Annotated in this window: 159 protein-coding genes and 2 pseudogenes; 77 read left to right on the top strand and 84 right to left on the bottom strand. The window is 71.2% G+C overall.

Annotated features, from left to right (window positions below; genetic code table 11):
• Nucleotides 1-159: 159 nt before the first annotated feature.
• Both JKJ07_RS08980 and JKJ07_RS08975 read left to right on the top strand, forming a co-directional pair.
• A pseudogene (locus JKJ07_RS08980) lies at nucleotides 160-1,164 on the top strand (ATP-dependent helicase C-terminal domain-containing protein); the annotation flags it as partial.
• Complete coding sequence (locus JKJ07_RS08975; protein ID WP_202990752.1) at nucleotides 1,161-1,547, top strand: 6-carboxytetrahydropterin synthase; 387 nt, start codon at nucleotides 1,161-1,163, stop codon at nucleotides 1,545-1,547. The pseudogene JKJ07_RS08980 and the gene JKJ07_RS08975, both read left to right, overlap by 4 nt.
• A gap of 172 nt (nucleotides 1,548-1,719) precedes the next feature.
• On the opposite strand, the gene JKJ07_RS08970 is transcribed toward JKJ07_RS08975, so the two are convergent.
• From JKJ07_RS08970 to JKJ07_RS08955, 4 genes are all read right to left on the bottom strand, one after another.
• Nucleotides 1,720-4,002, bottom strand: a complete 2,283-nt coding sequence (locus JKJ07_RS08970) for a putative bifunctional diguanylate cyclase/phosphodiesterase (protein ID WP_202990751.1) — start codon at nucleotides 4,000-4,002, stop codon at nucleotides 1,720-1,722.
• A gap of 63 nt (nucleotides 4,003-4,065) precedes the next feature.
• The gene (locus tag JKJ07_RS08965; protein ID WP_202990750.1) at nucleotides 4,066-4,788 is read right to left on the bottom strand and encodes a PP2C family protein-serine/threonine phosphatase; all 723 of its coding nucleotides are present in this window, start codon (nucleotides 4,786-4,788) and stop codon (nucleotides 4,066-4,068) included.
• Between the two features lie 70 nt (nucleotides 4,789-4,858).
• Nucleotides 4,859-5,881 carry a hypothetical protein gene (locus tag JKJ07_RS08960; RefSeq protein WP_202990749.1) on the bottom strand — a complete coding sequence of 341 codons (1,023 nt, stop codon included), beginning with the start codon at nucleotides 5,879-5,881 and terminating at the stop codon, nucleotides 4,859-4,861.
• Nucleotides 5,878-7,005, bottom strand: a complete 1,128-nt coding sequence (locus JKJ07_RS08955) for a transporter substrate-binding domain-containing protein (RefSeq protein ID WP_202990748.1) — start codon at nucleotides 7,003-7,005, stop codon at nucleotides 5,878-5,880. Before JKJ07_RS08955 ends, JKJ07_RS08960 begins: the two co-directional genes overlap by 4 nt.
• Before the next feature lie 106 nt (nucleotides 7,006-7,111).
• Here JKJ07_RS08955 and JKJ07_RS08950 point away from each other — a divergent pair, with 106 nt between their 5' ends.
• The 3 genes from JKJ07_RS08950 (at nucleotide 7,112) to JKJ07_RS08940 (ending at nucleotide 8,953) form a co-directional block, all read left to right on the top strand.
• Complete coding sequence (locus tag JKJ07_RS08950) at nucleotides 7,112-7,810, top strand: hypothetical protein (RefSeq protein ID WP_202990747.1); 699 nt, start codon at nucleotides 7,112-7,114, stop codon at nucleotides 7,808-7,810.
• A gap of 90 nt (nucleotides 7,811-7,900) precedes the next feature.
• Nucleotides 7,901-8,251 carry a hypothetical protein gene (locus JKJ07_RS08945; protein WP_202990746.1) on the top strand — a complete coding sequence of 117 codons (351 nt, stop codon included), beginning with the start codon at nucleotides 7,901-7,903 and terminating at the stop codon, nucleotides 8,249-8,251.
• 102 nt (nucleotides 8,252-8,353) lie between these two features.
• Nucleotides 8,354-8,953, top strand: coding sequence for a cadmium resistance transporter (locus JKJ07_RS08940; protein ID WP_202990745.1), 600 nt, complete (start codon nucleotides 8,354-8,356; stop codon nucleotides 8,951-8,953).
• A 69-nt stretch (nucleotides 8,954-9,022) separates the two neighbouring features.
• On the opposite strand, the gene treZ is transcribed toward JKJ07_RS08940, so the two are convergent.
• From treZ to glgX, 3 genes are read right to left on the bottom strand one after another with little or no spacing between them, the layout of a single operon-like run.
• A complete protein-coding gene (treZ, locus tag JKJ07_RS08935) occupies nucleotides 9,023-10,750 on the bottom strand; it encodes a malto-oligosyltrehalose trehalohydrolase (protein ID WP_202990744.1) in 1,728 nt (575 codons plus the stop codon).
• Nucleotides 10,747-13,017: a malto-oligosyltrehalose synthase gene (treY, locus tag JKJ07_RS08930; RefSeq protein ID WP_202990743.1), complete on the bottom strand. Its 2,271-nt coding sequence runs from the start codon at nucleotides 13,015-13,017 to the stop codon at nucleotides 10,747-10,749. Before treY ends, treZ begins: the two co-directional genes overlap by 4 nt.
• Nucleotides 13,018-15,129, bottom strand: coding sequence for a glycogen debranching protein GlgX (gene glgX, locus JKJ07_RS08925; RefSeq protein ID WP_202990742.1), 2,112 nt, complete (start codon nucleotides 15,127-15,129; stop codon nucleotides 13,018-13,020).
• Between the two features lie 225 nt (nucleotides 15,130-15,354).
• Between glgX and JKJ07_RS08920 the strand changes: the two genes are divergently transcribed.
• A complete protein-coding gene (locus JKJ07_RS08920; protein WP_202990741.1) occupies nucleotides 15,355-17,076 on the top strand; it encodes a glycogen debranching enzyme N-terminal domain-containing protein in 1,722 nt (573 codons plus the stop codon).
• An 11-nt stretch (nucleotides 17,077-17,087) separates the two neighbouring features.
• Complete coding sequence (locus JKJ07_RS08915) at nucleotides 17,088-18,299, top strand: glycosyltransferase family 4 protein (protein WP_202990836.1); 1,212 nt, start codon at nucleotides 17,088-17,090, stop codon at nucleotides 18,297-18,299.
• On the opposite strand, the gene JKJ07_RS08910 is transcribed toward JKJ07_RS08915, so the two are convergent.
• The gene (locus JKJ07_RS08910) at nucleotides 18,296-19,192 is read right to left on the bottom strand and encodes a ketopantoate reductase family protein (RefSeq protein ID WP_202990740.1); all 897 of its coding nucleotides are present in this window, start codon (nucleotides 19,190-19,192) and stop codon (nucleotides 18,296-18,298) included. The two genes, JKJ07_RS08915 and JKJ07_RS08910, sit on opposite strands and share 4 nt — an antisense overlap.
• Before the next feature lie 63 nt (nucleotides 19,193-19,255).
• Here JKJ07_RS08910 and JKJ07_RS08905 point away from each other — a divergent pair, with 63 nt between their 5' ends.
• Genes JKJ07_RS08905 through JKJ07_RS08875 form a run of 7 tightly spaced genes read left to right on the top strand, consistent with a single transcriptional unit; the run spans nucleotide 19,256 to nucleotide 26,309 of the window.
• Nucleotides 19,256-19,486: a cation:proton antiporter regulatory subunit gene (locus JKJ07_RS08905; RefSeq protein ID WP_202990739.1), complete on the top strand. Its 231-nt coding sequence runs from the start codon at nucleotides 19,256-19,258 to the stop codon at nucleotides 19,484-19,486.
• Nucleotides 19,487-19,501: 15 nt separating this feature from the next.
• Complete coding sequence (locus JKJ07_RS08900) at nucleotides 19,502-20,980, top strand: cation:proton antiporter domain-containing protein (RefSeq protein WP_202990738.1); 1,479 nt, start codon at nucleotides 19,502-19,504, stop codon at nucleotides 20,978-20,980.
• The gene (locus tag JKJ07_RS08895; RefSeq protein ID WP_202990737.1) at nucleotides 20,977-21,966 is read left to right on the top strand and encodes a 3-oxoacyl-ACP synthase III family protein; all 990 of its coding nucleotides are present in this window, start codon (nucleotides 20,977-20,979) and stop codon (nucleotides 21,964-21,966) included. Before JKJ07_RS08900 ends, JKJ07_RS08895 begins: the two co-directional genes overlap by 4 nt.
• Complete coding sequence (locus JKJ07_RS08890) at nucleotides 21,963-22,697, top strand: glycosyltransferase family 2 protein (protein ID WP_202990736.1); 735 nt, start codon at nucleotides 21,963-21,965, stop codon at nucleotides 22,695-22,697. Before JKJ07_RS08895 ends, JKJ07_RS08890 begins: the two co-directional genes overlap by 4 nt.
• Nucleotides 22,697-24,397 carry an AMP-binding protein gene (locus JKJ07_RS08885; RefSeq protein WP_202990735.1) on the top strand — a complete coding sequence of 567 codons (1,701 nt, stop codon included), beginning with the start codon at nucleotides 22,697-22,699 and terminating at the stop codon, nucleotides 24,395-24,397. The genes JKJ07_RS08890 and JKJ07_RS08885 overlap by 1 nt, the downstream gene beginning before the upstream one ends.
• The gene (locus JKJ07_RS08880) at nucleotides 24,394-25,485 is read left to right on the top strand and encodes a cytochrome P450 (RefSeq protein WP_307834176.1); all 1,092 of its coding nucleotides are present in this window, start codon (nucleotides 24,394-24,396) and stop codon (nucleotides 25,483-25,485) included. The genes JKJ07_RS08885 and JKJ07_RS08880 overlap by 4 nt, the downstream gene beginning before the upstream one ends.
• Nucleotides 25,482-26,309, top strand: coding sequence for an NAD-dependent epimerase/dehydratase family protein (locus JKJ07_RS08875; RefSeq protein WP_307834175.1), 828 nt, complete (start codon nucleotides 25,482-25,484; stop codon nucleotides 26,307-26,309). Before JKJ07_RS08880 ends, JKJ07_RS08875 begins: the two co-directional genes overlap by 4 nt.
• Here the strand turns inward: JKJ07_RS08875 and JKJ07_RS08870 are convergent.
• Together JKJ07_RS08870 and JKJ07_RS08865 are read right to left on the bottom strand one after the other, a co-directional pair.
• Nucleotides 26,296-26,871, bottom strand: a complete 576-nt coding sequence (locus tag JKJ07_RS08870) for a fibronectin type III domain-containing protein (protein WP_202990733.1) — start codon at nucleotides 26,869-26,871, stop codon at nucleotides 26,296-26,298. The two genes, JKJ07_RS08875 and JKJ07_RS08870, sit on opposite strands and share 14 nt — an antisense overlap.
• Nucleotides 26,872-26,930: 59 nt before the next feature.
• Nucleotides 26,931-27,650, bottom strand: a complete 720-nt coding sequence (locus tag JKJ07_RS08865) for an EcsC family protein (protein WP_307834174.1) — start codon at nucleotides 27,648-27,650, stop codon at nucleotides 26,931-26,933.
• 123 nt (nucleotides 27,651-27,773) lie between these two features.
• Here JKJ07_RS08865 and JKJ07_RS08860 point away from each other — a divergent pair, with 123 nt between their 5' ends.
• Together JKJ07_RS08860 and JKJ07_RS08855 are read left to right on the top strand one after the other, a co-directional pair.
• A complete protein-coding gene (locus tag JKJ07_RS08860; protein WP_202990732.1) occupies nucleotides 27,774-30,110 on the top strand; it encodes a putative bifunctional diguanylate cyclase/phosphodiesterase in 2,337 nt (778 codons plus the stop codon).
• Between the two features lie 59 nt (nucleotides 30,111-30,169).
• Nucleotides 30,170-31,084: a proteasome assembly chaperone family protein gene (locus JKJ07_RS08855; protein ID WP_202990731.1), complete on the top strand. Its 915-nt coding sequence runs from the start codon at nucleotides 30,170-30,172 to the stop codon at nucleotides 31,082-31,084.
• Here the strand turns inward: JKJ07_RS08855 and JKJ07_RS08850 are convergent.
• The 4 genes from JKJ07_RS08850 to JKJ07_RS08835 are packed head-to-tail and all read right to left on the bottom strand — an operon-like array spanning nucleotide 31,081 to nucleotide 33,681.
• The gene (locus JKJ07_RS08850) at nucleotides 31,081-31,821 is read right to left on the bottom strand and encodes an alpha/beta hydrolase (protein ID WP_202990730.1); all 741 of its coding nucleotides are present in this window, start codon (nucleotides 31,819-31,821) and stop codon (nucleotides 31,081-31,083) included. The two genes, JKJ07_RS08855 and JKJ07_RS08850, sit on opposite strands and share 4 nt — an antisense overlap.
• A complete protein-coding gene (locus tag JKJ07_RS08845; protein WP_202990729.1) occupies nucleotides 31,802-32,311 on the bottom strand; it encodes a GNAT family N-acetyltransferase in 510 nt (169 codons plus the stop codon). The genes JKJ07_RS08850 and JKJ07_RS08845 overlap by 20 nt, the downstream gene beginning before the upstream one ends.
• A complete protein-coding gene (locus JKJ07_RS08840; protein WP_202990728.1) occupies nucleotides 32,308-32,823 on the bottom strand; it encodes a pyridoxamine 5'-phosphate oxidase family protein in 516 nt (171 codons plus the stop codon). The genes JKJ07_RS08845 and JKJ07_RS08840 overlap by 4 nt, the downstream gene beginning before the upstream one ends.
• A gap of 33 nt (nucleotides 32,824-32,856) precedes the next feature.
• Entirely contained in the window at nucleotides 32,857-33,681 is an 825-nt protein-coding gene (locus JKJ07_RS08835) for a LysR family transcriptional regulator (protein ID WP_202990727.1), read from the bottom strand.
• A 69-nt stretch (nucleotides 33,682-33,750) separates the two neighbouring features.
• Here JKJ07_RS08835 and JKJ07_RS08830 point away from each other — a divergent pair, with 69 nt between their 5' ends.
• Nucleotides 33,751-34,497 (top strand): SDR family NAD(P)-dependent oxidoreductase, encoded by a 747-nt coding sequence (locus JKJ07_RS08830; RefSeq protein WP_202990726.1) that lies wholly within the window; start codon nucleotides 33,751-33,753, stop codon nucleotides 34,495-34,497.
• Between the two features lie 229 nt (nucleotides 34,498-34,726).
• Nucleotides 34,727-36,523, top strand: coding sequence for a gamma-glutamyltransferase (gene ggt / locus JKJ07_RS08825; RefSeq protein WP_202990725.1), 1,797 nt, complete (start codon nucleotides 34,727-34,729; stop codon nucleotides 36,521-36,523).
• Nucleotides 36,524-36,549: 26 nt separating this feature from the next.
• Here ggt and JKJ07_RS08820 read toward each other — a convergent pair whose 3' ends face one another.
• Entirely contained in the window at nucleotides 36,550-36,882 is a 333-nt protein-coding gene (locus JKJ07_RS08820) for an ArsR/SmtB family transcription factor (protein ID WP_202990724.1), read from the bottom strand.
• A 66-nt stretch (nucleotides 36,883-36,948) separates the two neighbouring features.
• Between JKJ07_RS08820 and cadA the strand changes: the two genes are divergently transcribed.
• A complete protein-coding gene (cadA, locus tag JKJ07_RS08815) occupies nucleotides 36,949-38,799 on the top strand; it encodes a cadmium family heavy metal-translocating P-type ATPase (protein WP_307834173.1) in 1,851 nt (616 codons plus the stop codon).
• Here cadA and JKJ07_RS08810 read toward each other — a convergent pair.
• Together JKJ07_RS08810 and JKJ07_RS08805 are read right to left on the bottom strand one after the other, a co-directional pair.
• Entirely contained in the window at nucleotides 38,719-39,363 is a 645-nt protein-coding gene (locus tag JKJ07_RS08810) for an alpha/beta fold hydrolase (RefSeq protein WP_202990723.1), read from the bottom strand. The two genes, cadA and JKJ07_RS08810, sit on opposite strands and share 81 nt — an antisense overlap.
• Before the next feature lie 65 nt (nucleotides 39,364-39,428).
• Complete coding sequence (locus JKJ07_RS08805; RefSeq protein ID WP_202990722.1) at nucleotides 39,429-39,746, bottom strand: hypothetical protein; 318 nt, start codon at nucleotides 39,744-39,746, stop codon at nucleotides 39,429-39,431.
• A gap of 73 nt (nucleotides 39,747-39,819) precedes the next feature.
• On the opposite strand from JKJ07_RS08805, the gene JKJ07_RS08800 reads away from it, so the two are divergent.
• From JKJ07_RS08800 to JKJ07_RS08770, 7 genes are all read left to right on the top strand, one after another.
• Nucleotides 39,820-40,575 carry a hypothetical protein gene (locus tag JKJ07_RS08800; protein WP_202990721.1) on the top strand — a complete coding sequence of 252 codons (756 nt, stop codon included), beginning with the start codon at nucleotides 39,820-39,822 and terminating at the stop codon, nucleotides 40,573-40,575.
• A 130-nt stretch (nucleotides 40,576-40,705) separates the two neighbouring features.
• A complete protein-coding gene (locus JKJ07_RS08795; RefSeq protein ID WP_307834172.1) occupies nucleotides 40,706-41,638 on the top strand; it encodes a TolB family protein in 933 nt (310 codons plus the stop codon).
• 53 nt (nucleotides 41,639-41,691) lie between these two features.
• Nucleotides 41,692-42,324 (top strand): tRNA (guanosine(46)-N7)-methyltransferase TrmB, encoded by a 633-nt coding sequence (gene trmB / locus JKJ07_RS08790; protein ID WP_236028673.1) that lies wholly within the window; start codon nucleotides 41,692-41,694, stop codon nucleotides 42,322-42,324.
• Between the two features lie 490 nt (nucleotides 42,325-42,814).
• Nucleotides 42,815-44,890 carry a sensor histidine kinase gene (locus JKJ07_RS08785; protein WP_202990719.1) on the top strand — a complete coding sequence of 692 codons (2,076 nt, stop codon included), beginning with the start codon at nucleotides 42,815-42,817 and terminating at the stop codon, nucleotides 44,888-44,890.
• A 150-nt stretch (nucleotides 44,891-45,040) separates the two neighbouring features.
• Nucleotides 45,041-46,450 (top strand): selenium-binding protein SBP56-related protein, encoded by a 1,410-nt coding sequence (locus tag JKJ07_RS08780; RefSeq protein WP_202990718.1) that lies wholly within the window; start codon nucleotides 45,041-45,043, stop codon nucleotides 46,448-46,450.
• Entirely contained in the window at nucleotides 46,447-47,094 is a 648-nt protein-coding gene (locus JKJ07_RS08775) for a hypothetical protein (protein ID WP_202990717.1), read from the top strand. Before JKJ07_RS08780 ends, JKJ07_RS08775 begins: the two co-directional genes overlap by 4 nt.
• A 35-nt stretch (nucleotides 47,095-47,129) precedes the next feature.
• A complete protein-coding gene (locus JKJ07_RS08770) occupies nucleotides 47,130-47,561 on the top strand; it encodes a GNAT family N-acetyltransferase (RefSeq protein WP_202990716.1) in 432 nt (143 codons plus the stop codon).
• Between the two features lie 257 nt (nucleotides 47,562-47,818).
• Here the strand turns inward: JKJ07_RS08770 and JKJ07_RS08765 are convergent, their stop codons facing one another.
• Both JKJ07_RS08765 and JKJ07_RS08760 read right to left on the bottom strand, forming a co-directional pair.
• Nucleotides 47,819-48,424, bottom strand: a complete 606-nt coding sequence (locus tag JKJ07_RS08765; protein WP_202990831.1) for a hypothetical protein — start codon at nucleotides 48,422-48,424, stop codon at nucleotides 47,819-47,821.
• A gap of 278 nt (nucleotides 48,425-48,702) precedes the next feature.
• Nucleotides 48,703-49,191 carry an ArsI/CadI family heavy metal resistance metalloenzyme gene (locus JKJ07_RS08760; RefSeq protein WP_202990715.1) on the bottom strand — a complete coding sequence of 163 codons (489 nt, stop codon included), beginning with the start codon at nucleotides 49,189-49,191 and terminating at the stop codon, nucleotides 48,703-48,705.
• A 77-nt stretch (nucleotides 49,192-49,268) separates the two neighbouring features.
• Between JKJ07_RS08760 and JKJ07_RS08755 the strand changes: the two genes are divergently transcribed.
• From JKJ07_RS08755 to JKJ07_RS08745, 3 genes are all read left to right on the top strand, one after another.
• Entirely contained in the window at nucleotides 49,269-49,622 is a 354-nt protein-coding gene (locus JKJ07_RS08755) for an ArsR/SmtB family transcription factor (RefSeq protein ID WP_438871369.1), read from the top strand.
• Between the two features lie 182 nt (nucleotides 49,623-49,804).
• Complete coding sequence (locus tag JKJ07_RS51065; protein WP_268919092.1) at nucleotides 49,805-49,939, top strand: GNAT family N-acetyltransferase; 135 nt, start codon at nucleotides 49,805-49,807, stop codon at nucleotides 49,937-49,939.
• 17 nt (nucleotides 49,940-49,956) lie between these two features.
• Nucleotides 49,957-50,367 carry an arsenate reductase ArsC gene (locus tag JKJ07_RS08745; protein WP_202990714.1) on the top strand — a complete coding sequence of 137 codons (411 nt, stop codon included), beginning with the start codon at nucleotides 49,957-49,959 and terminating at the stop codon, nucleotides 50,365-50,367.
• Between the two features lie 72 nt (nucleotides 50,368-50,439).
• Here JKJ07_RS08745 and JKJ07_RS08740 read toward each other — a convergent pair whose 3' ends face one another.
• The 4 genes from JKJ07_RS08740 to JKJ07_RS08725 are packed head-to-tail and all read right to left on the bottom strand — an operon-like array spanning nucleotide 50,440 to nucleotide 56,797.
• A complete protein-coding gene (locus JKJ07_RS08740; RefSeq protein ID WP_236028670.1) occupies nucleotides 50,440-52,353 on the bottom strand; it encodes an ABC transporter ATP-binding protein in 1,914 nt (637 codons plus the stop codon).
• Nucleotides 52,354-52,355: 2 nt separating this feature from the next.
• Nucleotides 52,356-54,119 (bottom strand): ABC transporter ATP-binding protein, encoded by a 1,764-nt coding sequence (locus tag JKJ07_RS08735; RefSeq protein WP_202990712.1) that lies wholly within the window; start codon nucleotides 54,117-54,119, stop codon nucleotides 52,356-52,358.
• 25 nt (nucleotides 54,120-54,144) lie between these two features.
• Nucleotides 54,145-55,326 carry an MFS transporter gene (locus tag JKJ07_RS08730; protein ID WP_202990711.1) on the bottom strand — a complete coding sequence of 394 codons (1,182 nt, stop codon included), beginning with the start codon at nucleotides 55,324-55,326 and terminating at the stop codon, nucleotides 54,145-54,147.
• A 19-nt stretch (nucleotides 55,327-55,345) separates the two neighbouring features.
• Nucleotides 55,346-56,797, bottom strand: a complete 1,452-nt coding sequence (locus tag JKJ07_RS08725) for an alpha/beta hydrolase (protein ID WP_202990710.1) — start codon at nucleotides 56,795-56,797, stop codon at nucleotides 55,346-55,348.
• 115 nt (nucleotides 56,798-56,912) lie between these two features.
• On the opposite strand from JKJ07_RS08725, the gene JKJ07_RS08720 reads away from it, so the two are divergent.
• Nucleotides 56,913-58,031: a PQQ-dependent sugar dehydrogenase gene (locus JKJ07_RS08720; protein ID WP_202990709.1), complete on the top strand. Its 1,119-nt coding sequence runs from the start codon at nucleotides 56,913-56,915 to the stop codon at nucleotides 58,029-58,031.
• Nucleotides 58,032-58,041: 10 nt separating this feature from the next.
• On the opposite strand, the gene JKJ07_RS08715 is transcribed toward JKJ07_RS08720, so the two are convergent.
• The 4 genes from JKJ07_RS08715 to JKJ07_RS08700 form a co-directional block, all read right to left on the bottom strand.
• Entirely contained in the window at nucleotides 58,042-58,293 is a 252-nt protein-coding gene (locus JKJ07_RS08715; protein WP_236028480.1) for a hypothetical protein, read from the bottom strand.
• 87 nt (nucleotides 58,294-58,380) lie between these two features.
• Nucleotides 58,381-58,680 (bottom strand): hypothetical protein, encoded by a 300-nt coding sequence (locus tag JKJ07_RS08710; RefSeq protein ID WP_202990708.1) that lies wholly within the window; start codon nucleotides 58,678-58,680, stop codon nucleotides 58,381-58,383.
• Between the two features lie 12 nt (nucleotides 58,681-58,692).
• Nucleotides 58,693-60,360 carry a sodium:solute symporter family protein gene (locus JKJ07_RS08705; RefSeq protein WP_438871368.1) on the bottom strand — a complete coding sequence of 556 codons (1,668 nt, stop codon included), beginning with the start codon at nucleotides 60,358-60,360 and terminating at the stop codon, nucleotides 58,693-58,695.
• Nucleotides 60,361-60,438: 78 nt separating this feature from the next.
• The gene (locus JKJ07_RS08700; protein WP_202990706.1) at nucleotides 60,439-61,086 is read right to left on the bottom strand and encodes a TetR/AcrR family transcriptional regulator; all 648 of its coding nucleotides are present in this window, start codon (nucleotides 61,084-61,086) and stop codon (nucleotides 60,439-60,441) included.
• 81 nt (nucleotides 61,087-61,167) lie between these two features.
• Here JKJ07_RS08700 and JKJ07_RS08695 point away from each other — a divergent pair, with 81 nt between their 5' ends.
• Nucleotides 61,168-62,367: an FAD-dependent monooxygenase gene (locus tag JKJ07_RS08695; protein WP_202990705.1), complete on the top strand. Its 1,200-nt coding sequence runs from the start codon at nucleotides 61,168-61,170 to the stop codon at nucleotides 62,365-62,367.
• On the opposite strand, the gene JKJ07_RS08690 is transcribed toward JKJ07_RS08695, so the two are convergent.
• Complete coding sequence (locus JKJ07_RS08690) at nucleotides 62,312-62,974, bottom strand: HAD family hydrolase (protein ID WP_202990704.1); 663 nt, start codon at nucleotides 62,972-62,974, stop codon at nucleotides 62,312-62,314. The two genes, JKJ07_RS08695 and JKJ07_RS08690, sit on opposite strands and share 56 nt — an antisense overlap.
• 1 nt (nucleotide 62,975) lies before the next feature.
• A complete protein-coding gene (locus tag JKJ07_RS08685; RefSeq protein ID WP_202990703.1) occupies nucleotides 62,976-63,848 on the bottom strand; it encodes an LLM class F420-dependent oxidoreductase in 873 nt (290 codons plus the stop codon).
• A gap of 208 nt (nucleotides 63,849-64,056) precedes the next feature.
• Between JKJ07_RS08685 and JKJ07_RS08680 the strand changes: the two genes are divergently transcribed.
• On the top strand, nucleotides 64,057-65,403 hold the full coding sequence (locus JKJ07_RS08680) for a glycosyltransferase family 2 protein (RefSeq protein ID WP_202990702.1): 1,347 nt from the start codon (nucleotides 64,057-64,059) through the stop codon (nucleotides 65,401-65,403).
• Between the two features lie 27 nt (nucleotides 65,404-65,430).
• Here the strand turns inward: JKJ07_RS08680 and fgd are convergent, their stop codons facing one another.
• Complete coding sequence (gene fgd, locus JKJ07_RS08675; protein WP_202990701.1) at nucleotides 65,431-66,432, bottom strand: glucose-6-phosphate dehydrogenase (coenzyme-F420); 1,002 nt, start codon at nucleotides 66,430-66,432, stop codon at nucleotides 65,431-65,433.
• A gap of 10 nt (nucleotides 66,433-66,442) precedes the next feature.
• Nucleotides 66,443-68,266: a sigma-70 family RNA polymerase sigma factor gene (locus tag JKJ07_RS08670; protein WP_202990700.1), complete on the bottom strand. Its 1,824-nt coding sequence runs from the start codon at nucleotides 68,264-68,266 to the stop codon at nucleotides 66,443-66,445.
• A gap of 167 nt (nucleotides 68,267-68,433) precedes the next feature.
• Here JKJ07_RS08670 and JKJ07_RS08665 point away from each other — a divergent pair, with 167 nt between their 5' ends.
• The 4 genes from JKJ07_RS08665 (at nucleotide 68,434) to JKJ07_RS08650 (ending at nucleotide 71,489) form a co-directional block, all read left to right on the top strand.
• Nucleotides 68,434-68,820: an ATP-binding protein gene (locus JKJ07_RS08665; protein ID WP_236028479.1), complete on the top strand. Its 387-nt coding sequence runs from the start codon at nucleotides 68,434-68,436 to the stop codon at nucleotides 68,818-68,820.
• Between the two features lie 92 nt (nucleotides 68,821-68,912).
• A complete protein-coding gene (locus tag JKJ07_RS08660; RefSeq protein WP_202990698.1) occupies nucleotides 68,913-70,055 on the top strand; it encodes a PP2C family protein-serine/threonine phosphatase in 1,143 nt (380 codons plus the stop codon).
• Nucleotides 70,056-70,122: 67 nt separating this feature from the next.
• Nucleotides 70,123-70,587, top strand: a complete 465-nt coding sequence (locus JKJ07_RS08655; RefSeq protein ID WP_202990697.1) for a MarR family winged helix-turn-helix transcriptional regulator — start codon at nucleotides 70,123-70,125, stop codon at nucleotides 70,585-70,587.
• A gap of 14 nt (nucleotides 70,588-70,601) precedes the next feature.
• Nucleotides 70,602-71,489 carry an LLM class flavin-dependent oxidoreductase gene (locus tag JKJ07_RS08650; protein ID WP_202990696.1) on the top strand — a complete coding sequence of 296 codons (888 nt, stop codon included), beginning with the start codon at nucleotides 70,602-70,604 and terminating at the stop codon, nucleotides 71,487-71,489.
• Nucleotides 71,490-71,523: 34 nt separating this feature from the next.
• On the opposite strand, the gene JKJ07_RS08645 is transcribed toward JKJ07_RS08650, so the two are convergent.
• Entirely contained in the window at nucleotides 71,524-71,871 is a 348-nt protein-coding gene (locus JKJ07_RS08645; RefSeq protein WP_202990695.1) for a histone-like nucleoid-structuring protein Lsr2, read from the bottom strand.
• Nucleotides 71,872-72,235: 364 nt separating this feature from the next.
• Between JKJ07_RS08645 and JKJ07_RS08640 the strand changes: the two genes are divergently transcribed.
• Entirely contained in the window at nucleotides 72,236-72,664 is a 429-nt protein-coding gene (locus JKJ07_RS08640) for a hypothetical protein (RefSeq protein WP_202990694.1), read from the top strand.
• Between the two features lie 11 nt (nucleotides 72,665-72,675).
• On the top strand, nucleotides 72,676-73,923 hold the full coding sequence (locus JKJ07_RS08635; protein ID WP_438871375.1) for a D-alanyl-D-alanine carboxypeptidase family protein: 1,248 nt from the start codon (nucleotides 72,676-72,678) through the stop codon (nucleotides 73,921-73,923).
• A 75-nt stretch (nucleotides 73,924-73,998) separates the two neighbouring features.
• Here the strand turns inward: JKJ07_RS08635 and JKJ07_RS08630 are convergent, their stop codons facing one another.
• Entirely contained in the window at nucleotides 73,999-74,514 is a 516-nt protein-coding gene (locus tag JKJ07_RS08630) for a DUF456 domain-containing protein (RefSeq protein WP_202990693.1), read from the bottom strand.
• A gap of 190 nt (nucleotides 74,515-74,704) precedes the next feature.
• On the opposite strand from JKJ07_RS08630, the gene JKJ07_RS08625 reads away from it, so the two are divergent.
• Nucleotides 74,705-75,616 (top strand): sigma-70 family RNA polymerase sigma factor, encoded by a 912-nt coding sequence (locus JKJ07_RS08625; RefSeq protein WP_202990692.1) that lies wholly within the window; start codon nucleotides 74,705-74,707, stop codon nucleotides 75,614-75,616.
• Nucleotides 75,617-75,664: 48 nt separating this feature from the next.
• Here JKJ07_RS08625 and JKJ07_RS08620 read toward each other — a convergent pair whose 3' ends face one another.
• Nucleotides 75,665-77,983 (bottom strand): HelD family protein, encoded by a 2,319-nt coding sequence (locus JKJ07_RS08620; protein ID WP_202990691.1) that lies wholly within the window; start codon nucleotides 77,981-77,983, stop codon nucleotides 75,665-75,667.
• A 160-nt stretch (nucleotides 77,984-78,143) separates the two neighbouring features.
• On the opposite strand from JKJ07_RS08620, the gene JKJ07_RS08615 reads away from it, so the two are divergent.
• Nucleotides 78,144-78,659 carry a hypothetical protein gene (locus JKJ07_RS08615; RefSeq protein ID WP_202990690.1) on the top strand — a complete coding sequence of 172 codons (516 nt, stop codon included), beginning with the start codon at nucleotides 78,144-78,146 and terminating at the stop codon, nucleotides 78,657-78,659.
• 52 nt (nucleotides 78,660-78,711) lie between these two features.
• Here JKJ07_RS08615 and JKJ07_RS08610 read toward each other — a convergent pair whose 3' ends face one another.
• Nucleotides 78,712-79,593, bottom strand: a complete 882-nt coding sequence (locus JKJ07_RS08610; RefSeq protein ID WP_202990689.1) for a sigma-70 family RNA polymerase sigma factor — start codon at nucleotides 79,591-79,593, stop codon at nucleotides 78,712-78,714.
• Between the two features lie 297 nt (nucleotides 79,594-79,890).
• Between JKJ07_RS08610 and JKJ07_RS08605 the strand changes: the two genes are divergently transcribed.
• Entirely contained in the window at nucleotides 79,891-81,435 is a 1,545-nt protein-coding gene (locus JKJ07_RS08605) for a DEAD/DEAH box helicase (protein ID WP_202990688.1), read from the top strand.
• Nucleotides 81,436-81,859: 424 nt separating this feature from the next.
• Here JKJ07_RS08605 and JKJ07_RS08600 read toward each other — a convergent pair whose 3' ends face one another.
• Genes JKJ07_RS08600 through JKJ07_RS08590 form a run of 3 tightly spaced genes read right to left on the bottom strand, consistent with a single transcriptional unit; the run spans nucleotide 81,860 to nucleotide 85,776 of the window.
• Nucleotides 81,860-82,372, bottom strand: coding sequence for a YceI family protein (locus tag JKJ07_RS08600; protein ID WP_202990687.1), 513 nt, complete (start codon nucleotides 82,370-82,372; stop codon nucleotides 81,860-81,862).
• Between the two features lie 35 nt (nucleotides 82,373-82,407).
• A complete protein-coding gene (locus tag JKJ07_RS08595; protein WP_202990686.1) occupies nucleotides 82,408-85,098 on the bottom strand; it encodes an ATP-binding protein in 2,691 nt (896 codons plus the stop codon).
• 15 nt (nucleotides 85,099-85,113) lie between these two features.
• Nucleotides 85,114-85,776, bottom strand: a complete 663-nt coding sequence (locus tag JKJ07_RS08590) for a hypothetical protein (RefSeq protein WP_202990685.1) — start codon at nucleotides 85,774-85,776, stop codon at nucleotides 85,114-85,116.
• A 17-nt stretch (nucleotides 85,777-85,793) separates the two neighbouring features.
• On the opposite strand from JKJ07_RS08590, the gene JKJ07_RS08585 reads away from it, so the two are divergent.
• Nucleotides 85,794-85,976, top strand: a complete 183-nt coding sequence (locus JKJ07_RS08585; RefSeq protein WP_202990684.1) for a hypothetical protein — start codon at nucleotides 85,794-85,796, stop codon at nucleotides 85,974-85,976.
• Here the strand turns inward: JKJ07_RS08585 and JKJ07_RS08580 are convergent.
• The 5 genes from JKJ07_RS08580 to JKJ07_RS08560 all read right to left on the bottom strand — a co-directional run bounded on the left by JKJ07_RS08580 (nucleotide 85,950) and on the right by JKJ07_RS08560 (nucleotide 89,471).
• The gene (locus tag JKJ07_RS08580; protein WP_202990683.1) at nucleotides 85,950-87,026 is read right to left on the bottom strand and encodes an App1 family protein phosphatidate phosphatase; all 1,077 of its coding nucleotides are present in this window, start codon (nucleotides 87,024-87,026) and stop codon (nucleotides 85,950-85,952) included. The two genes, JKJ07_RS08585 and JKJ07_RS08580, sit on opposite strands and share 27 nt — an antisense overlap.
• A 68-nt stretch (nucleotides 87,027-87,094) precedes the next feature.
• Complete coding sequence (locus tag JKJ07_RS08575) at nucleotides 87,095-87,805, bottom strand: hypothetical protein (RefSeq protein ID WP_307834171.1); 711 nt, start codon at nucleotides 87,803-87,805, stop codon at nucleotides 87,095-87,097.
• A gap of 100 nt (nucleotides 87,806-87,905) precedes the next feature.
• Nucleotides 87,906-88,220 (bottom strand): hypothetical protein, encoded by a 315-nt coding sequence (locus JKJ07_RS08570; RefSeq protein WP_202990681.1) that lies wholly within the window; start codon nucleotides 88,218-88,220, stop codon nucleotides 87,906-87,908.
• A 124-nt stretch (nucleotides 88,221-88,344) separates the two neighbouring features.
• Nucleotides 88,345-88,560: a hypothetical protein gene (locus tag JKJ07_RS08565; RefSeq protein ID WP_202990680.1), complete on the bottom strand. Its 216-nt coding sequence runs from the start codon at nucleotides 88,558-88,560 to the stop codon at nucleotides 88,345-88,347.
• A gap of 80 nt (nucleotides 88,561-88,640) precedes the next feature.
• Nucleotides 88,641-89,471 (bottom strand): class I SAM-dependent methyltransferase, encoded by an 831-nt coding sequence (locus JKJ07_RS08560; protein WP_202990679.1) that lies wholly within the window; start codon nucleotides 89,469-89,471, stop codon nucleotides 88,641-88,643.
• A gap of 101 nt (nucleotides 89,472-89,572) precedes the next feature.
• Between JKJ07_RS08560 and JKJ07_RS08555 the strand changes: the two genes are divergently transcribed.
• Complete coding sequence (locus JKJ07_RS08555; protein WP_202990678.1) at nucleotides 89,573-90,811, top strand: ROK family protein; 1,239 nt, start codon at nucleotides 89,573-89,575, stop codon at nucleotides 90,809-90,811.
• Nucleotides 90,812-90,833: 22 nt separating this feature from the next.
• On the opposite strand, the gene JKJ07_RS08550 is transcribed toward JKJ07_RS08555, so the two are convergent.
• The 8 genes from JKJ07_RS08550 to JKJ07_RS08515 all read right to left on the bottom strand — a co-directional run bounded on the left by JKJ07_RS08550 (nucleotide 90,834) and on the right by JKJ07_RS08515 (nucleotide 100,284).
• Nucleotides 90,834-92,222 carry a GH1 family beta-glucosidase gene (locus tag JKJ07_RS08550; protein WP_202990677.1) on the bottom strand — a complete coding sequence of 463 codons (1,389 nt, stop codon included), beginning with the start codon at nucleotides 92,220-92,222 and terminating at the stop codon, nucleotides 90,834-90,836.
• Between the two features lie 56 nt (nucleotides 92,223-92,278).
• Complete coding sequence (locus JKJ07_RS08545; protein ID WP_202990676.1) at nucleotides 92,279-93,283, bottom strand: ABC transporter ATP-binding protein; 1,005 nt, start codon at nucleotides 93,281-93,283, stop codon at nucleotides 92,279-92,281.
• On the bottom strand, nucleotides 93,284-94,354 hold the full coding sequence (locus JKJ07_RS08540; protein WP_202990675.1) for an ABC transporter permease: 1,071 nt from the start codon (nucleotides 94,352-94,354) through the stop codon (nucleotides 93,284-93,286).
• 3 nt (nucleotides 94,355-94,357) lie between these two features.
• Entirely contained in the window at nucleotides 94,358-95,338 is a 981-nt protein-coding gene (locus JKJ07_RS08535; RefSeq protein ID WP_202990674.1) for an ABC transporter permease, read from the bottom strand.
• Nucleotides 95,335-96,399 (bottom strand): ABC transporter ATP-binding protein, encoded by a 1,065-nt coding sequence (locus tag JKJ07_RS08530; protein ID WP_202990673.1) that lies wholly within the window; start codon nucleotides 96,397-96,399, stop codon nucleotides 95,335-95,337. The genes JKJ07_RS08535 and JKJ07_RS08530 overlap by 4 nt, the downstream gene beginning before the upstream one ends.
• A gap of 74 nt (nucleotides 96,400-96,473) precedes the next feature.
• Nucleotides 96,474-98,162 (bottom strand): ABC transporter substrate-binding protein, encoded by a 1,689-nt coding sequence (locus tag JKJ07_RS08525; protein WP_202990672.1) that lies wholly within the window; start codon nucleotides 98,160-98,162, stop codon nucleotides 96,474-96,476.
• Between the two features lie 94 nt (nucleotides 98,163-98,256).
• Nucleotides 98,257-99,258: a LacI family DNA-binding transcriptional regulator gene (locus tag JKJ07_RS08520; RefSeq protein ID WP_202990671.1), complete on the bottom strand. Its 1,002-nt coding sequence runs from the start codon at nucleotides 99,256-99,258 to the stop codon at nucleotides 98,257-98,259.
• A gap of 165 nt (nucleotides 99,259-99,423) precedes the next feature.
• On the bottom strand, nucleotides 99,424-100,284 hold the full coding sequence (locus tag JKJ07_RS08515; protein ID WP_202990670.1) for an NAD-dependent protein deacetylase: 861 nt from the start codon (nucleotides 100,282-100,284) through the stop codon (nucleotides 99,424-99,426).
• 320 nt (nucleotides 100,285-100,604) lie between these two features.
• Here JKJ07_RS08515 and JKJ07_RS51650 point away from each other — a divergent pair, with 320 nt between their 5' ends.
• The 3 genes from JKJ07_RS51650 to JKJ07_RS08500 all read left to right on the top strand — a co-directional run bounded on the left by JKJ07_RS51650 (nucleotide 100,605) and on the right by JKJ07_RS08500 (nucleotide 102,480).
• Nucleotides 100,605-101,021 (top strand): TM2 domain-containing protein, encoded by a 417-nt coding sequence (locus tag JKJ07_RS51650; protein ID WP_307834170.1) that lies wholly within the window; start codon nucleotides 100,605-100,607, stop codon nucleotides 101,019-101,021.
• A gap of 111 nt (nucleotides 101,022-101,132) precedes the next feature.
• Nucleotides 101,133-101,501, top strand: a complete 369-nt coding sequence (locus JKJ07_RS08505) for a DUF2203 domain-containing protein (protein WP_202990669.1) — start codon at nucleotides 101,133-101,135, stop codon at nucleotides 101,499-101,501.
• Nucleotides 101,502-101,826: 325 nt separating this feature from the next.
• The gene (locus tag JKJ07_RS08500; protein ID WP_202990668.1) at nucleotides 101,827-102,480 is read left to right on the top strand and encodes a hypothetical protein; all 654 of its coding nucleotides are present in this window, start codon (nucleotides 101,827-101,829) and stop codon (nucleotides 102,478-102,480) included.
• A 136-nt stretch (nucleotides 102,481-102,616) separates the two neighbouring features.
• On the opposite strand, the pseudogene JKJ07_RS52430 reads toward JKJ07_RS08500, so the two are convergent.
• From JKJ07_RS52430 to JKJ07_RS08485, 3 genes and pseudogenes are all read right to left on the bottom strand, one after another.
• Nucleotides 102,617-106,330 (bottom strand): annotated as a pseudogene (locus JKJ07_RS52430) (DNA topoisomerase (ATP-hydrolyzing)); the annotation flags it as partial.
• 110 nt (nucleotides 106,331-106,440) lie between these two features.
• A complete protein-coding gene (locus JKJ07_RS08490) occupies nucleotides 106,441-108,492 on the bottom strand; it encodes a DNA gyrase/topoisomerase IV subunit B (RefSeq protein WP_202990666.1) in 2,052 nt (683 codons plus the stop codon).
• A gap of 184 nt (nucleotides 108,493-108,676) precedes the next feature.
• On the bottom strand, nucleotides 108,677-109,309 hold the full coding sequence (locus JKJ07_RS08485) for an adenylate/guanylate cyclase domain-containing protein (protein ID WP_202990665.1): 633 nt from the start codon (nucleotides 109,307-109,309) through the stop codon (nucleotides 108,677-108,679).
• A 172-nt stretch (nucleotides 109,310-109,481) separates the two neighbouring features.
• Between JKJ07_RS08485 and JKJ07_RS08480 the strand changes: the two genes are divergently transcribed.
• Nucleotides 109,482-112,289 carry a helix-turn-helix transcriptional regulator gene (locus JKJ07_RS08480; RefSeq protein ID WP_202990664.1) on the top strand — a complete coding sequence of 936 codons (2,808 nt, stop codon included), beginning with the start codon at nucleotides 109,482-109,484 and terminating at the stop codon, nucleotides 112,287-112,289.
• Nucleotides 112,290-112,456: 167 nt separating this feature from the next.
• Nucleotides 112,457-113,233 carry a DUF5995 family protein gene (locus tag JKJ07_RS08475; protein ID WP_202990663.1) on the top strand — a complete coding sequence of 259 codons (777 nt, stop codon included), beginning with the start codon at nucleotides 112,457-112,459 and terminating at the stop codon, nucleotides 113,231-113,233.
• Here the strand turns inward: JKJ07_RS08475 and JKJ07_RS08470 are convergent.
• The 4 genes from JKJ07_RS08470 to JKJ07_RS08455 all read right to left on the bottom strand — a co-directional run bounded on the left by JKJ07_RS08470 (nucleotide 113,227) and on the right by JKJ07_RS08455 (nucleotide 117,570).
• Entirely contained in the window at nucleotides 113,227-114,531 is a 1,305-nt protein-coding gene (locus JKJ07_RS08470) for a HAMP domain-containing sensor histidine kinase (protein ID WP_202990662.1), read from the bottom strand. The two genes, JKJ07_RS08475 and JKJ07_RS08470, sit on opposite strands and share 7 nt — an antisense overlap.
• An 80-nt stretch (nucleotides 114,532-114,611) precedes the next feature.
• Nucleotides 114,612-115,292 carry a response regulator transcription factor gene (locus JKJ07_RS08465; RefSeq protein ID WP_202990661.1) on the bottom strand — a complete coding sequence of 227 codons (681 nt, stop codon included), beginning with the start codon at nucleotides 115,290-115,292 and terminating at the stop codon, nucleotides 114,612-114,614.
• A 170-nt stretch (nucleotides 115,293-115,462) separates the two neighbouring features.
• Nucleotides 115,463-116,728, bottom strand: coding sequence for an RNA polymerase sigma factor (locus JKJ07_RS08460; protein WP_202990660.1), 1,266 nt, complete (start codon nucleotides 116,726-116,728; stop codon nucleotides 115,463-115,465).
• 479 nt (nucleotides 116,729-117,207) lie between these two features.
• Nucleotides 117,208-117,570, bottom strand: coding sequence for a YciI family protein (locus JKJ07_RS08455; RefSeq protein WP_202990659.1), 363 nt, complete (start codon nucleotides 117,568-117,570; stop codon nucleotides 117,208-117,210).
• Between the two features lie 284 nt (nucleotides 117,571-117,854).
• Between JKJ07_RS08455 and JKJ07_RS08450 the strand changes: the two genes are divergently transcribed.
• On the top strand, nucleotides 117,855-120,881 hold the full coding sequence (locus JKJ07_RS08450) for a discoidin domain-containing protein (RefSeq protein ID WP_307834169.1): 3,027 nt from the start codon (nucleotides 117,855-117,857) through the stop codon (nucleotides 120,879-120,881).
• Nucleotides 120,882-120,944: 63 nt separating this feature from the next.
• On the opposite strand, the gene JKJ07_RS08445 is transcribed toward JKJ07_RS08450, so the two are convergent.
• From JKJ07_RS08445 to JKJ07_RS08430, 4 genes are all read right to left on the bottom strand, one after another.
• Nucleotides 120,945-121,820, bottom strand: a complete 876-nt coding sequence (locus JKJ07_RS08445; RefSeq protein WP_202990657.1) for a hypothetical protein — start codon at nucleotides 121,818-121,820, stop codon at nucleotides 120,945-120,947.
• Between the two features lie 154 nt (nucleotides 121,821-121,974).
• Nucleotides 121,975-122,163 (bottom strand): hypothetical protein, encoded by a 189-nt coding sequence (locus JKJ07_RS08440; RefSeq protein WP_202990656.1) that lies wholly within the window; start codon nucleotides 122,161-122,163, stop codon nucleotides 121,975-121,977.
• Complete coding sequence (locus JKJ07_RS08435; RefSeq protein ID WP_202990655.1) at nucleotides 122,147-122,725, bottom strand: hypothetical protein; 579 nt, start codon at nucleotides 122,723-122,725, stop codon at nucleotides 122,147-122,149. The genes JKJ07_RS08440 and JKJ07_RS08435 overlap by 17 nt, the downstream gene beginning before the upstream one ends.
• 150 nt (nucleotides 122,726-122,875) lie before the next feature.
• Nucleotides 122,876-123,331, bottom strand: coding sequence for a group II truncated hemoglobin (locus JKJ07_RS08430; protein ID WP_202990654.1), 456 nt, complete (start codon nucleotides 123,329-123,331; stop codon nucleotides 122,876-122,878).
• A gap of 117 nt (nucleotides 123,332-123,448) precedes the next feature.
• Here JKJ07_RS08430 and JKJ07_RS08425 point away from each other — a divergent pair, with 117 nt between their 5' ends.
• Nucleotides 123,449-123,826, top strand: coding sequence for a VOC family protein (locus tag JKJ07_RS08425; protein WP_202990653.1), 378 nt, complete (start codon nucleotides 123,449-123,451; stop codon nucleotides 123,824-123,826).
• Between the two features lie 118 nt (nucleotides 123,827-123,944).
• Nucleotides 123,945-124,511 (top strand): DUF305 domain-containing protein, encoded by a 567-nt coding sequence (locus tag JKJ07_RS08420; protein ID WP_202990652.1) that lies wholly within the window; start codon nucleotides 123,945-123,947, stop codon nucleotides 124,509-124,511.
• Nucleotides 124,512-124,568: 57 nt separating this feature from the next.
• Here JKJ07_RS08420 and JKJ07_RS08415 read toward each other — a convergent pair whose 3' ends face one another.
• Nucleotides 124,569-125,966: a DUF1996 domain-containing protein gene (locus JKJ07_RS08415; RefSeq protein ID WP_438871367.1), complete on the bottom strand. Its 1,398-nt coding sequence runs from the start codon at nucleotides 125,964-125,966 to the stop codon at nucleotides 124,569-124,571.
• A gap of 157 nt (nucleotides 125,967-126,123) precedes the next feature.
• Here JKJ07_RS08415 and JKJ07_RS08410 point away from each other — a divergent pair, with 157 nt between their 5' ends.
• A complete protein-coding gene (locus JKJ07_RS08410; RefSeq protein WP_202990651.1) occupies nucleotides 126,124-127,158 on the top strand; it encodes a LacI family DNA-binding transcriptional regulator in 1,035 nt (344 codons plus the stop codon).
• Nucleotides 127,159-128,215: 1,057 nt separating this feature from the next.
• Here the strand turns inward: JKJ07_RS08410 and JKJ07_RS08405 are convergent.
• Nucleotides 128,216-129,316 carry a calcium:cation antiporter gene (locus tag JKJ07_RS08405; protein WP_307834168.1) on the bottom strand — a complete coding sequence of 367 codons (1,101 nt, stop codon included), beginning with the start codon at nucleotides 129,314-129,316 and terminating at the stop codon, nucleotides 128,216-128,218.
• Nucleotides 129,317-129,402: 86 nt separating this feature from the next.
• Between JKJ07_RS08405 and JKJ07_RS08400 the strand changes: the two genes are divergently transcribed.
• Nucleotides 129,403-130,410 (top strand): glutathione S-transferase family protein, encoded by a 1,008-nt coding sequence (locus tag JKJ07_RS08400; RefSeq protein ID WP_202990649.1) that lies wholly within the window; start codon nucleotides 129,403-129,405, stop codon nucleotides 130,408-130,410.
• Here JKJ07_RS08400 and JKJ07_RS08395 read toward each other — a convergent pair.
• Entirely contained in the window at nucleotides 130,400-130,891 is a 492-nt protein-coding gene (locus tag JKJ07_RS08395; protein ID WP_307834167.1) for a MarR family winged helix-turn-helix transcriptional regulator, read from the bottom strand. The two genes, JKJ07_RS08400 and JKJ07_RS08395, sit on opposite strands and share 11 nt — an antisense overlap.
• 69 nt (nucleotides 130,892-130,960) lie before the next feature.
• Here JKJ07_RS08395 and JKJ07_RS08390 point away from each other — a divergent pair, with 69 nt between their 5' ends.
• Nucleotides 130,961-131,944 (top strand): EamA family transporter, encoded by a 984-nt coding sequence (locus tag JKJ07_RS08390; RefSeq protein ID WP_202990648.1) that lies wholly within the window; start codon nucleotides 130,961-130,963, stop codon nucleotides 131,942-131,944.
• Here the strand turns inward: JKJ07_RS08390 and JKJ07_RS08385 are convergent.
• Nucleotides 131,825-132,469, bottom strand: a complete 645-nt coding sequence (locus JKJ07_RS08385; protein WP_202990647.1) for a Rossmann-fold NAD(P)-binding domain-containing protein — start codon at nucleotides 132,467-132,469, stop codon at nucleotides 131,825-131,827. The two genes, JKJ07_RS08390 and JKJ07_RS08385, sit on opposite strands and share 120 nt — an antisense overlap.
• Before the next feature lie 78 nt (nucleotides 132,470-132,547).
• Here JKJ07_RS08385 and JKJ07_RS08380 point away from each other — a divergent pair, with 78 nt between their 5' ends.
• The 7 genes from JKJ07_RS08380 (at nucleotide 132,548) to JKJ07_RS08350 (ending at nucleotide 142,936) form a co-directional block, all read left to right on the top strand.
• Entirely contained in the window at nucleotides 132,548-135,322 is a 2,775-nt protein-coding gene (locus JKJ07_RS08380; RefSeq protein ID WP_202990646.1) for an SWIM zinc finger family protein, read from the top strand.
• A 23-nt stretch (nucleotides 135,323-135,345) separates the two neighbouring features.
• Nucleotides 135,346-136,407: an ATP-binding protein gene (locus tag JKJ07_RS08375; protein WP_202990645.1), complete on the top strand. Its 1,062-nt coding sequence runs from the start codon at nucleotides 135,346-135,348 to the stop codon at nucleotides 136,405-136,407.
• Nucleotides 136,400-138,784, top strand: coding sequence for a DUF5682 family protein (locus JKJ07_RS08370; RefSeq protein ID WP_236028475.1), 2,385 nt, complete (start codon nucleotides 136,400-136,402; stop codon nucleotides 138,782-138,784). The genes JKJ07_RS08375 and JKJ07_RS08370 overlap by 8 nt, the downstream gene beginning before the upstream one ends.
• A gap of 112 nt (nucleotides 138,785-138,896) precedes the next feature.
• A complete protein-coding gene (locus tag JKJ07_RS08365; protein WP_236028474.1) occupies nucleotides 138,897-140,102 on the top strand; it encodes a VWA domain-containing protein in 1,206 nt (401 codons plus the stop codon).
• 375 nt (nucleotides 140,103-140,477) lie between these two features.
• A complete protein-coding gene (locus JKJ07_RS08360) occupies nucleotides 140,478-141,239 on the top strand; it encodes a class I SAM-dependent methyltransferase (RefSeq protein ID WP_202990644.1) in 762 nt (253 codons plus the stop codon).
• Between the two features lie 65 nt (nucleotides 141,240-141,304).
• Nucleotides 141,305-141,739, top strand: a complete 435-nt coding sequence (locus tag JKJ07_RS08355; protein WP_202990643.1) for a nitroreductase family deazaflavin-dependent oxidoreductase — start codon at nucleotides 141,305-141,307, stop codon at nucleotides 141,737-141,739.
• A gap of 51 nt (nucleotides 141,740-141,790) precedes the next feature.
• Nucleotides 141,791-142,936, top strand: coding sequence for a DUF5925 domain-containing protein (locus tag JKJ07_RS08350; protein WP_202990642.1), 1,146 nt, complete (start codon nucleotides 141,791-141,793; stop codon nucleotides 142,934-142,936).
• 73 nt (nucleotides 142,937-143,009) lie between these two features.
• Here the strand turns inward: JKJ07_RS08350 and JKJ07_RS08345 are convergent, their stop codons facing one another.
• The 5 genes from JKJ07_RS08345 to JKJ07_RS08325 all read right to left on the bottom strand — a co-directional run bounded on the left by JKJ07_RS08345 (nucleotide 143,010) and on the right by JKJ07_RS08325 (nucleotide 147,188).
• Entirely contained in the window at nucleotides 143,010-143,300 is a 291-nt protein-coding gene (locus JKJ07_RS08345; protein WP_202990641.1) for a DUF1540 domain-containing protein, read from the bottom strand.
• 104 nt (nucleotides 143,301-143,404) lie between these two features.
• Nucleotides 143,405-144,607 carry an adenylosuccinate synthetase gene (locus JKJ07_RS08340; RefSeq protein WP_202990640.1) on the bottom strand — a complete coding sequence of 401 codons (1,203 nt, stop codon included), beginning with the start codon at nucleotides 144,605-144,607 and terminating at the stop codon, nucleotides 143,405-143,407.
• On the bottom strand, nucleotides 144,604-145,560 hold the full coding sequence (locus tag JKJ07_RS08335) for a hypothetical protein (RefSeq protein ID WP_202990639.1): 957 nt from the start codon (nucleotides 145,558-145,560) through the stop codon (nucleotides 144,604-144,606). The genes JKJ07_RS08340 and JKJ07_RS08335 overlap by 4 nt, the downstream gene beginning before the upstream one ends.
• 12 nt (nucleotides 145,561-145,572) lie before the next feature.
• Nucleotides 145,573-146,454, bottom strand: a complete 882-nt coding sequence (locus JKJ07_RS08330; RefSeq protein ID WP_202990638.1) for a serine/threonine-protein kinase — start codon at nucleotides 146,452-146,454, stop codon at nucleotides 145,573-145,575.
• On the bottom strand, nucleotides 146,451-147,188 hold the full coding sequence (locus tag JKJ07_RS08325; RefSeq protein WP_202990637.1) for an NUDIX hydrolase: 738 nt from the start codon (nucleotides 147,186-147,188) through the stop codon (nucleotides 146,451-146,453). Before JKJ07_RS08325 ends, JKJ07_RS08330 begins: the two co-directional genes overlap by 4 nt.
• Nucleotides 147,189-147,476: 288 nt before the next feature.
• Here JKJ07_RS08325 and JKJ07_RS08320 point away from each other — a divergent pair, with 288 nt between their 5' ends.
• Together JKJ07_RS08320 and JKJ07_RS08315 are read left to right on the top strand one after the other, a co-directional pair.
• A complete protein-coding gene (locus JKJ07_RS08320; protein ID WP_202990636.1) occupies nucleotides 147,477-149,075 on the top strand; it encodes an IPT/TIG domain-containing protein in 1,599 nt (532 codons plus the stop codon).
• Nucleotides 149,076-149,165: 90 nt separating this feature from the next.
• Nucleotides 149,166-150,422, top strand: coding sequence for an IPT/TIG domain-containing protein (locus JKJ07_RS08315; RefSeq protein WP_202990635.1), 1,257 nt, complete (start codon nucleotides 149,166-149,168; stop codon nucleotides 150,420-150,422).
• Nucleotides 150,423-150,465: 43 nt separating this feature from the next.
• Here the strand turns inward: JKJ07_RS08315 and JKJ07_RS08310 are convergent, their stop codons facing one another.
• Complete coding sequence (locus tag JKJ07_RS08310) at nucleotides 150,466-151,152, bottom strand: hypothetical protein (protein ID WP_202990634.1); 687 nt, start codon at nucleotides 151,150-151,152, stop codon at nucleotides 150,466-150,468.
• A gap of 103 nt (nucleotides 151,153-151,255) precedes the next feature.
• A complete protein-coding gene (locus JKJ07_RS08305; RefSeq protein WP_202990633.1) occupies nucleotides 151,256-151,987 on the bottom strand; it encodes a hypothetical protein in 732 nt (243 codons plus the stop codon).
• A gap of 185 nt (nucleotides 151,988-152,172) precedes the next feature.
• Between JKJ07_RS08305 and JKJ07_RS08300 the strand changes: the two genes are divergently transcribed.
• A complete protein-coding gene (locus JKJ07_RS08300) occupies nucleotides 152,173-154,149 on the top strand; it encodes a S8 family peptidase (protein ID WP_202990632.1) in 1,977 nt (658 codons plus the stop codon).
• Here JKJ07_RS08300 and JKJ07_RS08295 read toward each other — a convergent pair.
• Complete coding sequence (locus JKJ07_RS08295; protein ID WP_202990631.1) at nucleotides 154,146-154,871, bottom strand: hypothetical protein; 726 nt, start codon at nucleotides 154,869-154,871, stop codon at nucleotides 154,146-154,148. The two genes, JKJ07_RS08300 and JKJ07_RS08295, sit on opposite strands and share 4 nt — an antisense overlap.
• A gap of 125 nt (nucleotides 154,872-154,996) precedes the next feature.
• Between JKJ07_RS08295 and JKJ07_RS08290 the strand changes: the two genes are divergently transcribed.
• The 5 genes from JKJ07_RS08290 to JKJ07_RS08270 are packed head-to-tail and all read left to right on the top strand — an operon-like array spanning nucleotide 154,997 to nucleotide 160,229.
• The gene (locus tag JKJ07_RS08290; RefSeq protein ID WP_236028473.1) at nucleotides 154,997-156,673 is read left to right on the top strand and encodes a S8 family serine peptidase; all 1,677 of its coding nucleotides are present in this window, start codon (nucleotides 154,997-154,999) and stop codon (nucleotides 156,671-156,673) included.
• A 43-nt stretch (nucleotides 156,674-156,716) separates the two neighbouring features.
• Nucleotides 156,717-157,316 carry a sulfite oxidase-like oxidoreductase gene (locus tag JKJ07_RS08285; protein ID WP_202990629.1) on the top strand — a complete coding sequence of 200 codons (600 nt, stop codon included), beginning with the start codon at nucleotides 156,717-156,719 and terminating at the stop codon, nucleotides 157,314-157,316.
• Entirely contained in the window at nucleotides 157,286-158,041 is a 756-nt protein-coding gene (locus JKJ07_RS08280) for a ferredoxin reductase (protein ID WP_202990628.1), read from the top strand. Before JKJ07_RS08285 ends, JKJ07_RS08280 begins: the two co-directional genes overlap by 31 nt.
• The gene (locus tag JKJ07_RS08275) at nucleotides 158,041-158,310 is read left to right on the top strand and encodes a DUF6510 family protein (RefSeq protein WP_202990627.1); all 270 of its coding nucleotides are present in this window, start codon (nucleotides 158,041-158,043) and stop codon (nucleotides 158,308-158,310) included. Before JKJ07_RS08280 ends, JKJ07_RS08275 begins: the two co-directional genes overlap by 1 nt.
• Before the next feature lie 2 nt (nucleotides 158,311-158,312).
• Complete coding sequence (locus tag JKJ07_RS08270) at nucleotides 158,313-160,229, top strand: UvrD-helicase domain-containing protein (RefSeq protein ID WP_202990626.1); 1,917 nt, start codon at nucleotides 158,313-158,315, stop codon at nucleotides 160,227-160,229.
• An 84-nt stretch (nucleotides 160,230-160,313) separates the two neighbouring features.
• Here JKJ07_RS08270 and JKJ07_RS08265 read toward each other — a convergent pair whose 3' ends face one another.
• Nucleotides 160,314-160,697 carry a hypothetical protein gene (locus tag JKJ07_RS08265; RefSeq protein WP_202990625.1) on the bottom strand — a complete coding sequence of 128 codons (384 nt, stop codon included), beginning with the start codon at nucleotides 160,695-160,697 and terminating at the stop codon, nucleotides 160,314-160,316.
• Nucleotides 160,698-160,916: 219 nt separating this feature from the next.
• Between JKJ07_RS08265 and JKJ07_RS49705 the strand changes: the two genes are divergently transcribed.
• From JKJ07_RS49705 to JKJ07_RS08255, 3 genes are all read left to right on the top strand, one after another.
• Nucleotides 160,917-161,198, top strand: coding sequence for an SGNH/GDSL hydrolase family protein (locus tag JKJ07_RS49705; protein ID WP_236028472.1), 282 nt, complete (start codon nucleotides 160,917-160,919; stop codon nucleotides 161,196-161,198).
• Nucleotides 161,087-161,689 carry an SGNH/GDSL hydrolase family protein gene (locus tag JKJ07_RS08260; RefSeq protein ID WP_307834166.1) on the top strand — a complete coding sequence of 201 codons (603 nt, stop codon included), beginning with the start codon at nucleotides 161,087-161,089 and terminating at the stop codon, nucleotides 161,687-161,689. Before JKJ07_RS49705 ends, JKJ07_RS08260 begins: the two co-directional genes overlap by 112 nt.
• A 227-nt stretch (nucleotides 161,690-161,916) precedes the next feature.
• Complete coding sequence (locus tag JKJ07_RS08255) at nucleotides 161,917-162,207, top strand: PLD nuclease N-terminal domain-containing protein (RefSeq protein WP_202990624.1); 291 nt, start codon at nucleotides 161,917-161,919, stop codon at nucleotides 162,205-162,207.
• A gap of 77 nt (nucleotides 162,208-162,284) precedes the next feature.
• Here JKJ07_RS08255 and JKJ07_RS08250 read toward each other — a convergent pair whose 3' ends face one another.
• Both JKJ07_RS08250 and JKJ07_RS08245 read right to left on the bottom strand, forming a co-directional pair.
• Entirely contained in the window at nucleotides 162,285-162,590 is a 306-nt protein-coding gene (locus tag JKJ07_RS08250; protein WP_202990623.1) for a MerR family transcriptional regulator, read from the bottom strand.
• Between the two features lie 700 nt (nucleotides 162,591-163,290).
• Complete coding sequence (locus tag JKJ07_RS08245; protein WP_202990622.1) at nucleotides 163,291-164,919, bottom strand: cellulase family glycosylhydrolase; 1,629 nt, start codon at nucleotides 164,917-164,919, stop codon at nucleotides 163,291-163,293.
• Between the two features lie 456 nt (nucleotides 164,920-165,375).
• On the opposite strand from JKJ07_RS08245, the gene JKJ07_RS08240 reads away from it, so the two are divergent.
• The 3 genes from JKJ07_RS08240 (at nucleotide 165,376) to JKJ07_RS08230 (ending at nucleotide 169,436) form a co-directional block, all read left to right on the top strand.
• Nucleotides 165,376-166,371, top strand: a complete 996-nt coding sequence (locus JKJ07_RS08240; protein ID WP_202990621.1) for a hypothetical protein — start codon at nucleotides 165,376-165,378, stop codon at nucleotides 166,369-166,371.
• A 121-nt stretch (nucleotides 166,372-166,492) separates the two neighbouring features.
• Nucleotides 166,493-166,723, top strand: coding sequence for a TM2 domain-containing protein (locus JKJ07_RS08235; RefSeq protein WP_184956090.1), 231 nt, complete (start codon nucleotides 166,493-166,495; stop codon nucleotides 166,721-166,723).
• 457 nt (nucleotides 166,724-167,180) lie between these two features.
• Nucleotides 167,181-169,436, top strand: coding sequence for a carbohydrate-binding protein (locus tag JKJ07_RS08230; protein ID WP_307834165.1), 2,256 nt, complete (start codon nucleotides 167,181-167,183; stop codon nucleotides 169,434-169,436).
• On the opposite strand, the gene JKJ07_RS08225 is transcribed toward JKJ07_RS08230, so the two are convergent.
• Entirely contained in the window at nucleotides 169,423-170,034 is a 612-nt protein-coding gene (locus tag JKJ07_RS08225; RefSeq protein WP_236028645.1) for an HAD family hydrolase, read from the bottom strand. The genes JKJ07_RS08230 and JKJ07_RS08225 overlap by 14 nt on opposite strands.
• A gap of 91 nt (nucleotides 170,035-170,125) precedes the next feature.
• On the opposite strand from JKJ07_RS08225, the gene JKJ07_RS08220 reads away from it, so the two are divergent.
• Nucleotides 170,126-171,256: an MFS transporter gene (locus JKJ07_RS08220; protein ID WP_202990619.1), complete on the top strand. Its 1,131-nt coding sequence runs from the start codon at nucleotides 170,126-170,128 to the stop codon at nucleotides 171,254-171,256.
• A gap of 39 nt (nucleotides 171,257-171,295) precedes the next feature.
• Here the strand turns inward: JKJ07_RS08220 and tuf are convergent, their stop codons facing one another.
• Together tuf and JKJ07_RS08210 are read right to left on the bottom strand one after the other, a co-directional pair.
• Nucleotides 171,296-172,486, bottom strand: a complete 1,191-nt coding sequence (gene tuf / locus JKJ07_RS08215; protein WP_202990618.1) for an elongation factor Tu — start codon at nucleotides 172,484-172,486, stop codon at nucleotides 171,296-171,298.
• Between the two features lie 264 nt (nucleotides 172,487-172,750).
• Nucleotides 172,751-173,134 (bottom strand): SDR family NAD(P)-dependent oxidoreductase, encoded by a 384-nt coding sequence (locus tag JKJ07_RS08210; protein ID WP_202990617.1) that lies wholly within the window; start codon nucleotides 173,132-173,134, stop codon nucleotides 172,751-172,753.
• On the opposite strand from JKJ07_RS08210, the gene JKJ07_RS08205 reads away from it, so the two are divergent.
• Entirely contained in the window at nucleotides 173,127-173,294 is a 168-nt protein-coding gene (locus tag JKJ07_RS08205; protein WP_202990616.1) for a hypothetical protein, read from the top strand. The genes JKJ07_RS08210 and JKJ07_RS08205 overlap by 8 nt on opposite strands.
• 65 nt (nucleotides 173,295-173,359) lie before the next feature.
• Here the strand turns inward: JKJ07_RS08205 and JKJ07_RS08200 are convergent, their stop codons facing one another.
• The 4 genes from JKJ07_RS08200 to JKJ07_RS08185 all read right to left on the bottom strand — a co-directional run bounded on the left by JKJ07_RS08200 (nucleotide 173,360) and on the right by JKJ07_RS08185 (nucleotide 179,135).
• A complete protein-coding gene (locus JKJ07_RS08200; RefSeq protein ID WP_307834164.1) occupies nucleotides 173,360-175,141 on the bottom strand; it encodes a serine/threonine-protein kinase in 1,782 nt (593 codons plus the stop codon).
• Between the two features lie 112 nt (nucleotides 175,142-175,253).
• Nucleotides 175,254-177,293, bottom strand: coding sequence for a hybrid sensor histidine kinase/response regulator (locus JKJ07_RS08195; protein WP_236028471.1), 2,040 nt, complete (start codon nucleotides 177,291-177,293; stop codon nucleotides 175,254-175,256).
• Nucleotides 177,294-177,361: 68 nt separating this feature from the next.
• Nucleotides 177,362-178,141, bottom strand: coding sequence for an SIR2 family NAD-dependent protein deacylase (locus JKJ07_RS08190; protein WP_202990614.1), 780 nt, complete (start codon nucleotides 178,139-178,141; stop codon nucleotides 177,362-177,364).
• A gap of 16 nt (nucleotides 178,142-178,157) precedes the next feature.
• Entirely contained in the window at nucleotides 178,158-179,135 is a 978-nt protein-coding gene (locus JKJ07_RS08185; protein ID WP_202990613.1) for a DMT family transporter, read from the bottom strand.
• Nucleotides 179,136-179,483 lie beyond the last annotated feature (348 nt).

Raw genomic sequence — 179,483 nt, 5'->3', positions numbered from 1 at the left:
GGGGAGGCGCGTAGCAGTGAGACGCGTGGCGGGGAGGCGCGTAGCAGTGAGACGCGTGGCGGGGAGGCGCGTAGCAGTGAGACGCGTGGCGGGGAGGCGCGTAGCAGTGAGACGCGTGGCGGGGAGGTGCGTGGCGCTGGCGGTGCGGCGGCGGTGGGCGGGCGGGCCGGTGAGCGGCGCGGCGGGCTGTCCGACGACCTGGCGGCCGGGCTTGTCGTCGGGCTGGCCTATCCGGAGCGCGTGGCCCGCGTACGGGAAGCTGGTGGCCAGTCTTTCTTGATGGCGGGTGGCACCGCGGCCGAGCTCGGGGCGGGCAGCGGGCTGGCCGGGGTGGAGTGGCTGGCCATCGCGTCGGCGGATCGGGCCGCGGGCGCACGGACGGCGCGGATCAGGGCGGCGGTGCCGCTCGACGAGGCCACCGCGATCGAGGCCGCGGGCACGCTGCTGGCCGACACGACCGAGATCGGCTGGGTGGACGGCGACGTGGTGGCCCGCACGGTCCGGCGGCTCGGCGCGATCACGCTGGTCGAACGCCGCCTCACCGACCCCGATCCCGCCCTCGTGCGCGCCGCCCTGCTCGACGGGCTGCATCGGGAGGGGCTGGGCCTGCTCACCTGGTCCCGGGGCGCCACCGAGCTGCGGGAGAGGCTGGCCTTCGCGCACGCCGCGCTGGGCGAGCCGTGGCCCGACATGTCCGACGAGGCCCTGCTCGCCCGGGCCGAGGAGTGGATCGAGCTGGGCCGGGCCCGTCGCCGCGCCGACCTGGCCCGGGTCGACGTCGCCTCGGGTCTGCGCCGGCTCCTGCCCTGGTCGGTCGCGGGCCGGCTCGACGAGGTGGCCCCCGAGCGCTTGCCGGTCCCGAGCGGTTCGCGGGTGCGGGTCGATTACGCCGACGCCGCGGCGCCGGTGCTGGCCGTGAAGGTGCAGGAGGCGTTCGGCTGGCGTGACGCTCCTCGCCTGGCCGACGGCCGCGTGCCGGTCCTGCTGCATCTGCTCTCCCCCGCGGGCCGTCCGGTCGCCGTGACGCGCGATCTGGCCTCCTTCTGGCAGCAGGGCTATCCGCAGGTCAGGGCCGAGCTGCGCGGCCGCTACCCGCGACATTCCTGGCCGGAGGACCCGACCACGGCCGAACCCACCCGCCGCACCAATCCGAGGTCCCGATGAGCTATGTGGTCGAGGTCGAGCATCGGTTCCGGGCGGTGCAGGGCCTGCCGTCCCCGGTCCGTGCCCGGCAGGGCCGGTCGCTGCTCGGTCCGGGCGAGGGCGTCGAGTTGATCGTGCGGGCAGGGGTCGCCTTCGAGGACGAGCAGCTGACCGAGCGCGGCTGGTTCTTCGACACCGACACGGCGGCCGCCGAGCTGGAACGCTGCTGCGCCGAGCTGGCCGCCCGCCCGTGGACCGAGATCTTCGACTTCCGCCCGACGTTCGAGCTGGTTGCCCGTCATCTGCACGGCCGCCTGGCGGCACGGCTCCCCCAGCTCGCCTATGTCGAGCTCCGAGACGTCACCTTCGGGGTAACCACGCGATATGTGCTGGCCCCCGGCTGAAGGGGCCGCACTGGGGTGGAGTGGCAGGGCTGAGCGGGGTGGTGAGGCTGAGCGGGTGGCCAGGCTGAGGTGAGGCGGCCGGGCCTGGAGTGGGGTGGCCGGGCTGGAATGGGGTGGCCGGGCTGGAGTGGCCGGCGAAGAGGCGGCGAACGGAATCCCGCCTCGAGGCGTCCTAGGAGGCTAGGTGGGCCGCTGAGGAGGGCGGCGTCGGCTGGGCCGGGATGGCCGAGGCGGACTGCCAGCGGTGCAGCGGCCCCGGCTGCCCGAACAAATACCCCTGCCCCAAGGGGCACCCCACCCTGGCCAGCGCGTGCGCCCGCGAGGCCGTCTCGATGCCCTCGGCCACCACGACGATGTTCAGGTCGGTGCAGATTGCCAGCACCGAGCGGCACAGCGCCTCGGCCCGGGCCGGAGCGATGTCGACGTCGGTGAGGGTGGCGTCGAGCTTCACGATGTCGATCGGCAGGGAATGCAGCTGGGCCAGGGCGTTGTAGCCGCTGCCGAAGTCGTCCAGGGCGATCCGCACCCCGTGCGAGCGCAACCTTTCGACCATGGCGGCCGCGATCGTCATGTCCTGGATGCGGCGGGTCTCGGTGATCTCCAGGACCAGGCGGGACGGGGGCAGGCCGCTGCGGGTCAGGGCCCCCGCCACCGATTCCTCCAGGCCCGTCTGCCCCAGCCGGGCGGCCGACACGTTGACGTGGATGTCGATCGGGCGGCCGTAGACCCTGGCCAGCGCGGCCGCGTCGACGCAGGCCCGGTCGAGCACGAAGTCGTCGATGGCGGCGACCAGGCCGGTGCGTTCGGCGACCGACACGAAGACGTCGGGGTGCACCGGGCCCGCCTCCGGCGACGTCCAGCGGGCCAGCGCCTCGACCGCGACCGTCGCCCCATCGGTGAAGCGGACGATCGGCTGATAGAAGACCTCGAAGCCGGGGTGTCCGGAGGCCAGCGCCTCGGCCAGCAGGTGGGGCAGGTCGGCGTTGGGCCCGCCGTCGGGGGTGCCGGCGTAGCGGGCCATCGAGCCCTTGCCCCGGCGCTTGCTCGAATACATCGCGGCGTCGGCCCGGCGCAGCAGCGCGTCCGCCGTCATCGGCTCGCCGGGCTCGGTGACGACGAGGCCGAGGCTCGCGCCGACCCCCATCGTGTGGCCGTCGATCTCGAACGGCTCGCGGAGCGCGCCCAGGATGCGGTGGCCGGTCGCCTCGGCGTCGGCCGCGTTGTGGTCGAGCAGCACCGCGAACTCGTCGCCGCCGAGCCGGGCCACCAGGTCGTCGGGCGAGGCGCAGCGCTGCAGGCGTTCGGCGATGGCGCGCAGCACCCGGTCGCCCATGCCGTGGCCGAAGCTGTCGTTGATGAGCTTGAAGTCGTCGAGGTCGGCGAAGAGCACCGCCACCGGCCGCCGGCCGAGCGCCCCGGTCAGCCGCTCGGTGAACAGGGCACGGTTGGCCAGGCCGGTCAGCGGGTCGTGGAACGCCTGATGGTGCACGCGGTCGAGCAGCACGGTGTTGTCGACGATCGTGAACATCTGCCGGGCCACGACCAGGCCGAGGCCGAGCCAGCCGAGGTAGGCCTCGAACGGCGAGAGCGGCTTGCCGGCCCCGCTGTTGATCGCGATCATGATGCCGGTCGCGGTCACCGGCACGTACGGAAGCAATAAATGCAACCACTCGCGCTCACCGGTGTCGACCGGCGGCTGGGCCCGGGGTGACGGTGAGCTGAGGGCCGCCACCGCCAGCAGCGCGGGGCCGAGCAGGTGCCCGGCCGCCTGCCACGGCGGCAGCGGCCCGTCGGCCAGGTGCACGAACCGCAGGGTGTCGGTGATGCCGAGCGCGACGATGGCCGCACCGGCCAGCGCCAGCGGCTTGCGGGCGGCGCGCGAGTCGGGCCGGGTCAGCAACAGAAGCCCGACCATGGTGGCCAGCACGAGGTCGGCGATGGGATAGGCGGCGGCCGCGACGATCAGCGAGGTGGGCTGGCCGTCCCAGCGATACCAGTCGCGCGGGACGATCGAGTAGGCCAGGGCGAGCAGCGAGCCCGCGATCAGCACGCTGTCGATCATCAGGGCGAACTGGTCGCGGCGGGCCGAGGTGGGCACGGAGCGGGGCCGCGTGTACGGCGCCACCAGCACCGCGCCGATCAGCGCCGTGGGCAGCAGGAAGAACCCGATGTCGGACACCATCGTGAGGGTCCGGTCGGGCACGACGACGTCCTGGACGACCCACCAGAGCCGGTTCAGCGCCCAGCCGGCGAGCCCGGCCCCGACGATGATCCGCCAGCGGCGCTGCAGCCCGGTGCGGCTCCGAGCCGCCGCGAGGCAGATCGACGCCGCGGTCGCCCCCACGACCAGTTGCGCGGCGTCCGCGTAGATCCGCCATTCACGCGGCTCGGTGAGCGCACCGAGCGCTGTTACCCCCAGGACGATCGCCAGCGTGACAAGGAGTCGCGCCGTCATCATCACCACCCTTTGAGAAAGGCCGCTGTAACCTACCGCAGCGAAGGGTGCGACGAAGAGTGCTCAGTCGTTCGGAGTCAGATCGGCGACAATCACCGTGACGTTGTCGGGGCCGCCACCGCGCAGGGCCAGGTCGATCAGCCGCTCGCAGCACGACTTCGGGTCCTCGGCGGCCAGCATCTCCTGCTCGATGGTCTCGTTGGTGACCACGGCGGTGAGGCCGTCGCTGCACAGCATCCAGCGGTCGCCCGGCTCCGGTTCGACGATCACGTACGCCGGGCTGACCGGCTCGCCCTGCAGCACTCGCGTGACGACCGAGCGGCGCGGGTGTCCGGCGGCCTCGTCGGGGCGGATCAGGCCCTGGTCGACGAGCATCTGCACGTACGTGTCGTCCTTGGTCAGCTGGTTGAGCCGGCCCTCGCGCAGCAGGTAGGCCCGGGAGTCGCCGACGTGCGCCATGGCCGCGCGGGTGCCCGAGAAGATGACCGCGGTCAGCGTGGTGCCCATGCCCTGCAGGGAGCTGTCGGCCTCGACCTGCTCGGCGATGCGGCCGTTGGCCACCTCGAGCGCCTTGTGCAGCGCGTCCATCTGATCGTCGTTCTCGATGGGCACGTCGAGCGGGGTCATCGCCTCGATGGCGATGCGGCTGGCAAGGTCACCGGCGGCCATGCCACCCATGCCGTCGGCGACGACGAGGAGGCGGTCACCGGCGAAGTAACAGTCCTCGTTGTTGCTCCGGACATGCCCTTGATCGGTACCGGCGGCCCACCGCAGATGCAAGGTCATGGCGTGCAGCTTCCCAGATCATCGCAACCCTGTCTGCACGCGGTCGGCGGCGCGTCGCCAGAAAAGGTCGTCACCTGGGGTTCAGGGGACGGCCGAGGCACCGGGGATCGACCTCCGTCACACGGCGTGTCGGTGCGATCCACGAAAGCACCGAGTCCGACAGGGGCCAGCCACGGACCTCGACAGCGCTCTCCGGCGGGCGTACGGGCTCGGGGCAGAGGGTCTTGGAACGGACTTGGTCGTTGGGGAGAAACGTTACCTGGCCGCCGCTCTGCAACACAGTCGTCGACGTGTCATCCACACTGATCAACTGCCCCCGTACGACCTCAAGTCTGCCCCCGGGCGCCCCGACCTCGACGGCGCTGTCCGGCAGCACGGGCGCGCGCAGGAAGACGACGCCGATCACCAGCGGCGCCACGAGGGCCGCCCCGACCGCGGGCCAGTGCGTGACGAGCCGGGCCGACCAGGGTGGCACCGGCCCGGTCAGCAGCGGCCCGAGCAGCGGCGGCACACCCAGCAGCAGGGCCGTCGACGTCTCGCCGGAGCGCCAGGCCTCGGTCAGGCCGGGCCACACGAAGATCAGCACGATCACGCCGACCAGGATCGGGACGCCCAGCGTGATCCACAGCATCAGCCAGCGCTCGCCGCGGAACCGCTGCGCCGCGGTCAGCCCGAGGATCGCGACGAGCAGCATGACCAGCGTGGGCAGTAGCCGCAGCTGCCACGTGAACCCGGCCAGCATCGCGGCCAGCAGCACGACCCAGTCGGGCATCCGCAGGGCGGTGACCGACAGCAGTGAGCGGCCGGCGTCGTCCGGGGTGCTGACCAGCAGGATGCCGCCGAGCAGCCGCAGCACGAGAATCACGGCGGGGACGGTCCAGATCAGCGTGATGATCAACGCGCTGATCATGCCGAGCGGCGAGATGTACTGCACCAGCAGCAGCATGGTGGGCAGATCCTGGCGGCTCAGATACCACAACCGCAGCACGAGCAGCACCAGCGGGAACGCCGGCAGCACGGTCAGCAGCCAGTTGAGCTGGGCCCGGCGCCGGCGGGGAGCGATCGGGGCGCCCTTGGTGAAGACGTCGGTCACCGGAACACCTCCTCCCACGGCAGCTCACGGATCTCCGGCCGGGCGGGCCGGGGCTGGGTGGCGATGGCGATCGGGACCTTGCCGTTCAGCTTCGTCTCGGACTGGAGATTCTTCTGATACGCCTCCTCCCAGCGCCCGTCGGCCGGGTCGTAGTAGGAGCGGTACAGCGTCAGGTCGACGAGTTTCTTGAGCGCCTCGTTCTCACCGACATTGACCCCGTACGACTCGGTCTTGTCGGAGCCGACGTCCCAGTGCTCGAACTCCCCGGGGTTTCTGTCTTTGAACCCGGCCAGGATCGCCGCGTCGGTCGAGACCGCGGTGACCCTGCCCTTGCGGAGGTCGTCGATGCACTCCCGCATCCGGTTGCGGCTGACCACGTCGATCTTCAAGTCTTGCAGCGGACCAGTGCTCGTCGCGGTCGAGAGCGAGCAGACCGTCTCCCCCTTGAGGTCGCGGAATGTGGCGACTTTAGGGTGCCCTTTCAGCGTGAGTACCGACTGCTCGGTGAACAGGTAGGGCTCCGAGAAGGTGACGTCCTTGCGAGCCTCCCGGTCGGCGGTGATGCTGTAGCTGGCGATCACGAGCTTGACCGGCACCCGGTTGCCCTTGAGGTCGACCGCCTGCATGCGAGCCCGGTCCTCGCTCTCCATCCCGTAGAAGCGCACGTCGTCCCGGCGGAACCCCAGGTCCTCGGCGATCATGTAGGCGATGTCGATGTCGAAGCCGCTCCAGACCCCGTTCTCGTCGCGGATCGCCGTACCGGGCTGATCGTCCTTGACCCCGATCGGCAGCACGGTCCACGTGTCCACGCCGGACTGCGCGCGCAGGTCGGCCACCGACGGCGGGCCGCTGCCGAAGACTCGCACCAGCGTCAGCGCGAGCCCCAGCACCAGGGCCAGCCCCAGCGCGGCGAGCCGGAACATCGCCAGGTGGAATCGGGGCGGCGGGTCGAGCAGCGGCTCCGGCTCGGGCGGGGGCAGCCGCCGGTCGACGGCCTCCCGCTCGGCGACGTCCTGCACCGCGATGTCCTCGGCCGTGCCCTCCGGCCCCGCGGGCGTGCGGCGGCGCAGCGGCCACGCGAACCTGCTCGACGTGCCGTTGCGCCCGGAACCCATGTCGGTCATCGCCCAACCCCCCAGTCATGGCGGGCCAATAGTGCCGCATGAATGTCACGACCGGGATTCCCGGCAGGGCTGATTCACCCAGCCCCCGTGGGGTACGCGAAACGGCATGAGGCCATCCGTCATCGCCGGCGCCGCGCTCGTGACCGCGCTCGGCGTCCGGATTGTCCGGTCCCGCCATCGCCGCTTCCTGCACCCCGACGGTCGTTCGTTCACCGGCGAACTGAACGTCTGGGGCCTGCATACGGGAGCCGGCCTGCTCGACCGTCCGGCCCGGCACGACGTCACCGTACGGATCTCGAAGGGCGCCGGCACGAAACCCGGCCGAGCCGACGTGCTCGGCCTGGTCGTCCGTGTGCACGGCCCCGGACGCGACCTCGACCTGCTGCTGTCAACCTGCGGACAGGGCCGGCTCACCCGGCATCTGCCGGTGCCCCGCCGCACGTTCGACACCCTGTACGGCTCGATCCTGGCCTACCGCACCGGCACCGCCCGCAAGATCTATCTGTCCGCCCGCCCCGACGCCCCACTGGGCCACGACCTCGACTCGATCACCGCCGGCCGGATCACCCTGCTGGCCGACGACCACCCGTTCGGCCGGGTCACCTTCGCCGGCGGCCCGCTTCCCGCCCGTACGGACGCCGCTTCGGCCTTCGACCCCATCCGCAACACGGCCCCGGACCTGCACCCCACCGGCACGATCCACGGCACGCGAGCCCTCGCCTACCGCCTCAGCCAACTATGGCGCGGCGCCCACCCGGCCGCCCCCGCCCCGGACGCAGTCCGCAGGTCGGTCGCACCCGGGTAACCGTGCGCCCGGCGGGCATCCGCCGCCCAAGATCGCAGCATGAGATGCTGTGCCTCGCTGGACAGCCAACAGACGCTGGTAGGAGGCCCGGTGACACGACGGTGGTCAGGTGTTGTGCTGCTGACCGTCGTGACCTTGGCCATCTACCTGATCACCCCGGATCGGCTGCCTGCCGCGCACCAACCTCACCCGCCGCCGGCCGGCGGGCAGGGCTGGTCGGCCGGCAACGCCCACGATCCAGCCGGGCATCCTCAGGTGGCCTCCGACGGTGTCACCATGCTGCCACGCGTGGCCGCTACCGAATTGGCTCTGCAAACGCCGGCCGTGTCCAGTCTCGCTTCCGCGGAGCCGTTCCGATGGCGGCTGGGTGAAGGACTGGCCGGGCGGGCCGTCCTCGCGTGGCAGCCCGACCTGCACGCCCTGAAGATCCTGCGCTGCTGACCGCGCCCGGCACGGATACAAGCCGCCGAACGCCTCGATGTGCGACGGCCGCGCTGTGCCATGCCCTCCGCGTCCCCATCGGCAGCTTCCCCAAGGTTGATCATGAACCTGAGCATCATCGGACAGGCCGCGGGCTTGTTCGCGGTCACCAACATCGACGACATCCTGATCCTGGCCCTGTTCTTCGCCCAAGGCGTAGGACACCGGAACACCACCCGCAACATCCTCGTCGGCCAGTACCTCGGCTTCGCCGGCATTCTCGCCGTCGCCGTGGCCGCCGCGGTCGGCGCCACCTTCCTCCCCGAGCAGGCCGTGCCTTATCTCGGCCTGCTCCCGCTGGCGCTGGGTATCAAGGCCGCCGTCCAAGCCTGGCGGCACCGCGACGACAACGACGACGACCGGACCGAGGCGGCCAACGACGCTCCCGGCATCCTCGCCGTCGCGGCCGTCACCTTTGCCAACGGCGGCGACAACATCGGTGTCTACGTACCGGTTCTCGCCACCACCGGTGCAGGCGGCATGGCCATCTACGTGACCGTCTTCCTGCTCCTGGTCGCCGTGTGGGTCGCCGCCGGGCGGTTCTTCGCCACCCGCCCGATCATCGCCAGGGCGCTCAGCCGCTGGGGACACATCCTGCTGCCCATCGTCCTGATCGGCATCGGCCTGCTCATCCTCATCGAGGGCGGCGCCTTCGGGCTGTGACGCCGGAAAGACGACGGAGCGGGGCACCCAGCCGGGCATCCCCGCTCCGTCGTTCAGCACGCTTCAGGGTCAGCGGTACGCGACCACGACCGCGCTCTCCGCCGGCAGTTCCACGCGGTCGCGCTGAAGCACGACGCCCTCGGCCGTGGCCAGCAGAACCTTCGACGGCACGTCGCGCAGGGACACCGTCTGCGGCACCGCCGCCAAATTCACCGCCACCGCCGTCTGCCCCCGGCGCATCACCAGGTGCTGGTCGCCGTGCCAGACTTCGACCTTGTCGAGCCACGGGTCGGTCAGTTCGGGGCGGGCCCGGCGCAGCGCGATCAGCCGCTTGTAGAGGTCGAGGATCTCGGCGTGGCCGGGCTTGGCCACCTCGTCCCAGTCGAGCTTGGAGCGGCGGAACGTCTCCGGATCCTGCGGGTCGGGCACTTCGGCCTCGGCCCAGCCGTGCGCGGCGAATTCGCGGCGCCGGCCGTTCTGCACCGCCGCGGCCAGCTCGGGTTCGGGGTGGCTGGTGAAGAACTGCCAGGGGCTGCTGGCCGCCCATTCCTCGCCCATGAACAGCATCGGCGTGAACGGCGAGGTCAGCAGCAGCGTGGCGCCGACCTTGAGCAGGCCCGGCGACAGTGTGGCCGAGATCCGGTCGCCGATGGCCCGGTTGCCGATCTGGTCGTGGTCCTGGAGGAATGCCACAAACCGATGACCCGGCGTACGGGTCCTGTCCACCGGCCGCCCGTGCCGGCGTCCGCGGAAGCTCGAGAACGTCCCGGCGTGGAAGAACGCGCCGGTCAGCACCGTCTGCAGCGATTCCAGGGAGCCGAAGTCGCCGTAGTAGCCCTGCCGTTCGCCGGTCAGCAGCGCGTGCAGCACGTGGTGGATGTCGTCGTCCCACTGCGCGTTCAGCCCGTAGCCGCCCGCCTCGCGCGGGGTGATCAGCTGGGGGTCGTTGAGGTCGGACTCGGCGATCAGCGACAGCGGCCGCCCGACGTGAGCCGAGAGCGACTCGACCTCGACGGCCATCTGCTCGAGCAGGTGGATCGCCGAGTGGTCGGCCAGCGCGTGCACGGCGTCGAGGCGCAGCCCGTCGACGTGGTAGTCGCGCAGCCACATCAGCACGTTGTCGACGATGTAGCGGCGCACCTCGTCGGCGCCCGGTCCGTCCAGGTTGACCGAGTCGCCCCACGGGTTGTTCCCGGCCGGGCTCAGGTAGGGGGCGAACATCGGGGCGTACGCGCCGGAGGGGCCGAAGTGGTTGTAGACCACGTCGAGCACCACGCCGAGGCCGCGGTTGTGGGCGGCGTCGACGAAGCGCTTGAGCCCGTCGGGCCCCCCGTACGCCTCGTGCGGCGCGAACCACGCCACGCCGTCGTAACCCCAGTTGTACTCGCCGTTGAACGAGTTCACCGGCAGCAGCTCGACCAGGTCGACACCCAGGTCGACGAGGTGGTCGAGGCGTTCGATGGCGGAGTCGAAGGTGCCCTCGGGCGTGAACGTGCCGACGTGCATCTCGTAGAGCACCGAGCCGGGCAGCTGGCGGCCGGTCCACGCCTGGTCGGTCCACGCGAAGGCCGCGTGGTCGTAGACCCGGCTGGGGCCGTGCACACCCTCGGGCAGCCACTGGGCCCGCGGGTCGGGCCGCTTCTCGCCTTCCAGCACGTACGCGTAGTCGGTGCCGGGCGTGGCCGACGGCACATCGCGCCGCCACCATCCGTCCGCGCCGCGTTCCATCTCCAGCTCCTCGCCACCGAGAGAGAGCCGTACGGTCTGCTCCGGTGCCCACACCTCAAAAAGCGTCATTTCTCTTTCACCAGGAGCGCGACGGGATAGGTACGCAGGAGCTCGGCCACCGAGAGGCGGTTCCCGCCGTAGCTGGTATTCGTGAACACTTCCGTCCAGCTGTGGCCGTCGAGTGACACCTCGGTGTCGCCCCAGCCGCCGTGGCGTGACAATCCGACCGGCAGCCGCGTGGCGATCGTCACCGCGCCGCCCCGGTCGAAGCCCAGCAGGTGCTCGCCGCAGCGGCCCTCGGCGTAGACCGGGCGGTAGCCGCCGAACAGCTCGGGCCGCTGCCGGCGCAGGCGCAGGGCACGGCTGGTGACGAGCAGCTTGGCCGCGCCCGTCTCGTCGACCGGCGGCAGCCAGCCGTCGTCGATGCGGGCCAGCAGCTCGCGGCGGGCGCCGAAGTCGACCGGGCGGCGGTTGTCCGGGTCGACCAGCGAGAAGTCCCACAGCTCGGTGCCCTGATAGACGTCAGGCACGCCGGGCATGGTCAGCTGCACGGCCTTCTGACCCAGCGAGTTGACCCAGCCCGGGGGCGTGATCGAGGCGGCGAAGTCGGCCACCTCGCGGTGCAGCGCCGGGTCGTCGTAGATCTTGTCGACCATCTCGCGCAGGGCGGTCTCGAAGCCCTCGTCGGGCTGCGTCCAGCTGGTCGAGGCGGCACCCTCCTTGGCCGCCTTGAGCGCGTACGCCTGCAGCCGCTCGCGCGAGAGCGGCCAGGCCCCGACCGCCGCCTGCCAGACGAGGTGCGCGAGCGCCGGGTCGGGCAGCGGGGCGATCCGCACCCAGCGGCGCACCACCTCGGTCCAGTCGCCGGGCACCTCCGACAACACCGCAAGCCGAGCCCGTACGTCTTCACTGCGCTTGGTGTCGTGCGTGGACAACGACGTCATCGCGTCCGGCCAGCTGCGGCGGCGCTCCTCGTTGGCGTCGTGGAAGTTGTCCGGGGTCACCCCGAACTCGGTGGGGTCGTTGCCGACCTCGTTGCGGGCGGTGAACCTGGTCCAGCGGTAGAACGCCGTGTCCTCGACGCCCTTGGCCATCACCGCGCCCGTGTACTGCTGGAACCGGGCGGCCAGCTCGTCGGCCGGGTTGCGCAGCCGCCCGAGCAGCTGGTCGAGCACCGGGATCAGCTGCGGGCGGCGGCGACCGGCCTCGGCCCGGGCCTTGGCCAGCTGCCGGGAGCCGTACGGGAGATAGGAGCGGTAGACCGGGAAGCAGGCGGCCAGCTCGGCCAGGGCCCGCGGGGCGGCCTCGACCTCGGGCACGAGCCGGGCCATCCGGGCCAGCTCGGCCCCGAGCAGCTTGGTCGCCGCCGTGTATTTGGTCTCGTGCACCAGATCCTGCCAGGACGTCTCGCTGCCGGTCAGGTGGTGCTGCAGGGTGTCGAAGAACGCCTCGGTGCCGGGGTCGACGAAGACGCCGCCGACCTCGGCCAGCGCGTCGTAGCCGGTGGTGCCGGCGACCGGCCAGCCGGGCATCTCCTCGCCCGGCTCGAGGATCTTCTCGATCACGAGCCACGCGTCGGGCGCGGCCTCGCGCAGCCGGTCGAAGTAGGCCCCAGGGTCGCGCAGCCCGTCCGGGTGGTCGACGCGGATGCCCTGGACGATGCCCTCGCGCACCCAGCGCAGGATCTCGGCGTGGGTGGCGTCGAACACCTTCGGGTCCTCGACGCGCAGCCCGGCCAGGTCGGTGATCGAGAAGAACCGCCGGTAGTTGAGCTCGCTGTCGCCGCGGGTCCAGTTGACCAGCTCGTAGTGCTGCCGGTCGTGCACCTCGCGGGGCGAGCCCTCGCCGGTGCCGTCGGCGATCGGGTAGCGCTTGTCGAAGTAGCGCAGCTCGCCGTCGGAGATACGCAGGTCGTCCAGCGCGTCGGGCGAATCGGCCAGGGTCGGCAGCAGGATCCGGCCCCGCGACCAGTCGATGTCGTAGAAGCCGGCGAACTCGGACTCCTGGCCTCGCCGCAGGACGTCCCACCACGTCGGGTTGACGTGCGGAACGCCCACGCCGGCGTGGTTGGGCACGATGTCGACCACGAGCCCGAGGCCGGCGTTCTTCAACGCGCCGGACAGGTCGGACAGGGCGGCGGCGCCACCCAGCGCGGGGTTGACCGCCGAGTGGTCGACGACGTCGTACCCGTGCTCGGAACCGGGAGTCGAGGTGAGCAGCGGCGCCGTGTAGAGGTGGCTCACCCCGAGGTCGGCCAGGTAGTCGGCGAGCTCGGCGGTGGCCTGCAGCGGGAAATCGGGGCGGACCTGGACTCGGTACGTTCCGGAAGGGGGCATTCAGACCGTCCTGTCGAGCACGATGAGCGACCTGTCGGGCACCCAGATCTTGTTGCCGGCCTCGACGACCGACGGGCGATCCGGGGACGGCTCCGCCGTCTCGATAACCCTTTCCCACTTCTCACCGTATTCAGCCGGTGGAGTGGCGAACTCGATCGGGGCATCGTGGGCGTTGAAGAAGAGCAGGAACGAGCTGTCGACGTGCCGCTGGCCGTACTGGCCGCGCTCGCGGATGCCCTCGCCGTTGACGAACAGCGCGACCGCCCGGCCGAAGTCGTTGCCCCAGTCGTCGCCGGCCATCTGGCGGCCGTCGGGGGTGAACCACTCGAGGTCGGGCAGCGGGTCGCCGCCGCCGCGGGCGGTGACCGGCAGGCCGGTGAAGAACCGGCGGCGCTGGAACACCTGGTGGCGGTGGCGGAAGGCGGTGAGCTTGCGGGTGAACTCGAGCAGCGTCTCGTCGGCGTCGCCCCAGTCGATCCAGGCCAGCTCGTTGTCCTGGCAGTACGCGTTGTTGTTGCCCTGCTGGGTGCGGCCGAGCTCGTCGCCGTGCGAGATCATCGGCACGCCCTGCGACAGCATCAGCGTGGCCAGGAAGTTGCGCCGCTGCTTGGCCCGCAGCGCGAGCACCTTCTCGTCGTCGGTCGGGCCCTCGATGCCGCAGTTCCACGACCGGTTGTGGCTCTCGCCGTCCCGGTTCTCCTCGCCGTTGGCATCGTTGTGCTTGTCGTTGTACGCGACCAGGTCGTTGAGCGTGAACCCGTCGTGCGCGGTCACGAAGTTGATCGAGTGGAAGGGCTTGCGGCCGTCGTCCTGGTAGAGGTCGGCCGAGCCGGTGATCCGCGACGCGAACTCGGCCAGCGTGGCCGGCTCGCCGCGCCAGAAGTCCCGGACGGTGTCGCGATACTTGCCGTTCCACTCGGTCCAGTTGGGCGGGAAGTTGCCCACCTGATAGCCGCCGGGGCCGACGTCCCACGGCTCGGCGATCAGCTTGACCTGGCCGACCACCGGGTCCTGCTGCACCACCTCGAAGAACGTGGAGAGCCGGTCGACGTCGTAGAACTCGCGAGCCAGGGTCGAGGCGAGGTCGAAGCGGAAGCCGTCGACGTGCATCTCGGTGACCCAGTAGCGCAGCGAATCCATGATCAGCTGCAGGCTCTGCGGGCTGCGCACGTTGAGGCTGTTGCCCGTGCCGGTGTAGTCCATGTAGAACTGCGGCTGATCGTCGACCAGGCGGTAGTACGTCCGGTTGTCGATGCCCTTGAGGCTCATCGTCGGCCCCAGGTGGTTGCCCTCGGCGGTGTGGTTGTAGACGACGTCGAGGATCACCTCCATGCCCGCCTTGTGCAGCGCCTTGACCATGCCCCGGAACTCCTGGGTCTGCTGGCCGAGCGTGCCCGTCGACGAATAGCCGTGGTAGGGCGCGAAGAAGCCGAGCGTGTTGTAGCCCCAGTAGTTGCGCAGGCCCAGGTCGTGCAGCCGGTTGTCGTGCACGAACTGGTGCACCGGCATGAGCTCGACCGCGGTCACGCCCAGGCTCTTGAGGTGCTCGATGATCGCCGGGTGGCCGATCGCCGAGTAGCTGCCCCGCATGTCCTTGGGCACGTCGGGGTGGCGCTCGGTCAGGCCCTTGACGTGGGTCTCGTAGATCACCGAGTGGTGGTACGGAATGTCCGGCCGGCGGTCGTTGCCCCAGTCGAAGTACGGGTTCACGACCACGCCCTTGGCCATGTACGGCGCCGAGTCGAGGTCGGACATCTGATCCGGGTTCTCCATGTCGTACGCGTACATCGCCGGATGCCAGTCGATGTCGCCGTCGACGGCCCGGGCGTACGGGTCGAGCAGCAGCTTGTGCGGGTTGTAGCGCAGCCCGCGGGACGGGTCGTACGGCCCGTACATGCGGTAGCCGTACCGCTGCCCCGGCTCGACCCCCGGCAGATACGAATGCCACACGAACGCGTCCTGCTCGTGCAGCTGGACCTTGCGCTCGTTGCCCGAGGGGTCGAACAGGCACAGCTCGACCGCCTCGGCCCCCTCGGAGAAGATCGCGAAGTTCGTGCCCGTGCCGTCGTACGTGGCACCCAACGGGTACCGGTGACCAGGCCAAACCTGCATGTCGTGCTCCCCACCCCTCGACCGACCGTGCTGCGATGCGCCCAGCCGCCGGCACTGCGGCGGGACGATCATGCCCCGCGCGCGCCGGCGTAACCCCTGAGCGAACGTGTTGTCGGTCATTCTCACCGATGGGATGGACCACGTCTTCGCCAAGGGCGGATACCCGCCGGGAGGACTACGACACATGAAGGTTTGAATTCGCGCCGAACGAGCATCTCTTGCCCCGTGTCAAATATCTTCGGGCCGGAGTCGTGCGGTTCCCCGAACCGTGAATGGCTGGTCGCCGACGGCCTCGGAGGATTCGCCGCGGGCACCGTCCCGGGCCTGCGCACCCGCCGCGCCCACGGCCTGCTGACCTTCGCCGGCTCGAGCGCCCTGGCCGCGCTCGACCTGACGGTGACGCTCCCCTCCGGCGCGAAGGTCCCGCTCTATGCGCACGAGTGGGCGTCCGGCGTGACGGACCCGTCGGGGCACCGCTACCTCGAGACGTTCGCCCTGGTGGACGGCGTGCCGCGGTGGCGCTGGCGGATCGGCGACGTGGTCGTCGAGCGCGAGGTCGCGATGCGGCACGGCCACCCTTCGGTCGCCGTGACCCACCGGGTGGTCACCGCTCCCGGCCCGGTCGGGCTGGCCCTGGCCGCCATGTGCACCTGGCGTGACCTGCACGGCGAGCGGCGCGCGGGCGACGGGCCGCTGCGGGTCGAGCCGGTCGCGGGCGGCGTGGTCGTCGAGGGCGCGTACCGGGTGCACGGGCCGGGCTGGCAGCCCGGCGGCGAATGGCACCTGGGGGCGTTCACCCGGCACGACGGGTCGACCGAGGATCTCTGGCACGCGGGCACGTACTTCGATCGGGTGAGCCCGGGCGACGTGATGGAGATCTCGGCCTGGGCCGGCGACCTGGCCGAGGTGCCGCCGCCCGCGTCGTCGGTCGTGCGCGCGGCTCGCGCCCGCGCCCGGGAACTGGTCGCCGCGGCCAAGGCCGACGGTCCGGCCGAGACGCTCGTGCTCGCGGCCGACGCCTTCATCGTGCGGGCCGCGGACGGCCCCGATGTCGTCGCCGGATATCCGGGGTCCGGCCGCAGAAGCACCGACACCGCGATCGCGTACGAGGGCCTTTTCCTCGACACCGGGCGGGCCGACGAGGGACGCGAGTTACTGCGGGCGAGCGCCCCGGCCGAGTTCGAGTCAGCGCTGTGGCTCGTTCACGCCGTGGACCGGCACGTACGCCGGACCGGCGACAGCGACCTGGCCGCCGAGCTGGCCGATCCGCTGACCGCCCGCCTCGGCGAGCACGCGGGCGACGACCTGGTGACGATCCCCGGCATCGGCAAACCGGTCAGCCTCAACGCGCTCTGGGTCAACGCCCTGGCCGCCCTGGCCGACCTGCGGGCCGAGACCGGCGGCGACGACGCCGAGCTGCGCACCCGGCACGCCCGCGCGCAGGAGTCGTTCCGGCGGCGGTTCCCGGCCCCCGAGGGCTGGCTCTACGACGTGATCGACGGCCCGGCCACCCCCTATCCGCTCGGCGCGGGCAGCCATCAGAACGACCCCTCGCTGCGCCCGCATCAGCTGCTCGCCTGGTCGCTGCCGCACGCCCCGATGCGCGGGGCCGGCGGTGAGGCGGCGCTGCGGCGGATCGGCGCGGCGCTGCTGACCCCGCTCGGCCTGCGCACGCTGGCCCCGGCCGAGTACGGCTTCCAGGGCGACGCCCCCGAGCACGGCGGCGTGCAGCCCTGGCTGATCGGGCCCTACGCCGACGCCTGCGCCGCGCTCGACGTGCCGTCCGACGGCCTGTTCGACGGTCTGCGGGCGCACCTCGGCGAGTGGGGCACCGGGTCGGTCAGCGCGAGCGCCGACGGTGACCCGCCGCACCGGGCGACCGGTCTTCCCTTCTCGGCGCGATCGGTCGCCGAGCTCCTCCGCGTGATCTCGAGGTATGAGCCGTGAGCCGGATCCTGATGTTGTCCTGGGAGTACCCGCCGCTGCTGGTGGGCGGGCTCGGCCGGCACGTGCACGCCCTGGCCACCACGCTGGCGGCGGCCGGCCACGAGGTCACCGTGGTCACCCGGCACGCGCCGGGCGCGCTGCGGGAGGAGTACGCCGAGGGCGTCCGCGTCCTGCGGGCCCCCGACGACCCGGTGCGGTTCGAGGTGCGCGACGGCGACATGCTGTCGTGGGCGATGGGCTTCAACCACACCCTGACCCGTACGGCCCTGCGCGCCGCCCGCACCGGCGACTACGACGTGGTGCACGCGCACGACTGGCTGGTCGCCCAGGCCGCGGTGACCGTGCGCGACCACCTCGACATCCCGCTGGTCGCCACGATCCACGCCACCGAGTCGGGCCGCCACCAGGGCTGGCTGCCGCACGCCCACAACCGCTCGATCGACGACATCGAGCGGTGGCTCGCGCACGAGGCCACCCGCACGATCGTCTGCTCCGACTACATGCGGGCCGAGGTCCGGCGCCTGTTCGACGTGCCGGCCGGGCGGATCGACGTGGTCTGGAACGGCGTCGACATGCTGGCCTGGTCGCCCCGGCCGCGCGCGGTCGCCGCGGCCCGCCGCCGCTACGCCGGCCAGGACGGGCCGCTGGTCAGCTTCGCCGGGCGGCTCGTCTACGAGAAGGGCGTGCAGCACCTGCTGGCCGCCGTGCCCGCGCTGCGCGAGCGGCACCCGGGCCTGCGCGTCGTGATCGCCGGCGACGGCCCGTACCGCGCCGACCTGGAGGCCCTGGCCACCGAGGGCGTCACGTTCGCGGGCTTCCTCACCGGCCACCACCTGACCGGCCTGATGGGCGCCTCGGACTGCTACGTCGTGCCCAGCATCTACGAGCCGTTCGGCATGGTGGCCCTGGAGGCGGCGGCCGCGGGCACCCCGGTCGCGGTGGCCGCGACCGGCGGCCTGGCCGAGATCGTGGACGACGGCGTGACGGGCGTGAAGTTCCGGCCCGGCGACCCGGCCGCGCTGGCCACCGCGGTCGGCGCGGTGCTGGCCGACCGGGAGCACGCCCGCGGCCTGGCCCGCCGGGCGCGGCGCCGGGTGCACGACGACTTCGCCTGGCCGCAGATCGCGGCCGCGACGGTCGCCACCTACGACCAGGCGCGCGACGAGGACGCCCACCGGGTGGCCCGCGAGGCCGAGAACGTGCTGGCCCGGGTGGCTGTCTAGGGCAGCCGGGCCGAATAGATCGCGAGATTGGTGTACGCGGCCGACAGCGCCGGCACGGGCACGTCGTGCTTGGCCGCCTCGGCCACGAAGTCGCCCAGGATCGCGTCGACCTCGACCGGCTCGCCGCGCATCATGTCGCGATACATCGACGAGGTCATCTGCTCGCCGGTGGCCAGCCCGTCCCGGAGCACCTTGACCGCCCCCGGCCGCGGCGGGTGCCCGGCCGCCGTCGCGATCGCCATCGCCTCGGCCGCGATCCGCGCGCCGAAGGCCGTGCCGCCGGGCGCCCGGTTGATGTCGCCGACCGGCGCCCGCATGAGCGTCGTGGCCGCGCCCAGGCTGGCCAGGAAGACCCATTTCTCCCACATGTCCTGCACGACCGTCGGCGTCGCGAACGCGTCGAAGCCGGCCCCGGACAGCGCCTCGGCCACCCGCGGGTCGGCGGGCCCGCCGGTGAGCGGGCCGAACGCGATCCGCTGCAATCCGGTCATCCGGACGATCCGGCCGTCGGCGGTCACGTCGGCGTGGATCATGCAGACGCCGCCCCAGGCCCGCTCGGAACCGAACGCCGCGACCATCCGGTCGACGTGGCGCATGCCGTTGAGCAACGGGATCACGACCGTACGGGGGCCGACCGCGGGTGCCACGTCGGCCAGCGCCTGGTCCAGGTGGTAGCTCTTCACGGCCAGCAGCACCAGGTCGAACGGGCCGTCGAGCGTGTCCGCGGTGACCGTACGGGGTGTGAGAGTGATCTCGTCGAGCCGCAGGCCGTGCTCCGACAGCTGCGCGGCGCGCCCGGGCCGTACGAGGAAGGTGACGTCACGGCCGGCCGCCGCGAGCAATCCACCGAAATGTCCGCCGGTCGCCCCCGCGCCTACGACTAGTGTCCGCACGAGCACCGAGCCTAACGTTCGTGCCTGGCCATGTTCCGACAACAGCCCCTAGGATCTGCGGTTATGGGCAAAGGCGTTCACATCCAGGAGCTTCCCGGGCTCGGCACCCGCTACGACGTCGACCTCCGCTCGAGCGACGGCGAGCGCGTGTCGATCGTGGTGTCCCGTGACGGCAAGCGCCACCTCTACGTGTTCACCTCGCGCGGCGACGAGCCGACCGCCGTGATCGAGCTGACCGAGGAGCAGGCGCGCAAGATCGGTGCCGTGCTGGCCGGCACCTTCTTCACGGACTGAGCGGAAAAGGACCACGTGCACGCGAACCTCATCGGGCTCGGCGCCCTGATCCTGGTGGCCGGCCTGCTGGCCCGTTTCGGCCGGCGCATGGGCCTGCCCACCGTCCCCTTCTTCATGCTCGCGGGCATCCTGCTCGGCCCGAGCACCGGCGGCCCGGTCGCCTTCGACCACCCCGAAGACCTCGACATGCTGGCCCTGTTCGGGCTGGTCATCCTGCTGTTCCACCTGGGCCTGGAGTTCCCGGTGGAGCAGGTGCTGGGCAGCGGCAAGCGGCTGTTCTGGGCGGCCGGGGCCTACATCGGCATCAACATCGGCGCCGGCCTGGCCCTGGGCTTCTCGATGGGCTGGGGCACCAAGGAGGCGTTCGTCATCGCCGGCGCGGTCGGCATCTCGTCGTCGGCCATCGCCACCAAGCTGCTCATCGAGATGCGCCGGCTGGCCAACGCCGAGACGCCGGTCATCCTCGGCATCATCGTCATCGAGGACCTTTTCCTGGCGTTCTACCTGGCCCTGCTGAGCCCGATCCTGGAGGGCGCGAGTTCGGCCGGCGAGCTGGTGCTCAACATCGGCATCAGCTTCGGCTACCTGGTCGCGCTGTTCGCGGTGGCCCGCTGGGGCGGCCGCTGGGTCGGCAAGGTGCTCGACAGCCGCGAGGACGAGATCGTCGCGATCATCATGATCGGGCTGGTCGTGCTGGTGGCCGGCCTGTCGGCCGAGATCGGCGTCTCCGACGCGATCGGCGCGCTGATGATCGGCCTGGTGGTGGCCCGCACCTCGATCCGGGAACGGGCGGAACGCATCGCGGTGCCGCTGCGCGACGTGTTCGCCGCGATCTTCTTCATCGCGTTCGGCCTGAGCATCGACGTCGGCGCCATCGGCTCGGTGATCTGGCCGGTGCTGATCGCCATCAGCATCACCGTCGTCACCAACATCACCGCCGGCCTGATCACGGCCCGGCTGTTCGGCCTCAATCAGCGCGGCGCGGCCAACGTCGGCCTGACCGTGCTCGGCCGCGGCGAGTTCTCGCTGATCCTGGCCACGCTGGCGCTCGGCGCCGGGCTCGACGAGCGGGTCGGCCCGTTCATCGCGCTCTACGTGCTGATCCTGGCGGTGCTGGCGCCGATCGTGGCGGCCAACTCGAAGTTCCTGGCCCGGATCATCCCGGACCGCCTGCTGCACGACCGCTGGCGCTACGTGCGGGAAGAGACGATCAGCACGGCCTGCACCCACCTCGACCGCATCCAGATCACCGAGACCGACATCGACGAGTGCGCCGAATGCGTCGAGATGGGCGACACCTGGGTGCAGCTGCGCATGTGCCTGATCTGCGGGGCGGTCGCTTGCTGCGACGACTCGACGAACAAGCACGCGACGGCGCACTACGAGGAGAGCAAGCACCCGCTGATCCGCTCGCTGGAGGACGGCGACGGCTGGCAGTACTGCTACGAGGACCAGTCGCTCGTCCGCGAACCGGCCGGTTCGAGCAGGTCTTGAACGTCGGCATCACCGGGGTCGCGTACGCCCTGCCGGCCCGGACGGAGCTGACCGATGACCTGCAGCAGCGGGTCGCGGACGGCCTGCCCGTGCCGGCCGGGCTGTTCCGCCGCACCACCGGCATCGTCCGGCGCCAGGTCGCGGCGGACGACGAATACGCCTCCGACCTGGCCCTGGACGCGGCGACCAAGGTGCTGGCGGACACCGGCACCGACCCGCTCGACGTCGACCTGCTGCTGTTCGCCAGCGCCACCCGCGACATGACCGAGCCCGCCACCGCGCACGTCGTGCAGGCGGCGCTGGGCAGCCGGGCCCACGCGCTGGACGTCACCAACGCCTGCAACAGCTTCCTCAACGGCATCGACCTGGCCCGCTCGATGATCCTGGCCGGCCGCGCCCGTACGGCCCTGGTCGTCACGGGCGAGACGCCGACGCGGGCGATGCGCCCCCGGCTCGAGGGGCTGGCCCAGGCCCGTACGGCGTTCGCCGGCTACACGTTCGGCGACGCGGGCGCGGCCGTCCTCGTCCAGCCCGTGGCCACCGGCGGCATCCTCGACGTCGACACCGAGACCCACTCCGAGCACTGGCCGGTCGGCGGCATCTTCGGCGGCGGCTCCCGGCACCCGCGCAGCGTCGAGCACACGTATTTCACCGGCGACGGCACGCGGCTGCGCACGGTATTCGAGCGGATCGGCGCCGGGCTGATCGAGCGGGTCGCCGAGCGTACGGGCTGGGGCTGGTCCGACTACGCCAAGGTGCTGGTGCATCAGGTCACGCTGCCCTACCTCGACCGGTTCGTGGCGGTCACCGGCGTCCCGCGCGACAAGCTCGAGGTCACGGTGGGCGAACTCGGCAACATGGCGTCCGCCTCGATCGGCGTGCAGCTGGCCCGCGTACGGGCGGAACTTCACCCCGGTGATCGGGTGCTGATGGTCGGCCTGGGCGGCGGCGTGAGCCTGATGACGATGGTGTGGGAGGTCTCGTGAGCACGCCGTTGTGGGTGATCGTCCCCGCCTACAACGAGGCCGCCCGGATCGGCGCCACCCTCGACGCCCTGGCCGCGCAGACCGACACCGACTTCACGCTGCTGGTGGTCGACAACGGCTCGACCGACGAGACCGCCGCCATCGCCCGGCAGTTCCACGGCCCCTTTCCCTCGTACGTGGTGGTCGAGCGCGAGAAGGGGGTGGGGTGCGCGGTCGACACCGGATTCCGGCACGCCATCGCCGCGGGCGCCGTCCACCTCGCCCGTACGGATGCGGATTGCCTCCCCGCCCCGGGCTGGGTCGCCGCGGCCCGCGCGGCCCTGCACGAGTCGTCCGGTCTCGCGTGCGGCCGGATCACTGCCCGGCGCGACGAGCACGGCCCCTTCGGAAGAGCGTTTTTCCGTACGCTCGTGGTGCTGGCGGCGAGCTTCGGCCGGATCCGACCCGCCCATCGCGGCCCCGAGTTCAAGGCGCCGTACCGCATGCACGCGGGCAACAACATGGCGATCACGGCCGAGCTGTACGAGGCGTGCGGCGGCATGCCCCGGCGGCCCTCCCCCACCGACCGCACGTTCCTCAACCGGGTGCGGCGCACCACCCCGGCCATCGTGCACAGCCGGCACATGGTGGTGGCCAACTCGACGCGCCGGATCAAGGCGTACGGGGTCGTGGGCACCGCCAAGTGGTATCTCGACCGGGGCAGCGGCGTGCGCACGGCGGATCCGCGCTGATGCTGAGCGACTTCATCGGCGGGCTGCGCGAGGACGACGACCGGCCGGCCCTGCCCGGCGTGCGCCGCGGTGAGCTGGCCCGGCTCGTACGGGGCTATGCGGTTGCCCTGAAAGCCGAGGGGCTCGAGCCCGGCGACACGGTGGCCCTGGCCGTGCGACCCGGCGCCCGCTCCCTGGCGACGCTGCTGGCCGCGTACCACCTGGGGTTGCGCATCGCCGTGGTCGACCCGACGGCCGGCCCCGAGGTCGTACGGGCCCGGCTGACCCTGGCCGCGCCGCGTCTCGTGCTGGCCGACGCGGCGGCGCAGGCGGTGGCCTCGTGGGCGGCTCCCCTGGCCCGCCGGGCCCAGCTCGCCCTGCCGTCGTTGACTTCGCTCGCCCCGGTGAGAACCGTCGGGCGCCGGCTCCCCGGTTCGGCGCCGGCTCTGCGGCGGGTGACGGGTGCGTTCCCCAGCCCGTACGAGGGTGGAGGCGACGCCGTGGTCGTGTTCACGTCGGGCACGACCAGCCAGCCGCGCGCGGTCGTGCACACGCGCGCCTCGATCTCGGCCGGCATGGCCGCGGTGCGCGACCTGGTGCGTCCCGTGCCCGGCCGGCCGGTGCTGGGTGGCACGTTCTTCGTCCTGCTGCCGTCGCTGGCCAGTGGCGCGCCCGTGGCCCCGCCGACCAAGCGCAACCTGCGCCGTCTCCGGCCGCAAGCCGTCTATCTGACCCCGCCGCAGGTGCGGGCCGCGCTCGCCGCGGGCAGCCGGTTCGACGACGCTCGCGTCTACAGTGGATCAGCGCCGGTTTCGGCGAACCTGCTGTCCGCCGTACGCCGGGCCGGGGCGCGCGAGGCGTGGGGGGTCTACGCGCTGACCGAGGTCTTCCCGGCGGCGGCGGTCGAGTCGGCGGCCAAGTCGGCGTTCACCGGCGACGGCGACCTGGTCGGTGAGTTGCTGCCCGGGGTGTCGGGCCGGGTCGTCGACGGGCAAGTCTTGCTGGCGGGGCCGACGGCGGCCGACCGGTATCTGGGGTCGGAACCGTTCGAGTGGGTTGCGACCGGGGACATCGGGCGGGTCTCCGGGCGCACGGTAGTGCTCGGTGGGCGGGCCAAAGACATGATCCTGCGGGATGCCGAGAACATCTATCCGGGGTTGTACGAGCCGTCGCTGCACGTGCCGGGGGTCGAGCTGGCGGTGCTGGTGGGGGTGCCGGCCGGGGACGGGGACGAGCGGGTGGTCGCCCTCGTGCAGACGGCGGAGGGTGTGTCCGCGCCGGATGTTCGGGCTGCCCTGCGGGGGCCGCTGGATCGGATGGGGTCGGCTCGGCCGGACGCCGTGGTCTTCGGGCGGGTTCCGTTGGCCGGGCGCTCGCGGAAACCGGACAGGGCGGCGGCATCCTTGCTGGCAGCGACGTTATCCACAGGCCTTCCCCGCCCGCCCGCACAACGGCGTAGGCTCCTCACCCGCCCTGGGTGGGCGGGGGAGGCGGTGGCTGCTCCGCACGCTACGACCGACAAATCGGACAGGTCTAGTCGATCTTCCACAGGGGAGCTTCCGGCGGTGCCGCGGCAGGGCGGGCGGGCTGAAGCGGGAGCCGCTCCCGGGCCGCGGCAGGCGGGAGAACCCGCACGGGCGGCAGAGGCGGAGGACGACCCCCATCCCCCCGTAACGAAAGACGCGGCGGATCCCGGAAAGCCGGGGCGGGACGAGTCGTGAGCGGGGTGGCACGGCGGCGGGATCGGCGGGTCTACCTGGCTAGCCATCCGGTGTTGTTCGCGTTGATGGCGGCGACCCGGGGCCGACCGGTGCGGCGGCTCGGGAGCACGGTGCTGGTGCACGGCGCGAAGGCCTACCGGACCGTGCTGACCCGGGTGCCGCTCGATCGCACGGCGGCGGGAACGACCGGGGGCGCGGCCGGGGAACTGGCGGGTGCGGGGGCACTCTTCGATCAGGACGGGGACGACCACCGGGGTACGCGGCGGAACACGGCGGCGATGCTCGGGTCGGTGGGCGTGGCCAAGCTGCGTCCACTCTGGATGAAGGTGCTCGACGATCGGCTGCCGGTGCTGGCCGCGGGTGGTGAGCTCGATCTGGTGCCGCTGGCGGCCGAGATCGCGGGCGCTACCGCGGCGGAGCTGCTGGGGCTCGACGTCGATCCGGTCGAGCTGGCGTCGGCGGCCCGGGAGGCGGCGAGCGCGGCGGCCCGCGCCCATCTGCCGGGGCCGGGCCGGCGGCGGGCCGAAACGGCGGCGGCCACCGCGTCGGCCCGGCTGGTCAAGCTGATCATGCGACAAAGAGGCGACGACACGCTGCAACACGACGAGGCCGGGCTGCGGTCGATGATCGCCGTCGCGGCCATCAACACGTCGGTGGCGGCGATGCCCCGCGCCGTGGCCTGGGCCTGCGACGACGACCTGTGGGAGCACGCGGCCGACCCCGTCCTCACCGACGAGCTGCTGCGAGTGACCGCGCCGACCCCGCTCCTCCCCCGGGTCGCCGCGGCCGATGCCAAGATCGGCGGCTGCCCGGTCAGGAGCGGCGATCGCCTGCTGCTGATCGCCCGGCACGCGGCCGACGCGCACCGAAGGGATCCGGACGTCGGCGTTCCGGCCCCGGCCCGTACGGCGCAATTGGTCTTCGGCATCGGCCCGCACGCCTGCCCGGGGGCCGGCCTGGCCCGAGCCCAGCTGGCCGACCTGCTGACCGCCCTCGCGCCCTACCGCCCGGTGGTCGTGCGGGCCCGCGCCGACCGCAAGGCCGCCCTGCCGGGATGGCGGTCGCTGACGATCAAGAGCCGGCCGTGAGGATCGCCGTCACCGGGGCCAGCGGGTTCTGTGGCGGTGTGGTGGCCCGGCTCGCCGCGGAGCAAGGTGCGGACGTCGTCTGTCTTGGCCGGCGCCCCGGCCCGGTCGGCCAACACATCTTCTGGGACGCCACCGCGACCGCACCCGATCTGGCCGGCGCCGACCTCGTCATCCACCTGGCCGCGACCGTCGGCGACAGCGGCGACGACAACACGTTCGCGGCCGTCAACGTCGATGGCACCCAACGATTGCTGGAAGCGGCGGGCGACCGGAGAGTCGTCTGGGTCAGCAGCGCCAGCGTCTACCGCCCCGGGCCCTACGACGGACCCGTCCGCGAGGACCACCCGACCGACAACCAGCGGACCGCGTACGGGAGAACGAAAGCCGCCGGGGAAGGACTCGCGCTGCGAATGGGGGCCGTCGTGCTGCGGCCGCGGGCGGTCTACGGCGACGGCGATCCGCACCTGCTGCCGCGGCTCCGGAGGACCGTACGGGGGAACCGGTCGTGGCTGCCGGGGCCCGATGTGCCGCTCAGCCTGACCGCGGTCGAGAACCTCGCCTCCGCCTGCCTGGCCGCCGCGCAGTGGCCGCCGGGGGCGTACAACATCGCCGACGCGCGACCCTACTCACGGGACGCGGCGATCACCGCGGTGCTGGGTGTGCCCGTGCGACACGTGCCGATCACGCTGGCCCGGGTGGCCGCAGTGGTTTCCCGCAACCTCACCCCGTACGCGATCGATCAGGTCACCGACGGGCTCGTGCTCGACATCGGCAAGGCCCTGTCCCGGGGCTGGACCCCGACGGCGAAGCTCAGGACGTCTTGACCACGCGGGAACGGGCGACGGTCTTGCCGTACGTCCCGTCGCTGTCGGAGCGGGTCGAGACGGCGTCGACCGAGAACACGTAGCGGGTCTGCCGGTCGAGCCCGACGATCGTGGCCGTCATGTAGCCGCAGGTGGCCCCGGGCGTGACGACGGTCCAGCCGATGTCGCGCTGGTTGCCCAGCATCGCGTCCTGACTGATCGCCGTGATCCGGTATTCGACGATGTCCGCCGTGGCCGGGTTGTACCAGGTCACCGTGCCGCTGGTGGTGCCCGCGGTGGCGTCGGCGCCGTTGATGATCTGATTTTTCACCGGCGGGCAGGCGAAGCTGCCGGTGGGCGTGGGGGCGGGCGTGGTCGTCGGCAGCGGCAGGAAGCCGGTCGGGAACGGGGTCGACTTGCCCACGGCGCGGCTCGGTGCCGCCGACGGCGTGGGGGTGCCGTTCGCGACGACGACCCACGACTTGCCGGCTGCCTTCTCGGCCTCCTTCGACGAGGAGTCCTTGCCGCAGCCGCTCAGCACGAGCGGCGCGAGCACGAGAAGCCCCAGCCAACGACGACCCACGAGCAACCCCTTCCGTCCGGCGCTGTCAGAGGATCCGATCGTCCGCGCCGGCGGAATGCTTAGCGCCCCGGGCTCAGCGACCTCTCGGGCTCGGCGGGCGCCTGCTTGAACTGCTCGCGGGAACGGCGGGCCAGATCCTTGGTGGCGGCCGAGTTGACCCAGGTGCCCAGCACTATCGACGCGCCGGGGATGACCTTGGCGAACATCCGCTTGGCGGCGCGGACGCCGGCCATCTGGGCCAGCTTGACGCCCAGCCGCAGCATCACGCCGCTCAGCGGGCGGTTGCCGGCCCCGGCGAACAGGTGCTCGGCCCGTTCGCGGCCGGCCGCGACGCCCAGCGCCAGGCGGGCCGTCTGGGCCATCTTGTGCACGCGCTGGAGCACCAGCAGGTCGGTCGCGCGCTCGGGGGCGCACGGGTCGTGGCCGAAGGCGGCCGAGATGTGCAGCACCATGCGCGCCTGGTTCCAGGCCAGGACGCCCACGTCGAGCACCGCGCCGGGCAGGCCGGTGGCGCCGGAGACCGCGCCCGAGATGCGGGCGACGGTGGTGAACCGCTTGATCGCCAGGTCGGCCAGCTGGTCGGGCGTGCGGCCCGGGTTGTCGGCCCGCATGCGCTCGGCCCACGCGGCGGCCTCGGGGCCGAGCCGGCGGACCGCTTCGAGCGCGAGGTGCTCCGGCGCGTATTGCGGGTCGGCCTTCATCCGCTGCCAGAGGGAGCCGGGAGGGGCGTCGGTGCCGCTGTCGGTGATCACGTCGGACGGGTTTGCTGAGTTGGTCACCAGATCGCTCCGAGGGGGGAAGGGAACGTTCCTGTTCTATTGTGCCGTGCACATGCACGTGCACGCGAGTGTTCTTCCCCTGTAGTGCTCAAGCTGAGATCTGTCGTACCGATTACCCGGAGCGTGACGAGCGAACGCCCGGTGGCCCGGCTGCGCCTTACTCCGCTGCTGGCGGCGGGCGCGGTCATGCAGCTGGCTGCCATCGTGCTGTACGCGGTCAACTCCGCGCATCAGCGGTTCAGCCCGGCCTGGGGCTGGCTTCCGGGCATCGCTCTCACCCTGGTCACGGTGGTCGCCTGCTGGCAGACGGCCCGCACTCCCGGCCTCGACCGGGTGGCCGCCCGGCTCTGGCGCTCGATCGGCGCCACGGCGTTCTTCGTGGCCCTGGGCAACATCGGCGACGCCCGGCAGTCGGTGCTCGACCCGGCCCGGGCCACCCAGCAGCAGCACGACACCCCCACCGCGATCTGTTACGCGATCGCGATCGGCCTCGTGATCTGGACGCTGATGCGGCTCCCGCTCGACCGGCGCGGCACCACCGCCCGGTTCCTGCTCGACGCGCTCACCATCACCGTGACCGTCGGGGTGTTCGCCTGGTATTTCACGACCCGCGCCATCACCTCGGGCTCGTCGCAGCACACCACCGTCCCGACGCTGATGCTGGCCGTGCTCGGCCTGATCGTGGCGCTGGCCATGATCAAGGTCGCGATGAGCGGCACGGGCGGTCTCGAGCAGGGCGTCCTGCGCTGGTTCGCCGGCGCGGCCGCGATCGGCACCGTCGGGGGCGGGTTGTTCCCGCTCTTCGTCGAGGTGCCGCCCGGGCTCAGCGGTTCGCAGATCTTCGCCCCGGCCACGATGCTGTGCCTCGCGTTCGCCGCCGATCGGCAGCGCCGGGCCGTGGGCGGGCCGGTTCGGCCGCCGCGCCGCCGGTCGGTCAGTTCCATCCCGTACGTGGCGGTGGCGGCCACGGACGGGCTGCTGCTCTGGGTCAGCGGCGAGTCCGGCCGCACGGTCCTGGTGGTCGCCGCGGCCGCCTCGCTGCTCACCGCGATCGTCGCCGTCCGCCAGTTCACGGCCCTGCGCGACAACGGCCGCCTGCTGCGCCGGGTCGACCAGCAGCTCACCCAGCTCAACGACTACCAGGCCGAGCTGCAGCACCGGGCCACCCACGACGGGCTGACCGGCCTGGCCAACCGCGCCCTGTTCGAGCAGTCCGCGAACGAGATGCTCGACGCCGGCGTGCCGCTGTGCCTGGCCATGGTCGACCTCGACGACTTCAAGACGATCAACGACCGGCTCGGGCACGCGGTCGGCGACGCGTTCCTGGCCGCGATCGCCGACCGCCTGCGCACGACGCTGCGCACGTCGGACATCCCGGCCCGGCTCGGCGGCGACGAGTTCGGCATCCTGCTGCCCGGGCTGACCGGCGACGAGGCGCTGGCCCTGCTGTCCCGGATCGACGAGGCGATGTCGGTGCCCCTGAAGGTCGCCGGTCACCAGCTGCTGGCCCGGGCCAGCACCGGGCTGGCCGAGGCGTGGCCCGGCGCCACCGCGGCGGAGCTGCTGCGCCGGGCCGACATCGCGATGTACTACGCCAAGGACAACGGCAAGGCCCAGTTCGCGGTGTACGACGCGGCGCTTGAGCGCACCCACGAGGCCGACCAGAAGCTCGGCGCCGAGCTGCGGCACGCCTTCGACGCCGGCCAGTTCACGCTGGCCTACCAGCCGATCGTGCGGCTGCCCGACGGCCTGTGGACCGGCCTGGAGACGCTGATCCGCTGGCCGCACCCCGAGCGCGGCTTCATCGGGCCCGACCTGTTCATCCCGATCGCCGAGCGCACCGGCCTGATCGTGCCGCTGGGCACCTGGATCCTGCACACCGCCCTGGGCCAGATGGCCGCCTGGGACGCCGAGTTCGGCCCCGGGGTCGCGCCGCGCGAGCTGGGCGTCAACGTGTCGGCCCGGCAGCTGCGCGAACCCGGTTTCGCCGGCGAGGTCCGCGAGGCGCTCTCCTTCTCGGGAGTCAGCCCGGACCGGCTGGTCGTCGAGGTGACCGAGACCGCGGTCTTCGACGGCGGTGTGGCCCTGGACACGCTGCTCGAGATCGTCAAGCTCGGCGTGAAAGTGGCGCTTGACGACTTCGGCACCGGGCACTCGTCGCTGGGCCTGCTGCGTACGGTGCCGGCCAACACCCTCAAGGTCGACAAGTCCTTCGTGGCCGGGATCGGCGGCGCCTCGGAGGAGGCGGTGATCGCCACCGCCATGATTCAGATCACCGACGGCCTGCACCTGAAGGCCGTGGCCGAGGGCGTCGAGACCGAGGCGCAGGCCGACACCCTTTACCAACTGGGCTACCGTTTCGCGCAGGGGTACCACTTCTCCCGCCCGCTGCCGCCGGCCGAGGTGCGCTCGCGCCTCACCGACGGCGAGTTGGCAAGATCGACGGTGGTCCGGAATTAATCGCCGGGCCGGGTTGTTCGCAGGTTTTACCCCTTAACGGAACTCAGGAGGTCCTCGACGTGCTCGACCCCAACGAGCTCTACGAGCTGGCCGACGACCTGCCGGAGCTGGACGAGCCGGTGCTGGTCCAGGCGCTCACCGGTTTCGTCGACGCGGGCTCGGCGATCCAGCTCGCGCGCGAGAACCTGCTGGACCGGCTCGACAGCCAGGTCGTCGCCACGTTCGATCTCGACCAGCTGCTCGACTACCGGTCCCGCCGCCCTCCGATGATCTTCGACGAGGATCACTGGGTCAGCTACGAGCAGCCCAGCCTCGTCCTGCATCTCGTGCGCGACCAGCTCGGCACCGAGTTCCTGCTGCTCGCCGGGCCCGAGCCCGACCTGCAGTGGGAGCGTTTCATCGCCGCCGTGACGGGCCTGGTCGAGCGGTTCGGCGTGCGCCTGACGGTCGGGCTCAACGCCATCCCGATGGCCGTGCCGCACACCCGCCCGGTCAGCGTCACCGCCCACGCCACCGACAAGGCGCTGCTCGGCGATCGCGAGCCCTGGCTGCAGAAGGTGCAGGTGCCGGCGAGCGTCGGCAACCTGCTCGAGTTCCGGCTGGGCGAGAACGACCACGACGCCATGGGCTTCGCCGCGCACGTGCCGCACTATCTGGCCCAGACGACCTATCCGGCCGCGGCCGAGCTGCTGCTCGACTCGGTGTCGGCCACCACGGGCCTGGCCCTGCCGACCGGCGAGCTGCGCGAGGCGGCCAAGGTCGTCCGGGAGGACGTGGACAAGCAGGTCGCCGATGACGAGCAGGCCGGGCGCCTGGTCTCCTCGCTCGAGGCGCAGTACGACGCCTTCCTGCGCGGCCGCGAGGGCAACCTGCTGGCCGACAGCGACCGGCCGCTGCCCACCGCGGACGAGCTGGGCGCCGAGCTGGAGCGTTTCCTGGCCGAGCAGCAGCGCCGGGAGAACGACCAGGGCTAGTTCTTGACCATGAAGTCGAGGGCACGCGGAATGTGCCTGTCCCAGAACGACCACTCGTGCCCGCCCGGCTCGAACTCGCTGTCCAGCGGGATGCCGGCGCGGGCACAGGCGTGTACGAAGCGCTCGTTCTGCTCGAACAGGTGATCGCCGGTGCCGCAGCGCAGCATCAGCCGGGGCAGGGCGCCCTTGTCGGCGTTCTCGATCAGGTGCAGCAGGTCGTCGTCGGTGCCGGTCACGTCGCGGCCGGCGAAGACGCGCTCCATCACCTCGCGGATGTGCGGCCGCTCGTCCTTGTGCTGCAGCCACGACAGGTCGAGCGCGCCCGACAGGCTGACCGCGGCGGCGAACTGCTCGGGCCGGCGCAACGCCCACTTGAAGGCGCCGTAGCCACCCATCGACAGCCCCGCCACGTACGTCTGCTCGCGCTTGTCACTGACCCGGAAGAACCGGTGCACCAGCCCCGGCAGCTCGTCGGAGAGAAAGGTCCAGAACTTCATCCCGTACGCCTCGTCGGCGTAGAAGCTGCGATGCACCTGGGGCATGACCACGGCCAGGTTGTGGTCGTAGGCGTACCGCTCGATCGACGTGTAGCGGGTCCACGCCGTGTGGTCGTCGGTGAGGCCGTGCAGAAGATAGAGCACGGGCGGCGGGGTCGCGCCCTCCTGCGGCAGCACCACCGTCATGGAGGTGGCGAGGTCGAGCGACTCGGCGGAGAAATCAACGTGGATCAGGGCCATCGGGCCAGTCTCGTCGTTCGCCACGCGTCCCGCCAGGCGATCCAGCCACCCCCCGGACGTCGACGTAGTGGCGCAGCTCGACCGGGCCGCCGTCCGGGGCGGACCAGCCGGCAACCGTCGTACGGGTGTAACGCCAGCCCGTGGACTCGTAGAACGCGATCGCCGAGGACCGGTCGGTGGCCACCACGTTCAAGGTCAGGACGCGCTGGTGCGCGGCGGCCCAGGTGCGCGCCTCGGCCAGCAGCGCGCCGGCGGTGCCGTGACGGCGCGCCTCGGGCACGACGAACAGGCGCGTGACCTCGTCGTCGAGGACAGCCACGTGACCGACGATCAGCTCACCGTCCTCGGCCACCCAAGCCGCCGTGGCCGGGGTGAGCCACGCTTGCGGGTCGTCGGGCCAGTTCAGCGGGTACGCGTCGGCGTCGTGCACCCGGCGCAGGGCCGCGGCGCAAGCAGGCAGGTCGGCGGCGTGACGGGGACGGACAATCACTGCTGTGCCCTCCAGAACTGGCGGGCCGCGAAACCCTCGCGGCGCAGCCAGTGCTCGGTGTAGACGATGCGGGCGGCCGCGACGACGATCAGGGTGTCGCGGGGCGGCTCGGTGAGCGGGCGGCCGCGCTCGGCGTGCTCGTTCTCCCAGCGGAACGCCTCCCAGTAGCGCTCGCGCTCGGCATGGTCGGGCGGCAGTACGCGAGCCTCGCCGAACACCTGGGCTCCCCGGCTGCTGGCCAGGCCGGTGAGTGGGGCGAAGATGCCGATCGAGACGCGCGGGTCGGCCTCGAGGTTGCGCACCTTGGGCGAGCGGGGCGCGGCGGTGAACATGACCGTGAAGCCGAGCGAGTAGTAGCGAACCGGGGTGGCCAGCGGGCCGCCGGGGCCGGTGGTCGCCAGCACGCACATGTTCTGCGCCGACAGCAGGTTGAGGATGCGTTCCTCGAGGCGTTCCCGGGGCAGCCGGCCGGCGGGCATCGGCTCGGCGAGCCAGGGGTTCGTCAGGGGCATCTGATCTCCGTTGCTCGAGGACAGCCGGGGCCTTCAGCGTGGCGAACTGGCCGCTACGAAGGCGGCGACCTGCCGGGATGTGGATTCCCGGGGCCAGGCGATGACGAGCGTGGCCGGAACGGCGTCCGTGACCGGGCGGCAGACCGCGCCCGGCGGCAGGCGATCACGGATCGACTCCGGGAGCACCGCGACCATCCGTCCGAGCAGGATGAGTTGCATCAGCTGGTTCGTGTCGCTGATCGGATAGCCGGTCACGCCGGGACGGGCCTCCGGCCAGCGGGGCAGCGTCTCGCCGCTCAGGTCGGCCATCGACACCGCGGCCCGGCCGGCCAGCCGATGGCCCTCCGGCAGCACCACGACCTGCTCCTGGGTGTGCAGGTCGTCGCAGTCGAGGCCGGTCAGGTCGTTCTGCGGCCGGTGCAGCAGCGCGAGATCGGCGCGGCCGTCGCGGACCATCTGGGCGCGTTCGCCGACGCTGAAGGCGAGCTCGACCGGCACCGCGTCCGGGGTGGCCGCGTAGCGGTCCAGGATCGATCGCAACAGGCCGGCGTCGCCGCCCGGTTTGAGCGCCAGCACCAGGCGCCGGGTGGTCGCGGCGGCCCGCTGCGTACGCCGTACCGCCGCGGCCGCCGCCTCCAAGGCACCCCGGCCCTCTTCCAGCAGCACCTCGCCGGCGGTGGTCAGGCGCACCTCGCGGCTGGTGCGTTCCAGCAGCGTGACGCCCATCCGCCGCTCGAGCAGCCGGATCGCCCGGGACAGCGGCGGCTGGGCCATGTTGAGCCGGCGGGCCGCCCGCCCGAAGTGCAGTTCCTCGGCCACCGCCACGAAGTAGCGAAGCTCCCGGGTCTCGATGTCCATATCTTCAGGGTATCGATCGAGATCGGGTCGATCCTGGTCCGCGACGCCGGGCGGTGGTCGTCTGGAGACATGACTGAAGATGTGGCAATCGCGCTGGTGACCGGGGCGAACAAGGGAATCGGGCGGGCGGTCGCGGACCGGTTCGCCGAGCTCGGGATGACGGTGCTGGTCGGCGCCCGGGATCCGCGGAAGGGCGCCGAGGCGGCCGGCGAGATCCGCGCGGCGGGCGGCGAGGCGCACCCGATCGGACTCGACGTGACGGACCAGCGCGGCGTGACCGCGGCGGCCGCGGAGATCGGCGACCGGTTCGGCCGTCTGGACGTGCTCGTCAACAACGCCGGCGTCTCCGGCGGGTTCGCGGCCCAGACGCCCGGCTCGGCGCAGCTCGGCGAGGTGCGGGCGGTGTTCGAGACGAACCTGTTCGGCGTCATCGCGGTGACCGAGGCGATGCTGCCGTTGCTGCGCCGCTCACCCGCCGCGCGGATCGTGAACGTGTCCAGCGGCACCTCGTCGATGACCTGGATGAACGACGCCACCCACTATCTGAGCCGGATGCCGGGCTCGGTGGGCTATCCGGTGTCGAAGGCCGCCCTGAACATGCTCACCGTGCAGTACGCGAAGGCGCTGTCCCGCGACGGGATCCTGGTCAACGCGATCGCGCCCGGGGCCTGCGACACCGACTTCGCCAAGGGCCTGCCGTTCACGCTGACCCGGACCGCGGCCGAGGGGGCGGCGGTCGTCGTGCGGCTGGCCACGATGGGCCGGGAGTGCCCGACCGGGGGGTTCTTCGACGACACCAGCGCGGTGCCGTGGTGAGTGTTTCGAGTCTCGGGGGGCGCATTCCCGACGGATCTGGTAGGCAGGGATAGACCAACGACACTGCCCGTCATCCACAAAGCACCCCGCCCCGCCCGCGCCTGTGGATAAGTCCGAGCCCCGGCTTGACAAAGGCGTAGCGTCAACCCCCGGTCTCCCCGTGGCGGGTGGGGGTTAGGGATGGCCGTACATGACAAGATTTATTGTCGGAAGAAACCTCGGAGGATCAATGCGGATTCGGCCGGTCCTTGGCGTGACATCCCTGGCCGCGGCGCTGTTGGTGGCGCCGTCGCCGGCTCAGGCGGGCGGCGGCGGTCACGCGCCCGCGCTCGGCCCCACCGCGACCGGCTACGGCGGCGCGGTCTCCACGGTCGACCCCACGGCCACCGCCGTCGGCCTCGACATCCTGCGCCGCGGGGGCAACGCGGTCGACGCGGCCGTCGCCGCCGCGGCCACCCTCGGGGTGACCGAGCCGTTCTCGGCCGGCATCGGCGGTGGCGGCTTCTTCGTCTACTACGACGCCCGCAAGCGCAGCGTCTCCACGATCGACGGTCGCGAGTCCGGCCCGGCCACGATGAAGGAGACCCACTTCATCGACCCGGCCGACAACACGCCGTACGAGTTCGCCGAGGCTCGCGTCTCCGGCCTCTCGGTCGGCGCCCCGGGCACGCTCGCCACCTGGCAGTCGGCCGCCCGCAAGTGGGGCACCAAGTCGCTGCCGAGCCTGCTCGAACCGGCCGCCCGGGTGGCCGACAAGGGCTTCCCGGTCGACGCCACGTTCCGCCAGCAGATCGCCGACAACGCCGCCGCGTTCGGCCAGTTCGACGCGACCAAGGCGCTCTACCTGCCCAACGGCGCCCCGCCCGCGGTCGGCTCGACGCAACGCAACCCGGATCTCGCGGCCACGTATCGGCTGATCGCGAAGCAGGGCATCGACGTGCTGTACGAGGGCGCCGTGGCCCGCGACATCGTCCGGACGGTCCAGAACCCGCCGGTCTCCAGCAATCCGGTCGGAAGTTGGACATTCCCGATTCGTCCGGGGACTTTGACGCTGAGCGATCTGAAGAACTATGAGCTGCGCTATCCCGCCCCGACCAAGTCGAAGTTCCGCGACCTGACCGTCTACGGCATGAACACCCCGTCCAGCGGCGGCGTGGCGGTCAGCGAGGCCCTCAACATCCTCGAGACGGCCGGCCTGTCCAAGGCGGACGTCACCAAGGCGCTGCACTACTACCTCGAGTCGTCCGCGCTGAGCTTCGCCGACCGCAACCGCTACGTGGGGGCGTACACGAAGAACTCGGTCTTGCAGAAGCTGGTGTCCGACGGCTGGGCCAAGCAGCGCGCGTGCCAGATCAAGCCGGGCGCCGCGCTGACCAAGCCCGTCCCACCGGGTGACATCACCGCCACCGGGTGCACGCCCGCCACCGTCGGCGGCCCCACCGAGCAGGGTCAGAGCACCACCAACCTGACCGTCGCCGACCGCTGGGGCAACATCGTCGAATACACGTTCACGATCGAGCAGACCGGCGGCAACGCGATGGTCGTGCCGGGGCGCGGCTTCCTGCTCAACAACGAGCTGACCGACTTCAACTTCACCAACACGCAGGCCCCCGCGGCCGACCCGAACCTGCCCGGCCCCGGCAAGCGGCCGCGCAGCTCGATGTCGCCGACGATCGTGCTGCAGGACGGCAAGCCGTTCCTGGCGCTCGGTTCGCCCGGCGGCGCGACGATCATCACGACGGTCCTGCAGATCCTGCTCAACCGGGTCGTGCTGGGCCAGTCCCTGCCGGCGGCGATGGCCGCACCCCGGGCCTCGCAGCGCAACACCGCGGGCATCCAGGCCGAGCCTTCCTTCCGTACGACCTATGGCCCCGCCCTGACGGCGCTGGGTCACACGTTCGGGCCCGACGTGCCCGAGCTCGGTGCCGCGACGGCGATCGAGTTCACCCGGGGCGGCGGCTTCATCGCCTCGGCCGAGCCGGTCCGTCGCGGCGGCGGCGCGGCCGGAGTGGTCCACCCGAAGTAGACGATCTCCAAAACGCCGGCCCCGTCTCAGTGAGGCGGGGCCGGATCTATGTGGTCCGCGTGGTGCAGCGCCTGCGCGAGCAGCCGCCGCACGTGCTCGTCGGCCGCCGAGTAATAGATGAACGTGCCCTGCCGGCGGCCCGTCACCAGGCGTGACATGCGCAGCTTGGCCAGGTGCTGGCTGACCGCGGTCGGCGTGGTGCCGGCCAGCTCGGCCAGGCAGGCCACCGACTGCTCGCCCTGCAGCAGCGCCCACAGCACCTTGATCCGGGTCGGGTCGGACAGCAGCCGGAACGTCTCGGCCGCGAGATCCACCTGGTCGTCCTCGGGCATGTCGAAGTCAGCCAGCTCGTCGTGCATCCCGTCACACTATCCGAGCACCTGACTGCCTTCTTACCTTCGCACTTGCGCATATACGATGCCAGCGTGCTGATCGGGAAAGTGACCGAGGTCCGCTGGGCGGCCGCCGCCACCGCGCTGTTCGTGGCCGGCCTCGTCGCGCAGTTGCTGGACGCCCCCTCGCTGCCCTTCTACCTGGCCTGTTACGCGGCCGGGGGCTGGGCACCGGGCTGGGCGGGCCTCAAGGCGCTGCGCGCGCGGCGGCTCGACGTCGACCTGCTGATGGTCGTGGCCGCGATCGGCGCCGCCTCGATCGGCCAGGTGCTCGACGGCGCCCTGCTGATCGTCATCTTCGCGACGTCGGGCGCGCTCGAGGCCGTGGCCACCCGCAAGACCGAGGATTCCGTACGTCGTCTGCTCGACCTCGCCCCCGAACGGGCCAACCGGGTCACGGCCGCGGGCGAGGAGACCGTCGACACCGCTCGGCTCGAGCCCGGTGACATGATCGTCGTGCGGCCGGGCGAGCGGATCGGGGCCGACGGCGAGGTGGCCGAGGGCGCGAGCGAGGTCGACCAGGCGACGATCACCGGGGAGTCGCTGCCGATCGACAAGCTGCCCGGCGACGAGGTGTTCGCGGGCACCCTCAACGGCACCGGGGCGCTGCGGGTCCGCGTACGGCGGGCCGCCTCCGACTCGGTCGTGGCCCGGATCGTGGCGCTGGTCGAGCAGGCGAGCGCGACCAAATCCCGTACGCAGTTGTTCGTCGAGAAGGTCGAGCAGCGCTACTCGGCCGGCATGGTCGTCGCCACGGTCGCGTTGTTCGTGATCCCGCTGGCCTTCGGGGCCGCGCTCGAGCCGACCCTGCTGCGCGCGATGACCTTCATGATCGTGGCCTCGCCGTGCGCCGTCGTGCTGGCCACGATGCCGCCGCTGCTGTCCGCGATCGCCAACGCCGGGCGGCACGGCGTGCTGGTCAAGTCGGCCGTCGTGATGGAGCGGCTGGGCGCGGTCGAGCGGGTGGCGTTCGACAAGACCGGCACGCTGACCGAGGGGCGCCCCCGGTTGGTGGCCGGGGCCGACGACGACGAGGTGCTGCGGCTCGCGGCCTCCGCCGAGGACCCGTCCGAGCATCCGCTGGCCCGCGCGATCGTCGCCGCCGCCCGCGAGCGGGGCCTGCCCCTGTCCCACGCCGAGCAGTTCGTCTCGATCCCGGGGCGCGGCATCTCGGCCGTGGTCGACGGCCACCTCGTCGAGGCGGGCCGGGCCACCGGCGCCGAGGTGCTGATCAGCATCGACGGGCGGCCCGCGGCCACGTTCGCCTTCACCGACCGGCTGCGCCCGCGGACTCCCGCCGTCGTCGCCGCGCTGACCGCCCTGACCGTACGGCCTCCGCTGCTGCTGACCGGCGACAACGCCGCCGCCGCGGAACGGGTGGCGGCGGCGAGCGGCCTGCACGACGTACGGGCCGGGCTTCTTCCCGAGGAGAAAGTCGAGCACGTACGGCGGGAGGCGGGGCTCCTGTTCGTCGGCGACGGTGTGAACGACGCGCCCGCGCTCGCCGCCGCGCACACCGGGGTGGCGATGGGCCGGGCCGGGGCCGACCTGTCAATGGCCACCGCCGACGCCGTGATCGTCCGCGACGACCTGGGCACCCTGCCCGCCGTCATCGCCCTGTCCCGCCGGGCCCGCCACCTGGTCGTGGCCAACCTGATCATCGCGGGCTCGTTCATCGCCGTGCTCGTCGCGTGGGACCTGTTCGGCGACCTGCCCCTCCCGCTCGGCGTGGCCGGGCACGAGGGGTCGACCGTCATCGTCGGGCTGAACGGCCTGCGCCTGCTGCGCGAACGCGCCTGGACGTCACAGCAGGGCGCGCAACCGCCCGGCGAACCCCTCGGGGTCGGACAGGTGGGTGAACGCGTTGTCGGGAGCCGGCCCTGACCGGGCCCCGGCGGAACCGGCGACGGCCAGCCGGCGGGTGGGTGGTTGCGCTGTCCAGCCCGCGTACGCCCGGAGCAGCGCCGGGTCACGGCGGGGCTCGGCGAACGGGCGGTAGTGCTCCGGCACCGCGGCCAGCCCGGCCGCCTCGACCAGGTCGTCGACCGTGTTCAGCGGGCCGTCGTCGGGCTCGTCCAGGGTGAGCAGGCAGTGGGTCGCGTACGCGTCGGCGAACGCGATCGCCAGCCAGGCCGACGTGCCGTGCCCGACGACGATCGGCGCCCGGTGCAGTTGCAGGTCGTGGACGAGGGCGGCCAGGTCGGCGGCGATCCGCTCCAGGCTGTAATCGGTGCGATGCGGGCACTGGCCGTGGCCGGGCAGGTCGGGCGCGATGACCGTGCAGTCGCCGGCCAGTTCGGCGGCGACCGGCCACCACATCGTCCGGTCGAAGAGCAGGCCGTGCAGCAGGACGACGGGCCGGCCGAACTCGCCCCACCGGTCGTAGACGAGACGGTTCAGCGGGCTGTTGGTGGCGTGGGTGGAGCGGCGCGGAGGCTGGGGGAGCATGCGACGGGTCCTTCTTCCCTTTCGGGCGGGAAACGGGCGGATAGGGGCGCGGAAGGGCCCGGTCGCTATACCCGAAGGACCAGAATCGAAGCTTCGTCGCCGCGGCCGTCCCCACCTGCGGTGACAACGAGATCGACGGGCGCCGGGGCGTGGGCGCCGGCCGGGATGATCGCGCCGCCGGAGACGTCGGCGGCCGGTCGCAGCCGGTGGCTGGGCGTGGGAGTCCACTCCGTGCCGGTGTGGTGATCGTGCGAGGTCTCGGCGGCGGCGGAGAGGTGCGGGGACGCGACGGCGGCGGTCGACACGAGCGAGACCGCGCCCAGCGTCAGCAGCATCATCAGGACCGCGAACAGCCCGGCGCGTCGGCCCCGGGCGGCAGTCATGCGATCCAGCCTACGTCGGCCCCGGCGGAGGGGCCCACAACCGGAGCGGACATAGGTCATCATCGTGCTCGTGATGTGTGAGCGTTGTGGCGCCCGGCTGGATCATGCCGGGCAGGGGCACACCTGCCGGACGGCCTATCCGGAGCCCGGGGGCCTGCCGGTCGGCTGGCAGATCCTGACGGGGGTCGTGGCGCTGCTGGCCCTGATGCTGGGCCTGACCACTGTCGCGCACACGATCACCCGATTCCAGGCCGTCCAGTCGGGTGCTGCCGCCTTCGCCGGCGTCTCCGTGCTGATCAGCCTGATCTGGTCGGCCCTGGCGATCGTGGTGTTCGTCGCCCACATGTTCTGGAGCCGGGGCACCCGCCGGCTGGCTGACCGATTCGGGGACGAGTCCGGCTGGTACGTCCGCCCGCGGAACGTGGTCGCCCTCTACGTGGCGCTGTTCTTCCTCGGCGCTTTCGCCCTGTGCGCGGCGGGCGGCCGGCTGGGCCTGGCCGTCATCCTCGGCGGCGCCATCGAGTTCCTGGTGATCGCCTTCCTGACCCTGGCCGTGCTGGCGGGCTGGTTCCGCCTGCACCGCCTGGCCGCCGACTCGGCCACTCAGACGTACGGGGCCGCGGCCGTCCCGATCCCACCGAGCCGCCGCCCGGTCGAGTGGCCGGCCGCCGACCTGCCGGAAGCCGGCCCGCCCGCCGCCGGCGACCCGATCGTCGAGCAGCCGCGTGGCCTCGGCCCCCACCGGGCCCCGCTGAACGCCGTCGCCTCGGACGCCGACTGGAACCCCCACCACTGGGATCCGGAGGAGCAGCCCCCGGGCAACCACTAAAGAGGGGAAATTCCCGGTTTCGCGTGTGGGAATCGCTTAGGAGCAGAACCGTTGCGACGATCCTCTCGATGTATATGCAGGTCAGACGCGTCGGGGGGCGTTTCTCGTGAAGGTGGTCCGGTGTCTCGCAGTGGCGGGGATCGTGGCCGGGGCGATGCTGCACCCGGTCGCCGCGAGCGCGGCGGCGCCCGCTCTGCCCAGCCTGGTGGCGTACGTGCGCAACGGCGACATCTACGTCAGCAAGGGCTCGGCCGAGAAGCGCCTGACCACCGGCGGACACCAGGCCCGCCCGCGCTGGTCGCCCGACGGCAAGTCGATCGCCTTCCTCAAATCGGGCTACCTGTGGGTGATGAAGGCCGACGGCACCGGTCAGCGCCGGCTCACCACCCGCGCCGCGGCAGGGCCGTCGTGGGCGCCGGACGGCAAGTCGATCGCGTTCGCCTCGCTCTCCTGCACGGGCGGGCCGGGGGTCTATCGGATCGCCACCGCGGGCAAGGCGACCCCCGAGGTGCTGTTCCCGCGCGACTGCCGGGGTGAGGAACTGCCCGCCGAGCCGGCCCCGGTGACCTCCCGCGCAGGTTCGCTGCAGGAGCGGCTGAGCACCGACGACGCCGTGGCCTGGTCGCCCGACGGCACCCGGATCGCGTTCCGCGGCGGCGACTGCGACTCCGTCTACGACGCCTGCCTGAGCGTGGGGACGGTGGCCACCGGCGGCGAGCAGACCGTGGCCGCGTACGGCGGGGGCAGCCTGCAGACCAGCGGTTTCGCCGTGGTGCCGAGCTGGCGCGGGGACGGGGCGAAGCTGGCCTGGACGGCGTATCAGAAGGGCGAGACCAAGGCCGACGACCAGCCGCTGCACGTCGTCGAGTACGACACCAGGACCAAGGCCAAGCGTACGGTCGGCGGCGTCCTGGACCGCGAGATGGCCTACATCACGACGAGCCGGGCCGTGGTCACCGGGCAGTATCGGAGCGGCTCGTGGGTCGTGGTGGTCGACGTGGCGAGGGGCCAGCGGCAGCCGTTCCGCGAGGGCAGCCAGCCCAGCGTGCAGCCGGTGCGCTAGAAAGAGGCGTGAACCACCCGCCGATCCGCACCTTCCACCCCCGCCGCGGCCGCATGAGTGCCCGCCACGAGGACGCCCACGCCGCGCTGTGGCCGACCCACGGCCTGCTGATCTCCGACGGCGACCGCACGCCCCTCGACCTGGACGAGCTGTTCGGGCGCGACAACCCGAAGGTGCTCGAGATCGGCTTCGGCATGGGCGACACCCTGGCCGCGACGGCGCAGTCCGACCCGGGTCGTGACTATCTGGGCATCGAGGTGCACACGCCCGGCATCGGCAACCTGCTGGCCCTCCTGCAAGATCAAGACCTTTCCCACGTACGGGTGGCTCGCGGCGACGCCATGCAGTTGGTGCACCGCCTGGCGCCCGGCCGGCTGGACGCGATCCACGTCTTCTTCCCGGACCCCTGGCCCAAGGCCCGCCACCACAAGCGCCGCCTGATCCAGCCGGTCAACGTGGCCCTGCTCCGCGACCGCCTGCGCCCCGGCGGCATCCTGCACTGCGCGACCGACTGGCCCGACTACGCCGAAGCCATGGCCGAGACCCTCGACGCCGACCCCGGCCTCGAACCGGTCGACCGCAACCGCGCCGGCCGCCCCGAAACAAAATTCGAACGCCGCGGCGCCGGCGCGGGCCGCCCCATCACCGACCTCCGCTACCGCCGCCACCCAGCCCCCGCCGCGTGACCCACGACCAGCTCGGCCGCCATCAGCCGCCGCGCCGGCACCCACCGGCTGATCCGCGATCTCTCGGCCGCCCACCAGCAGCCTCACCACCCACCGCCTGACTCGCGACCAGCTCGGCCGCCCATCAGCCGTCTTCTCACCAGCTGTCTTCTCACCACCCATCGGCTAAACCGCGACCTCCTCGACGCCCACCAGCAACCTCCTGACCACCCACCGCCCGACCCGCAACCAGCTCGGCCCGCACCCCTACCCCTCACCAGCCGCTGTGCCAGCACCCGCCGGTCGGCTTGGCCCGTACTTCAATCTGCCGCCGCGCCGGCACCCACCGGCCCGCTCAGCCCGTACCCCAACACCAGCCGCCGCGCTGGCACTCTCTGGCTGGCTCGGTCTCTGCCCAACACCAGCCGTCGCGCCGGCACCCATTGGCTGGGTCGGTCCGTACCTGATGATTTGGGGCTTTGAAGCAATTAGCGCCTTATAGGCTGGACGGGTGGCTAAGCGGCTAGATGACCCCGGCCGCGAAGCCTGGCCGGGTGGCCTTGACGAGAACCTGCTGCACGAGGTGGCCGAGCTGCATCCGGCCTCGCTCGACGGCGGGGGCGCCGACGAGCTGGCCGCCCTGCTGGCCCGCGCCGCGCACGCGCCCGTCGGGGTGATCCACCTCGTGCGGGGCGAGACGCTGTCCCTGTACGGCAGCCACGGTCTGGCCGAGCCCTGGAACAAGCCGGAGGGACCGCTGGCCGGCTCGCTCGCCTCGCTCGTCCTGCGCGACGACGCCCCACTGGTGATCAACGACCTCACCCGGGCCGAGATCAGCGATCGGCGGGGGGCCTACCTCGGCCATCCCGTACGCGATCAGAACGGCGCCGTGCTGGCGGTGTGCTGCGCGGCCGACGTCGAGCCCCGGCAGTGGACGCCCGAGGACAGCGCGTCGGTGGCCGAAGCCGCGCACGTGGCCGGCCTGCTGCTGACCGAGCAGCTCGCCCGTTACGAGCTGGCCCGGCAGCGCAGTTTCCTCGACGCGGTGCTCGACAGCCTGCACGACGGCGTCATCGCCTGCGACGAGCAGGGCCGGATCGTCTTCGTCAACGAGCGGATGCGCCGGCTCTGGGGCGAGACCGGGCATCCCGGCGAGGGCTGGCTGGAGGGGCTGACCGACCCCGAGGGCAACCGGCTGCGCCGCGACGACCTGGGCCTGTTCCGGGCGCTCAAGGGTGATCATCTGGTGGACAGCGAGGTCGTGCTGAACGGCCCCGACCGCCGCCGGCACTACCTGGTCGACGCCCACCCGATTCCCGGGCCGGGTGGCCGCACGGCGGGGGCGGTGCAGGCCGTGCAGGACGTGACCCGCCGCAAACGGGTCGAGCGGTTCCGCACCTGCGAGCTGGCCGTCACCACCGCCCTGGCCGACGCGCCGAGCATCGAGGCGGCCGGCCCCCGCGTGCTGGAGGCCGTGGTCAGCACCCTGGAGTGGGTGCACGCCGAGCTCTGGCTGGTCGACGAGCCGGCCGCGGTGGTCCGGTCGGCCGCGCGGTGGAGTGCGGCAGGCTCCCGTTCCGACATCGAGGTGCCCAAAGACCTCCCGTACGGGGTGGGGCTGGCCGGACGGGCGTGGCAGGTGGGCAAGCCGCTGTGGATCCGGGACGTGGGCCGCCCGCAGAGCCTGATCTCGCCGGAGACTGCCGCGTCGGCCGACCTGCACACGGCGCTGGCTGTGCCCGTACGGGAAGGCTTTGAGACTCTTGGTGTGCTGACCGTCTTCGCCGACTCGATCGAGGACCCCGAGGACGAGCTGCTGGCCCTGATGTCGGGGATCGCCGCGCACATCGGGCAGTTCGTCGAGAAGCACCGCGTCGAGGATCTGCAGCGCCAGCTGATCCGCAGCAAGAACGAATATCTGGCGCTGGTCGGGCACGAGCTGCGCACGCCGCTCACGTCGATCAGCGCGTACACCGAACTGCTGCGCGAGGCCGACGAGAAGAGCCTGGTCGCCGACGGCCCGCGGCTGCTCGAGGTGATCGAGCGCAACACCAATCAGCTGCGCGACATCATCAACGAGCTGATGGAGCTGTCCGCCCTGGACACCGGGCACGCCGACATCCAGCTCCTGCCGATGGACCTGGCCGAGGTCGTGCGCGACTCCGTCCAGAAGACCCGGGCCGCCGTGGCCGGCGCCCCGCTCGTGATCAACGACGAGCTGCCCGAGCGGCTGGTGCTGCCGGGCGACCGCAAGCGCCTGCGTCAGGTGGTCGACAACCTGCTCGGCAACGCGGTCAAATACAGCCCCGACGGCGGGCAGATCGGCGTGACGCTGCGGGCCGCGGGCCGGGCCGCCGAGCTGGCCGTCTCGGACACCGGGCTGGGCGTCTCCAACGACGAGCGCGAGAAGCTGTTCACCGGGTTCTATCGCACGTCACGGGCGCGCGACACGGCCATCCCGGGCACCGGGCTGGGCATGACCCTGAGCCGCGCGGTAGTCAGCAAACACCACGGCAGCATCGAGCTGCTCGACCACGACGGCCCCGGCACGACGGTGCTCGTGCGGCTGCCCATGGAAGCCCGCTGAGCGCCCGCCCCACCGCCCCTCGCCCGCCCGCCTCCACGGCCCCTCGCCCGCCCGTCGCCATCGCCCCCTCCGCGCGGCCACCACTCGTTGACAACTTCTTAGCGGTTGTAACTCTGGTCACATGCTGATCAGCGGGTCAGGATGAGCTGCATGACCCGGTGGACTCCTGACCCGACGTTCTATCCCACCCCGCGCGACGCGGCGGGCGCCCCGGCCGAGCAACTGGCGTACGTGGCCGCCTTCGACCGGTCCGCGCGGCAGCCCGACGCGATCGCCGTCGTCGACACCGAACCTTCCTCCGAGACGTACGGCCGTGTCGTGGGCTGGACCGATCTGCCGCACACGGGCGACGAGCTGCACCACTTCGGATGGAACGCGTGCAGCAGCGCGCTCTGCCCGACCGCGCCCCACCCGCACGTCGAACGGCGCTACCTGATCGTGCCCGGCCTGCGGTCGTCGCGCATCTACGTGATCGACACCAAGGACGACCCGCGCGCACCCAAGATCGTCAAGGAGATCTCACCCGAGGAGTTCGGCGCCTCCGGCTACTCGCGGCCCCACACGATCCACTGCGGACCCGACGGCATCTACGTGTCGGCCCTGGGCAACGGGACCGACGGCGGGGGCCCGGGCGGGATCGCCGTCCTTGATCACACTTCCTTCGACGTACGGGGGAAATGGGAGGCGGACCGCGGGGATCAGTTCCTCGCGTACGACTTCTGGTGGCACCTGACCCGCGACGTGCTCGTCACCTCGGAGTGGGGCACGCCCGACATGATCGAGGACGGGATCAACCCGGAGCTGCTGCTGGGCCGCAAATACGGCCACCGGCTGCACTTCTGGGATCTCGCCAAGCGAACCCTGGTGCAGACCGTCGATCTCGGCGACCAGTATCAGATGACGCTCGAGCTGCGTCCCGCCCACGATCCGTCCCGCGAGTACGGCTTCGTGGGTGTCGTGGTCAGCGTCGAGGACCTGTCGGCGTCGATCTGGATGTGGCACCGCTCCGATTCGTCCGGCGGCTACGAGGTCACCAAGGTGATCGACATCCCGGCCGAGCCCGCTGCCACCGAGGATCTGCCGCCCGCGCTGCAACCCTTCGGGGCCGTCCCGCCGCTGGTCACCGACATCGACCTCTCGGTGGACGACCAATTCCTGTACGTCTCCTGCTGGGGCACGGGCGAGCTCAAGCAGTACGACGTGAGCGACCCGTTCCACCCGGTCGAGATCGGCTCGGTGCACCTGGGCGGCATCGTCCGCCGCACGCCCCACCCGTCCTTCCCCGACGAGCGCCTGGCCGGTGGCCCGCAGATGGTCGAGGTGTCGCGCGACGGCAAGCGCGTCTACGTCACCAATTCCCTGTACGGCTCGTGGGACGACCAGTTCTATCCCGACGGCGTGGGGGCCTGGCTCGCCAAGATCGACGTGTCGGCCGGCGGTTTCGCGGTGGACCCCCGGTTCTTCCCGCACGGCGACGAGTTCCGGGGACGGCGCGTCCACCAGACCCGCTTGCAGGGCGGGGACGCCAGCTCCGACTCGTACTGCTTCCCCTCCGCGTGACCTGGGGACAACTGGCCGCCCTGGCCGGGTTGGGTGCTTTTCACGGCCTCAACCCGGCCATGGGCTGGCTCTTCGCCGTGGCCCGGGGCATGCAGGAACGGTCCCGCCGGGTGCTGCTGACCTCGCTGCCCCCCATCGCCCTGGGCCACCTGGCCTCGGTCGCCATCGTGGCCGCGGTCGTCTCGGCCACGTCCTCGGTGGTGGCGGCCAACATCGTCGGCATCGCGGGCGGCGCGGTGCTGGTCGCCTTCGGCCTGTGGCGCCTGCTCTCCGAACGCCACTTCCGCTGGGCCGGCATGCGCCTGTCCAACACCCAACTGACGGGTTGGTCGTTCCTGATGTCCTCGGCCCACGGCGCCGGCCTGATGCTGCTGCCCGTGCTGGCCGCCACCCCCGTGGCCACCGGGCACTCCGGCCATGTCGCCCCCGCCGGCCTCGACGGCACCCCGCTGGCGGCCCTGGAGGGAGTGGCCGCCGCCGGCATCCACACGATCGCCATGTTCGCCGCCATGGCCGTGTGCGCGGTGCTGGTCTACGAGTTCGTCGGCGTCAACATCCTCCGCCGCGCCTGGTTCAACATGGACAAACTATGGGCCGCGGTCATGGTCGGCGCCGGCGCCCTGACGATCGCCCTGACCGCCTAACGTTGTCGGTCGTGACGGATGTGCGGCTGGAACCCATGACCGATGAACAATACGAGCCGTGGCGCGCCGAGGCCGAGGTGCACTACGCGGAGAGCGTCGTCGCCACCGGCCGTACAGTCCAGGACGCCGCTCGCGAGGCTGCCGAGACCTACGCGCGCCTGCTGCCCGACGGCCCCGCCACCCCCGACCACCACATCTGGCACGCCTACGACGGCGCCCGCCGGATCGGCTTCCTCTGGATCAAAGTCAACGGCCCGGCCGCCTTCGTCTTCAACGTCGCCGTCGAACCCGGCCTACGCCGCCAGGGCTACGGCCGCGCCATCATGCAAGCCGCCGAACGCTGGTGCCACGCCAACGCCATCACCCGGATCGGCTTGCACGTATTCGCCCACAACGCGGGCGCCCGCATCCTCTACGAACAACTGGGCTACGCCGAAACCGGCCGCAACATGGCCAAAAACCTGTAGCCGACACCGACCCGACCCCCGCGAGGTGCGCTCTGACCAAGGTCCGGCTGGACGCGGCGGGGCTGCGTGAGATGGGGGCTGGGCTGGGCGGAGCTGCGCGAGGTGCGCTCTGACCGAGGTCCGGCCGGGCGCGACGGAGTTGCGTGAGATGGGGGCTGGGCGCGACGGAGCTGGACGCCCTGTCGCGATGTCCGGTAAGTGACGAAGGTCCGCGACGCCCCGCCTGCAAGCGAGAGGCAGGGCGTCGCGGGCAGCGGTCAGGCGGCGGACGTGCCCCACATGGCCGTGAAGGCAGCCGCCTCCCCGGCCAGCCACGTCTCGATGTCGGTCGGCTTGGAGCCGGCGTCCAGCCGGTGGACCTCACCCCGGCGGAGGTCGACCAGGACCGGTTCGGCGTTGGGCAGAATCTGATCCATGTGCCGGGCCATCAGATGCAGCATCGCCGTCGTCAGCTCGGCCGAGGGCGGGGCCTCGTCGAAGTGCAGGCGGACCGCCTCACGCCGCCCGTCCTCGTACTTGAGGCCGAAGTGGGGGTTGATCTTTACGACCAGCGGGCCCACCGAGGCCAGCGCGTCGCGGGTCTGGGCCAGGCTGACCTCGGCCGGGTCGCCCAGCGAGGCCAGATAGGTCTTCGCGCCGGCACTGACCGACTCGTAGAGCGGCTTCCACCGCTCCTTGACCAGGTCGACCACGCCGGACAGGTAGCTCCCGCCGGTGCGGAACGCGATGTCGGCCTTGAGCGCCTTGACGAGCTGGCCGTGCGGGTTGAAGCCGGACCGGCGCTCACGCGCGCGACGCAGGCCGCCGACGAACGTGGCCTTGGCCGGGCCGGTGCGAGTCACATACCGGGTGAAGCCGAGCATGGTCGCGTAGGGCGGGATGACGGGCACGGGGTTGGTCGAGGGAACACTCAGGACAGACGCGGTCACGTCGATCTCCCAACTGGCCACACAAGATCAAAGGCGCTCTCGACACGCCGAAGATCAGCAGCTCACAGGCCTTATTCGTACATACATTCTAATCGACGGGTACGACATTCCCAAGTGCACAACCGCGTACCCCGCTGTCGCGTCCGCGGAGTTTCTGCGAGTGTCCGGGAACGTCGACGTCCTGCTCGACGGCCCGGCCCGAGTCAATACGTTCAGCAGCAGCTGGACGAAGCCGGCGCCACCGCCGAGACCTGCGACTGCGGGCCCGCAACGGCTGCAGCCGGGCTGTCCGCGCAGCAGTCGACGGCGTCGGGCATCGGCTTGTCACCGACGTTCGAGTCACCCTTGACGACATACACCTCCCACGGCTCCTGGCCAGGGCCCCGCACCCACACCTTGTCCTGCAGCGCATAGCAGCACTCGGTGTCGCCCTCAGTCAGGGTGACCAGGCCCGACTCGGTCAGCCGGGTGGTCGCCGCGTCGACCGCCTCGGATGTCTCGACCTCGACGCCGAGGTGATCCATCACCGTCGGAGTGCCGGACTCGCCTTCGAGCAGGACCAGCTTGAGCGGCGGCTCGGCGATCGCGAAGTTCGCATACCCCGGACGGCGCTTGGCCGGCTCGACGCCGAACAGCTTGGAATAGAACGCCACCGACCCCTCCAGGTCAGCGACCCGCAACGCGAGCTGAACACGAGACATCCCGGCACCTCCATCGGATTCGATTGTCATCTAATCCGCAGCTTGCCATCGGATTCGACGAGTGTCAAACTCGACGGGTGTCGAATCCAGAGGGCTGTTGCAACACGCCGATGGTCACCGAGCCGGTGACCGAGTCCGACGCCGTCGCGTTCGCGCAGACCTTCAAGGCACTCAGCGACCCGGTCCGGTTGCGACTGCTGTCGATGATCGCCGCCCGCGCCGGGCAAGAAGTCTGCGTCTGCGACCTGCTCGACGCGTTCACCCAGACCCCGCCGACCATCTCGCACCACCTCAAAGTGCTGCGCGACGCCGGGCTGATCACCGGTGAGCGACGCGCATCCTGGGTCTACTACCGGGTCGTCCCCTCCGCTCTGGCCGCGCTCTCGCAGCTGCTCGACGCATCAGCGATGACCGCCACGGCCGACGCGTGACCCTGCCCCCGCCGGGCCGGCGCCTTCGCCGGCATCGCCCCCGCCTCGGCACCCGCGTTCCTCGCCGCGCAAATCGCCGGCGGCCTGCTCGCCGTCGCCGCCATCGCCTGGTGGTAGGCCGGCGCCGGCCCCACGGCCGCAGACGTTGTCGTCCCGCACGCTCACCAGGAGGCCGCGCCACGATGAACACGATCACCGTCGCCGCGATGCGCGACAAGCACGCCGAACCCGTCCTCGAGATCTATCGGCTCGGGATCGCCACCGGCGATGCCACCTTCGAGACCGAAGCACCCGACGGCAGCCCTGCCATCGCCTGAGCCTCGGAGCCACCACCATGACCAGCACCAAGCCCAGCGTCCTGTTCGTCTGCGTCCACAATGCCGGACGCTCCCAAATGGCCGCCGGCTGGCTGCGCCACCTCGCCGGCGACACCATCGAGGTCCGCTCCGCCGGCTCCGAGCCCGCCGGCCAGATCAACCCTGTCGCCGTCGCCGCCATGGCCGAGGCCGGCATCGACATCACCGCCGAACACCCCAAGAAACTCGAGCCGGAGGCCGTCGAGGCCAGCGACGTCGTGATCACCATGGGCTGCGGCGACACCTGCCCGTTCTTCCCCGGCCGGCGCTACGAGGACTGGAAGCTCGACGACCCCGCCGGCCAGGATCTCGGCGCCGTCCGCCCCATTCGCGACGACATCCGCACGCGCGTCGAACAGCTCCTCCGCGAGCTGACCGGCCGGTCCTGACCCGAGGCGCGGGGAACGCTGAACGGGCAAGCGTGCAGCTCCGACGAACTGATAGCTGGCCTGGTGAGGCGGTCAGGAGTGGGCGGCCCACGTCTCGAACATCGCCGCGTAGTGGCCGCCCGCCGCCAGCAGTTCGTCGTGGCTGCCGGTTTCGACGATGTGGTGGTCGTCGACCACGATGATCCGGTCGGCTCGCATCGCGGTCGACAAGCGATGGGCGACGAGAATTGCCGTACGACCCTCGAGCAGCGCGTCCAGCGCCGCCTCGACGCGTAGCTCCGAGCGCAGGTCGAGGCTGGACGTGGCCTCGTCGAGCACGACCACGCGCGGCTCGGCCAGGAAGGCCCGGGCCAGGGCCAGCAACTGCCGCTCCCCCGACGACACCGACTGGCCCCGCTCGTGCAGCGGCGTGTCGAGCCCCTCCGGTGAGCGCTGCACGAGGTCGCGCAGGCCGACGGCGTCGACGGCGGCCCATACCTCGTCGTCGGTGGCGGACGGGCGGGCGAACGCGATGTTGTCGCGCAGCGTGCCCGCGAACAGGAACGGCTCCTGCGGGACGACCCCGATCTGGGTGCGCAGCGACTCCAGGGTCACGGACCGCAGGTCGTACCCGTCGATGGAAATGCTGCCCGAGGTCGGGTCGTAGAACCGGGTCACCAGCTTGGCCAGGGTGGACTTGCCGGCGCCGGTCGGGCCCACGCACGCGATCGTCTCGCCGGGTGCGATGTCGAGGTCGACGCCCGACAGCACGGGACGGTCCGGGGAGTAGCCGAAGGTCACGTCGTCGAAGACGATCCGGCCGGTGACCGGGGGCAGGACGACGGCATCGGGTGCGAAGACGACCGACGGCGCCGAGACGAGCAGGCCGCGGATCTTGCCGATGGCCGCCTTGCCCTGCTGATACTGCGTGTAGAGCTGCACCAGCTGCTGCACCGGCTGGAAGAACGAGTTGATGTAGAGCACGAAGGCGGTCAGCTCGCCGATCGTCAGGTCGCCGCGCAGCACCATGCGGCCGCCGATGAGCAGCAGGACGGCCATCGCGATGAGCCCGATCACCGACGTGCCGGGGCCGTAGATCGCGTTGATCCGGCCGGTGAAGTCGTTCGCGTCGCGATAGCCGCCGACGACCTCGCGGTGGGCGACGACGTTGCGCTCCTGGCGGTTGTGTGCGGTCACCACCCGTACGCCGTTGAGGCTCTCGGACAGGTCGGCGAACATCGTGGCGATGGCGTCGCGCTGGCGGTTGTAGCCCTTGTCGGCCGCATGCCGGAACCACAGCGAGGCGATCGTCAGCGGCGGCACGACCAAGGCCAAAGTGAGCCACGCTAACAAAAAGTTGTAGTGGAACAGCAGCCCGGTGACGACGACCATCGTCAGGCCCTGGATGAGGAACTGGGCGAAGCCGTCCTGCAGCAGGCTCTGCAACGACTCCACGTCGGAGGTCATCCGGGTCATCGTGACGCCGGCCTTCTCGCGCGTGTAGTAGTCGAGCGACATCCGCTGCAGGTGGGCGAAGATGCGGATGCGCAGGTCACGGGTGGCGGCCGCGGCGAGCAGGCCGCTCTTGCGCATGCGGACGGCGGTGGCGACCCCGGTCAGCAGCACGGCGGCCACGAAGCAGGCGGTGGCGATGATCAGCACGCGCAGGTTGCCGGCCGCGATGCCGTGGTCAATTCCCACCTGTACGAGGTAGGGCCCGGCCTGCAGCAGCAGCGTCTCGACAAGAATCGCCAGCGACGCCGCGAGGAGCAGCCCGGGCCGCCCGATCAGCAGGCGGCTCATCGAGATCCGCGGCCCGTCGTCGTGCACCGGGTCGAACGCCACGCCCGGGTCGCCGTGGTCGGGCTCGCGCGACTCCAGCCTGGCCACGCCCTCGCGCAGGTCGTCGGGGATGCCCGCGAACGGCAGGCCGTTGCCCTTACGCCCGGCCGCGCCGACGGTGGGCCGCCCGCCGACGTTGAAGCCCCCGAACCCGCCTCCGAACATGCTCACGGGGCGACCTCCACGGAGGCGGCGAGGACCTGGGCGTAGCGGGGTTCCGTGGCCAGCAGCGACGTGTGGGTGCCGTCGGCTATGACGCGGCCCGCCTCCATCAGGACGACCCGGTCGGCCAGCCCGATCGTCGACAACCGGTGGGCGACGATCAGGGTCGTCCGGCCGCGCATCTGGTCGCGTAGTGAGGCGTGGATGCGTTGTTCCACGGTGACGTCGATGGCGCTCGTGGCGTCGTCCAATACGAGCACCGGCGGGTTGACCAGCAGCGCCCGGGCGATCGCGACGCGCTGCCGTTGGCCGCCGCTCAGGGTGTAGCCGCGTTCGCCCACCACCGTGTCGTAGCCGTCGGGCAGGTTGCGGATGAACTCGTCGGCCCCGGCGGCCACGGCGGCTGCGACCACCTCGGCCCGGGAGGCGTCGGGTTTCCCGTACGCGATGTCGTCGTGCAGGGACAGCGAGAACAGGAACGGCTCGTCGGGCACGATGCCCACCTGTTGCCGCAGCGAGTGCAGGGCCAGCGAGCGCACGTCGTGCCCGTCGATCGTGACGCGCCCGTCGGTGACGTCGTAGAAGCGGGCGATCAACCGGCCCAGCGTCGACTTGCCGGACCCGGTGCCACCGACGACGGCCACCGTCTCCCCCGGGCTGATGTGCAGGTCGAGCCCGTTCAAGGCCACAGTCCCGTTCGGGTACGTGAAACGAACGCCCTCAAAGGCGAGGTCGCCCCGCAGCGGCACGTCGAGCGGGTCGGCCTGGTCGACGACGTCGCTCGGGGTGTCGAGGATGTCGTAGATGCGGCGCGCGGAGGCCGAGGCCCGCTGGCCCATCATGATCATCATGCCGAGCAGGCGGAACGGCGGCTGGAGCATGAGCACGTACGAGTTGAAGGCGACGATCGTGCCCACGGTGGTGCTGCCCTCGATCACCATGTAGCCGCCGACCAGCAGCACCAGCGCCAGCCCGAGGCGGGGCAGGTTGTCGAGCACCGGGTTCCAGCGGCTGCGGATCCGCGCGTCCTGCCGGTACGCCCAGCGGATGCGGTCGGCGCTCTCGGCGAGCTGCCGCAGCTGGCGGCCCTCGGCGGCGAATGCCTTCACGATGCGTACGCCCTGGATGTTCTCGTCGACCACGGTGGCCAGCTGGGCCAGCCGGGCCTGGATCATCCACGACACCGGGAAGATCGCCTTGCGCATGCTGACGCCGAGCACCCCGATGACCGGCATCGTGATCATGGCGACGATCGCCAGCGGCACGTTGATCGAGAGCATCAGCCCGAACGCGACGACCGCGATCAGGCACTGCACGAGGATCGACGGGCCGAACGACAGGTAGAGCTGTACGGCCCGGATGTCGGAGCCGCTGCGGGACATCAGCTCGCCGGTCTGCACCCGGTCGTAGAAGCCGAACGGCATGCGGGCCAGGTGGGAGTAGACGATGTTGCGCAGGTCGTATTCGAGCTCGTACGCCGTGCGCAGCAGATAGAGCCGGGCCAGGAAGTTGATCAGGCCTTGCAGCAGGGCCAGCCCGACGATCCACCAGACGTACGTGGTGAGCTGTGCGGTTTTCTCGACGACGGCCTCGTCGATGCCGATCCGGACCAGGTTGGGGATCTGCACCTGCACGATCAGGCCGGCGAAGGACAGCGTGAGCGACGTGATCAGCAGTGCCTTGTGGGCCTTGACCAGCGGCAGCGCCCGGCGCAGCCAGCCCTTGCGAGCGTCCGGATCGATGGACGCCCGGGGAGCGCGGCGGGACAAGGGCGCCTCCAGCAGCGAAGAACGACTAGTTAGCCTGGCTAACGATACTCTCCGGGGCGGGAGACGTGGGGGTGACGCGGCCCACGAGAAGCACCGAGGCCGCGCCGAGCAGCTGGCAGAGCCCGACCGCGGCCAGGATCACGGCGGCGCCCGCCCCGGCGGCCAGTCCGGCCGCCGCCGCCCCGGCCGCGGCCGCGGTGACCTTGAGCCCGGCGCCGAGCGAGAAGACCTGGGTGCGCAGCTCCGGCGGGGACTCCTGATCCCGTACGGCGAAAACCGCCACCGACACCGGCACACCCAGCCCACCGGCGAGCGCATAGAACGGCAGCCCCAGCCAGCCACCCGGCAGGAAGATCAGGATCGCGAACGGCAGGGCGCTCGCGGCGAGACAAAAAGCCACCACCGACTCCGGCCGCCATCGGCGGATCGGCCAGCGGGTGCACAACAGCGAGCCGATCAGGCCGCCGGCCGCGCCCGCCGAGAGGATCACGCCGGTCAGTTCGGGCCGCCCCTCGCTCGCCGCGACCAGGGCGGCCACCAGCGGCAACGCGCCGAAGCCGCCGATGCTGAAGACGGTTCCGGCGGTCACCGCGCCGAGCCGGGGCCGCCGCACCATCAGCGTGAACGCGGCCAGTGGCGAGGCGAGCCGGCGGCGTCCGGTGGCCACCGGCAGCGGCAACGTGATCAGGACGGCCGCCGCGGCCAGCACGAGCGCGGCCAGCCCGACGGTCGACCAGGCGGCGCCGGCCAGCCCGGCCAGCACGGCGGCCAGCGCGGGACCGGCGATCCCGGCCACGCTGTACGACATCACGTCGAGCCCGAAGGCGCGTTCCAGCCGGTCGGGCACGAGCTGACCCAGCAGGCTGCTGAGCCCGCCGATGAGCAGCGGGGCGACGCACCCGGCGAGCACCAGCACCGCGGCGGCGCCCACGGTGGACCGGCCGATCATCGCGGCCGCGGCGGCCAGGCAGGCGGCGTACGCGATATAGGCCGTGGCATAAAGGAGGCGGCGGCCCCGGACGGCGTCGGCGATCGCGCCCACCACCGGCGCGGCCAGCACGTGCGGCACCATCAGGGCCGCGATCAGGATGCCGCCGAGCCCGGGGTCGCCGGTGCGTTCGAGCACCAGCAGCAGGATCGAGACCCGGGCGCCCTCGTCGGCGAGACGTGCGAAGACCGCGACACACAGATAGCGGGCGAGCAACACTGGCTGGATTCTGCCCGCCTCACCCGACTCCAAATGGCTCGGGGTTCTCGGGTGGGCAGTGGGCGCCGGGGGCCACCGGCCGCAGCTTGAGCAGATATTTGTCGACCACGCCGGAGACGCACGGGCTCTTGTTGTACGCGACGTGACCCCACCCGTCGTACGTGAGCAGGCTGGTCGGGCTGCCCAGCTGGGCTGCCACGTTGTGCGCCCACGCGTACGCGGTGGCCGGGTCGTGCCGCGAGTTGACCAGCAGGATCGGGCCCAGGCCGGGCGGCGGCGTGACCACGGCCTGCGGGTTGTCGGGCGGCGAGGGCCAGCCGACGCAGCCGGTCAGGGCGCTGAGGGCGAGCGGCGAGACGAGCATCTGCGGTGCCCGGGCGGCCAGCGTCCGCATCCGCCACTGCAGGGCCGGGAAGCCGCTGACCCGCAGGTTCCAGTCCTCGCAGATGACCGGCGAGAAGCTGTAGTCGACGAGGTCGGCGGCGGGCGGGGCGGCCCGGCGGCGCTTGGCGGCGACCGGGGCGGTGGCGTCGCGCAGGTAGTAGGCGAACGAATACCACTGCGGCTCGTAGAACGCCGTGAACGCCGCCGTGAGCAGGTCGGACAGGCTGAGCTTGAGCGACGGGTCGTACGGGTTGCGCATCTGGCCGGCCCGCGCCTTGACCATGGCCGACGCCCACAACTTGAGCAGATCCTGGCCGCGCAGCACGCAGCGTTTGTTGCTGTCGCACCACTTCACGAACTCGCCGAACGCGTTCTGCGCGGCGTCGGTCTCGCGGGTCAGGAAGGTGTCGAGGTCGGCGCTGTGGTCCATCACGCTGTCGAGCACCAGGCCGCGCAGCCGGGAGGGATAGCGCTCGGCGTACTGCAGGCCGATCAGGGTCCCGTACGAGGCCCCATAGAAGTTGATCTTTTGTTCGCCCAGGGCGGCGCGCACCGAGTCGAAGTCGCGCACGACGCTGCCCGTGTCGACGTGGCCGAAGTGGGCCCCCGTCCGGGCCGCGCAGTCGGCCGCGAGCTTGCGGTTGAACGTGACCATCGCCGCGTACTGCTGCTCGGTCTCGACGAGCGGGGACGGCTTGGCGTCGAGCAGGTCGCGCGAGCAGAGCACCGGCGCGCTGCGGCCCACCCCGCGCGGGTCCACCCCCACGATGTCGAACCGTTTGCGCAGCTCCTCGCCGAAGAAGCCGGTCGCGCCGATCGTGAAGTCGTAGGCCGAGCCGCCCGGCCCGCCCGGGTTGACCAGCAGCACGCCGATCCGGTGGGCGGGATCGGTCGCGGGGCGGCGGGCCATGGTCAGCGTGATCGTGGGACCGGCCGGCTTGGCCCAGTCGGCCGGCACCTTGAGCTCGCCGCACTGCACCTTGGCGTCCTCGGGGCACACCGTCCAGGCGATCGTCGCCGCGCGGGCCGGGACGGGCGGCATGATCCCGTACGCCAGCAGGGTGATCACCATGAGGACCGCTCGCACGCGCTTCTCTCCGCCCCGCACGGCCGAGGCGCCGCGCGGCCCCATCTTCGGACGAACGAAGATCATGAGTCCGGTAAACCGGGGAAAGTTCGCCGGGCCGTGGCACCGTTGGGCCATGACACCCGCCGCCCGCGCCCGTCTCGTGTTCGCCTCGGCCAGCGCGTTCCTGCTGGTCGCCTGTTCCGACGGCGAGGCCGCGGCCCCGAGCGGCGAGACGTTCGCGCCGGCGACGCCCGCCTCCTCGGCCGCTTCGAGCCCCGCTCAGGAAAAGCCGAAGACCATCAGCCTGGGCAAGGGGCAAATCATCGCGGCCAACCTCGAGGTGCCGTGGGGGCTGGCGTTCCTGCCCGACGGCTCGGCCCTGGTCAGCGAGCGCGACCGCGGCGACATCCGGCAGATCCCGGCCGGCGGCGGCACCCCGAAGAAGGTCTACACGGTCGCCGGGGTCGACGCCGGCGGCGAGGGCGGCCTGCTCGGCATCGCGGTCGACCCCGATTACGAGCAGAACAAATTTGTGTACGCCTATTTCACCGCGAGCGGCGACAACCGGATCGTCCGGTTCACGCTCGCCGGCGGCAGCCCCACGGTGATCTTCAAGGGCATCGACAAGGCCCGCATCCACAACGGCGGGCGCCTCGCCTTCGGCCCCGACGATTTCCTGTACGTGGGCACGGGCGACGCCGGCAACGGCAGCGCGGCGCAGGATCGCGGGAACGTCAACGGCAAGATCCTGCGGATCACCCGGGACGGCAGGCCCGCGCCGGGCAACCCGTTCGCGGGCTCGCCGGTGTGGTCGCTGGGGCACCGCAACGTGCAGGGCCTGGCCTGGGGGCCGGACAAGAAGATGTACGGCATCGAGTTCGGCCAGAACACGTGGGACGAGGTCAACGTGATCCAGCCGGGCAAGAACTACGGCTGGCCCGAGGTCGAGGGCAAGGAGGGCGACGCCAAATACGTCGACCCGATCGTGCAGTGGGGCACCGACGAGGCGTCGCCGTCGGGCGCGGCCGTGGCCGGCGACACGCTTTACGTGGCCGGCCTGCGCGGCGAACGGTTGTGGACGGTCCCGCTCGGCGGCGGCGAGCCGAAGGCGGAGCTCAACGGCGAGCACGGGCGGCTGCGGACGGTGGCCGTGGCCCCGGACGGCGCGCTGTGGGTGACCACCTCGAACCGGGACGGCCGAGGTGATCCCCGCAACGACGACGACATGATCCTGCGCTTCCCCGCTCGCTGAGGAACGGGAACTACTTGTTGTTGGGCGGGAGCTCGGGCAGGGCCGAGATCGCCGCGGCGTACTGGGCGATCTGGCGGTTGTTGGGCACCACGCCGATGGCGCGGAGCTGGTCGTGAATGGCCTGGGCGACCTGGTCCTCGTGCTGACCCCGGTGGGTCTGCATGACCTTGTTCACGGCGTAGTCGACTCGGATCTGCTGCTGCCAGCCGGCGGTGCGGTAACCGCCAGCCCGGGCGTTGCTGATAGGGGCGATGGCTTCCATGCCCCGCTGTATCGGTCGTCGCGGGCCCGACTGAAAAGAAGGGAGGCGGTGCAACCCGATGGCTACCGGGTCACACCGCCTCGGACATCAGTGCGCCGGGGGCCGGTCGTCGTCCGTGCCGAGATCCGACGGGTCGGGCGGCTTGGGCGGGTTGAGCCGCAGCCACAGGAGGAACAGCAGGCCCAGCACGAGCATGCCGATGCCCATCCAGAGGTTGATCCGGACGCCCTCCGCCTTGTCGATCTCGGCCTGGCTGTCGAACAGGCCGATCAGCGTGACGATCACGCCGTAGACGACGAACAGGCCACCGATGACCCGCCGCACGTCGAAGAGCCGGGCCGCCGCCGACAGCTTCTTCTGGTCGACCTGGTCGTTGTTCTCCGCCATGGGGATACCTCCTTACCAGACCGGGATGTACAGGGCGATGGCCAGCACGACGGCGATCGTGCCGAGCAGGACGGGGTTGCGCCACCAGACCTTCTCGCCGGAGACGATCGCGGTGCCGTCCGACGTGCCGCCGAGGCCGTAGACGAGACCGCGCAGCTCGTCGTCGGGCTTCGAGGGGGTGAAGAAGGTGACCGCGACCGCGATGATGACCGCCGTCACGAAGGCCACCCCGGCGCCCCAGAAGCTCTGCTCCAGCGCCGAGTTGAACGCGATCGCGTCGGTCAGGTAGGCGACGTAGAGGGCCAGCGAGGCCAGGAAGCCGAGAACCAGGGACCAGAAGCCGGCCCACGGGGTCATCCGCTTCCAGAACATGCCGACGATGAACGTGGCGAACAGCGGCGCGTTGAACAGCGAGAACAGCTGCTGGATGTACTCCATGATGTTGCCGTAGCCGCTGGCGATGAACGCCGTGCCGATGCCGATGACGACACCGCCGATCGTGGCGTACCGGCCGATCCGCAGGTAGTACTCGTCGCTGCGGCCCTTCTTGATGTAGGCCTGCCAGATGTCGTACGTGAAGACGGTGTTGAAGCCGCTGACGTTGGCGGCCATGCCGGCCATGAACGACGCGAGCAGACCGGTCACCGCGATGCCGAGCACGCCGTTGGGCAGCAGGTCGCGCATCAGCAGCGGGATCGCGTTGTTGTAGGTGAGGTCGCCCTCGTCGGCGCCCAGCCCCTTGACCGTGATCACGGCGATCAGGCCGGGGATGACGGTCACGGCCGGGATCAGCAGCTTCGGGAAGGCCGCGATGATCGGCGTACGGCGGGCCGCGTTCATGTCCTTGGCCGAGAGGGCGCGCTGCACCTCGGCGAAGTTGGTCGTCCAGTAGCCGAACGAGAGCACGAAGCCGAGGCCGAACAGGATGCCGATCCAGTTCGCGCCGAGCGGGTTGTCGGCGCTGCTGCCGGTGTTCGACCACGTGTGCAGGGCGGCGTCGCCGAGCGGGCCGCTGCGTACGGCGTCGAACAGGCCGTCGATGCCGCCCACCTTGACCAGGCCGACGATCGTGAGCGGGATCAGGCCGGCCAGGATGACGAAGAACTGCAGCACCTCGTTGTAGATCGCCGAGGAGAGGCCGCCGATCGTGATGTACGTCAGCACGATCGCCGCGCCGACAAGGATCGAGACCCAGAGCTCCCAGCCCAGCAGCGCGTCGAGGATCAGCGCGAGCGCGAACAGGTTGACGCCGGCGATCAGCACCTGCGCGACGGCGAAGCTGATCGCGTTGAAGATGTGCGTCGGCTTGTTGAAGCGCCGTTTCAGGAACTCGGGAACGCTGCGCACCTTGGAGCCGTAGTAGAACGGCATCATCACGATGCCGAGGAACACCATGGCCGGCACCGCGCCGATCCAGTAGTAGTGCAGCGTCAGCAGGCCGTACTGCGCGCCGTTGGCGGCCATGCCGAGGATCTCGAGCGCGCCCAGGTTGGCCGAGACGAAGGCCAGACCGGTCACCCAGGCGGGCAACGACCGTCCGGACAGGAAGAAGTCGGCGCTGGTCTTGATCGCTCTTCGGGCCGCGAAGCCGACCCCCAGGACGGTGGCGAAGTAGAGAATCAGGATCAGATAGTCGAACAGGTCGAGATCGAGCCTCAGCCCGCTCTCCGCGGCAAGCACCACAGGCCACCTCCAGGAGAAAGTCAGCGGCGGACTACCCGACTCGAAGATCTTTCACACCTGAATGTGTCTCACGTGTTACCTGGCGCCGATCAAGACCTCGATCCCGTCCAGGATCCGCTCCAGGCCGAAGTGGAAGGCCTGGTCATGGGGGCCCGGGTCGGTCACCGCGGCCACCACCGCCGGGAACCGCTCGGCGTGCTCGCGCAGAACCAGCGTGACCGCGGCGACCATGGCGGCCTCGGACTGACCCGCGATCATGCGCACCTGACCGGCCAGCACGGCCACCGTGTCCATCCGCTGCCCACCGGTCAGCCCCGGCGGCAGCACGGCCAGCGCGCTCTCCATCCAGCCGAGCTCGTGCGGCCCGACGGGTCGCTCCCCCGTGGTCGCCTCGATCGCCCACCCATGCTGCCGATAGCGCTCGAGCAGGGCCTCGGTCCACGTGGTGAGCGCGGCCCGCCAGTCATTGCCGTCGAGCGCGGGGGGCTCGCCGACGACCCGCTCCAGCATGGCCGCGACGAGCTCGGCCTTGCCGGGCAGATAGCGGTAGAGCGACATCTTGGTGTAGCCGAGCTCGGCCGCGACCCGCTGCATCGAGACGGCGGCCAGCCCCTCGGCGTCGGCGACCCCGATCGCCACCTCGGCGATGCGGTCGAGCGTCAGCGCCGGCTTGGGTCCGCGCGTCGGCCGGGACCGCTCGCCCCACAAAAAATCCACCGTCATCTTGCCCTCCCATCAAATCGTGTCTACCGTACACAGTAATAACTGAGTCCGTCGGACACAGTTTCTCGACAGGAGTGCATCATGCGAGTTCTCATCTCCGGGGCCAGCGTCGCCGGGCCCGCGCTGGCCTACTGGCTGGGCCGCTTCGGCTTCGCGCCGACGATCGTCGAGATCGCGCCCGAGCTGCGCACCGGCGGGCAGGCCGTCGACTTCCGCGGGCCGCTGCACATGGGCGTGCTGACCCGCATGGGTGTGATCGACGAGCTGCGCGCGCTGGAGACCGGCGGCACCGCGATGCGGTTCGTCGACGAGCGCGGCGAGCGGCTGATGGAGTGGCCGGCCGGGCTGGCCGGCGGCGACCTCGAGGTCTACCGCGGCGACCTGGCCCGGGTGCTGTGCGCGGCCGGGGCCGGCCACACCGAATACCTGTTCGGCGACAGCATCGTGGCCCTCACCGAGCACGACGACGGGGTCGACGTCACCTTCGCGAGCGGGCTCGAGCGCACGTTCGACCTGGTGGTCGGGGCCGACGGCGTGCACTCACGGGTGCGGCGGCTGGCCTTCGGGCCCGAGGAGAAATTCGTCAAGCACCTCGGGTATTACGTGGCCGGGTGGGACGTGCCCGACGAGTGGCAGCTGACCAGCACCTCGCTGCTGCACAACACCCCCGGCCGGATGATGAGCGTGACCGGCGACCGGCGCCACCCCGGCCGGGCCGCCGCCTTCGCCGCCTTCGAGTCGCCCCAGCTCGACTACGACCGGCACGACCCCGGCGCGATGCGGGCGATCCTGCGCGACCGGTACGCGGGGATGGGGTGGCTGGCCCCGCGGCTGCTCGACCACCTGGAGGCGGCGGGCGGCGACTTCTGGTTCGACCAGATCTGCCGCGTCGACAACCCGGTCTGGAGCCGGGGCCGGGTCGCGCTGGTCGGGGACGCCGCGTGCGGGGCCACCATCGGCGGGCAGGGCACGGGCACCGCGCTGGTCTCGGCGTACGTGCTGGCCGGCGAGCTCGCGGCGGCGGGCGGGGACCACCGAGCGGCCTTCACCTCGTACGAGGAAAGAATTGGCCGTTTTGCCCGGGGCACCCAGAAGGGCGGCGACACGACCGGCCGTTTCCTGGCGCCCCGGACGGCACGCGGCATCCGGCTGCGGAACTACATGAACAACCGCGAATGGTTCCTCAACCTGACCTTCAAGATCGCGGCCGAGCGCAGCACGGGCCTCACTCTGCCCGAATACCAGCCAGCCGCTCCGGGGTCAGCTCGGCCACGTTCGTGACGACCAGCGAGGCCAAGACCAGGGCGTCCGGGGCGGGCGGATAGACACCGTGCGGCACGGCGATCACCGCGAGACCGGCCGCCCCGGCCGAGCGCAGGCCGTTGCTCGAATCCTCGACGGCGGCGCAGACGGCCGGGGCGAAGCCGAGCTTCTCGCAGGCGGTCAGATAGACGTCGGGGGCCGGCTTGCCGCGCGGCACCTCCTCGGTCGACAGGGTGACCCGGAAGGCGTCGGTCAGCCCGGCCGTCTCGAGCACCTGGTCGATCAGGAGGCGGGCCGACGAGCTGGCCAGCGCGAGCGGGTAACGCTCGCCGAGCCGCCGCACCGCCTCGACCGAGCCCTCGATGAGCGGGAGCGACGTGCGGTAGCGCTCGGCCATCCGGCCCAGCACATCGGCGGCGACCTGCTCGGGCGTACGGGGAACGCCGACGTCGTTCGCCAGGTGACCGGACCATTCCGGGGTGCTCATCCCCATCATCCGATCCTGGGTGTCGGGCAGGAACTCGCGGCCGTACTCGGCGACATAGCCCCGCCGGACCTCCTCCCAGACCTCCTCGGTGTCGATGATGACGCCGTCCAGATCAAAAACGACTGCTTCGATCGCCATCTCAGAAACCCTCCGCGGCCGGGACGATCTCGGATGCGAAGACCTCGAACTGCTTGGTGTCCCAGGCGTTGCGCAGGCCGCCGTGCCCGACCTCGAAGCCCATGCCGTGCAGCCGGCGCAGGCCCTCGATGATCTCGCCGACGCGCTCGTTCTTCTCGCCCAGGTCGAAGTTGTAGAGCACGGTCTTCTGGATCTCGTCGTAGTCGCGGCCGACGTCGTCGCAGTGCCGCTTGAGCACGTCGAGCTTGTGCTGCACCTCGGGGCCGGGGAACAGGTTGCAGGCGTCGGCGTACTGCGCGACCAGCCGCAGCGTCTTCTTCTCGCCCCCGCCGCCGACCAGGATCGGCAGATGCGGGCGGGCCAGCGGCTGGGGGTTGTTGAGCAGCCGGTCGAGCTTGTAGTGCGTGCCGTGGAAGGCGGTCTCGTCGCCCGCGAACATCTGCTTGCAGATCCTGAGGGCCTCCTCGAGGCGCTCGAACCGCTCCTTGGTCGGCGGGAAAAGCAGGCCGAGCCCGCGCGACTCCTCCTCGTTCCAGGCGGCGCCGATGCCCAGGATCGCGCGGCCGCCGCTGAGCACGTCGAGCGTGGTGACCGCCTTGGCCAGCAGGCCCGGGTCGCGATAGACCACGCCCGTAACCAGGGTGAGCAGCTTCGCGTTCTTCGTATGAGCGGCCACGAAGCCGAGCGCCGTGTAGGCCTCGAGCATGTCCCACTCCCGCGGGCCGATCACTCCGATCTGCCAGAGGTGGTCCGTCACGCTGATCCGCTCGAAGCCGGCCTCGTCGGCCGAGGACGCGATGTCGGCGAGCACCGGGCCGAGCCGCGGGGCGCCCTCGGGCCAGGTGAAGTTGGAGATGTGCAGGCCAAGTTTCACTGGTCTTACCCCTTTTCCAGGACATTCGCCGCAACGGATCAAACCCTACCCCCAACCCCCCATTCCCGTACGCAGCGTAGTGACGAACCGGCCTTATCGGACCTCGGACGGTCCGCGCAGTTGATCGTCCTCCACCGTTTCGGCGAGTTGCTGTTCGGTTGCCGACCGGTAGTTTTCTTCATCAGGAACAAGCCTGAGGAGCACCGCCATGCCTCCTTCGCCGCTTTCCGCAGCGACGAGCCACCACCGAACACCGTCACCGTCAGTAAGCGTTGTTATCCCGGCCCTCGATCCCGCCGGCCTGCCGTCGATCCTGCGCGCGCTGCCCCCGGTCGACGAGGTGATCGTGGTCGGCACGGGCCTGGACCTCTCCGCGCGGCCGGGCGCCGTGCTGGTGCCCCCGAGCCGGCCCGGCCTCGGCAACGCGATCGCGTGCGGCGTCCGGGCGGCCCACGGCGACATCGTGGTGACGCTCAACGGTGACGGCTCGACCGACCCGGCCGACATCCCGCGGTTCGTGCGGGCGCTGGTCGCGGGGGCCGACGTGGCGCTCGGCTCGCGCTACTCCCCCGGCGGCGGCGACCTGACCGGCGGCCGGCTCCGCCGCTGGGCCGACCTGCTGCTGATCTGGCTGCTCAACACCGTGCTGGGCCTGCACCGCACCGACCCCGGCTTCGGGTACGCCGCCTTCTGGCGCGACGCCGTGCCGGCGCTCGGGCTGACCGACCCGGGCACCCGCGGGACGGCCTGGGGCGAGGGGCCCGAGATCGGGGCGCTGCTGGCCCTGCGTCCGGCCGCGCGCGGGCTGCGGGTGGCCGAGGTGCCGAGCATCGCCCGTCCCCCGGCCCGCGGCTCGGACCATGACTCGGCCCGCGGCTCGGCTCCCGCCACGGCGCGGTCCTCGGCTCGCACCTCGGTTCGGGCTTCGGGTCGGTCCTCGGCTCGGGCTTCGGGTCGGGCTTCGGCTCGGGCTGACCGGCCCCGGCTGCGGCATTGGTTGCGCGCCGCCCTGGACGAACTGCGCGGCGGTGACCGGCCGGCATGGGCCCCACCCGCCCCGATCCGGAACGTGGCCTACCCCGGCCTTCCCCGCCGGGCCCCGCTGAACAACGAGACCGGCGCCGGGCGGCGGGCGCTCGACCGCCGCGCCGTCGAAGCCCTGGCCGCCGAGCGCCAGGCGAGCGAGCGACTGATCCGCGAACGCACCACCGTGCGCCAGTTCACCGGGACCAAAGGCTGGGCGCAGACCGACCGGCGTCCGGTCCCTCAGCCAGTCGTGCAGGCGCCGTTCCACCGCGTCGACCCCCGCAACGGCCAACCCCCGGTGTGGCGCGACGGGCATCCCGAGCGGCTCGGCGGGCCCGACGTGCAGCCCCGCTCGGCGCAGACCCCGTGGCGGCTGGCGCCCGGCGCGACCCAGCCCGTACGGCGGGAGGTCGGCACCCGGCGGCGCCGGATCGAGGGCCTGCGGCAGTCGCGGCCCGACCTGCGCGTGATCAACGGCGAGGGGACGGGCACGACGGGTCGCCGCGCCCGGCTCCGCTCGGTCGACTGACTTTCCGGCCGCGCTTGCCCGGCCCTTTCAGGCCGCGCGCTTACGCAGCTCCGGCAGGATCTTCTCCGAGTAGAGGCGCAGGAAGCGCTCCTGGTCGGGGCCGGGGGCGTGGAAGACCAGGTGCTTGAAGCCCATGTCGAGGTATTCGACCACCTTGCCGACGTGCTCGTCGGGGTCGGACGAGCAGATCCAGCGGCTCGCCGTGCGCTCGACCGGCAGGGCGTCGGAGAGCCGCTGCATCTCGATCGGGTCCTCGACGCCGGTCTTCTCGTCGGGCGAGAGAGCCAGCGCGCCCCAGTGCTGGGTGTCGTTGCGGGCCTTCTCGGCGTCGTCGTCGAAGCTGACCTTCACCTCGATCATCAGGTCGAGGTCGTCGATGGTGCGGCCGGCCTTCTCGGCGCCCTCGCGGACGGCGGGCAGCAGCGTGTCGGTGTAGAGCGCGTGGCCCTTGCCGCTGGTGGTGATGAAGCCGTCCGAGATGCGCCCGGCGAGGCGGGTGGCGGCCGGGCCGGAGGCGCCGATGTAGATCGGGACCGGCGTCTCGGGCTTGTCGTAGATCGTGGCGTTCTCGGTCTTGTAGAACTGGCCCTCGTAGGTGACCCGGTCTTCCGTCCAGAGCTTCTGGATCAGCAGCACGGCCTCCTTGAGCCGGGCGAACCGCTCCTTGCCGTCGGGCCAGGCCAGCCCGAGCGGCACCTCGTTGAGCGACTCGCCCGAGCCGACACCCAGGATGGCCCGCCCGGGCGCGAGGCAGCCGAGCGTGGCGAACGCCTGCGCGACGACGGCCGGGTGATAGCGGAAGGTCGGCGTGAGCACGCTCGTGCCGATCAGCACCCGCTCGGTCCGGGCGGCGAGCGCGCCCAGCCACGGCAGCGCGGCCGGGGCGTGCCCGCCGTCGTGCCGCCACGGCTGCAGGTGGTCACTGACGAAAACGGAGTCGAAGCCGAGCTCCTCGGCCAGCACGCCGTACTTGAGAAGTTCCGCCGGCGGGAACTGCTCCGCCGAGGCCTTGTACCCGAACCGAATCATGGGGCCGACGTTACCCCGCGGCCTTGTACGCCTTTCCCGCCTCGGTCGGACTGTCGCCGTCGCGGTAGAGCCCGAAATCGACGCTGTCGCCCACGGCGGGCAGCCCGAACCACGCGTACCGCTCGACGAACGACCGCTTCTGCAGGCCCTTGGTCGAGCCGTTGATGAACGTCACGAGCTGGGCCTGCGTCGGGTACTTGGGGGAACCGCCGAAGTTCATCAGGCCGTACTCGGTGATCCAGACCGGCTTGCCGTAGCGCTTGTGCACGGCGTCGACGTACCCGAGGAACTGGTTGACCGCGGCCTCGGAGAAGTCGGAGCCGTACCAGTGCAGGGTGATGAAGTCGACCTTGTAGCCCTTCTGCTCGGCCCCGGTCATGAACCGGTCGAGCCAGCCGCCCTTGGTGTCGCCGCCGAACGCGACGGCCGGGCTGCCCAGCCGCATGCCGGTCGCCTGCAGCTTGGGCCAGTCGGCCAGCGCCTCCTCGACCGTCATCTTGGCCTGGCCGTCCATGTCGGGCTCGTTGAAGCCGAGCAGGACGTCGCCCTCGCGCTTGGCCTCGGCCAGGGTGGCGTCGGTGACGTTGTTCTTGCCCCAGATCATCGGGACGAACTCGACGTCGGCCGGGCCGGGCATGCTCTTGTTGGTCGACGACCAGTTGTAATACCAGGCCGCGCCGACGTCGTCGAGGGCCGGCTCGGCCGCGGCGAACTCCCAGACGCCGACGCCCTTCTTCTTGCTCGCCTTGGCCGTGATCACCGGGGCGGGCGCCTTGGTGGTGGGCTTGGCCGCGGGCGTCTTGCTGGGCGACGGCGACGGCTTGGCCGGCGTCGGCCTGACGGTGGTCGGGAGCGGAGCCGGACGGGTGGTCGGGGCGACGACCGCGGCGGTGGTGACCGGCGGCGGGCCGGACTGCTGGGTCACGACCACAGCTGCCGTGCCGCCCGCGACGGCGGTGGTCGACAACGCCGCGATGAGCACCTTGTGCGAGACGCTGAAGCCCACCTTTGTCGCCAGCGCCGTCTTGGTGGTGGCCGCGCCTGAAGTGGTGAGGGAGGCCAGGGTGCCCTTGCCCAGCAGGCCGGCGGGCAGCGGCACGAGGGCCATGCCGGCCAGCAGCCGCTCGGCCGCGACCAGGCCGTTCCAGGAGGGTGAGCAGTGCCGGCAGTCGCGGGTGTGCCGGGCGATGCGCTTGCGCCACAGCGGGCTGGGGTGCCCGTCCCACTCGGTGAGGAGCAACTGCAGGTCGGGGCAGGCCGGGCTGGCGCTGATCGCCCGCACCACGACCCGGGCCGTCTCGAGCTGGCCCTTCATCCGCTGGATGCGCACGGCGGCGTGCTGACGGGTGACGTCGGTGGCCGAGACGATCTCGTCGCGGGTGAGCTCGCCCGAGGCCTCCAGCCACCACAGCGAGAGCAACTCGCGGTTGTCCTCGTCGAGCCAGCGGGTCGCCTCGGCGGTCTCGCGGCGCTGACCGCTGAGCTCGAGCCGGGTGATCGCGAGGTCGGTGAAGTCGGCGCCGGGATCGCGCACATCCTCGTGCAGCAGCGCCTCGGGGGCGCCCCGCCGGGCCCGGAACCGCTCGCGGACCTGCCGCACCGTGATCGCCACCAGCCACGACCGGAACGCCTCGGGCTCGCGCAGGTCGCCCAGGTTGCGCAGCACCCGCAGCATCACGTCCTGCACGACGTCGTCCACGTCCGCGTGACCCTCGAGGGCCCGCCCGACGATCGTGTAGACCAGCGGCAGGTAGCCGGCGACGAGCCGGTCGACCGCCACCGGGTCGCCGTCGCGCGCCGCGATCACGACCGAGGTGTCGGGTTGCTCCGCCATTGTCCAACCTTCCGTCGGGCTTCCGGGCCGTGACCTTGATCGGTCACGGGAAGGGAGACGCCCAAGCCGTCCATGGATAACACGTTTTTCGGCGAAGATCGGATGAGGGGCTGCGGCGACGGCCACGATTAGCACCCGGGTGGAGCGGGAATCACAGGACCATGCGTATGACAGTCCAGCTGGACCTCCCTCGCGAGGCGGGCAGCGTGCCCACCGTCCGCCGGATGCTGCGCTCCGCCCTCGCCGTCCTGCAGATCGATCGGGACGCCCAGGACGACCTCGAGATCGCGATCACCGAGGCGTGCTCGAACGTCGTGCGGCACGCCGGCGGCGCCGAGAACTTCGAGGTGAGCCTCGACGTGGCCGACCACCGCTGCTCGATCGACGTGCGCGACACGGGCGCGGGGTTCGACCCCGAGGCGGTCGGCGCGGCGAGCTCCTCCAGCGAGAGCGGCCGCGGGCTTTCCCTGATCAAGGCGCTGGGCGAGAACGTGCGCATGCACTCCGTGCCGAAGCGGGGCAGCTTGATCCATTTCGAGAAGTCGTTCGCCTAGCACCTCGTGCAGGCCTACCGGGGGCAACCGCATATCATGCTTGCTCTCCGGCAACTATTGCCTCCATACGTTCACACAGAGGGGATAATCGAGTGTCCGTCCGCCCGGCATCAGTCGGCTCGTTCCTACGCGCAGCGCCACCCGATCGCCTCCCCGAGGTCGTGGCCGAGCATCTGCGCACCTGGTTTCCGGTCAGCGCGATGGAGCTGCTCCTCAGCGACCTGACCCTGAGCTCCCTCTGGCCCGTCCTCGACCCCGAGGCGCCGGCCGGCGGCTCCCTCGAGCAGCGCTGCTTCGGCAGCCAGCAGCCGGTGACCGACAACGGGTCGCGGCGCCTGCTGCTCCCGCTGACCACCTGGGGCGATCGCCTCGGCGTGCTGCGGATCGAGCTCACCGAGACGCTCACCAGCGAGCTCCGGGCCGAGATCACCACCATCGCCGACGAGCTGGCCCTGGGCCTGCGCGCCGCCGACAAGGACACCGACCGCTATCGCCAGATCGTCCGCCGGCAGCGCCTGACCATGGCCGCCGAGCTGCAGTGGGATCTGTTGCCCGGCCGCTCGCTCAGCGACGAGCGGTTCCGGCTGGCCGGCCAGCTCGACCCGGCGTACGCGATGTTCGGCGACCACTACGACTGGGCCGTCACCGACGACCGGCTCACGCTGACCGTGCTCAACGGCGCCGGCGACGGCATCGAGGCCGCGCTGCTGACCACGATCGCGGTCAACGCCATGCGCAACGCCCGCCGCTCCGGGGCCGGCATCGTCGAGCAGGCCGAGCTCGCCTCCGACGCGATCTACTCGCGGCACGGCGGCAAGTCGCACGTGGCCACGCTGCTGCTCGAGATCGACCTGACCGGCGGCACCATCGAGGCGGTCGACGCCGGCTCGCCGAAGGCCCTGATCGCGCGCGAGGGCGACGTTCGCGCGGTCAGTTTGGAACAACAGTTGCCGTTGGGGATGTTCGGCGACAGTCGCTACGAGACCCAGAAGGTGCAGCTCGAAGCGGGCGACCGGCTGCTCGTGGTGAGCGACGGCGTGCACGCCGCGGCGCCCGGCGGCCGTGCCCCGTACGGGGAATCCGGCCTGCTCACTGCGCTGCGCCGGACGCGCCTGCAGCCCCCGTCGGAGGCGGTGAGTACGGTGATTCGCGCGCTGCGCGACTATCACGACGGTGACGACCAGGAGGACGACGCTGTCATCGTCTGCCTCGATTGGCTCGGCGGGACGGCATGAAGTTTCCCCCTCGCGGGTAGTGGCTAGGCGCAGTCGTCGTCCGTCCTACGAACAGGGAAACATCCGCATGGACCGGGTCTCCGACGTGACCGTCGCCGTCGAGTCGACGGTCGACGCGCTCGTGTCGGTGCTGGAGTCGGCCGGCCTCGGGCACGGCCCCACCGTGCCGCCCGCCCAGCTGCGGGTGCTGGCGATCGTGGCCGGCAACCAGCACACCAACATGAGCCGGCTGGCCGAGGCGCTCGAGGTCGTGCCCTCGTCGGCCAGCCGGCTGTGCGATCGGCTCGAGGCCACCGGCCTGCTGCGCCGGGTGCCCGACCCGCGGGACCGGCGCGAGGTGCGGCTCCTGCTGACCCCGGCCGCCCGGCGGCTGCTCGACGAGCTGCGCGAGCGTCGCCGGCAGGCGCTCGGTGAGGTGCTGGGCCGGATGTCGGCCGACGACCGTCAGGAGCTGGTGCGCTCGCTGCGGGCCTTCGCGGTGGCGGCGGCGGGCGACGACAAGACCGAGGACGAATCCCTGCGTACGGCGTGAGGTAGCGTCGCCCGATGCGCATCGGCATCGTGATCCTCCCCGACCAACGCTGGTCCGTCGCCGGACGACGCTGGCAACGCGCCGAGGAGTACGGCTTCGACCACGCCTGGACGTACGACCACCTGGGCTGGCGTGATCTGGTGGACGGGCCGTGGTTCGACGCCGTCCCGACCCTGACGGCGGCGGCCATGGTCACCCGGCGCATCCGCCTGGGCACGTACGTGGCCTCGCCCAACTTCCGTCATCCGGTGCACTTCGCCCGCGAGGTCACCGCGCTCGACGACATCTCGCAGGGCCGCCTGCTGCTCGGGCTGGGCGCGGGCGGCACCGGCTTCGACTCGGCCGTGCTGGGCGAGCCGGAGCTCACGCCCAAGGTCCGGGTGGACCGGTTCGCCGAGTTCCTCGACCTGCTCGGCACGATCCTGGCCAACCCGGCGACGACGTGGCAGGGCGAGCACTACAAGGCGGTCGACGCCCGCAGCACCCCCGGCCCGTGCCAGCAGCCGCGCCCGCCGTTCGTGGTCGCCGCCAACGGGCCACGCGCCCTCAAGCTGGCCGCCCGGCACGGCGACGGCTGGGTCACCACCGGGGTCACCGGCGCCGCACCCGAGACCGCCGCCGACTGGTGGGCCAACGTCACCCGCATCGTCGCCGGCTTCGACTCGGCGCTCGACGCGGCCGGCCGGGCGTCCGACGCGATGCCGCGCTATCTGAACCTGGACTCGTCACCGGTCTATTCGCTGAGCAGCGCCGAGGCGTTCGAGGACGCCGTGGGCCGCGCTCGGGAGCTGGGGTTCACCGACGTGATCACCCATTGGCCGCGCGAGTCGAGTTGGTATGCCGGCGATGAGAAAATCCTGGAATCGGTGGCGTCCCGGCTGCCGCGGCTGCGCCTTTCGTAGCGCGCAATTCGCACGCACGGCGGGCGGGCCGCGGTCAGTGCCCGTTCGCCGCGCGGTATGCCTGCGTCACGCTCTGTGGAATGCGCCCGCGCTCGGAAATCTGATGCCCGTTGGCGGTGGCCCACTCGCGGATCTGGCGGTTTTCGTCGCGTGAGCCCGCCGTGCGGCCGGAACCGGCGCGCCGGGGCGGGATGCGACCGGCCGCGCGGCCGAGCCGGGTGCCCGCGTTGATGTACGGATCCAGGGCCTTACGCAGCTTCCCCGCATTGGCCTCGGAAAGGTCGATCGTGTAGTTAATCCCGTCCAGACTGAACTCGACCGTCCGGTCGGCCTTCTTTCCGTCCAGATCGTCGATCAGAGTGGTGATTACCTGCCGCGCCATGACGACTCCCGAGTCCGCCCGACCAACCGCGCCAAGTGTTGCTCGTAACCGCCTTCGCGCGCAACTGTCCGGCGCGAATTCGCAATTCTTTTCGCGGCGCGCGGCGACTGGCTATTCAAATGACCCGCCGGGCATTCACCGGAATCAGCACGGAAAGCTCGGCTTGGCCGGGCGTCGGGGCATCGCAGGCGCCTGTTTCGTAGCTGGGGTGGGAGCGAGGCCGGGTCCAGATTTCGTCTGGTGGTGGCCCGTGGAAGCTCGGCTCCCGGGGTTGGAACCGGGCTTTCGCGGGACGCCGCCAGGCGGGATCTGGGCCCTGCCGCAGCCTCGCCTCAGCTACGAAACAGGCGCTAGTCTCGCTGGCATGGAGCGGGAAGGCGACTGGCAGGAACAGCGACGGCAGGCCATCGCCGGCCACGCGGCCGCGCTCGAGGCCGGCCGGGTCGCCGAGGCCCGCGAGGCGGCGGCCCTGCTCGACGAGTTCGTCCGCCGCGCCGCCGAGCGGCGGCTGCCACCCCAGACGCTCCAGGCTCGAACCTTCGACGGCCGCGCCACGTATCGCACTCATGTGCGGGGGTGGTATCTCAAGTCGAACCGGTCGGTCGCCGTGGGCGAGGACGGGGAGTATTACGTGCTGACCGTGCCGGCGTCGTTGCGCGCCCGGTTCACCGGCGCCGAACTGACCCCGAGCATGCCCCGGCTGATCGTCGGCGCGGGCGGCGGCGACGGCGAGACGGTTCCGCTGCGGCAGCTGCTCGACCGGCGGCTCGAGGCGGGGGTCTCCTGGCCTTGATCCGCCGTGTCCTGAGCGGGGCCTGCGCCGCCGCGCTCCTGCCCGCCGCTCTGCTGCCCACCCTGGTCCCGGCCGCTCCCGCTCTCGCCGCCCCAGTTCTCGCTGCTCCGGCTCTCGCCGCGCCGGAGATCCCCTGTCCCAAGCCGAAGGTGGCGCCGCCGCCGAACCGGCCGCCCACGCCGGTGCCGCCGCCCGACGACCCGGTCGGCAGCGCGATCGGCGGCGACGCGCTGGCCACGCACGGCCTGGTCATCCCGGCCGGGGCCAAGGCGCCCCCGGCGGTCACCGCGAGCACGTGGATGGTGGCCGACCTCGACACCGGCGAGGTGCTCGGCGGCTGCGGCCCGCACGTCTTCCGCACCCCGGCCAGCGTCCAGAAGACCCTGCTGGCGGCCACCGTGATCGACAAGCTGAACCCGGACCAGCGGATCACCGTGGCCCAGAGCGACCTCGACATCGAGCCCGGCAGCTCGGCGGTCGGCCTGCTGGTCGGCGGCAAATACCCGATCTCGACGCTCTGGCTCGGCCTGATGCTCAACTCGGGCAACGACGCCGCGAACGCGCTGGCCCGGCTGGCCGGCGGGGGCGGCGCCGACGGCGTACGCAAGACCGTGGACGAGATGAACGCGCTGGCCAAGCGGATCGGCGCCTATCAGACCCACGCCGTCACCCCGTCCGGGCTGGACGGCAAGGGGCAGTTCACCAGCGCGTACGACCTGGCCCTGATCGCCCGGATCGCCTTCGCCAACGCCGACTTCCGCCGCTACGTGCTGACCAAGTCGGCCCAGATGCCCGCCCAGCCCCAGCTGAAGAAGGGCGGGTTCCAGTTCCAGAACGAGAACAAGCTGATCTTCAACTATCCCGGGGCGATGGGCGGCAAGACCGGCTTCACGACGGTGGCCCGGCACAGCTATGTGGGGGCGGCCCAGCGCAACGGCCGCCGGCTGGTGGTGACGCTGCTCGGCGCCGAGGCCCGGCCGCTGCGGGGCTGGCAGCAGGGGGCGGCGCTGCTCGACTGGGGCTTCTCGCTGCCCAAGGACGAGTCGGTCGGCAAGCTGGTCTCACCGCAGGACGTGGCCCCGGCGACCGCCGCCCCGCAGCTGAGGCCCGCCCCGCCCGCGGCGGCCGAGCCGGCCGCGCCCGGCGAGCCGCCCAAGGTGCTGTCGGTGGTCGCGGCCGGCTCGGTGGCGCTGCTGCTGGCCGGCGCCCCGCTGATCCTGCTGCTGATTCAACGCCGCCGGCGCCGGCCGGGCCGCTAGCCGCCACGGCAGCGCGGCGCTTCACGGCAGTCCGGCGCTTCACAGCAGTACGCCGCTTTGCGGCAGCGCGGCGCTTTACGGCAGCAGCCAGCCCGACCAGAGCAGGCCGAAGACCCAGACGACGGCCACCGCCAGCGCGGCGGTGAACTCGATCAGCATCGCCATGCCCGCCGCGTGCAGCGCGTATTTCGTGGAGGGCCACGCCTGGCCCGGGCCCAGCCGCACGCGCTCGACCAGATAGACCCCGAGCACGAAGCCGAGCGGCAGGCCCAGCACCGGGATCACGAAGAAGCCGATCACCCCGAGCAGGCCGCCGGCCAGCAGCGCCGAGTTGGGCACGCCGGCGCTCTTGAGGCGGCGCCCCGGCACCATGTATTTGATCAGGCCGCCGAGCAGGGCCACGGCCGTCGCCAGGCCCAGCACCAGCCAGCGCACGGCCGCGCTGCCCTCGCCGAAGACGGCCCAGAACAGCACGCCGGCCCAGCTCAGCAGCAGGCCGGGGACGACGGGCACGACCACCCCGACCACGCCGAGGGCGATCGCCACACCGGCAATCAGGTTGATCACCCAGGCGGTGTCGGTCAGGTCCATGCGCCAAAGGTGCCAGGCCCGGGCAACGGCGCAAAGACACGAGCCGCAGTTCTCAACCAACCCACAGTCTGAACAACAACCTTTCCGCACCGTAGCGGTACTCAATCGGCACCGGACCGCTGACGAACCTCCCTGTGTAACGCCGACGAGCCCGTGAGCAACGGGCCGCCGACCACGGGGGAGACACCACATGACCAGCATCGCGAACGCTGCCGACATCGTTGCCGACACCGCTTCCGTCACGGTGCTGTCCGCCGCCGAGCAGGAAGAGATCATCCGCACCCACATGCCGCTCGTCGGTCACCTGGTGCGCGACATGCTCAGCCGCATCCCCAACCACATCCACCGCGACGACCTGACCAGCGCCGGCCTGCACGCCCTGGTCACCGCGGCCCGCGGCTGGGACCCGGAGCGCGGCATCCCGTTCCACCGCTTCGCCAGCACCCGCATCCGCGGCGCCATCCTCGACGAGCTGCGCGCCCTCGACTGGGCGACCCGCTCGGTGCGCACCAAGGCCCGCGCCACCGACACCACCCGTCAGGCGCTGACCACGACGCTGGGCCGCACGCCCACCGCCGACGAGCTGGCCCAGGCGCTCGGCACCACCACCAGCGACCTCAAGCAGACCGACACCGACGTGCAGCGCGCGACCGTGCTGTCGCTGCAGGGCTTCACCACCAGCAGCGCCGACGACCTGGTGACCGAGAAGACCCCGGGCCCGGAGGACATGCTGCTGCGCCGCGAGCAGATCGGCTACCTGCACCACGCGATCGGCTCGCTGCCGGAGCGCCTGCAGGTCGTCATCACCGAGTACTTCCTGCAGGAGCGGCCGATGGCCGACATCGCCGCCGACCTGGGCGTCACCGAGTCGCGCGTGTCGCAGCTGCGCGCCGAGGCGCTGGCGCTGCTCAAGGACGGCCTGAACACGCACCTGAGCCCCGAGCTGGCGCCGACGCCGGACAACCCGGAGAGCATCGTGGCCCGGCGTCGCGCCTCCTACTACGACAACATCGCCCAGAACACCTCGGTGCGCAGCCGGCTGGCGCTGACGAACGCGCACGGCCACACCGCGTACAGCCGGGGTCCGCTGGCGGCCGTCTGACGCGAAGGGGCTCGGCATCCGTGCCGAGCCCCTTTCCGTACTGAAAAACTATGCCAGCGCGCTGAGCACCTTGGGCAGGTCGGCCGTGTGCAGCACCCCGAGCCGCCGGGTGGCCCGGGTGACCGCCACATAGAGGTCGGACAGGCCGCGCGGGCTCTCGGCGATGATCTCGTCGGGTTCGACCACGATCACCGAGTCGAACTCGAGACCCTTGGCCTGCCTGACGGTCATCAGCACCACCTGGTTGAGCAGGTCGGGCTGCTCCCCCACGGCCGCGCCGGGCACCGCCTCGACGAGGGCGTGGCCCAGCTCCGCCTGGCGCGCCTCGGGCACCAGCACCCCCACGCGGCCCTCTCCGGCCTCGGCGGCCTCGAGCCGTACGGCCGCGATTGTCTCGGCCGGAAGCGCGACCGGCGGCACCCGCAGCGCCCACGGCTCGACGCCGCTCGTGCGCACCGACCGGGGCGGCTCGAGCGCCGGGTCGACCGCGGCCAGCACGTCGGCCGCCACCGCCATCACCTCGGCCGGCGTCCGATAGTTCACGGTCAGCTCGACGAGGTTCCAGCGCTGGGCCACGTACGGCTCGAAGACCTGCTCCCACGTCGTGGTGCCGGCCAGCTCGGAGGTCTGGGCGACGTCGCCGACCACGGTCATCGAGCGGCTCGGGCAGCGCCGCATGAGCAGCCGCCACGCCATCGGGGACAGCTCCTGCGCCTCGTCGACGATCACATGCCCGAACACCCACGTACGGTCGGCGGCCGCTCGCTCGGCGGCGGTGCGCGTGTCGAGCACCTCGTGCCGCTCGACGAACGCGCTCGCGTCCACGACGTCGGTCGCGGAGAGGATCTCCTCCTCCTGGTCCTCGAAGTCGAGCGACCGCGAGCCCTCGACGATCTCGAGCACACCCTCCGCGTACTCGATGGCCTCGCGCCTCTCCTGGGCGGCCTGCCGCGCCTTGAGGGTGTCGTCGACGCCGAGCAGCTCGGCCAGCTCGTCCAGCAGCGGCACGTCGGCCGGGGTCCACCGGGCGTCGTGCTCGCGCAGCAGCAGGGCCCGCTCGGCCTCGGTCAGCTCGGCGGCCGCCGAGGCCAGCCGGTCGGGGTCGCTGAGCAGCTCGCGCAGCACCCGCCGCGGGGTCAGCACCGGCCAGAAGTCGAACAGCGTCTGCTGCACGTCGATGTCCTCGCGCAGCTCGCGGCGGGTCTCGGCCAGGTCGGCCTCGGAGAGCAGATTCTCCCCGCCCAGCGGGTCGGCGCCGATCCGCTCGGCGATCTCGAGGGAGAGCGCGTGGATCGCCTCGGTCACGAAGAGCGCGCGGGCCACGTTGTGCGGGCGGCCAGAGTTGCGGGCCACGGCGCGCGCGTCCTCCAGCACCGAGCGCTCGATCCGCAGCGGGTAGCCGTCGTGGTCCACCTCGGCGTACGTCTCGGGCACGGTCTGCCAGTCGGCCACCGCCCGGGACAGCACGCCGAGCATCGTGGTGCGCCCCTTCAGCGCGGCCGCCGCCGGCTTTTCCACGGCCCGGGCCCGTACGCCGGGGAACATGTCACCCAGCGTGGCCAGGAGCACCCCGGTCTCGGCGAGCGAGGGCAGCACCTGCGAGATGTAGCGCAGGAACGTCGGGTTCGGCCCCAGGATCAGCACGCCCTGCTTGGTCAGCTGCCCGCGGTACGTGTAGAGCAGGTACGCCGCGCGGTGCAGCGCGACGGCGGTCTTGCCGGTGCCGGGGCCGCCCTGCACGACCATGACGCCCGGCAGCCCGGCCCGGATCACCTCGTCCTGCTCGGCCTGGATGGTCTCGACGATGTCGCGCATCCGGCCCGTACGGCTGGCGGTCAGCGCGGACAGCAGCGCCGCCTCGCCGGTCACGTCCTCGCGGCCGCCGCTCGCGCCCGCCTCGAGGTCGAGCACCTCGTCGTCGATGGCGTTGAGCACGCGGCCCTTGGTGCGCAGATGGCGGCGGCGCTTCACCCCGTCGGGCGACACCGCGGTGGCCAGATAGAACGGCCGCGAGGCGGGGGCGCGCCAGTCGACGAGCAGCGGGTCCCGGTCGTGCTCCTCGGCGGACAGTCCGATCCGGCCGATGTAGCGCGGCTGGTCGGCCACGAAGTCGAGCCGGCCGAAGCAGAGGGCGTTCTCCACCGCGTTCATCTGCGCGAGCTGCTCGGCGTAATGGGCGCGGGTCGCCTCGCGTTGCGCGCGGCCCTGCGGGGTGCCGCCGGCCTCGAGCAGAATGGCCTTGAGACGCTCGTCGGCCTGTGCGCGCAGGCCGTCGAGGCGGTTGTAGAGGGTGGTGAGGTACGCCTGTTCGGCTTGGAGGTCGGCCGCGGCGGAGCTTGACAAAGCCACTCCCCTTTGTGGTAGCATTCGCCCGTCAGCACCCCTATGCGGGTGCTTTTTTCGTTTCTGACAAACGACCAGACTAGCGCATCGATGGCGGGTTACGGCTCGCCGCAAAATTGTCGTCTATCGGTCATGGTTTTCGGCGAGCCGTTACGCACGGCGGCCGATCCCCTTTAACCCCGGCATGACCCACAACCACCCGATCCGACGCCTCGGCGCGCTCGCCCTCATCGCTGCCGCCACCGTCGCTTTCTCCTCCGCGTGCACCGGTGACGACGACGCTCCGGCCACGGGCGCCGCTCAGGCGGCCGCGGGCGGCCCCGAGGCGAAGACCGTCGACGGCGCCAAGCAGGCCGCCCAGACGGTCTTCGACCGCTTCGCCGGGGGCGACTTCGCCGGCGCCTGGGACATGTACACCGCCGCGGGCAAGCAGGCGATCAGCAAGGACGACTACGTGAAGCTCAACCAGGCCTGCTCCCGCAAGGGCCTGGCGATCCAGCTCACCAGCGCCCGCATGGAGGGCACCGACCGGGCCGTCGTCATCGCCAAGCAGCTCGTGGCCGCGCAGTCGTACACGATGGTCTACGAGGCCGACGCCTGGAAGCTCGAGCCGGCCAAGGAGGGCCTGGCCATCTACAAGCTGGGCGCGGCCAAGGCGATCGCGGCCCAGAAGAAGGCCGGTACCTGCGCCAACCAGTAGTTTCCTTTATGTTGAGGGCCCGCCACGAACCGCGGCGGGCCCCCACTACCTTTTACGCGGCTACCGGCATCCCGTCGGGGCCGGTCAGGGCGAGCCGGGCGCGCAGGTCGCCGCGCGACTCGATCTGGTCGTAGTAGGCCGCCCGGCGGCGGGCCACACAGCCCTCCTTGACCGGGGTCTGCGCGGCCAGGGCCGGGTCGAGGTGGGTGTTCAGCCCGTCTCGGAGCAGGGTCAGCGCCTCGGCCCGCAGCTGTGACACCCGCGACTCGGTGACGCCCAGTTCCTCCGCGATGCGGGCCATCGGGCGCTCCTCGAAGAAGTAGCCCTGCACCACCACCCGCAGCCGCTCGGGCAGCGCGTCGATCGCGTGCCGCAGATAGCCGAGCCGCTCCCGCATGATCAGCATCTCTTCCGGACCGGCGCTGGGCTCGGTCACCATGTCCTCGGCGCCGGCCGTGGCGAAGCCCTGCAGGCTGAACACCACCGCGCGCTGCACGTCGTCGTCGGCGTGCTCGATGTCCTCGACCGAGCAGCCCAGCCGGTCGGCCACCTCGCGGACGGTGGGCAGGCGGCCCAGCTCGGCGGTCAGCTCCTGGCGGGCGCCGTCGGTGCGCCGGGCCCGCTGCCGCACGGAACGGCTGGCCCAGTCGAGGCCGCGCAGCTCGTCGAGCAGGGCACCGCGTACGCGGGCCGCGGCGAACCGGGCGAACGGCACGTTGCGGTTCTCGTCGTAACCGCGGGCCGCGTGCACCAGGGCGGCGTAGCCGGCGGACAGCAGGTCGTCCCGGTTGACGTGCGCCGGGACCCGCGCCAGCATCTCGCGGACCAGATGGCCGACCAGCGGCATGTGGTCCTGAACACGATCCTCGCGACGGCGGTCCTCGCCGCCGCGGCTCTCGCGTCGGCGGTCGGCAGCAAACGTGGCACCGCTCATGTGGGGGGTCTCCTCGCGAACCAGGCCGGGAGGGGGGTTCTCGGCACTGATGAGAAAGGTGATCCCGCTAAAGTGCGAAATGGTTCTCGTACGGGTGCAAGCCGGTTGCTTCCCCGCCAAGCCGCCCCCACGCGGAACGCCGGGTATGCTTGATCACGCGGCCCGCCCAGTCTTGCCTCGGGCCGCCTACGGACGGCTTGTCGAAGACGTCCCTCGGATCGGCCCCCACGCGCCGCGACTGAGACAAAGCTCGCGCCGGGCAGGACGACCCCTCTAGGTTTCAGGAGCTCCCGCTACATGACCACCTTCACCGATTTCGGCGTGCCCGCCGTGCTCACCACGGCCCTCGCCGAACTCGGCATCACCACCCCGTTCCCCATCCAGGCGGCCACGCTGCCCGACTCGCTGGCCGGCCGCGACGTGCTCGGCCGGGGCCGCACCGGCTCCGGCAAGACGTACGCGTTCGTGCTGCCCGTCCTGGCCCGCCTGGCCGCCTCGCGCAGCCAGCGCCGCCCGGGCCGCCCGCGCGCGCTGATCCTGGCGCCCACCCGCGAGCTGGCCACCCAGATCGACGCCACGCTGGCCCCGCTGGCGGCCAAGCTCGGCCTGCGCACCCTCACCGTCTTCGGCGGGGTCGGCGCCAACCCCCAGATCAAGGGGCTCAAGGCGGGCGTCGACGTGGTCGTGGCCTGCCCCGGCCGGCTCGACGACCACCTGCGCAACGGCCACGCCTCGCTCGACGCCGTCGAGATCACCGTGCTCGACGAGGCCGACCACATGGCCGACCTGGGCTTCCTGCCCGTCGTGCGCCGGCTCATGGACCAGACGCCGCGCGACGGCCAGCGCATGCTGTTCTCGGCCACCCTCGACAACGGCGTCGACGTGCTGGTCAAGCGCTTCCTGCACAAGCCGGTGACCCACTCTGTCGACTCAGCCACCGAGGCGCCGGTCGAGATGTCCCACCACGTCCTGCACGTACGGGGTGACGACCGCTTCCCGGTGCTGGTCGACCTGCTCGCGGCCCCCGGCCGTACGGTGGTCTTCACCCGCACCAAGCGCCGCGCCAAGGTGCTGACCCGCCAGCTGGTCCAGGCCGGGGTGCCCGCCGTCGAACTGCACGGCAACCTGGCCCAGAACGCCCGCAACCGCAACCTGGCCGCGTTCTCCGACGGCAGCGCCGAGACGCTGGTGGCCACCGACATCGCGGCCCGCGGCATCCACGTCGACGACGTCGGCCTGGTCATCCACGCCGACCCGCCGGTCGAGCACAAGGCCTACCTGCACCGCTCCGGCCGCACGGCCCGGGCCGGCAACCAGGGCACGGTCATCACGCTGATGACCGACGACCAGACGGCCGAGGTGCGCGACCTGACCCGCAAGGCCGGGGTCAAGCCGACCACGAGCCGGACCCGTCCGGGCGACCCGCTGCTGGCTTCGCTGGCCCCCGGGGAGCGCAAGTTCGTCGCTCCGGCGGCGCCCGCTCCCGCCTCCACGGAGGGCGGCGGCGGCGCGCGGCGTGGGCGGGGTCGTGGTGACGGCACCGTACCCGAGCAGAAGTCGTCGCCCCGCGGTCGCCGCGGCGGCAGTGGCGGCGGCTCGGGCGGCGGCCAGCAGCGGTCGGCTTCGGCGGCGGGCCACGCCGGACAGTCCCGCACTCCTGGACAGTCCCGTTCGGCTGGGCAGTCTCGTACGGCCGGGCAGTCGCGCGCCGCCGGGCAGTCGCGCTCGTCGTCGGGCCAGGGCCGCAGCGGCTCCACTCCGGTCCACACCAGCCAGTCGCGCGGCGGGGCGGCGGCCTTCTCGGCCGGCACCCGCGTGGGCGGGCGGCGCGGCGGTCGCTGACCCCTTGCATCATCGAGACCGGCGCTCACCCCTGGGGTGGGCGCCGGTTTCTTTTGCCGGACGGCGACCCGCAGCAGCCTCGGTGGCCGGCCTCGCCCGCCGACGCAGTCGGGCAGCAAGCCGTCTCCGCGCTGACCACCTCACCCGGCGCCCGCGGCAGCGAACACCACACCGCCCCGCGCCAACACGCCAACCGTCTCGCCGACGTCCTGCACGGCTGCCTCAAAACCGGCACCCGCCACGACGAAACCACCGCCAGCGCCTTACGCAGCCCACGTGATCATGCCTGCTAACAGCAAAAACAGGCCCACCCTACCGGGGGACCCCCACCCTCGGCCATTTTAGTGATCGGGCGCGATCTTGGGGTGGGGGCCTGTGGACAACCTTGCATTGTGGATAACTCTCGAAGGGCCAACCGAAGGCCCTACGCTGCCCACATGTCGAGCGTGAGCCGCACCGTGCGGGCGATGATGGCGCGGCCGGTGCCCACGCCGGCCGCCACTCGGTCGATCGTGGCCGTGGCCACGAAATGGCAACCGTCGGCAGTGGATTCGGCCGTCGAGAGCCGCAGCGTCACCTCGCTGTCGCGGCCCCGCACCCGCAGGATGCCGTCGATCAGCCAGCCCGATTCCTCCCGGCGGCAGCCGGTGCTGCGGAAGGCGATCGCCGGGTGCTGCTCGGCGTCGAGGAAGCGCTTGCCGATGATGTCCCGATCACGGCGCTCGTCGTCGCTGTGGAAGGTGCCCGCGTCGAGCACGGCCGAGGCCGTCGAGGCGGCCAGGTCGCCGGCCACGGTCACGGTGCCGCCGCGCAGGTCGACGGTGGCGGCCACGGGCTTGAGGCCGAAGACGTGGGTCGCGTCCAACCGGCACGTGGAGCGCCGCGGGTCGAGGGTGTATGTGCCGGGCCGGAGGGTCGTGCGCAATGGTGTTGTCATGCCGTTCAGCCTCGCCACCGGCGGCGGGGCAGGCCTCAGTGCTGGTACTGAGAAGAGGCACGTAGCTCGGCGCGACCGGTCAGCCCGAGCTTGCCCAGGATGTTGCGCACGTGCGTCTCCACGGTGCGTTCCGAGAGCACGAGCCGCGACGCGATCGCCCGGTTCGTCAATCCCTCGGCGACCAGCGCGGCGATCTCGCGCTCGCGGGCGGTGAGGTCGTCGTGAGCGAGCGCGGTCGCCGGGCCGAGCAGGGCGGTCAGGCCGAGCCGGCGGGCGGTGCCGAGCGCGGCCGTCGCCAGCTCCCGCGAGCGGCGGGGGTCCGTGGTGCGCAAATTCCCCGCGTACGCGATCTGGGCCTGAGCCAGGAAGGCGGGCGCGCCGAGCCGCTCCTCCATCGCGACGGCCTCGGCCAGATGCCGCGGGGCGGCCGGATCGCCGAGGGCGGCCGCGATCGTCCCCAGCGAGCGGCTGATCGCGCCGTGGCAGCTCGACATCGAGTTCAGATAGAGCCCGGCCCGCGACAGCGAGCGCATGTAGCAGCCGGCCGCCAGGTCGAGGTCACCCACCCACGCGGCCACCTCGCCGGCGACGATCGTCACGAAGGTCCAGCGCCCGTCGGCCGGCAGCCGGGGCAGGGCCGGGCGGAGGCGGCGGAGCACGTCCCGGGCCGATTCCTGGTCGCCGCGGCCCATCGCGATGTGCCCGAGCTGGGCCAGCGCGATCGGCATGTCGTCGTCGCCGAGGGGCAGCGGCTCGACCCATGTGTAGTCGCCGGTGAACGCGGAGAGGCCACTGAGGAAGGCCAGATACAGGTACGGGGCGGAGCGGTCCTGCGAGCGGGCGGCCAGATCACGCGCCTCGGCCGCATGGTCGTGCGCGGCGGTGAGACGACCGGCGACGAAAGCGCGGGCGGCGCGGGCCCGCAGCAGATGCCACCGCGCCACCGGCCAGCCCAGGCGGTCCACGAGGGCGGCCAGCCGGTTCGCCTCGGCGTCGAACTCGGCCAGCTCCCCGGTGGCCAGACAGGAGTCGAGCAGCCACGTGCGGCCCCACAGCTCGGCGTCGGGCCGGCCGCTCGGCTCGGCCAGGTCGCAGCTGCGCCGGGCCAGGCTCCGGGTCTCGTCGATCCGTGCGGCGGGGTCGATCGTCTCGTGTCGCGCGTGGACGGCGGCGACCAGCGCATCAGCCCGCCCCGAGGCCTCGGCCATGGTCATCGCCTCGCGGCTCATCCGCTCGGCGCGCTCCGGGTCGCGGTCCTCGGCGAGCAGAAACGCGTACTGGGAAAGGACTTTCGCCCGATCCGCGTCGTCGAGCTCCTGCGCCAGCGCGCGCTCGCAGAGCCGCAGCAGGGCCGGTGCGAGCGGGCCGCCGAGCCCTCGGATCACCAGGGCGGCCGGCGCGCCCAGCTCGTCGATCACCGCCTCGCAGTCGCTCAGGGCAACATCCAACTGCCCATCCCGGTACGCCGCCTCGGCGCGCTCCAACCGCAGATGGGCGTCGCCAGGCGTGTTGTCGAGGGCCCGGCCCAGCCAGTGCACGGCCTCGCTGTGGTCGAGCCCGCGAGCCGCCGCTCGAGCCGCCGTCACGCAGGCCGCCGTCGCCGTGGCCCGCGAGTCACCGTCGCCCGCGGCCCGCACCCGATGCCGGGCGATCTCGGCCGGCGAGCCCCGCTCCTCGAGCGCGGCGGCGATGGCCGCGTGGGCCCGGATCCGATCGTCGCGCCCGAGCCCGTCGTAGAGGGCCTGCCGCACGAGCTCGTGCCCGAAGCGCACCCGGGCCGGCGCCTGCGGATCGTCGACGAGCACCCCGGCCGCGACCGCCTCGCCCAACGTCGCAACCGGGACGAGCTTCTCCAGCACAGCGACATCGACTTCGGCTCCGTACGCGGCGGCCAAGGCCAGCATTTCCCGGCAGGCGGGCGTGAGCTGCCCCGTACGCCGGGCCATCAGCCGCCGCAGCCCGTCCGGCAGGTTCACGGCTCCGGCCGGCTTCGAGAGCCGTCCCTCCCGGGCCAGCAGCCGCGCCAGCTCCCTGGTGTAGAGCGGATTGCCGCCGCCGAGCCGATGCACCGCCGCCGCCCAGCCGGAGTGGACCTTGAGGCCGGCGCCGAGGTGGGCCGCCAGATAGTCTCCGACGGCCGCTACGTCCCAGGGCCCCAGCTCCAGCACCTCCGCATGGGAGAGATCCGGGGCCGACGGATCGGCGGCCAGTTGACGGGTGGTGCCGACGACCAGGATGCGGGAGCTGGTGATCTCGCGGGACAGGGCCGCCAGCAAGGAAAGAGACGCGGCGTCGGCCCAGTGCAGATCTTCCAGCACCAGCATCAGCGGGTGCTCCGACGCGGCCCCGACCAAAGCGGCGACCGTCCCCCGGACCGCCCGGAAACGAGCAGCCGCGGCCGGCTCCCGGCCCGCCCGGAAAAGCGCGGCCGGCTCCCCCGCGTCGGCCAGGGTCAGCAGGGTGGGCGACAGCCCCGCGGGCGCGTCGCGCAGCAGGGTCGTCCAGGGCCAGAAGCTGGGTGCGCCCTCGTCGGGATCGGCCCGGCCGGCCAGCACGGTCACTCCGGCCGCGGCCGCGCGGGCCGCCGCCTCCTCGACCACGGCCGTCTTGCCGATGCCGGGCTCGCCGACCAGCAGCACGACCCCGCCCGCGCCCTGCTGGGCGGCGGCGCGCAGCCGGTCGAGGGCGACCACCTCGGCCACCCGCCCGACCAACCGCACTCCCATGCGGACAACGTGGCCCTAACCGGCCGGGATGTCCACCTCGATCTCGTCCGAGAGGGTGAATCCGTCGCTGAGGTCGAGGTCGTCGCCGCTCCAGAAGCGGCCCGGGTCGTACCAGTTGGGCTGTTTGCCGCGCGGCAGCAGACCCATGTCCTCGTACGTCACCGCGACCACCTCGGCGCAGTAGGCCGTCTCGAGCGCCGCCTCGGTGGCCGGGCCCTTGCCGCCGCGGATGCGCCAGCGGGGCCGCACCTGCGGGACCCGGCCGCGCACCCAGCGCCACGCCAGCTGGGCCGACGACGGGAACGGCGTGCCGTCGAGGCGGGCCACCGTCTTGAGGGCCTTGTCCTCCATCTCCTTCCCCACGCCGGGCTCGAGCTGACGCAGCCAGCCCCGCTGCCCGTACCGGTGTGCCCACACCGTCACGGCGTCGCGCAGGTCGTGCAGCTGGACACCGCGCTGGAACGTGCCGGACCACAGGTCGGGCAGCGACTTACCCAGCTCGGCGTGCCACATGAGCGGCGGCATGTCCTCGACGACGATCGACATGCCGACGTGATTGACCGGGCTGTTGGTCAGCGTCTGGATGGCCCGGTCGGCGCCGGTGCGCCCGCGGAAGATCCAGATGTCCCCGGTCCGGGTCAGGTCGATGGCCTCATCGAGGCTGATGGCGGCGTCCACGTGTCTATCCTCAAGTGATGCGTTGGTGGAAGGTAGTGGGGTTGGCCGGTCTGGCGGGCGTCGCGGCGACGGGCGTCGTGGTGGCGCGTTCCGAGCGCAAACGCCGGCAATACACCCCCGATGAGATCCGTGACCGGTTGCACCAGCGGGTCGCCGAGGCGGCGTCCGCGGAGTCAGACGACATCAGTATCGCGGAGTAGCGACCACAGGCCGGCCCCGTCCGGCGCCGTGAACCACGTCTTGCCGCCGGAGCCGACCGCCTCCGCCTCGCCCGACGGGCCGGGGATGGCGCCGGCCAGCACCGACTGCGTGGGCGACAGGCGCCGGATGGCCACGGCGGCCACGTTTTCCGGGTGGGCGTGCGCGAACTCGGAGTAGATCTCCTGGTCGTGCTGCCCGTCGTCGCCGATCAGCAGCCAGCGGATGTTCGGGAACTCCCGGGACAGCCGCTGCAAGGTGGTGCGCTTGTGCTCCTGGCCGCTGCGGAACCAGCGGTCGGGAGTGGGCCCCCAGTCGGTCAGCAGCAGCGGCCCGGCCGGATAGAGATGGCGGGACAGGAACCGGGTCAGCGTCGGCGCCACGTTCCAGGCGCCGGTCGACAGGTAGAACACCGGCGCGCCCGCGTTGGCCGTGATCAGCCGCTCGTAGAGCACGGCCATGCCCGGCACGGCCATGCGCGCGTGCTCGTCGAGCACGAACGTGTTCCACGCGGCGAGCAGCGGACGCGGCAGCGCGGTGACCATGACCGTGTCGTCGATGTCGCTGATCAGCCCGAACCTGGTCTCGGGGTCGAGGACCCGGATCGGCGCCTCGACCGCGGCCGCGCCCTCGGTGAACAGCCGGACGCTGCCCCAGCCCGGCTCCAGGTCGCCCTTGACCCGGGTGTCGACGTAACCGCTGCGGTCGGTGCGGGTCTCGGTGATGCTGTCGCCTATCTGGATCTTGACGACCGCGTTGTTGACCGGCGAGCTGGTGAAGCTGCGCCAGCCGCGGACTTTCTCCAGCGTGCGACTCTGCGTGCCGCGGGTGAGCACCACACGAGCCATCACGCGCGCCCAGCCCGGCGCGCCGTAGCCCGTGTAGGCCGTGATCACCGGCCGCCAGCCCCGGTTGCGCAGCCGGCGCTCGACGATCTCGTGGAGGGCGTCCTCCACCCGCGCGGCCCGGTGCATCCGGATTACAGGCGGTTGCCCGCCCGCCGGAGTTGATGCCACGCTCAGGCCCCCTGCCCATAAGGTATCGGCGGTCATTCTGCCCGGTTACGGTACCTGCCTAACCTGTCAGTCGCGGGCGAACGTCCCGTCTCCACAGGGGAGGCTCACGCATAGGCCTTGGTGGCCGGCATCTCACCGGTCGCCCACTGGTCGGCGAACCACTCGTCACCGGCCGGCTCCTCGGCCCGGCCGGCCCGCACGATCGCCGCCGCGGCCTCGGCCCGCAGGCTGCGCAGCGCCTCCGCGGCCAGCTCGGATTCGTGCCAGGCAGCCTGCTCGAGCTTCTGGGCGTCCTCGTACTGCGCGAGGCGGTGCTCGCGGATCGCCTGGCGCAGCAACCCCTCCTGCACCACCGGATGCAGCCGCGGGTTCCAGCCGCGGTGCGCGAGCACGTCGTTGAGCTGGGCGATCGAAAGCTCCCGGTTGCGGCAGGCGGCGATCGCGGCGTGGTGCAGATAGCGCTGCCGGTCGGCGTTCTCGCCCGGCTTGCGGCGCTTGCTGATCAGCGGGAACGCGGCAGCCCGGGTGGTCTCGCGGGCCCGGCGGTCGGCCTCGGTGAAGGCCACGAACGCGGCGTCGACCTGCTCCTGGGCGGTGGCCCACTCGGCCCGCAACCGGGCCGCGGTGGCCGCGGCGCGATCGGCCGCCACGGCGACCTCGTCGGCGAAGCGCAGCTTGTCGCGCTGGGCCGGGGTCAGCGGCTGGGGCGGGGCCGAGCGCGGCAGCGCCACATAGACCGCCGCCACGGCGATGGCGAGCAGGATGACCAGCCACAAAACGGCGGCCTGGGGAATGGAGACGAAAAAGCTTTGCACGGCGCTTTCCATCGCAACCTCACATGCGGACGCGGATCTCCCGGGACGCTGGAATGCAAGCGGCAGTTACGCCACGGGCAGCGCGGGGCTGCCGGTGCGGTCAGACGAGCCGGACCGAGGGCGGACCGCGGACGGCCCGGACCCGCAGCGCGACGCCGGCGAGAACGACGGTGACCGCGACCACGACCAGAACCGGCAGGCCGGGCATCGGCGGGGCGTCGGGAACGACGACCGCCGCGGGAACATCCTGCGTCACACTGGCCACAGCAGCCACCGGCGCGGGCGCGGCGGCCTCGACCGGGGCCGGGGCGAGGTGAGCGGCGAAGGCCAGGGCGAGCATGGCCAGCCCGGCCAGGAAGCGCAGCAAGCGATGCCCGTCCCAATCCCGGGGAAGCACTCGCGCCACGGCCGTCACACGACTCAACTTACCTTTTCCCCCCGGAACGCGCACGGCTCATCCGAGTTACGGCCGGTCGGGGACAAATCACCCGAATACGACGATGGCGCCGGCCATGGGGCCGGCGCCATGCGGATGCTGCCTACTTGCTGGGCTCGGGCACGTCGACGTCGCACGTGATCTTCGGGTTGACGCCGGCCCAGTTGAGCGGGCCGGCGATGGTGGTGACGGCGATCGTGCCGAACTCGGCACAGCTGGTGTTGCTGGTGTCGGAGAAGTAGCCACGCTCGTAGGCGGCCACGCCGCCCAGCACGAGCCAGATGATGAGAATCAGCCCGCCGATCGAGCCTGCGCGCATCGGGGCCTCCTATGCCGTGGGGATTGACGCCGGAAATGCGGTGGGGATTGACGCCGGAGATACCCCGATCCGTTTGATCTCTAAACGGGGTTCTTCACTGCCTGCAACGTGTACGAGTGGGGCAAGCGCTCAGGACGGTCGGCCAACTGATACTCACCGTCACCGATGTCGCGCATCCGGCCGTTCTCCAGCGCCTCCCACGGCACGCTGGTGTGCTCGGCCAGGCCGGTCAGCGTCATCCCGGCCGCGAGCACCGCGGTCACGATCTCGCCGAGGCCGTGGTTCCACTCCACCGTCTTGTTGTGCTTGAACTCGACGTCGGTCTCGACGTAGGTGCCGCCCTCGTCGAAGATCAGGCCCTCCGGCATCTCGAAATACGGGTAGACGAGGGCGATCACGTCGTCGTCACGGTCGTAGTCGAGACCCCACAGGATCGGGTGGCCCTCGCGGATGAACAGCCGCCCGCCCGGCTTGAGCAACGCGGAAACCGTTGCCGCCCACCGCTTCACGTCCGGCAGCCAGCACAGGGCGCCGACCCCGGTGTAGACGAGGTCGTACCCGTCCCCCACGGCGGCCACCGCGTCATAGACATCGGCCTGCACGAATGGCACATCGACCCCCGCCAATGCCGCGATGCGCCGGGCCTCGTCCAGCGACTTCGCCGAGAAATCGAGGCCGGTCATCGTGGCGCCGAGCCGGGCCAGCGAGACCGTGTCGGTGCCGATGTGGCATTGCAAGTGGACACCGCGCAGGCCCGCGACGTCGCCGAGCAGCGGCCGGTCGAATCGCACGACCTCGCTCAGGTAGGCCGGGTCGGCGGCGAAACGGTCGACGGCATAGCCGGGGGAAGCGGCATGCGCGGCGGCGCGATCGTCCCAGTTGGCGCGATTCAGGTCGCGATAGTCGGTCACTCGGGCACGATATGCCGCCGTGAATACCGTCGGCTTACGATTTTCGGGCCGGCTGAGGTTGGATGGCCTGGCGGAGGATCATCGAAAAGCGGGGTGCGAGGGTGGAGACCAGGCGTACGACGGTGCGTGACGTGCGCAGGGCGAACCGCTCCAGCCTGCTCACCGACCTCTTCCACGGCGGCCTGCAGAGCCGCCAGCAGCTCGCCGCGAGCACCGCCCTGAGCCAGGCCAGTGTCAGCAACCTGATCGGCGAGATGATCGAGGAAGGCATCGTCGAGGAGGCCGGGCTGGTCGGCTCCGACGGCGGCCGCCCCCGCGTGCTGCTGCGGGTCCGCCCCGGCTTCCGTTACGTGGTGGGCGCCGAGGTCGGCGAGACGCGCGTGCTGGTCGAGCTGTACGACCTGGAGATGACCCGGCTGGCCGCGGTGACCCTGGACCACGACGACGAGCCCGAGCAGGTCGCGGGCCGGGTGCTGACCGGCCTGGGCCAGGTGCTCGAGCAGACCGGCGTCGCCCCGGCCGACGTGCTGGGTTTCGGCGTCGGGGTGCCGGGCGTGGTCGATCGCGACGGGGTGGTCGACTCGCAGTCCACCGGCTGGGATTCGGTGCCGCTGGGCGAGATGCTGCGGGCCGGCACCGAGGTGCCGATCTTCGTGGAGAACGGCGCCAAGACGCACGGGCAGGCCGAGATGTGGTTCGGCGCGGGCCGCGGCGCCCGGCACGCGGTCATCGTCATGATCGGTACAGGGGTGGGCGCGGCCGTGGTGATGGACGGGCGCAGCTACTACCGGGGGGCGAACAGCAACGCCGGCGAGTGGGGGCACACCACCCTGATCTACGACGGTGACGAGTGCCGGTGCGGGGCGCGGGGCTGCCTGGAGGCGTACATCGGGGCCGACCGGATCGGGCACCGGCTGGCCGCGGCGACCGGGGAACCGTACGGGAAAGGGCTTTTGCACCGCCACCTGGGTGAGGAGCCGCTGACCGGGGCCGCGCGGCAGGTCTTCGAGCAGACGGCGGGCTATCTGGGCGCCGGGCTGGCCGACCTGATCAACCTGTTCAGTCCGGAGCGGATAGTGCTCGGCGGCGATCCGGGGGCGGCGTTCGGCGCGCGGTTCCTGCCCGAGATCCGCGAGGCCGCGGCCCGGCACGCGCTGCGCCGGCCGTACGGGCAGACCACCATCACGATTTGCGAGCTCGGCGCCGACGCGGTCGCGATGGGCGCGGCCACGCTGCCGGTCGCGCAGCTGCTGGCCGAGGGTGGCCTGGCCGAGACGGCCGAACCGGTGCTGGCCTTCACCCCGCGGCAGCGTCGTCCGGGTGACCGGGCCCGCCGCTGACGACGGGCCCGGCCGCGACTTCTCAGGCGCGCAGGGCGGCGATCGAGTCGCGGAACCACAGGGCGCTCTGCTTGGGCGTACGCTCCAGCGTCTCGTAGTCGACGCGCACGATGCCGAACCGCTTGTCGTAGCCGTAGGCCCACTCGAAGTTGTCGAGCAGCGACCACGCGAAGTAGCCGCGCACGTCCGCCCCCTGCTCCCGCGCGTCCACCACCGCGGCGATGTGCGAGGCCAGATATTCCGTACGGTCGTCGTCCGCGACGTAGCCCGACGCGTCCGGCCGGTCGTCGAAGGCGGCGCCGTTCTCGGTGATGATCAGCGGCAGGCCCGGGTAGTCGCGGTGCAGCCGCACGAGGAGCTGGGTGAAGCGCTCCGGCGTGATCGGCCAGTCCATCGCCGTACGAGTCGTGCCCGGCAGCACGGCCCGGACGACCGGCTCGCCGTCCGCGTCCCGCGTGCTGCCGTCGACGTCCGTACCGGAGAAGTCCTGTCCGAAGTAGAAGTTGACGCCCAGCACGTCGAGCGGCGTCGAGATAACTTCAAGATCGTTTTCCCGTACGGGCATGGCCGAACCGCGGGCGGCCAGGTCCGCGACCACGTCGGCCGGGTACTCCCCCTTGCGCAGCGGGTCCAGATAGAGCCGCAGCCCCATCCCGTCGGCACGGCGGGCCGCGTCGCGATCGAGGTCGGTGTCGGCCGCCGGGTCCGCCGTCCCCATGTTCAGCGTGATCCCGTACGTGTGGGGCCGGGTCTCGGCGGCCCGCATGCGCTGGGTGGCCAGGCCGTGGCCGAGCAGCAGGTGGTGGGTCGCGGCCAGCGACGCGTCGAACTCCCGGCGGCCGGGCGCGTGCACACCGATGTGGTAACCGAGCCAGGCCGAGCACCACGGCTCGTTCATGGTGGTGAAGGTGTCGACCCGGTCCTGCAGCTTGTCGAAGACCAGCATCGCGTAGTCGGCGAAGCGGTAGGCCGTGTCCCGGTTGGGCCAGCCGCCCGCGTCCTCGAGCTCCTGCGGCAGGTCCCAGTGATAGAGCGTCACCCAGGGGGCGATCCCGTTCTCGAGCAGCTCGTCCACCAGGCGCTCGTAGAAGCCGAGACCGGCCGGGTTGACCGGGCCGCGGCCGCCCGGCTGCACCCGCGGCCAGGCCACCGAGAACCGGTAGCTGTCGACGCCGAGGCTCTTCATCAGCGCCACGTCCTGCGGCATCCGGTGGTAGTGGTCGCACGCCACATCGCCGTTGTCGCCGTTGGCCACGGCGCCGTCCAGCCGCGAGAACGTGTCCCAGATGGACGGTGTCCGGCCGTCCTCGGCCACCGCGCCCTCGATCTGGTAGGAGGCGGTGGCCACGCCCCAGAGGAACTTCGGCGGCAGGCCGGTGGCGAGCGGGACCTTGGTGGTGGTGGGGTTCATGACACTCCAGTTGGGGATTGGAGAGGGCCGGCCACTTTTCAGTGACCGGCCCCGTTTCATCCGACGGGTTGCTCCGTGGGATGCAGCCAGCACGCGACGGAACGTGCGGCTCCGTCCGGGCTGTCCGGGCGCCCGAGCACCGGGATGTGCGTCGAGCACGGCTCGAACGCCTTGGGACAGCGGGGGTGGAACGAGCAGCCGGTGGGCATGCCGGCCAGGTCGGGCGGCGAACCGGGGATGCCGGCCAGCTCGCGGCGCGGCCCGCGCAGCGCCGGGAAAGAGCTCAGCAGACCCTTCGAGTACGGGTGCAGGGCGTCCCGATAGATCGTGCTCGCGGGCGCCTCCTCGACGATCCGCCCGCCATACATGATCGCGATCCGGTTGGAGAACTCGACCAGCAGCGACAGGTCGTGCGTGATGAAGATGACCGAGAAGCCGAGGCGCTCGCGCAGCTCGATCAGCTGGCCCAGGATCTGCCGCTGCATCACCACGTCGAGGGCGGTGGTCGGCTCGTCCATGATCACGACCTGCGGCTGCAGGATCAGCGCCATGCCGATCATGACGCGCTGCCGCATGCCGCCGGAGAGCTGGTGCGGGTACGCGTCCATCCGGTCGGGCGAGATGCCGACCAGCTTGAGCATCTCGCGGGCCCGGGCGTTGCGGCTGTGCTCGCTCATATTGGGGTCGTGCGCCTTGAGCACGTCGGTCAGCTGGGTCGAGATCTTGTGCACCGGGTTGAGCGAGTTCATCGCGCCCTGGAACACGATCGCGGTCTCGGCCCAGCGGAACGCGCGCAACGCCTTGTCGCTCAGCCCGAGGACGTCGTACGGGTCGCCCTTCTCGGGGTGATAGATGACCTCGCCCCCGGTGATGACGCCGGGCGGGGCCAGCAGGCGGGTCAGGCCGTAGGCGAGGGTCGACTTGCCGGAGCCGCTCTCGCCGGCCAGGCCGAGCACCTCACCGCGGTGCAGGGTCAGGTTGACGTCGCGGACCGCGCGGACGGCCCGGTCGCCCAGGCCGTACTCGACGTTGAGATTGCGGATCTCGAGGACGGGTTCCATCTACTTGGTCGCCTCTCGGGCCACGGGGGTCATGGCGTCAGGGTGTATCTGTGCTCGCGTGTGCGGCTCGGGCGAGTTCGACAGCACCGGCGTGAAGCCGATCCTCATCCGTACGGTGCCGCCGGAGGCCGTCTTGAGCTTGGTCTTGCCCGCACTGCGCAGGCGGGGGCTGACGAACTCGTCGATCGCGAAGTTGATCAGCGAGAGCGCCGTGCCGAGGAACGCGATGGCCAGACCGGCCGGCACGAACCACCACCACGCGCCCTGGGCCAGCGCCTGCTGCCCCTGCGCCCAGAACAGGATCGTGCCCCAGTTCCAGCCGGCCGCCGACACGATGCCGATGAAGGCCAGCGTGATCAGGGAGAGCACGGCGAAGATGACCGTGCCGATGAACCCGGAGGCGATCACCGCGGTCAGGTTGGGCAGCAGCTCGAAGCCGATGATCCGCCAGGTCTTCTCGCCGGTGGCCCGGGACGCCTCGATGTAGTCGCGCCGGCGCAGCGACAGCGTCTGCGCGCGCAGCACCCGGGCGTTCCACGACCACGAGGTGAGGCCGATGATCAGGGCGATCAGCAGGTTGCTGGCGTTGTCCAGGATCGACGTAATGATGATCATCAGCGGGATGGCCGGGATCACCAGGAACACGTTGGACAGCGCGGACAGCGTGTCGTCGGTCTTGCCGCCCAGGTAGCCGGCCGTGATGCCGATGATCACCGACAGCACGGTGGCGATGGTGCCGGCCAGGAAGCCGACGAACACGACCGGGCGGGTGCCGTCGAGCACCTGGCTGAACACGTCCTGGCCGAGGTGCGTGGTGCCGAACCAGTGGTCGGCCGACGGCGGCTGCACCAGGTCGTTGCTGCGCGCGTCCGGGTCGTACGGGGTGATCCAGGGGCCGATGATCGCGAACAGCACGTAGAGGCCGAGGATGATCAGGCCGAACGCGGCCTTCTTGTTCTTGAGGAAGAGGAACCGCTGCCGTTTGGCCTTCGCCGGCTTGGCGGCCTCCGGTGCGGCCATCGCCCCTTGGCCGGGGATGACCTGGGCGGTGCTCGAGGTAGGGATCGTCATCGCTCAGCCCTCCTTGCGGGTGCGCGGGTCGAGGAGCAGGTAAGCCAGGTCGGCCAGCAGGTTGGCGACCAGCACCGAGATCGTGATGACCAGGAAGATGCCCTGCATCAGCGGGTAGTCCTTGGCCCCCAGCGCCTGCAGCAGGATGAAGCCGAGGCCCGGGTACGAGAAGACGATCTCGACCAGCAGCGTGCCGCCGACGATGAAGCCGAGCGACAGCGCGAAGCCGGAGATGTTGGGCAGCAACGCGTTGCGGGCGGCGTAGCTCACCGCGACCCGCCGCTCGGAGAGGCCCTTGGCGTGCGCGACGGTGATGTAGTCCTCGGACGACACCGTCACCATCATGTTGCGCATGCTCAGGATCCAGCCGCTGACCGACGAGATCAGGATCGTCAGCGCGGGCAGCAGGCTGTGCTGCAGGGCGCTCGGGATGAAGTACTGGTCCCAGGCCGGCACCAGCGACGAGTCGAAGCCGCCGGACGACGGGAAGAAGCTGTCCGGGCCGGTCAGCAGGTAGATCGCGATGATGCCGAGCCAGAAGTACGGCACCGACGAGAAGAACGTGGTCACCGGGAGCAGGCCGTCGGTCCAGGAACCGCGGCGCCACCCGGCGAACACGCCCAGGCCGGTGCCGATCAGGAAGCTGATCACCGTGGTGATGCCGACCAGCAGGACGGTCCACGGCAGCGCGTCGCCGATGATGTCCGCGACCGGCGACGGGAAGAACGTGAAGGACAGGCCCAGGTCGCCCTGGAACAGCTGCTTCCAGTAGTCGACGTACTGCGCCCACAGGCCCTTGTTGTCGTCCAGGCCGAACAGGACGTACAGCGAGTTGATCGCCTCGGTGCTGAGCTGGCCGCGGAACTTGGCGATCAGCGACTGCACCGGGTCACCCGGCACCAGACGCGGGATGAAGAAGTTCAGGGTGATCGCGGCCCACGCGGTGAACAGGTAGAACGCGATTCTTTGGAGGAAGTACTTCATTTCGCGGCCTCTTTCACGGTGGCTTCGTCATACAGCCAGCACGCGGCCCAGTGGCCGGGAACGTCGCCGATCTCCAGGCGTACGGGCAGATCGGTCTTGCAGCGGGCCATGGCGGCCGGGCAGCGCGGATGGAACCGGCAGCCGGACGGCGGGCGGATCAGGCTCGGCGGCTCGCCGTTGCCCCGATCCTCGTCCAGCGGGTTGACGTCGCCGGCCAGCCGGTCGGGATCGGGCGCCGAGTCGATCAGCAGCCGGGTGTACGGGTGCGCGGGGGTCTGGGTGACGGTCTCGCTGTCGCCGCCCTCGACCATCCGGCCCGCGTACATCACCAGGGTCTCGTCGGCGAAGTAGCGCGCCGACGCGATGTCGTGGGTGATGTAGAGGATCGCCAGGTTGAGGCGCTCCTTGAGGTCGCGCAGCAGGTTGAGCACGCCCAGGCGGATCGACACGTCGAGCATCGACACCGGCTCGTCGGCCAGCAGGGCTTCCGGGTCGGCGCCGAGCGCGCGGGCGATCGCGACGCGCTGCCGCTGGCCGCCGGAGAGCTCGTGCGGGAACTTGTCGAGATAACGCTCGGCCGGCGTCAGGCTGACCCGGGTGAGCAGGTCGCGCAGCGCGTTCTCGAGGTCGTCCTCGGTCTTGCCCGCGTTGCCGTGGATCTTGAGCGACCGGGTGAGGTGATACCGGATCGTGTGCACCGGGTTCAGCGACGCGAAGGGGTCCTGGAAGATCATCTGGACGCGGGCCGCGTACGCCCGGAAGGCGCCGCCGCCCTTGACCTTCGTCGTCTCGCCGTGCAGGCGGATGTCGCCGCCGGTGCGCGGGTAGAGCTGGGCCAGCAGGCGGGCCACCGTGGACTTGCCCGAGCCGGACTCGCCGACCAGAGCGACCACCTGGCCGCGGCGCAGGGTGAGGTTCACGTCGTCGACGGCGTGGACCGCGTTCTGCTCCCGGGTGAAAAATTGGCGCAGTCGCCGGCGAACGGGGAAGTGCTTGGTCAGGCCGATCGCCTCAAGCACCACCTCGCCGGCCGGCGCCTTGGCGTCCTGAATCGACGTCATGGCGTTCTTCCTTCGTGCGGGGGTGGTGGAATGCCGCTCCCCGCGCCTCGCGGCACGGGGAGCGGCGCCGGCGATCAGGAGTTGGCGGGCTTGAGCTTGCCGATGATCAGAGACACGTACGGCTGGGTCGGCTGCGCGCCCGAGTACGGGTCCTCGTCGGTCGGCCAGCCGGTCCAGTTCTTGTCGCTGTAGGCGGCGCCCACGTTGTCGGCACCGACCGGGAACATCGGGGCCTGCTCGACGAAGACCTTCTGGATCTGGTTCATCGCGGTGGTGCGGGCCTCGTCGCTGGTCGCGTTCTTGTAGGCGGTCAGCGCGGCGGTCGCCTCGGGGCTCTTGAAGCGGCCGAAGTTGCCCTGCTGCGCGGCGGTGCCGATCGGCTTGATCAGGTCACCGTCCATGACGGTCTGGTAGATGTCGTACGGCGTGGCGCCGCCGTTCGTCCACCGCATCGAGGCCTCGAACGCGCCGGTCTGCACGTTCTTGTCCCAGACGTCCTGGTTGGGCTTCTCGACCGTCGCCTCGATGCCGATCTCGGCGAAGTTGCTCTTGATGATCTCGAGCGAGGTCTGGTAGTCCGACCACGGCGCGGGGTCGCTGAGCTTGATCTTGACGGGCTTGCCGGACGGGTCGCTGAGCACCTTGCCGTTCAGCTTGTAGCCCGCGCTCGCCAGCAGCGCCTTGGCGCCCTCGATGTCGTTCGAGAACTCCTTGCCCTTGTACTCCGGAGCGATGAACGCGTCACCGGCGCCCGGCGGCAGGCCGGTCACGCTCTTGATCTCCGGGTGGAAGTACGAGGCCTCGGCCTGGGTGAAGATGTCGGTCCGGTTGATCACCATGTTCATGGCCTGACGCAGCTTGACGTCGTCGAACGGCTTGATCGTGGTGTTGATGTAGAGACCGTGGATGCCGAGCACGCCGGGCGCCCACACCTTGTGGTGCTCCGGGTCCTTGTCGATGAAGGTCGCCTTCGGGTTGGGCAGGAAGACGAACGACCACTCCGAGTCGCCGTTGGCCAGCGCGGTGCCCTGGGCGTTGTTGTCGGCGTAGGAGACGTACCGCAGCTCCTTGACCTGCGGCACCGTGCCCCAGTAGCCCTCGGTGCGCACCGACAGCGTGACGCCGGCCTGGGTGAAGGACTTCAGCGTGTACGGGCCCGAGCCGACCGGGGTCTTGTTGACGTCGGTGGCGGGGTCCGAGATCTTCTCCCAGATGTGCTTGGGCACGATCGGGGTGCTCGCCATGATCTTGTTCTGGTTGACGAACTGCGGCGTCTTGAAGGTCACCTTCACGACGTTGCCGGCGACCGTGATCTGGTCGAACGGGATCGCGTTCTGGTTGAGCGCCTCGTTGCTCTTGAGCAGGGTGAACGTGTAGGCCACGTCCTCGGCGGTCAGCTTCTGGCCGTCCGACCAGGTGGCGTTGTCGCGCACCGTGACCTCGGCCGACTTGTAGTCGTCGGCCCACTTGACCCCGCTGGCCAGCCACGGGACGGCGGGCTCGGCCGGGCGCACCGGGTTCCACTGGGTCAGCGGCTCGTAGATCATCCACTTGTACCCGAGCGCGTTCGCCGAGGAGGTGCCGGCGAACGGGTTGTGGTTCTCGGTCTGCGTCCCGTTCGGCATGCCGATCTTGAGGAAGTCGACCGACGCCTTGTTCGCGTTGTTGGCGTTGTTGCTGTTCGGCGAGTCGCCGCACGCGGCCAGGCCGCCCGTGGCGAGCACACCCGCCAGGGCGTACGCGAACAGTTTCCTTCGCTGCATCACAAAACTCCTCGAATGTGACGGAATCGGGGTGAGAGGGGCGTGCGCTATCGCGGCACCGGCAGACTCGCCGGCACCCGTGTTCTGTGTGGGATCAGGCCACTGTGGAAGGTCGAGTGGTGAAGGTGGTGGGGATGACGGTGGGGCGGTTGGGCAGGGGTGTGCCCTCGAAGTGGGCGAGCAGCGTGCGTGCCGCGGCCTCACCCATCTCGCGCAGCGGTTGATGCACGGTCGTCAGCGGCGGCTGGGTGTGCGCCGCGGTCGGTATGTCGTCGAAGCCGACCACGGCCACGTCCTGCGGGATGCGACGCCCGGAGTCGAGCAGGGCCTGCATCGCGCCGATGGCGGCGAGGTCGTTGTGGGCGAAGACGGAGTCGAACTCGACCCCGGAGGCCAGCGCGGTGTGCACGGCCTCCGCGCCCCGGTCGAAGGTGAAGTCACCCACGAACAGCCGGTCCTCCGCGATCGGATGGCCCCCGTCGGCGAAGACCGAGGCGAAGCCGGCGTGGCGTTGCTGGGTGCAGCCGAACTTCTCGGGCCCGGAGATCACCAGCGGCCTCGTACGCCCGATCTCGAGCAGATGCCGCGCGGCGGAACCGGCGCCGTCGTGGTTGGTGGTGCCGACACTCGGGATCTCGCCGGAGGTCTGATCGCGGTCGTCGATGAGCACGACCGGCAGGCCCCGGCGGTGCAGCGTGGCGATGTAGTCGAGGGTGCCCTCGGGCTCGATGACCAGCAGGCCGTCGAACGACTTGGCGGACACCTGCGCGCCGAACTGACGCATCGACTCCTCGCCGCGGTTGCAGGTGAACAGCAGCAGCCCGTAGCGCTCGGTCTCGAGCACGTCGACCGCGCCCTGCAGCACGTCGCCGATCCACGGCCAGGTGAGCGAGGGCACGAGCATGCCGACCACCCGCGTACGCCCGCGGGCCAGCCCGACGGCCCGCGAACTCGGCACATAACCCAGCTCGTCGATCACCGCCCGGACCCGCGCGGCAGTGGATTCGTCCAGCTCACCCTTGCCGTTGAGCACTCGGGACACGGTCGTCTTGCTGACCTTGGCCCGGGCCGCCACATCGGCGATGGTGATTGGCACTGGTCCTCCTGACGTGTCACCACTTCGTTGCGACCGGATTTCGGAACCGGTTTCGGAAGCGGTTTCGGCAGTTAACGCCAGTGAGGCCAGTCACGTCAACGGGGCCACTGAATTATTTAGGTTTCAGTCCCATAACCCGCGGGGACCACCCTCGTTAACGGCCCCTCAAACCCCAGCGTTTGCGGGCGAAACGGGCGCGAGGGCATCGACGATGTTCGGCAGAACAATGCCCAATGGGGCATCCACGTTGAGCCCTGCGTACGGCTCGCCCCGTGTTACGCCCCGGTTGACGATCGCGACCCGGATGCCCTCCTTGACCGCGCGCAACACGAAACGCCGGCCCGACATCACCGTCAGGGAAGAACCGAGAACCAGCAGCGTACGGGCGTCGCCGACCAGCTCGAAGCTGCGCTCGACCCGCACCGGGGGCACGGTCTCGCCGAAGTAGACAACGTCCGGCTTGAGCATCCCGCCGCAGCCGTCACAGTCGACGACCATGAATCCGTCAAGATCGGCCTCGTCGAGCTCGGCGTCACCGTCGGCATTGATCGCGACGGCCCTGCTGTCGAACCTCGGGTTGGCGGCGTCGAGACGAACCGCGAGAAGCTCGCGCGGGGTCAGGTCGCCGCAGGCCAGGCACGTGATGCGGGACAGGTTGCCGTGCAGCTCGACCACGCCCTCGGCGCCGGCCGCCTGGTGCAGACCGTCGACATTCTGGGTGATGATGCCGTCGACCAGCCCACGCTGCTGCAGGGCGGCGACGGCACGGTGGCCGTCGTTGGGACGGGCCTCACCGATGGTGCGCCAGCCCAGATGGGAGCGAGCCCAATACCGGCGGCGGGCGATCGGATCACGGGTGAACGCCTGGAAGGTCATGGGCGTGCTGCGCCGGGCCGATCCCGAAGGACCCCGATAGTCCGGGATGCCCGACTCTGTTGACAGGCCGGCGCCGCTCAGAATCACTACGCCGCCCTCGCCGACCCACTGGGTGAGCTCGGCAACCTGTTCCACAACCTGAAGGTCCACGCTTCTATAGTCCCTCGCCGACTATCGTTGCCGCGGTGAGCTTGCCCTCCGGGTCACCGGCCTCCCGCGGGTCGTCGGCTCTGCCCGCGCCATCTCCCCATCCCGCGCCCCACCCGCACTCGTCGGGGCGGCCCGCGCCATCTCTCCACCCCGCGCCGTCACCCCAGCCCGCGCCCCACCCCCACTCGTCGGCCCTGCCCGCGCCATCTCCCCACCCCGGGTCTCACTCCCACTCGTCGGCCCCGCCCGCGCCATCTCCCCACCCCGCCCCGTCACCCCACCCCCACTCGTCCACCCTTCCCGCGCCACCTCCCCAGCCCGTGCCCCACCCCCACTCGTCGGGGCTGCCCGCGCCATCTCCCCACCGCGCGCCGTCACCCCACCCCGCGCCCCACCCCCACTCGTCGGCCCTGCCCGAGTGGGAGGGCATTCGTGTGCTCCGCGCCGAGGATGAGTTCGCTTCCGTCCGCAAAGATCCCCGGATCGCGTACGCCCTCTGGGCCGTCCTCGGCATCATCGGCGGGCACCGCTTCTATCTGGGCGACACCGGGCGCTCGATCGCCATGCTCTTCACGCTGGGCGGCCTGGGAGTCTGGGCGCTGATCGACGGGCTTTTCGTCGGGCGGCGGGTCCGGGCGGTCAACCGGGAGCGCCGGGCGGCGGTCATGTCCCGCTACGGAGTCGTCGAGCCCGGCGCACCCGTTGCCGGGCGTGTCGAGCGACCGGCGCACCCGTAACCGGGCGTGTCGCTGGGCACGCTCCCAACTCTGTCCCAGGTCCCACGCCGAGCGCGAAAAATCCATCTCGCAGTAGTGGGATCTTGGCCTTGGGGCTGGCAACATCTGCACATGGGGCTATTCACGGTTAGCGAGGCACGGGAAGAGCTCGAACGGCTACAGCCCGTGCTGGTGGAGATCGTGGCGCTGCGTGCCGACGCGGCCGAGCTCGGGGCGGTGATCGGGGCCGGCGGGCCGCCGACGCCCCTGGGCGGGATGCCGGAATGGAAGGCCGCCACCGCGCGGCTCGACGACCTGATGACCGTCGTGCAGCAGACCGGGGCCGTGCTCAAGAGCCTCGCCCCGCTGCTGGTCGACTTCCCGTCCGAGATCGACGGCGTCGACGTCGACCTCTGCTGGCTCGAGGGCGAGCACGGGCTGAACTGGTATCACCGCTCCGACCTCGGCTTCGCGGGCCGCCGCCCGATGCCCGTCGACTGACCCGACCGGGCCGCCGCTCGCCCGCCTCACCCGGGCTGCCACCCGCCCGACACTCACCCAGGTCGCCACTCACCCGGGTGCCGCCACACGCCCGACTCCACCCGGGCCGCCACACGCCTGCCACTAACCCGGGCCGCCGCTCAACCGAGGCCGCCACCCCCGCCCCGCCGCTCAACCGAGGCCGCCACCCCCGCCCCGCCGCTCAACCCGGGCCGCCACCCCCGCCCCGCCGCTCAACCCGGGCCGCCACCCCCGCCCCGCCTGACGCGTCGATATGGGGGCGGGACGCAACCGGGGCTCGTCCCGGTCTGAGACGCTGTGAGCGATGCGCATCGATACGCGGGCGTGGTGGATCGCCGGGGCGTGGGCCCTGCCCACCGTGTTCGCCGTGTTTGTGATGTTTCGGTTCCGGGCGTTCGCGGGCTGCGGTGTGCTGCTGGCGCTGGGCTTGGGCATGACCGCTGCAATCGCGGTCGGCCGCGCGCGGACCCTTCGCTCCCTGGTGCTCTGGGCCGCCGCCAGCGGTTGGACGGCCATCGACCCGCGCGAGTGCCCATGGCCGTGGTCCGATCTGCATCTCAAGGGCAGCAGCCGGGTTCGGTTCGCCTACGCGGGCACGGTCGGCGGACTACCGATCGTTTTCGGTCAGGTGCGGTGGAAGGGTGGCGCCTTCGGCAACGCCGCGAGCAGCCCCGACGGCAGCGGGTTGTTCGTCGTCGTCCGGCTGCCGTTGCACGAGCCGCCGATGGCCGTGCGGCTGCCGTACGTCTTCGTCGGCGACTCGCCCCGGCTGGACCGGCCGCTGCTGCGCCAGTCGTTCCTGGCGGACGAGATCCCGCCGTTCACCGTGCGCGACAACGAGCTGTTCACCATCGAGCCGCGTGACTCGTGGCCCGACGCCGCGACCGCCGAGGAGGCCGTGCGCCGGGCGCTGCTGATCGTGGAGCTGCTGGACGTCGGCCCCGACACGCCCTGGTAAGACTGACCCGCACCGGCGCCCCGCCACACCCGCGACCACCTGCTCCGCGCTCAGACCGCCCCCAGGCCCGCCACATCCCAGGCCCGCCGCAACCCAGGCCCGGCCGAGCCTTGAATCGGGCCCGGCCGCGCCCCGCTCAGCCGCGTTCGATCAGGTGGCCGATGATCTGGGGGGCCATCAGCACGGCCTCGCCCGAGCCGTCGCGCCGGGCGTCGGGCTCGGGCAGCTCGATCGGGTCGCCCGTGTTGCTCGAGGCCACCGGTCGCGGGCCGACCCAGGCCACCGTCAGCCGCGTCTCGCCCTTGAGGAAGCGCTGCGCCCGGACGCCGCCCGTCGCCCTGCCCTTGGCGGGATACGACGCGAACGGCGACACCTTGGTCTGTGTGCCGGTCGACGTCACCACCATCGGCTCGCCGTGATCATTGTCGGCCGTCACCACGACGTTGAACGACACCACCTCGGCGTCGGCCGACAGGTTGACCCCGGCCATGCCGCCGCCCTTGAGCCCCTGCGGCCGCACCGTCTTGGCCGGGAAGCGCAGCAGCGAGGCGTCGGACGTGACGAACACGAGCGACTCGGCGCCGCCGGTGAGCCACGTGGCCTCCAGCACCTCATCGCCATCCTTGAGCGTGATCACCTCGAACTCGTCGGAGCGCACCGGCCATTCGGGGGCGCACACCTTGATCACACCGTGCCGGGTGCCCATCGCGATGCCCGGCGAGTCACCGGCCACCAGCGGGGCCAGGCCGACCACCTTCTCGCCCTTCTCCAGCGGCACCAGCTCGGAGGCCGACATGCCCCCGCGGATCGATACCGTGCCGACCTGCTCGGGCAGCACCGGGAGCGGCAGCACGTCGGTCTTGAACGCGCGTCCCCGGTTGGTGATCAGCAGAATGCGGCCACGGGCGGTCGAGTGCACGATCGCGCGGACGGCATCGTGCTTGACCCGGCCCGAGCGGCGGCGCGCCTCGGTGGCCTCCTCGCTTTCGGCCGCCGTACGGGCAATGAGACCGGTCGCCGACAGGATCACCTGGCACGGGTCGTCGGCCACCTCGAGCGGCCCGGCCGGCGCGGACGCGGCCAGCACCTCCTTGAGGTCGCCGTCGATCAGCGTCGTACGCCGGGGGCCGCCGAACTCGGACGCCACCTCGGCCAGCTCGTCGGAGACCAGCTGCTGCAGCACGTCGAAGTTGTCGAGGATGTTGCTCAGCTCGGCGATCTCGTTGCGCAGCCGCTCCTGCTCGGTCTCGAGCTCGATGCGGTCGAAGCGGGTGAGCCGGCGCAGCGGGGTGTCCAGGATGTACGTCGCCTGGATGTCGCTCAGGCTGAACTCCTGCATCAACGAGGCCTTGGCCGCGGCCGCGTCGTCGCTGCCCCGGATGATCGCGACCACCCGGTCGATGTCGATCAGGGCGATCAACAGGCCGTCGACCAGGTGCAGGCGATCCTGCCGCTTGGTGCGGCGGAACTCGGTGCGCCGGCGGACCACGTCGTAGCGGTGCTGCACGAAGACTTCGAGCAGCGCCTTGAGCCCGAGCGTCTGCGGCTGGCCGTCGACCAGCACGAGGTTGTTGATGCCGAACGACGTCTCGAGCGGGGTCAGCCGATAAAGGTCGGCCAGCAGAGCCTGCGGGTTGACGCCGACCTTGCACTCGATGACCAGGCGCGTGCCGTGCTCACGGTCGGTCAAGTCCTTGACGTCGGCGATGCCCTGCAGCCGCGCCGCCTGCCGCTGCCCGCGCTTGGGCCCCGACACGATCAGCTTGCCCTTCACCTCATCGGTGATCGCCTCGATGATCTTTTCGGTGCCCACCCCGTACGGAAGCTCGGTGACGGTGATCGCCTGCCGCCCCCGCCCACCCTCGAGCGGCCCGGTTTGAGCCCGGGCCCGCATGCGCACGACGCCGCGACCCGTCTCGTACGCCCGCCGCACCTCATCGAGGCCGAGCAACTGCCCACCCGTCGGCAAGTCGGGCCCCGGCACGAAGCGCATCAGCTTGTCCAAGCTCGCGTCCGGATTCGTGATCAGATGCCGCGCGGCCGCCACAACCTCACCCAGGTTGTGCGGAATCATGTTGGTCGCCATGCCGACCGCGATGCCCGAAGTGCCGTTGACCAGCAGGTTGGGAAACGCCGCGGGCAGCACCTTGGGCTCGAGATCGGACCCGTCGTAGGTCGGCTTGAAGTCGACCGTGCCCTCGCCCAGCTCCCCGACCAGCAACATCGCCTCACGCGACATGCGCGCCTCGGTGTATCGGCTTGCCGCCGGCCCATCGTCAGGGCTTCCAAAATTGCCGTGCCCGTCAATTAACGTCGCATTCAGCGAAAAGTCCTGGGCCAGTCGAACCATCGCGTCATAAATCGCCACGTCGCCATGTGGATGGTACTTACCCATGCAGTTGTGAACGACGCTGCCCTCGGCTACAAAGGCGTGCTCGTCGGTGCCGATTTGAATGTCATAGGTCGTATCGTTCGGAATCTCCTCGACCGATTCGACGGCGAGGAAGGAGAACCCGGACAACGCGGCCAAGCGGGTGGCCAGCGGCGAACCGATGCGATCCAGCTTCTCGATCCAGCCCTCGCGTTCCGCCTGCGCCATCGGAAAAAGACGCTCGGCCAGCGGAACGCCGTTCCTGTCCTTGCCGTAGCGTGCGGCAACGGCTGACCGGAAGGCCTTGCCGTCGGCGCCCCGGAACCATCCACCGCCGAGATGGGCCGCGCTGAACGCCTCGAAGAGCCGACGTGCGGGCAAGCGGTCACTACCCTGCTTCTTGCCGTAGGCATAAGTCACATCAAGGATCGCCCGAAGGCCCTGCTGCTTGTAGCCCACCCGGACGAATGGCAGCATCGCGGCCGCCAGGGCTTGCGCGTCGCCGCCACCGACCGAGAGACCGAACAAGGTCTTACGATCGGCCTCGGTGCCACTCTGCCAGTGGTGCCCGACGATTCCCAGATCGGTCAGAATGGCGTAGAACTGGCTGATCAATCGCGCGCTCGTGCTGACCAGAACAATTTCGCGCCGGGTCTTCCGCACATACCCGTCGCCGTCGAAGAAGCCCGCCAGGAAAGAAAGCCACGCGCCCCGGTCGGCCAGAACATCGGCCGGCACGAATTTCTGGTCACTTAGGGGGGAGCCGGCTTCCAAAAGACCGTCATGCCGGGCGAAGGTCACGATGTGCTGATCGCGGTGAGATGGCTTGGCCCGCTCGCGTTTTCCCCGCGACACGGTCACACCGGCTTCTATCGCCCATCCGTGTGCGAAGTCCAGTGGCTCCACGTCGCACATGTGAATGCGAACCCGGCCGTCGGCAGTACGGGCCCGATCGACCGCGAAGCCTTCGGCGACGACCAGCCCGCGCACATAGGCATAGGGATCTCCGACCGGGGTGACCGCCGCGCGACGCACAGTGCTCGCCGTGAGGACCAGCCGGCCCGTTAGTTCTTTGGCGTCGACCCATTCAGTTCGGTAGTCATCGGTGACGACCCGGAAGCGCTGGCCGGGCGTGACGGCCATAGTGTGCCCGTTCGTCCAGGTGACCTTGACCAGCGACGAATCCGGGTTCTCGTAGACCGCGGTGACCGGCGCGGCCTGCCCGGCCGGGTCGAGCACGAGGTCGCCGACCTCGAAGGACTCGATCGGCTGGAGTCCGTCCGGGGTCGCCACGAGAGCACCCCGGACGAAGCAGTCGCCGACCACACGGGCCGACTTCACATAGGGCCGGTCGGGGCGATGGCCTTGCTCATACATCGACCACAGGATGCGGCGGTGGACGGGCTTGAGGCCGTCGCGCGCGTCGGGCAGGGCGCGGGAGTGGATGACCGAATAGGCGTATTCGAGGTAGGAGTCTTCGACCTCGGTGGTCAGCGGGTTGTCGATGACGCGGGCGCCGGCCTGGTCGAAGGCGGACAGGTCGACGCGGTTGTCGGTGTTCTTACGGCGTGCCATGAAGCTTCGACCTCTCAGGCGTCGATCGTCTCTTGGTCGATGCGGCCCGCCGCCTCGATCAGCCAGTTCTTGCGGGGCTCGACGCGCTCGCCCATCAGCAGCTCGAGGGTGGCCTCGGCGCGTTCGGCGTCGTCGAGCGTGATGCGGCGGACCGTACGGGTCGCCGGGTTCATCGTGGTGTCCCAGAGCTCGTCGGCGTCCATCTCGCCGAGGCCCTTGAACCGGGGCACCGGCTTCTGCACCTGGGTGCCGCCGCGCTCGAAGCGGGCGACTGTCGACTCCATCTCCTGCTGGGTGTAGGTGAAGATCGTCTGGGAGTTGCGGCCCTTGGTGACGACCTTGTGCAGCGGGGGCATGGCGGCGAACAGGCGGCCCTGCTCGATCACCGGGCGCATGTACTTCGCGAACAGGGTGATCAGCAGCGTGCGGATGTGTGAGCCGTCGACGTCGGCGTCCGCCATGATCATGACCCGGCCGTAGCGCATCGCGCCGAGCTCGAACGTGCGGCCCGAGCCGGCCCCGAGCACCTGCACGATCGCCGAGCACTCGTTGTTGTCGAGCACCTGCTGGAGCGAGGCCTTCTGGACGTTGAGGATCTTGCCGCGGATCGGCAGCAGCGCCTGGTATTCGGAACTGCGGGCCATGCGGGCCGTGCCGAGCGCGCTGTCGCCCTCGACGATGTAGAGCTCGGAGCGGGCGATGCCGGTGGCGCGGCAGTCGACCAGCTTGGGGGGCATCGAGGCGCCCTCGAGGGCGGTCTTGCGGCGGGCCGCGTCCTTCTGCTGTTTCTGGGTCAGCCGGACGCGGGCGGCGTCGACGACCTTTTGCAGCACCGTGCGGGCCTCGGCCTTGGTCTTGCGGCCGTCGATCCACTCTTTGACGTGCGCCTCGACCAGGCCCTGGAGCACCCGGGTGATGCCGGCCGTGGAGAGCTCGTCCTTGGTCTGCGAGGTGAACTGCGGCTCGGGGATGCGTACGTGGATGACCGCGGTCATGCCTTCGAGCAGGTCGTCGAGGACGGGCGGGTCTTCCTTGGGCTTGAGCAGGCCGCGGGTGTTGCGGATGGCCTCGGTGAGCGCACGGACCAGGGCGCGCTCGAAGCCCTTACGGTGGGTGCCGCCGTGCATGTTACGGATCGTGTTGGTGAAGCACTCGATGGTGCGCTCGTAGCCCGTGCCCCAGCGGAACGCGATCTCCACCTCGGCCCGGCGCTCGACATTGGACTGCATCACGCCGTTCTGGTCGGCGGCGTTCTCCTTGTATGTCCCCTCGCCGTTGACCAGGAGGACGCCGGAGACCGGCTTGTCGCCCGCGTGGGTGAGGAACTCGACCATGTCGGTGAGCCCGTGCGGGAAGTGGAAGGTCTCGTTCGTCGTCTCCTCGGCGGTCTCGTCGCGCAGCGAGTAGAGCACGCCGGGGACGAGGAAGGCCGTGTTGCGCAGCTTGGTGCGGACGTTGTCGACGTCGAGCCGGGCGCCGGTCTCGAAGTAGCGCGCGTCGTACCAATACCGGATGGACGTGCCGGTGGGTTCGCCGCGCTTCATCCGGCGGACGACGCGCAGCCCGGATTCGGGGTGGAAGCGCGCCTGCGGGCCGGGGCCGTCGAACGAGCCGGGGACGCCGCGCTGGAACGAGATCTCGTGGACCTTGCCGTCGCGCTTGACCGTGACGTCGAAGCGCAGGGCCAGCGCGTTGACCGCGGAGGCGCCGACGCCGTGCAGGCCGCCCGAGGTCTTGTAGCCCGAGCCGCCGAACTTGCCGCCGGCGTGCAGGCGGGTGAGGACGAGCTCGACGCCGTTGAGGCCGGATTTGGTGTTGACGGCGGTGGGGATGCCCCGGCCGTCGTCGTCGACCTGCACCGAGCCGTCCTCGTGGAGGATCACGGCCACCTTGGTGGCGTGGCCGCCGACGCCCTCGTCGGTGCAGTTGTCGATGATCTCGTTGGCGAGGTGGTTGACGCCTCGGCTGTCGGTGGAGCCGATGTACATGCCCGGGCGTTTCCGGACGGCGTCCAGCCCCTCCAGGTGCGTGAGGTCATCGGCCCCGTACAGGATCTCCGCGGTCACGAGGTGGCACTCCCGATCGGCCCAGGTGGTGGTCAGAACGCGGCGAGCCTACCGGGACCCCCCGACAACTCTCGTTCGCCGAGCCGGGACGACCCACGCACGAACGGGATGATACGGGCATAAGTTACGGCTGGTGAGCTACGACACGGGTACGAGGGGCTGACGTACCCGTGTCGTGTCTCTTTCAAGCAGCCGCCGGCACCGCGTACAGATGGCGCGTGGCCGTCCGGGCCCGGTGCGGCTCGAGCGCCCGATAGAGGTCGAGGGCGCGGGGCTTGCCCGGCACCCGTACGGGTGGCAGCTCCTGGAAGGCGATCAGGTCGCCCGCCGCGGCCCGGGTCTGCGGGCACACCACCACCGTGTCGTGCGGCGCGAACGCCTGCAGGCGGGCCGCCGTGCTGACCACGCTGCCGCTGATCATCGCCTGTCCGCCGTCGTGGGCCGCCTCGAGATCCACGATGACGTCGCCGGTCGCGAGCCCCACCCGCGTCCGTACGGAGAACCTGCCGGCCAGGAGTTGCCCCCTCAACGCCTCCTGAACCGACAGGCCCACCCGGACCGCCGAAGCGGCCGCCTCCGCGCCGAAGCCCGCGCTGCCGGTGCCGAACACCGCCATCACCGCGTCCCCGACGTACTTCTCCACCACTCCGCCGCCCGCGCGGACCACCCCGGACACGATGCCGAAGTAGTCACGCTGCAGGGCGCGGACAACCGCGCAGTCCAGGTCGTCGACGAGTGAGGTGAATCCCACGATGTCGATGAAGAGGACGGTGACGGTCTGACGCCGCTCCTGCTCCGCCATAGCGATTGCGGTCATGTCTTCACGCTCCCCCAGTTCTGTGCCCCGGAAGAACGGTGTCAGGCGCAGTCCACTACCGGATCCGCAGAACGACGTATCTCCGACAGTCCGTCCCCCCGTCGGTCATGTGACCGAGAACCGACCGAACCGCCGAGAACGTTCCAGCAGGCGGGGCACTAGGGTGACCTTCATGGCCAGCGAGGAGGAGGACGGGCCACTTGTCGGACGCGCCGGCACGTTGACCCAAGTCCAATCCGACCTGCGCAACGCGGGCCCTGGGGGAACCTCCGCGGTGTTCGTCACCGGGGAGAGCGGCGTCGGCAAGAGCCGGCTGCTGCGCGAGACCGCCCGGGCCATGCGTGACGCGGGTTTCTCCGTGCTGTCCGGCACCTGCCTCGACATCGGCGACGCGTTGCCGCTGCACCCCGTGCTGCAGGCGTTGCGCCAGTCCGGACACAGTGGCCCGGCCCTCGCCGCCGACGCCGGTGACCTGCTCGATCGCGTCTCGCGCGACCTGCTCACCGTGGCCGGCGACCGGCGCCTGCTGCTCGTGCTGGACGACCTGCAGTGGGCCGACCGCAGCACCCGGCAGCTGCTGCTCTATCTGCTCGCGGGCCTGGGCGACGTCAAGATCGCGGTGCTGGCCGCCGTCCGGGCCGAGGCCCTGCAGGGCGCCCACCCGCTGCGCAAGGTGCTGGCCGAGCTGCGCCGCCTCAGGTCCGTACGGGTGGTCGACCTCGCACCGCTCGACCGCGACCAGACCGTCGAGCTGGTGACCGCGGTCGCCGGCGACACCGTCGAGGCCGAGGACGCCGACCGGGTCTACAAGCGCAGCGGCGGCAACCCGTTCGTGGCCGAGGAGCTGGCCCGTGACCTGCGCGACGGCCGGGTCGAGCTGTCCGACACCCTGCGCGAGATCTTCCTGTCCCGCGTCGACGAGCTGCCGCCGCACGCGCACGCCGTCGTGCACGCGATCGCGGCCGGGGTCGAGCCGGTCGAGCACGCCGTGCTGGCCCGGGTCGTGCCGCTGCCCGAGGCCGAGCTGATCGAGGCCGTCCGGGCCGCGGTCGCGCACCGGTTCGTGGCCAGCGCCGACGACGGCTATCGCCTGCGTCACCGCCTGGTCGCCGAGGTGCTGGCGGCCGAGGTGCTGCCGGCTGAGGCCGCGGCCCGGCACCGCCGCTTCGCCGAGGCCCTCGAGGTCGACGCGCCCGGCGACCACGGCCGCCTGGCCCACCACTGGCAGCGGGCGGGCGAACCGGCCCGGGCCCTGCCCTCGGTGGTCGCCGCGGCCCGCTCGGCCGAGGAGCTCTACGGCTTCACCGAGGCGCATCGATACTGGTCGTCCGCGCTCGAGCTGATCAGCGACGACGCCCCCGAGCGCACGGAGCTGCTGGCCCACGCGGCCGAGGCGGCCCACCTCTGCGGCGAGCACCTGCGCGCCCTGTCCGGCCTCGACGCGCTGGCGTTGCGGCCCGACGCGCCCAACCCGTGCGACCTGCATCTGCGCCGCGCGCGTTACCTGGCCGCGGCCGGGCGCACGGCCACCGCCGAGGAGGAGTACGAGCGGGTCCTGACCTCCCCCGACTGCTCGCCCAGGCAGCGTGCCTCGGCCGCGGCCTACCTGGCCGAGCTGCTGCTGCACCTGGGTCGTTACGCCGACGCCAACGCCCGCGCGCAGGAGGCCCTGGAGATGGCCGAGGTCAACGGTTCCACGGCCGACCTCGTACGGGCATCGGCCGCGCTCGGCTTCAGCGCCGCCTTCCGCGAGGACCCCGACGCCGGCCTCGCGGTCATCCGGCACGCGGTCGAGATCGCCGAGCGCAGCGGCCACCCCGACGAGCTCGGCGTGGCCTATCTGCACCTGGCCGAGCTGCTCACCGGCCCGCTCAACAGCATCGAGGAGGGGGTGCTGGTCGCCCGTCGCGGTGCGGAGCGGCTGGCCTCGCTCGGGGCCGGCCGCACCTATCAGACCCGCCTGCTGGCCATCGCGGCCAAGGGCCTGTTCCGGGTCGGCCAGTGGTCGGAGGCCGACGCCGTGCTCGACGACGCGATGCGGCACCGCCCATCCGGCGCCGACGCCGTCGAGCTGCTGCTCTCGCGCTGCCAGCTCTGGGTCGGCTTCGGCGACGTCGACGCGGCCCACCGCGACCTCGACGCGGTGGCCACCCTGCTGGCCGGCGGCGGGGCCCGGCACGTGCTGCCGATGCTCACCCTGCGCGCGGGCCTGGCGATGTGGCAGGCCCGGCACGCCGAGGCCCGGGCGGCCGTGCAGCGCGGCCTGACCGAGACCCGCTCCGACGACCTGGTGCTGATCGGCGTGCTGGCCTGGCACGGCCTGCGCGCCGAGGCCGAGGCGCACGCGGCCGGGCAGCCGGTCGACCCGGGCGCGCTGCGGCGGCTCAAGGTGGCCGTCGAGCGGATGGCGGCCGGGGCCGGCAACGCGGCGGCGCCGGTGCGGGCCACGATCGACGGCTATCTCGACCTGTGCGCGGCCGAGCAGGCCCGGGCCGAGGGCCGCCACGAGCCCGACCTGTGGGCCCGGGCCGCGCAGGCGTGGGACCGCCGGCGGCAGCCCTACCCGGCGGCCTATTCGCGGCTGCGGCAGGCCGAGGCCGCGCTGCAGCGCCGGTCGCGCAAGGCGGCGGCGACGGCCGCGCTGCGGGAGGCGTACGCGACGGCGACCGCGATGGGCGCCCGGCCGTTCGCCAACGAGATCGTCTCGGTGGCCCAGCGGCACCGGGTGGCCCTGGCCGACGACGTGCCGACCGTGCCCATGCCCGCCCCCGCGCCGCCGCCCGACGACGAGCTGGGCCTGCTCACCACCCGCGAGCGCGAGGTGCTGGCCGCCCTGGCCGAGGGCCTGACCAACCGCGAGATCGGCGAGCAACTGTTCATCAGCGAGCGCACGGTCGGCGTCCACGTCGGCCACATTTTCGACAAGCTCCAAGTGCGCACCCGCGTGCAGGCGAGCCGGGTCTATCTCACCGCGGCGTGACCTTTTCGTTATCTTCGCGCGCGAATACGTACGCCGAACTACGTCGTTCTACCGATCCCTGCGTAGGCCGCCTTTGGAAGTCTGTGGCCACGGGGGAGCACCACCCGGCGGCCACCGCCGCCGGGTGGTGCTAGGGGGCCCTCCGCCGAGGTTGTGGAGGAGAACCGATGAACCAGTCGGTCTGGGGACCGGCGCAGCAGGAGATGGCGGATCTTCTGAGCAACCACCCCGACGACGTGCCAGGTGTGGTCGAGCAGCTGCGTGAGCTGCAGACGATCCTGACCCGGGTGCCCCCGCTGCTGGGCGAGAACCCGCTGTGCGACTTCAACAAGCTGTATCTGACCATCACCGAGGGTGTGCTCGAGCGGCTGTACGCCGGCAAGTTCAAGGACCCGGCGTTCCTGTCCCGGCTCGACGTGGAGTTCGCCGCGCGTTATTTCGACGCGCTGCGCGCCTGGGCCGGCACCGGGTCGAGCCCGCGCTGCCCCGAGGTGTGGTCGTGCCTGTTCCAGCGCATCCCGGGGCCGGACTGCCGTCCGCTGCCCTCGGCCTGCGCCGGGGTCAACGCGCACATCAACTTCGACCTGCCGTTCGCGCTGGTCACCACGTTCGACCACCTGGGCAGCGACCCGATCGACGACAGCGAGCAGCACCACGACTACCTCGAGATCAACGAGATCTTCGCGGAGTCGATCCCGGGGCTGCGCCGGGGCTACCTGGAGAAGTGGCAGCTGCTCATCGACATGATGAACGGCCGGCTCGACGACTGGTGGCAGGGCGAGGCGATCGAATACACCCGCAACGTGGCCTGGCGCAACGCGCAGAAACTGTGGGGCCTGCGGCACGACATGACCGCCACCGACCGGGAGCGGTCGACCCTCGACAACACGGCCGCCGGGGTCAACAAGCTGCTGCTGTCGCCGCTCGGGGCGTTCCTTCAATAGGGCAGTTCCACCCGGAACATCGCCCCGCCCTCGGGGGCGTGGCCGGCCGTGATCCGGCCGCCGAGCCGGGTGACCAGGCGCTCGGCCAGGGCCAGGCCCAGGCCGCTGCCGACCTTGCGGATGCCGCGATAACGCCGATTGAGGGCACCCCGGTCGAAGGCCACTTTCAGGTCCTCATCGGTCAGTCCCGGGCCGCCGTCGCGCACCTCGACGGCGTTGTCCCGCACGGCCAGCACCAGCGGCTTGCCCTCGGGCAGCATCCGCAGCGCGTTCTCGCACAGCCCGTCGATCACCTGCCGGACCCGGCCCGCGTCGGTCCGCACGATCACCGGCCGGTCCGGCAGCTCGACCACCAGGGTGGGGCAGCGGGCCGTCCAGGCCTCGCCGGCCGCCCCGACCAGCTCGACGAGGTCGACCGGGGCGAGGTCGATCGGCAGGTCGGCCGCCTCCAGCCGGGACAGCACGAGCAGGTCGGAGATCAGCCGGTCCAGCCGCTCGGCCTCGGCCAGCATGATCACCCCGGCCTTGGCCGCGTCGTCCGCGCCGACCACCCCGTCGGCCAGCGCCTCGGCGTAACCGCGCAGCGTGGCCAGCGGCGTCCGCAGCTCGTGCGAGACCGACAGCAGGAAATCGCGCTCCCGGCCCTCGCTGACCTGCAACGCGCTGGCCAGCTGGTTGACCGCGTCGGCGAGTTCGGCCGCCTCGGCCGGGCCGCTGCGCGCGATGCGCACCGACCTGTCCCCCGCCGTGAGCCGGCTCGCCGCCCCCGCCGCCCGCCGGATCGGCCGGGCGATGAACCGGGCCAGCAGCGCGCCGGCCAGGATGCCGCCGAGCAGGCCGGCCAGCAGGGCGATCCAGACCGTGCTGAGCACCTGGGCCGCCGTGCCCGAGGCGACCTCGCGGGTGAGCACGACACCGCTGTTCACCCCCGACAACGGGCGGCCGGCGACGAACGCCGCGCGCCCGTCGACCATCGCCCGGGAGTCGACCAGGACACCGCTCGCCACCTGCCGCACCACCCGGTCGGGCAGCCCGGCGTGGTCGACCGCGCCGCGGCGGATCAGATAGACCGAGATGCCGTCGCGCCGCAGCGACGTGACGATCCGTTCCCGGGCCGTGGGCCGCTCGGTGGCCAGCAGTTCGACGGCGAGGGCGCTCTTGTCCTGCAGCTCGGCCCGCAGCTGCGTGTTGACCGAGCGGACCGTGACGGGAATCGCGACCGCCGCCGTGATCAGGACCGCGACCACCGCGGTGGCCACCGTGACCAGCACGACCTGACCGGTGAGCGTCTTACGCATCGGCTGTGTATCCCGCGCCGTGGCCGGTTAGCGTCTTACGCATCGGCTGTGTACCCCCCACGCCGCGGCCGGTGAGCATCTTACGCATCGGCTGTGTACCCCACGCCGCGGACCGTGCGGATCAGCGGGGCGCCCAGTTTGGCCCGCACCTGGGCCACGTGGACGTCGACCGTGCGCGTGCCCGCGGCCGGCGCGTACCCCCACACGGCGGCCAGCAGCTCGTCGCGGGTGAAGACCCGGCCCGGACGGGCGAGGAGATGCCGCAGCAGATCGAATTCGGTCGTCGTCAGGGCCACCGGTACGCCGTCGACCGTCACCTCCCGGCGCGCCTGATCAAGCCGTACGGGACCAAGGGTTTGCACTTTGTCGTGATCAGGTGGCCCAGCCGCACGGCGCAGCAGGGCGCGCACCCGGGTGACCAACTCACGCGGGCTGAACGGCTTGGTCACGTAGTCGTCGGCGCCGAGCTCCAGCCCGAGAATCCGATCGACCTCGTCGTCACGCGCCGTGAGCAGGATGACCGGCGTCCAGTCACCCTCCGCACGCATCCGCTTGACGATCTCGGTGCCCTCGAGGCCCGGCAGCGCGATGTCGACGATGCAGGCCACCGGCCGCATCCGCCGGGCCGCGGCCAGCCCGGCCAGGCCGTCGTGCTCGACGTGCACCCCGAACCCGTCGCGGCTCAGATAGAGGCGCACCAGGTCGGCAATCGGCCGCTCGTCCTCCACGACGAGGACGAGGCCCTTCGCTTCCGAGGTCACCGCACCATCATGCCGTTTCCGCCCGGCCTCCAACGTTCGGGCAATGTAAGAGAAGACGTACGCCACGTCGCCTCCGACAACCGCATCGGGGTAGCTCTCCGCCTTCGGCGGCTGCCGCGGCGACCCGGTCGGTGCTCACGGCCGTAGCGCCCGACCGGCCCGGATCCGGGTCACCGTTGCAGGCCCGCCGCCCGCGCGGTCAGGTAACGCCGCTCGGGTGCGCTCGTCGTCAGCTTCGCCGCGGCCAGATATTCGTCGCGCGCCTGATCGGCGAAGCCGGCCTGCTCGAGCAGGTGCGCGCGCACGGCGGCCAGGCGGTGATTGCCGGCCATCCGCTCGTCACCGGCCAGGTCGCCCAGCACAGTCAGCCCCGCGAGCGGCCCCTGCGTGCGCGCGACGGCGACGGCCCGGTTGAGCGTCACGATCGGGCCGGGCGAGATCCTTTCCAGCACCTCGTAGAGCGCCAGGATCTGCGCCCAGTCGGTCTCGCCGTCGGATGCCGCCTCGTCGTGCAGGGCGGCGATCGCGGCCTGCACCTGATACGGCCCGATCGGCCCGCGCCCCAGTGTCGCCGAGACCAAGGCTACCCCCTCGGTGATCTTCTCTTTGCTCCACCGCGAGCGGTCCTGCTGGTCGAGCGGCACCAGCTCGCCGCCGGCCGTGGTGCGCGCGTCCCGCCTGGCGTCGGTCAGCAGCATCAGCGCGAGCAGGCCGGCGGTCTCGTGATCGCCCGGAACCAGCCCGTGCAGCATCCGCGCCAGCCGGACGGCCTCCCCCGTCAGCTCGGCCCGCTGCAGCTCCGGCCCACCGCTGGCCGTGTACCCCTCGTTGAAGATCAAATACAGCACCTGCCGTACGACCCTCAACCGCTCGGCCCGCTCGGCGCCCGGCGCGGGTGGCGGAAAATCCTGCCCGCTCCTGCGAATGCTCTGCTTGGCCCGGCTGATCCGCTGCGCCATGGTCGCCTCAGGGACGAGGAAGGCGGCGGCGATCTCCCCCGTGGTGAGACCGCCGACCGCCCGCAGCGTGAGCGCGAGCTGCGACGGCGGCGACAACGACGGATGCGCGCACAGAAACAGCAGGGCCAGGGTGTCGTCCCGATCCCGCGCCTCGGTGTCCGGCCCGTCCTCGGCCCCGGCCGTCAGCCCGGCCGCCGTCCCGCTCCGGCTCTCGGCCAGCACGGTGGCCGCTTCTCGTCGCCGGCGGGCGCTGTCGCTGCGAAACTCGTCCACCAGCCGCCGGGTCGCCACCGAGATCAGCCAGGACCGCGGGTTTCCCGGCACACCCTCGCGGGGCCACTGCAGCGCCGCTGCCAGTAGCGCCTCCTGGGTGGCGTCCTCGGCCGCGTCGAACTGCCCGTACCGCCGGACCAACGCCCCCAGCACCTGAGGCGCTAACTCCCGCAACAACCCGTCCAAGACCCTGGGCTCGCTCACCACCGCTCCTCTCGCCACCTCAAGACGCGCACCGCTCCGACCCGATGCCCCAAGACGCCCGCTCAGACCCGGCGCTACCCGACCTAGCCCGCCCAAGCACCCGGCTCCGCAAAACGGCCAACCGGCTGGACCGCTCAGCCCCCACCCAATGCCCGACCCGCCCGAACGCCAGTACCCCCGGTGACGCCAACGAGGCGCCGGCGGCCCGGCGCAGCGGGCCCGGCACGACCGGCCCGGCGCGTTACCCTGCGCGGCTGGCCCGGCACGGGCGGCCCGGCACGGACGGCCCGGCGCTTATGGCCAGCCCGCGGTGGGCGAGGTTCAGGGATGGCCGGGCGACCGAACCGACTGGAGCTGGCGCCCCGGCCAGCCCGGTCACGTCGATCGGAACGCACGCCGGGCAAGTTCCCTGGAACTGCCGCCCCTGGCCGACCCGATCGCGTCGATCGGAACGCATGCCGGGCAGTTCCGATGTGGGCTCAGGCGTCGAGGTCGGGGCCGTCGGGGACCTCCCGCAGTTCGACCTTGCGGGACCAGAACGCGACCCGCCCGGCCAGTTCGATCGCCCTCTCCTCGTTGGGCAGGTCGAGGATCCAGAACCCGGCCAGCGACTCCTTGCTCTCCGCGTACGGCCCGTCGGTCACCGCGACCTGGCCGTCGGTGTAGCTGATCGTCTTGGCGGTCGACGGGAAGGCCAGCCCGCGGGCGTCGACCAGCTCGCCGGTCTTGGTGAGCTCGGCGTTGAAGTCGTGCATGAACTGCATCATGTCGCGAACCCAGGCCGGCTCGGCCGTGGCCGCCATCTCGCCGCCGTCACCGAACATCATCACCATGTACTTCATTGTCGGACCCCTTCAGCTCTCGGCTTTCGCGGTGTAGTCGGAGCCGCCGCCCGCCCCTCGACATCCCTCGCCACATCTTCCGCAGAAGTTTTCGAAGCGCCCTCGGAAACCGCTCTCCCATATTGATCTCTCACGAGGAGGCACCGCCACAATTGCTCCACTTTGCACCGTAAAGACGGGCACGACTCGCGGGCCGCTATTGACACGCGTGAAAGCCCGGCGTAACACTGCGGCCATTCATGGAGAGCGCTTTCCCCGAGCGTCCAACATCCCCAGGAGTCCCCGTGAACACGGCTTCCTCCCCGCCACGCCTGTGGCGCCGCCTCGTCATCCCCCTGACCACGGCCCTCGTCGCGGCCGGCCTGGCCGTCACGGCGCACAGCAGCGCCTACGCGGCCGACACCCTGCTCTCGCAGGGCAAACCCACCACTGCCTCATCGAACGAGACCGCCGACACCGTGGCCGCCAATGCCACCGACGGCAACGCGGGCACCCGCTGGTCGAGCCAGTTCTCCGATCCCCAATGGCTGCGGGTCGACCTCGGCGCCACCGCGACCATCAGCTCGGTCGTGCTGCAGTGGGAGAACGCCTACGGCACCGGCTATCAGATCCAGACCTCGGCCGACGGCAACACCTGGACCTCGATCTACACCAAGACCGGCGGCACGGGCGGCACCGAGACGCTCACCGTCAACGGCAGCGGCCGCTACGTCCGCCTGTACGGCACCACGCGTAACGGCGGCTACGGATACTCGCTGTGGGAGTTCAAGGTCTACGGCTCGACGGGTGGCACCACGCCGACCGACCCGCCGCCGACCACCCAGCCGCCCGGCAACTTCACGACGATCTGGGAGGACAAGTTCGACGGCGCGGCCGGGTCCTCGCCGTCGGCGGCGAACTGGCTCATGCGTACGGGAACGCAGTATCCCGGTGGAGCCGCGAACTGGGGCACCGGCGAGGTCGAGACGGCCAGCAACAGCACCGCCAACGTCTCGCTCGACGGCAACGGGCGGCTGAGCATCAAGGCCATCAAGGACGGCAACGGCAACTGGACGTCGGGCCGCCTCGAGACCCAGCGCACCGACTTCGAGCCCCTCGCGGGGCAGCAGACGAAGTTCACCGCCGTGCTCAAGCAGCCTGACGTGGCCAACGCGCTCGGGTACTGGCCGGGCTTCCGGGCGACCGGCGCGGCCTATCGCGGCAACTACACCAACTGGCCGGGCGTCGGCGAGACCGACATCATGACGAACGTCAACGGCCGCAGCCAGCTCGCGCAGACCCTGCACTGCGGCACCGCGCCCGACGGGGTGTGCGCCGAATACAACGGCCGTTCCTCCGGCTTCGCCACCTGCACCGGCTGCCAGACCGGCTATCACGAATACACCCAGATCATCGACCGCACCAAGACCGACGAGGAGATCCGCTTCTACCTCGACGGGCGGCAGACCTGGATCGTGCGTCAGTCGCAGGTCGGCGTGGCGGCCTGGAACGCGGCCGTGCACCACGGCTTCTTCCTGCGGCTCGACCTGGCCATCGGCGGCTCGCTGCCCAACGCGCTGGCCGGCCGCACCACCCCGACCGCCGACACGACCTCGGGCGGCGTGCTCAGCGTCGACTCGGTCAGCGTGGCCCGCACGGCGACCGGCACCGTCCCGCCGGCGATGACTGACCCGGCCACGCCCACCCAGCCCAGCGTCGTCAAGGTGACCGGCAGCCAGGGCAACTGGCAGCTGCAGGTCAACGGCACGCCATATCAGGTCAAGGGCCTCACCTACGGTCCACCGCAGGCGGCCGCGGACGGTTACATGCGTGACCTCAAGAACATGGGCGTCAACACGATCCGTACGTGGGGTGTGGACGACGCGAACACCCCGACGCTGCTCGACCGGGCCTCCCGGCAGGGCATCAAGGTGATTGTCGGGCACTGGCTCAACCAGGGCGCCGACTACGTCAACGACACCGCCTACAAGAACTCGGTCAAGGCCGAGATCGTGGCCCGGGTCAACACGCTCAAGAACAACCCGGGCGTGCTGCTCTGGGACGTCGGCAACGAGGTCATCCTGACCATGCAGGACCACGGCTTGTCGGCGGCCGAGGTCGAGGCCCGGCGGGTCGGCTACGCGAAGTTCGTCAACGAGGTCGCGGTGGCCATCCACGCGGCCGACCCGAACCACCCGGTGACGTCGACCGACGCCTACACCGGGGCGTGGCCCTACTACAAGCAGTACGCCCCGGCGCTCGACCTGCTCGCGGTCAACTCGTACGGCGCGATCGGCAACATCTACTCCGACTGGCAGTCCGGCGGCTACACGAAGCCATACATCGTCACCGAGGCCGGTCCCGAGGGCGAGTGGGAGGTGCCCAACGACGTCAACGGGGTGCCGACCGAGCCGAGCGACCTCAAGAAGCGCGATCAGTACGCCAGCAGCTGGGCCACGATCAACGCGCACCCGACCGTGGCGCTAGGTGCGACCGAGTTCCACTACGGACTCGAGAACGACTTCGGCGGGGTGTGGCTCAACACCACGACCGGCGGGTGGCGGCGGCACGGCTACTACTCGCTCAAGCGGGCCTGGACCGGGCAGACGCCGGCCAACACGCCGCCCGAGATCACCAGCATGACCGTGAGCAACCAGACCGCCGTACCGGCTGGGGGGTCTCTGAATGTGTCGGTCAACGCGTCGGATCCGCAGGGTGACCTGATCCGCTACAACCTTATGTACTCCGACAAGTACGCCGGGGGTGGCACCGGGCTGACGAACGTGACCTTCACGGACAACGGCAACGGCTCCTTCACGGCCAAGGCGCCCGACAAGCTCGGAGTGTGGAAGGTCTACGTCTACGCCTTCGACGGGCAGGGCAACGTCGGCATCGAGCAGAAGTCGATCCGCGTCGTCGCGCCGCCGGAGACCGGCACCAACCTTTCCCGCGGCAAGACCACGACCGCCTCCACCTATCAGCCCACCGGCACCAACGGGCCGCAACTGCCCTCGTACGCCACCGACGGCGACTACGGCACGCGGTGGGCCAGCGAATGGGTCGGGACGGCCTGGCTGCAGGTCGACCTGGGCTCGGTCCAGTCGTTCAACCACGTGCGGCTGGCCTGGGAGGCCGCGTATGCGACCGGCTATCAGATCCAAACCTCGAACGACGGCAGCACTTGGACGACGATCCACACGACGACGAGCGGGGACGGCGGGTTCGACGAGCTCAGCGTCTCGGGCTCCGGCCGCTACGTCCGCATGAACGGGCTGACGCGGGCGACGTCCTATGGCTACTCGCTCTACGAATTCGGCGTCTATCGCCGCTGAGCATCACTTCCCCGGGGGCGTCGCGGCCACGGCCGCGGCGCCCTCGCTCGCGCGAACGCTGCGCTACCGGTTCATGTATTGGTTCCAGAGCCGGTGGTTGATGTTGCGTGCTGGCCGGCCCAGCTGTGCGGGGTTGGGGAAGCGGCCGAGCGCCAGGCCGGAGGTGTCTCCCAGGTGGGCGGGATTGCTGGGATGGGTAAGCCACTGCCGGGCGTTCGTGGCGATCTGCTCGTCCGGATCTTGGGCGAGAACCTCGTAAACGGCTCGGGTGGATCCGGGCAGACCGGCGAGCCAGTATCGGACGTTGACCGATCGGTCGCGGGCGAGCGTGAGCAGGTCCTGCTCGGGGATGTCCCAGCCGAGGGTGGCCATGGCGTTGACGAGCGAGGCGCGCACCGGTGCCGCCGGGTCGCGAACGAGTTGTGCGCGCTGTCCGGCGGTGGTGAGCCGGTTCTGAGCTGCGGCGGCCCTGACCCGGGCGTTCGGGTCGTTGACCAATATGTCGAGGGCGGCGGGGTCGTCGGTGCGTTCGGCCAAGAACTCGCGTACTTGCCCGACCTTGTCCCGGGTGAGCAACGCAACGATCTCGGCAGGCAGGCGCGGCTCCTGAGCGAGGATGATCCGCAGGTCTCGGTGGGGCGAGGCGCAGCACGCCTCCAACACACGATCGTCGGCGGCGGGGTTGGTCATCGCGGCGTAGCGGACCTGGAAGTCCTTGTCGCTCGTCAGCAAGCAGAGGACGTCTATGGGTGTGTTGACGTTAGCGGCCAACACCTCGCGGGTGGCAGCGTCCGGGTCCGCGGCACGGGTCCGCAGCGCGGTCGGCGGGGTACGGGGCCGCCCCGCGGCGATGCGGCGGACCTTTCGTGAGGCATCAGTGGTCAGCGCGGCCAGCAGTTCGACCGACGCGTCCGGGTGCGCTGCGGCGGCCATCCTCATCCGGACCAGTTTGTGCCTGCCCCACCCCTCGAGATCCTCGGAGACGCTACCCGCTGTCACGCCGCATATCCTGCGCGGACGTCGCCCAGCGGGGCAAGAGCCTGGCGGGAGTACGCCCCATCGGGTCACGCGAAAGACCCCCCACCGGCATCGTTCATCCCAGTTTCGGGAACTGCCTTCGCAGGTCAGCGAAAGCTTGGAGGTAGCCGTCGCGGCCGTGGACGAAGGCGAGGCAGACCACCACCTCCAGCACGGCCACCAGGGAGTCCTCCTCGGCTGAGTGGAACAGGGTGGTGATGGCCCAGTCCTGAGGCGACTGCTCGTATTCACCGTCGGGTGGCACCGGCAGACTGGTGCGAGGTGGCTGGGCCTGTTCGAGCATGGTCCAGCAGTGGCCGGATGGCGTCGAGAGCAAGACCGACGCCGAACTCCAAGGTGCGTCGCAGCCGCTCGTTCGGCACGCGGTCACCCCATCGCTCGCGCGCCTGCTGTTCGAGCTCGTCGGCTGCAGCCTGCTCGTCCTGCCGCTGTTCCTCCTCGAAGCCGCGAACGCAGTAGCGGACTCGATAGTCGCCTCGTGGCATGGCGAATTCATGCGAGTCACCCATGAGCCCGGTCAACGACGCCTCCTGCGACAGCGCCGTGCAGGCAACCTCCACGACCTCTTCCCACATCGGGTCGAGCGTCGGTTCAGTGTCGTGCAGTTCGAGCCGGAAAGGTACCCACCCGGTGTGCGTGCCGACCTGAAGCTGTAGGTAGCCCGGCACGGTGGCGCCACATAACCCGTTGCTTTCGTCGGCCCACGGCGCGTCGAGATCGAACTCGTCCGGTTCGGCACCGCACACCAGCGATGCCGACCCGTACGAGAGGAACACACGCGGCTCGTCGAGCAGCACAGTGACCACGAGCTCGGCACCTTTCCGCGCTCCGGCAGCGCCCGATGCCATGATCGCGCACGGCCGACGGTGGAGGGCCACGTTCGCAGGAAGTCGGCGGAGTAAGGCGCGGCCGCTCGCTGTTCAACCCATCTGCAACAAGCGCCGCCTTGTCTCTGGCTACTCTTCCGGCTGAGATTGGCCGGGCCAGGTCCAGGCTGGGACTGCTCGGATCGGGTGCAGTTCGGCGTCGGTGGTGGCGTGTGAGTTTTGCTGGGCGACGTGGGCACCGAACTCGACGTGCTCGCGGACCGCTGTGCGGAAAGCGTCGTTCTCGGGCAGGCCGGCTTCTGCCAAGGCCTCCAGGTAGAGGGCGACGAACCGTTCCCGCTGCTCGTCGGTGATCTTCAGGTGGCGGTGGACGTCGATGATGTGCTGAAAGCTCAGCTGCGTGGTGAACCTGTCCGGGCCGCCGAAGGACTCTGCGGTGAACCACGTGAGGTGGTCGACGTGGGTGGGCTGCCGAACAGGGAATACGCCGCGCAGCACGGGGTCGGCAAGTGCTTTGGCATAGAACAGCTCTTCCAGGCGATGCAGTGCGTCGTCGCCCCCGGCGAACTCGTACAAAGTGGTCACTGACCTCGCCCCCAAGGCTGCGTCGACCGGTCTGCGACGAACCCTGGACAAGGAACATGGCGTCCTCAATGCGACGGATGGTGAACGGTTCTAGGGTCTGAGCCAGGAGGTGGCGAGATGAACAGAGTGATCCATTTTGAGGTGCCGTTCGACGACGGGGAGCGGGCCAGGGCGTTCTACAGCGAGGCGTTCGGCTGGCAGCTCGACTCGATGCCCGGGTTCGGCTACACCATGGTCACGACCACACCGACGAACGAGCAGGGGCGTCCGGCCGAGCCCGGTGGCGTCAACGGCGGCATGATGGCTCGGCAGGGGCCGATCACCGGGCCGGTCATCACCATCGGGGTCGACAGCATCGATGAGGCGCTGGCCACGGTTGAGAAGCTGGGCGGCCGGGTCGCGATCGGGCGGCAGCCGGTCGGCTCGATGGGCTTCAGCGCGTACTTCCACGACACCGAGGGCAACCTGATCGGGCTGTGGGAGAACGCCCAATAGCCGGCCGACGACGGTGTCGAGGGTCACGAATAACACAAAGTCTTTGTTACGTTCCCGTTGCCATCCATCAATATCGAATTGTTGACACCCGCGCCTATAAACGGCCAGACTCGCGAACGTGAAATACATTCCCCGGCTCCTTCTCGTCGCCGCCCTCGGGGTGACGGGCTGCTCGGCGACCGGGTCCGGCGACGCGGCCACCCCCACCGCGAACGCCCCGGCGCAGGCCCCGGCGGCCGGCTTCGGCGGCACCGACCTGGCCTGGATCCAGATCAACATCGCGATGAACGAGGAGCTGCTCCCGCTGCTCGACCTCACCCCGAAACACACCCAGGATCCCGCCACGCTCGCCCTCGCGCTGCAGGTCAAGTCGTTCACCGAGGCCGAGCTGAACGTTTTGCGGCAGCTGCACACCCAGGCCGGGCTGCCCACCGAGAATCCGCACAAGGGCATGCCGATGCCGGGCATGGTCACCCCGGAGGACATCACCGGCGTCTCCCAGCTCGTCGGCGCGGCCTTCGACCAGACGGTGACCAAGCTCATCCGGGCCCATCTGGTGCAGGGCCAGAGCCTCGCCCGCAGCGAGGACAAATCGGGGGCCGAGGCACAGACGCGTGATTTGGCGCTGCAGATTCTGCGTACGAGGGAAGTGGCCTTGTCCACAATCCCGAGCACTTCTCCCTGATTGTTGACAACCGGAAAACGGGCGCCGCCACTTCGGCAACGCCCGTTTCCCGGAGGGTTACGGCAGTTCGTAGTTCGCGTTGAGCGCCGCGCCGCGGTCCGGCTTGTAGAGGTCGAAGCCGCGCGGGTCGCACTGGAGTCCGCCGTTGATGCAGTGGCGGACGAGGGCGGCCAGCGTCGGCGGGTCGAAGGCGTTGAAGACGTCGTAGTGGAACGAGAAGCCGCGGCCGCTGGAGAAGCGGACGTTGCTCATGTTGCCGCTGACCGGCCAGGCCATCTTGAACTCGATCATCGGGACGGCCACCGGGTGGGAGGCCGGGCAGACCCCGAGCACCGGGTACGCCATGTGGCTCTTGTGGTCGGGCGTGTCCAGGTGCAGCCCGTTCCAGCAGCTGGGGGCCTGGAAGCGGACGTTGAGCTGGCTGCCCGCCACACAGTTGGCCGGGATGTCCCACTGGAACGAGAGGTCACCGCACTCGAAGCCCTCCACCGCGCCCGGGTGGTTGCGGAAGTCCTCGAGCGTGGCGGTCGGGCTGCCGACCACGTAGCGCAGGCCCTCGGGGAACGCCCGCACGCTGCGGTAGTCGATGACGCCGGACTTGTAGTAGATCGTCTGCCGCCCCACGGGCTGCACCGCGGTGTCGCCGTTGAGCAGCGTCGGCATCCAGTAACCGGTCTTGTCACCGGGCGTGATGCATGACGTGCTGCCGCCCTTGAGGCTGGCCACCGTCGTGTTGGCGTTCGTCGTCGTGTTGCCCATGAACGTGTGCGAGTGCGAGGCGCCGGCCAGCCCGGGGAAGACGATCGGGTCGTCGTTGAGGTTGCTGCGGCTCACCGAGCAGTTCATCTGGAACTCGTGGTGGGTCGTCGGCGGGTTGGTGTCCGGCGGCACGGCCGTCGACGGCACGACGCCGGTGACGGGCGGGTTCGCCATCACGTAGCCCGGGCCACCGGTCGGCGGCGGGGTCGTGTACGAGCCGTAGACCTGGAACTCGTACAGCGAGTAGCCGTAGCCGGTGCCCCGCTGCGTTCCGTACACGCGGACGTAGCGGCCGGAGCCGTTGACGTTCAGGGTCTGCGTGCCGCCCGCGGCGGTGGTCGTGCTGTAGAGGTTCGTCCAGGTGGTGCCGTCGGCCGAGGTCTGGATCTGGAAGGCCTTCGCATAGGCGGCCTCCCAGACGAGCTTGACCTGGGTCACGGTGGCCGTGCTGCCGAGGTCGACGCGGAGCCACTGCGGGTCGCTCCACGCACTGCCCCACCGGGTGGTGGTGTTGCCGTCGACGGCCGCGGCGGCCGGGGCGCCACCGTTCTCGGTCGACGAGGCGAGGACGGGTCTGCCCTGGGAGAGCAGGGTGTCGGCCGCCTGAGCGGTTCGGACACCGGCGAGAACGGCGGTCACGGTGAGGGCCGCGACCGCGCTCACGGTCAGGATGCGTCTAGGTCGATGGGGATTCACCAGGTCTCCTTCGGGGATGGGAGAGCGCTTTCCGAGTGTTACGCCGCGATGTCAAGGGCGTCAATACGTACGCGGGTTTCTGCTGGTTCCGGAACTTCGCCGGCCTCGCCGGTCGCGCGGAGGGAGAGCGCTCTCCAGCTGTGCTATAAAGACGTCTATGCGAACCGAGCGGCTCCCGACCCTCGAGGACGTCGCCCGGATGGCCGGGGTCTCCCGAGCCACCGTCTCCCGCGTGATCAACGGCATCCGTAACGTCGACCCGCAGCTGCACGAGGTCGTGTGGGACGCCGTGGGGCGTACGGGTTATGTGCCCAACCGGCTGGCCCGCTCGCTGGTCACCCGGCGCACGGGCACGGTCGCGCTGGTCGTCTCCGACTCCGAGACGCATGATGACGACCCGTTCATGGGCCGCTTCTTCGCCGACCCCTACTTCGGGCGCGTCGTCGGCGGCCTGATGAGCGTGCTGCGTGGCAAGGGCGTCCAGCTCGCCCTGCAGATCGTCGGCACCGACGACCAGCGCAAACGCCTCGTCGGCGACCTGCGCAACGGCCAGGCCGACGGCGCGATCGTGCTGTCGCTGCCCCCGATCGACCCGCTGCCCCGCATGCTCACCGAGGGTGGCGTGCCCGCCGTGCTGATCGGCCGTCCCGCCGAGCCGGTCCCCATCGACTACGTCGACCTGGCCAACGACACCGGCGCCACCCTGGCCGCCGACCACCTGCTGGCCCGCGGCTGCCAGCGCATCGCCATGATCTCCGGCCCGGCCGACGTCCCCGCCAGCAGCGACCGCATCGCCGGCTTCCGCCGCTCGATGGCCCGCCGCGGCCACGGCTGGGTCCCCACCGAGCCCGGCAACTTCACCCGCGACAGCGGCGAGACGGCGATGCGCGCGTTGCTGACGGCCAACCCCGAGCTCGACGGCGTGTTCGCGGCCAACGACCTGATGGCTTTGGGCGCCTTGGCCGCGTTGCGCGAGGCCGGCCGGTCGGTGCCCGCCGACGTCGCGGTGGTCGGCTTCGACGACAGCAGCGCCGCCGTGGCCGCTTCCCCCGCCCTGACGACGATCCGGCACCCACTGGAAGACATGGCCGCCGAGGCCGCCCGCCTCCTGCTGGCCCGCATCGAAGACCCGGCCATGCGCGTGTCGTCAGTCATCTACGAACCCGCCCTGATCACGCGCGCGTCGGCCTGATCCCCGCGGCGCTGCTCCCTGCTTCAGCTGATCCTCCGCGACGGCCTGATCCCTGCGTCAGCTGATCCTCCGCGACGGCCTGATCCCCCGCGTCGGCTGATCACCCGCGACGGCCGCTACCCTGCGACTGCCTAATCTCCTGCACCGGCCGGATCTCGCGCGCGTCGGGATCCCGCGCTTTCTCCCGAGATCAACACCGAAGCCGTACGAGTCGTCGCCGCCCCCAGAAGCAGTAAGACCGAACCGGGCGCACCTCGCCCGCTGATCAGGGCTTACGCGCCGTAGCGCGGGCTCCGGCCGTGGTGGTCGGTCCCGCACAAAACTCACCGGAGCAGGCACAGCGAAAAGCGCCCACGGGCAGAACGGCATCGTATCACGCGTCAGCCACCGCGGGAATCTCCAAGCCGGCGCGAAGGGCGCGAGCCCGGCGCACGGTACGCGAGCCCGGCGCACGGTACGCGAGCCCAGCGCACGGTACGCGAGCCCAGCGCAAGGTGCGCGAAGGTGCGCGAGCCCGGCGTAAGAGTGCTTGAGGGTGCGCGTGCGCGAACCGGCATGCGAATGCGCGAGGTGCGCGAGCCTGGCGTGAAAATGCGCGAGCCCAGCGCAAGGTGCGCGAAGGTGCGCGAGCCCGGCGCGAGGTGCGCGACGGTGCGCGAGCCCGGCCAAGGTGCGCGACCGTGCGCGAGCCCGGCGCAAGGTGCGAGGTGCGCGAAGGTGCGCGGTGCGCGAACCGGCATGGGAATGCGCGAAGGTGCGCGAGCCCGGCGTGAAGGTGCGCGAAGGTGCACGAGCCCAGCGCGGACGCGCGAGCCCAGCCCAAGGTGCGCGAAGGTGCGCGAAGGTGCGCGGTGCGCGAACCGACATGAGAATGCGCGAGGGTGCGCGAGGGTGCGCGAGGGTGCGCGAACTGGCGCGGGGAACGCGTTGTGCGTGACCCACCGCCACGGCCGGAGCACGCGCTACGGCCTGCAAGGACCGCTCAGCGGGCGAGGCGCGCCCGGTTCGGGCCTACTGCTTTTGGGGGCGGTGACGACTCGTACGGGGATATTGGTCTTTACGGGCTGGCTGCCATGAAGAGGAATGCGGCGAGCAGGGCCAGATGGACTCCGCCTTGGAGGACGTTGGCTCGGCCGGGGACGATGGTGAGGGTGCCGACGCCTACGGTGAGGGCCAGCAAGACCATTTGGGTGCCGCCGAGGCCTAGGAGCAGGGGGCCGTCGAGCCAGATCATGGCTATGGCGATGGCGGGGATGGTCAGGCCGATGCTGGCCATGGCGGAGCCGATCGCGAGGTTGAGGCTGGTTTGGACGCGGTCGCGGGCGGCGGCGCGGATGGCGGCGATCGTTTCGGGGAGCAGGACCAGCAGGGCGATCACTACGCCGACCACGGCTTGGGGCAGGCCGATCGCGGCCACTCCGGATTCGACGGCGGGGGAGACGCCTTTGGCCAGGCCGACCACGGCGATCAGGGCGACCATCAGGGTGCCCAGGCTGACCAGGGCGGTTCGGGACGACGGCGGGTCCAGGTGTTCCTCGACGTCGATGACCTTGCCGCTGGTGGTGATCGGCAGGAAGTAGTCGCGGTGGCGGCGGGTCTGGACCGTGACGAACAGGCCGTAGAGGCACAGCGAGGCGACGGCGGCAAACGTGAGCTGGGCCGGGGAGAACTGCGGGCCGGTGCGGCTGGTGGTGAAGCTGGGCAGCACCAGGCACAGCGTGGCCAGGGTGGCGACCGTGGCGAAGGCGCCGCCGGTGCCCTCGGCGTTGAAGACCGAGACGTGCCGGCGCAGGGCCCCGACCAGCAAGGAGACGCCGAGCAGGCCGTTGCAGGTGATCATGACGGCGGCGAAGACGGTGTCGCGGGCCAGGGATTGGGTCTTCTCGCCGCCGCTGATCATCAGGGTGACGATGAGGGCGACCTCGATGATCGTGACCGCCACGGCCAGCACGAGGGAGCCGAAGGGCTCGCCTACCTTGTGCGCGACCACCTCGGCGTGGTGGACGGCGGCGAGCACAGCGCCGCCGAGCAGGAGGGCGGCCACCACGACGACGGCCGACGGCAGGTCGCGGCCCCACGTGAACACGAGGGCGACAATGGCGATGAGCGGAACGAACACCGTCCATTGCGTGAGATAACTTCGGATCGAGGCGGCCACCCGCCCACTCTGGCAGATTTCGGGCAGCTCAGTGCCCCAGACCCGTTCGCCGGGCATTTCCGTCCGGCAGGTCGCAGGATGGGGTCATGGCGTACGTGAACCCCAAGGGCGAATTCAACCGGGACCAGCGGTACATCACCACCCGGATCACCGCCGACGGCCGGGACGGCTTTCCGGTCGAGCCGGGCCGATACCGGCTCGTGGCCGCCCGCGCCTGCCCGTGGGCCAACCGGGCCATCATCGTCCGCCGCCTGCTGGGCCTGGAGGACGTGCTGTCGATGGGCATCGCCGGGCCCACCCACGACGAGCGCAGCTGGACCTTCGACCTGGATCCGGACGGCCGCGACCCGGTGCTGGGCATCGAGCGGCTGCAGGAGGCGTACTTCAAGCGGATCCCGGACTATCCGAAGGGCATCACGGTGCCCGCGATCGTCGACGTCCCGACCGGTCAGGTCGTCACGAACGACTTCGCCCAGATGACCATCGACCTCTCGCTCGAGTGGACCAAATTTCACCGTACGGGGGCACCGAAGCTCTATCCGGAGGAGCTACGGGAGCAGATCGACAAGGTCAACCGGTTCGTCTTCGCGGACGTCAACAACGGCGTCTACCGGGCCGGGTTCGCCGGCACGCAGGAGGCCTACGAGGCGGCGTACGAGCGGCTCTTCGCCCGTCTCGACATGCTGTCGGACCTGCTGGCCGGTCAGCGTTACCTGGTCGGCGACACGATCACCGAGGCCGACGTGCGCTTGTTCACGACGCTGGCCCGGTTCGACGCGGCCTATCACGGCCACTTCAAGTGCAACCGCAACAAGCTGACCGAGATGCCGGTGCTCTGGGCCTACGCCCGTGACCTGTTCCAGACCCCGGGCTTCGGCGACACGACCGACTTCGTGCACATCAAGCAGCACTACTACATCGTGCACAAGGACATCAATCCGACCGGGATCGTGCCGGCCGGCCCCGACCTCTCCGGCTGGCTGACCGAGCACGGCCGCGAGAAGCTGGGCGGGCGGCCGTTCGGCGACGGCACTCCCCCGCCGCCGCCCAAGCCGGCCGAGGTGGTGCCGCCGGGTCACGGCGTCATCCCCTGAGCGCCTCGCGCAGCAGGGCGTCGAGCTGACGCTGCTTCTCCGGGGAGAGGTGGGCCAGCAGGTCCTGCTGCTCCGCGAGGCCGGCCCCGACCGCCTGCTCGACCACGTCGAAGCCCGGCCGGGTGAGCCGGACCAGCACGCCGCGCCGGTCGCTGGGTGAGGGCAGCCGCTCGATCATGCCGGCCCGCTCGAGCCGGTCGAGCCGCGCGGTCGTGCCGCCGGTGCTGAGCATCATCGAGGCGGCCAGCTCGCCCGGTGAGAGCTGAAACGGGTCGCCGGCCCGGCGCAGGGTGGCCAGCACATCGAATTCGGGGCGGCCGATCCCGTACGGGGTGTAGGCCTGTTCCATCCGGTCGCCGGCGAGCCGGGAGAGCCGGAAGATCCGCCCGAACACCGACATGGCCGTCGTCTCGAGGTCGGGTCGTTCCCGCGCCCACTGCCGGATGATCAGGTCCACCCGGTCGCCTGAGTCTGTCGTCACTCCACCATTGTGTCGAACTCCAGCCGGATTTATCTTGATGTCGAGATACTTTGCGTCGAGAGGTTCGAGATGCGGCCACCGGTTCTCCTGCTCACGGCGATCACCCCGGTCGTCTGGGGTACGACCTACGCCGTCACCACCGAATTCCTGCCCCCGGAGCGCCCGCTGGTGGGCGGGGTGCTGCGCGCGCTGCCGGCCGGGCTGCTGCTGCTCGCCCTCACCCGGCGGCTCCCGTACGGCTCGTGGTGGTGGCGGTCGGCCGTGCTCGGCACGCTCAACATCGGCCTGTTCTTCGCGATGCTCTTCCTCGCCGCGTATCGGCTGCCCGGGGGCATGGCCGCGGTGCTGGGGGCGGTCCAGCCCCTGATCGTCGCCGGGCTGACGGTGCTGCTGCTGACCGAGCGCGTGGCCCTCCGTACGGTCGTGGCAGCCGTGCTGGGTGCGGCCGGCGTCGCCCTGGCGGTGCTCACAGCCTCGGCCCGGCTCGACGCGGTGGGCCTGGTGGCGGGGCTGGTCGGCGCCGGCTCGATGGCGTTCGGCCTGGTGCTGACGAAGCGCTGGGGCCGCCCCGGCGTGCCGCTGCTGACCGCGACCGGCTGGCAGCTGACCGCCGGCGGGCTGGTGCTGGTGCCGGTGATGCTGCTCGTCGAGGGCCTGCCGCCCCGGCTGACCGCGACCAACCTGGCCGGGTACGCCTACCTCTCGCTGATCGGCACCGCGCTGGGCTACTCGCTGTGGTTCTGGGGCCTCGACCGCCTGCCGGCCGCCCGGCTCGCCCTGCTCAGCCTGCTCTCCCCGCTCGTGGCCACGGTCGTCGGCTGGGCCGCGCTGGGCCAGCGCCTGACGCCGCTGCAGGTGATCGGCATGGTCGTCGCCTTCGCCGCCGTCACCTGGGGGCAGCGGACCGGCGCTCCGGCCCTCGAGACGCCTCCGCTAGCGGAGGTCGACGTTCTCGACGATGTGCCCGGCGAACCCGACCCGGGCGGCCCGCAGCATGGCCTGCCCCACCCGGTCGGTGGTCGTCACGTATCGGGGAACCACCCTGTCGAGTAGGGGCATGAGCGGCGCGGTGGCCGTCCACAGCACGTTGTACCAGCGGGTCTTCGAGCGGATGCCGTGGGTGGGCTGGATCATGGCAGGACGGAAGGCGTACGCGTTGGGCAGCAGCTCGAGAAGTTCGCGCTCGGCCCGGCCCTTGACGCGGGCCCACATCTGGCGGCCCTCGGCGTTGGTGCCGGCCCCCGAGACGTACACGAAAGTGGTTTGGGGGTTGAGCTCGGCGAACGTGCGCGCGGCGGCCATCGGGTAGTCGTAGGAGACGCGGGTGTACGCCGCCTCGTCCATGCCGACCGACGAGACGCCCAGGCAGTAGAAGCAGGCGTCGAACCCGGACAGCTCGTCCTTGATCGGCTCGAGATTTGTGAAGTCGTCGAGGCGGACCTCGCGCAGGCGCGGATGGGTGAGGCCGGTCGGCGTGCGGATGACGGCCAGCACCTGCTCCACGTCGGGCGCGAGCAGGCATTCGCGCAGCACACCCTGGCCGACCATGCCGGTTGCCCCGAAGACCACGACCTTCATGGTCCGATCATTTCATCGCTCCCGGCGGGCGTGAGCGGGGGCGGCGAAAATGTCGTACCCGCCGCATAGGGTTTTCCCGTGCCCGTTGAACGCTGGTCGGCCGCTCAGGTCGAGACTCTCGCCCCCGATGCCCCGTCGGTGAAGGCGGCGCGCGGGCTGTCCTTCCCGGCCTCGTGGTCGGCGACCGGGCGGCTCGACGACATCCTCTGGGGACAGTTGCGCAACTATCAGGTCTGCGTCGACCTGACCGGTCCCGCGTTCAAGTGCTCGTGCCCCAGCCGCAAGATCCCCTGCAAGCACTCGCTGGCCCTGCTCATGCTGTGGGCCGAGTCCGATGTGGCCGACGCCCCCGCCGCCGAGTTCGCGAAACAGTGGCAGGCCGCGCGGGCCGCCCGGGCGGCCAAGCCCAAGACGGCCGCCGCGGCCCCCGATCCGGCCGCCGCGGCCAAGCGGGTCGAGCAGCGGGCCGAGCGGGTCGCGGGCGGCATGACCGAGCTCAGCCGCTGGCTCGACGACCAGATCCGGCAGGGCCTGGCCGGCGCCCAGCGCAGCGGGCCGCAGCCGTTCGAGGCGATGGCCGCCCGCCTGGTCGACGCGCAGGCCCCGGCGGCCGCGGGCGCGGTGCGCCGGCTCGGCTCGATCGCGGGCATCGGGCCGCACTGGGCCGACCGCCTGCTCGGCGAGCTGGCGCTGCTGCGGCTGCTCGTCGCGGGTTACGAGCGGCTGGCCGACCTGCCGCCCGAGCTGGCCGCCACGGTGCGCAGCCGGATCGGCTTCCCGGTGGCGACCGACGACGTGCTGGCCGGTCCGCGCGTGACCGACCGGTGGCAGGTGCTGGGCCAGGTCGAGTCCGACGACGGCGCCCTGACCACCCGGCGCACGTGGCTGCGGGGCGAGGCGAGCGGCCGGTTCGCGCTGGTGCTCTCGTTCGCCGCGCCCGGCCAGCCGATGGCCGCCGACCTCGTGGCCGGCACAGAATTCCGGGGCGAGCTGGCCTTCTATCCGGGCTCGGCCCCGCTGCGCGCCCTCGTCGCCGACAAGACCAGCGCCGCCGAGCCGTTCCGCGAGCCCAGCGGCGCGGTGCCGCTGGCCACGGCCCTGTCCGGCTACACCGCCACCGTCGCCGCCGAGCCGTGGCGGTTCGACGCGCCCGTGCTGCTGGCCGGCGTCGTCCCCAGCGGCGACGCCTGGCTGGTCGACGAGTCCGGCGCCGCCCTGCCGCTCGCCCCCGGCCATCGCGAGCCGTGGTGGCTGCTGGCCGCGGCCGGCGGGCGCCCGGCGACGGTGGCGGCCGAGTGGTCGCCGACCGGTCTGCGCCCGCTCGCGGCCTGGGTCGAGGGCGAGTTCGTGGCGGCCGCTCCCCCGGTGCCCGGCCCGGCCCCGGCCCGCCACCCCGAGCTGCCGCCCGAGCTGCTGGCCTCGGCGCTGGTCGGCACCAACCGCCGCCCCTGGACGGGCGAGGTCCCGCTGCTGGAGGCGGCCGCCGTGGCCCTCACCCGGCATCGCGCCGGGGTGCTGCCCGGCGACGGGCACGAGGCGGTGCCGGCCACTCCCGGCGAGACGGAGGCCGCGCTGCCCACGCCGGCCGGCGCGCGCCTGCTGCGCATCCTGGGCGGGGCCGTGCCCGGCGGCGCCCAGCTCGCGCAGGAGCTGCTCAGCCAGTGGCTCGCCGCCGCGGCCGAGCGGGGCGGTCACGTGCCCCCGTCCGCCCTGCCGGCGCTGCTCGACGCGGGCCGGCGCAACTCGATCGTCCGGCCCGCGCTGGCCCGGGTGGCCGGCCGCCGGGGCGCCTGGCTGGCCGGCATGCGGGCCGACTGGCGCTGGCTGCGCGACGAGACGACAGTGGTGGCGATGCTGCCCGACTGGCACACCGGCAGCTCCGGCGAGCGCGTGGGTCACCTGACCCGGCTCCGCGAGACCGACCCGGCCCAGGCCCGCGAGCTGCTGATCAGCACCTGGGCCGAGGAGTCCTCCGACGATCGCGCCCGGTTCGTCGGCGCGCTGGCCACCGGCCTGTCCACCGACGACGACCCGTTCCTCGAGGCAGCCCTCGACGACCGCCGCAAGGAGGTGCGCGAGGCCGCGCTCGACCTGCTGCGCCGGCTGCCCGGCTCGCAGCTGCGCAGCCGCATGGCCGAGCGCGCCCTGACGCTGGTGCAGCGGGAGCGGCGGCTGCTCGGCGCCGACCGGCTCGTCGTGACGCCGCCCGAGGAGCTCGACGCCGCGCTGCGCCGCGACGGCGTGGCCTCGACCCCGGCCCGGGGCATCGGCGTCAGCGCCTGGCTGCTCGAGGAGGTCGTGGCGGCCACGCCGCTCGACACGTGGTCGGCCCCGGCGACGATGCTGCGGCTGGCCCGCGGCAACGACTGGGAGACGCCGCTGCTGCACGGCTGGGCCAAGGCGGCGGTCGTCCAGCAGGATCCGGCCTGGGCCGGCGCGCTGCTCGCCGACGTGTCCGGGGCGCTGCGGGAATCCGTACGGTGGGATCTGCATCTGGTGCTGCCACCCGCGGAGCTGGGCCGGCTCGCCGCCGACGCGCTGCGCCGCGACGACGGGCTGGCCAACCGGCTGCTCGCGATCCACCCCGGCCACTGGCCCGAGGAGCTGTCGGTGGCCGTGCTCGAGACGATCGCCCATCGCGCCCGCACCGACCGGCACAGCTGGCAGCTGGGCGAGTTGTGTCGCGAGGCCGGCCTGGCCATGCCGCCGGCCTATGCCGAGCTGGTGAGCCGCCTCGCGTTGCAGCTCGACCAGGAGCCGGCCGACCCCTCCCGCGTGCGGCCCGTGGCCGAGCTGGCCCGCACCCTGACGTTCCGCCAAGAGATGTTCGCCGAGCTGACCACAGCTTCCTGACCGCCGCGACTTTGGAGTTACCCGTGACCGCACTGCGCCCGCACGCCGAGGACCAGTACGCCGAGGAGCTGGCCCAGCTCGCCGCCGCCGACGACCGGCCCCGCCCGCCCGGCTGGCGACTCTCCCCGCAGGCCGTCGTGACCTACCTGCTCGGCGACGGCGCCAAGATCACCCCAAAGTACGTGGGACCGCGCCGGCTCATGGAGGTCGCGGTGTCCACGCTCGTGACCGACCGGGCGCTGCTGCTGCTCGGCGTGCCCGGCACGGCCAAGACGTGGGTCTCCGAGCATCTCGCCGCGGCCATCTCGGGCGACTCGACGCTGCTCGTGCAGGGCACCGCGGGCACGGCGGAAGAGGCGATCCGGTACGGGTGGAACTACGCGCGCCTGCTCGCCGAGGGGCCCTCCGAGGGCGCCATGATGGCCAGCCCGATCATGCGGGCCATGCAGACGGGCACGATCGCCCGGCTCGAGGAGCTGACCCGCGTGCCCTCCGACGTGCAGGACGCGCTGATCACGATCCTGTCGGAGAAGACGCTGCCGGTGCCCGAGCTCAACACCGAGGTGCAGGCGCAGCGCGGCTTCAACCTGATCGCCACGGCCAACGACCGCGACCGCGGGGTCAACGAGCTCTCCAGCGCGCTGCGCCGCCGGTTCAACACGGTCGTGCTGCCCGTGCCGGCCTCGGCCGACGACGAGGTCGACATCGTCGCGCGGCGGGTGGCCCAGCTCGGCCAGTCGCTCGACCTGCCCGAGGTGCCGGCCGCGCTCGACGAGATCCGGCGCGTGGTGACGATCTTCCGCGAGCTGCGCGGCGGACTGACCGAGGACGGCCGCACCAAGCTGAAGTCGCCCACCGGCACGCTGTCGACCGCCGAGGCCATCTCGGTGATCACGAACGGCATGGCGCTGGCGGCGCACTTCGGCGACGGGCGGCTGCACCCGGGCGACGTGGCCGCGGGCATCGTCGGCGCGGTCGTGAAAGATCCGGTCTCCGACGGGGTGGTGTGGCGCGAATACCTGGAGACCGTCGTGCGCGAGCGGACCGACTGGCGCGACTTCTATCGGGCCGCCCGCGATGCCTGAACGTCTCTACGGCATTCGGCACCACGGCCCGGGGTCGGCCCGGGCGGTGGTGCAGGAGCTCGAACGGCAGCCGCCCGAGGTGCTGCTGATCGAGGGGCCGCCCGAGGCCGACGCGCTGGTGCGGTGGGTGGCCGACTCGGGGCTGGAGCCGCCGGTCGCGCTGCTGGGGTATGCCTCGGACGATCCGCGGCGGGCGGCGTTCTGGCCGTTCGCGGTGTTCTCGCCGGAGTGGCAGGCGATCCGGTGGGCGGTTTCGCGCGGAATTCCGGTGCGATTCTTCGATCTGCCGTTCGCCTATCGGCTGACCGATGAGGCGCGGGCGGCCGCGCCCGCGCCGGGTCAGGCCGAGCCGCCGCCGGATGACCCCGGCGCCGCTGACGTCGCGCCGGCCGGGCCGCTGGCCCAGCCTTTGCCGGACGCGGGGCCTTCGCCTGACTCGGGTTCGGACTCGAGCCCAGACTCGGAGTCGGGTGGCGGCGAGCCTGAGCGGCCAAGGCGGCCGGTCGATCCGATCGGGGAGCTGGCGGCCGCGGCGGGCTACGACGACCCCGAGCGCTGGTGGGAAGACGTCGTCGAGCATCGGGGCATGCCCGCGTTCGAGGCCATCGCCGAGGCGATGACGGCGATTCGCGAGCAGTCGCCGGAGGATCCGGACGATCTCGTGCGCGAGGCGTACATGCGCAGCGTCCTCCGCGAGGTGCGCAAGACGCACGAGGACATCGCCGTCGTGTGCGGGGCGTGGCACGTGCCCGCGCTCACCCGCAAGGTCGCCGTCAAGGACGACAACGCGCTGCTCAAGGGGCGCAAGAAGGCCAAGGTCGATTTCACCTGGGTGCCGTGGACGTACGGGCGGCTGGCGTCGTGGTCCGGCTACGGCGCCGGCGTCACCTCACCGGGCTGGTATCACCACCTGTTCACGTCGGCCGACGAGGTCGTGCCGCGCTGGCTGGTCGACGCGGCCGGGGTGCTGCGGGCCGAGGGTGTGCCCACGTCGTCGGCGCACGTCATCGAGGCCGCCCGCCTGGCCGAGGCGCTGGCCACCCTGCGCGGGCGGCCCCTGGCCGGGCTGTCCGAGGTGACCGAGGCGGCCGAGTCGGTCATGTGCGACGGCGAGCCCCTGCGCGTCGAGCTGATCACCCGCAAGCTGGTCGTCGGCGAACGGCTCGGCGGGGTGCCCGACGACATGCCGGCCGTGCCGCTGGCCAAGGACCTGGCCGCCCAGCAGCGGTCCGCGCGGCTCAAGCCCGAGGCGCTGGAACGTGCCCTCGATCTCGACCTGCGCAAAGAGACCGACCTCAAGCGCAGCCGCCTGCTGCATCGGCTCCGCACGATCAGCGTGCCGTGGGGCGAGCCGGCGTCGACCCGGCGCGGCACGGGCACCTTCCGCGAGGAGTGGCGCCTGCGCTGGCAGCCCGAGTTCGCCGTCCGCCTCGTCGAGGGCAGCATGTACGGCACCACCGTGGTCGCCGCGGCCACGGCCAAGGTGGTGCGGGCCGCGCACAAGGCCGAGACGCTGGCCGACGTGACCGCGCTCGTCGAGACCTGCCTGCTGGCGGATCTCGCGGAGGCGTACCCGCAGGTCCTGGCCGCGCTCGACACCCGCGCGGCGCTCGACGCCGACGTGAACCACCTGATGGCGGCGATCCCGGCGCTGGCCCGCACGCTGCGGTACGGCGACGTCCGGCGTACGGATGTGGCCGGGCTCGCCACCGTGACGACCAGCCTGCTCGGCCGGGTCTGCGCCGCGCTGCCCTCGGCCGTGGGCTCGCTCTCCGACGAGGCCGCGAAGGTGCTGCGCGACCGGATCGACGGCGTGCACGCGGCGGTCGGCCTGCTCTCCGACGACGACCTGCGCGACCGCTGGGTGTCGACGCTGGAGTCACTGGCCGGGCGGGCCGACCTGCACGGGCTGCTGGCCGGGCGGCTGACCCGGCTGCTGCTCGACGCGGGCCGGCTCGACGGGGCCGAGGTGCGCCGGCGGCTGCGGCTGCCGCTGACGGTCGGCACCGCGCCGGCGCACGCGGCGGCCTGGGTCGAGGGGTTCCTGTCGGGCGGCGGGCTGCTGCTCGTGCACGACGACGCGCTGCTGGCGGTGCTCGACGACTGGCTGGCCGACATCGCGCCCGACGCGTTCGACGACGTGCTGCCGTTGCTGCGCCGCACGTTCGGCGCGTTCGAGTCGGGCGAGCGGCGGGCGATCGGCGAACGGGTGGCCGGGCCGCGCACGGGCGACCCGGGGCACACCGCGGGCGGGCTCGGCTTCGACCCGGCCCGCGCCGATTCGGTGCTGCCCACCCTGAGTGCCCTGCTAGGCCCTGTTTCGCAGTGGGGGCGGGGCTGCGGCAGGGCCCAGATCCCGCCTGGCGGCGTCCCGTGAAGCCAGGTTCCAACACCGGGAGCCAGGCTTCCCCGGGCCACCACCAGACGAAATCTGGACCCGGCCTCGCTCCCACCCCCACTACGAAACAGGACCTAGGACGGGAGGTTCGATGAGCGACGACATCGGTGGGGACGAGGCCAGGCGGGAGCGGCTGCGGCGGTGGCGGATGGTGCTCGGCGGGCCGGCCGACGAGGCGCTGGGCAAGGCCGAGGGGCGGGACGGCGCGATGGATTCGGCGTTGTCGGCGCTCTACGACCAGGGCGGCGACGGCGACGGCGAGAAGAGCAGCCGCCGGTCGGCCGGGCTGAGCGGGTCGGCGCCGAAGGTGGCGCGCTGGCTGGGCGACATCCGTGAGTACTTCCCGAGCACGGTCGTGCAGGTCATGCAGCAGGACGCGATCGAGCGGCTCGACCTGACCCGGCTGCTGCTCGAACCTGAGATGCTGAGCGCGGTCGAGCCCGACGTGCACCTGGTCGGCACGCTGCTCTCGCTCAACCGGGTGATGCCCGACCAGACCAAGGACGCCGCCCGGCAGGTCGTGCGGACGGTGGTCGAGCAGCTGGAGAAGCGGATCGAGCAGAAGACCCGGGCCGCGGTGACCGGGGCGCTCAACCGGGCCGCCCGGATCAACCGGCCGCGGCATGCCGACATCGACTGGAACCGCACGATCCAGGCCAACCTGAAGCACTACCAGGCCGAGCACCGCACGGTCATTCCGGAGCGGCTGATCGGCTACGGGCGGCGCACCTCGGCCGTACAGCGGGATGTGGTGCTCTGCGTGGACCAGTCGGGGTCGATGGCGGCGTCGGTCGTGTTCTCCGGCGTGTTCGCGGCCGTGCTGGCGTCGATGAAGTCGCTGCGCACGTCGCTGGTCGTCTTCGACACGTCGGTGGTCGACCTGACCGAACAGCTCAAGGACCCGGTCGAGGTGCTGTTCGGCACGCAGCTGGGCGGGGGCACCGACATCAACCGCGCCATCGCGTACAGCCAGCAGTTGATCACGAGGCCGCGGGACAGCATCTTCGTGCTGATCAGCGACCTGTACGAGGGTGGCGTGCGCGATCAGATGCTGCGCCGGGTGGCCGAGATGACGGCGGCCGGGGTGCAGGTCGTGGTGCTGCTGGCGCTCTCCGACGAGGGCGCGCCGGCCTACGACCACGAGAACGCGGCGGCGCTGGCGGCTCTCGGGGTGCCCGCTTTCGCCTGCACGCCGGACGCGTTCCCGGACCTCATGGCGGCCGCTATCGAACGCCGGGATTTGAAGGCGTTCGCTGAACGGTTCGCCGACGAGCGGAAGGCGGGAGGGGTGCTTTAGGCGGGCTCACGCGTTTCACGCCGGGTGGCTCGCCGGCGGGTGATTAGCGCGGGTCTGAGCGGCTCAGGACAGGCGGTCGGCGCGGCTCCGAGCGGCTTGCGGGCGGGTGGTCGGACGGCGCGGCTTGGACCTGCCCGGGCGGGCAGTTGCCGCGGCTCGGAGCGACTCTCGGGCGGGTGGGCGGCGCGGGTCGAAGTCGGCCTGGGATGCGAGCAATTGCCGCGGCTCGGAGCGACTCGCGAGCGGGCGGCCGGCGCGGCTTGGAACGGCCCGAAGTGGGCAGTTGCGGCGGCTCGGGCGGCCGGGCGATGGCGGCTGGATTCGGGTGTGGGCGGAGGGTTGTGACGGCTCCGCGCGGTAACTAGCGTGTGGGGTATGAGTGCTTACTTGAGCGACCCTCGCGTGTGGCAGGAAAGCTGGGACAGGCAACAGCAGGCGTTCCTGCCTGACCGTGAGGAGCGGTTCGCCGCGATGCTCGAGGCGGTCGCGGCCACGACCGAGGGGGCGGCGCCGCGGGTGCTCGATCTGGCCGGTGGCACGGGCACGATCTCGTTGCGTGCGCTGGCCCGTTTTCCGGGAGCGCGGGTCACGGTGCTCGACCAGGATCCGGTGCTGATGGCTATCGCTTCGGCGTCGCTGCGTGATCGGGGCACGGTGGTCGACGCGGACCTGGGCGATCCGGGGTGGCGGGCGAAGCTGCCGGAGGAGGGCTTCGACGCCGTGCTCACCGCGACGGCCTTGCATTGGCTGCCGGCCGAGCGGGTGGCGGCGCTCTACGGCGAGGTGCGCGAGGTGCTGCGGCCGGGCGGGATCTTTGTGAACGCCGACCACATGCCCGAGGAGTCGCTGCCCACGCTGTCGGAGCGGCTGCGCGATCATGGGCGGGCCGAGCGTGAGGCCCGGTATGCGGCGGGCGCGGCGACGTCGTGGGGTGACTGGTGGGCCAAGGCGGCGGAGGACGAGTTCCTGGCGCCCAAGGCCGTCGAGCGGGAACGGATCTATCCGCGGACCCGGCACAGCCAGGAGTGGACGCCGCCGGCGCTGTGGCACGTCGACGCGCTGCGGGTGGCCGGCTTCACCGAGGCCGGCGTGCTGTGGCGAGGCGGCACCGACGCGGCGGTCGTCGGCCTGCGCTGACGCGCAACGTGGCCGGGCTGTGGTGACGGCGGGCGTGGGGGACGTGGGCGGCATAGGCTGGCCGGGTGCCGTTGAGTGGAGAGTATGCGCCCAGCACTTCTGACTGGGCCCGCAAGCAGGCTGACAAGATCGAAGAGAGTGGTGGCACCGCCGGGAACGAGCTGCACGGCAAACCGGTGGTGCTGCTGACCTCGGTCGGGGCCAAGACCGGCAAGCTGCGCAAGACGCCGCTGATGAAGGTCGAGCACGAGGGTGAGTACGCGGTGGTCGGCTCGCTCGGCGGGGCCCCGAAGAACCCCGTGTGGGTCTACAACCTGCGCAAGCAACCGCACGTCGAGCTGCGTGACGAGACCGAGGAGCACGACTACGTGGCCCGCGAGGTCACCGGCGACGAGCGCGCGGTCTGGTGGGAGCGCGCCGTGGCGGCGTTCCCCAACTACGCCGAGTATCAGAAGAAGACCGACCGCCTCATCCCGGTGTTTGTCCTCACGCGCCGGTGAACTGAGGAAAAACCGGATGCCATCCGGGCATCGACGGACGATCATCGGAGTATGCGTACTCCCCACCAGTCCGTCGACCGGCTCGGCAGCCGGCACGTCGATCAGGCGCCGGTCGCGCCCGTGTCGGCCGCCCTGCCGCTGGCCGGCGCGGTGGACGACGGCGACCGCCTGGTCGACGTGGTGGATCTGCTCGCGCTGGACGCTTTCGTCACCGGTCGGGAGCCGTACGGGCGCAGTAAGTATCTGGAGAATGTCCGCGCCGACGCGCCCCTGATCGCCGAGGGCGCGCGCACCGTACGGGATGCGGTCGACGAGGACGGTCAGGGCCTGCTCGCGGTCGGTGACGGCTGGACGCTGCACGTGAACCGCTGGAAGCAGAGCCGCCGGGCCCGGGTCACTGTCACCGCGGTCAGCGCCGAGCTGGCCGACGCCATCCTCGAGGCGGCCACGAAGGACGCCGTCCAGGCCCCCGAGCCCGCGCCCGAGAACGTGCCGATCGGGTTCTGGCATTTCGGACAGCACGGCCCGCGCCGCGCCGCCCGCGAGATCGACGCCGCGCCGTGGGAGTCGATCCGGCGCAACTACGCCGGCCCGGTCGCGGCCACGCTCGAGCGGCTGATGGAGCTCGACGGCAAGACGATCAACGGGCGTCTGCTGCTGCTGCACGGCGAGCCCGGCACCGGCAAGACGACGGCGTTGCGCGCGCTGGCCCAGCAGTGGCGCTCGTGGTGCCAGGTCGACTGCGTGCTCGACCCGGAGCGGCTGTTCAACGACCCGGCCTATCTGATGAGCGTGGCGCTGGGCAGCGACGACGAGGACGAGCCGCGCTGGCGCCTGCTCATGCTGGAGGACTGCGACGAGCTGATCAGCGGCGAGGCCAAGGCGAGCGCCGGGCAGTCGCTGTCGCGGCTGCTCAACCTGACCGACGGCCTGCTCGGTCAGGGCCGCAACGCGCTGATCGCGATCACCACGAACGAGGATCTGGCGTCGCTGCACCCGGCCGTCGTGCGACCCGGGCGCTGCCTGGCCAGCATCGAGGTCGGCCGCCTGCCGTACGAGGAGGCCGTCGCCTGGCTGGGCACGTCGCGCGGAATCGGCGCGCGCGGGGCGACATTGGCCGAACTGTTCGCGCTCAAGACCGGCAGCGAGCCGGTCACGGTGCCCAAGCCGGAACCCAGTACGGGTATGTATCTGTAAAAGGGAAGGCTTACCTAAATAAATGCGCCCGCCGTCGCGATGAGCAACGGCGGGCGCATTACCGAGCGTATGGTCAGCCCTTTTCGTACGTCATGCAGTCGGCTTTGTCGCCGGACTCGCCGACCACGATCGCGGGGGCCTTGCACTCGAGGTTCTCGTTGTGCGTGCAGTCGGAGCGCTTACACGCGCCCACCTGCGCCAACGCCTTGCCCGTGCCGCCCTTGTCGCCGGTCACGTAGGTGTCGCACTCGGCCGAGATGGCGCTGCCGATGGTGACCGCGAAGGCGGTGCAGCCGTCGTGGTTGTAGCCACAGCTCGTCACTGTGCAGGTCTGCACGCGGGGCATTTCCAGCATCTGAGTCATGGGATCGTCGCCTCCATTTATTCAACCCGGTCACGTCGACCATAAACCATTTCCCGGAAATGCCGAAACTACACCACGATTTTATTTGATTAGGTAAGGCGCACCTAAGAAATGCGATTCAAGAACTTCTTGTCGGCTGATCCGGGCCCGTAGGACTCGATCTCGACCGGGGCCGACAGAAGACTTTCGATCGCCCCGGCCCAGTCGTCCGGGCGGGTCAGCCGGCCCGGCCGCGCCCGGTTCAGGCGGGCCGTGAGCGCCTCCTGATAGCCAAGATCACGTTCGGGCCCGGGGGCGATCCGCGACCATGACGCGCCGTCGACCGTGTACGACTCGCAGATCCGCAGGGCCGGGCAGCGGTCCGGGCTGTCGAGGTGGGTGACGGCCAGCCCGTCGACGCCGCCGGCCACCTCGACCGCGTACCGGTGGGCGACCGCATCGAAGTGCCCGACCCGGAAGGCGCCCTGCCACTCCCCCGTCGCGTTGTGCCCCTCGGGCAGGTCGAGCGTCGCGTCCTCGGTCACGAACGGGCCGGCGCCGTGCCGCGTCGTGTAGGTGCGCACGACGCCGAGCCGCCGGAACGAGGAGCACAGCGACTCCACGTTGCCGAACGTCGTCGTCGACCAGGTCGTGTGCGGGTGCCAGCCGCGCCACTCGTCGAGCAGCACCCCCTGCGCGCCCTCGAACACGCACGGCCCCTCGCTCAGCAGCCGGTCCGCGTACGAGGAACCGACGATCGGCACCGTCCGGCCGAACGCCAGGAACGCCTCCACGACGTCGTCGAGCGGCACCCCGGCGGGCCCGAGGCCGGACTCCAGCGCGGCCAGGCGACGGCGGAGCCTCGTACGGGAAAGGGTGTCCGAGACTCGGGGGGCGTCGTCGTGACTCAGCGCGTACGCCATGCTCTCGCCGACGCCCATGCCGCACGAACCGTGACGGGACCCGCCGCGCGCCCGTTCCCGCCGCTGATTGGCCGCACGATGCCACGGAGTGGCGAGCAGGGCATCGCCGTCCACCGTGAGCAGCTCGAACGGGTTGCCCAGGGCCGCCGCCTCGGCCGCCAGCGCGAGCGGGTCGACCACCATGAACCGGGTCAGGTGGGTCGGGACGCCACGCAGCGTGCCCGACCCGAACTGCGCGAACGTGTGCTGCCGCCCGTCCTCGGTGACCACGTTGTGCGCGGCCTGCGCTCCCCCGTTGAAGCGCAGCACCGCCCGCTTCTCCCCGTACGCGCACAGAGCGTCGACGATCGTGCCCTTGCCGGCGTCCCCGTAGCCGAGGTCGACCACCGCGACGTGCTCGGTCACAGCCGCTCGTTCCCCGACGCCGCGCTGCCGACCGGCAGGGTCCCCCGCCGCACCACGCCCCCACGCTGCAGCGGAGCGAGGGCCTTGCCGACGGTTCCCCGGTGTGAAGAACCGGCGTCGACCAAGTCGTCGAGCCCCGAGTCGAGGTCGACGGTGCCCTCACCGAGACCGACCGTGAGCGCGATCGTCTCGCACACCGCGTCCAGGTCGTCGAGCTCCAGCACGTTCTGTCCCAGCAGCCCGCGCCACCGCTTCAGCACGTCACGGTTGCCGCCGTGACCGGCCGCGGTCGGCAGCAGGTAGTAGACGTCGAACGTCCGCTGGAGCTCGACGACCAGCTCCTCGGTGCCGATCGGCTCGGTGCGCTCGCCGATGAACTTCTCGACCTCACGCGGGTGGACCTTCTTGTACGGCATCTCGTCGCCGATCAGAAACAGGTAGCCCCGCTTCCCCCGCTTCTCCCACGAGTCGAGCGCGGTGTGCCGGGCCATGAAATACATGGCCAGCTCGTACGACTCGGTCATCTGCCCGCCGCCCCCGCCCTCGAGCACGATGCGGGCCAGGTCCTCGTCCATCCGGTTGTCCGACTCGAACTGGCCGATCTGCAGCGGCACCCGGTCGCAGGTGGCGTCGCCGACCGCGCCGAACAGGATGTGCGGGTCGGTGACGTAGCCCTTGCGGGTCAGCAGGCCCAGCAGCTGCGGCAGCTTGGTCTGCAGCACCCGCGGCACCCCGCCCATCGAGCCGGTGACGTCGAACAGCACCGCGATCGGCGTGCTGAAGGGGTGCTCGTCGCTGTCGCGGCTCTCCCGCTTGGTCACGCCCTTGGGGTCGAGGGCCGGGTGGGCCTTGCGGGCGCCGCTGTCGCTGTACGCGAAGGCGCTCGCCCCGGTGGCCCGGCGGTAGTTGTCGGCGGCGGTGTAGACGTCGGTCGACCAGCGTCCGCTTCCCATGATCTTCTCCTTCTAGAGCTGGAAGGGCCGGAACTGCCGCGGCCCGTAAAGGTTGTGCAGGGTCTCGTCGAGCTCGTGGAGCAGCCGCCAGGCGTCCTGGGGGCGCATGCGCGGTGCGTCGTACAGGCAGCCGTCGGCGAACCTTTTGAGCGGCCGCGGCAGGTCTTGGGCGATGCGGGTCATCAGCCCCGTGGCCATGTAGATGTCGGTGGCCGGCGTGACGGTCTTGGTGGTGAGGACCTCGGGCGCGTACGCATCCCGGCGCCGGGCGACGATGGCCTTCGCTCGCGGTCCCGAGTAGCACCAGTCGACGAGCGCGAGGCCGTGCTTCTCGGGGTGGATGAGCACGTGCTCCTCGAGGACCGCCCCGTGGATCACGCCGGCGCGGTGGGCCCAGCCGAGCCCGACCAGCAGCCGCCGCCACACCCAGGCCGCGTCGCGCGGATCGATCCGCCGGTTCACCTCGCTCAGCGGCACGAACCCGTCGAGCCGCTCGATGGCGTTGACCCGGCGCCGCTTCCGCTCGCGGTCCTCGTGCAGGTAGCTGTCCCGCAGCCGCGGCGCGTAGTACCGATACTTCGGGTCGCCCTTGTCCCGCAGCGTCGTCAGGGCGCGGGCCTCGGCCTCCATCAGGTCGCTGTCGGCCGGGCTGCGCGGGATCTTGGTCAGGGTGCCCCCGTCCGCCACCAGGTCGGCGATGTCCCCCTCGATCACGCGGCGGTTCCGCTCGCGGTAGAGCCGCGAGAGAGTGGCGAAGGCCCTGGTGGCGGCCGCGGTTTCCGCTTGGCTCACGGCGTCCGGGTGCACTGCCTTCGCAAGCTCCCGGTACGAATCCCCCAGCTCGGCGAAACTGCGGGCCCGCTCGATCCGCTCGACGGCCTCCGCGAACCTCATCGGACGTCGTCCTCACGCGTGGGCCGCAACAACGCCGGGTGCAGCAGCCGAGCGTCGCCGGCCCGGTAGAGCTTGGGCTTGGGCCCGCCACGCTCGCCGCCCCGCGCCGCCGTCTCGCCCGTGCTCTCGACGAAGCCGGGCACCGAGAGCACCTTGCGGTGGAAGTTGCCCGCGTGCAACTCCTCGCCCCAGACCGCGGCGTAGATCTGCCGCAGCTCCGAGATCGTGAACTCGTCCCCCGCGAACGCCGTGGCCAGCGGCGTGTACTCGATCTTGGAGCGGGCCCGGTCGAGCCCGTCGGCGAGAATCGCGTCGTGGTCGAAGGCCAGCCCGGTGGCCTCCTCGACCGGCACCCAGTAGGCCCCTGACGCGTCGCTGCCGGACTCCGGCTCGGGCAGGCTCGGCGCGAACGCCAGATAGGCCACCGAGAACACCCGCATACGAGGGTCACGACCAGGATTCCCGTACGTCTTGAGCTGCTCGAGATGGACGCGCTCGAGCTGGACGCCGGTCTCCTCCTCGAGCTCGCGCATCGCCGCCACGTCGAGCGCCTCCTCACGGACGAACCCGCCCGGAAGGGCCCGGCGACCGGCGAAGGGGTGCTCGGCCCGCTCGACCAGCAGGACGCAGAGCCGGCCGTCCCGAATGGTCAGCGCCACCACGTCCACTGTGACCGCCATCGACGGATAGGCCGCCGGGTCGTAGCCGGCCAGGAACTCGCCTTCGTTCTGCATCTCGCCCGCCTGTTGTTCTCAAACTGAGTAATACTCGATCTGAGAAGAACCTAGCGCCGAGAGCCCTCGCTGTCAACGATGCATTCTGGCTTTGACCTGCCCGCCGACGAGCGTCGTGATAGGCGCAAAACCGACCACGGTTGCAAATACAACGAACTTCTTCGTTCTACCTAAATCGCAACATAAGCCGACGTTACGCTTCCGGCGAGACGGCCCGTGGATCAAGTCATGCGCGGGCCCAAATACATCCCGACCAGCGGTTCCTTTAGGACCGTAGGAGGACCTCGCATGCGCAAGTCCACGACCACAGCCCGGCAGCGGATGGTCCGCGCAGGGCTCGCGACGGGAGCGTCCAGCGCGCTCGTCGTCGCGCTGGGCATGACCCCCGCCTACGCCGCGGTGGGCACGCTGACCCTGAGCTCGGTCTTCGGGCCGACCGGCGGCGGCAACACGGTGACCGCCACGATCACCACGAACCCGACGTCGCCGAACCCGACGCAGTTCACGACTGCGACGAACGCGCAGTTCGTGGCGGCCGCGACCACGTCGACGCAGTGCCCGGCGATCTACACCGCCCCCGGCACGAACCAGGGCGCGACTGTTCGTTACCTGACGCCGCAGAAGATCGCCGTCACCGTACCGACCGGTGTTGTGCTGGCGTCCGGCGCGACGGCCACCAACTACAAGCTCTGCACCTACAACGGCACCACGACCGGTACCGGTGGCAGCGCGGTGGTGGCTCAGGGCAACTACACCGTCGGCACCAAGCCGGTGATCACCAGCATCAGCCCCGGTGGCGGCCCGAGCCTCGGTGGCACCACGGTGACCGTGAAGGGTGACAACTTCACGTCCACGAACCTGAGCGCCACCATCGGCGGCCAGGCGCTGAGCGACATCAAGTACATCGACGCGCAGACCTTCACGGCCACGACGCCGGCGATGAAGGCCGGCGGCCCCATGCTGCTGACCGTCACCACCCCCGGTGGTACGGCCAACACGCTCGGCGCCACCACGACCAAGGCGAACCTGTTCACCTACGCCAACGGCATCGTGGTCTCGCCGAACACGGCGCCTAACAACGTCAACACGCCGGTCGACCTCGACATCAGCGGCGTCGGCTTCATGTCGATCGACTTCCCGAACACCAGTGGCTTCACGCCGAACGCCACCGGCGGCCACGTCTACCTGGTCCGGGGCTCGTACGACCCGTCCGGCGCGAGCAGCAAGACGCTGGGCCAGACCGACGAGTGCACCAACGTCATCGTCATCGCCGACAACGAGCTGCTCTGCTCGCTCGGCCTGACCATCGCCGGCCCCAACTCCAAGGTCACGAACGCCGGCGCCACCACGAGCGGCAGCGCCGCGCTCACCGGCACCGGCTTCGCCGCCACCGACGCCGGCCGGGCCATCACGGGCCCGGGCATTCCCGCCGGCACGTACATCGCCAGCTACACCAGCGCCACGGCGGTCACGCTGTCGCAGAACGCGACGGCGACGGGCTCCAGCCTGTCGATCACTGTCGGTGGCCCGCGCACGGCGGCCGTCAACACCACCAGCGGCAGCACCGCCGTCACCGGCGCCGCGGGCACGTTCATCACCACGCAGGACGTCGGCCGTTACATCTCCGGTCCTGGCATCGCGCCCGGCACCACGCTGACGGCGGTGGCCAACGACGGGGCCGCGACGCTGTCCCAGGCCGCGACGGCCACCGCCACCGGCGCCAGCCTCACCATCGTCACCCAGGGGCCGGTTCCGGTCGACTCCTACACCGTCACTGTGGTGAGCAACGGTCTCAACGACGTGCAGCCCGCCGGCACCAACGCCGACGCCAACTACACCAAGTCGGTCGTCTCCAGCGGTTCGACCTTCACGGTCTCGGACTTCTAGACCGTCTGAGCAGCACCCATCGCATCACCTGACGAAGCGATGGCCCGGAGTCGACGACTCCGGGCCATCGCCCTTTCCAGGAGGATCCGAATGCCCACGCCCCGACTCGCTCGCACCGCCATAGTGGCCGGTGCGGCGACCGCCCTCACCCTGACCGTCCTCGCCGCACCCGCCTACGCCGCCCCCGCGATCACCCTCAACACCCCCAGCGGCCCGAGTGGCGGCGGCAACGCGATCACCGGCACCATCGCCGCGACCACTGCCTACCCCTCTCCCCTGGCCGCCGGCACCACCCCGGTGGTCCAGCTGCAATACATCGGAACCGGGGCCTCGACCTGCGCGACGGCCCCCAAGCCGGTGACTCAGATAGCCGCCAACGGCACCACCACCACCGCCGGCGCGCTGACCGTCAACCCGAACGACGTCTATCGGCTGTCCGGCACCAGGTTCGCCTTCACGGTGCCGTCCGCCGCGTATCCGGATGTCGACGGCAACAACCAGCCGAGCACCGTCAACCCCGACGGCCTGGTCCTGCTGCCCAACCAGTCGTCGTCGAAGTGGAGTGTCTGCCTCTACGACGCCGTGTCCAACGTGCTGATCGCCAACGGCACGTACACGCTCGCCCCGCGCCCGAAGATCACGTCGATCGTGCCCGCGGCCAGTCCGGCGCTCGGCGGCAAGACCATCACGGTGAACGGCGCCGGCTTCGTCTCCGGCACCACGTCCGCGACGGTCGGCGGCAGCGCGCTCAAGGAGATCAAGGTCTCGCCGACGGGCACCAGCTTCACCGCGGTCACCCCGACCCGTACGGCGGGCGACACCTTGACGCTGTCCGTGACCACCCCGGGCGGCACAGTGCTCAGCACGGACCCGGACAACAACGGGCAGCCGGAGGACAACGACAGCTCGACCGCCGACGCGCCCCTCTACTTCGCGTTCACCAACGGCGCGGTCGTCACACCCCGTACGGCACCCGGCGGCGCGTCCGTGAGCCTCGGCTTCCAGGCGGCCGGTGTCGGCGCGCTCAACTTCGACCAGAGCGGAGCCGCCGCGCCGACCGACGCCACCGCGCACATCTTCCTGGTGCGCGACGCCTACCTGCCGGACAGCAACCGCGGCGTGCAGGAGTGCCTCCACGTCGTCGTGATCGACAACGACGAGGTCGTCTGCACGCTCGACCTGACGAGCAGCCTGGACCCGGTCACGAGCGCCTTCTCCGGCAACCCGGTGCCCGACGGCACCTATACCGTGACCGCCGTGGCCGACGGCTCGACCACCGCCACGCCGCAGGACGCCAACGCGACCATCATCAGCAGCGACGCCACCTTCACGGTCGGCCCGTACTGACCGGCCCGGGGCAACGGCGGCCCACGGACGGGCCGCCGTTGTCTCACAGCTTGTTGTAGGCCTCGTTCAGCTTCGCGACGCTCTCGGTGGCCGACGGCTTCCCCTTGAGCACGACGGCGACGGTGAAGGCGCTCTTCGTGGCGCTCGTCCGCCAGCAGAACAACAGGGTGGGGCGGATCCGGGCCGGGACGTCCTCGCTGGTCTGCACGTTCTGCGAGCAGCGGGCCTTACCGACCGGCTTCCCCTCGTCGGCCACGAATCGCAGCTCCTGGCGGCCGGTCAGGTCGGCGCGGGCCGTGACGACGCGCAGCGACTTGCCCGTCTCCCGCAGCGACCCGATGTTGACCACCCGCAGATCCTGCGGCGCGTCGGTGACGCGCCCGTCGACCGGCAGCGGGCGGCGCACCGTGGTGCCCATCCGCTCGTTGGCCGTCCGCGCCTCCGCCGCCCGCTCCAGCACGGTTTTGGGCTTCGCCGACGTCGTGCTCGTCGGCGCGACGCCGGCCACCGGACCGGTAACGGGGCCGGCAACAGGACCGGCAACGGGGCCGGACTGGGTGGCCGCGGGCGTCGTAGCGGGTGGCGGTGCTTGGGCTGCAGTGTTTTCCGCCGCATCGTCGGGCTGATTGGTCGCCACCGCCACTCCGGCCAAGGCGGCCAGGGCCAGACCGGCGGCACCGATCATGACGCGCTTGTCCCGCAGGACGTTCCGACGCGGGTCACTGGACATGGTTCATCTCCTCGCAGGTCAGGGCCGGCTCGGTCACCAGGGTTCTCCCGGCTCGGGCGCGGGGTGCCGAAAACCGCCGATCCGTCAGCGAAAACACAGGGTGTCAGCCGAGCTTGCGCCAGCTCTGCTCGATCACGGCGGCGCTCTTCGCCATCGACGGCGGGCCGGACTTCTCCACCGTCAGCACGACAACGCTGCGCTTCGCCGAGGTGCGCCAGCAGAGCAGCATCGTCGGCCGGACCGCGGGTGCGCTGCCGGCGCTGAAGGTGAAATTCTGCGTGCAGTGGGCGCCGTCGACTTCCTGGCCCTTGTCGCCGGCCCACGCGAGCTCGCGCCCGCCGCTGAGGTCGTACCTGCCGGTGATGACCCGCATGGTCCCGCCGCTGGGCAGGGTCCGGGTCTCCTCGGTCCGCGAGCTGGTGTCGCGGGGCTGGGCGGAGGCAGTGAGGGGGCGTTTCAACGAGATGCCGTCCTTGGCCGCCTCGTCCCGGGCCGCCTTGACCCGCTGCTCCCCCTCGCGCGTGTCCGTCTTGGTGGCCGAGGGCGACGCGGTCGCCGTGGCGGTGGCCCGCGCCGAGCTCGAGGTAGTCGCCGGGGCCGGGCTCGAAGGAGTGGCCGACACCGAGGGCGACTCCGGAGCGGAGGGTGGCGCCGTGGTGGCGGCGACCGTGGTGACGGGCGCGACCGCGGCCACGTCGCCCGGTGTGCCGGCCTGCCCCTGGTTCACGAGGTAGGCGCCCCCGGCGGAGAGCACGGCCAGGCCTGCGATGCCGGCGATCGTCAGACCCCGGTTCCGGCGGAAGAAGCCGGCTCCTTCGTCGTCGTGCTGGCTCATCTCAGAATCCCTCGTTGTCGACGGTCGGGCCAGTCCCCATGGTCCCACCCTGCCGGACAAATAGGTCTAAAACGCCGAGGTCGATCATCCGGGCCGCACGGCAACGGATCTGCACCGGGGAAAAGTCTGGTGGATGCCGGAGCCCGGCCGATTCGTCTCCCCGACTGACCTAGGGGAGGACGACCATGAGGAAGCACCTGCGCCGTTACTCGGTTGGCGCGCTGGCCGTCGGCGCTGTCGCCGGCGTCGCCGCCATCGCCCTGCCCGCCACGACGACCGCCGCCACCGAATGGCAGCCGGCCTCGTACAACCTGAGCGCGGCGCCCGACACGCTGCTGCCCGCGACCGTTTCCGAGCAGCAGCCGGTGCGCGTGGTCACCACGACCGTCGGCGCCGACGGCAAGCCGGTCGTCAAGGTCACCACCGCCACCAGCAAGCCGGGCGCCGAGCAGGCCGTCAAGGCCGGGCAGAGCGCCAAGGGTGCCGTCGGCGTCGAGCTGGACGCCATTGCCACCGCTTCCGAGGTGCCGAGCGGCACCGACACGTACCGCAGCCAGCAGTGGGACTTCAGCAAGATCTCCGTCGCCAACGCGTGGCAGAAGTCGACCGGCGCCGGTGTCGTCGTGGCCGTGCTGGACACCGGCGTGGACGGCGCGCACCCGGATCTGGCGGCCAACCTGGTCGCCGGGTACGACGCCGTGGCCAACACCAGCGGAGGCGCCACCGACCCCAACGGGCACGGCACGCACGTGGCGGGGACCATCGCCGCCGTCACGGGCAACGGCGTCGGGGTCAGCGCCATCGCGCCCAACACCAAGATCATGCCCGTACGGGTACTGAAGGCCAACGGCTCCGGCTACATGTCGGACACCGCCGAGGGCATCATCTGGGCCGCCGACCACGGCGCCACCGTGATCAACATGTCGCTGGGGTCGTCCGAGAAGGTCACGGCGGTCAGCAACGCCATCACGTACGCCCGCAGCAAGGGTGTCGTGGTCGTGGCGGCCGCCGGCAACGAGCGGGCCCAGGGCAGCCCGACCAGCTACCCCGCCGCCGACGCCGGTGTCATCGGCGTGGCCGCGACCGACTCGGCCGACAAGGTCGCCTCCTACTCGAACGCGGGCAGCTACGTCGACGTGGCCGCCCCGGGCTCGAACATCCTCAGCACCTACCCGACCGCGCTGGGCAGCAAGACCGGCTACGCGAGCATGAACGGCACCTCGATGGCGTCGCCGCACGTGGCCGCCGTGGCCGCGCTGCTCAAGGCGTACCAGCCCGCGCTCACCCCCGACCAGGTGCAGAGCGCGCTCGAGACCTCGGCCGTCGACCTGGGCACGAAGGGCCGCGACAACGACTTCGGCTACGGCCGGATCGACGCCGCCGCCGCGCTGGCTGCCGTCACGCCCACCACCACGAGCCCGGCCACCACCGCGCCCGTCACGACCGCGCCCGCCACCACCGCGCCCGCCACCACAGCTCCGACCACCACGGCCCCGACGACCGCCCCGACCACGGCGACGCCGACCCCGACGCCCAGCAAGACGACGACGAGCCCGACGCCCACGCCCACCAAGACCACGACCAGCCCCACCCCGGCTCCGACGAAGACCACGCCGGCGGCCAAGGTCACCCCGGTTGTCCAGGCCACGACCCCGTCGACGTCGGTCGTCTACGGCAGCGCGGCCACGGTCACGTACACGGTGACCGCGGGCAACGTCGCCTGGGCCGGCAAGCCGGTGCAGGTCGGCGTCAACGCCACCGGCTCGTCGGCCGTCAGCTGGACCCGCTTCACCACCGACGCCAACGGCAAGCTCACCGTCACCATCAAGGCCACCGCCCACTTCCAGGTCCGCCTGACGGCCCTGGCCACCGACTCGTCCAACGCGGCGACCTCGGCCGCCACCTCGTTCACGGTCCGCTCGTCGGCCGCCGTGTCGAGCCCCGGCGCGCGCAAGCTGTCGGTCAAGGTCAACGGTCCGGCCGGCCAGAAGGCCCAGGTCCAGCGGTACGAGAAGAACAAGTGGGTCGCCGTGAAGAGCTTCACCGCGACTCAGGGCGTGACCACCGTGACCGGGCTGCCGTCCGGCGCGACGGTCCGGGTCGTCTTCCCGGCCACGACCGCCGTGACCGGCCTGACCACCGCGTCCGTCAAGATCGCCTAACCGAGCCGGGCCCACTCCCGTTCGAGCACAGCCAGGCTCTCCCGTGACGGTGGCCGTCCCCGCGAGGCGACGGCCACCGTCACGACGCTGCGCTCCGGCGACACCCGCCAGCAGACCAGCGTCGACGGCACCACTCGAGGCCGGGCACCCGGATCGTTGCGTACGGTCTTGGTGCACCGGGCCCGCCCCGCCACCCAGCCCGCGTCACCCACGAGCGCCAGTTCCGGCTGGCCGGTGAGGTCGAAGCCGGCCGACGTCACCCGGATGGTCCCGCCCGGCGCGTCCTCGTCGTGGCGGTTGACCAGACCCACGGCGGCCATCCCGGAGACCGACGGCATGACCGACGGCAGCGAGGGCGTCGGCGTGGGCGTCGGGCTCGTCTCCTGCCGGGCGCCCGACCGGTTCGGTTTGCCGGGGCCGGTCGAGCCCGCGCGGGCCGCCGACCGGGAGGGTGTGGGCGAGGCTGACGGCGAAGGCGAGGGCGAGCGCGACGGGGTCACCACGACGGGCGGTTCCAGGGCGACCGTGTTCTGGGCGAGCTGGATGCCCTGCACGACGAACAGCCCGGCCGCCGCGAACACGGCCAGCCCGGCCAGCGCCACCCCGAGTTGCTTGCGCCGCTGGATGCGCCGCTCCCGCGTCCCCGAGCGGTAGACGCCGTTCTCGTCGTGCACAGTCATCGCGCGCAGGTTCCCGTGGTTGTCCGGCAGGTCGGGCTCCATGCTGCCACCTAGGCGGACAAACCTCCCGAAAACCCCCGATACCGAGCTGCACCGCGTTGCTTCCCGGCGCGGCACCCGTACGGCCCGAAATGCCTGATCGAAGACGATCGGAAGGCGGGTCAGGGTTGAAGAAGCTCGGTGCGGGTCTTTTGGTGTTCGGTGCGGTGGCGGGCGGGGTCGCGCTCACGCTGCCCGAGCACGAGCCGGCGTGGCAGCCGATCACTTACGGTCTGCACGTCCAGCCCGAGCGCCTGCTCCCGGCCGTCGTTTCCCGGACCCAGCCCGTACGGGTGGTGCGCACCTCGATCGACCGCGACGGCCGCCCCGTCGTGTCGGTCCGCACCGCCACCAGCCACGACGCCGCCTCGGCCCTGATCGCCGAGGGGCAGCGCGCGCCCGGGGCAGTGAGCGTCGAGGCCGACGTCCCCGTGCGAGCGGCCGCCACCGACCCGTTGCTGCCCGTGCAGTGGGATCTCGCCCGGGTGCGGGCCGACGGCGCGTGGCCGCACTCGACCGGGGCCGGCGTGACCGTGGCCGTGATCGACAGCGGCGTGGACGCGGCGCACCCCGACCTGGCCGGGCACGTGCTGCCGGGCGCCGACTTCCTCGCCGGCACCGAGGGCACCGCCACCGACCCGTACGGGCACGGCACCCACGTCGCCGGCACGATCGCCGCGCTGACCGGCAACGGCGAGGGCATCGCCGGGATGGCCCCGGACGCCAAGATCCTGCCCGTACGGGTGCTCGACGCGAACGGCAACGGCTACATGTCGGACGTCGCGAACGGCATCGCGTACGCGGCCGACCACGGCGCCGACGTCATCAACCTGTCCGTCAGCGCCACGTCGCAGGTCGGCGCGGTGACCAATGCCGTCGCGTACGCCCGCGGCAAGGGTGTCGTGGTCGTCGCCGCGGCCGGCAACGCGCGCCGCACCGGCAGCCCCACCGCCTACCCGGCCGCCGACCCGGGCGTGATCGCGGTCGCCGCCACCGACTCCGCCGACGCCGTGGCCGGCTACTCCAACCGGGGCGACTACGTCGACGTGGCCGCCCCCGGCAGCGACATCACCAGCACCTACCCGGGCAACCGCTACGGCCGGATGAACGGCACGTCGATGGCCGCGCCGCACGTCGCCGCCCTGGCCGCCCTGCTCAAGGGGGCCGACCGCGGCCTCACGCCGGACCAGGTGGAGCAGATCATCACCAGTTCGGCGATCGACCTGGGCCCGTCGGGCCGCGACGCCGACTTCGGCACGGGCCGCATCGACGCCGCCGCCGCGCTGGCCACCCTGCCCGCCACGACCCCGAGCACGCCCACCTCCGAGCCCACCAGCACGCCGTCGTCCGAGCCCACCACCACGCCGTCCTCCGAGCCCACCACCACGCCGTCCTCCGAGCCCACCACCACGCCGTCCTCCGAGCCCACCACCACGCCGTCCTCCGAGCCCACCACCACGCCGTCCTCCGAGCCCAGCAGCACGCCGTCCTCCGAGCCCAGCCGGCCGGCGGAGACGACGGCTCCGGCCACTCCCGGCCCGGCCGCATCAACCACCCCGACCGCGACGCCGTCCACCCCGGCCGCCCCGACCATCCGTCTGGTCCGTCCCGGCCCCGGCCGCCTGTCCGTTTTTGTCATCGGCGTCGAGGGTGTGCCCGTCCAGATCCAGCGCTGGGAGGGCGGCCAGTGGACAACGATCCTGACCTATCCCGCGACCAAGGTGGCGCGTTTCGACGGGCTTGTGCCCGGTATGGACCACCGGGTCGTCGTGTCCGGAACCACAAGCGACGTGATCGGACTCTGAGAGCGCTGTCCCCGGAAATGATCATGCGGTTTACTCATCAACCATGGGCATCATCTCCAGAGGATTCGGAGGCCGGCGCCGCGAGTCGGTGCCGGGCCTGCCGCCCGGTCAATACCTGACCCACGACTTCCCGGTGCTGTCGGCCGGGCCGACCCCGCGCATCCCGCTCGATCGCTGGCGCTTCACCATCACCACGGAGACCGGCGAGAAGACGAGCTGGAACTGGGCGGAGTTCCAGGCGCTGCCGGCCGAGGACGTCACGGTCGACATCCACTGCGTGACCAAGTGGTCGAAGCTCGGCACGACCTGGCGCGGGGTCTCGCTCGACACGCTGCTCGAGAACGTCGAGTCGGCCGCCGACTACACCATGGTGCACAGCTTCGGCGGGTACACCACCAACGTACCGATGGAAGATCTGCTCGACGGCAAGGCGTGGGTGGCGTACAAGTTCGATGGTGAGGATCTCCAGCCCGAGCACGGTGGCCCGGCCCGGCTGGTCGTTCCGCACCTCTATTTCTGGAAATCGGCGAAGTGGGTCAACGGCCTGCAGCTGATGCCCGAGGACGAGCCCGGCTTCTGGGAGGCCGCGGGCTACCACATGTACGGAGACCCATGGCACGAGCAGCGGTATCAGGGCGACTGACCTGGCGGGCGGCGACGCTGGCCGAGGCCCGGTGGGAGACGTCGACGGCACGCACGCTCGTGCTCGACGTGCCGGACTGGCCGGGTCACCTGCCCGGCCAGCACATCGACGTGCGGCTGACCGCCGAGGACGGGTATCGCGCGCAGCGCAGCTACTCGATCGCCTCGGCCTGGCCGCATCCCGAGGGCAAGGTCGAGCTGACGATCCAGCGGCTCGACGACGGCGAGGTGTCACCCTACCTGACCGACGTGGTCGAGCCGGGCGAGCAGATCGAGCTGCGCGGCCCGGTCGGCGGCTGGTTCGTCTGGCGCGACAAGCAGCCGGCGCCGGTGCTGCTGATCGGCGGCGGCTCGGGCGTGGTGCCCCTGATGGCGATGGTGCGCGCCCGGGCCACGGCGGGCGGCAAGCACCCGTTCCGGCTCATCTATTCGGTCCGTACGCCGGAGGACGTGCTCTACGCCGACGAGCTGCGCCGCCGCGTACGGGATGACGCCGGGCTGGACGTTCACTTCGTCTACACGCGCAAGACGCCGGACGGCTGGCCCTCGCCCCCGAAGAGGATCGACGTGGCCGCGCTGAACACGTACGGTTGGCCGCCGGACTTCGAGCCGGACTGCTACGTCTGCGGTCCCACCACGTTCGTCGAGACCGCCGCCGACATCCTGGTGGCGCTCGGTCACGACCCGCGCCGGATCCGCACCGAACGCTTCGGGGGTACGTCGTGATGGACGGGACACCGCTCGACGGCAACGCGATGGCCGGCGACCTGCGCGAGATCTTCGCCGTGGACGTGACCGCGGCCCGTTACCTGTGCGCGGGCTGCACCCACACCGACGCCGTCGGCACGCTGCTGCTCTGGCACCAGTCGCCGGGCCTGGTGGCGCGCTGCCCGAACTGCGAGGACGTCGTGATCACCGTCGTACGCGCGCCGGACCGGGTCTTCCTCGACCTGCGCGGCAGCGTACGGCTCGAAGTGCCGCTCGAAGGCAGCTGACGTTGACCGCCGGAGAGGGTCCTCCGGACGACCCCTTGCTGGTCGAGATGGCCGGTGCCGTCGCCGAGGCCGGCCCGGATTTCGTCGCGACCATCCGCGCCGACCAGGACGAGCTCGTCCGCACCGCGCCCGAGAGCGTGCTGATCATCCAGGGCGGTCCCGGCACCGGCAAGACCGACACCGCCCTGCGCCGGGTGGCCTGGCTGCTCGGCCCGGCCGACCTGGGCCTGACCGCGCCCGAGGTGCTGGTGGTCGGGCCGTCGCCGGCGTTCGCCCAGCGCACCCGCGGGCTGCTCGACGGGTGGGGCTGCGCGGGAGTCGCCCACTGCTCGATCGACGCGCTGCTGCCCAAGGCGTCCACCGGCCGTCCCGAGGCGCCGCACGTGACCCGGCTCAAGGGCGAGGCCCGGATGGCGGGTCTGCTCGGCCGCGCGCTCGAGAAGCACCGGGAGCAGCGGGCCAAGGTGCCGGCCCTGATCGCCGTACGGGGAAAGGTCGTGACCCTCGACCCGGCGGCGATCCAGCGCGTGATCGTCATGGCCAAGGCGAGCGAGGCGACCGCGGGTGACCGGCGGCGGCTGCTGCGGGCCGCGCTGGTGTCGGGCACGCAGGACCCGAAGCTGATCCTCGAGGCGGCCGACATGCTGGCCGACCGGCTGTGGCCCGAGTTCGACGCGGCGACGTTCCTGGCCGAGCTGTTCGGCTCGCGGGCGCTGCTGACGGCGGCGGCGGGCGGCGAGTTCACCGACCGCGAGATCAACGCGCTGTATCGGGTGGACGGCGAGGAGCCGCCGTTCAGCGAGGCCGACCTGCCGCTGCTCGACGAGGCCGAGCATTTGTCGGGTCAGGAGCCGCCGGCGTACGCCCATGTGGTGGTGGACGAGGCGCAGGACCTCTCACCCATGCAGCTGCGGGCGGTCTCGCGCCGCTCGGCCAACGGCTCGCTGACCGTGGTCGGCGACATGGCCCAGTCGACCGGCCCGTGGGCCCGCGACGACTGGCACGACGTGCTCGCGCACCTGCCCTCGGCGATGCCGCACGTGCATCGCGAGCTGCGCTTCGGCTATCGCGTGCCCCGGCAGATCTTCGAGCTGGCGGCCGAGCTGCTGCCGACCGCGGCGCCGAGCGTGCAACCACCCACCACCGTACGGGAGGGGCCGGCCGACCCGGTGATCGCGCCGGTGGACCCGGAGGGCCGCGCGACGGTCGCGGTGGCGGCGGCGGCCGACCACGCCGCCGACGGGCGCTCGGTCGCGATCATCTGCCCCGCCCGCTGCCGTGACGAGGTGGAGACGCTGCTGCGGGCGGAAGAGCTGCCGTGGCGGGCGGCTCCCGGCGACGAGCGCGGCCCGGCGATCACGCTGCTGGGGCCGCACGAGGCGAAGGGGCTCGAGTTCGACGCGGCGATCGTGGTCGAGCCGGGGTTCATCGTCGACGACGATCCGCGCGGGCATCGGCTGCTCTACACGGCGCTGACCCGGGCCACCGGGCATCTGCACCTGGTGGGGGCGCCGGAGGATCTGCCCTTCTTCGAGCCGCCGGCCGCCGCGCCGCCCGTTGCCGTCGCGGCGCCGGTCGCCGTGGTCGCGGCGCAGGTCGCCGTCGTCGCGGCGCAGGATGCCGTCGTGACGCAGCCGGGTGCCGTCGCCCGGCCGCCGGGGACCGTCGTGGCGCAGCCGGGTGCCGTCGCCGGGCCGCTGGGTGCCGTCGCCGGGCCGCCGGTCGCCGTCGTGGCGCCGGCGGTGGAGGAACCCCCTTCCCCCGAACCGCCGGCGCCCGTCGTGCCCCTTGATCCCGCGGTGCAAGCACAGGTCGACATGGTGGCCCACGCGCTGGCCGAGACGCTGCTGGCGAATCTGACGCCGGAGCTGTGGCCGGTGGCACTGGACCGCCTGATCGACATGATCAGCCCGGACTAGCTCTTTCTGACTCCGGACCAGCTCTTTCTCATTGCGGGCCAGCTCTTCTCATTGCGGAAACCGCTTTTGAGCCGCCCGGACTGCTTAGTTTCGGAAGCCGCTCCTGAGCCGCTGAGCCAGCGACACGGGGGCCGGGGCCCGGTTGGGCGCGGGCCGCGGTGACGAGGAGGGGCTGGACCGGCCGACCGGGCGGTCGTAATCGGCGGTGGCGATCGCCTCGACGATCTGGCCGTCGCCGAAATTCTCCGACTCGGGGATCGAGGGGACGAAGCCGACGAGGATGCCGTTCCGCATGATCTGGGCCTCGAGACCGGCCGTGCCGTCGTTGTCCCAGATCGCCTCGCGGCCGTCGGTCAGCGTGACGCGGATGCCGTACTGCGTGATGCCGGCCTGCGGCAGCTTCACATGGGCGAAGACGTTGCGCGCTCGCAGCGTGTCGACTATCCGCCGTGCCCGTTCTTCTTCCATGTGAGGAACGTAGTCGCGCGGCCTGAGGACAGCCTGAAGATCGGCTGTGGCCCTCGTGTGAGTCTTCTGTCACAGCGTGCCATCGACGCAGGTCACATCGATGCACGTTACTACTCTGTAACGGCAAAGTCACCGTCTGTCTTTAGTTCGCGACCTGAATTACTGTTCGGTAACCGGAGCGCTCCGGCTTCCTTTCCCACCCGGACCGGAGGCCACCCCATGTTCGCCAGTCTGGTCACCACCACCCTGTTGACGTTCACACTCGCCGCCCCCGCCACCGCGGCCTCGTCGATCGATTACGTCGCGCTCGGCGACTCCTACTCCTCGGGAGTCGGCGCGCCCGGCCAGAGCATCCTGTGCTTCCGCAGCGCCCAGGGCTACCCGGGCCAGTGGGCGGCGCGCACCAAGCCCAAGTCGTACACCGACCTCAGCTGCGGCGGGGCCGAGACCTCCGACGTACGGAATCTGCAGGTGCGTTTCTCAGCAGAACGGCCGACCTGATCAGCATCACGATCGGCGGCAACGACGCGGGCTTCGCCTCGACCGTGCTGGGCTGCCAAGTCGGCACCGACGCGGCCTGCGCGGCCAAGGTCAATTCCGCCCGTACGGACATCACGTCCACACTCCCGGCCAAGCTCGACGCGACGTACGCGGCCATCAAGCGCAAGGCCCCCGACGCGCGGGTGATCGTCCTCGGCTATCCCACACTGTTCGACACCTCGTCGGCGTCGTGCGGGATCGCCGGCATGAGCCTGCCCAAGCGGCGCTCGCTCAACGAGGGCGCCCAGGTGCTCAACGAGGTGATCGCAGCCCGGGCCGGGGCGGCCGGCTTCACCTTCTCCGACGTGCGCGACGAGTTCGCCGGCCACGGCATCTGCTCGCCGAGCCCCTACCTGCACGGCCTCACCGTGACGCCCCCGCAGAACTCCTTCCACCCCAACCTCAGCGGCTACACCAACGGCTACCTGCCGGCCCTGGTAAGCGCGCTGTAGTTCTGGCCGCCCGGGCGGGTGCCGCTTCCCTTCGCAGCACTCGCCCAGGCGCCTCCGTCCGCCCGGGCCTGCGTCCGCCCGGTGCGTCCTCCCATCCGGGCGCCCGGTGCGTCCTCCCATCCGGGCCCCCTTCCATCCGGGCGCCTCCTTCCATCTGGGCGTCTCCTTCCTGAACGGCACCCGTCCGGGACCCCCGGATCACGCCTTCCGCCGGGATCGTTTGTGCCATGGCTCAGGTAATCGCTCTGCTGTTGATGCTCGACGTCGCGCTGGTGCTCATCGCCCTGGTCGACTGCCTCCGCGCCGACGAGAGCGCCATCCGCACCGCCCCGTGGGCCGCGTGGATGTTCGCGATCCTGCTGATCTCACCGATCGGGGCGATCGCCTGGTTCGTCAAGGGGCGGCCGGTCGTCGCCGTACCGCTGCGCTCGCGCCCGGTCTTCGTGGCCCCCGACGACAACCCCGAGTTCCTCAAGTCGCTGACCACCGCAATCCGCGAGCGCGACTCCGACCTCTGACTCTCCCCGACCCCGCTCGGGAATGCGAAACGGCCCCTCTCCAATGGAGAAGGACCGTGAGGTGCGGGGTCGGGCGGCTACTGGCCGGCCTGGAGGTCGCGGTTGATGCGGAGGGCCTCTTCGAGCTGGTCCTCGAGGATGATGATGCGGCAAGCGGATTCGAGGGCGGTGCCCTGGTCGACCATTTCGCGGGCCCGCACGGCGAGCCGCAGCTGATAGCGGGAGTAGCGGCGGTGCCCACCGGCCGAGCGGAACGGGGTGAACAGCTTCGCCTCGTCGAGCCGACGCAGGAAGTCCTGCGAGGCGCCCACGATCTCCGCGGCGCGGCCCATCGTGTAGGCGGGGTAATCGTCGTCGTCAAGCATGTCTTCGGATCGGGCCATTCATGTCCTCATGACGAGGGCCCCGGCGCGGGTAGCGCCGGGGCCCGGGATTACAGGTTGAATTCACCATCTACCGGCAGGTTCGCCGGGTTCTCTTTTCCGCACCGCATCGCTCTGGGCGATATGGGGTGCGAGGATCGCGTAAGCGTGACCGGAGACCACCTCTCATTCGATGGGACTACGGTGTCCACCGCGTAACTCGGACTACGTCCTGGCGGCGGGCGATCCAACGGTGTCCAGCCCTCCCTTTCCTCTACTTCTCTGCACTCTTGCGGGCGGTGCCGGAGCCCACGCGACTTCATGGCCCCCGCACCTACTTGCTTCAGGCGGAGCCCCGAACCTGCATCGGCCCTGCCTGCGGTTGCCCTGGCCTGGACTTACGCCAAGGTCTTGCCGTGCATGCCCTGACCTGGAAAAACGTCAAGGTCTTGTCCTGCCTTGCCTTGACCTGGAACTTCGTCAAGGTCTTGCCTTGCGCGAACTTCTTGACGCGGTGATGCCTTTCCACCGCGAGGGCCGAGCGAGCCACGAAGTGATCCGGGCCCTGCTTGACGCTCGGCCTGCTTCATCGGCGTTTTATCCCGATATCTGCGTCAACGGAGGCAACGTTACCCAGCCCCACCGAGAAAGTCTAGTCTCCAGCGACCAGATTTTCTCGGCGAGGCGACGAGGTACGGTCCGTGACGACGCGGCTACGCGGTCAGCTGCAGGCGACGCCGTTGAGCCGGAAACCGGTGGGGGCCGCGGCGTTGCCGGTGTGGTTGGCCTGATAGCCGATGCCGGTCGAGGCGCCAGGCGCGAGGGTCCCGTTGTAGCTGACGTTGGACGCGGTCACCGTGCCGCTGGCCGGCGCGTAATTCGCGTTCCACCCGCCGACGATGCTCTGCCCGGCAGCCAGGGTGAAGACCAGCGACCAGCCGTTGACGGCGGTGGTGCCCGTGTTCGTGACGGTGATGGAGTTGGTCAGGCCGGAGTTCCACGCGTTGACCGTGCTGCTGACCCGGCAGGCACCGTTACCAGCGGGCGGCGTAGTGGCGGGCGGCGTGGTAGCCGGAGGCGTGGTGGCCGGCGGGGTGGTCGCGGGCGGCGTCGTAGCCGGGGGCGTGGTCACGGGCGGCGTGGTGGGCGAGGTGCCGCCGACGGCGCCCATGATGGCGTCGATGATGCCCTGCTGAGTCACCGTGGCGGAGCTGCGATTGAACAGCCCGAACCCGTGCTGCCCGTTCCAGCCGTTGTCCCAGTAGGCGGTGGCCGCGCCGTACTTCTTGGCCGTGGCCACCAGGGTGCGCGCGTAGTCCGCACGGTAGCGGTTGTTCGTGGAGTCGTACGTCGTCTTGTCGATCGAGCCGTACTCGCCGACGAACACCGGATAGCCGCGCGTGACGAACTTGTCGTACATCTTCTTCAGCTGGCCGTCCATGAAGTCTTCCTGACCCCACGTCGACTTCTTGGCCGGGTTGGTCGCCCCCGCGCCCCACTGCGTGATCGTGCCGTCCTCCTGGCCCGCGAAGTCCCAAGGGTCGTAGTAGTGGACGGAGATCATGATCCGCTGCTCGTTGGCGGGGATGGTCGACGACCGGTACTGGTCGGTCGGGAGCACGAAGCCGCTGCCCACGGTGTGGTCGATGTTCGTGTTCCAGCCCGGCGTCAGCAGCCAGCGCGACGCGTTGGTCCCACCGGTCCGCCGTACGGTGTCCACAAAGATCTGGTTGTACGCGTTGATGTTCGAGTAGCACGGCTGGGTCGGGTTGCCGTACTGGCCGTCGAAGTTCTCGTTCATGGACTCGAAGATCAGGTGGTCGTTGTAGCCCTGGAACTTGGTCGCGACCTGCTGCCAGACCTTCTGATACTTGTCCTTGATCGTGGTCTGGTCGGCCGCGTCGCAGATGAGCCACGACCCGGTGACCGTCTTGTAGCCGTCCCCGTGCATGTTGATCAGCACGTACAGGCCCCGGCCGTGGGCGTAGTCCACGACCTCCTTGATCCGGTTGAGCCAGGCGGCGTTCACCGTGTAGTTCGGGCCGGCCCCGATGTTCCCCAGATACGAGACCGGGATCCGGATCGTCTTGAAGCCCGAGGCCCGCACCCGGTCGATCAGGGCCTGCGTCACGACCGGGTTGCCCCAGGCCGTCTCGCTGGGGATGCCGTTGTTGCTGGCCTCCAGCGCGTTGCCTAGGTTCCAGCCGGCGCCCATGTCGGCCACCAGCTGCGAGGCGTTCAACTCGGCCACGACGTCGGCCGAGGCGGACCTCGTCACCCCGTACGTCCCGGCGAAGGTCACGGTGGCGGCGAGGACCGCCAGCCCGGCCTTTCTCCATCTCGATGTCACAGTTTCCCTCTCATCGATCGCAAGCACTACGGCCGGCCAGGCTCGGGCGCGAATCACCGTCATCACCGCGCACCACCGGCCCCAGGGGGGATTGGGAGCGCTCCCATCATCGCAAGTCATCGATGTCTTGTCACGTTCCCGAAATAATCGCGACCTCAACCAGTGCCGGGCCGCGGCCGCCTGCCGCGCCAAAGCTGGGCGGGTCGCCGGTGCGGGCCCGCCCGCAGGAACCACTCCTCGGCCTACGCGTGCTCGGCAGATCACCGACATTGCCCATCGCGCGGATCGGCGGCCGGCCGATACCAGCGCTCGGCGCGGGTCAGGTCAGGACGTCGCCGAACAAGGAGCGCAATTTCCGGGAAGTAACTGAATACGAATGCGAGTGACATCCACATTGGTGCATCCGGTGTACGGTTATGGACCGATCGACCGGACGAGGTGCCGACATTGAATTCGTTGAGATTCGCACCGGACGGCCTTCGGCACGACGCCGACCGAGCCGTCATATCGTTTCTGGCGAATTTCGAGATCAGCCTCGACCACCTGGGCGATAAATTGGCGGGCTTCGAGGCGATGCTCAGCCTTCTGCCGACGAAAATGTGGACCGTCATCGACGCGAATGCTTACTTCTTCGCGGAGGAATTCCTGCGGGATCACCGTCTCACCCCGGGCCTCCGGCTGTACGGGAACGACACGCTGTCCGGCCACACGCTCTTCGAGTGTCTTGCTTTCCTGCTGAAGCTGGCCTGGGAGCGCGGCTACCTCATGTACCGCTTCTGGCGGTCGAGCGAACGCCTGCTCGAACCCGACCAGTCGTTGGACGTCTCCCGCTTGACCGAGCTCGTCAACACCCGCGTCGAGGCAAGCGGCCGGCGGCTGAGTTCGACGCTGGAGGTCTTCGCCCAGCGGGTCGTCTCCGCGGCCACCGCGATTCCCGCCACGATGAGGAATGCCGGGGCGCTCGGCTCGCCGGTCCTCAATGGAGTCCTCACTCCCGTGGCCGGGGCCTGGGCGATGGAGTGCGCCAGATTGATGACTCTCGGAATGATCACGGCAGCAGTGGAGTGGGACATGAAACCGCAGGCGGGAATCGTCGTCAACGGCCATGGCAATATCGTCGTCACGGAACGCGTCGAGAACAGCTTGAACAACATCAACATCAACGTCGGGCAGCTGGCGACGGCCGGCCACCAAGAGGTCTCGTCAGCCTTGAAGGGCATGCGCAAGGCGATTCTGGCCGACGCCGAGATCGACGAGACCGCCCGGACGGAACTGCTCGAAACGCTGGAGGAGATCGCCGCCCAGGCGAATGCGCCCACCGACCGGCGAATGAGTCGTGGCGCCTTGCGAGCCTTGGTCGCCGGTTTCGCCGGCTCGGCCGCGACGGCCGGCGGCCTGGCGGAAGTGTGGTCGACCTGGGGACCGCAAATCAGCCAGTTCCTCGGGCTGTAGCAATCGCCGGAGCGCGACGAGACGAGCCGAAGTTCGTATCCCGTCTGTGTTGTGTGGTCATATCGACGTTCGCTATGGTGCGGCAGCTTTTTCGTACTGACACTCCAGAACGGACATAGACATGACTGCCACGACCACCGCTGCGACCGGCCAGAAGTCCTGGGTCGTCGCGCTTCTGCTCAGCTTCTTCCTCGGCGTGATCGGCGCCCACCGCTTCTACGTCGGCAAGATCGGCACCGGCCTGCTCATGCTGGTGACCCTGGGCGGCTTCGGCGTCTGGGCCCTGATCGACTTCATCATGATCATCATCGGCAAGTTCTCCGACAAGCAGGGCCTCGCCCTCGCCCGCTGATCACAGCGCCGCTCCACCGCGCCCGGGTTCGCTCGCCACACAGCGACCCCGGGCGCGACTTCGTCATCAGCAAACCGCGGACACCCCGTCCCGAGCCGCCAAGCCAGGCTCGGCCCCGGATCACACGAGCCTGGTCCGCTCAGCCCCGGACACCCCCGTCCCAAGCCGGTACGCCAGCCCGGCTCGGCCCCGGACACCCTGCCCCGGGCCGATAAGCCAGCCCGACTCAGCCCCGGACACCCCGCCCCGGGCCGATAAGCCAGCCCGGCTCAGCCCTGGACACCCTGCCCTGGGCCGATAAAAGCCAGCCCGGCTCGCCCCGAGCCACACGAGCCGGCTCGCCCGTCGTGAGCGACCGGCTTCCGTCCGAGGCGTTTCCTGGCTGTTGCGGGTTGATTAAAGACGTCAATAAACTCTCCGAACAGATAGCGATCGATCTATCCGTGGGAGAGATCTGGTGAAGCGACCCTTGACCGCGACGCTGGCCCTGGCGTCGACGGCGATAACGTTCCTGGCCGCGGCGCCCGCGACCGCCGGTGCGGCGAAACCCCGGGTGAACAGCTCGCATTCGACCGGTGCGGCGAAACCCCGGGTGACCGGCTCGCATTCGACAGGTGTGGCGAAACCCCGGGTAACCGGCTCGTATTCGACGGGTGCGGCCAACGCCTGGGCCCCGCTGCCCACCACCCCGCCGGGTGCGCGCGCCGACACCACGGTGGTGATCGACCCGTCGCAGGAGCGGCAGCACTACAGCGGCATCGGCTTCTCGATCGACGAGACCAGCGTCTCCAACCTGTGGAAACTGACGCCGGCCGAGCGTGAGAAGGCCGTCAAGCTGCTCGTCGATCCCAAGACCGGGGCCGGGTTCGATCGGTTCCGGCTCACCATCGGCAGCCCCGACCTGATCGAGCATCTGCCCTTCTGGTCGTACGACGAACTGCCGGCCGGGGTGACCGAGGACTTCGAGCTGAAGTACTTCTCGATCCAGCGCGACATTGATCTGCACATGGTCGACACGATCAAGTTGATCCAGAAGTACAACCCCAAGGCCACGTTCTTCGCCTCGGCCTGGAGCGCGCCGGCCTGGATGAAGACCAACAACCGGTTCACCGGCGAGGTGGCGCTCAAGCCGGGCAGCACGACCGAGCACTATCAGGTCGGCAAGCTGCGGGACGACTGCATCGACGTGTTCGCGAGGTACTACGTCAAGTACATCCAGTCAATGCGTCAACATGGAATCAACATTGACGCGATCACGATGCTCAACGAGCCGGGCATGGACGTCGTCTACCCGGCCATGGACATCAGCGTCGAGCAGCAGCAGAAGCTCAGCGTCGCGATCAAGCGGGAGTTCGCCCGGAACAGGCTGAACACCCAGCTCTACGTGCACGACTTCAACTTCTGGGACTGGCGCGACCCGAACAGCACGGCCACCAAGAACTACTACCGGATCTTCAACGACCCGGCCACGCGCCGGGCGGCCGACGCGATCGCGTTCCACCCGTACTGGGGTGACCCGGCCGTCATGCGCGACGCTTATCAACAGTTCGGCAAGCCCGTCCACATGACCGAGACGAGCGACCTCAACCCGGCCACGGTGCTCAACTACTTCCGGTTGGACGCGAGCAGTTACATCCTGTGGGCGCAGGCCACCGACCAGACCGGCGGCACCCTGCACTGGACCGACAAGCGCGACAACAACGTCGACTGGGAGGAGGTCGGCCGCACGACCAAGTGGCCCGATCGCCTCGTCAAGGTCAACACCGAGACCAAGACCTTCTCCGTACGGGATGAGCTCTACCCGCTCGGCCAGTTCGCGCGCTATCTGACCCCGCGTGACGTGCGCGTCGAGTCGAGCGCCCCGGCCGGCGGGGTGAGCAACGTCGTCTACCGCGACGGCGACCGGTTCACCGCGATCCTGGCCAACTCCGAGGCAGCCGCTAAGAATGTCCGAATTGTCCTGGGAGGCGAAACTCAGCTGGTCACCGTTCCGGCCAATGCCTACGCCACCTACCAGTGGAAGGCCGACCCACCCCGCCGGGACCACGCCCCAGTGCTCCGCGAGGTTCCGCCGCTGACGGTCGACCAGTACGCGACCACCCAGTTCCGCCTGACGGCAACCGACCGTGACCGCGACCGCCTGGCCTACTACGCAACGGACTTGTCCACAGGTGTGGACGTTGACTCGTCCACAGGTGTGGTCACGCTCAACCCGACGACCGCGGGCGTCCAACGCCTCACCTTCCACGTCACCGACGGCGCGGCCCGCGACACGATCACGGTCGAGGTCACCGTCAGGCCGAAGGGCGCCCCGGTGGGCGTACGGGTGGAAGCCGAGTCGTATGCCGCGCAGAACGGCTGGACCGAGGGCGGCGCCAACTTCGTCGAGAGCAACGCGGGCGCCAGCGGGGGCAAGAACATCGGCTGGACCGCGCCGGGCAACTGGCTGAGCTACCGCGTCGACGTCGCCCAGGCCGGAACGTACGACCTGGAACTGCGCGTCGCCAACGGCACGGGCGCGGTGGCCGCCGACGCGATCTCGTTCCGCGACGCCGCCGGCACGAAGCTGGCCACGGTCCCGGTGCCGGACACGGGTGGCTGGGCCGCCTACCAGTCCGTGCACGTGCCGGTCACCCTTACGGCCGGGGACCAGCTGCTCACTGTGTTCTGCGAGACCGGCGGCTTCAACCTCGACTACATCACGCTGAGCTGACCTCGGACGGGTGCCGCTGCCACGGCGGCGGCACCCGCACAGCCGCCATGCCCGCCGCCGCGGCCGCGCGCATCCCGAAATCGGTGTCCTCGAACACGACGCAACGCTCGGGCGCGACCCCCAGCAACGCAGCCGCCGCGAGGAAGCATTCCGGGTCGGGTTTGCCGTTCAGGTAATCCCCCGCGCACACCATGACGTCGAACCGGTCCAGGAGCCCCAGGGCATTCAGCGAGGCGGTCACCGATTCGCGGCTGCTGCCCGACACGACGGCGAACGGCAATTTCCCGTACGCGGAAAGAATGTGCTCGAGAACCTCGGGAACCGCCTGCACGTCGGGCAGCAGCTCCTGGAAGAACTGCTCGCGGCGCTCGTTGACGAGGTCGACCGGCATGGCCAGCCCCTGCTGCTCGTTCAGGTCGACGATCACCGAGGCCGGGGTGCGGCCGCCCCACGCGTAGAACAGTTCTTCTCCGAATTTGGCGCCGTACTCCGAAAGTGCCCGCTGCCAGGCCAGATAGTGAATCGGCATCGAGTCGGCGATCGTGCCGTCACAGTCGAACAGGTACGCGTCGAACTCGCCCTCGGGCAGCGGCAGCATCACGCGGCAACTTTAGATCGCGCGCCGGTCCGGATCGGGGTCCCGCCGTTCGTCGGAGACATGTATTACGTCTTCGGACCGGGAGGCCCGCGTGATTGACACCCGAATCGACCGCCGATGGGCCGTCACTGCCGTTTTCTTCCTCAACGGCCTGACGTTGTCCACATATATCGTGCGCGCCCCGTCGTTCAAGGCCGCCCACGACATGAGCGACGCCCTGTTCGGCCTGTCCGGGCTGCTGTTCGCACTGTCCGCGCTCGCCTGCATGCAAGCCGTCGGCCCCCTGGCGGCAAAGATCGGCACCCGTACGATCCTCCGCCTCGCCCTCGCGGTCATGCCCCTGCTGCTGGCCGGCCTGGCGGTCGCCCCCGGCCCGCAGTGGTATCTGGCCGGCGCGGCAGTGCTCGGCGGGGTGCACGGCGCCACCGACGCGGCGATGAACGCGAGCGCGGTGGCCGTCGAACGCGAGGCCGGCCGCCCGATCCTCAACGGCTGCCACGCCGCGTGGAGCATCAGTGCGGTCATCGCGTCGTTGTCCACAGCCGCACTGGCCCACTTCGGCGTCTCCCTGGCTGTCCACCTGTGTACGGCCGCTGCCGTACTGCTGTTCGCCGGCATCGTGACCGCCCGGTGGCTGCCGGACAACGGGCGCGCCGAAACGGAGCCGGACGCCCCGGTCTCGGTGCGGGCGGGCTGGAGCCGTCCCCTGATCCTGCTCGGCCTGACCGCCACGGCGCTGATGATCTGCGAGGGCGCGGCGCTCGGCTGGGGCGGCATTTTCCTGTACGAGGAACGGAACGCCTCGCTGAGCCTGGCCGCGGTGGGGATCACCGCCTACACCGGCGCGCAGGCCCTGGGGCGGCTGGCCGGGGATCGGCTCAGCGGCCGCCCGGGGCTTTTCCGGACCGCCGCGCTGATCGCGGCCGCCGGGTTCGCGGTGGCCGTCCTGATCCCGCACCCGGGTGTGGCCGTCGCCGGGTTCGCCGTGGCCGGGCTGGGCTCCTCGGTGCTGGTGCCGCTGACCTTCAGCGCCGTCGGCCGGCTGCCCGGCGCCTCGACCGCCGCGCTGGTCTCGCGGCTGACCACGTTCACGTACACCGGGATTCTGCTCGGCCCGGCCCTGATCGGCTGGGTCGCCGGCCGGATCGGGCTGGCCACCACCATGATCGTGGTCATCCCGCTGCTCCTGCTGGTCGTGCTCGTTCCCCGGCCCAAGCAGTGAGGGGTGGCCGGCTGTGCGGCCGACCACCCCTCAGTCACCTCAGTCGAGCAGCGCCGTGACGGTGCCCGCGGCGACCGTACGGTTCCCCTCGCGTACGGCGAAACCGGCGCCCACCTCGAGCGCGACCGGCTTGCCGAGCGTCACCGTGACCTTGTCGAGCGTGTCGCCCGGCATGACCAGGTCGACGTCGCCGAGGTCCATGCCGCCGGACACGTCGGTGGTGTGGAAGTAGAACTGCGGCCGGTAGTTCGCCTCGAACGGTGTGTGCCGGCCACCCTCCTCCTTCGTCAGGGCGTACATCCGCGCCTCGAACTTCTGGTGCGGCGTCACCGAACCCGGGATCGCCACGACCTGACCGCGCTGCACCTGCTCACGCTTGATGCCGCGGAGCAGGATCGCCGCGTTGTCACCGGCCTCGGCCGTCTCGAGCGACTTGCCGAACGTCTCGAGCCCGGTCGCCACCGTGGCGATGGTCGGCCCGAGCCCGACGACCTCGACCGGGTCGCCGACGCGCAACGTGCCGCGGTCGATCTTGCCGGTGACCACGGTGCCGCGCCCGCTGATCGTGAGCACGTTCTCGATCGGCATCAGGAACGGCTCCCCCAGCTCGCGCGGCGGGATCGGCACGTACTCGTCGACCGCGTCGAGCAGGTCGACGATCGACTTCACCCACCGCGGGTCGCCCTCGAGGGCCTTGAGCGCGCTGACCCGCACGACGGGAACCTCGTCACCGGGGAACCCGTACTCGCTCAGCAGCTCGCGGACCTCGAGCTCGACCAGGTCGAGCAGCTCCGGGTCGTCGACGGCGTCGCTCTTGTTGAGCGCCACCACCAGGTGCGGCACGCCGACCCGCTGGGCCAGCAGCACGTGCTCGCGGGTCTGCGGCATCGAGCCGTCCTGCGCGCTGACGACGAGGATCGCCCCGTCGACCTGGGCCGCACCCGTGATCATGTTCTTCACGTAGTCGGCGTGGCCCGGCATGTCGACGTGCGCGTAGTGCCGGTTGGGCGTCTCGTACTCGACGTGCGCGATGGTGATGGTGATGCCGCGGGCCGCCTCCTCCGGGGCCTTGTCGATGCCCTCGAACGCCACGTACCGGTTGGAGGCCGGGTCGCGGTCGGCGAGAACCTTCGTGATGGCGGCGGTCAGGGTCGTCTTCCCGTGGTCGACGTGCCCCATCGTCCCGATGTTGACGTGCGGCTTCGTACGAACGAACTGGCTCTTGGCCATGGTTTTCTCAGTCCTCACTGGATGTAAGGGCAATGTGGGTTGCGCGCCTGTTGCCAAGCAGGGACGCGCCAGAACCGCGCAGGATCGGACCACCCTTCCCCTACGGTTCTGCTGCTGGTGGGGAAGGGTCAGATTCGCGTATCGGCGCCGCTGAGCGGAAGAACGCACACGGGAGCCGCCGCGAGGGGCAGCTGCAGACCGAGTGCGAACATGTGGATCACGGTAGGCCAGAACGCCGAACCCCGCGAATGTATTTCCGCGGCCTCAGGCGTGCCCGGCGCGCTGGTTGGCGCCGGCCATGACCGACAGCATCACCGGGCGCGGGAGCCGGCGCAGCAGGGCCAGGGCCAGGCGATTCGTACGGCCGGAGACGACGCGGGCCGGGGTCCGGGTGGCGTCGAGAGCGCGCAACGCGGTGGCCACCACCTGCCGCGGGGTCTCGAAACGGGCGTTCCGCTCGCTGGTGCCGGAGACGGTGTAGAACTCCGTACGGGTGGATGCGGGCGACAGCGTGAGCACCTTCACCGGCCGGTCCCGCAGCTCGTGGGCGAGGGCTTCGGTGAAATTCAGGACGTACGCCTTGGTGGCCGCGTACACCGCCATGCCGGGGCCGGGCTGGTAGCCGACGAAGCTGGCTACGTTGACCACGGCCCCGTCACCCGCGGACCTGCTGGGCGGCGCCCGCGAGGCCGAACGGCTATGGGCCGGCCTGCACGGCCTCGTCTCGCTGCGCCTGCACAAACCACACACGCCCTGGCAGTCGGACGTTGAGGCCGAGGCCGCCCGGCTCGCCGCCACGACGAGCTGAGCGTCGGACCGGCCGCAGCCCGCACCGCCGGGGGCCGCCTGCTGGACGGCCTGCGCGCCCGACGGCTACCAGGTGAAGGATTCGCCGCGGGATTCGCCGGCCAGGGTGCGGCCCTCGCGGATGTAGCTGTACGAGACGACCACGGCGTACGTGCGTCCGCGGGTGGGTCTGGCGGCGGTCGGGCCGCAGCTGCGGGTGGCGATGCGGTCGCCGTTGAAGTCCAGGTTGTCGCAGGTCTTGGTGCCGCCGACGGTGCGGCCGGTGCCGTTCTCGCGCAGGGCGACCGTGATGCGGCCCCGTCCGCCGGCACGACCGGTCAGGGAGGCCTGGTAGCGGATGTCACGGCCGGTCATGCGGCAGGGTTTGGCGATCAGCCCGTCCCTCGTCCTCATGTCGACTGCCCAGCCCGTGCTGCATTCCCACGGGCCGTACGGCTTGGCCTCAAGGTGCGGTGACCGGGTCGGCGTGCGCTTCACCGGGGTCGGGGCGACAGGCCTCTTCCGTACGGCGGGAGTGGTCACCGGCGGCGGGGCCGGGCGGGTCTTGCGGGCCACGCTGCGCGCGGGACCGGCGGCAGCCCGGCGCTTGGTCGCCGCGGGGCGGGACGAGGACGAGGATGCGGGGGCGGGTGAGGCGGAGGCGATGACCACGGCGGGGACGGCGAGCTCGAAGGGCGCCTCCCGGGCCCGGCCCATGTGCCAGGCCGTGGTGGCGACGGCGGAGGCCACCATCGCCGCGGCGATCAGGGACCCGGGGCGGGCCCAGCGCCAGCTCGGCACGGCGTTGCGGCGGGACGGGGCCGGGCGGCGCGGGGCGGGCACGATCGAGACGGGCGGCGGGGGCAGCAACGGCTCCGAGCGTACGGGCTCGATCGCGGGCTGCAGGATCGGCTCGGGGCGGCGGGACGGCTGGTCGAGCAGCGACTCCGCCGACGGCCGGGGCAGGGCCGGGATGTCGGCAAAACGGCGGGCGGCGTCGGATAGGTCGGCCACCAGCTCGGCGGCCGTGGGGCGGAGCCGGGGCTTCTGCTCCATGCACGCCATGATCACGTCCCAGATCGGGCCGGGGATGCCGGGGCGGCGTACGGGGTTGCCCTCGAGGTGGCGGCGCATCAGGTCGGGGATCGAGTCGCTCAGGTACGGCGGGTGGCCGTTGATCAGCTCGTAGAGGAGCACGCCGAGCGCGTAGACGTCGGTGGCGGGGCTGGCCATGGCGCCGTGGAAGGCCTCGGGCGACATGTAGTGCGGGGTGCCGAAGACCGCGTTGGGCGTGGTCATGCTGGGCGTGTTGAGGATGCGGGCGACGCCGAAGTCGGTCAGCCGGGTGTCGAGACGGCCGTTCTCGACGGCCAGCAAGATGTTGTCCGGCTTGAGGTCGCGGTGCACCACGCCCAGGTCGTGCGCCTCGGCCAGCGCCGACGCGACCTGGGCGGTGAGCCGGGCCGCCTCGCCCGCGGGCACGGTGTGCTGCTCGCGCAGCAGGTCGCGCAGGCTCCCCCCGCTGACCAGATCCATCACCAGACCGAGGGTCTCGCCCACGCTGAACAGGTCGCGCACCCGCACCACGTTGCGGTGCCGCAGCATGCGCAGGATCGTGCGCTCCTGCACGAACCGGGTGACCAGCTTGGGCTGCCGCAGCAGGCTCTCGTGCAGCAGCTTCACGGCCACCCGTACGCCGGAGGCCTGGTCCAGCGCCTCCCACACCGTGCCGGTGGCGCCCTGCCCGATCGGGCGCTGGAGCATGTACGAGCTGCCGACGCACCGCCCGCTCAGGTCCATGGTCGACGTGCCGTACGTGTCGGCGCGTACTCCGGCGCTCGACCGATCCGACGTGCGATCCTGGGTCACTCGAAGGTCCTTCCGAAGCGGACAGTGCCCCGGAATATTGCTTTTTGTCCGGATCGAATGGCAAGCCTTTACGCCCGGTTTCGCACCTTCGGTCGGAGTCGCGCGTTTCCCGTTACTTGGCCGTGGCGGTGTCGTTCGGAGCACTGGACGGCTGGGTGCCGGCGAGCGTGCGGATCGCCGCGAGCAGGGTCGACCTGGTGAACGGCTTCTCGATCAGCATGCTGTTGTCGTCGAGGTGCAGCTGCGGCCCGAGCGACGCCGCCGTGTAACCCGACATGTAGAGCACGGGCAGGTCGGGCCGGTGGGTGCGCAGCGCGTTGGCCAGCTCGGGGCCGGTCATCGTGGGCATCACGACGTCGGTGATCAGCAGGTCGGGGTGCTGACCCGCGGCCACCAGGCTCACGGCCTGCAGCGTGTCGGTGGCGACCGTGATGGCGTACCCGGCCGGCTCGATCAGGCGCTGCACCAGCTGCGCCACCTCGGGCTGGTCCTCGACGATCAGCACCCGGCCGATCACGGTGGGCGCGCCCTGGCGACCCGTGGCCGAGGCGGGCTTCTCCTCGGCCGCGGGCAGATAGAGGTGGACCGTGGTGCCCATCCGCGGCTCGGACTCGAGTTCGATGTGGCCGCCGATGCCCTGCACGATGCCGGCCGTGGTAGCCAGGCCCAGGCCCGCCGCCGTGGGTCGGGTGGTGAAGAACGGCTCGAGCGCGCGCTGGCGCACCTCGTCGGTCATGCCCACGCCGGTGTCGGTGATGACGATATGCACGAGCTTGCCGGCGGGCATGCCCTCGGGGCCCTTGCCCGGCTCGACCACCTCGTTCATGGCGGCCACCCGCAGCATGCCGCCGTGCAGCATCGCGTCGCGGGCGTTGGCGGCCAGGTTGACCAGGGCCTGCTCCAGCGGGCCGCGCTCGGCCCGCACCGCCCAGACGTCGGGACCGAAGGCCAGGTCGAGACCGATGTGCTCGCCGAGCGTACGGGAAAACAGGGATTGGACATCGGTCAGCAGGTCGGGAATCGGGATGATCTCGGGCCGGTTGCCGTCGCTGCGGCCGAACGCGAGCAGCTGGTGGGTCAGCGAGCGCCCGGTGCCGACGGCCTCGAGGATGTCGGTGGCCAGGCGATGGTGCTGGCTGTCCTGCTCGGCCGACGCCGTGATCATCTCGGCCGAGCCGCCCACGACGGTCAGCAGGTTGTTGAAGTCGTGCGAGATGCCGCCGATGAGCTGGCCCAGGCTGTCGAGCCGGCGCAGATGATCGAGCTGGCGCTTGAGCCCGCGGGCGTCGATGTGGTCGGTGGTGTCGGTGACCATGCAGACCACACCGGTGAACTCGCCGTGATCCCCCATCAGCGGCATCATGCTGATCCGGACCGTGCGCTGCGAGCCGTCGGCCCGCATCAGCCGGGTGCCGCCGACCGTGGAGCGACCCTCCCGGCACTCGTTGATCCGGCGGTTCAGCTCCTTCTGGCCCTGGTCGTTGAGGAAACCCCGCAGCGAGACGCCGACCAGTTGCGAGCGCGGCATCCCGAGCACCACGCCGATCGGTTCATTCGCGTACGTCACCACGCCGTCGTCATCGAGCTGGAGCACCCCCTCGGGGATCGTCTCGAGGACCCGGCGGTAGCGCTCCTCGCTGGCCCGCAGCCGTTCCAGGGCCCGCGCGCTCGAACAGGCCAGGGCGAGCTCGCCGGCGATGTCGCGGGCCAGCTCGACCTCGGCCGTCGAGTAGAACGAGCCGGGCGTCTCCCGGGTCAAGACCAGATAGCCCGCGTACGTGTTGTCGACGATCACGGGGCACAGGACCGCCGAGTGGATCTCGTGTTCCTCCCCCGCCAGCGGCTCGACGCCGTCGCCGGCCAGCACGAGGGGTCGTCGGCTGGCCGCCAGCGCGGTCGAGAAGTCGTCGTCGGGGAGCTGGTCGACGTGGTCGAGCACCCGCGACATGGACGCCGACCGCTCGTCGTCGATGTGGTGATAGGTGATCGAGTCGTAGCGGCCGTCGTCGCGCAGGAGCTGCACCCCCGCGCCGTCACCGATCATGTCGGCGGCGGCACGGGCGGCGGTCGACTGCACGGCGGCCGGATCGTGCGAGACCCGGCTGAGCGCCAGGGCGAGATCGGCGAGCGCGTACCGGAGGGGGTAAGCCATGACACCCATGCCGACATGATCCGCGTCTCAAGGGGTGCGTGGTGCCGGTTCGCCAGGTTTGCAACCATTCAACTGATGATCTGCGGAAGCACCTCCGCGGCGGTGCCCCGCAGGTTGAGCGCGCAGACAGCATCGAGCGGCGTGGGCTGCGGATTGACCTGAATCACGGTACCGCCGAGCTTCGCCGTCACCTGCGGAATCTCGGCCGCGGGATAGACGACGCCGGCCGTCCCCACGGTGATCAGCACGTCGGCGTTGGCGGCGGCCTCGACCGCCTTCTCCAACGTGTCAGCCGGCAGGGCCTCCCCGAACCAGACCACCCCCGGCCGTACGGGCGAGCCGCAGTTCTCGCAGGACGGCGGCGTGCGCGGGCCGTCGCCGGACACGGCCGTGCCGACCGGCTCGTCCGTGCGCGGGCCATCGCCAGACACGGCCGTGCCGACCGGCTCGGCCAGTAGGTCGGCCGGCTTGCCGCAGGCCGAGCAGCGGGGCTCGAACAGGCTGCCGTGCAGGTGAAGCACGTTCTTGGAGCCGGCCCGCTCGTGCAGCTGGTCGACGTTCTGGGTGATCAGGGTGCAGTCGAGGCGGGCGACCGCGTCGTGGCCGGGGTTGGGGTCGACGCGTTCGACCAGTTCGCGGCGCCACTCGTACCAGCCCCAGACCAGGGCCGGGTCGCGCTCGAAGGCCTCGGGGGTGGCCAGCGCCTGGGCGTCGTAGCGAGCCCACAAGCCGGTCAGCGCGTCGCGGAACGTGGGCACGCCGCTCTCGGCCGACATGCCGGCCCCGGTGAAGACGACGAGACGTTCGGCCCCGGCGATGAGATCGGCCGCGTGGCGGAGAGATTCCATCGCACGAGTGTGCCCGTCACGCCGCCCGGGCAGCGACCGATATCAACGGCCCGGGCGCGGCGGGCTCCGGACGGAACGCTCGGTCACGCAGCCGCACGGACGGCGGCAGCAAGAGCGACGGCCGCAGCGGAACAATCGCCGCCGTGCGGTGCTGCCCGACGGGCGCCGCCGAGCGGGGCTGCGGAGTGGGCTGGGCGGGCATGGATTGGGCCTGGGCCAGCAGGCAGACGCCGGTGGCCAGGGCGGCGGCCGAGGCCAGCAGGACGACAACGCCGAGCGCGCCACCCTGGAAGGTCTGGCCGAGCAGGGCCACGCCGATCACGGCGGCCGTCACCGGGTTGGCCACCGTGCCGACGGCCAGGGGCGCGGCGAGACCGGAGCGATACGACCGTTGGGTGAACCAGACCGCGGCCACGTTGAGCCCCACGACCGCGGCCACCCCCGCGGCGAGAGTGGGCACGCCGGCGTCGAGGCGCAGCGTGATCGCCTGGGTGAGGGCCGACGCCACGCCGAAGGCCATGCCGCCCACCGCCGCGGCGGCGAGGCCGGGGAGCCGGGGCTGCAGCGCGGCCCAGGCCATGATCACGCCGGCGGCGAGCAGCACGCCGACGCCGGCGCGCAGAGTGAGCGCCTGGCTCGACGAGCCGGTGACGGCGAGCAGGGCCACCAGGGCGCCGGTGGTCAGCGCCGTGCCCGTCAGCTCGGCCCGGGTGATCCGGCGCCGGGCCGCGGCGGCGGCCAGCGGCACCGCCGCCACCAGCGTCAGCGCGCCGAGGGCCTGCACGAGGGTCAGCGAGCCGTAGCGCAGGGCGACCACGTGCAGCACCGCCCCGACGCCGTTGGCGCTCATGCCGAGCCACCAGCGCGGGGTGCGGAGCAGCGCGCGCATCGGAGCCTGAGCGACCTGCTGCTGCAGCAGGGCCCCGCACGCGTAGGCCACTGCCGACAGCACGCACAGCGCCACGGCGACGACGACGGACCACGCAGGAATCATGGGCATAAGCCTTGTCGCTGAGGAGCCCGGACACATCCGCCATCGGCAGTAACTTGCCTACTTCAGTTGCGGTAGGCACCCGTCGATAGATGTACGCCTTTCGGCCGACAAGACCGGCCCGTCGACGGAGGGCGGCAGGCGGCGCGGGCCGCGGCGGGCGGCGGGCGGCGGCGGGCGGCGGGCGGCGGGCGGCGGGCGGCGGGCGGCGGCGGGCGGGCGGGCGGCGGAGATCTATTGACAATCGTAAATAAACCAGCGACCGTGTTACGGCACCCGCCGGTGTATTGCGATTCGGGAGTTGAGGGCAGCTCCCCCCGGATCCCCCTGGCCTGTCCACCGGGCCACCGA

Source organism: Paractinoplanes lichenicola (genome assembly GCF_016785085.1).
Lineage (GTDB): Bacteria > Actinomycetota > Actinomycetes > Mycobacteriales > Micromonosporaceae > Actinoplanes > Actinoplanes lichenicola.
Note: the sequence above shows the minus strand (reverse complement) of the source record. Positions and strands in the feature narration are given on the sequence as shown.

Excerpts from the sequence above, each read along its gene's own strand:
- JKJ07_RS08385 (WP_202990647.1), bottom strand. The coding sequence starts at position 132,469 with ATGAAGGTCGTGGTCTTCGGGGCAACCGGCATGGTCGGCCAGGGTGTG.
- JKJ07_RS08605 (WP_202990688.1), top strand. The coding sequence starts at position 79,891 with ATGACCACCTTCACCGATTTCGGCGTGCCCGCCGTGCTCACCACGGCC.
- trmB (WP_236028673.1), top strand. The coding sequence starts at position 41,692 with ATGAGTGCCCGCCACGAGGACGCCCACGCCGCGCTGTGGCCGACCCAC.
- JKJ07_RS08530 (WP_202990673.1), bottom strand. The coding sequence starts at position 96,399 with ATGACGTCGATTCAGGACGCCAAGGCGCCGGCCGGCGAGGTGGTGCTT.
- JKJ07_RS08335 (WP_202990639.1), bottom strand. The coding sequence starts at position 145,560 with ATGGGAAGCGGACGCTGGTCGACCGACGTCTACACCGCCGCCGACAAC.
- JKJ07_RS08700 (WP_202990706.1), bottom strand. The coding sequence starts at position 61,086 with ATGACGGTGGATTTTTTGTGGGGCGAGCGGTCCCGGCCGACGCGCGGA.
- JKJ07_RS08480 (WP_202990664.1), top strand. The coding sequence starts at position 109,482 with ATGGCCAGCGAGGAGGAGGACGGGCCACTTGTCGGACGCGCCGGCACG.
- JKJ07_RS08545 (WP_202990676.1), bottom strand. The coding sequence starts at position 93,283 with ATGGAACCCGTCCTCGAGATCCGCAATCTCAACGTCGAGTACGGCCTG.
- JKJ07_RS08810 (WP_202990723.1), bottom strand. The coding sequence starts at position 39,363 with ATGCTCCCCCAGCCTCCGCGCCGCTCCACCCACGCCACCAACAGCCCG.
- JKJ07_RS08455 (WP_202990659.1), bottom strand. The coding sequence starts at position 117,570 with ATGAAGTACATGGTGATGATGTTCGGTGACGGCGGCGAGATGGCGGCC.
- JKJ07_RS08650 (WP_202990696.1), top strand. The coding sequence starts at position 70,602 with ATGCGCATCGGCATCGTGATCCTCCCCGACCAACGCTGGTCCGTCGCC.
- JKJ07_RS08315 (WP_202990635.1), top strand. The coding sequence starts at position 149,166 with ATGCCCACGCCCCGACTCGCTCGCACCGCCATAGTGGCCGGTGCGGCG.
- JKJ07_RS08505 (WP_202990669.1), top strand. The coding sequence starts at position 101,133 with ATGGGGCTATTCACGGTTAGCGAGGCACGGGAAGAGCTCGAACGGCTA.
- JKJ07_RS08305 (WP_202990633.1), bottom strand. The coding sequence starts at position 151,987 with ATGAGCCAGCACGACGACGAAGGAGCCGGCTTCTTCCGCCGGAACCGG.
- JKJ07_RS08645 (WP_202990695.1), bottom strand. The coding sequence starts at position 71,871 with ATGGCGCGGCAGGTAATCACCACTCTGATCGACGATCTGGACGGAAAG.
- JKJ07_RS08390 (WP_202990648.1), top strand. The coding sequence starts at position 130,961 with ATGCGGCCACCGGTTCTCCTGCTCACGGCGATCACCCCGGTCGTCTGG.
- JKJ07_RS08485 (WP_202990665.1), bottom strand. The coding sequence starts at position 109,309 with ATGACCGCAATCGCTATGGCGGAGCAGGAGCGGCGTCAGACCGTCACC.
- JKJ07_RS08715 (WP_236028480.1), bottom strand. The coding sequence starts at position 58,293 with ATGGAAGCCATCGCCCCTATCAGCAACGCCCGGGCTGGCGGTTACCGC.
- JKJ07_RS08885 (WP_202990735.1), top strand. The coding sequence starts at position 22,697 with ATGCTGAGCGACTTCATCGGCGGGCTGCGCGAGGACGACGACCGGCCG.
- JKJ07_RS08835 (WP_202990727.1), bottom strand. The coding sequence starts at position 33,681 with ATGGACATCGAGACCCGGGAGCTTCGCTACTTCGTGGCGGTGGCCGAG.
- JKJ07_RS08470 (WP_202990662.1), bottom strand. The coding sequence starts at position 114,531 with ATGCGTAAGACGCTCACCGGTCAGGTCGTGCTGGTCACGGTGGCCACC.
- JKJ07_RS08780 (WP_202990718.1), top strand. The coding sequence starts at position 45,041 with ATGACCCGGTGGACTCCTGACCCGACGTTCTATCCCACCCCGCGCGAC.
- JKJ07_RS08475 (WP_202990663.1), top strand. The coding sequence starts at position 112,457 with ATGAACCAGTCGGTCTGGGGACCGGCGCAGCAGGAGATGGCGGATCTT.
- JKJ07_RS08950 (WP_202990747.1), top strand. The coding sequence starts at position 7,112 with ATGAGGCCATCCGTCATCGCCGGCGCCGCGCTCGTGACCGCGCTCGGC.
- JKJ07_RS51065 (WP_268919092.1), top strand. The coding sequence starts at position 49,805 with ATGAACACGATCACCGTCGCCGCGATGCGCGACAAGCACGCCGAACCC.
- JKJ07_RS08285 (WP_202990629.1), top strand. The coding sequence starts at position 156,717 with ATGGGCATCATCTCCAGAGGATTCGGAGGCCGGCGCCGCGAGTCGGTG.
- JKJ07_RS08765 (WP_202990831.1), bottom strand. The coding sequence starts at position 48,424 with ATGCTCGGCTTCACCCGGTATGTGACTCGCACCGGCCCGGCCAAGGCC.
- JKJ07_RS08680 (WP_202990702.1), top strand. The coding sequence starts at position 64,057 with ATGCCTCCTTCGCCGCTTTCCGCAGCGACGAGCCACCACCGAACACCG.
- JKJ07_RS49705 (WP_236028472.1), top strand. The coding sequence starts at position 160,917 with ATGTTCGCCAGTCTGGTCACCACCACCCTGTTGACGTTCACACTCGCC.
- JKJ07_RS08295 (WP_202990631.1), bottom strand. The coding sequence starts at position 154,871 with ATGGAGCCCGACCTGCCGGACAACCACGGGAACCTGCGCGCGATGACT.
- JKJ07_RS08975 (WP_202990752.1), top strand. The coding sequence starts at position 1,161 with ATGAGCTATGTGGTCGAGGTCGAGCATCGGTTCCGGGCGGTGCAGGGC.
- JKJ07_RS08840 (WP_202990728.1), bottom strand. The coding sequence starts at position 32,823 with ATGCCCCTGACGAACCCCTGGCTCGCCGAGCCGATGCCCGCCGGCCGG.
- JKJ07_RS08850 (WP_202990730.1), bottom strand. The coding sequence starts at position 31,821 with ATGGCCCTGATCCACGTTGATTTCTCCGCCGAGTCGCTCGACCTCGCC.
- JKJ07_RS08310 (WP_202990634.1), bottom strand. The coding sequence starts at position 151,152 with ATGTCCAGTGACCCGCGTCGGAACGTCCTGCGGGACAAGCGCGTCATG.
- JKJ07_RS08280 (WP_202990628.1), top strand. The coding sequence starts at position 157,286 with ATGGCACGAGCAGCGGTATCAGGGCGACTGACCTGGCGGGCGGCGACG.
- JKJ07_RS08330 (WP_202990638.1), bottom strand. The coding sequence starts at position 146,454 with ATGAGGTTCGCGGAGGCCGTCGAGCGGATCGAGCGGGCCCGCAGTTTC.
- JKJ07_RS08360 (WP_202990644.1), top strand. The coding sequence starts at position 140,478 with ATGAGTGCTTACTTGAGCGACCCTCGCGTGTGGCAGGAAAGCTGGGAC.
- JKJ07_RS08970 (WP_202990751.1), bottom strand. The coding sequence starts at position 4,002 with ATGACGGCGCGACTCCTTGTCACGCTGGCGATCGTCCTGGGGGTAACA.
- JKJ07_RS08550 (WP_202990677.1), bottom strand. The coding sequence starts at position 92,222 with ATGAACCCCACCACCACCAAGGTCCCGCTCGCCACCGGCCTGCCGCCG.
- JKJ07_RS08940 (WP_202990745.1), top strand. The coding sequence starts at position 8,354 with ATGAACCTGAGCATCATCGGACAGGCCGCGGGCTTGTTCGCGGTCACC.
- JKJ07_RS08665 (WP_236028479.1), top strand. The coding sequence starts at position 68,434 with ATGACAGTCCAGCTGGACCTCCCTCGCGAGGCGGGCAGCGTGCCCACC.
- JKJ07_RS08565 (WP_202990680.1), bottom strand. The coding sequence starts at position 88,560 with ATGCGCGCAGGCTCGATCGGCGGGCTGATTCTCATCATCTGGCTCGTG.
- JKJ07_RS08320 (WP_202990636.1), top strand. The coding sequence starts at position 147,477 with ATGCGCAAGTCCACGACCACAGCCCGGCAGCGGATGGTCCGCGCAGGG.
- JKJ07_RS08425 (WP_202990653.1), top strand. The coding sequence starts at position 123,449 with ATGAACAGAGTGATCCATTTTGAGGTGCCGTTCGACGACGGGGAGCGG.
- JKJ07_RS08195 (WP_236028471.1), bottom strand. The coding sequence starts at position 177,293 with ATGGCTTACCCCCTCCGGTACGCGCTCGCCGATCTCGCCCTGGCGCTC.
- ggt (WP_202990725.1), top strand. The coding sequence starts at position 34,727 with ATGCGGATTCGGCCGGTCCTTGGCGTGACATCCCTGGCCGCGGCGCTG.
- JKJ07_RS08600 (WP_202990687.1), bottom strand. The coding sequence starts at position 82,372 with ATGACAACACCATTGCGCACGACCCTCCGGCCCGGCACATACACCCTC.
- JKJ07_RS08965 (WP_202990750.1), bottom strand. The coding sequence starts at position 4,788 with ATGACCTTGCATCTGCGGTGGGCCGCCGGTACCGATCAAGGGCATGTC.
- JKJ07_RS08585 (WP_202990684.1), top strand. The coding sequence starts at position 85,794 with ATGCGTTGGTGGAAGGTAGTGGGGTTGGCCGGTCTGGCGGGCGTCGCG.
- JKJ07_RS08695 (WP_202990705.1), top strand. The coding sequence starts at position 61,168 with ATGCGAGTTCTCATCTCCGGGGCCAGCGTCGCCGGGCCCGCGCTGGCC.
- JKJ07_RS08655 (WP_202990697.1), top strand. The coding sequence starts at position 70,123 with ATGGACCGGGTCTCCGACGTGACCGTCGCCGTCGAGTCGACGGTCGAC.
- JKJ07_RS08255 (WP_202990624.1), top strand. The coding sequence starts at position 161,917 with ATGGCTCAGGTAATCGCTCTGCTGTTGATGCTCGACGTCGCGCTGGTG.
- JKJ07_RS08770 (WP_202990716.1), top strand. The coding sequence starts at position 47,130 with ATGACCGATGAACAATACGAGCCGTGGCGCGCCGAGGCCGAGGTGCAC.
- JKJ07_RS08300 (WP_202990632.1), top strand. The coding sequence starts at position 152,173 with ATGAGGAAGCACCTGCGCCGTTACTCGGTTGGCGCGCTGGCCGTCGGC.
- tuf (WP_202990618.1), bottom strand. The coding sequence starts at position 172,486 with ATGGCCAAGAGCCAGTTCGTTCGTACGAAGCCGCACGTCAACATCGGG.
- JKJ07_RS08760 (WP_202990715.1), bottom strand. The coding sequence starts at position 49,191 with ATGTCTCGTGTTCAGCTCGCGTTGCGGGTCGCTGACCTGGAGGGGTCG.
- JKJ07_RS08620 (WP_202990691.1), bottom strand. The coding sequence starts at position 77,983 with ATGCTACCACAAAGGGGAGTGGCTTTGTCAAGCTCCGCCGCGGCCGAC.
- JKJ07_RS08710 (WP_202990708.1), bottom strand. The coding sequence starts at position 58,680 with ATGGCGGAGAACAACGACCAGGTCGACCAGAAGAAGCTGTCGGCGGCG.
- JKJ07_RS08905 (WP_202990739.1), top strand. The coding sequence starts at position 19,256 with ATGGGCAAAGGCGTTCACATCCAGGAGCTTCCCGGGCTCGGCACCCGC.
- JKJ07_RS08445 (WP_202990657.1), bottom strand. The coding sequence starts at position 121,820 with ATGAGGATGGCCGCCGCAGCGCACCCGGACGCGTCGGTCGAACTGCTG.
- JKJ07_RS08640 (WP_202990694.1), top strand. The coding sequence starts at position 72,236 with ATGGAGCGGGAAGGCGACTGGCAGGAACAGCGACGGCAGGCCATCGCC.
- JKJ07_RS08800 (WP_202990721.1), top strand. The coding sequence starts at position 39,820 with ATGTGTGAGCGTTGTGGCGCCCGGCTGGATCATGCCGGGCAGGGGCAC.
- JKJ07_RS08630 (WP_202990693.1), bottom strand. The coding sequence starts at position 74,514 with ATGGACCTGACCGACACCGCCTGGGTGATCAACCTGATTGCCGGTGTG.
- JKJ07_RS08275 (WP_202990627.1), top strand. The coding sequence starts at position 158,041 with ATGGACGGGACACCGCTCGACGGCAACGCGATGGCCGGCGACCTGCGC.
- JKJ07_RS08720 (WP_202990709.1), top strand. The coding sequence starts at position 56,913 with ATGACACCCGCCGCCCGCGCCCGTCTCGTGTTCGCCTCGGCCAGCGCG.
- treY (WP_202990743.1), bottom strand. The coding sequence starts at position 13,017 with ATGCCCCCTTCCGGAACGTACCGAGTCCAGGTCCGCCCCGATTTCCCG.
- JKJ07_RS08830 (WP_202990726.1), top strand. The coding sequence starts at position 33,751 with ATGACTGAAGATGTGGCAATCGCGCTGGTGACCGGGGCGAACAAGGGA.
- treZ (WP_202990744.1), bottom strand. The coding sequence starts at position 10,750 with ATGACGCTTTTTGAGGTGTGGGCACCGGAGCAGACCGTACGGCTCTCT.
- JKJ07_RS08915 (WP_202990836.1), top strand. The coding sequence starts at position 17,088 with ATGTTGTCCTGGGAGTACCCGCCGCTGCTGGTGGGCGGGCTCGGCCGG.
- JKJ07_RS08595 (WP_202990686.1), bottom strand. The coding sequence starts at position 85,098 with ATGGGAGTGCGGTTGGTCGGGCGGGTGGCCGAGGTGGTCGCCCTCGAC.
- JKJ07_RS08805 (WP_202990722.1), bottom strand. The coding sequence starts at position 39,746 with ATGACTGCCGCCCGGGGCCGACGCGCCGGGCTGTTCGCGGTCCTGATG.
- JKJ07_RS08540 (WP_202990675.1), bottom strand. The coding sequence starts at position 94,354 with ATGACGATCCCTACCTCGAGCACCGCCCAGGTCATCCCCGGCCAAGGG.
- JKJ07_RS08615 (WP_202990690.1), top strand. The coding sequence starts at position 78,144 with ATGACCCACAACCACCCGATCCGACGCCTCGGCGCGCTCGCCCTCATC.
- JKJ07_RS08690 (WP_202990704.1), bottom strand. The coding sequence starts at position 62,974 with ATGGCGATCGAAGCAGTCGTTTTTGATCTGGACGGCGTCATCATCGAC.
- JKJ07_RS08500 (WP_202990668.1), top strand. The coding sequence starts at position 101,827 with ATGCGCATCGATACGCGGGCGTGGTGGATCGCCGGGGCGTGGGCCCTG.
- JKJ07_RS08745 (WP_202990714.1), top strand. The coding sequence starts at position 49,957 with ATGACCAGCACCAAGCCCAGCGTCCTGTTCGTCTGCGTCCACAATGCC.
- JKJ07_RS08625 (WP_202990692.1), top strand. The coding sequence starts at position 74,705 with ATGACCAGCATCGCGAACGCTGCCGACATCGTTGCCGACACCGCTTCC.
- JKJ07_RS08535 (WP_202990674.1), bottom strand. The coding sequence starts at position 95,338 with ATGAAGTACTTCCTCCAAAGAATCGCGTTCTACCTGTTCACCGCGTGG.
- JKJ07_RS08610 (WP_202990689.1), bottom strand. The coding sequence starts at position 79,593 with ATGAGCGGTGCCACGTTTGCTGCCGACCGCCGACGCGAGAGCCGCGGC.
- JKJ07_RS08265 (WP_202990625.1), bottom strand. The coding sequence starts at position 160,697 with ATGGAAGAAGAACGGGCACGGCGGATAGTCGACACGCTGCGAGCGCGC.
- JKJ07_RS08235 (WP_184956090.1), top strand. The coding sequence starts at position 166,493 with ATGACTGCCACGACCACCGCTGCGACCGGCCAGAAGTCCTGGGTCGTC.
- JKJ07_RS08370 (WP_236028475.1), top strand. The coding sequence starts at position 136,400 with ATGCCTGAACGTCTCTACGGCATTCGGCACCACGGCCCGGGGTCGGCC.
- JKJ07_RS08580 (WP_202990683.1), bottom strand. The coding sequence starts at position 87,026 with ATGACCGCCGATACCTTATGGGCAGGGGGCCTGAGCGTGGCATCAACT.
- JKJ07_RS08350 (WP_202990642.1), top strand. The coding sequence starts at position 141,791 with ATGCGTACTCCCCACCAGTCCGTCGACCGGCTCGGCAGCCGGCACGTC.
- JKJ07_RS08955 (WP_202990748.1), bottom strand. The coding sequence starts at position 7,005 with ATGACCGACATGGGTTCCGGGCGCAACGGCACGTCGAGCAGGTTCGCG.
- glgX (WP_202990742.1), bottom strand. The coding sequence starts at position 15,129 with ATGCAGGTTTGGCCTGGTCACCGGTACCCGTTGGGTGCCACGTACGAC.
- JKJ07_RS08250 (WP_202990623.1), bottom strand. The coding sequence starts at position 162,590 with ATGGCCCGATCCGAAGACATGCTTGACGACGACGATTACCCCGCCTAC.
- fgd (WP_202990701.1), bottom strand. The coding sequence starts at position 66,432 with ATGATTCGGTTCGGGTACAAGGCCTCGGCGGAGCAGTTCCCGCCGGCG.
- JKJ07_RS08325 (WP_202990637.1), bottom strand. The coding sequence starts at position 147,188 with ATGCAGAACGAAGGCGAGTTCCTGGCCGGCTACGACCCGGCGGCCTAT.
- JKJ07_RS08185 (WP_202990613.1), bottom strand. The coding sequence starts at position 179,135 with ATGATTCCTGCGTGGTCCGTCGTCGTCGCCGTGGCGCTGTGCGTGCTG.
- JKJ07_RS08410 (WP_202990651.1), top strand. The coding sequence starts at position 126,124 with ATGCGAACCGAGCGGCTCCCGACCCTCGAGGACGTCGCCCGGATGGCC.
- JKJ07_RS08670 (WP_202990700.1), bottom strand. The coding sequence starts at position 68,266 with ATGGCGGAGCAACCCGACACCTCGGTCGTGATCGCGGCGCGCGACGGC.
- JKJ07_RS08225 (WP_236028645.1), bottom strand. The coding sequence starts at position 170,034 with ATGCTGCCGCTGCCCGAGGGCGAGTTCGACGCGTACCTGTTCGACTGT.
- JKJ07_RS08525 (WP_202990672.1), bottom strand. The coding sequence starts at position 98,162 with ATGCAGCGAAGGAAACTGTTCGCGTACGCCCTGGCGGGTGTGCTCGCC.
- JKJ07_RS08400 (WP_202990649.1), top strand. The coding sequence starts at position 129,403 with ATGGCGTACGTGAACCCCAAGGGCGAATTCAACCGGGACCAGCGGTAC.
- JKJ07_RS08345 (WP_202990641.1), bottom strand. The coding sequence starts at position 143,300 with ATGACTCAGATGCTGGAAATGCCCCGCGTGCAGACCTGCACAGTGACG.
- JKJ07_RS08190 (WP_202990614.1), bottom strand. The coding sequence starts at position 178,141 with ATGGAATCTCTCCGCCACGCGGCCGATCTCATCGCCGGGGCCGAACGT.
- JKJ07_RS08820 (WP_202990724.1), bottom strand. The coding sequence starts at position 36,882 with ATGCACGACGAGCTGGCTGACTTCGACATGCCCGAGGACGACCAGGTG.
- JKJ07_RS08740 (WP_236028670.1), bottom strand. The coding sequence starts at position 52,353 with ATGTTCGGAGGCGGGTTCGGGGGCTTCAACGTCGGCGGGCGGCCCACC.
- JKJ07_RS08365 (WP_236028474.1), top strand. The coding sequence starts at position 138,897 with ATGAGCGACGACATCGGTGGGGACGAGGCCAGGCGGGAGCGGCTGCGG.